The sequence below is a fragment of the Sphingomonas sp. DMC6 genome (genome assembly GCF_056314225.1).
Genome location: NZ_JBQUYT010000001.1, coordinates 227,470 through 458,155 on the forward strand (window position 1 = coordinate 227,470; position 230,686 = coordinate 458,155).

General features: G+C 65.2%; 189 protein-coding genes, 1 tRNA gene, 3 pseudogenes and 1 riboswitch (2 of these 194 running past the window's edge). Of the genes and pseudogenes, 106 read left to right on the forward strand and 87 right to left on the reverse strand.

The window, feature by feature from the left end; all coding sequences use genetic code 11:
• The 3 genes in view from ACT53M_RS00980 to ACT53M_RS00990 are tightly spaced (each overlapping or abutting the next) and all read right to left on the reverse strand, a layout consistent with a single transcriptional unit that may run on beyond the window.
• Positions 1-221, reverse strand: the 5' portion of a protein-coding gene (locus ACT53M_RS00980; RefSeq protein WP_476230847.1) for an aldolase. It extends 220 nt beyond the left edge of the window; the window shows 221 of its 441 coding nt (coding positions 1-221); it begins with the start codon at positions 219-221; its stop codon lies beyond the left edge, outside the window.
• Positions 221-1,795, reverse strand: a complete 1,575-nt coding sequence (locus tag ACT53M_RS00985; protein WP_476230848.1) for a sensor histidine kinase — start codon at positions 1,793-1,795, stop codon at positions 221-223. Before ACT53M_RS00985 ends, ACT53M_RS00980 begins: the two co-directional genes overlap by 1 nt.
• Complete coding sequence (locus tag ACT53M_RS00990; protein WP_476230849.1) at positions 1,764-2,471, reverse strand: response regulator; 708 nt, start codon at positions 2,469-2,471, stop codon at positions 1,764-1,766. The genes ACT53M_RS00985 and ACT53M_RS00990 overlap by 32 nt, the downstream gene beginning before the upstream one ends.
• 202 nt (positions 2,472-2,673) lie before the next feature.
• On the opposite strand from ACT53M_RS00990, the gene ACT53M_RS00995 reads away from it, so the two are divergent.
• Positions 2,674-4,281 carry a phosphoenolpyruvate carboxykinase gene (locus ACT53M_RS00995; RefSeq protein WP_476230850.1) on the forward strand — a complete coding sequence of 536 codons (1,608 nt, stop codon included), beginning with the start codon at positions 2,674-2,676 and terminating at the stop codon, positions 4,279-4,281.
• A 151-nt stretch (positions 4,282-4,432) separates the two neighbouring features.
• On the opposite strand, the gene ACT53M_RS01000 is transcribed toward ACT53M_RS00995, so the two are convergent.
• Genes ACT53M_RS01000 through ACT53M_RS01010 form a run of 3 tightly spaced genes read right to left on the reverse strand, consistent with a single transcriptional unit; the run spans position 4,433 to position 7,707 of the window.
• On the reverse strand, positions 4,433-6,247 hold the full coding sequence (locus tag ACT53M_RS01000; RefSeq protein WP_476230851.1) for a DUF885 domain-containing protein: 1,815 nt from the start codon (positions 6,245-6,247) through the stop codon (positions 4,433-4,435).
• Positions 6,248-6,269: 22 nt separating this feature from the next.
• The gene (locus ACT53M_RS01005; protein WP_476230852.1) at positions 6,270-6,728 is read right to left on the reverse strand and encodes an NfeD family protein; all 459 of its coding nucleotides are present in this window, start codon (positions 6,726-6,728) and stop codon (positions 6,270-6,272) included.
• 7 nt (positions 6,729-6,735) lie between these two features.
• Positions 6,736-7,707 (reverse strand): SPFH domain-containing protein, encoded by a 972-nt coding sequence (locus ACT53M_RS01010; protein WP_476230853.1) that lies wholly within the window; start codon positions 7,705-7,707, stop codon positions 6,736-6,738.
• 51 nt (positions 7,708-7,758) lie between these two features.
• On the opposite strand from ACT53M_RS01010, the gene ACT53M_RS01015 reads away from it, so the two are divergent.
• The 3 genes from ACT53M_RS01015 to guaB all read left to right on the forward strand — a co-directional run bounded on the left by ACT53M_RS01015 (position 7,759) and on the right by guaB (position 10,574).
• On the forward strand, positions 7,759-8,583 hold the full coding sequence (locus tag ACT53M_RS01015) for an HpcH/HpaI aldolase/citrate lyase family protein (protein WP_476230854.1): 825 nt from the start codon (positions 7,759-7,761) through the stop codon (positions 8,581-8,583).
• Positions 8,584-8,641: 58 nt separating this feature from the next.
• A complete protein-coding gene (locus ACT53M_RS01020; RefSeq protein WP_476230855.1) occupies positions 8,642-9,040 on the forward strand; it encodes a hypothetical protein in 399 nt (132 codons plus the stop codon).
• A 76-nt stretch (positions 9,041-9,116) separates the two neighbouring features.
• Positions 9,117-10,574, forward strand: a complete 1,458-nt coding sequence (gene guaB, locus ACT53M_RS01025) for an IMP dehydrogenase (RefSeq protein ID WP_476230856.1) — start codon at positions 9,117-9,119, stop codon at positions 10,572-10,574.
• A gap of 19 nt (positions 10,575-10,593) precedes the next feature.
• Here guaB and ACT53M_RS01030 read toward each other — a convergent pair whose 3' ends face one another.
• On the reverse strand, positions 10,594-11,922 hold the full coding sequence (locus tag ACT53M_RS01030; protein WP_476230857.1) for a sensor domain-containing diguanylate cyclase: 1,329 nt from the start codon (positions 11,920-11,922) through the stop codon (positions 10,594-10,596).
• 593 nt (positions 11,923-12,515) lie between these two features.
• Here ACT53M_RS01030 and ACT53M_RS01035 point away from each other — a divergent pair.
• Complete coding sequence (locus ACT53M_RS01035; protein WP_476230858.1) at positions 12,516-13,700, forward strand: RsmB/NOP family class I SAM-dependent RNA methyltransferase; 1,185 nt, start codon at positions 12,516-12,518, stop codon at positions 13,698-13,700.
• 32 nt (positions 13,701-13,732) lie between these two features.
• Complete coding sequence (locus ACT53M_RS01040) at positions 13,733-14,239, forward strand: tetratricopeptide repeat protein (RefSeq protein WP_476230859.1); 507 nt, start codon at positions 13,733-13,735, stop codon at positions 14,237-14,239.
• 15 nt (positions 14,240-14,254) lie between these two features.
• On the opposite strand, the gene rsmA is transcribed toward ACT53M_RS01040, so the two are convergent.
• The 4 genes from rsmA to ACT53M_RS01060 form a co-directional block, all read right to left on the reverse strand.
• Positions 14,255-15,073 (reverse strand): 16S rRNA (adenine(1518)-N(6)/adenine(1519)-N(6))-dimethyltransferase RsmA, encoded by an 819-nt coding sequence (gene rsmA / locus ACT53M_RS01045; RefSeq protein WP_476230860.1) that lies wholly within the window; start codon positions 15,071-15,073, stop codon positions 14,255-14,257.
• Positions 15,070-16,083 carry a 4-hydroxythreonine-4-phosphate dehydrogenase PdxA gene (gene pdxA / locus ACT53M_RS01050; protein ID WP_476230861.1) on the reverse strand — a complete coding sequence of 338 codons (1,014 nt, stop codon included), beginning with the start codon at positions 16,081-16,083 and terminating at the stop codon, positions 15,070-15,072. Before pdxA ends, rsmA begins: the two co-directional genes overlap by 4 nt.
• Before the next feature lies 1 nt (position 16,084).
• Positions 16,085-17,404, reverse strand: coding sequence for a peptidylprolyl isomerase (locus ACT53M_RS01055; RefSeq protein ID WP_476230862.1), 1,320 nt, complete (start codon positions 17,402-17,404; stop codon positions 16,085-16,087).
• A gap of 135 nt (positions 17,405-17,539) precedes the next feature.
• Positions 17,540-19,834 (reverse strand): LPS-assembly protein LptD, encoded by a 2,295-nt coding sequence (locus tag ACT53M_RS01060; RefSeq protein ID WP_476231560.1) that lies wholly within the window; start codon positions 19,832-19,834, stop codon positions 17,540-17,542.
• A gap of 136 nt (positions 19,835-19,970) precedes the next feature.
• On the opposite strand from ACT53M_RS01060, the gene ACT53M_RS01065 reads away from it, so the two are divergent.
• Both ACT53M_RS01065 and ndk read left to right on the forward strand, forming a co-directional pair.
• Entirely contained in the window at positions 19,971-20,411 is a 441-nt protein-coding gene (locus ACT53M_RS01065; protein ID WP_476230864.1) for a DNA polymerase III subunit chi, read from the forward strand.
• A 74-nt stretch (positions 20,412-20,485) separates the two neighbouring features.
• Entirely contained in the window at positions 20,486-20,908 is a 423-nt protein-coding gene (ndk, locus tag ACT53M_RS01070) for a nucleoside-diphosphate kinase (protein WP_476230866.1), read from the forward strand.
• Between the two features lie 60 nt (positions 20,909-20,968).
• Here the strand turns inward: ndk and ACT53M_RS01075 are convergent, their stop codons facing one another.
• From ACT53M_RS01075 to ACT53M_RS01100, 6 genes are all read right to left on the reverse strand, one after another.
• A complete protein-coding gene (locus tag ACT53M_RS01075) occupies positions 20,969-21,424 on the reverse strand; it encodes a hypothetical protein (protein WP_476230868.1) in 456 nt (151 codons plus the stop codon).
• 75 nt (positions 21,425-21,499) lie between these two features.
• The gene (locus ACT53M_RS01080) at positions 21,500-22,876 is read right to left on the reverse strand and encodes a sensor histidine kinase (protein ID WP_476230870.1); all 1,377 of its coding nucleotides are present in this window, start codon (positions 22,874-22,876) and stop codon (positions 21,500-21,502) included.
• Positions 22,873-23,592: a response regulator gene (locus ACT53M_RS01085; protein ID WP_476230871.1), complete on the reverse strand. Its 720-nt coding sequence runs from the start codon at positions 23,590-23,592 to the stop codon at positions 22,873-22,875. The genes ACT53M_RS01080 and ACT53M_RS01085 overlap by 4 nt, the downstream gene beginning before the upstream one ends.
• A gap of 159 nt (positions 23,593-23,751) precedes the next feature.
• Positions 23,752-24,228: an EF-hand domain-containing protein gene (locus ACT53M_RS01090; protein ID WP_476230873.1), complete on the reverse strand. Its 477-nt coding sequence runs from the start codon at positions 24,226-24,228 to the stop codon at positions 23,752-23,754.
• A 144-nt stretch (positions 24,229-24,372) separates the two neighbouring features.
• Positions 24,373-25,149 (reverse strand): thioesterase family protein, encoded by a 777-nt coding sequence (locus ACT53M_RS01095; RefSeq protein ID WP_476230875.1) that lies wholly within the window; start codon positions 25,147-25,149, stop codon positions 24,373-24,375.
• Positions 25,150-25,204: 55 nt separating this feature from the next.
• A complete protein-coding gene (locus ACT53M_RS01100; protein WP_476230877.1) occupies positions 25,205-26,419 on the reverse strand; it encodes an MFS transporter in 1,215 nt (404 codons plus the stop codon).
• A 131-nt stretch (positions 26,420-26,550) separates the two neighbouring features.
• Here ACT53M_RS01100 and ACT53M_RS01105 point away from each other — a divergent pair, with 131 nt between their 5' ends.
• The 3 genes from ACT53M_RS01105 (at position 26,551) to ACT53M_RS01115 (ending at position 31,779) form a co-directional block, all read left to right on the forward strand.
• Positions 26,551-27,771, forward strand: a complete 1,221-nt coding sequence (locus tag ACT53M_RS01105; RefSeq protein ID WP_476230879.1) for an acyl-CoA dehydrogenase family protein — start codon at positions 26,551-26,553, stop codon at positions 27,769-27,771.
• 35 nt (positions 27,772-27,806) lie between these two features.
• Positions 27,807-28,874, forward strand: coding sequence for an acyl-CoA dehydrogenase family protein (locus ACT53M_RS01110; protein ID WP_476230880.1), 1,068 nt, complete (start codon positions 27,807-27,809; stop codon positions 28,872-28,874).
• Between the two features lie 169 nt (positions 28,875-29,043).
• Positions 29,044-31,779: a TonB-dependent receptor gene (locus tag ACT53M_RS01115; RefSeq protein ID WP_476231562.1), complete on the forward strand. Its 2,736-nt coding sequence runs from the start codon at positions 29,044-29,046 to the stop codon at positions 31,777-31,779.
• A 208-nt stretch (positions 31,780-31,987) separates the two neighbouring features.
• On the opposite strand, the gene ACT53M_RS01120 is transcribed toward ACT53M_RS01115, so the two are convergent.
• Positions 31,988-33,223, reverse strand: a complete 1,236-nt coding sequence (locus ACT53M_RS01120; RefSeq protein ID WP_476230882.1) for a TetR/AcrR family transcriptional regulator — start codon at positions 33,221-33,223, stop codon at positions 31,988-31,990.
• Positions 33,224-33,364: 141 nt separating this feature from the next.
• Here ACT53M_RS01120 and ACT53M_RS01125 point away from each other — a divergent pair, with 141 nt between their 5' ends.
• The 5 genes from ACT53M_RS01125 to ACT53M_RS01145 all read left to right on the forward strand — a co-directional run bounded on the left by ACT53M_RS01125 (position 33,365) and on the right by ACT53M_RS01145 (position 39,186).
• A complete protein-coding gene (locus ACT53M_RS01125; protein WP_476230884.1) occupies positions 33,365-34,648 on the forward strand; it encodes an acyl-CoA dehydrogenase family protein in 1,284 nt (427 codons plus the stop codon).
• Positions 34,645-35,730, forward strand: coding sequence for a Zn-dependent alcohol dehydrogenase (locus ACT53M_RS01130; protein WP_476230886.1), 1,086 nt, complete (start codon positions 34,645-34,647; stop codon positions 35,728-35,730). The genes ACT53M_RS01125 and ACT53M_RS01130 overlap by 4 nt, the downstream gene beginning before the upstream one ends.
• Positions 35,727-36,743, forward strand: a complete 1,017-nt coding sequence (locus ACT53M_RS01135; RefSeq protein ID WP_476230888.1) for a phosphotransferase family protein — start codon at positions 35,727-35,729, stop codon at positions 36,741-36,743. The genes ACT53M_RS01130 and ACT53M_RS01135 overlap by 4 nt, the downstream gene beginning before the upstream one ends.
• On the forward strand, positions 36,740-37,537 hold the full coding sequence (locus tag ACT53M_RS01140) for an SDR family NAD(P)-dependent oxidoreductase (RefSeq protein ID WP_476230890.1): 798 nt from the start codon (positions 36,740-36,742) through the stop codon (positions 37,535-37,537). The genes ACT53M_RS01135 and ACT53M_RS01140 overlap by 4 nt, the downstream gene beginning before the upstream one ends.
• A gap of 110 nt (positions 37,538-37,647) precedes the next feature.
• Positions 37,648-39,186: a GH39 family glycosyl hydrolase gene (locus tag ACT53M_RS01145; protein ID WP_476230892.1), complete on the forward strand. Its 1,539-nt coding sequence runs from the start codon at positions 37,648-37,650 to the stop codon at positions 39,184-39,186.
• A gap of 13 nt (positions 39,187-39,199) precedes the next feature.
• On the opposite strand, the gene eutC is transcribed toward ACT53M_RS01145, so the two are convergent.
• Genes eutC through ACT53M_RS01165 form a run of 4 tightly spaced genes read right to left on the reverse strand, consistent with a single transcriptional unit; the run spans position 39,200 to position 43,509 of the window.
• Positions 39,200-39,955, reverse strand: coding sequence for an ethanolamine ammonia-lyase subunit EutC (gene eutC / locus ACT53M_RS01150; RefSeq protein ID WP_476230893.1), 756 nt, complete (start codon positions 39,953-39,955; stop codon positions 39,200-39,202).
• Positions 39,952-41,364 (reverse strand): ethanolamine ammonia-lyase subunit EutB, encoded by a 1,413-nt coding sequence (locus ACT53M_RS01155; RefSeq protein WP_476230895.1) that lies wholly within the window; start codon positions 41,362-41,364, stop codon positions 39,952-39,954. Before ACT53M_RS01155 ends, eutC begins: the two co-directional genes overlap by 4 nt.
• Positions 41,365-41,369: 5 nt before the next feature.
• A complete protein-coding gene (locus tag ACT53M_RS01160; RefSeq protein WP_476230897.1) occupies positions 41,370-42,257 on the reverse strand; it encodes a proline iminopeptidase-family hydrolase in 888 nt (295 codons plus the stop codon).
• Between the two features lie 25 nt (positions 42,258-42,282).
• On the reverse strand, positions 42,283-43,509 hold the full coding sequence (locus tag ACT53M_RS01165; RefSeq protein ID WP_476230899.1) for an MFS transporter: 1,227 nt from the start codon (positions 43,507-43,509) through the stop codon (positions 42,283-42,285).
• Between the two features lie 151 nt (positions 43,510-43,660).
• Here ACT53M_RS01165 and ACT53M_RS01170 point away from each other — a divergent pair, with 151 nt between their 5' ends.
• Complete coding sequence (locus tag ACT53M_RS01170) at positions 43,661-45,355, forward strand: hypothetical protein (RefSeq protein WP_476230901.1); 1,695 nt, start codon at positions 43,661-43,663, stop codon at positions 45,353-45,355.
• Positions 45,356-45,359: 4 nt separating this feature from the next.
• On the opposite strand, the gene ACT53M_RS01175 is transcribed toward ACT53M_RS01170, so the two are convergent.
• Genes ACT53M_RS01175 through ACT53M_RS01185 form a run of 3 tightly spaced genes read right to left on the reverse strand, consistent with a single transcriptional unit; the run spans position 45,360 to position 49,561 of the window.
• Positions 45,360-46,889, reverse strand: a complete 1,530-nt coding sequence (locus ACT53M_RS01175; RefSeq protein WP_476230902.1) for a DHA2 family efflux MFS transporter permease subunit — start codon at positions 46,887-46,889, stop codon at positions 45,360-45,362.
• A gap of 13 nt (positions 46,890-46,902) precedes the next feature.
• Positions 46,903-48,096, reverse strand: a complete 1,194-nt coding sequence (locus tag ACT53M_RS01180) for an EmrA/EmrK family multidrug efflux transporter periplasmic adaptor subunit (protein WP_476230904.1) — start codon at positions 48,094-48,096, stop codon at positions 46,903-46,905.
• Positions 48,089-49,561: an efflux transporter outer membrane subunit gene (locus ACT53M_RS01185; RefSeq protein WP_476230905.1), complete on the reverse strand. Its 1,473-nt coding sequence runs from the start codon at positions 49,559-49,561 to the stop codon at positions 48,089-48,091. Before ACT53M_RS01185 ends, ACT53M_RS01180 begins: the two co-directional genes overlap by 8 nt.
• A gap of 101 nt (positions 49,562-49,662) precedes the next feature.
• Here ACT53M_RS01185 and ACT53M_RS01190 point away from each other — a divergent pair, with 101 nt between their 5' ends.
• Positions 49,663-50,298: a TetR/AcrR family transcriptional regulator gene (locus ACT53M_RS01190; RefSeq protein WP_476230906.1), complete on the forward strand. Its 636-nt coding sequence runs from the start codon at positions 49,663-49,665 to the stop codon at positions 50,296-50,298.
• Positions 50,299-50,343: 45 nt separating this feature from the next.
• Here ACT53M_RS01190 and ACT53M_RS01195 read toward each other — a convergent pair whose 3' ends face one another.
• Both ACT53M_RS01195 and ACT53M_RS01200 read right to left on the reverse strand, forming a co-directional pair.
• Entirely contained in the window at positions 50,344-52,077 is a 1,734-nt protein-coding gene (locus tag ACT53M_RS01195; RefSeq protein ID WP_476230907.1) for an MFS transporter, read from the reverse strand.
• Positions 52,078-52,142: 65 nt separating this feature from the next.
• Positions 52,143-53,597 (reverse strand): DcaP family trimeric outer membrane transporter, encoded by a 1,455-nt coding sequence (locus ACT53M_RS01200; protein ID WP_476230908.1) that lies wholly within the window; start codon positions 53,595-53,597, stop codon positions 52,143-52,145.
• A 220-nt stretch (positions 53,598-53,817) separates the two neighbouring features.
• On the opposite strand from ACT53M_RS01200, the gene acs reads away from it, so the two are divergent.
• Positions 53,818-55,767 (forward strand): acetate--CoA ligase, encoded by a 1,950-nt coding sequence (gene acs, locus ACT53M_RS01205; RefSeq protein ID WP_476230909.1) that lies wholly within the window; start codon positions 53,818-53,820, stop codon positions 55,765-55,767.
• A 13-nt stretch (positions 55,768-55,780) separates the two neighbouring features.
• Entirely contained in the window at positions 55,781-56,425 is a 645-nt protein-coding gene (locus tag ACT53M_RS01210; protein ID WP_476230911.1) for a LuxR C-terminal-related transcriptional regulator, read from the forward strand.
• On the opposite strand, the gene ACT53M_RS01215 is transcribed toward ACT53M_RS01210, so the two are convergent.
• Entirely contained in the window at positions 56,402-59,746 is a 3,345-nt protein-coding gene (locus tag ACT53M_RS01215) for a hybrid sensor histidine kinase/response regulator (protein ID WP_476230913.1), read from the reverse strand. The genes ACT53M_RS01210 and ACT53M_RS01215 overlap by 24 nt on opposite strands.
• Positions 59,747-60,070: 324 nt before the next feature.
• Here ACT53M_RS01215 and ACT53M_RS01220 point away from each other — a divergent pair, with 324 nt between their 5' ends.
• Positions 60,071-62,662 carry a TonB-dependent receptor gene (locus ACT53M_RS01220; RefSeq protein WP_476230914.1) on the forward strand — a complete coding sequence of 864 codons (2,592 nt, stop codon included), beginning with the start codon at positions 60,071-60,073 and terminating at the stop codon, positions 62,660-62,662.
• A gap of 78 nt (positions 62,663-62,740) precedes the next feature.
• Here ACT53M_RS01220 and ACT53M_RS01225 read toward each other — a convergent pair whose 3' ends face one another.
• The 4 genes from ACT53M_RS01225 to ACT53M_RS01240 form a co-directional block, all read right to left on the reverse strand.
• Positions 62,741-63,415, reverse strand: coding sequence for a response regulator transcription factor (locus ACT53M_RS01225; protein ID WP_476230915.1), 675 nt, complete (start codon positions 63,413-63,415; stop codon positions 62,741-62,743).
• Positions 63,416-63,446: 31 nt separating this feature from the next.
• Positions 63,447-64,733 (reverse strand): dicarboxylate/amino acid:cation symporter, encoded by a 1,287-nt coding sequence (locus ACT53M_RS01230; protein ID WP_476230916.1) that lies wholly within the window; start codon positions 64,731-64,733, stop codon positions 63,447-63,449.
• 130 nt (positions 64,734-64,863) lie between these two features.
• The gene (locus ACT53M_RS01235) at positions 64,864-65,082 is read right to left on the reverse strand and encodes a hypothetical protein (RefSeq protein WP_476230918.1); all 219 of its coding nucleotides are present in this window, start codon (positions 65,080-65,082) and stop codon (positions 64,864-64,866) included.
• 159 nt (positions 65,083-65,241) lie between these two features.
• Positions 65,242-66,621 carry a M20/M25/M40 family metallo-hydrolase gene (locus tag ACT53M_RS01240; protein ID WP_476230920.1) on the reverse strand — a complete coding sequence of 460 codons (1,380 nt, stop codon included), beginning with the start codon at positions 66,619-66,621 and terminating at the stop codon, positions 65,242-65,244.
• A 131-nt stretch (positions 66,622-66,752) separates the two neighbouring features.
• Between ACT53M_RS01240 and ettA the strand changes: the two genes are divergently transcribed.
• A complete protein-coding gene (gene ettA / locus ACT53M_RS01245; protein WP_476230921.1) occupies positions 66,753-68,432 on the forward strand; it encodes an energy-dependent translational throttle protein EttA in 1,680 nt (559 codons plus the stop codon).
• Between the two features lie 131 nt (positions 68,433-68,563).
• Here the strand turns inward: ettA and ACT53M_RS01250 are convergent, their stop codons facing one another.
• The 3 genes from ACT53M_RS01250 to ACT53M_RS01260 all read right to left on the reverse strand — a co-directional run bounded on the left by ACT53M_RS01250 (position 68,564) and on the right by ACT53M_RS01260 (position 71,439).
• Positions 68,564-68,842 (reverse strand): acylphosphatase, encoded by a 279-nt coding sequence (locus tag ACT53M_RS01250; RefSeq protein WP_476230922.1) that lies wholly within the window; start codon positions 68,840-68,842, stop codon positions 68,564-68,566.
• Positions 68,843-68,954: 112 nt separating this feature from the next.
• Complete coding sequence (greB, locus tag ACT53M_RS01255) at positions 68,955-69,434, reverse strand: transcription elongation factor GreB (RefSeq protein ID WP_476230924.1); 480 nt, start codon at positions 69,432-69,434, stop codon at positions 68,955-68,957.
• A gap of 13 nt (positions 69,435-69,447) precedes the next feature.
• On the reverse strand, positions 69,448-71,439 hold the full coding sequence (locus tag ACT53M_RS01260; RefSeq protein WP_476231563.1) for a lytic transglycosylase domain-containing protein: 1,992 nt from the start codon (positions 71,437-71,439) through the stop codon (positions 69,448-69,450).
• A 69-nt stretch (positions 71,440-71,508) separates the two neighbouring features.
• On the opposite strand from ACT53M_RS01260, the gene dapA reads away from it, so the two are divergent.
• The 6 genes from dapA to ACT53M_RS01290 all read left to right on the forward strand — a co-directional run bounded on the left by dapA (position 71,509) and on the right by ACT53M_RS01290 (position 78,501).
• Positions 71,509-72,390, forward strand: coding sequence for a 4-hydroxy-tetrahydrodipicolinate synthase (gene dapA / locus ACT53M_RS01265; RefSeq protein ID WP_476230925.1), 882 nt, complete (start codon positions 71,509-71,511; stop codon positions 72,388-72,390).
• A 67-nt stretch (positions 72,391-72,457) separates the two neighbouring features.
• Positions 72,458-72,940 carry an SsrA-binding protein SmpB gene (gene smpB, locus ACT53M_RS01270; RefSeq protein ID WP_476230927.1) on the forward strand — a complete coding sequence of 161 codons (483 nt, stop codon included), beginning with the start codon at positions 72,458-72,460 and terminating at the stop codon, positions 72,938-72,940.
• Positions 72,933-73,493, forward strand: a complete 561-nt coding sequence (locus tag ACT53M_RS01275) for a DUF2062 domain-containing protein (RefSeq protein ID WP_476230928.1) — start codon at positions 72,933-72,935, stop codon at positions 73,491-73,493. The genes smpB and ACT53M_RS01275 overlap by 8 nt, the downstream gene beginning before the upstream one ends.
• 53 nt (positions 73,494-73,546) lie before the next feature.
• The gene (locus ACT53M_RS01280) at positions 73,547-75,628 is read left to right on the forward strand and encodes a M13 family metallopeptidase (RefSeq protein WP_476230930.1); all 2,082 of its coding nucleotides are present in this window, start codon (positions 73,547-73,549) and stop codon (positions 75,626-75,628) included.
• Between the two features lie 86 nt (positions 75,629-75,714).
• On the forward strand, positions 75,715-78,108 hold the full coding sequence (locus tag ACT53M_RS01285; RefSeq protein WP_476230931.1) for a hybrid sensor histidine kinase/response regulator: 2,394 nt from the start codon (positions 75,715-75,717) through the stop codon (positions 78,106-78,108).
• A 39-nt stretch (positions 78,109-78,147) separates the two neighbouring features.
• Entirely contained in the window at positions 78,148-78,501 is a 354-nt protein-coding gene (locus ACT53M_RS01290; RefSeq protein WP_476230932.1) for a response regulator, read from the forward strand.
• Positions 78,502-78,513: 12 nt separating this feature from the next.
• Here the strand turns inward: ACT53M_RS01290 and ACT53M_RS01295 are convergent, their stop codons facing one another.
• The gene (locus ACT53M_RS01295) at positions 78,514-79,233 is read right to left on the reverse strand and encodes an MOSC domain-containing protein (RefSeq protein ID WP_476230934.1); all 720 of its coding nucleotides are present in this window, start codon (positions 79,231-79,233) and stop codon (positions 78,514-78,516) included.
• Positions 79,234-79,394: 161 nt separating this feature from the next.
• Between ACT53M_RS01295 and recA the strand changes: the two genes are divergently transcribed.
• From recA to ACT53M_RS01315, 4 genes are all read left to right on the forward strand, one after another.
• A complete protein-coding gene (gene recA, locus ACT53M_RS01300) occupies positions 79,395-80,465 on the forward strand; it encodes a recombinase RecA (protein ID WP_476227862.1) in 1,071 nt (356 codons plus the stop codon).
• A 116-nt stretch (positions 80,466-80,581) separates the two neighbouring features.
• Positions 80,582-81,649 (forward strand): hypothetical protein, encoded by a 1,068-nt coding sequence (locus tag ACT53M_RS01305; RefSeq protein WP_476230935.1) that lies wholly within the window; start codon positions 80,582-80,584, stop codon positions 81,647-81,649.
• An 83-nt stretch (positions 81,650-81,732) separates the two neighbouring features.
• Entirely contained in the window at positions 81,733-82,005 is a 273-nt protein-coding gene (locus tag ACT53M_RS01310; protein WP_476230936.1) for a hypothetical protein, read from the forward strand.
• Between the two features lie 335 nt (positions 82,006-82,340).
• Positions 82,341-82,967, forward strand: coding sequence for a glutathione S-transferase family protein (locus ACT53M_RS01315; protein ID WP_476230938.1), 627 nt, complete (start codon positions 82,341-82,343; stop codon positions 82,965-82,967).
• A 12-nt stretch (positions 82,968-82,979) separates the two neighbouring features.
• Here ACT53M_RS01315 and ACT53M_RS01320 read toward each other — a convergent pair whose 3' ends face one another.
• Positions 82,980-84,302, reverse strand: a complete 1,323-nt coding sequence (locus ACT53M_RS01320; protein ID WP_476230940.1) for a dicarboxylate/amino acid:cation symporter — start codon at positions 84,300-84,302, stop codon at positions 82,980-82,982.
• A gap of 170 nt (positions 84,303-84,472) precedes the next feature.
• Between ACT53M_RS01320 and ACT53M_RS01325 the strand changes: the two genes are divergently transcribed.
• From ACT53M_RS01325 to alaS, 3 genes are read left to right on the forward strand one after another with little or no spacing between them, the layout of a single operon-like run.
• Positions 84,473-85,726 carry a M24 family metallopeptidase gene (locus ACT53M_RS01325; protein ID WP_476231564.1) on the forward strand — a complete coding sequence of 418 codons (1,254 nt, stop codon included), beginning with the start codon at positions 84,473-84,475 and terminating at the stop codon, positions 85,724-85,726.
• Between the two features lie 34 nt (positions 85,727-85,760).
• On the forward strand, positions 85,761-86,273 hold the full coding sequence (locus ACT53M_RS01330) for a site-2 protease family protein (RefSeq protein WP_476230941.1): 513 nt from the start codon (positions 85,761-85,763) through the stop codon (positions 86,271-86,273).
• A 57-nt stretch (positions 86,274-86,330) separates the two neighbouring features.
• On the forward strand, positions 86,331-88,982 hold the full coding sequence (alaS, locus tag ACT53M_RS01335; protein ID WP_476230943.1) for an alanine--tRNA ligase: 2,652 nt from the start codon (positions 86,331-86,333) through the stop codon (positions 88,980-88,982).
• A 12-nt stretch (positions 88,983-88,994) separates the two neighbouring features.
• Here alaS and ACT53M_RS01340 read toward each other — a convergent pair whose 3' ends face one another.
• From ACT53M_RS01340 to ACT53M_RS01355, 4 genes are all read right to left on the reverse strand, one after another.
• Positions 88,995-89,513 (reverse strand): hypothetical protein, encoded by a 519-nt coding sequence (locus tag ACT53M_RS01340; protein WP_476230944.1) that lies wholly within the window; start codon positions 89,511-89,513, stop codon positions 88,995-88,997.
• 2 nt (positions 89,514-89,515) lie between these two features.
• Positions 89,516-91,303: a cation:proton antiporter domain-containing protein gene (locus ACT53M_RS01345; RefSeq protein ID WP_476230946.1), complete on the reverse strand. Its 1,788-nt coding sequence runs from the start codon at positions 91,301-91,303 to the stop codon at positions 89,516-89,518.
• 203 nt (positions 91,304-91,506) lie between these two features.
• Positions 91,507-92,727, reverse strand: coding sequence for an NADP-dependent isocitrate dehydrogenase (locus ACT53M_RS01350; RefSeq protein WP_476227854.1), 1,221 nt, complete (start codon positions 92,725-92,727; stop codon positions 91,507-91,509).
• 100 nt (positions 92,728-92,827) lie between these two features.
• On the reverse strand, positions 92,828-93,451 hold the full coding sequence (locus ACT53M_RS01355; protein ID WP_476230948.1) for a class I SAM-dependent methyltransferase: 624 nt from the start codon (positions 93,449-93,451) through the stop codon (positions 92,828-92,830).
• A 191-nt stretch (positions 93,452-93,642) separates the two neighbouring features.
• On the opposite strand from ACT53M_RS01355, the gene ACT53M_RS01360 reads away from it, so the two are divergent.
• The 15 genes from ACT53M_RS01360 (at position 93,643) to ACT53M_RS01430 (ending at position 107,826) form a co-directional block, all read left to right on the forward strand.
• Complete coding sequence (locus tag ACT53M_RS01360; RefSeq protein ID WP_476230950.1) at positions 93,643-94,371, forward strand: phosphatidylserine decarboxylase; 729 nt, start codon at positions 93,643-93,645, stop codon at positions 94,369-94,371.
• Entirely contained in the window at positions 94,368-95,177 is an 810-nt protein-coding gene (gene pssA / locus ACT53M_RS01365; protein ID WP_476230952.1) for a CDP-diacylglycerol--serine O-phosphatidyltransferase, read from the forward strand. The genes ACT53M_RS01360 and pssA overlap by 4 nt, the downstream gene beginning before the upstream one ends.
• A gap of 418 nt (positions 95,178-95,595) precedes the next feature.
• Positions 95,596-96,369, forward strand: coding sequence for a 30S ribosomal protein S2 (gene rpsB / locus ACT53M_RS01370; RefSeq protein ID WP_476230954.1), 774 nt, complete (start codon positions 95,596-95,598; stop codon positions 96,367-96,369).
• Positions 96,370-96,452: 83 nt separating this feature from the next.
• Complete coding sequence (tsf, locus tag ACT53M_RS01375; RefSeq protein WP_476230955.1) at positions 96,453-97,382, forward strand: translation elongation factor Ts; 930 nt, start codon at positions 96,453-96,455, stop codon at positions 97,380-97,382.
• Positions 97,383-97,499: 117 nt separating this feature from the next.
• The gene (gene pyrH, locus ACT53M_RS01380; RefSeq protein WP_476230956.1) at positions 97,500-98,228 is read left to right on the forward strand and encodes a UMP kinase; all 729 of its coding nucleotides are present in this window, start codon (positions 97,500-97,502) and stop codon (positions 98,226-98,228) included.
• Positions 98,229-98,261: 33 nt separating this feature from the next.
• A complete protein-coding gene (frr, locus tag ACT53M_RS01385; RefSeq protein WP_476230957.1) occupies positions 98,262-98,819 on the forward strand; it encodes a ribosome recycling factor in 558 nt (185 codons plus the stop codon).
• A 36-nt stretch (positions 98,820-98,855) separates the two neighbouring features.
• Complete coding sequence (locus ACT53M_RS01390) at positions 98,856-99,596, forward strand: isoprenyl transferase (protein WP_476230958.1); 741 nt, start codon at positions 98,856-98,858, stop codon at positions 99,594-99,596.
• A complete protein-coding gene (locus ACT53M_RS01395; protein WP_476230959.1) occupies positions 99,593-100,396 on the forward strand; it encodes a phosphatidate cytidylyltransferase in 804 nt (267 codons plus the stop codon). Before ACT53M_RS01390 ends, ACT53M_RS01395 begins: the two co-directional genes overlap by 4 nt.
• Positions 100,390-101,550 carry a 1-deoxy-D-xylulose-5-phosphate reductoisomerase gene (locus ACT53M_RS01400; protein WP_476230960.1) on the forward strand — a complete coding sequence of 387 codons (1,161 nt, stop codon included), beginning with the start codon at positions 100,390-100,392 and terminating at the stop codon, positions 101,548-101,550. The genes ACT53M_RS01395 and ACT53M_RS01400 overlap by 7 nt, the downstream gene beginning before the upstream one ends.
• Complete coding sequence (locus ACT53M_RS01405; protein WP_476230961.1) at positions 101,547-102,680, forward strand: M50 family metallopeptidase; 1,134 nt, start codon at positions 101,547-101,549, stop codon at positions 102,678-102,680. The genes ACT53M_RS01400 and ACT53M_RS01405 overlap by 4 nt, the downstream gene beginning before the upstream one ends.
• A gap of 67 nt (positions 102,681-102,747) precedes the next feature.
• On the forward strand, positions 102,748-105,492 hold the full coding sequence (gene bamA, locus ACT53M_RS01410; protein WP_476230962.1) for an outer membrane protein assembly factor BamA: 2,745 nt from the start codon (positions 102,748-102,750) through the stop codon (positions 105,490-105,492).
• Positions 105,492-106,235: an OmpH family outer membrane protein gene (locus ACT53M_RS01415; protein ID WP_476230964.1), complete on the forward strand. Its 744-nt coding sequence runs from the start codon at positions 105,492-105,494 to the stop codon at positions 106,233-106,235. Before bamA ends, ACT53M_RS01415 begins: the two co-directional genes overlap by 1 nt.
• Positions 106,232-106,708, forward strand: coding sequence for a 3-hydroxyacyl-ACP dehydratase FabZ (gene fabZ / locus ACT53M_RS01420; protein ID WP_476230966.1), 477 nt, complete (start codon positions 106,232-106,234; stop codon positions 106,706-106,708). The genes ACT53M_RS01415 and fabZ overlap by 4 nt, the downstream gene beginning before the upstream one ends.
• Before the next feature lie 103 nt (positions 106,709-106,811).
• Positions 106,812-107,042 carry a 50S ribosomal protein L31 gene (gene rpmE, locus ACT53M_RS01425; RefSeq protein ID WP_476227999.1) on the forward strand — a complete coding sequence of 77 codons (231 nt, stop codon included), beginning with the start codon at positions 106,812-106,814 and terminating at the stop codon, positions 107,040-107,042.
• Positions 107,043-107,316: 274 nt separating this feature from the next.
• Positions 107,317-107,826, forward strand: a complete 510-nt coding sequence (locus ACT53M_RS01430) for a hypothetical protein (RefSeq protein WP_476230968.1) — start codon at positions 107,317-107,319, stop codon at positions 107,824-107,826.
• A 9-nt stretch (positions 107,827-107,835) separates the two neighbouring features.
• Here the strand turns inward: ACT53M_RS01430 and ACT53M_RS01435 are convergent.
• Positions 107,836-107,925: transfer RNA gene (locus tag ACT53M_RS01435), tRNA-Ser, on the reverse strand.
• Between the two features lie 169 nt (positions 107,926-108,094).
• Between ACT53M_RS01435 and ACT53M_RS01440 the strand changes: the two genes are divergently transcribed.
• From ACT53M_RS01440 to ACT53M_RS01485, 10 genes are all read left to right on the forward strand, one after another.
• Positions 108,095-109,111, forward strand: coding sequence for a lytic murein transglycosylase (locus tag ACT53M_RS01440; RefSeq protein ID WP_476231565.1), 1,017 nt, complete (start codon positions 108,095-108,097; stop codon positions 109,109-109,111).
• Entirely contained in the window at positions 109,095-110,030 is a 936-nt protein-coding gene (locus ACT53M_RS01445; RefSeq protein ID WP_476230970.1) for an SPOR domain-containing protein, read from the forward strand. Before ACT53M_RS01440 ends, ACT53M_RS01445 begins: the two co-directional genes overlap by 17 nt.
• Positions 110,031-110,060: 30 nt before the next feature.
• On the forward strand, positions 110,061-111,227 hold the full coding sequence (locus tag ACT53M_RS01450; RefSeq protein WP_476230971.1) for a D-alanyl-D-alanine carboxypeptidase family protein: 1,167 nt from the start codon (positions 110,061-110,063) through the stop codon (positions 111,225-111,227).
• Between the two features lie 40 nt (positions 111,228-111,267).
• Complete coding sequence (locus ACT53M_RS01455; protein WP_476230973.1) at positions 111,268-112,248, forward strand: AAA family ATPase; 981 nt, start codon at positions 111,268-111,270, stop codon at positions 112,246-112,248.
• A 44-nt stretch (positions 112,249-112,292) separates the two neighbouring features.
• The gene (gene metG, locus ACT53M_RS01460; protein WP_476230976.1) at positions 112,293-113,798 is read left to right on the forward strand and encodes a methionine--tRNA ligase; all 1,506 of its coding nucleotides are present in this window, start codon (positions 112,293-112,295) and stop codon (positions 113,796-113,798) included.
• Positions 113,795-114,574 carry a TatD family hydrolase gene (locus tag ACT53M_RS01465; protein WP_476230978.1) on the forward strand — a complete coding sequence of 260 codons (780 nt, stop codon included), beginning with the start codon at positions 113,795-113,797 and terminating at the stop codon, positions 114,572-114,574. Before metG ends, ACT53M_RS01465 begins: the two co-directional genes overlap by 4 nt.
• 22 nt (positions 114,575-114,596) lie before the next feature.
• Complete coding sequence (locus ACT53M_RS01470; RefSeq protein WP_476231566.1) at positions 114,597-115,367, forward strand: MBL fold metallo-hydrolase; 771 nt, start codon at positions 114,597-114,599, stop codon at positions 115,365-115,367.
• Complete coding sequence (locus ACT53M_RS01475; protein ID WP_476230980.1) at positions 115,364-116,026, forward strand: retropepsin-like aspartic protease family protein; 663 nt, start codon at positions 115,364-115,366, stop codon at positions 116,024-116,026. Before ACT53M_RS01470 ends, ACT53M_RS01475 begins: the two co-directional genes overlap by 4 nt.
• A gap of 229 nt (positions 116,027-116,255) precedes the next feature.
• Positions 116,256-118,019, forward strand: a complete 1,764-nt coding sequence (locus ACT53M_RS01480; protein WP_476230982.1) for an aspartyl protease family protein — start codon at positions 116,256-116,258, stop codon at positions 118,017-118,019.
• A 99-nt stretch (positions 118,020-118,118) separates the two neighbouring features.
• Positions 118,119-119,933 (forward strand): putative bifunctional diguanylate cyclase/phosphodiesterase, encoded by a 1,815-nt coding sequence (locus ACT53M_RS01485; protein WP_476230983.1) that lies wholly within the window; start codon positions 118,119-118,121, stop codon positions 119,931-119,933.
• 12 nt (positions 119,934-119,945) lie between these two features.
• On the opposite strand, the gene ACT53M_RS01490 is transcribed toward ACT53M_RS01485, so the two are convergent.
• From ACT53M_RS01490 to cyoA, 7 genes are read right to left on the reverse strand one after another with little or no spacing between them, the layout of a single operon-like run.
• Positions 119,946-120,470 (reverse strand): response regulator transcription factor, encoded by a 525-nt coding sequence (locus ACT53M_RS01490; protein ID WP_476230984.1) that lies wholly within the window; start codon positions 120,468-120,470, stop codon positions 119,946-119,948.
• A complete protein-coding gene (locus ACT53M_RS01495; protein WP_476230986.1) occupies positions 120,467-121,738 on the reverse strand; it encodes an ATP-binding protein in 1,272 nt (423 codons plus the stop codon). Before ACT53M_RS01495 ends, ACT53M_RS01490 begins: the two co-directional genes overlap by 4 nt.
• On the reverse strand, positions 121,735-122,427 hold the full coding sequence (locus ACT53M_RS01500) for an SURF1 family protein (protein WP_476230987.1): 693 nt from the start codon (positions 122,425-122,427) through the stop codon (positions 121,735-121,737). The genes ACT53M_RS01495 and ACT53M_RS01500 overlap by 4 nt, the downstream gene beginning before the upstream one ends.
• The gene (gene cyoD / locus ACT53M_RS01505; RefSeq protein WP_476230988.1) at positions 122,424-122,813 is read right to left on the reverse strand and encodes a cytochrome o ubiquinol oxidase subunit IV; all 390 of its coding nucleotides are present in this window, start codon (positions 122,811-122,813) and stop codon (positions 122,424-122,426) included. The genes ACT53M_RS01500 and cyoD overlap by 4 nt, the downstream gene beginning before the upstream one ends.
• Complete coding sequence (gene cyoC, locus ACT53M_RS01510) at positions 122,810-123,436, reverse strand: cytochrome o ubiquinol oxidase subunit III (protein ID WP_476227829.1); 627 nt, start codon at positions 123,434-123,436, stop codon at positions 122,810-122,812. The genes cyoD and cyoC overlap by 4 nt, the downstream gene beginning before the upstream one ends.
• Before the next feature lie 4 nt (positions 123,437-123,440).
• The gene (gene cyoB, locus ACT53M_RS01515) at positions 123,441-125,441 is read right to left on the reverse strand and encodes a cytochrome o ubiquinol oxidase subunit I (RefSeq protein ID WP_476227828.1); all 2,001 of its coding nucleotides are present in this window, start codon (positions 125,439-125,441) and stop codon (positions 123,441-123,443) included.
• Between the two features lie 8 nt (positions 125,442-125,449).
• A complete protein-coding gene (gene cyoA / locus ACT53M_RS01520; RefSeq protein WP_476230990.1) occupies positions 125,450-126,598 on the reverse strand; it encodes a ubiquinol oxidase subunit II in 1,149 nt (382 codons plus the stop codon).
• A gap of 116 nt (positions 126,599-126,714) precedes the next feature.
• Here cyoA and ACT53M_RS01525 point away from each other — a divergent pair, with 116 nt between their 5' ends.
• On the forward strand, positions 126,715-128,046 hold the full coding sequence (locus ACT53M_RS01525) for an MFS transporter (protein ID WP_476230991.1): 1,332 nt from the start codon (positions 126,715-126,717) through the stop codon (positions 128,044-128,046).
• On the opposite strand, the gene ACT53M_RS01530 is transcribed toward ACT53M_RS01525, so the two are convergent.
• Positions 128,015-130,213, reverse strand: a complete 2,199-nt coding sequence (locus tag ACT53M_RS01530; protein ID WP_476230992.1) for a family 1 glycosylhydrolase — start codon at positions 130,211-130,213, stop codon at positions 128,015-128,017. The genes ACT53M_RS01525 and ACT53M_RS01530 overlap by 32 nt on opposite strands.
• Positions 130,214-130,512: 299 nt before the next feature.
• Here ACT53M_RS01530 and glf point away from each other — a divergent pair, with 299 nt between their 5' ends.
• Positions 130,513-132,783 (forward strand): UDP-galactopyranose mutase, encoded by a 2,271-nt coding sequence (glf, locus tag ACT53M_RS01535; RefSeq protein WP_476230993.1) that lies wholly within the window; start codon positions 130,513-130,515, stop codon positions 132,781-132,783.
• Positions 132,784-132,900: 117 nt separating this feature from the next.
• Complete coding sequence (locus tag ACT53M_RS01540; protein ID WP_476230996.1) at positions 132,901-134,043, forward strand: cellulase family glycosylhydrolase; 1,143 nt, start codon at positions 132,901-132,903, stop codon at positions 134,041-134,043.
• A gap of 20 nt (positions 134,044-134,063) precedes the next feature.
• Here ACT53M_RS01540 and glpK read toward each other — a convergent pair whose 3' ends face one another.
• From glpK to ACT53M_RS01555, 3 genes are all read right to left on the reverse strand, one after another.
• The gene (gene glpK, locus ACT53M_RS01545) at positions 134,064-135,548 is read right to left on the reverse strand and encodes a glycerol kinase GlpK (protein WP_476230997.1); all 1,485 of its coding nucleotides are present in this window, start codon (positions 135,546-135,548) and stop codon (positions 134,064-134,066) included.
• Positions 135,549-135,669: 121 nt separating this feature from the next.
• Entirely contained in the window at positions 135,670-136,818 is a 1,149-nt protein-coding gene (locus tag ACT53M_RS01550; RefSeq protein WP_476230999.1) for an acyltransferase family protein, read from the reverse strand.
• The gene (locus tag ACT53M_RS01555) at positions 136,815-139,061 is read right to left on the reverse strand and encodes an alpha-N-acetylglucosaminidase (RefSeq protein WP_476231000.1); all 2,247 of its coding nucleotides are present in this window, start codon (positions 139,059-139,061) and stop codon (positions 136,815-136,817) included. The genes ACT53M_RS01550 and ACT53M_RS01555 overlap by 4 nt, the downstream gene beginning before the upstream one ends.
• A gap of 358 nt (positions 139,062-139,419) precedes the next feature.
• Here ACT53M_RS01555 and ACT53M_RS01560 point away from each other — a divergent pair, with 358 nt between their 5' ends.
• A complete protein-coding gene (locus ACT53M_RS01560) occupies positions 139,420-140,415 on the forward strand; it encodes a LacI family DNA-binding transcriptional regulator (RefSeq protein ID WP_476231002.1) in 996 nt (331 codons plus the stop codon).
• Here the strand turns inward: ACT53M_RS01560 and ACT53M_RS01565 are convergent.
• Entirely contained in the window at positions 140,398-141,705 is a 1,308-nt protein-coding gene (locus tag ACT53M_RS01565; protein WP_476231003.1) for an MFS transporter, read from the reverse strand. The genes ACT53M_RS01560 and ACT53M_RS01565 overlap by 18 nt on opposite strands.
• A gap of 175 nt (positions 141,706-141,880) precedes the next feature.
• Between ACT53M_RS01565 and ACT53M_RS01570 the strand changes: the two genes are divergently transcribed.
• Genes ACT53M_RS01570 through mazG form a run of 3 tightly spaced genes read left to right on the forward strand, consistent with a single transcriptional unit; the run spans position 141,881 to position 146,342 of the window.
• A complete protein-coding gene (locus ACT53M_RS01570) occupies positions 141,881-144,361 on the forward strand; it encodes a TonB-dependent receptor domain-containing protein (protein WP_476231004.1) in 2,481 nt (826 codons plus the stop codon).
• Positions 144,362-144,375: 14 nt separating this feature from the next.
• Positions 144,376-145,530 carry a glycoside hydrolase family 68 protein gene (locus ACT53M_RS01575; protein ID WP_476231005.1) on the forward strand — a complete coding sequence of 385 codons (1,155 nt, stop codon included), beginning with the start codon at positions 144,376-144,378 and terminating at the stop codon, positions 145,528-145,530.
• 59 nt (positions 145,531-145,589) lie between these two features.
• Positions 145,590-146,342 (forward strand): nucleoside triphosphate pyrophosphohydrolase, encoded by a 753-nt coding sequence (gene mazG / locus ACT53M_RS01580; protein ID WP_476231006.1) that lies wholly within the window; start codon positions 145,590-145,592, stop codon positions 146,340-146,342.
• 11 nt (positions 146,343-146,353) lie between these two features.
• Here the strand turns inward: mazG and hflX are convergent, their stop codons facing one another.
• The 7 genes from hflX to dusB form a co-directional block, all read right to left on the reverse strand.
• Entirely contained in the window at positions 146,354-147,643 is a 1,290-nt protein-coding gene (gene hflX / locus ACT53M_RS01585) for a GTPase HflX (protein WP_476231007.1), read from the reverse strand.
• Between the two features lie 7 nt (positions 147,644-147,650).
• Positions 147,651-148,172 carry an RNA chaperone Hfq gene (gene hfq, locus ACT53M_RS01590; RefSeq protein ID WP_476227995.1) on the reverse strand — a complete coding sequence of 174 codons (522 nt, stop codon included), beginning with the start codon at positions 148,170-148,172 and terminating at the stop codon, positions 147,651-147,653.
• Positions 148,173-148,268: 96 nt separating this feature from the next.
• A complete protein-coding gene (gene ntrX / locus ACT53M_RS01595; protein WP_476231008.1) occupies positions 148,269-149,648 on the reverse strand; it encodes a nitrogen assimilation response regulator NtrX in 1,380 nt (459 codons plus the stop codon).
• Complete coding sequence (locus ACT53M_RS01600; protein WP_476231009.1) at positions 149,645-151,897, reverse strand: sensor histidine kinase NtrY-like; 2,253 nt, start codon at positions 151,895-151,897, stop codon at positions 149,645-149,647. The genes ntrX and ACT53M_RS01600 overlap by 4 nt, the downstream gene beginning before the upstream one ends.
• A gap of 58 nt (positions 151,898-151,955) precedes the next feature.
• Entirely contained in the window at positions 151,956-153,404 is a 1,449-nt protein-coding gene (gene ntrC / locus ACT53M_RS01605; RefSeq protein WP_476231010.1) for a nitrogen regulation protein NR(I), read from the reverse strand.
• Positions 153,401-154,510 carry a two-component system sensor histidine kinase NtrB gene (locus ACT53M_RS01610; protein ID WP_476231011.1) on the reverse strand — a complete coding sequence of 370 codons (1,110 nt, stop codon included), beginning with the start codon at positions 154,508-154,510 and terminating at the stop codon, positions 153,401-153,403. Before ACT53M_RS01610 ends, ntrC begins: the two co-directional genes overlap by 4 nt.
• Complete coding sequence (gene dusB, locus ACT53M_RS01615; protein ID WP_476231012.1) at positions 154,486-155,484, reverse strand: tRNA dihydrouridine synthase DusB; 999 nt, start codon at positions 155,482-155,484, stop codon at positions 154,486-154,488. The genes ACT53M_RS01610 and dusB overlap by 25 nt, the downstream gene beginning before the upstream one ends.
• A 120-nt stretch (positions 155,485-155,604) precedes the next feature.
• On the opposite strand from dusB, the gene ACT53M_RS01620 reads away from it, so the two are divergent.
• Both ACT53M_RS01620 and ACT53M_RS01625 read left to right on the forward strand, forming a co-directional pair.
• On the forward strand, positions 155,605-156,759 hold the full coding sequence (locus ACT53M_RS01620) for a bifunctional 2-C-methyl-D-erythritol 4-phosphate cytidylyltransferase/2-C-methyl-D-erythritol 2,4-cyclodiphosphate synthase (RefSeq protein WP_476231013.1): 1,155 nt from the start codon (positions 155,605-155,607) through the stop codon (positions 156,757-156,759).
• A 54-nt stretch (positions 156,760-156,813) separates the two neighbouring features.
• Complete coding sequence (locus ACT53M_RS01625; protein ID WP_476231015.1) at positions 156,814-157,344, forward strand: CinA family protein; 531 nt, start codon at positions 156,814-156,816, stop codon at positions 157,342-157,344.
• Here the strand turns inward: ACT53M_RS01625 and ACT53M_RS01630 are convergent.
• On the reverse strand, positions 157,275-157,766 hold the full coding sequence (locus ACT53M_RS01630; protein WP_476231017.1) for a type II toxin-antitoxin system RatA family toxin: 492 nt from the start codon (positions 157,764-157,766) through the stop codon (positions 157,275-157,277). The genes ACT53M_RS01625 and ACT53M_RS01630 overlap by 70 nt on opposite strands.
• The gene (gene lipA / locus ACT53M_RS01635; RefSeq protein ID WP_476231019.1) at positions 157,766-158,698 is read right to left on the reverse strand and encodes a lipoyl synthase; all 933 of its coding nucleotides are present in this window, start codon (positions 158,696-158,698) and stop codon (positions 157,766-157,768) included. Before lipA ends, ACT53M_RS01630 begins: the two co-directional genes overlap by 1 nt.
• A 130-nt stretch (positions 158,699-158,828) precedes the next feature.
• Here lipA and ACT53M_RS01640 point away from each other — a divergent pair, with 130 nt between their 5' ends.
• From ACT53M_RS01640 to ACT53M_RS01675, 8 genes are all read left to right on the forward strand, one after another.
• The gene (locus ACT53M_RS01640; protein ID WP_476231020.1) at positions 158,829-159,458 is read left to right on the forward strand and encodes a carbonic anhydrase; all 630 of its coding nucleotides are present in this window, start codon (positions 158,829-158,831) and stop codon (positions 159,456-159,458) included.
• Between the two features lie 101 nt (positions 159,459-159,559).
• Positions 159,560-161,017 carry a glucose-6-phosphate dehydrogenase gene (gene zwf, locus ACT53M_RS01645; protein ID WP_476231022.1) on the forward strand — a complete coding sequence of 486 codons (1,458 nt, stop codon included), beginning with the start codon at positions 159,560-159,562 and terminating at the stop codon, positions 161,015-161,017.
• A gap of 227 nt (positions 161,018-161,244) precedes the next feature.
• Positions 161,245-161,952 carry a 6-phosphogluconolactonase gene (gene pgl / locus ACT53M_RS01650; protein WP_476231024.1) on the forward strand — a complete coding sequence of 236 codons (708 nt, stop codon included), beginning with the start codon at positions 161,245-161,247 and terminating at the stop codon, positions 161,950-161,952.
• Complete coding sequence (gene edd / locus ACT53M_RS01655; protein ID WP_476231025.1) at positions 161,952-163,775, forward strand: phosphogluconate dehydratase; 1,824 nt, start codon at positions 161,952-161,954, stop codon at positions 163,773-163,775. Before pgl ends, edd begins: the two co-directional genes overlap by 1 nt.
• 117 nt (positions 163,776-163,892) lie before the next feature.
• A complete protein-coding gene (locus ACT53M_RS01660) occupies positions 163,893-164,861 on the forward strand; it encodes a glucokinase (protein ID WP_476231567.1) in 969 nt (322 codons plus the stop codon).
• A complete protein-coding gene (gene eda / locus ACT53M_RS01665; RefSeq protein WP_476231027.1) occupies positions 164,858-165,475 on the forward strand; it encodes a bifunctional 4-hydroxy-2-oxoglutarate aldolase/2-dehydro-3-deoxy-phosphogluconate aldolase in 618 nt (205 codons plus the stop codon). The genes ACT53M_RS01660 and eda overlap by 4 nt, the downstream gene beginning before the upstream one ends.
• Before the next feature lie 241 nt (positions 165,476-165,716).
• A complete protein-coding gene (locus ACT53M_RS01670; RefSeq protein WP_476231028.1) occupies positions 165,717-168,050 on the forward strand; it encodes a methyl-accepting chemotaxis protein in 2,334 nt (777 codons plus the stop codon).
• Between the two features lie 642 nt (positions 168,051-168,692).
• Entirely contained in the window at positions 168,693-171,800 is a 3,108-nt protein-coding gene (locus tag ACT53M_RS01675) for a TonB-dependent receptor (RefSeq protein WP_476231030.1), read from the forward strand.
• 318 nt (positions 171,801-172,118) lie between these two features.
• Here the strand turns inward: ACT53M_RS01675 and ACT53M_RS01680 are convergent, their stop codons facing one another.
• The 4 genes from ACT53M_RS01680 to ACT53M_RS01695 all read right to left on the reverse strand — a co-directional run bounded on the left by ACT53M_RS01680 (position 172,119) and on the right by ACT53M_RS01695 (position 176,457).
• The gene (locus ACT53M_RS01680) at positions 172,119-173,630 is read right to left on the reverse strand and encodes a SulP family inorganic anion transporter (RefSeq protein ID WP_476231031.1); all 1,512 of its coding nucleotides are present in this window, start codon (positions 173,628-173,630) and stop codon (positions 172,119-172,121) included.
• Positions 173,627-174,322, reverse strand: a complete 696-nt coding sequence (locus ACT53M_RS01685; RefSeq protein WP_476227798.1) for a carbonic anhydrase — start codon at positions 174,320-174,322, stop codon at positions 173,627-173,629. The genes ACT53M_RS01680 and ACT53M_RS01685 overlap by 4 nt, the downstream gene beginning before the upstream one ends.
• A 114-nt stretch (positions 174,323-174,436) precedes the next feature.
• Positions 174,437-175,741, reverse strand: a complete 1,305-nt coding sequence (locus ACT53M_RS01690) for an ATP-binding protein (RefSeq protein WP_476231568.1) — start codon at positions 175,739-175,741, stop codon at positions 174,437-174,439.
• Positions 175,742-175,746: 5 nt separating this feature from the next.
• Positions 175,747-176,457, reverse strand: coding sequence for a response regulator (locus tag ACT53M_RS01695; protein ID WP_476231033.1), 711 nt, complete (start codon positions 176,455-176,457; stop codon positions 175,747-175,749).
• A 163-nt stretch (positions 176,458-176,620) separates the two neighbouring features.
• Here ACT53M_RS01695 and dinB point away from each other — a divergent pair, with 163 nt between their 5' ends.
• Positions 176,621-177,697 (forward strand): DNA polymerase IV, encoded by a 1,077-nt coding sequence (gene dinB, locus ACT53M_RS01700; RefSeq protein WP_476231034.1) that lies wholly within the window; start codon positions 176,621-176,623, stop codon positions 177,695-177,697.
• Positions 177,698-177,700: 3 nt separating this feature from the next.
• On the opposite strand, the gene ACT53M_RS01705 is transcribed toward dinB, so the two are convergent.
• Positions 177,701-178,399 (reverse strand): Crp/Fnr family transcriptional regulator, encoded by a 699-nt coding sequence (locus tag ACT53M_RS01705; RefSeq protein ID WP_476231036.1) that lies wholly within the window; start codon positions 178,397-178,399, stop codon positions 177,701-177,703.
• Between the two features lie 198 nt (positions 178,400-178,597).
• On the opposite strand from ACT53M_RS01705, the gene ACT53M_RS01710 reads away from it, so the two are divergent.
• Entirely contained in the window at positions 178,598-181,492 is a 2,895-nt protein-coding gene (locus tag ACT53M_RS01710; protein ID WP_476231037.1) for an ATP-binding protein, read from the forward strand.
• A 1,663-nt stretch (positions 181,493-183,155) separates the two neighbouring features.
• On the opposite strand, the pseudogene ACT53M_RS01715 reads toward ACT53M_RS01710, so the two are convergent.
• Positions 183,156-185,138 (reverse strand): annotated as a pseudogene (locus ACT53M_RS01715) (Dyp-type peroxidase); the annotation flags it as partial.
• 343 nt (positions 185,139-185,481) lie between these two features.
• On the opposite strand from ACT53M_RS01715, the gene ACT53M_RS01720 reads away from it, so the two are divergent.
• From ACT53M_RS01720 to cobU, 9 genes are all read left to right on the forward strand, one after another.
• Positions 185,482-185,817, forward strand: a complete 336-nt coding sequence (locus ACT53M_RS01720) for a hypothetical protein (protein WP_476231038.1) — start codon at positions 185,482-185,484, stop codon at positions 185,815-185,817.
• A gap of 58 nt (positions 185,818-185,875) precedes the next feature.
• Positions 185,876-186,067, forward strand: a riboswitch (cobalamin riboswitch).
• Positions 186,068-186,293: 226 nt separating this feature from the next.
• Positions 186,294-186,701, forward strand: a complete 408-nt coding sequence (locus ACT53M_RS01725; protein WP_476231570.1) for a DUF1636 domain-containing protein — start codon at positions 186,294-186,296, stop codon at positions 186,699-186,701.
• Complete coding sequence (cobT, locus tag ACT53M_RS01730; protein ID WP_476231040.1) at positions 186,698-187,714, forward strand: nicotinate-nucleotide--dimethylbenzimidazole phosphoribosyltransferase; 1,017 nt, start codon at positions 186,698-186,700, stop codon at positions 187,712-187,714. The genes ACT53M_RS01725 and cobT overlap by 4 nt, the downstream gene beginning before the upstream one ends.
• Entirely contained in the window at positions 187,711-188,277 is a 567-nt protein-coding gene (locus ACT53M_RS01735) for a histidine phosphatase family protein (protein ID WP_476231041.1), read from the forward strand. Before cobT ends, ACT53M_RS01735 begins: the two co-directional genes overlap by 4 nt.
• A complete protein-coding gene (cobS, locus tag ACT53M_RS01740) occupies positions 188,274-188,993 on the forward strand; it encodes an adenosylcobinamide-GDP ribazoletransferase (RefSeq protein WP_476231043.1) in 720 nt (239 codons plus the stop codon). Before ACT53M_RS01735 ends, cobS begins: the two co-directional genes overlap by 4 nt.
• A complete protein-coding gene (locus ACT53M_RS01745) occupies positions 188,990-189,976 on the forward strand; it encodes an aminotransferase class I/II-fold pyridoxal phosphate-dependent enzyme (protein WP_476231045.1) in 987 nt (328 codons plus the stop codon). Before cobS ends, ACT53M_RS01745 begins: the two co-directional genes overlap by 4 nt.
• Positions 189,969-190,901 carry an adenosylcobinamide-phosphate synthase CbiB gene (gene cbiB, locus ACT53M_RS01750; RefSeq protein WP_476231047.1) on the forward strand — a complete coding sequence of 311 codons (933 nt, stop codon included), beginning with the start codon at positions 189,969-189,971 and terminating at the stop codon, positions 190,899-190,901. The genes ACT53M_RS01745 and cbiB overlap by 8 nt, the downstream gene beginning before the upstream one ends.
• The gene (locus tag ACT53M_RS01755; RefSeq protein ID WP_476231048.1) at positions 190,889-192,349 is read left to right on the forward strand and encodes a cobyric acid synthase; all 1,461 of its coding nucleotides are present in this window, start codon (positions 190,889-190,891) and stop codon (positions 192,347-192,349) included. The genes cbiB and ACT53M_RS01755 overlap by 13 nt, the downstream gene beginning before the upstream one ends.
• Positions 192,346-192,852, forward strand: coding sequence for a bifunctional adenosylcobinamide kinase/adenosylcobinamide-phosphate guanylyltransferase (gene cobU, locus ACT53M_RS01760; RefSeq protein WP_476231050.1), 507 nt, complete (start codon positions 192,346-192,348; stop codon positions 192,850-192,852). The genes ACT53M_RS01755 and cobU overlap by 4 nt, the downstream gene beginning before the upstream one ends.
• Before the next feature lie 19 nt (positions 192,853-192,871).
• Here the strand turns inward: cobU and ACT53M_RS01765 are convergent, their stop codons facing one another.
• Positions 192,872-195,898 carry a TonB-dependent receptor domain-containing protein gene (locus tag ACT53M_RS01765; protein WP_476231051.1) on the reverse strand — a complete coding sequence of 1,009 codons (3,027 nt, stop codon included), beginning with the start codon at positions 195,896-195,898 and terminating at the stop codon, positions 192,872-192,874.
• A gap of 304 nt (positions 195,899-196,202) precedes the next feature.
• On the opposite strand from ACT53M_RS01765, the gene ACT53M_RS01770 reads away from it, so the two are divergent.
• Together ACT53M_RS01770 and ACT53M_RS01775 are read left to right on the forward strand one after the other, a co-directional pair.
• Positions 196,203-197,675 (forward strand): MFS transporter, encoded by a 1,473-nt coding sequence (locus ACT53M_RS01770; protein ID WP_476231052.1) that lies wholly within the window; start codon positions 196,203-196,205, stop codon positions 197,673-197,675.
• A complete protein-coding gene (locus tag ACT53M_RS01775; protein WP_476231054.1) occupies positions 197,672-198,679 on the forward strand; it encodes a serine hydrolase domain-containing protein in 1,008 nt (335 codons plus the stop codon). Before ACT53M_RS01770 ends, ACT53M_RS01775 begins: the two co-directional genes overlap by 4 nt.
• Before the next feature lie 7 nt (positions 198,680-198,686).
• Here the strand turns inward: ACT53M_RS01775 and dacB are convergent, their stop codons facing one another.
• The 6 genes from dacB to ACT53M_RS01805 form a co-directional block, all read right to left on the reverse strand.
• On the reverse strand, positions 198,687-200,114 hold the full coding sequence (gene dacB, locus ACT53M_RS01780) for a D-alanyl-D-alanine carboxypeptidase/D-alanyl-D-alanine endopeptidase (protein WP_476231056.1): 1,428 nt from the start codon (positions 200,112-200,114) through the stop codon (positions 198,687-198,689).
• Positions 200,111-201,364 carry a dicarboxylate/amino acid:cation symporter gene (locus ACT53M_RS01785; protein ID WP_476231058.1) on the reverse strand — a complete coding sequence of 418 codons (1,254 nt, stop codon included), beginning with the start codon at positions 201,362-201,364 and terminating at the stop codon, positions 200,111-200,113. The genes dacB and ACT53M_RS01785 overlap by 4 nt, the downstream gene beginning before the upstream one ends.
• 2 nt (positions 201,365-201,366) lie before the next feature.
• Positions 201,367-202,929, reverse strand: coding sequence for an N-acyl-D-amino-acid deacylase family protein (locus ACT53M_RS01790; RefSeq protein ID WP_476231060.1), 1,563 nt, complete (start codon positions 202,927-202,929; stop codon positions 201,367-201,369).
• Positions 202,926-203,915: an N-acetyl-D-Glu racemase DgcA gene (gene dgcA / locus ACT53M_RS01795; RefSeq protein ID WP_476231061.1), complete on the reverse strand. Its 990-nt coding sequence runs from the start codon at positions 203,913-203,915 to the stop codon at positions 202,926-202,928. The genes ACT53M_RS01790 and dgcA overlap by 4 nt, the downstream gene beginning before the upstream one ends.
• Positions 203,899-204,909, reverse strand: a complete 1,011-nt coding sequence (dgcN, locus tag ACT53M_RS01800; RefSeq protein WP_476231063.1) for an N-acetyltransferase DgcN — start codon at positions 204,907-204,909, stop codon at positions 203,899-203,901. The genes dgcA and dgcN overlap by 17 nt, the downstream gene beginning before the upstream one ends.
• A 79-nt stretch (positions 204,910-204,988) precedes the next feature.
• Complete coding sequence (locus ACT53M_RS01805; protein WP_476231065.1) at positions 204,989-205,873, reverse strand: LysR family transcriptional regulator; 885 nt, start codon at positions 205,871-205,873, stop codon at positions 204,989-204,991.
• A 132-nt stretch (positions 205,874-206,005) separates the two neighbouring features.
• Here ACT53M_RS01805 and ACT53M_RS01810 point away from each other — a divergent pair, with 132 nt between their 5' ends.
• Positions 206,006-207,466: a UxaA family hydrolase gene (locus tag ACT53M_RS01810; protein WP_476231067.1), complete on the forward strand. Its 1,461-nt coding sequence runs from the start codon at positions 206,006-206,008 to the stop codon at positions 207,464-207,466.
• Positions 207,467-207,477: 11 nt separating this feature from the next.
• Here ACT53M_RS01810 and ACT53M_RS01815 read toward each other — a convergent pair.
• A pseudogene (locus ACT53M_RS01815) lies at positions 207,478-207,612 on the reverse strand (IS5/IS1182 family transposase); the annotation flags it as partial.
• 526 nt (positions 207,613-208,138) lie between these two features.
• Here ACT53M_RS01815 and ACT53M_RS01820 point away from each other — a divergent pair.
• The 5 genes and pseudogenes from ACT53M_RS01820 to ACT53M_RS01840 all read left to right on the forward strand — a co-directional run bounded on the left by ACT53M_RS01820 (position 208,139) and on the right by ACT53M_RS01840 (position 210,376).
• Complete coding sequence (locus tag ACT53M_RS01820; protein WP_476231069.1) at positions 208,139-208,309, forward strand: hypothetical protein; 171 nt, start codon at positions 208,139-208,141, stop codon at positions 208,307-208,309.
• Positions 208,310-208,347: 38 nt separating this feature from the next.
• Positions 208,348-208,428: pseudogene (locus tag ACT53M_RS01825) on the forward strand (IS5/IS1182 family transposase); the annotation flags it as partial.
• 132 nt (positions 208,429-208,560) lie between these two features.
• Positions 208,561-208,791, forward strand: coding sequence for a hypothetical protein (locus ACT53M_RS01830; RefSeq protein WP_476231071.1), 231 nt, complete (start codon positions 208,561-208,563; stop codon positions 208,789-208,791).
• Between the two features lie 4 nt (positions 208,792-208,795).
• Complete coding sequence (locus tag ACT53M_RS01835; protein WP_476231073.1) at positions 208,796-209,320, forward strand: gamma carbonic anhydrase family protein; 525 nt, start codon at positions 208,796-208,798, stop codon at positions 209,318-209,320.
• Positions 209,321-209,431: 111 nt separating this feature from the next.
• On the forward strand, positions 209,432-210,376 hold the full coding sequence (locus ACT53M_RS01840) for an NAD(P)H-dependent flavin oxidoreductase (RefSeq protein WP_476231074.1): 945 nt from the start codon (positions 209,432-209,434) through the stop codon (positions 210,374-210,376).
• 9 nt (positions 210,377-210,385) lie between these two features.
• Here ACT53M_RS01840 and ACT53M_RS01845 read toward each other — a convergent pair whose 3' ends face one another.
• Both ACT53M_RS01845 and ACT53M_RS01850 read right to left on the reverse strand, forming a co-directional pair.
• Positions 210,386-210,844, reverse strand: coding sequence for a DUF1465 family protein (locus ACT53M_RS01845; RefSeq protein WP_476231076.1), 459 nt, complete (start codon positions 210,842-210,844; stop codon positions 210,386-210,388).
• Between the two features lie 74 nt (positions 210,845-210,918).
• The gene (locus ACT53M_RS01850) at positions 210,919-211,116 is read right to left on the reverse strand and encodes a YdcH family protein (protein ID WP_476227771.1); all 198 of its coding nucleotides are present in this window, start codon (positions 211,114-211,116) and stop codon (positions 210,919-210,921) included.
• Between the two features lie 154 nt (positions 211,117-211,270).
• Between ACT53M_RS01850 and ACT53M_RS01855 the strand changes: the two genes are divergently transcribed.
• Positions 211,271-211,441, forward strand: coding sequence for a YdcH family protein (locus tag ACT53M_RS01855; RefSeq protein ID WP_476231078.1), 171 nt, complete (start codon positions 211,271-211,273; stop codon positions 211,439-211,441).
• 97 nt (positions 211,442-211,538) lie between these two features.
• Here the strand turns inward: ACT53M_RS01855 and ACT53M_RS01860 are convergent, their stop codons facing one another.
• The 3 genes from ACT53M_RS01860 to ACT53M_RS01870 all read right to left on the reverse strand — a co-directional run bounded on the left by ACT53M_RS01860 (position 211,539) and on the right by ACT53M_RS01870 (position 214,204).
• Positions 211,539-211,910, reverse strand: coding sequence for a PilZ domain-containing protein (locus tag ACT53M_RS01860; RefSeq protein ID WP_476231080.1), 372 nt, complete (start codon positions 211,908-211,910; stop codon positions 211,539-211,541).
• A 114-nt stretch (positions 211,911-212,024) separates the two neighbouring features.
• Positions 212,025-212,492, reverse strand: a complete 468-nt coding sequence (gene dksA, locus ACT53M_RS01865; RefSeq protein WP_476227768.1) for an RNA polymerase-binding protein DksA — start codon at positions 212,490-212,492, stop codon at positions 212,025-212,027.
• 725 nt (positions 212,493-213,217) lie between these two features.
• On the reverse strand, positions 213,218-214,204 hold the full coding sequence (locus tag ACT53M_RS01870) for a hypothetical protein (protein WP_476231082.1): 987 nt from the start codon (positions 214,202-214,204) through the stop codon (positions 213,218-213,220).
• Between the two features lie 78 nt (positions 214,205-214,282).
• On the opposite strand from ACT53M_RS01870, the gene serS reads away from it, so the two are divergent.
• The 4 genes from serS to ACT53M_RS01890 are packed head-to-tail and all read left to right on the forward strand — an operon-like array spanning position 214,283 to position 217,810.
• Positions 214,283-215,563, forward strand: a complete 1,281-nt coding sequence (gene serS, locus ACT53M_RS01875; RefSeq protein ID WP_476231084.1) for a serine--tRNA ligase — start codon at positions 214,283-214,285, stop codon at positions 215,561-215,563.
• Positions 215,563-216,327 carry a 5'/3'-nucleotidase SurE gene (gene surE / locus ACT53M_RS01880; RefSeq protein ID WP_476231086.1) on the forward strand — a complete coding sequence of 255 codons (765 nt, stop codon included), beginning with the start codon at positions 215,563-215,565 and terminating at the stop codon, positions 216,325-216,327. Before serS ends, surE begins: the two co-directional genes overlap by 1 nt.
• A gap of 56 nt (positions 216,328-216,383) precedes the next feature.
• Positions 216,384-217,469 (forward strand): peptidoglycan DD-metalloendopeptidase family protein, encoded by a 1,086-nt coding sequence (locus ACT53M_RS01885; RefSeq protein WP_476231088.1) that lies wholly within the window; start codon positions 216,384-216,386, stop codon positions 217,467-217,469.
• A complete protein-coding gene (locus ACT53M_RS01890) occupies positions 217,466-217,810 on the forward strand; it encodes a DMT family protein (RefSeq protein WP_476227763.1) in 345 nt (114 codons plus the stop codon). Before ACT53M_RS01885 ends, ACT53M_RS01890 begins: the two co-directional genes overlap by 4 nt.
• Positions 217,811-217,819: 9 nt before the next feature.
• Here ACT53M_RS01890 and ACT53M_RS01895 read toward each other — a convergent pair whose 3' ends face one another.
• Positions 217,820-218,347 (reverse strand): N-acetyltransferase family protein, encoded by a 528-nt coding sequence (locus ACT53M_RS01895; RefSeq protein ID WP_476231089.1) that lies wholly within the window; start codon positions 218,345-218,347, stop codon positions 217,820-217,822.
• 139 nt (positions 218,348-218,486) lie between these two features.
• On the opposite strand from ACT53M_RS01895, the gene rimO reads away from it, so the two are divergent.
• Positions 218,487-219,821 (forward strand): 30S ribosomal protein S12 methylthiotransferase RimO, encoded by a 1,335-nt coding sequence (gene rimO / locus ACT53M_RS01900; protein ID WP_476231090.1) that lies wholly within the window; start codon positions 218,487-218,489, stop codon positions 219,819-219,821.
• A gap of 17 nt (positions 219,822-219,838) precedes the next feature.
• On the opposite strand, the gene ACT53M_RS01905 is transcribed toward rimO, so the two are convergent.
• A complete protein-coding gene (locus ACT53M_RS01905) occupies positions 219,839-220,663 on the reverse strand; it encodes a hypothetical protein (RefSeq protein ID WP_476231091.1) in 825 nt (274 codons plus the stop codon).
• A gap of 197 nt (positions 220,664-220,860) precedes the next feature.
• Between ACT53M_RS01905 and ACT53M_RS01910 the strand changes: the two genes are divergently transcribed.
• Together ACT53M_RS01910 and ACT53M_RS01915 are read left to right on the forward strand one after the other, a co-directional pair.
• Positions 220,861-222,252: a serine hydrolase domain-containing protein gene (locus ACT53M_RS01910; RefSeq protein ID WP_476231092.1), complete on the forward strand. Its 1,392-nt coding sequence runs from the start codon at positions 220,861-220,863 to the stop codon at positions 222,250-222,252.
• On the forward strand, positions 222,252-223,178 hold the full coding sequence (locus ACT53M_RS01915) for a hypothetical protein (RefSeq protein WP_476231094.1): 927 nt from the start codon (positions 222,252-222,254) through the stop codon (positions 223,176-223,178). The genes ACT53M_RS01910 and ACT53M_RS01915 overlap by 1 nt, the downstream gene beginning before the upstream one ends.
• 216 nt (positions 223,179-223,394) lie before the next feature.
• Here ACT53M_RS01915 and ACT53M_RS01920 read toward each other — a convergent pair whose 3' ends face one another.
• Positions 223,395-225,815, reverse strand: a complete 2,421-nt coding sequence (locus ACT53M_RS01920) for a membrane-bound PQQ-dependent dehydrogenase, glucose/quinate/shikimate family (RefSeq protein ID WP_476231096.1) — start codon at positions 225,813-225,815, stop codon at positions 223,395-223,397.
• 167 nt (positions 225,816-225,982) lie between these two features.
• Here ACT53M_RS01920 and ACT53M_RS01925 point away from each other — a divergent pair, with 167 nt between their 5' ends.
• Positions 225,983-227,380 carry a leucyl aminopeptidase family protein gene (locus ACT53M_RS01925; RefSeq protein WP_476231097.1) on the forward strand — a complete coding sequence of 466 codons (1,398 nt, stop codon included), beginning with the start codon at positions 225,983-225,985 and terminating at the stop codon, positions 227,378-227,380.
• Between the two features lie 55 nt (positions 227,381-227,435).
• Here ACT53M_RS01925 and ACT53M_RS01930 read toward each other — a convergent pair whose 3' ends face one another.
• Together ACT53M_RS01930 and tpiA are read right to left on the reverse strand one after the other, a co-directional pair.
• Entirely contained in the window at positions 227,436-229,421 is a 1,986-nt protein-coding gene (locus ACT53M_RS01930; protein WP_476231098.1) for a putative bifunctional diguanylate cyclase/phosphodiesterase, read from the reverse strand.
• Positions 229,422-229,458: 37 nt separating this feature from the next.
• On the reverse strand, positions 229,459-230,205 hold the full coding sequence (gene tpiA, locus ACT53M_RS01935; RefSeq protein WP_476231099.1) for a triose-phosphate isomerase: 747 nt from the start codon (positions 230,203-230,205) through the stop codon (positions 229,459-229,461).
• Between the two features lie 120 nt (positions 230,206-230,325).
• Between tpiA and ACT53M_RS01940 the strand changes: the two genes are divergently transcribed.
• Positions 230,326-230,686, forward strand: partial view of a peptidylprolyl isomerase gene (locus ACT53M_RS01940; RefSeq protein ID WP_476231101.1) — the 5' end (the start) only. It continues 1,580 nt past the right edge of the window; only the first 361 of its 1,941 coding nucleotides appear in the window; its start codon is at positions 230,326-230,328; its stop codon lies beyond the right edge, outside the window.

Genomic DNA, 230,686 nt, shown 5'->3' on the forward strand with positions numbered 1-230,686 from the left:
CCGCCGGTGCCCGCGGGTGCGCTGGCGAAAAGCGCGTCGCCCTGGCGCTGGCAGATGCAATGCTCCGCCGCCACCAGCGCGCCGCCGCGATCGATCAGGTTCAGCGCCAGATCGACACGGTCGGCCGCGCGGCCCTCGATCAGCACCGCGGCGCCGTCGAACGCAACGCAGGTTGCGCCCAGTGTCTCCGAAGAGACATCCGGTACCCGGAATTCCGCCATCAGCCGTACACTGCCATCGGCAGTCGCACTACGAATCGAGCCCCGCTCAATCGATCCTCCCGCGCTTCCACATGGATGCTTCCCTGATGGCCTTCGACGATGGTGCGGGCAATGGCAAGGCCCAGACCCGAATGCTGCCCGAATGCCTCGGTTTGCGGCCGTACCGAATGGAAGCGGCGGAAGATCGCCTCGCGCGCTTCCTCCGGCACCCCGGGACCTTCGTCCTCCACCCGCACTTCCAGCGTGCCGCCGACCGGCTCGGCCGAAAGCGCAACGAGCCCTCCAGGCGGGGAGAAGGACAGGGCGTTCTCGATGAGGTTTTCGAACACCCGTTCCAGCCGGGCCGGTTCGCCGAGCACCTGCATCGGTTCGGCGCCTGTCTGGTCGAACCGCAGGCGGATGTCGCCCGGCAGCCCGCGCGTCTCCCGTTGCTCGACCAGGGCGCGAAGCATGCCGGCAAGATCGAACGGCTCGAAGGTGGCGCGGCTGAGCTGGGCGTCGAGGCGCGATGCTTCCGAAATGTCGGTTATCAGCCGGTCGAGCCGGTGGACATCGTCGCGCGCAACATCGAGCAGCCGGGCGCGCAGATCCGGGTCTTTGACGTTGGAAAGCCCTTCGACAGCAGACCGCAACGAGGCAAGGGGGTTCTTCAGCTCGTGCGTCACATCTGCGGCAAAGGCCTCGGTCGCGTCGATCCGGGCGCGAAGGGCCTGGCTCATGTCGGAGAGGGCACGGGCGAGCATGCCGATCTCGTCTCGCCGGTCGGGTAGGCGGGGGACGACCACTTCGCGCGCACGGCCGAGCCGCACCCGGATCGCCGCACGCGCCAGCCGCCGCAGCGGGCGAACGATGGTGCGGGCGAGGAACAGCGAAAGCAGCACCGACACCAGCGAGACGATCGCCAGCACCACGCCCAGCCGATAGCGTTCCAGCCGTACCGTCTGGGTAATATCCCGCGCGTTGAACGTCGCCATCACCACGCCCAGCCCGGTGATGGGGGCGGCTGCGGTAATCACCGGCGTGCGATCGGGTGCGCGCCATACGGTCGCGGCAGCCGCATGTGTGTCGCGCGCGGTACGTACATCGGGCCAGTCGAAGCCCTTGTCGCGATTATGTTCGCGGTAGAGCGGCGCACGGTCGGCGCCCGCCACCTTGTCGATCACCGCATCGAGGAAGCGCGCGGCCGTCTGCCCCCAGGGGTCTTTGTCAGGATCGCGCAGCACGACGTTGCGCAGCCCGAGTTCGCGGCTGTCGGCAATCATCTTGCCGTCTTCGTCGTACAGGCGGATGCGCGTGCCCATGTCGCGCGCCAGGCTGAGCACCAGCAGGTCGCGGCGCTTGTCGGTGGCGGAGGCAAGCGCCTGTGCGATCAGCCGTACTTCGCGGCTGGTCTGCTCCACGCGGCTATCGACGATGCGACTGCGATAGCTGTCCAGATAGAAGAAGCCGCCGCACAGCAACGCCAGCGCGAAGATGTTGACCGCCAGAATGCGCGGCGTGAGGCTGACCCGGCCCGACCATTGCAGCGCCAGGTCGCGCTCGTCATTCGTCCGAAAAACGGTAGCCCGCGCCATAGAGCGTCTCGATAGCATCAAATTCCGGATCGACCTGCCGGAATTTGCGGCGGACGCGCTTGATGTGGCTGTCGATGGTGCGGTCATCGACATAGATGTCGTCCTGATAGGCCGCGTCCATAAGCTGGTTGCGCGTCTTGACGATGCCGGGGCGCTGGGCAAGCGTCTCGAGGATCAGGAATTCGGTGACCGTCAGCGTGACATTCGCGCCGTCCCAGGTGACCTTGTGGCGAGCAGGGTCCATCGTCAGCCGCCCGCGCACCAGCACTTCGGCCGGCTCTGCGGGTTCGCCCTCGCTGGTGGGCTGCATCGGTTCGGTCCGGCGCAGAATCGCGCGGATACGGGCGATCAGCAGGCGCTGTGAAAAGGGTTTGGCGATATAGTCGTCCGCACCCATCGCCAGGCCCAGCGCTTCGTCCAGCTCGTCGTCCTTGCTGGTGAGGAAGATCACCGGGATCATGCTCTTTTCGCGCAAGCGGCGGAGCAGTTCTAGGCCGTCCATCTTCGGCATCTTAATGTCGAGCACCGCCAGATCGGGCGGATTGTCGATCAGCGCCTTCAGCGCGCTTTCGCCGTCCGAATAGACCCGTGTCAGGAACCCCTCGGTCTGCAGCGCGATCGAGACGGAGGTGAGGATGTTGCGGTCGTCGTCGACCAGCGCGATCGTAGCGGTCATCGGGTGACGCGAACCTGGCTCTGGATCATCGCTGCAAGCGTTAGACGAAAGTTCGTGGCGCCTCAACCGACTGACAACGTTAACCCGGATTGACCCCCGCGACGGGCGCGTGCGAGGGGTTCGGCAATAATATTGCTCGACATGCGTGCGCATGCGGGCGCCCGGCCGTCACAGCGGCGGGAAATGATAAAGGAGAACTTGGGTGACTGATCGTGTTTCGCGCCACGGCCTCGATGCGCAGGGCATCGCGACAAAGGCGACTCTCCACTGGAATCTGATCACTGCGCCGCTGGTCGAACATGCGATCCGACGCGGCGAAGGCCGCCTCGCCGCCGAAGGCCCTCTCGTCGTCGCAACCGGCAAGCACACCGGGCGATCGGCGAAAGACAAGTTCATCGTTCGCGATGCCGAGACCGAACAGACGGTGTGGTGGGGCAAGACCAACCAGGCGATGACGCCCGAGCATTTCGCCGCGCTGAAGGCCGATTTCCTTGCCCAGCTGGGTAAGCGCGAAGAGCTGTTCGTGCAGGACCTTTATGGCGGTTCGCAGCCAGAGCATCGCGTGCAGGTGCGCGTGATCAACGAGCTCGCCTGGCACAGCCTGTTCATTCGCACTATGCTGGTACGCCCCGAGGCAGAGGCTCTGGCCGGGTTCGTTCCCGACTATACGATCATCGACCTGCCGAGCTTCCGCGCCGATCCCGCGCGCCACGGTACGCGCGGCGAGACGGTGATCGCTGTCAATTTCACCGAAAAGCTGATCCTGATCGGCGGTACTGCCTATGCCGGCGAGATGAAGAAGAGCGTGTTCGGGCTGCTCAACTACCTGCTGCCGGTGGATGGCATCATGCCGATGCATTGTTCGGCCAATATCGGCCCGCAGGGCGACACCGCCATTTTCTTCGGCTTGTCGGGCACCGGCAAGACGACGCTATCGGCAGATGCCAGCCGCACGCTGATCGGTGATGACGAGCATGGCTGGTCGGATACGGCGGTCTTCAACTTCGAAGGCGGCTGCTACGCCAAGATGATCCGCCTTTCGGCCGAGGCTGAACCGGAAATCTTCGCAACAACGAAGCGGTTCGGCACCGTGCTGGAAAATGTCGTGATGGACCCGGAGACGCGGGCGCTCGATCTCGACGATCCCAGCCTCGCCGAGAATAGTCGCGGCTCCTACCCGATCGACTTCATCCCCAATGCCTCGCGGGGCAATCTGGGGCCGGTGCCGCGCAACATGATCTTCCTCACGGCCGATGCATATGGCGTGCTCCCGCCCATCGCCCGGCTGACGCCCGAACAGGCGATGTATCATTTCCTGTCGGGCTACACCGCGCGCGTCGCCGGTACCGAAATCGGCGTGACCGAGCCTGAGGCGACTTTCTCAACCTGTTTCGGCGCGCCGTTCATGCCGCGTCATCCGTCGGTCTATGGCAATCTGCTGAAGAAGCGGATTGCGGAAGGCAATGTCGCCTGTTGGCTGGTCAATACCGGCTGGACCGGCGGAATTTACGGCGTCGGCCACCGGATGCCGATCAAGGCGACCCGGGCGCTGCTGAACGCCGCGCTGGACGGCAGCCTTAATCAGGCGGAGTTCCGGGTCGATCCGTTCTTCGGATTCCAGGTGCCGGTGGCTGTGCCGGGTGTCGACTCGGGTATTCTCGATCCGCGCGAGACCTGGGCGGACAAGGATGCGTACGACGCGACGGCGGCGAGGCTCGTCGACCTGTTCGTCGAGAATTTCGCGCAGTTCGAGGATCATGTCGAAGATGGCGTCCGCGCAGCGGCGCCGAAGGTGCGCTTGCTGGCGTAAATCGGCCGACCGCCGCTGTCTTCGCTCCCCTCCCGCTTGCGGGAGGGGCTGGGGGAGGGGAGAATGCCGAGCCCAGGGGGAAGCCCAGCTGGGAGCCGCCACGTCGCCCCCTTCCCTGACCCCTCCCGCAAGCGGAAGGGGGATTAAGGTATTACCCCTTCCGCGCAGCAGTGTGCCGGTCGACGATATGGCCCAGCACTGTCATCGGCACATTGCCTCCCAGCACCAGGGCATCGTTGAAGGCGCGGAAGTCGAAATGCTCGCCCAGCGTGCTTTTGGCGTGGTCCCGCAGACGGTTGATCTCGCTGTGCCCGACCTTGTAGCCGCAGGCCTGACCCGGCCAGGAACAATAGCGATCGACTTCGCCTTGCACTTCGTCCTCGGATGAGCCGTTGATCTCCACGAACCACTGGATCGCCTGTTCGCGCGTCCAGCGCTTGGCATGCAGGCCCGTATCGACCACCAGCCGGCAGGCGCGGAAGCCCAGCGACTGGAGATAGCCGAGCTTCGCCGCCGGATTGGCGGCATAGACGCCCAGTTCGTCGGCGAGCTGCTCCGAATAGAGCGCCCAGCCTTCGGAATAGGCATTGAACTGCAGCATCGAGCGGATCAACGGCATCTTGAAGGTATATTCGCCCTGCCAGGCATGGCCGGGAATTGCCTCATGATACGCAAGATCGGGCAGACTGAACCGTGTCCAGATGCCGGTCGAGCGCAGGTTGATCCATAGCCGGCCCGGTACCTTGCCGTCGATCGTGCCGGGGCCGCCATAGGCGCCCGCGGCACCACCTTCCTCCACCGCCGGAATGCGCTTCACTTCAACATTACCGGGAACCAGCGTGTGGAATGCCTGCGGCATCCGGCCGCGCATGTCGTTGATGCTGTCCTGCAGGATCTTGATGATCTCGGCGCGGCCTGCATCGGTTTCCGGGAAGGCGAAGCGTGGATCCTTGGCAAGCGCCCGCATGCGGGCGCCTACGCTACCCTGGCTATAGCCCTGCGCTTTCAGGATTACGTCCATTTCGGCTTGCAGCGCGCGGAGCTGCTCGAGGCCCATCTGGTGGACCTCGTCGGGCGTCATCGTCGTCGTGGTGCCGGCGCTCAGCGCCCAGGCATAATAGGCGTCGCCGTCCTTGAACTTCCACACGCCCGCATCATGGGTGGCGCGGGCGCGATGGCGTTCGAGTTCCTTGATTTGCCGGTCGAGCGCGGGGGCAACGCGCTCGGTCGCAATCTGCCAGGCGCGCTGGCCATAATCGCCGCCCATGCCGGCACTTCGATTGGCGACCGAGGTGACGATGTCCCAGCCCGCCGGGTTGCCGCTGCGCGCCATGCGAATCTGCTTGAGGCATTTGTCCAGCAGAAAGTCCGGCGCGATCACGCCCAGGCCGGCCGCCTGCTTCAGTCGCTCCGTCTCGCCGTCGAGCTGGTCCGGATAGGAATCGAGCCGGTCGCAATAGGCTTCCGCATCCTCGCGCGATGCGATCTGGTGATCGCTGTCGAGCATGCGCGGCGTGTCGATATAGGCGCCGACATTCTGCGCGACGACATAGGGTGCGTTCCGCCAGCTGCCCACGGCGACATCGCCATAGGGGAAAGCCATGCCCTTCAGCGCATTGGCGTAGGCAGTCTGGATGACGTCGAGATGGACGCGCATGTCCGGCGAGACTGCGTTCACGTCGATCCGGTCGATATCAGCGAGCGTGGCGCGGAGATGGGCGGCCATTTTCGCGACGCCGTGCGGGCTACGGTCGCCGAGCGCATGCTTGAGGGCTGCGCGCTCACCCTTGTCGATGCCCAGCGCCGTCGCGCCTTCGGGATTCAGCCGCAGCATTTCTTCGGCAGTACGGTCAATCAGTCCCTGTGCCTGGGTTTCGGCGGGGGCGGCTCGCGCGGTAGCGGCCACCATGCCGGTGGCCAGCGCTGCGCCGGATCCAAGCAACATTTCGCGACGGGAAGTACGCATCAATTCTACCTCAGGGGAATAATCAGGAAAGGGGAAGGGTGGCCACAGGCTCGACCAGCAAAGTGGCACCCATAGCGCCGGTGATCCGTACCCGGGCGCCGGCGGGCGCGTCGGCACCGCGCGCTGGCCATTCACCATCCGCGACCCGCACGCGGCCTTCGCCGCCCTCGATCGCGATGGTCACCGTTACCATCTGGCCAATGAGCTGGGCGACGCGGTCGTTCAGCAACGGCTCGCTGCTCGGCACGGGAAAATCGCGATACCAGCGTTTGCCGATCAGCACGGCAGCGAGCGACCATGCGGCGAAGTCGATCATCTGGCCGCCGAGTGTAAGCACCGGAAAGAGCAATGCGATGGTGCCGGTAAGCACAGCTGCCACTGCGAAGAAGACGAGATAGACGCCCGGCAGCAGCAATTCGGCGATGGCGAAGGCGACGCCCGCGATCAGCCACAGCACCGCCGCCTGGTGCAGCCAGTCCATTGCGCGATCAGCCCTGTTGCTCGAACGGACCCGGCCGGCGTGGCGGGGCCGGCGGCGTCGGCGCGTTGCCCGACAGCGCCTCCTTGGCCAGTTCGCCAATGCCGCCCAGCGTGCCGATCAGCTGCGTCGCCTCGACCGGGAAGAGGATCGTCTTGGCATTTGGCGAGGTGGCGAATTTGCCCACCGCTTCCACATATTTCTGGGCGATGAAATAGTTGAGCGACGCTGCGCTGCCCGACTCGATCGCATCGGACACGAGCTGCGTCGCTTTCGCCTCGGCCTCGGCGGCGCGTTCGCGGGCCTCAGCGTCGCGGAAGGCGGATTCGCGGCGCCCCTCCGCTTCGAGGATGCGTGCGGCCTTCTGCCCTTCGGCGCGCAGGATTTCGGATGCGCGGGCGCCTTCGGCTTCGAGAATGTTGGCGCGCTTTTCGCGCTCGGCCTTCATCTGGCGGCCCATCGCATTGACGATGTCAGCCGGCGGGCGGATGTCCTTGATCTCGACGCGCGTGATCTTCACGCCCCATGGCGTGGTTGCATGATCGACGACCGACAGCAGCCGGGCGTTGATCTCGTCGCGCTTCGACAGCGTTTCGTCCAAGTCCATCGATCCCATCACCGTCCGCAAATTGGTGGTGGTGAGCTGGAGCAGCGCGACATAGAGGTCTGAGACCTCATAGGCGGCCTTGGCGGCATCGAGCACCTGGAAGAAGACGACCCCGTCGGTGGAGATCATCGCATTGTCTTTGGTGATGATTTCTTGACCAGGAATATCGATCACCTGCTCCATCATGTTAACCTTGCGGCCGACGCGATAGAAAAAGGCGGGGTAAAAGTTGAAGCCGGGGGTGGCGACGGTCGTGAAGCGGCCGAAATGCTCGATCGTGTACTGATAGCCCTGGTTCACGATCTTTACGCTGGACATGATGTAGAGCAGCACCAGCACCGCCAGCGCCACCAGAAACGCGGAAATGAGTTCCATTTTCCCCGACTCCCCTCGCAATCGGGTGCATTGCTAGCATAGAGAGGCGCCATGACCAGCATGCCTCTCGCGCCGCGCACCGCGCTTTTCCTGCCTGCATCCAATCCCCGCGCCGTCGCCAAGGCTCGGACGCTGCCGGTCGATATGGTCATCCTCGATCTGGAGGATGCGGTGAAGCCCGAGGACAAGGCCGCTGCCCGTGAAGCGGCGGTAGCCGCAATGGCGGAGGGATTTGGCGAGCGGATCGCTGCGATCCGCATCAATGGCATAGGGGACGAAGCCCATGCCGCCGACATTGCGGCGGTGGCCGGATCGGCTTGCGCGACGGTGGTGGTCCCGAAGGTGGAGGATGCCGTCAGGGCTGCTGGCGTGGCTGCCGCAGCGGGCAAGCCGATATTGGCGATGATCGAGACCCCCGCGGGCGCACTTCAGGCATCGGCGATAGCGGCGGCGCCGGGCGTCGCTGGGCTGATCGCGGGCACCAACGACCTGAAGGCGACACTGGGGATTCCCGCCGGCGCCGGGCGCGAAGGTCTGGCGCTGGTGCTCCAGACGATCGTGCTCGCTGCGCGTGCCGCAGGCGGCTGGGCGCTGGACGGCGTATTCAACGCGCTTGCCGATACCGAGGGGCTGGTCGCCGAATGCCGCGCGGGCAGGGCCATGGGGTTCGACGGCAAGACGCTTATCCATCCCGGCCAGATCGCGCCGGCGGCCGCGGCATTCGGCCCCACGCCCGAGGAGATCGCCGATGCTGAGGCGCTGATCGCTGCCGCCAGTGGCGGGGCAGAACGGTTTCGCGACCGGATGATCGAGGCGATGCACGTCGCACAGGCCCAGGCGCTCCTTTCCCGAGCATTGCGCGAACGGAACGAATAATTTCCTCGTAAAACACCGCGTCGGGCCGGGCCCTTGCTATGTCTCCTGTATGATAAACATGCAGGAACTCGATACTACGCTGCTCCAGGCGATGGGTGCCGAAGAGACGTTCATGGCACGCAAGACCTGTGACGCTTCAGAGCTGTCACGCCTGCGCTACCAGACAGCGCGCGTCATTTCCGCGCGCCGCCGGATTATCGACATCCTGTATAATCAGGCACGCGGTCGCGGTGGCCGCCAGGCGGATGTGGCGCAGCAAGTGCGCGCCGGCGATCTTGATGTCCGCATGCGCTACAGCGAGCATGTCAGCGAATGGCCGATCACGCGCGTCGTCGAGGAAATGGATGAATATCGGCGTGCCTGTGCACGGCTGGGGGAAGTGATTCGGCAGCAGCTCGCGGCGGAACGGGCAGCGCTCTATCCCGACCGAACCTATGTGTCGGACGTAAACCACTAGCGCCGCCCACTAGCGCACCCGCACCCTTGCGGTTACATGGGCCGCCAACTCTCGACTCAAGGATTTGGCGCTCCCCATGGAAATCCCTCTCGGCCTGACTTTCGACGACGTGCTGCTCTATCCGGGCGAATCCGAGATCGTGCCGAGCATGGCGGATACCCGGACGTTCGTCACCAAGAGCCTGGCGCTCAACATCCCTATCCTTTCTTCGGCGATGGATACCGTCACGGAAGGCGATATGGCGATCGTGATGGCCCAGCTGGGCGGTATCGGTGTGCTTCACCGCAACATGGAGATCGACGAGCAGGCCGAGGCGGTGCGCGCGGTCAAGCGTTTCGAAAGCGGCATGGTCGTCAATCCGATTACCATGGCACCGAACGGCACGCTGGCAGAGGCGCAGGCGCTGATGGCGCGGCACCGGATCAGCGGTATTCCCATTGTTGAGGCTGACGGCAAGCTGGTCGGCATCCTGACCAACCGCGACGTGCGCTTTGCCGAAAACCCGCATCAGCCGGTGTCGGAGCTGATGACGCACCAGAACCTCGCCACGGTGAAGCTGGGCGTAGGCCAGGACGAGGCCCGGCGGCTGCTCCATCAGCGCCGGATCGAAAAGCTGCTGGTGGTCGACGACGCCTATCGCTGCGTCGGACTGATCACCGTGAAGGATATCGAAAAGGCAGTCACCTATCCCCACGCCACCAAGGATGCGAGCGGCCGGCTGTGCGTCGCCGCCGCCACGACGGTGGGCGACAAGGGCTTTGCCCGTACCGAGGCGCTGGTCGATGCCGAAGTCGATCTGGTGGTGATCGACACTGCGCATGGCCACAACAAGGACGTCAGCCGCGCCGTTGAGCGGGTGAAGAAGCTCTCCAACCGGGTGCAGGTGATCGCCGGCAACATCGCCACTGCCGAAGCTGCCCGTGCGCTGATCGATGCGGGCGCGGACGGCATCAAGGTCGGCATCGGGCCGGGTTCGATCTGCACCACCCGCGTCGTTGCCGGCGTCGGCGTGCCCCAGCTTACTGCCGTGATGGAAGCGGCCGAGGAAGCCGCCAAGTCGGGCGTGCCGGTGATTGCCGATGGCGGCATCCGCACCTCGGGTGACATCGCCAAGGCGCTCGCTGCCGGCGCGGGCGCAGCGATGATCGGCTCGCTGCTGGCGGGCACCGAGGAAGCGCCGGGCGAAACCTTCCTGTATCAGGGCCGCGCCTACAAGTCGTATCGCGGCATGGGGTCGGTCGGCGCGATGGCAAAGGGCTCGGCCGACCGTTACTTCCAGCAGGACATCAAGGACCAGCTGAAGCTGGTGCCGGAAGGCATCGAAGGCCAGGTACCGTACAAGGGCCCGGCACGCGACGTGATCCACCAGCTGGTGGGCGGCGTGAAGGCTTCGATGGGCTATGTTGGCGCCGCGACGCTGCCGGAGTTCCAGAAGAAGGCGCGGTTCGTGCGCATCACCAATGCGGGCCTCAAGGAAAGCCACGTCCATGACGTGACGATCACGCGCGAGGCGCCGAACTATCCGACGCGCTGATGCTATCCCGGGCGCGGGGTTATCCCTGCGCCCGCAGACTTTCGGGCAGGGCGGGAGCAATCGTTTCCGGTGTCGGCCGGACGATGCAGTTGCGACCCGCGCGCTTCGCCGCATAGAGGCCGCGATCGGCGATGCGATACAGCTGCTGGAAGTCGGTGGCACCCTGTGCCTCGGCGACGCCGATGCTTACGGTGACACGGCGGTCGCCCAATGCGACGCCGTGATCGCAGGCGCCGATCTCGCTCCGGACATGGTCGGCGAACTGCATCAGCGGCATTCCGCCAAGCCCCGCAACCATCACCGCAAACTCTTCGCCGCCCAGTCGCGCGACCGCGCACATCGCCGATTCCCACCGCTCCAGCCGCGCGGCAACGGTGGAAAGCACCGTATCGCCGGCCTCATGGCCGAGCAGATCGTTGATCGACTTGAATCGATCAATGTCGATCAACAGCAGTGCCACTGGCGCATTTTCGCTGCGGGCGAACTGCAGAAGTGGTCCGATCATGGTGATGAAGCCGCGGCGGTTGCGCAGACCGGTCAGCGGATCGCGGCCGGCGAGTTCACTGGCCTGCGCTTCCGCCGCGCGGGCGCGGTCGCGTTCGATGCGCAAGCGGGCCAGCCGCCGGCTCGCCGCGACCGACAGCCAGATCGTCTGCCAAGACGCCGCGAAGAGCACCAGCAACTGTGCACCGCCACCCCACAGGCTCGATCCCAGATCGATGAATTGCGTAAGCGCGAGTGCAGCCATCGGCACGGCCCAGGCGCCGGCAAGTGCGCGCGCATCACTGCTACCGTGCCGCCACGCCAAGGCAAGGCATAATGCCACGGCGCCCAGAACGGCGAGCGTGAGGATGCTTAGCACCACGCCGATCCATTCGATTGCCTGACTACGGACGAGCGCGGCGGGGATCCCCAGCAAGCCAATCGACAGGCCGAGCGCCAGCGTGGTCCAGCGCAGAAGGGGCGGGATCTCTTCGCCTTCGATCGACGTGACCGCGCTGATCGTCGCCAGCGTGACAGCCAGCGTGGCGAGAAAGGTGCAACATTGCGATGCCGGCGCCCCGGCCAGCCCGGGAAAGAGCAGCAACAGCAGTTGCGACCAGGTCGCCCCCCACAAGAGCATGCATGCTGCCCAGGCGCCCTGCCAGGCTAGAAATTGTCGCCGTACGGCGAGGGCTAGTGAGCCGTTGTACAGCGAGCCTACCAGCAGCAGGGTAAGCGCCGCGCCGATCAGCCCGCCGAGCGAGGCGGACTGGATTTCGCCCCAGCCGTCGCGTTCCATCCGGATACGCAGAAACTGGTAGCTGGCGAGTCTGTCGAACCGCAAAACCACCGCAACGGGCGCCACCTGGCCTCCGGGCGCGCGGAAGGCAATTTGGGCGCCGGGACGCCAATGCGTGCCGAACGCGCCGCTCCGCAAGCTTTGCCAGGCAATATCGCCGTTCGGAGAAACGAAACCGACCGAGAGGCTGTCAAACCGGCTATGGTGTACGAGTATCTCGACCGGTTCCTCCGATCGGCTCGTTTTGGGAAGCTGCGCGCGGAGCCACAAACTGCCTTGCTGATAGTTGCTTGGGGTCCCGGTGCACCGAAAGGCCAAGTGCCCGGCGGCCGAAAGTGGAGCATTCAGGGACGAGACCGCGTGACATAGCGGATCGCCCAACGCCAGCGGGGTTGCCGCCGCCGGGCGCGTGCCGGCGACCAATAGCGTCAGCACGAACAGCCATGTCGCACCGACAGCCCGCAATACGCTACCCCCAGATCCCATGGGCAGGGGATGCCACCAGTTGGTGAGGAAATGCTTACCAACATAGCAAGGCAGGTAAGGGCGCTAGGAATCTGCCGGCAATCCGCCTAGCGGGATGGCGTGATCCCGTCTTTCCCGCCCGAACCCAGTCTGTCGGCGTTTGCTTCCGGTTCGCCGTTACCGGAGAATCACGCATGACACCGGCCGCAAGGCTGCAAATGGCGATTGATCTGCTCGATCGCATCATTGTCGCCGCGCGCGATGAGGGCGCGGCTGCGGACGTGCTGCTGGCGCGCTGGTTCGCCGAACGGCGCTTTGCCGGGTCGAAAGATCGCCGGGCGATGCGCGAGCTGGTCTATGCGGCGATCCGCCATTGCGGCGAACGGCCGGAAAGCGGCCGGGCTGCTATGCTCGCCCTTGCCAAGGTGCGGCCAGAACTGGCGGCGCTTTTCAATGGCTCTCCCTATGGACCTGCGCCGATCCGCCCCGATGAGCCCGTCGCCGAAGCCGGGGCCCTGCCGCGCTGGCTGGCGGAGCGCTTCGCCCAGTCGGGCCTCGGACCAGAGGAACAGGTCGCTCTGCTGGACCGCGCCCCGCTCGACCTGCGCATCAACCGGCTCAAGGCTTCCCCAGCTGCCGTGGCGGCTGAGCTACCGGGAGTGCAGCTGCTGCCGTTCGCGCCAGATGCGCTGCGGCTGGCCACAGAGCTGCAGGTTGAAACGCTCCCTGCATATCGGACCGGCGCCCTTGAAGTGCAGGATGCGGGTAGTCAGCTGGTGACGGCGCTCGCTGGCGCCCGGCCCGATGAGCGCGTTGTTGATTTATGCGCGGGGGCAGGGGGCAAGACGCTGGCGCTGGCCGCGGCAATGGCAAATCGCGGCACCATTCTGGCGTGCGACGTCGACCGACCACGCCTGTCGCGTCTGATGCCGCGCGCTGCGCGCGCGGGTGTAACGATTGCGGAGACCCGGCTGCTGGACCCCGATCGGGAGGCAGAGGCGCTGGCGGACTGGCGGGAGACCGCCGATCTGGTGCTGGTCGATGCGCCCTGTTCCGGCACGGGCACCTGGCGACGCAACCCCGAAGCCCGCTGGCGCCTGACGCCGGCGGCGCTTGACCGCTATGTCAGCATTCAGGCGCGGTTGCTGCAGGTGGCGGCAACGCTGGTGCGGCCTGGCGGCACGCTGGTCCACATCGTCTGTTCGCTGCTCGATGCCGAAGGCGCTGGGCAGGTGCAGCGCTTTCTGGACGAGCATCAGGATTGGTCGGCCGTTCCGCTCGATGCCCCTGCCGGTACACCGCGCGGCCCGGGACTTCGGCTAACCCCGCTGAAGGACTCGACCGACGGCTTTTTTGTCGCGAAGATGGTGCGGCAATGATAGCGACACGACCCTCGGTTTTGGAGAATGTGATGCGGATCACCGCAATCTCGGCGGCGGCCGGCCTGCTGCTGCTTTCTGTTTCCACCAGCCTCAGCGCGCAGCGGCCCGATACGCAGATCGATCCCCGCTCAATCGCCCTCGTTAAGGAAGCGCGCGCGGCACAGGCAGCCGGCAATGTCGAGGGGGCCAATGATCTGCTCGAAAGCGCTGCCACGGTCGATCCCCGCAATCGCGAGGCGTTCGTGCTGCTCGGCGATATTGCCCGTGCGCAGGAGTTGCCCGGCAAGGCGATCCGCTTCTATGGCGAGGCGCTGAAGCTGGAGCCGAACGATCCCGCCGCGCTGCGTGGTCAGGGCGAGGCGATGGTCGCCAAGGGCGCGATGCAGCGGGCGAAGGACAACCTCGCCAAACTCAAGATCATCTGCAAGGCAGGCTGCGCCGACTTCACTGCGCTGGCAGCCGCAATCGCCAAGGGGCCGCCGCCCAGCCCGCTGGCAGCCGCAGAGCCGGCGACGAAGGACCAAGGCGAGCCCTGATCGGGGCGATACCGGTCAGTTGCCGAGGGCGTGCGCGATGGCGACGAACTCGGCGACGCTGACCGTCTCGGCACGGCGGCTGGCGTCGATGCCGAGTTTTTCCAGCGCTGCCAGTGCGCCCGGGATAGGTTTCAGGCTTTGCCGCAGCATTTTCCGCCGCTGCCCAAATGCCGCCGCCGTCACCGCCTCCAGCAGCGGCAACCGAACTCCCGCAGGCGTTTCGGCCGGTGTGATATGGACCACCGCCGACATTACCTTGGGCGGGGGTGTGAAGGCGGAGCGATGGACATTCATCGCGATGCGGGGCGTGCTGCGCCATTGGGCCAACACCGCCAGCCTGCCATAATGTTCAGTGCCCGGCTGGGCGACGATCCGCTCGGCGACTTCCTTCTGGAACATCAGCGTCAGGCTTGCCCACCAAGGGCGCCATTCGGCGGAGAGCCAGCCGATCAGGAGCGCCGTGCCGACATTATAGGGCAGGTTGGAGGCGATGTGCGGCTTGCCCGCAAACAGCGTCGGCGCATCGACCTGCAGCGCATCGCCTTCGATGATGCGAAGCTGACCGGGGAAATAGCCCGCCAGTTCCTCCAGCGCCGGAATGCAGCGCCGGTCGCGCTCAACCGCCGTTACCTTCGCCCCCGCCTGAAGCAGGGCGCGCGTAAGGCCGCCGGGGCCAGGGCCTACCTCGAACACTTCGGCGCCCGCCAGATCGCCCGGCACCCGGGCGATGCGCGCCAGCAATTGGCCGTCGAACAGGAAATTCTGCCCCAGCGCCTTGCTGGCGCTGAGTCCGTAGCGGGCAATCACGTCGCGGAGCGGCGGCAGATCGGTCACTGGGCGCCGTCTGCCCTGCGCTGGGCGGCCTGCGCGGCCATGCGGAGCGCGGCGATCATCGCGCCGGGATTGGCTTCATTCCGCCCCGCAATCCCGAAGGCGGTGCCGTGATCCGGCGATGTGCGGACGATCGGCAGCCCCAGCGTCATGTTCACGCCGTCGTCGAAATGCAGCGTCTTGATCGGGATCAACGCCTGGTCGTGATAAAGGCAGAGTGCCGCATCGTAGCCGGCGCGCGCGCGGGCATGGAACATCGTATCGGCGGCATAAGGCCCAGTCGCATCGATGCCTTCCGCGCGCAGCATCTCGATCGCCGGCATCAATATGTCGATCTCTTCGCGGCCCAGCGCACCGCTTTCGCCGGCATGCGGATTAAGCCCGGCAAAGGCCAGGCGCGGGCGCTCGATACCGAAATTGCGGAGCAGTCCCCGCACGGTGACACGTGCCTTGGCAACAATCAGTTCCACCGAAATCAGCGAGGGTACGTCTGCCAGCGCGACGTGAACGGTGATCGGCACAACGCGCAGCGTGGGGCCGGCCAGCATCATTACGGCATTGTCGGCGGCAACACCGCAGCGCTCGGCGATGAATTCGGTCTGCCCTGGATGGGTAAAGCCGACCTTGTAGAGTTGGGCCTTGGAAACCGGCGCCGTCACCAGCCCGTCCGCCGCCCCGGCATTGGTTACACCCACCGCAACTTCCAGCGATTGCAGGGCAGTGCGTGCACTTTCGACATCGGGCTGGCCCGGCTGGACGTCGCCGGAATCGCTGATGGCCAGAACCGGCAGCGCTTCGGCAAATACGCCCGCTGCTTCGGCCGGATCCCGGATCGCCGTTACCGGACCGTCCCACACGCGCTGAACCGCCCGCAAATCGCCGATCGCGAAGAAAGGCGGCAGCGATTGTTCGGTGCGGGCGACCCAGGCCTTGGCAGTGATCTCCGGGCCGATACCGGCCGAATCTCCCATCGCCACGGCAAGCGGGCGAGCCTGGGCTGCGCCCGCCGGCATATCAGCGATATTCGACGAGAGCGTCGCGGCGCAGGTCGCGCAGCATACGTTCGGCGCGCAGGTTGACGCGCTGATCTTCCATCTGCTGCTGCACTTGATCGACCGACGGCGTGTAGCTGGGGGGCGGATCGTCGCGACCGCAAATCACCAGCACGCGCACGCCATCTTCAACCGAGCCGAACGGCTGGGTCGCCTGACCGACCTGCAGGGGCAGGATCAGGTTCTGCAGCGCCACGGGCAGCTGGTTGATGATCACGCCGTCGCGATCGACGACATCGGCGCGCTCGGCGGCTGCGACCTTGGCGACGTCACCGCAACCGCGAATGCCCTGGGTCGCCTTGGCGAAGTCGGCAGCGCGGGCGCTGGCCTGTGCTTCGGTCGTGCCCTTGGGGAATGCGATCGACAGCTGACGCAGGCTCAGCTTCGCCTCACGCGGATCGGGAATGCCGACCTTGTGCTTTTCCGCCAGATAAATGATCGAAAAACCGGCCGAGAGCGGGATCGGTCCGGCCACCTGGCCGACCTGCATCGTCTGCACCGCCTGCGCTAGCTGATCGGGCAGCATCGCTGCCTGGATCCAGCCGAGATCGCCGCCGCGTGCGCGGGTCGAGCTCTGCGAATAGGTACGGGCGAGATAGTCGAACGGCGTGCCCTGGCGCATCTGTTCGATCAGTTGCTGCATGCCGGAGGCGACTTCCTGCGCGCGATCCGGCGTGGCGTTCTGATAGATTTCGAAGACGTGATACTCGTCCGTGCCCTTCTGGGCGGTCATGCGATCGATCATCGCCTTGACCTCGGCCTCGCCGACATTGACGTTCACCTTGCGACGCAGCAGCTGGCTCCAGGCCAGTTCCGCCTCGATCTGGCGCTTGATCGACCGTTCCGACGAACCAATCTCGCGCAGCCAGCCGCGCATCTGCTCCGGCGTGCGCTGAAAGCGCTGGGCGACGCGGGCAAAGCTCTGCTCGATCTGCTTGGGTTCGACGGTGATGTCGTTCGACTTGGCTTCCTGGATTTCCAGGGTTTCGTCGATCAACTGGCGGAGCATCGCCAGACGAAGCTGGTCGCGCTCTTCGGGCTTCAGCGTCAGCTTCTGCATGCCGATCACCAGCGCGACGCGCTGGTCGACATCGGTGCCGGTGAGAACATAGTCGTTCACAATGGCGGTCGGCTTGCGGATATTGGGGTTCGCTTTGCCGAAAATTTCCAGATTGCTGGGCAGGTCCAGCGCTGTCGTCGGCATCGACTGGCCAGACGTGTCGGGAACCGTCTGCGCGATCGCAGTCGTCGCCAGCGCCGCCACTGCGGCACCGGAAAGCATAGTAGCTCCGGCCAAAACCATCCTGCGAATGCCGATATTCACGTGAGAACGACCCTCATCCCAATTTGCCGGAGCGCTGCGCTTAATCGCGAATTGTGCCTGAACCAAGGCTTAGCGTCGGGTAAGCTAATACGTCTAGCGTCCCAGATTCTTGAACGCGAGCGTCAGCAGATACGAATTGCCCGCCTTGGCGTCGCCGGTGGTGGCGTAGTCGCGCCGCCAGGTCATGCCGATGCGCAGGCAATCATCTTCATAATTGATCCCGAACCGGTGCCGCACGGGCTGGAACCCGTCGGCATTGGAAAGGGGATCGGCACTGTTTTTGGTAAGGTCAATCAGCGTCGACCCCGATGCCGACCAGAAGCGGCCAATCTGCACGCGGCCCGCTAGGCGTATTTCCGAGCGGTCTTGCAAGTCCTCGAGCGCGCCCGAGATGTTGCGGTTAAGGTTGATATAGCCGACCTGTGCATAGGTTGCGCGGGAACCGATCGACATGTCGATTTCATTGCGCCGAACGGCGAAACTGTCCTTGTCGATGCGGAAGCGGTGCGTGACGCTGAAGAAATCGCGGAAGCGGATCACCGTTCGACCCACAATGTCGGATACGCGCCCGCTCAGCCCCGTCCCGTCCGGGAAGAGAGAGGCGCGCGACGACAGGCGATAGCTCTGGCCAATATTGGAATCGATGCTGAGGCCGGGCAGGTACAGGGCATAGTCCATGCCCCAGGTGAAGCGCGACGAATCCTCGAACCGGTCATAGCCGGGGAAACGGTTGAGCGCGAAAAGGTTCGAATCCTCGAGATCGACTGCGCGGGCATCCTCGTTGGGAATGCTCATATTGGCGATGTTGGGCGCCGCGACCACCTGCACGCGCGGCGTGATGCGTTGGGTGCCGTCGAACAACTCGCCGATCAGCGGCCATTTCATGTCCACTGCCGTCGCCGCGATGCCACGAAACTGGAAGCCCGAGTTGCCGCGGTAGCTCGGCACCGACGTCGCGTCGATATTCGACGTGTTGTAGATATCGCCGCGCGTATAGGCGGTAAGCGTGATTTCCTGTCCCCAGGCGGTCAGCTTGCGCAGATGCCACTGCGCGACGGCAAAGCCGCGCTGCGTGTCCTGCCCGCCGGAGCGGGTGAGGGCGAGCGTGTTGAGCTGAAAATCGAACGTGCCGCCGATCAGCCCCTCTTCGGCGCGGCGGCGATAGTCGATCTCTGGGAGCGCTACCGGCTGCAGGCCCTGACGGTCGCCGACGCGCAGCGTTTCGACGAACCAGGCGTTGATCGACAGGTAGCTGTTGTCGTCGACGCGCTCGACACGGACGTTGTTACGCAGTCGGTCGTCCCGCGAAATGTCGTAGCGGCGCAAGAACGTGCGGTCGCTGCTGAGCCGCAGCGAACTGCTGACGCTCCAGTTCGGATCGAGCTGGAACGTGCCGGCCAGGTCGAAATAGCCGCGGAAGTCATTCCGCGACGTGGCAGCGGTCACCGGCACGGTCAGGTCGTCCGCGCGCCGGCTATAGGTACCATAGGCGCTGACGCGGAATGCGCCGAGTGTGTTCAGGTCGCGAAAATCGATCTGCACGAGCGGCAGCGCCGCCGAATAGACATGCGGCGTGACGGTAAGGTCGCGGTTCGGCCCCATGGTGAAGACATAGGGGGCAGCAAGCTGCAGGCCGTTGGTGCCGCCATAGCGGACGTCGGGGGTCAGAAAGCCGTTCTCGCTGCGATTGCCCGCCGGGTGCGAGAAGGCCGGCAGCGGTATCGTCAGCAGTTTGAAGATCGAAATACGCGCGCCGTTGTAGCGGATGCGCTGGCGCTGCGGATCATAGACGACCCGATCGGCCGTGATCTTCCATGAAGGTTCCTTGGGGCAGCCCGCCGTGTCGGTAACGGCGCAGGGCGTGTAGGCGGCATGTTCCACCGTCACCAGCCCGCTGGGGCTGCGAACGCCGCGCTGGGCGGCAACGCGCCCGCCGGCGTCGAGCACCAGCATCATATTGTCGACCACGCCGTCCTTCAGCGAATCGGTCAACTCCATGCGGTCGCCATAGGCTGCATCGCCCTGCGGATTGGCGACGACGATATTGCCTTCCGCAAAGACCTTGCCGGTCTTGCGGTTCCAGATCACCTTGTCCGCGCGCAACCGGTTGCTTTCGCGGTACATCAGTACGTCGCCGCTCGCCGTGAGGACATCCTCATTGGTGTCATATTCCAGCGTATCGGCGCTGAACTGAACCTGTTCGGGGTCTTTCGGCAGCGGTGTAGCCGAGGGGGGCGGCGTTTCGACCGGGCGATCGTTCAGGTCCGGCCCGCGCGCCTGTTGCGGCGCCGCCGGCTGGATATCGCCCGACTGGGGGCGCTGGTCAGCCGCTTCCTGCGCATGGACCTGGCCGGCAAGGCACAGGCCAAGCGCAGCCGGGAAGAGCATGGCCTGGCGCGTCACGTAATTTCCCACCTTTGATTTCAACTCCCCGGCACGCGGCATGCACTGCCCTATCGCAGCGGTTGCGGCATCGCAACGCCATGCACGTTGGCCCGAACGCACATCGCGGCTATCAGGGGGCATGCAGGTTGATTTCTATCATCTTACCCGGCTGCCGCTGGATCGCGTGCTGCCGCAGATCGCCGACAAGGTGGTCGCGGGCGGCGAGCGGCTTCTGATCCTGGCAGAGGATGCGGCGCTGCGCGCGCATGTCGACCAGCTGCTCTGGACCTATCAGCCGGACTCGTTTCTGCCGCACGGCCTGGCTGGTGGAGAACAGGACGCCGACCAGCCGATCCTGATCGGCGAAGCGGCAGTGGCGGCTAATGGTGCAACTCATATCGCGCTTGTCGACGGACGCTGGCGAGATGAAGCGCTGGGCTTTGCCCGCGCTTTCCATCTGTTCGATGAAACCAATATCGATGCTGCCCGCACCGCCTGGCGAAGCCTGGGCGAACGCGCCGATGTGGAGCGGCGTTATTGGAAACAGGACGAAAATGGGCGTTGGGCCAAGATGGCCTGAGCTTGCATATCGGCCGCATGGGGACTAGGGAGCCGCGACTTCCCGATAACACCAACTGCAGGAGCCGCACGGCCATGGCCGCGACCCGGACCTTTTCGATCATCAAGCCCGATGCAACCCGCCGCAATCTGACCGGCGCCGTCACCAAGATGCTGGAAGAAGCAGGCCTTCGTGTCGTCGCTTCCAAGCGCATCCAGATGACGCGCGAACAGGCCGAAGGCTTTTACGCGGTCCACAAGGAACGCCCCTTCTTCAACGACCTCGTCGAGTTCATGATCTCGGGTCCGGTCGTGGTGCAGGTGCTCGAAGGTGAGAACGCCGTGCAGTGCAACCGCGACATCATGGGCGCCACCAACCCCGCCAATGCCGAGCCGGGCACGATCCGCAAGGAACTGGCCGAGTCGATCGAAGCCAATTCGGTCCATGGTTCGGATTCGGAAGAGAATGCGGCGATCGAAATCGCCTTCTTCTTCAAGCCGGAAGAAATCGTCGGCTGACGATCCGCATCCTTTGCGAGAATGAGGCGGGGCCGGAAGGAAACTTCCGGCCCCGTTCTTTTACTTTGCGGGCGCGCTCGGCATTGCCGGACAGGCGGTGATTTCCTTGCCCGCAATCCGCTTGCCGCCGGCGTTGATATCGGGCCGTACGCGCATGCCCGCGGTGAACAGATGCGCCATGGCTGCGCGCGTTTCGCTGTCGCCGCACATGCCCTGGGTAAAGCCTTCTGCCAGCGCGCCGCTGTTGTCGGCCATTTCGGCCGGGATGTCGATCAGCACGATGAGCACGGGGCCTTCGGCACGCGCTTCCATCAGCCGCACGCCTTCGCCCATGTCCTTGGGCAGCGGCTGCATCATGCTTGCAATCTGCTTTGCCGCATTGGCGGGATCGATTGCCGGCGCGGCCTGCGCAGGCGCGGGGGCCTTGGCGGTGGTCGCAGCCTTGTCCTGCGCCAGGGCAGGTGTCGCGGCAAATTGCACCAGCGCCAGCGCGCCGGCGGCGACCATGAACTTCAACAATTTTACGTTACTCCCCCTTCGGTTATTTGCGCAGGCTATCAGCCTGGGCAGCCGCCAACAAGCGCCTTGCGATCAGCGGGGAAGGGTGATCGTCGCCGCGAGGCCGCCGCCATCGCGATTGGTGAGGGCGATCGTACCGCCCGCGTCGTGCACAATGGCGCGGGCAAGCGCCAGGCCCAGACCGATCCCGCCGGTTTCGCGATTGCGCGACTGTTCCAGGCGGGTGAAGGGAATGAAGACGGTGTCGAGCTTTTCTTCGGGAATGCCCGGTCCTCGATCGCACACTTCGACCGTGATCTGATGCCCTTCGGCGCGCAGCGCGACTTCCGCGCGCCCGGCATATTTCACCGCATTTTCGATCAGGTTGCGGACCGCGCGGCGCATCAGCGTCGGCCGCAACCGGGTTGTCAGCCGCGGTGATTCCTCGAAATGCACTTCGTGCCCCAGATCGCGGAAATCCTCGACCACCGCATCCACGAGCGCGGCAAGATCCACCCCTGTAATCGGTTCGCTCGGCCGCCCCAGCCGGGCAAGCGAGAGGATGTCGTCGAGGGTCCGGCTCATCTCGTCGATCGTGTCGGCCATGCGGGCGCGGTCGTCCTCATCATCGACCGATTCGATCCGCACGCGCAGCGCCTGAAGCGGCGTGCGCAGATCGTGGCCGATGGCGCCGAGCATCCGGTCCTTTTCCTCGAGCATCGCCGTCACGCGGCGGCGGAGGGCGTTATACGCACCGATCAACGCGCGGATGTCGCTCGGACCCACCTCTTCCAAGGGCGGGGTGCCGTCGCCCGGGCGGAAACTGCGTGCCGCCTGTGTCAGCGTACGGAGCGGCCGCGCGATCCTGCCGCCGACGAGCAGCACCGGGATCAGCACGACAATGTAGAGAATAAGGGTTTGCGCCGCGAGCTGCCACACCAGCATCAGTTCGGTTCGCGGCCAGGCAGAGCCCAGTGCCAACCAACCCCGGCCGGGCAATTCGACGGCAATCAGCAGCTCCGCCCCCATCCGGCGCAAGCGATCGGCGTGAAAATGGCTGAGCCGGCGTAACGGCAGCTTGTTGGGGTCGACCGGCCGGATCACCGCGACGATCTGGCCGACATGGAGGCCGGCTTCCTCCAACCCGCGGCGAATATCGGCTTCGACATCGCCGCGGCGCTCCATCGCGGGCGCGATCGGGTTGGCCGGATGTAACTGCACATGGGTACGCTGGTCGGCGATGAAGGTGCCGGGCGCCATGCGCAGCGGGCCGGCATCGCCACGCGAAACGACCAGGCGGTCGGCGGCGTCGGTCAGCCGCGTTACCGACGGCACGATCACTTGCGCGAAGCGCACGGCCTGACGCTCGCGCAGCAGCATCGCGAAATTGATCGCCTGCGCCGCAAACAGCGCGAGTGCGACGAGAACCGTGATCTGCGCGATCAGGCTGGTCGGGTAGAAGCGCTTCAAAGGCGGGTGACCTCGGCCGCAAGCGTATAGCCGCCGCCCCACACGGTCTTGATGATCGTGGGATTGCGGGCGTCGGGTTCGATCTTCTTGCGCAGCCGGCTGACCTGATTGTCGATCGCGCGGTCGAACGCGGCTGCCTCCCGGCCCTGCGTCAGGTCGAGCAGCTGGTCGCGCGTCAGCACCTGGCGCGGCCGCACCACCAGCGCATGCAGCAGATTATATTCGCCGGTCGAAAGCGGCACCGACACGCCTTCGCGGTCGACCAGCGCGCGCTCGCCGGTCTTCAATACCCAGCCGGCAAAGGCGAAGGAGCCGGATTCCGGCGCATGCTGTTTCGCCCCGCCGGCGGACCAGCGGCGCAGCACGACCTTGATCCGCGCGGCCAGTTCGCGCGGGCTGAACGGCTTTACGACATAGTCGTCGGCGCCCATTTCCAGCCCGACGATCCGGTCGGTTTCCTCGCTGCGCGCGGTCAGCAGGATAACCGGTGTGTCGCTGGTTTCGCGAATGTGGCGGCACAGGCTCAGCCCGTCCTCGCCCGGCATCATGATGTCGAGGATCACGAGATCGATCGCATAGGCATTCAGCCGCGCCCGCGCGCTTTCGGCATCGGCGCATTGGGTAAGGCGAAAACCCTGCTTGGTCAGATATTGCGCAAGCGGCTCGCGGATCGATCGCTCGTCATCGACGAGCAGCAGGTGCGGAACCTCGGACATGGCGGGACACTAGCAATTCATGGCGCAGAGGGAAGCGCCGGGCGGGAGGGAGGAGGTTCCGAAGTGCCGAAAAAAGAGCAAACGGGGTGCTCCTGATCCTGTGGGTACAGGTTCCGATCGGCGGCTGCGGCTCTCCCGCCCGGCACCGGGCGACTGGCGTCAGTCGCCCTTGGGCGCGTCGGCGGGCGGCGGCGGGGGGGGCATGTCGCCCTGCGCGTGCGGACCATGGTGGCCGCGCATCGACATCATCCGCTCGCGAAAGGCTTTGCGCTCGGCTGCGTCGATCTTGCCGTCGTGGTTGGTATCCATCCGGTCGAACATCTTGGCGGCATGGGCCTGCGCTTCGGCCAGCGTTTCGGGCTTCGGCGCGCGGGCGCCCATCCGGTCGGCCATGCGGGCGCGCTGGGCCTCGTCATAGGCGTGCCGTTCTTCGGGGGTGACAGTGCCGTCGTGGTTGGCGTCCATCGCGGCGAAGCGCTTGGCGACCTGCGCCAGCATTTCGTCGCGGGTTATGACGCCGTCATGATCGGCATCGGCCTGCGCCATCGGGCGATCCTGTGGCGCTTCCTGGCGGGCATAGGCCGCTCCGGCGAGCAGCGACGCTCCCAGGGCAGCAACGGTGAGGCGTTTCAGCATCGGTGACTCCGTTGGAGAAAAGGGGGTGCCGGGGAAGGGGGGCGGCTTCCCCGGCACGTCCTGTTTCTGCGGGCGGGCTGTCGCACGGGTTTGTCATTTCGCCGCCATTGTGTCGCAATTTGTCGCGCGCATTTCGACGGCGGCTTATCCGAACAGCGCGACTGCCTGCATACCTTCGGCCACCAGCATGCCGTCGCTGTTCCAGATATGCATGCGCTGGCTGGAACAGCCGGACTGCGCCCAGTCGGTGCGGCTGCCCAGCAGCCACCAGCCCTGATCGGTCATGGGTGCTTCCGTCAGCAGGTTGAGCTGCCAGTTGAGCGAACTGACCGGCACCTTGCGCGATTCGACCAGACGAAAGGCCGCTGGCGGCAGGGCATCGCCCATCAGCAGCAGCTCGATCATTGGGTGCAGCCCGGTGCGTTCAACCAGGCGGCCCCAGCGCAGCCATTCCGCAGAAGAGGTTTCGGCGCGCGGATCGAAGAACTCGAAATTGTGCGTGAAGAAAGTCGGGTCAGGCGTGCGATAGAGTTGCGCGTCGGGCGCCGGGGGCGGGACGGGCGCCGGCGTCGTCGTCGAAAGGCGGGCGCTCGATTCCAGCGCAGACATGAAGATGAAAGTCGCGCGCAGACCGAGGCCTGCCTCCGAATAAAGGTCCGTCTGGAGGAAGGCGGCGTTCCTGCCGCGCCGCAACCGGGTGGCCCGGGCCTGCACGGTGCCGGCGAGCGGCCCGATAAAGGCGATCTGCGCCGATCGCAGCGGTGGCAGATCAGGCCCCAGACGAAGCGCTGCATCGAGGGCAAGTGCCGCCGACACGCCGCCGAAAGCGGTGCGGCCCTGCATCCAGTTGGGTGGAATGGCACAGGCAACGCCATCGTCTGCGGGGACTATGGCAGCGAGAATCTCGGCAACGCTGGTCATGCCCGCAAGGCTAGGCTGGCTGCCCCCGCAGCGCCATACGCAAAATTCGAAAGCGTTAGCGCGCTGCTGCGCGGTGTACTTTCGGCACCACGCGCAGTTCGATGATCAGCAGCGCGGTGAGGGCGAGTCCGGCTGCGATCACGAAGTTGCCGGCAGTGAAGCCGCGTGCCGCGCCGAACGCCAGCGCCTGGCTGAGGATCAGCGGCGCTAGGATCAGCGCGACGCTGTTCAGCGCCGACATGCCGCCCTGCAGCGCGCCCTGATGTGAAGGATCCGTGAGCCGCGAAAGGAGGGCGTTCATCGAAGGATAGGCTAGTGCCGAGAAAGCGCCGATCGCGATCAGGCAGTAGATCATCCAGCTTTCGCGGGCGAAGATATAGCCGGTGAAGGCGAGCAGTCCGGCGAGCATTCCCAGCATCACCGTCCGTTCCTCGCCCAGCTTCTGAATCGCCCTGCCGGTGACGAGCGTCTGGACGAGCGCCATGCACAGCCCGCTGGCGGCGAGCGACCAGCCGATCTGCTGTTCGTGCCAGCCCAGGGCGATCTCGCCGAAGAAGGCCCAGGTGGCGGGATAGACCATGTGCGCGAACTGCCAGACGAAGCTGGCGAGCAGCAGCGGTTTTGCCTGACCGGCTTCGCGCAAGGGGCGGAAGGCTGCGAAGATATGCGCCTGTTTCAGGGAGAAGGCGCGGCGACGATCGGCGGCCATGGTTTCGGGCAGCATGGCAATGATCCAGAGCGTGTTCAGCCCTGCCAGCGCCGCAGCCGCCAGGAATGGCGCGCGCGGTCCCCAGGCGGCGAGCAGCCCGCCCAGCGCCGGGCCGAGGATGAAGCCGACGCCGAATGCTGCCCCCATCAGGCCGAACGTGGCGCCGCGCCGCTCGGGCGGTGTCACGTCCGCCAGAACGGCGTTCGCGGGGCCATATACTGCGCCCGCTGCCCCGGCGATCAGGCGGCCGACGAACAGCCAGCCGATGCTGGGGGCGGCCGCCATGAATATATAGTCGATGGCAAAGGCGAGCATCGAGAAGAGCAGCACCGGCCGCCGCCCGATGCTGTCGCCCAGGCTGCCGAGAAGTGGTCCGGCAAAGAACTGGGTCACAGCGAAGGCTACAAGCATCCACCCGCCGATCCGGGCGGCATCATCCAGCCCGACATGTGCCAGTTCGACGATCAGGCGCGGCAGAACCGGCATGACGATGCCGAAGCCGATCGAATCGATCAGCACTGCGGCCAGCACGATCGGTACCGCGCGATGATGAAACGTCATGGCGTGCATTCTCCCCCGGTTCTCCCGCGCCAGTCTAGCGTGCGATCGCCTTTCCGTCATGCCCGTGCTTGACGGCCGCTCTGGCATACCGCATCTTCGAAAGATAAGCAGAATGAGATGGAGAGGCGGCCATGGCCACCATTGCCGAACCGACGCGCACCGTCGAACCGATCGATGCCTTTCGCGCCCACGCCCGCGCTTGGCTGGCGGAACATTTCCCGCCTGCCTTGAAGGGCAAGGACAATGCGATGTCGGCGGTCGAGGGGCCGCACGAAAATTCGCCGGAAGAGGCTGCATGGCAGAAGGCGATGGGCGAGAAGGGCTGGGGCGTGCCGACCTGGCCGGCCGAATATGGCGGCGGCGGGCTCAGCAGTGCCGAGGCGCGGGTGCTGCAGGAGGAAATGGCGCGGATCGGCGCGTGGAACCCGATCGGCGGCATGGGCGTGATGATGTTCGGCCCGACGCTGCTCGAATATGGCAGCGAGGAACAGAAGCACGAGCACATCCCGCCGATCGCGCGCGGCGAAGTGCGCTGGTGCCAGGGCTATTCCGAGCCGGGCGCCGGCTCCGACCTCGCCAGTCTTCAGACATTCGCCGAGGATGCGGGCGACCATTATATCGTCAACGGGCAGAAGACCTGGACCTCGGGCGGCCAATGGGCGGACAAGTGCTTCATGCTCGTGCGCACCGACAAGACGCGCAAGCATGAGGGGATAACTTTCCTGCTCGTCGACATGGACACGCCAGGCATCGAAGTGCGGCCGATCCGGCTGATTTCCGGTGCCTCGCCCTTTTGCGAAACCTTCTTCACCAATGTTCGCGTGCCCAAAAGGAACCGCGTCGGCGAGGAAGGGCAGGGCTGGACGATCGGCAAGCGGCTGCTCCAGCACGAACGGACCAGCCTGTCCGGCGGCGGTTCGACCGCCGGCCGGATGTTTTCCGGCAAGCCGCTCGGGACGATTGCGAAGCAGCTGTTGGGCACGGATGCCGAGGGGCGGCTCGTCGATGGCGACCTGCGCAGCCGGATCGCGCGCCATGAGATGGACCTGCGGGCATTTATGCTCACCCTCCGCCGCATCGCCAGCGAGGCGAAGTCTGCTCAGGGGCCGAGCGCGGCATCGTCGATCATGAAGAATGTCGGCGCGCGGATTTTGCAGGAGCGATCCGAACTGCTGATCGAAATGCGGGGCCTTGCGGGCTTGGGCTGGGAAGGCGAGGGATTCGGCGAAGAGGAGCTGCGCGACGTTCGCAGTTGGCTCTTCGGCAAGGCGGTGTCGATCTATGGCGGCTCGACCGAAATCCAGAACAATGTGATCGCGAAGCGCATCCTGGGGATGCTCGACCACCAATAATTGTCTGCGGCCCGGCGCCCGGAAGGATCAGCGGAATGGCACATCTCAGCGAAGAACAGGCAATGCTGCGCGACATGGCGCGCGAATGGGCGGACAACGAAGCGCCGGTCAGCGCCTTCCGTGCGCTGCGCAACGCGGCACCCGCAAGGGGCTATGACGGCGTGGCCTGGCAGGCCCAGGCCGAGATGGGCTGGGCGGGCATCTTCGTCCCCGAAGCACAGGGCGGTTCGGGCATGGGTTATGTCTCGCTCGGGCTGGTGCTGGAGCAGCTTGGGCGAAATCTGGTGGCAACGCCGCTTGCCGCCACGGCGGCGGCGGCGAGTGCGCTGCTGATGGGCGGCAATGCCGAGCAACAGGGTCGCTGGCTGCCGCAGATCGCCAGCGGTGAGGTGGTTGCCACGCTCGCGATCGACGAAGGCCCCCGGTTCAACCCCGATGCCATCACCACCACGGTCCAGGACGGCCGTATCACCGGTACCAAGGCCTTTGTGAGCGAAGGCGACAGCGCAGACCTGTTCGTGGTTGCGGCGGTCGACGGCCTGTATCTCGTGCCGGCCGGGGAGGGCGTGACGCGATCGCCCCGTCATCTGGTGGACTTCCGCAGCCATGCCGAAATCGGTTTCGACGGCGCAGTGGCGGAGAAGCTGGGCGACCGCGATCTGGTCGTGAAGGTCGCGGACCGCGCCGCCGCGGCGCTGTGCGCCGAGATGCTGGGCATGGCCGAGGCCGCGTTCGAGCGCACCAACGACGATCTCAAGACCCGCGTCCAGTTCGGGCAGCCGCTGTCCACCTTTCAGGCGCTGCAGCATCGCATGGCGAAGATGTTTACCGAGCTGGAGCTGATGCGTTCGGCAGTCGAGGGTGCGCTGGAGGCAATCGATTCAGGTCGGGCCGATGTGCGTCAGGAAGTCAGCCTTGCCAAGGCGGTAGCCGGTGAAACGCTGCACCTTGTCAGCCGCGAGATGATCCAGCTCCACGGCGGCATCGGCATGACGGATGAGCATGATGCCGGGTTTTACCTGAAGCGCGCGCGGATAGTCGAAACGCTATGGGGAAATGCTGCATGGCACCGCGATCGCTTCGCGCGACTTGGCGGCTACTGACGGCTGAATGTTGCAAATGACCCCATAACTATTGCAATTCTGCAACATTGCGGAAACAGTCGCTTTTTGAAACCATTGTTTGGCTTGACGCCTCTCAGAAAACGCATTGTATTCGAGCTTCCGGTATGGAGCCGCCAAGTGCTCCAGCCGCGGTGGAGAGAGATATATGATGCGTCTATGCCTTTTGTCGGCCAGCGCACTTCCCGTGCTGGCCCTGACGCTTGCCGCAACACCGGCCAACGCCCAGCAATCGCCTGCCGCTGACAATGGTCGCACCGCCGATCAGGCTGTCGATACCAACGAAATCATCATCACGGCGCAGGGACGCGCGCAGGTACTGGCCGATGTTCCCGTCGCCGTCTCCGCGATCAGTGCCGAGGCGCTGCAGCAGACGGGCGCCAACGACATTCGCGCGCTCAATCAGGTGGCGCCGTCGCTGCTCGTGTCCTCGACCGGCAGCGAGGCGAACGGATCGGCGCGCATTCGCGGCATCGGCACCGTCGGGGACAATCCCGGTCTGGAAAGCTCGGTCGCGGTGTTCATCGACGGTGTCTATCGCTCGCGCTCCGGTATCGGCCTGAATGAGCTGGGCGAGATCGACCGCGTCGAAGTGCTGCGTGGGCCGCAGGGCACGCTGTTCGGCCGCAATGCCTCGGCCGGTCTTATCAACATCGTGTCGAAGGCACCGTCGCCGAATTTCTCGGCCGGGGCAGAGGCGACCTATGGCAATTACAACCAGATCCGCCTGCAGGGGTATGTCAACGGGCCGGTGAGCAGCACCGTTTCGGCTCGGTTCGACGGCGTCTATGTGAAGCGCGATGGCTTTTATCACGATGTGACGAACAACCGCGACGTCAACAATCGTGACCGCTATTTCCTGCGCGGCCAGCTGCTGTTCGAGCCCTCGAGCGATCTGCGCATCCGGGTCATCGGCGATTATACCAAGCGCACAGAGGATTGCTGCGGCGCCGTCTATGTCACCAACAGCATCAATCCCTATATCGGCGGGCTGAACGATCCCGCGCAGAACAACATCGTGCGTGTGCTGCGCGATCTGGGCCAGCCGATGGCGGCGTTCCAGGACCCGTACAGCCGCAATATCTATGTTTCGCCGGGCCGAAGCTATGGCGGCAAGACCGAGGACTGGGGCGGATCGATCCAGGCCGACTGGACGCTCGGCAATGCCACGCTCACGTCGATCACCGGCTATCGCCACTATTTCGCGAGCCAGGGGTCGGACACCGACTATAGCTATGTCGACATTCTGTACCGCGCGCCCAACAGCGATTCGTCGCGCAAGTTCGAGACGTTCAGCCAGGAACTGCGGCTGCAGGGCAAGGCACTGGGCGACAAGCTCGACTGGCTGGTCGGCGGCTATTACGCCAACGAGGATCTGACGGTCGTCGATAATCTGCGCTTCGGCACGCAATATGGCCGGTTCGCGACCTGTCGTATCGTCTCGGGCAGCGCGCTCGCGGGACTCTATTCGCCTACTTCGGCGGGCTGTCTCGCCGCCCGGCCGGCTGCTTTCGGCGCCGCCTCGCCGCTGATCTATGCCGCATTCGATCGGCTCGACAGGCTCAACGATCTCGGGTCGACGCGCGACTTCTATCTCCAGAACAGCCGCAACTGGGCGCTGTTCACGCATAATATCTTCCACGTCGCCAAGGGCTTGGATCTAACGGTCGGCCTTCGTTACACCAACGAGCGCAAGCGGCTGAGCGCCACCTTCGGGAACGACAACACGGTCTGCACGGCGAACCAGTCCTCGCTGCTGCCTCTGCGATCGGTTGCGGCGCTGACCGGCGTGGTCGATGCGATTGTCGGGCTTTCGTGCCAGGGCAATTCGACTGCCGAGCTGAACGGCGTTTCGATCCGTGACGTGCGCAAGGAGGACCAGTTCACCGGCACGGCAATCGTGTCGTACAAGCCAACCAGCGACCTGCTTGTCTATGGCAGCTATTCGCGCGGGTATAAGGCCGGCGGCTTCAACCTCGATCGTTCGGCGCTCAAGGCTCCCATTGCGACCTTCGCATCGGTTGGCGGCGCGCAAGCGCTGGTCGGCAACCTGCAGTTCGCGCCGGAAATCAACGACGCCTTCGAAATCGGCCTGAAATATTCGACCCGCCGGTTCAGCCTGAACATCGCGGCCTTCCGCCAGCAGTTCAAGAATTTCCAGCTGAACACCTTCAACGGCACGGTCTTCCTCGTACAGAACATCAATGGCTGTTCGAGCGACCTGGCCGGCGGCGATCGGGACCAGAGCAAGTTCTCGACGGCGTCCAATTTCAACGCTGCGGCCGCCACGACCGGCGCCTGCAGCTCGGGCAATGTCGGCTATGGCGTGCTGTCGCAGGGTGTGGAGCTGGAAGCCAGCCTGGTGCCCGCGCGGGACTTCCGCGTCGGGCTGGGGCTGACCTATGCCGATACCCATTACCGCGACCAGCTTGTCGGCAATGAATCCGGGGCGCCGCTCGATCAGGCCCTGCGGATGCTGCCGGGCAGGGATCTGTCGAATGCGCCGGAGATCGTCGCGACGGCCTCGGTGGCCTGGACGCCGCCGCTCGGTAATTCGGGGCTGAGTGGTCTCGTCTATTTCGATACGCGCATGACCGGCGATTATAACACCGGGTCGGACCTGTTCCCGCAGAAGGGTCAGGACGGCTATGCGATCGTCAACGGCCGCATCGGCGTGCGGGGCAAGGACGAGCGCTGGGCAATCGAGCTGTGGGCGCAGAACCTGCTCAACCAGAACTACACGCAGGTCGCCTTCAATTCGCCGTTTCAGGAAGGCGCCGCCAGCGCTCCCTTCACCGACCCGCGCTATCCCGGCGGGCGGCAGATATTCTCGGCCTACCTTGCCGAACCGCGGACTTACGGGGTGACGCTGCGCACCCGCTTCTGACTTTTCCTGGGGAGGAAAATCCTGGCCGGAGGGGCGACCCTCCGGCCTTTTTCGTGCCGTAGCGGCCTGATTATCCTCCGATCCCGAAAAGCGCATCGGCGATCTGCGCCACACGCGGCTGGTGATGTTCGACGGGCGCCTGCTCAATGCCGACGCGCTGCGCAGTGCGGCGGGCTTTGCCGGGATGCCGAAATAGGCGAGGCCGGCGTCAGCCCGTCAGCGGGCGGTCGTCGAACAGGCCGAAGGCGAGCGTGGAAGCATAGAGCGCCACGGCGCGCTCGCGCGGCATGGTGCTGGCCCATTTGCGCATGTCGAACGCCGCGTTCTGGATGGCCATCAGCGCCTGGCTGGCGACCAGCGGGTCGATCGGGCGGATCGTGCCTTCGGCGATGCCGTCCGAGAGCATGCCGGCGAAACGCCGCGCGATGCGGTTCGACCGGTCGATCATCGTATTGCGCACCGCCAGCGGCAGGCCGTGCAGCGCCGTCGTCCGCAGCAGCGGGCCGCGCTCCGAAAACTGATAGTCGAGCAGCGTGGCGATGGCACTTTCCAGCCGTTGCCAATGGCTGCCCGGATGGCGCTCCGCCAGCCGCTGCGCATCGGCGAGGATGTCGAAGCTGCGCTTGTAGCAGGCGATGACCAGATCGTCCTTGGCGTCGAGATGGTGGTAGAAGCTGCCCTTGGTGACGTTCAGTTCCGAGGCGATCCGCTGCACCGACGCGCCGCGATAGCCGAGCTCGTTGATCAGCCGGGTGGCGGCGAGCAGAAAGGCTTCTCGGCCCGGTTCGGGCTCGTCATGCACCAGCTCGAACAGGCGCGGTTCCCAGTGCTGGCCGGGGGCGGCGACGCCGTGGCGGAACACGTCCATCAGCCGCGTCTCGACACGCGGATATTCGTCGATTTCGTACCGGGTGATCCACACGTTCAGCCAGAAGCTGTTTTCCAGCAGCACATGCGCGCGGGCGCCGCGCAGATCGGTCTCTGCCCGGCTGCCGTCGCTGCCCCAGATGCTGCGCGTCTTGCGGAAGATGTTGCGCCAGCCGGCCATCAGATGGCTCTTGAGCGGTTCTTCCATTGCCCGCAGGTCGGACAGGATGGCGACGGCCTTTTCCTCGCCCCGGGCGATGCGGGCTAGCCGCTCCATGTTGATCGCCAGGAAACGGGCGACCCGTGCCTCCGGCGTCGGTTCTGCCAGCGCCTGATTGAGCACCGCGTCGAGCCAGGCCAGGGTCTGTTCGAACGCGGCGGCGGCAAGGTCTTCCTTGCGCTTGAAATAATAGGTGACGGAGGTGGTATTGAGCCCGACGCGCCGCGCGACATCGGCGAAGGTCATGCCCTTGGCGCTCTGTTCGTTGATGGCATCGGCGGCGGCCGCCAGAATGGCGTCGCGCTTGGCCTGAAAGCGCTTGGTGCTGCTTGTCTGGTTCTTTTTTGGACCCTGCATCCAGTTAGCTTAGCCGTTTCCTGCGTCAGCCAAAATGGCTTTTTTGAAGATTGCGTGTGGCGTTTTTGACCGCACGCAACCCTTTACCGAATATGCGGTACGCTATAAGCCGGTGTCCAAGAACTACAGGAGAGCGATGCCATGGACTTCACGCTGAGCGCGCGCGAAACGCAGTTCCGCGACCGGGTGAGGGCCTTTATCGACGCCGAGGTCCGGCCGCGCGACGCCGAATATCGCGCGGCGGCTGCGGCGGGCGAACGCTGGTCGGTCAATCCGGTGCTGGAAACGGTAAAGGCACGGGCGAGGGCCGAGGGCCTGTGGAACTTCTTCATGCCGCCGCATTCGGGCCAGCGTCATGTCGACGACAGTTTCGTTTTCGAGGGCGAGCAGCTCACCAACCTCGAATATGCCCTATGTGCCGAGGAAATGGGCCGGATTGGCTGGGCATCTGAGGTGTTCAACTGCTCAGCGCCCGACACGGGCAATATGGAAGTGCTGCACCGCTATGGTACCCGCGCGCAGAAGGACGCATGGCTGGCGCCGCTGATGCGGGGCGAGATCCGCTCGGCCTTTTTGATGACCGAGCCTGCGGTCGCATCCTCCGATGCGACCAATATTGAAACGCGGATCGAACGCGAGGGCGATCACTACGTGATAAACGGCCACAAATGGTGGTCGTCAGGTGCCGGTGATCCGCGCTGCAAGATCGCGATCCTGATGGGTAAGACCGATTTCGGTGCCGCGAAACATGCCCAGCAGAGCATGATCCTGGTGCCGCTCGATGCCCCCGGCGTCACCATCGAGCGGATGCTTTCGGTTTTCGGGTATGATCATGCCCCGCACGGCCATGCCGAAATCACCCTGCGCGACGTGCGCGTGCCGGTCGACAATCTGCTGCTTGGCGAGGGGCGGGGGTTCGAGATTGCGCAGGGCCGGCTGGGGCCGGGGCGTATCCATCACTGCATGCGCACGATTGGCGTGGCGGAGGAAGCGATTGCGGCGATGGCAAAGCGGCTGGTCAGCCGCGTCGCGTTCGGTAAGCGGATCGCCGACCATTCGATTTGGGAACAGCGCATCGCCCGCGCGCGGATCGATATCGAGATGACCCGGCTGCTTTGCCTGAAGGCCGCCGACATGATGGACAAGGCCGGCAACAAGGCCGCCCAGCTCGAAATCGCGATGATCAAGGTGCAGGCGCCGCAAATGGCGCTGCAGATCCTCGACGATGCGATTCAGGCGCATGGCGGGGCAGGGGTGTGCGACGATTTCGACCTGGCGCACAATTGGGGCAGCGTCCGCACGCTGCGGCTGGCCGATGGGCCGGATGAAGTCCATGCCCGCGCCATCGCCCGCGCCGAGTTCGGCAAATATGCGCCGGCCAAGGCGGACCGCACCTCCTCCGGTGATCTGGGGGTTAGCCGGTGAAAGCCGCTGTCCTCTTCGAAGCCGGAACGCCGCTCCAGATCGAAGACGTCGCCGTCTCCAACCCCGGCTCGCGTGAGGTACTGATCCGCACCGCAGCGGTGGGGGTGTGCCGGTCCGACCTCCATTTCGTCGACGGCGCCTTCCCGCACCCGCTGCCGACCGTGCCCGGTCATGAGGCTGCGGGGGTGGTCGAGGCCGTTGGGTCGGACGTCGCACATCTGCGCCCGGGTGACCATGTCATCACCTTCTTCACCGCATTCTGCGGATCGTGCGAGATGTGCGTCACCGGGCGCCCCTCGCTCTGCGTCGATCCTTCCACCCGCCGCGCGCCCGATGCTGAGCCGCGACTGAAGCTTGCGAACGGCCCGCCGCTCGCGCCCTTCCTCAATCTGTCGGCCTTTGCCGAAATGATGCTGGTCCATGAAAATGCGTGCGTCGCGATCAGCAAGGACATGCCGCTCGATCGCGCGGCACTGCTCGGCTGCGCGGTTATCACCGGCGCGGGCTCGATCTTCAACGACAGCCGGGTACGTCCGGGCGAAAGCGTTGCGGTTATCGGCGCCGGCGGCATCGGTCTCGCTGCGATCAATGCCGCAAAGATCGCCGGGGCAGGGCAAATCCTCGCGCTCGACCCGGTCGCGGAGAAGCGCGAGCTGGCGCTGAAGCTGGGCGCCACGCACGCACTCGATCCCCTGGCCGACGGCATTGCCAAGCAGGCGCTGGGCCTGACCGGCGGCGGTGTCCATTATGCGATCGAGGCCGTCGGGCGCCCGGCCACCGCCGAACTCGCCTGGCAGATACTCCGGCGGGGCGGCACCGCGACGATTCTGGGCATGATCGCGCCCGGCCAGAGCGTCAGTTTGCCTGGGCCGACCTTCCTTACCGGCAAGAAGATCCAGGGCTCGCTGCTCGGTAGCACCCGCTTCCCGATCGACATGCCGCGGCTGGTGCAGCTCTATCTCGACGGCAAGCTCGACCTCGACACGATGGTCGCCGAGCGCATTCGCCTGCCGCAGGTCAACGATGCGCTCGACAAGCTGCGCCAGGGCACCAGCGTCCGCTCGGTGATCGAATTCGCATGAGCGATCTCGACGAAGCCCGGCTTGCCGATTGGGCGGTTGACCATGTCGCGGGGTTCGCGGGGCCGCTGACCGTCACCAAATTCGCCGGCGGCCAGAGCAACCCTACCTACCGCGTTGATGCGGCGAGCGGCGCCTATGTACTGCGCCGCAAGCCCTTCGGGCCGATCCTGCCTTCTGCCCATGCGGTTGAGCGCGAATATCGGCTGATCGCGGCGCTCCACCCCACCGGTTTCCCCGTCGCGCGGCCCTATGCGCTTTGCGAAGACACGGGCGTGATCGGTGCGCCCTTTTACCTGATGGAGATGGTCGAGGGGCGGACGCTGTGGGACGGGTCGCTCCCCGGCATGGCTCCGGCGGAGCGCACCGCCATCTACGAAGCGATCGTCGATACGCTCGCCGCGCTCCACAGCATCGATTATGCGGCGGTGGGGCTGGGTGACTATGGCAAGCCCGGCAATTATTTCGCCCGGCAGGTCGAGCGCTGGACGAAGCAGTATCGCGCCAGCCAGACCGACGACCTGCCCGAGGTGGAAGGGCTGATCGATTTCCTCCCCCGCACCGTGCCGCTCCAGACGCGTACCAGCATCGTTCATGGCGATTACCGCATCGACAACATGATCTTCGCGCCCGAAGGCCCGCGCGTGCTGGCGGTGCTCGACTGGGAATTGTCTACGCTCGGCGATCCGCTGGCGGATTTCTCCTATTTCCTGATGAACTGGGTGACCGAGCCCGAAGGGCGTTCGGGCGTGAAGGGGCTGGCCGGGCCGGAAACCGGCATTCCCACGATCGAGGCGATGGTCGCGCGCTATTGCGCCGCGACGGGGCGCGACGGCGTGCCCGATCTCGACTGGTATTTCGCCTATAATCTGTTCCGCCTGACCGGTATCGTTCAGGGCATCAAGAAACGGATGATCGACGGCAACGCCTCCAGCGCCAAGGCGGCGGAAACGGTCGGGCGCCTGCCCGGGCTGGCGGCGGCGGCATGGCATTTCGCGCAAAGGGCAGGTGCATGACGGCGCAATTCGACTTTACCGGCAAGGTGGCGGTGGTGACCGGCGCCGCCTCCGGCATCGGCCGGGCAACCGTGCGGGCCTTCGCGGCGGCCGGCGCGCAGGTGGTGGCGGCCGACCAGTCCGAAGCGGTGCACGACGCCGTTGCCGGCCTGCCGCACGCGCTGGCGCTGGAAATCGATGCCGGCGACGAAGCCGATGTCGCGCGGCTGGTTTCGGCCGCGTGCGATCACTTCGGCGGCATCGACATCTTCTACGCCAATGCCGGCATCTCCGGCGGCACGGCGGGAATTTTCGACGCAACTGTAGAGCTTTGGATCGAGGTGTTGCGAGTCAATCTCATCGGCCCGGCGCTGGCGATTAAGCACGCCGCGCCGCGCATCGTCGAGCGCGGCGGCGGGGCGATCCTGTGTACGGCCAGCGTGGCGGGTCTGCGCTCCGGCGCCGGGGGGACGCCCTATTCGGCGTCGAAGGCGGGCGTCATCAACCTCGTCCAGAGCGCCGCGCAGCAGCTCGCCACCGCGGGCGTCCGCGTGAGCGCGATCTGCCCCGGGCTGATCGAAACCGGTATGACCCAGCGCGCCTTCGACTATGCCCGTGAACGCGGCAAGGAAGACCGGCTCGGTCAGCTCAACCCGCTGCGCCGCGCCGGCCGGCCGGAGGAAATCGCACAGGTGGCGCTGTTTCTCGCCTCCGACGCTGCCAGCTATCTGAACGGGCAGGCGATTGCCGTCGATGGCGGTCTTTCTTCGAGCCACCCGGTCACGCGGCAGGAGTTCGGCAAGGCAGCGTTTTGACGACCACCACGGCTGGCCTTCCCGATGGCCGTGATAAGTGTTAGCGTTAACGGCAATACGAGAATTGCGAGAGGGGGGAGAGAATGCGCCACGGGCTGTTGCGAATTGCGATGATCCTTGCGTCCGGGGCGCCCGCGATCGCCCAGGCGCAGGCTGTAGCCCGGCCGATCACCATTGATGCCGCCGCACCGCAGGGCGCCGTCGATCGCTTCTTTGATCTTTCCGTCGGGTCCGATTTCCCCGGCACGCTCGCCCGGCCCGACAGCCAGGCACAGCTCCAGACCGCGGTCGACGAACTTGGTTTTCGGTACATCCGCTTCCACGCGATCTTTCATGATGTGCTGAAGACCGTGCAGCGGCGCGACGGCAAAATCACCTATGACTGGTCGGCGATCGACCGCCTATACGACGCCCTGCTCGCGAAGAATATCCGCCCGTTCGTTGAGTTGAGTTTCACCCCCCAAGCGCTCAAGACGTCCGACAACAGCGTCTTCTACTGGAAGGGGAACACCTCGCACCCGCAGCTCGAGGGTTGGCGCGATCTGGTCGATGCCTTCGCGCGGCACCTGTTGCAACGCTATGGCGCCGAGGAGGTGCATCGCTGGTTCTTCGAGGTTTGGAACGAGCCCAATCTCGAAGGTTTTTGGGAAAAGGCCGATCAGGCCGCCTATTTCACGCTATATGATCTGACCGCCCGGACGCTGAAAGCGGTGGACCCGGCTCTGCGCGTCGGTGGTCCCGCCACCGCTGGGTCGGCGTGGGTGCCGCCATTTCTGGCGCATGTCGCAGCGAGCAAGGCCCCGATCGATTTCGTGACGACCCATACCTATGGCGTCGACGGCGGCTTTCTGGACGAAAAGGGCGAGCAGGATACCAAATTGTCGCCCTCGCCCGACGCGATCACTGGCGATGTGCGGAGGGTGCGGAGCGAGATCGGCGCGTCGGCCTTTCCTTCGCTGCCGCTCTATTTCACCGAGTGGAGCACCAGCTACACGCCGCGCGACCCGGTGCACGACAGCTATGTCAGCGCGCCTTACATTCTCACCAAGATCAAAGGCGCACAGGGCTTTCTCCAGGGAATGAGCTACTGGACCTATAGCGACCTGTTCGAGGAATCAGGGCCGCCGCCGGCGGCATTTCATGGCGGCTTCGGGCTGATGAGCCGCGACGGAATCCGCAAGCCGGCCTGGTTCGCCTACAAATATCTGAACGCTGTGCGCGGACAGACGCTGGCGACCGGCGACGCCTATAGCCTTGCCGCAACCGATCGGGGTGGAGTCACGGCGCTGGTGTGGGACTGGCACCAGCCTGTACAAGCGGTGAGCGACCGGCCCTTCTACCGCGCGTTGGTACTGGCCAAGGCGGAGGCACCGGCAGTGCTTACGTTCACCGGGCTGAAGCGCGGCAGCTACCGGTTGCGCGTGCAACGGACCGGCTATCGTAACAATGATGCCTATTCGGCTTATATCGACATGGGACGGCCCAAAGACCTCAGCGCAACGCAGCTGAAGCGATTGCAGGCGATGACTCAGGATCTGCCCGAGTTCGAACGCCTCGTCCAGGTCGGCCCGCGCGGTCGCTTCGAGTATAGCCTTCCGCTCCAGACAAATGATGTGGTGCTGGTAACGCTGGAGCCGGCCAAGCCATGACTGCCCTGGCCGTCTAGCGCCCGAGTTCCGGATGACGCGGATTTGCGGTTGATACATCCTGCAACTGCACGCCCGTGCGTTGGGAGCGACGTGCCGCATGGAGCAGCGCAACGAGCGCCTCGGTGGCTTCCGGATAGTCGAGTCCGGCCGGCGGACGAATGTTGGAGATGCAGTTGCGTTCGCTGTCCAGTCGGCCGGGGCGGGGGTCCCAGGTGAGATACATGCCGAGACTGTCCGGTGCGCTGAGACCCGGGCGCTCGCCGAGAATGATGAGCACCAGACGCGCCTGCAGTGCCGCACCTGCTTCGTCGCCCAGCGCGACGCGCGCATGGCGGGCGATCACCAGCGGGGCGATCTGCCAGTCGGGCAGTGCGGCCAGGATCTGCGCCGTGAGCGCCGCGCCATGGGCATGGAGTGCGGTTGCCGAAAGCCCGTCGGCCAGCACGATCGCCAGATCAAAGGGGCCACCGTTTCCGGCCTCCGCCAGTAGCGCGGCACTATCAGGGGCCAGCCGCCGGCCGAGATCAGGGCGGGTGAGATAGGTGGCGCGGTCACTTGCCTGGCTTGCCACGACAAGCGCCGGGCGCGGGAGCGCCGCGGCCACTCGGTCGGTGTCGAGCGGGCAGTGCACCGCGTCACGGGCGCGGGCATGGTCTAGCTGAAAGGCCAGCGTCGCGTTCGTCGGCACGCCCCTGCCGGCGCGTCCGAGCCCGATCCGGGCTTGCGTTACCATTTGCCAGCGGGTGCGCAGGTCCGTTGGCGAACTCACTGGCTTTCCTCCGGCTCCGGCAACAGGGCGTGGAGCGGAAAGGCGGGCAGCGCCAGCGCATCCGCCATAGCGTAGCGGGGCGCGCCATCGGCCGAAAGCAGACCCATGGCGGACAGCCAGGCGTCAAACTCGGGTGCCGGCTTCAGGCCGAGCAACTGGCGGGCATAGAGCGCATCGTGAAAGCTGGTCGATTGATAGCCGAGCATCACATCGTCCGATCCGGGCACGCCCATCACGAAATTGACGCCCGCCACGCCGAGCAGCGTCAGCAGCACGTCCATATCGTCCTGATCGGCTTCGGCGTGGTTGGTATAGCAAATGTCGACGCCCATCGGCAGGCCCAGCAGCTTGCCGCAGAAATGGTCCTCCAGCCCGGCGCGCAATATCTGCTTGCCGTCATACAGATATTCGGGACCGATAAAGCCGACGACGCTGTTGACCAGAAACGGATCGAAGGCACGCGCAACGCCATAGGCACGCGCTTCCAGCGTCTGCTGGTCGACGCCGTGATGCGCCTCCGCCGATAGCGCCGATCCCTGGCCCGTCTCGAAATACATGACCTGATCGCCCACCGTGCCGCGGCCGAGCGCGCGGGTTGCTTCCCATCCTTCCTGCAACAGCGCCAGCGAGATGCCGAAGCCGGCATTCGCGCCCTCGGTGCCGGCGATTGACTGGAACATCAGGTCGAGCGGCGCACCGCGTTCGATCGCAGCCAGACCCGAGGTGATATGGGTCAGGACGCAGCTCTGCGTGGGAATGTCGTAGCGCGCGCGGAGCGTATCGAGCCGGTGGAGCAAATCGATGGTCGCAGGGAGATCGTCGCGCGCGGGGTTGATGCCGATCACGGCGTCGCCGCACCCCATCAGCAGCCCGTCGAGGATTGAGGCGGCGATGCCCGCCGGATCGTCGGTCGGGTGGTTGGGCTGCAACCGCACCGCCAAAGTCCCCGGCAGGCCGATGGTCGAACGGAAACGGGTGACGACGCGGATCTTCGCTGAGATCGCGATCAGATCCTGGTTGCGGCAGAGCTTCGAAACGGCGGCTGCCATTTCCGGCGTGATGCCGGGCGACACGGCGGCGATCGCGGCGCCGTCGGTCTCGTCTGCGAGCAGCCATTCGCGAAACGCGCCGACCGTCAGATGCGCGATGGCGGCGAAGGCGGCCGCATCGTGCCGGTCGATGATCAGCCGCGTCACTTCGTCGCGTTCATACGGCACGACCGCATGGTCCAGAAACGTCCGGAGCGGCAGGTCGGCCAGTACATAGCGCGCCGCAACCCGTTCGGTGGCATCGGATGCAGCGATGCCGGCAAGCACATCACCCGAGCGGAGTGGCGTCGCCGCGGCGAGCAGGCGCGCGAGATCGGGAAAGGAATAGCGGGTTCCACCCAGATCGGTCGCGAGCCGCATCGCTGTCAAACGCGCCCGGTAACGTGGTCGAGAAAGCCGGTCAGTACCGCGAAATAGGCATCGGGCTCTTCGTAGAAGGGCATGTGCGAACTGTTCGGGAATACATGGATGCGCGCGTCGGGCAGGGCGCGGAACATCTTTTCCGAACAGGCCGGGGTCAATTCGTCATGCGCCCCGGTCAGCACCAGTGCGGGTGCGCTGATGCGGTGCATGTCGGGCACCCGGTTCCAGTTGGTCATGTTGCCGGTGAAGGTGAATTCGTTCGGCCCCTGCATGGTGTGGTAGGGGCCCATGTTCCAGTCCTCCAGAGCGCGGCTCAGCGTTTCCGGCCACTGCTTCAGCCGGCAGACATGGCGATAGTTGAGGATCGTGATCGCCGCCTGATATTCGGGATGATCCATGGTGCCGGCGGCTTCATGGGCGGCCATCATCGTCACCGTCTCGTAGCCCAGGCCTAGCTTCAGGCGCTTCAGCTCCTCGACAAGGTGGGGAATGTCGCACGCGCCATCAGCGAGGATCAGGCTGGCGATGCGTTCGGGATGCGTGAGCGCATATTCGGTGCCGAGCCAGGTGCCCCAGCTATGGCCGAGGAAATGGACTTTCTCCAGGCCGAAGGCTTCGCGCACGGCATCTGCCTCGGCAACATAGCGTTCGAGTGTCCAGAGGCTGGTGTCCTCGGGTCTGTCGGAATCGCCGCAGCCGAGCTGGTCCCAGGTGACGACGCGATAGCCCGCCTCGACCAGCCGCATATGTGGGGCGCGCAGATAGAGGCTGGGCAAGCCCGGCCCGCCATTGGCGAGCATCACCGTTTCCGGTCCCTCGCCGGCGCTATAGCCGATGACGTTATGCCCATCGGGTAGCGCAATGCGGATCCGGTGCGGCGTGGCGGTCATGCGGGTCGTTCCTTGGTACTGCGGATCATGCGGAAAATGCCGTCGGTTGGGAAATGCGGGCCCGGGCACGCCACAGCATCGCTAGCGGCAGCAGTACAGCGCAAGCCGCGAGCGATGCACCGGCATCGGTTGCCAGCATCGTCTGGAGTCCGCCATGATCGAAGGCCTGACCGTCTACTGCCTGCATATAGGTGATCGGCAGGCAGGTGGCGGCCTGCAGAAAGGCAAATTGCGTTGCCGCTAGGGGATTGTCGTTGCCGATGCTGCGGAACACGATCGTCGCCTCGACCGCGAAGGCCGCTGCCTGGAAGATGTTCTGGCCGATCAGGGCGAGCGTGAAGATGGCCGGCGTGCGCGGCATGCCGATCAGCGACAGCGTGAAGAGCGCGCCGGTCGTGCCGATCGCGAGATAGAGATAGAGGGGCTCGATTTGCCGTACGAGCCGCGGGACGCACAGAGAGCCGACAATCCCCGCGCCGGTCACGCCGATGCCCGCCACCGTGGCGACAAAGGCTTCGGTGGCGCCGAAACGTGCGCCCAGGCCGCCCAGCGTGTTGGTCAGCGCGAAGGAGGAAGCCGGCAGGCAGAAGAGGAACAGCGTGCGCAACACCACGGGCTTGCGCACCAGCGCAGCCAGATCGCGCCCCAGCGTGGCGAAACTCTCGCGAGCCCCCCGCTTCTCGCCGCTGGAGGCCGGGACGAACGGAAACAGCGCGAGCGGCAGCAGTATCAGTAACGCGCAGGCAATCGGCCCAGCAGGTTCCGGCAGGCCGCGCAGGAAGCTGATGAACAGGATCGCGCTCAGGCCGAAGCCGGCGACATTGCCGATCGTGAAGCCCGCGGCGAGCCGCCCTTCCTGCCCGGCGGGCACGACCAGGCTCAGCCATCCGCCAATGGCGTTATAATAGAGGTTGGAACAGAGATAGCCGGCGAACAGCAGTGCTGCGAGCAGCCGGGGGTGATCGAGGCTGTGCAGCGCCGCCAGCGCGAACAGTGCGCTCAATACCGCAAAGACGATCGCATAGCTGCGCCGGTCGAAGCGCACGTCGAGAATGGGTGCGACCAGAAATCCGGCAAAAGTGGGGATCAGCGCAATCGCCGTGATCGAAGAAATCGCGCCCTGAGGCATGCCCTTGGCCGCGAGCAGCTGCGGCATCGTCATCAGGCAGAGCGCACCATAGCTGCCGAAGCTGAGATTGGTCAGTCCCATCAGCGCGGGCGACAGATGAAAGCGACTGCGGCTGTTCGACATGGATGCTCCCGCCCGCGCCCGGGTGGCGCATTTGGTATTTAGTATCCGATTGTGATCGAAGGTCCAGCCTGATTGTTCCCCCGCCCATCATGCACAGGCTTCTTTGCGCCCGACAATGCCGATAAGGGGCAGGGCGGGGAGATAGACGTCAATGCAGTTGCCTGCTTCTGCTTCATCTGCCGGAACCGGCGCGGAACCCGGGCGGCGGCGTAGCGCCGTCGTTGCTGCGCTGCTGCTCGTGGCCACGATGCTGGCATTGGTGACGTGCGGCGGCCTGCTCGTTTATGGCGCCGGCCGGGGAATCGATCTGACCGACGAGATTTTTTACCTCGTCTGGGCGCGTGACCCGAACGCTTATTCGCTGCTGTATCAGCCGTTCGGGTATTTGCTGCATCCGCTGTTCCGGCTGGTGCAGGGCGATCTGCACTATTACCGGCTGGCGGGCTTTGCCGTCACGGCGGTCGCGGGCGCCGTGATGGGGGCAGCGCTTGCCCCCGACACCCGTGCGCGACTGCGGTTCATGTTCTTCGGCGCGGCCGCCGGCCTGACCATCTATTTCCCCTGGATCATCACTCCCAGCTATAATTCCGCTGCGAATGTCGGGGGCATGCTGCTGGTCGCCGGCGTGGCTGCACTCTCCTCGCCGCGCGCGAAGGTGCTGGCGGCAGCGTGTCTTTCGCTGGCAGCCGGGCTATGTCTCGCGCTCTTCGCCAAGCCGCCGCTGTTCGCGCTTTCGGCCCTGCTGATCCTGGCATTGGCGGCGTGGTGCTGGACCCGCGACCGCAACAAACGCTGGACGCTGCTGCTAGCGCTACTTCTGGGCGCAGGGCTGATCGCGTGTTTCCTGCCGCCCTGGCAGATGCCCGGCTTGATCGCACGGATGGCGAAAAGTCAGCACATACTGGCTCTCCCGAACACCCCGCTGCGCTTGCCGGTGAAGATCGCCCTCGATTGGCTGGCGGTGCCGCCGGCGCTCAGCGTCGCGGCGATCGCGTGCCTCGCCGGGCTGGTGCTGTGGCGGCATCGCTGGTCCGGCTGGCTCGGCGGAATCGCGATGGCGGCGGCGGCGTGGCATCTCGCCAGCGGCCTGCCGGATGTGCTGGATGCGAACATCCCCGAATTTATCGGCCTCGCGCTCGTCCTGGTCGCCTGCGGCTATGCGCTGGTGACGCGCCCGGCAGCGCTTCGGGATCGACTGATGCTGCTCCTGCTGCTGGCTATGCCGTCGGCGGTGGCGCTGGGGACGTTCAACAATCAATGGGCGCAGCTCGATTTCAGCATGGTCTTCCCGTTGCTGGCGCTGTTCCTGCTGGCGGCGCGCGATCCTGTTCGGTGGCGCAGCGGTGCGGTGCATCTGTTTTGCGTGCTTGCGCCCGGTGCGCTGATGCTGCTCGCGGCCAGCGCCCCCTATAGCCTGCCCGCGTCGATCTTTGCCCAGCAGACCCCGGTGCGGCATCCGATAACTGGCACGCGCATTCTCGTCGATCCGGAAACGGCGGATTTCGTCCGTGAAGCCGAAGGGCAGGCGAAGGGTGCGCTGCTGGTCGACCTGTCGGGTACCGGCCCCGGCGTCGCCGCGTCGCTGGGTGCGCAGGCGCCGGTGCTCCTCTGGCTCAATCCCGCCACGCCGACCTGGCCCGATGTCGTCTGGTCGCAGCTCGATGCGCGCGCGCGCGGCGGTGCCTGGTTCGTGACGCCGGTGTGGCCGCTGTTTCGCAATAGTGCGCCGGCGCGCTGGTTCGCCGCGCACCGGGCGCACTATTGCGCGACCGACTTGCCGGAGATGACCTTCTGGGACGAGGAGCGCCAGCTTCAGCTCTGGCGCCCCTGTTCCGGGGAAAAATGACCCGTCAGTGCGCCGCGCTGGTATCGACCTCACGGGTCGGGCGCGGGGTGAACCAGATGATCCCTGCGGCAAACACGAAGATGATCGCCGACAACAGGAAGATGTGCGTCGTTGCCAGCGTCAGTGCCTCGCGGTCGACCTGCATCGCGACCAGATTGCGCACCTGATCGACCGACATGCCATTGGCGGTCAGCGCGCGCAGCGTCGGGTCGGTGTTCAGCCGCGAAACGATCTCGCTGCGCGCGACCCGCGAACTGTCGTCCCACATGCTGGTCGAGATCGACGTGCCGATCGCGCCGGCCATCGTCCGCAGGAAGCTCATCACCCCCGCGGCCGAAGCAGTTTCGGCCGGCTCCACCGCACCCAGCGCCAGCGTGGTAAGCGGGATAAAGAAGAACGGCATGCCGAAGCCCTGGAGGAACTGCGGAAAGGCGAAGGTCCAGAAACCGGCGCCGCTGGTCCAATAGACGCGCAGGAGCGAAGAAAATCCCAACCAAAGGATGCCGAAGGAAACCAGCAGGCGGGGGTCCATCTTGGTCGAAAGGCGCGCGACGATCGGCGACATCACCACCGCCGCCACGCCCGACATCGCCGTCGCATAGCCGGCATCGGTGGCGGTGTAGCCTAGGCTTGACTGCAGCCATTGCGGGATGATCACTGCCGAGGCGAAGAAGGTCGCAAAGGCGAAGGAAAGAGAGATCACCGATACGGTGAAGCCGCGATGGCGAAACACCCGCAGATCGACGATTGGCTCGCGTTCGGTTCCTTCCCAGGCGAGGAAGACTGCAAAGCCGATCACCGCGATAACGCCCAGCGACACGATCATGTTGCTGTTGAACCAGTCATGCTCGCGGCCGAGATCAAGCATGATCTGCAGCGCACCGATCCACAGGATCATCAGCGCCAGACCATATTGGTCGATCGGCAACTTCGCGGTGTCGGTCTCGGCACGCAGCAGCAGGCGGACGCCGCCTATCGCGCAGATCGCCGCAATCGGGATGTTGATGAAGAAGATCCAGTGCCACGACCAGTTGTCGCTGATCGTGCCGCCCAGGATCGGCCCCAGGATCGGCGCGACCACCGTCGTCATCGCCCACAAGCCCATCGCCTGGGCGTGCTGGCTGGGCTTGAAGATGCGCAGCAGCAGCGTCTGGGTCAGCGGCATAAGCGGCCCGCCACACAGCCCCTGACCGATCCGGCACACGACCAGCATCGCCAGCGAGGTCGACATGCCGCAAAGCATCGAAAACACGCCGAACCCGATCATCCCGAAGATGAAGGTACGCACGGTGCCGAACCGCGCGGCCAGCCAGCCGGTCAGTGGCACGCACACCGCCTCGGCAACGGCATAGGAAGTGATGATCCAGGTGCCCTGGCTCGCCGAAATGCCCAGGCTGCCTGCGATATGCGGCACCGAGACATTGGCGATGGTGGTATCCAGCACGACCATGAAGTTGGTCAGCGCCAGAACCAGCCCGGCAAGGATCAGTGACGGCCCCTCGAGGAAGCCGCCGCGCTGCATTTGCCCGTTCATGGGACCGGGTTCCTTACTTGGCCGAGGTATCGATCTCGGCGTCCATCGACAGGCCGACGCGCAGCGGGTGCGCCTGCAGTTCTTTCGGGTCGAGCGCGACGCGCACCGGCAGGCGCTGGACCACCTTGATCCAGTTGCCGGTCGCGTTCTGCGCCGGGATCAGGGCGAAGGACGATCCGGTACCGCCCGAAAAGCCGACGACGCGGCCATGGAACTTGACGCCGCCGCCATAGAGGTCGGAGGTCAGCTCGACCGGCTGGCCGGGCTCCACCCGGGTCAGCTGGCCTTCCTTGAAGTTGGCATCGACATAGAGCTGGCCGATCGGCACGATCAGCATCAGTTGCGCGCCCGGCGCGACGCGCTGGCCCACCTGCACATTACGGCGGGTGATGACCCCGTCGATTGGCGCGCGGATCACGGTGCGCGACAGGTCGAGCTTGGCCTGCTCCACTTTGGCACGGGCGGCGAGCACTTCCGGCGCGGTCGTGGCGTTCACGCCGCGGACCAGCGCTTCGTTCGCTTCATACTGGCCGGTGGCGGCGCTGCGGGTCGAGCCTGCCTGCGCCAGCCCGGCGCGGGCGAGTTCCAGATTGGCGCGCGCGGATTCGAACGCGTTCGTGGCGGATGTCAGCTCTTCGCCCGACACCGCACCGTTCGGGGCAAGGCGCTGGCGCCGCTGCAAGTCGATACGCGCCTTGTCGTAATCGGCCTGCGCGGCGGCAACCTGCGCCTTCGCACGGATGATGTCGGCTTCGCGCGCCTGCACTTGCGCGGCGAGAGCGGAACTGGTGGCGCTGCTCTGGCCGAATTGGCGGCTGGCGCGGGCCAGCTCCGCCTCAGCCTGGGCCAGCGCAATGCGCGCATCGCTGTCGTCAAGCTGGACGAGCACGTCGCCCTTGTGCACCATCTGCGTATCGGAAACCGCGACGCTGATGACCGGCGCGGCGACCAGCGGGGTGATGCTGGCGGTGTCGGCGCCGACATAGGCATTGTCGGTGCTGACATAATGGCTGCCGACGAGCACGTACCAGCCGCCGAAGCCGCCGGCGGCGAGCACCACTGCACCGCCGATGCCAAGCATCAGCCGCTTGCGGAGCGACGCGCGGCCGCTCTCAGCCACAGGCTCGCTGGCGGAAGGGGCAGGGGCCTCCGTGCGGCGGGTGGCATCGTTGCGGGCGGCGTGGATAGCGGGTTCGGCATCAGCCATGGGTCGAGACCTCGGAAGCGGCCGCAGCCGCATGGTTGGTGGAAAAGCCTCCGCCGAGCGCGCGGACGAGCTGGACGTCGAGCGCAAACGCGCGCGCTTCCAGTTCGGCAACGGTCTGGCGGCTCTGCAACACCCTCTCCTCGGCGGTCAGAACATCCAGGAAACGCGACAGGCCGCCTTCATAGCGTTGCCTGGCGATGGAATAAGCCTGTTCGGAATCGGCAAGCGCCTGGCGGCTTTCGGCAAGCCGCGTGGCGAGCGCCTTCTGGCTGGTCACGGCATCGGCGACGTCATGGAACGCCTGCGTGACGCTGTTGTCGTAACTGGCGACGGCTTCGTCATAGGTCGCACGGGCGCCGGCATATTGGCCGCGCAATTCGCCACCATGGAAGATCGGCAGGCTGATCGCCGGGCCACCCTGTAGCACCGAGGCTCCGTTGCCGTTGACAAGGTTGTCGAGGCCCGGGCCGCCATAGCCGATCAGTGCGCTCAGCTTCAGCGAGGGATAAAAGGCGGCGCGCGCGACCTTGATCCGACTGGCGGCGGCTTCAACCCGGGCACGCGCGGCGGCGATGTCGGGGCGGCGACCGATCAGATCGGTGGTCACGTCGGCGGGCAGCGCGCGGGCTTCAGCCGGGGTGGTGGGCAGCGCGATATCGAGTCCCCGGTCCGGGCCCTGGCCGAGCAGTGCGGCGATGCGGTTGCGGGTCAGGCCGATCTGTTCGTCGGTAGCGGCGAGGTCGGCGCGGGCAGCAGGCACGGCTGCGTCCGCCTGCTTCACTTCCGCGCGCGTTTCGAGCCCGTTGGCATAGCGGTCGGCAACGAGCTTCTGCGTCTCCAGCCGGACCTGCAGCGCCCGTTCCTGCACCTTGCCGTCGGCGGAAAGGCGGACCAGATCGGCATAGGCGGCGGCGATATTGGTGGAGAGGGCCAGCCGTGCCTGCGCCAGTTCCAGCCGCGCAGCATCTGCGTCCGAAAGCGCGGCGCGCAGCGAAGCGCGGTTCTTGCCCCACAGGTCGAAGTCGAAGCTGAAATTGGCCGTGCCGAACCCGACATCCTGCCAGCCCGAAGGCAGCACGCCCGAAGGCAGCGCCTGACCGGCATTGATCTTGGTTTCGGCCACCGACGCGCTGGCGTCGAGGCGCGGCAAGCGTGCAGCGCCCGCCTGAACGGCATAGGCCTCGGCGGAACGCAGTCGCGCTGCGGCGACGTCCAGATCCGGCGTGCCGCGCAGGCCCTCTTCGATCAGTGCGGTCAGCTGGGTGTCGCCATAGGCGGTCCACCAATTGTCGGCCGGCCATTGCGCCTGCGCTGCGTCGCTGGCCAGCGAGCGGCTGGCGGCAAAGCTGTCTGCCGTGCGCATTTCCGGGCGCGCGCCCAGATTGGGCACCGGCGCGCAAGCGGACAGTGCCGCAGCCGCGACGGAGGCGAGCAACAGGGAGGCATGCAGCGTGCGAATCGTCATCGGGGCAAAAACCGTACTAATGGGTACAGGTTCCAGATGGGGACGCGGCCCAACCTTGTCAACACAAAATCGTACCCTATAGTATGGTTATGGAGAGCGTTGTGACCCCGGTCGTCAGCAAGCGCGAGGCACGCAAGCAGGATCGCCGTGCAGCGATCCTCTGCATCGCGAAACGGCATTTCATGGAACATGGCTATGCGGCCGTGTCGATGTCGGCGATTGCGGCCGAACTGGGCGGTTCGAAAGGTACGCTTTGGAGTTATTTTTCATCCAAGGAAGACCTGTTCACTGCCACGATCGAAGAGGCGACCAAGAGCTATCGCGAGCAGCTAACGGCGTTGCTGCGACCATCGGACGATCTGCGCGGCACGCTCACGGCGTTTGCCCGCAGCCTGATCCGGAAAGTGACGTCGCTGGAGGTGGTACAGCTACACCGGGTGATCGCCAGCGAGGCGGCATGGTCGCCCGAACTGGGCAAGATCTTCTATCGCCGCGGTCCGCTGCGCACTCGCGAGCTGGTGGCCGAGCTTTTGGCGGACGCGATGGACAAGGGGCAGCTACGGCGTACCGATCCACTCCGCGCGTCTTTTGTACTCTGCAGCCTATGCGCGAGCGACGTGCACCAGCGCGCGGTGCTCGGCTGTGCGTTCAGCGACGCCGATATCGACAGTGAAGCCGACTATATCGTGGACATCTTCATGCGCGCCTTCGGGCCGGAAACGGCCGATGTCGCCTGAACGCAACAAGGCCGGCTTGCGCCGGCCTTGCCGCATCGTTCGGTATCAGGCGTCGACATCGCGCCGGAAGGTCTCCGGCAGGAAGAGCAGCCCGAACACCAGCGTCGCCATTGCAACCACTACGGGGTACCAGAAGCCGTAGTAGATATTGCCGTTCGCTGCGACCATCGCGAAGCCGATTGCCGGCAGCAATCCGCCCAGCCAGCCATTGCCGATATGGTAGGGCAGCGACATCGAGGTGTAGCGGATGCGGCTGGGGAACAGCTCGACCAGCATCGCTGCGATCGGGCCATATACCATGGTCACCAGCAGCACGAGGTAGAAGAGCAGCGCCACCACCAGCGGCTTGTTCATCGCGGCGGGATCGGCCTTGGTCGGATAGCCCACCTTGGCCAGCTCACCGGTGACCGCGGGCTTGGCGGGCTCGCTGCCCTTGGCGGGCACGGCCGGTGCGCCGATCACCTGGGCGGTGAAGGCGGCGATGGCCTTTTTGCGGGCGTCGCCGGTCACCTGCCGCGGATCGGGCGCGGTGAAGCGCTTGCCGCCGATGGTGATGGTGGCCAGTGTGCCCGGCGCCGCAGCGACATTCTCGTAATTGATACCCGCCTTGGCGAGCGCATTCTTGACGATGTCGCAGCTGGTCGTGTCGAACTTGTTCTGGCCCACAGGGTCGAACTGCGACGAGCATTCGCCTTTATAGGCGGTGACGGTGACGGGGGCCGATGCCAGCGCCCGGGCCAGCGCAGGATTGGCGGCGTTGGTCAGGGCGTGGAACACCGGGAACAGCGTCAGCGCCGCCAGTGCGCAGCCGGTCAGGATGATCGGCTTGCGGCCGATCTTGTCCGACAGCCAGCCGAAAAACAGGAAGAACGGCGTGGCGAGCAGCAGCGCCGTGATGGCAAGGGTATTGGCGGTGAGGCCGTCGACCTTCAGCATCTTCTCGAGGAAGAACAGCGCATAGAGCTGGCCAGTGTACCAGATCACCGCCTGACCCGCGATCGCGCCGAAAAAGGCGATCAGCACGATCTTCAGATTGCCCCATTTGCCGAACGCTTCGGTCAGCGGCGCCTTGGATGCCGTGCCTTCCGCCTTCATCTTTTTGAACACCGGGGATTCGTGGAGCTTCAGGCGCAGCCACAGACCAACGGCCAGGAAGATGCCGGAAAGCAGATAGGGGACGCGCCAGCCCCATGCCTTGAATGCTTCCTCGCCCACGCCGGTCACGGGCGAGCGGACGGTGATGACGATCAGCAGCGCCATCGCCAGCCCGGCAGTGGCGGTGATCTGGATCCAGCTCGTGTAGAAGCCGCGCTTCCCCTCCGGTGCGTGTTCGGCGACATAGGTGGCAGCACCACCATATTCGCCGCCCAGCGCCAGCCCCTGGAACATGCGCAGCACCACCAGCATGATCGGGGCGGCGACGCCGGCCGTCTTGTAGGTAGGCAGGCAGCCGACCAGGAAGGTCGAAAGGCCCATCACCAGCAGGGTGATGATGAAGGTGTAGCGCCGCCCGACCATGTCGCCGATGCGCCCGAACACCAGCGCGCCGAACGGCCGCACGATGAAGCCGGCCGCGAATACCAGCAGCGCCATGATGAACGAAGTCGTCGGGTTCAGCCCGGTCAGGAACTGCGCGGCGATGATCGTCGTCAGCAGGCCGTACAGGTAGAAGTCATACCATTCGAATACCGTGCCCAGCGAACTGGCGGTAATCACCAGCTTCTCGCTGCGCGTCGCCTCATGATGCCGTGGCAGGGCATCGTCATAGGTGGTTGCCATCGCACTCTCTCCCGTTGGGCGGGCGGCTGTTCTGTGTGATCGCCCGCGCTTGTTTCCGGCGCCGCTCAGAACCCGTATTTTGCGGCGAACTCTACGCGATCCAGCTGGCCCTTTGCGCCCGAGACCAGCTCGCGCTCGCCATGGCGGTATTCGATGCCGACATCGACATTCTTGACCGGCGAGTAGAACAGGTTCGCACCCACGCTGAAGGCACGCTTGTTATACGCTGCGATACTGGCAAGCGGCAGCGCGCTTGCATAGTCGGCCTTCTGATACGCGCCCATCAGGTTGACGCGCCATTGTTCGGCCAGCGGAACCCGCACTGCCGCCATGGCCGCCAGCACATTGACATGTTCCAGCACGCCGCGGGTCGGGACATAGACCGCATCGGGCGCGAAATTGAGCCCGACATAGCGGCTGATGTCGCGCCCATAGGTGAGCATCAAGCGCAAGTCGGCGGTCTTCGCGCCGTTGAGCCACAGCTTGCCGGCGCCCGACAGCCCATAGCCGCCTTGGGTGAGGCCGCTGCCCGCCGCATCGACGCGGATCTGGCGGACCAGCCCGGCGAGCGACAATTCGCCGAAAGTACCGGCATAGGTGAGCCGCGCGGCCGCGTCGGGCAGATGGTCGGTGCCGTTTTCAACCATCGTCGCGGTGCCGAGCGTGACCGTGGCGCTTTCGGGGTTTTCGACCGAGACGCTGAGCGTTGCCGCCTTGGACAGCGGCGCCGTATAGCGGATCTGCGGCTGGCGGCTGAAGACCGTGCCTTCGACACCGCCGACATAGTCGGTGCTTTCGGGCAGCGCCGCGACATATTGGAAGTTGGTCCATTCCTGGCCGATCAGCACGCGATCGACCTGCAGCCAGGCCCGGCGCAACGCCAGCGTGTAGCCGTTGGTCGTACGCTGCGATCCGCCACCGGTAATCGCCGGGGCGGCATTGGCATCGACCTGAAAGTCGGTCTCGACATAGCCCTTCACCTGGTGGCCGGCGACGGTCGAGGCCAGGTTGAGCCAAAGCCGCGTTTGCTTGGCGCTGAAATCGGTATCGGTGGTCGCCTTGCCGCCCACCGGGATCGTCTGCGCTAGGTAAAAGTCGCGGCCCAGTGAGTTGGTGGCGACGGTGCCGTCGGCAAAGCGGCTGTTCGACGCCACGAGCTTCACGAAGCCACCCAGCTTGATCGTGGTATTGCCGCTGCGCATGCCCTCCGGCACCGGTTTGGCTTCGAGCGCGGCGACCTTGGCGGCGGTAGCATCGCTTTTTGCGGTCGCGGCGGCGGCGCTTGCCTTGGCTGCTTCGGCGATTTCGGCGCTGCGCTGGGCAGCGGCGGCCGCGTCGGCATTTTGCTGCGCCCGACTTGCCTGCAGCGCCGAGCGCATTTCCGTCAGTTCCGCTTCCAGCCTGGCGAGCCGTGCTTCGAGCGCCGCTTCGCGTTCGCTTTGCCGGGCGTGGTGCGCGGACTGCGCTTGTGCCGCGGCGGGTGCGACCAGCGCCGTTGCGCCCAGCAATGCGGCAATCATCCTCTGTCGGGTTACGGCTTTCGACCTAGCCATCATCCTCTCCCACTGTGCGTTCTTCTGCGGGCGAGTGTGCGCCTGCCTGCCGGGTGCCGCCCAGCGGGACCATGGTCGCCCCTCCTCGACCTTGGTCGGGGGTCCGAAGCGGTGTGGTGCGTCCTAGACTGGGCGGAATTGAAATGCGGGGGCGCGTTGGCCCTGCCCGTGAGGAGAGGAGAGCCCAATGTCAGAACTCGTCCATCCGGTGCCCGAAGCCTGGGCCAAGAATGCCTTGATCGATGCCGATCGCTACCAGGCGCTGTATCAGCAGTCGCTCGACGAGCCGGAAGCCTTCTGGCGGCAGGAAGCGCAGCGGCTCGACTGGATGCAGCCCTTCGCCCGGGTGAAGCGCACCAGCTTCCATGAGGAGGACTTCGGCATACGCTGGTTCGAGGATGGCGCGCTCAATATCGCGGCCAACTGCCTCGACCGGCATCTGGCCGCGCGCGGCGACACCATCGCGATCCTGTGGGAAAGCGACGACCCCGCCGAGCGGGAGCGCCGGATCAGCTACCGCCAGTTGCACGAGGATGTCTGCCGTTTCGCCAATCTGCTGGCGTCGCGCGGCGTCCATCGCGGTGACCGGGTCACGCTCTATCTGCCGATGGTGCCGGAGGCGGCGGTGGCGATGCTCGCCTGCGCGCGGATCGGTGCGATTCATTCGGTGGTATTCGCCGGCTTCTCGCCCGATGCGCTGGCCGGTCGCATCCTCGATTGCGGATCGCGGGTCGTGGTGACGGCGGACGAGGGGCTGCGCGGCGGCCGGCGCGTGCCGCTCAAGGCCAATGTCGACGAAGCGCTGACGCACTGTCCGGAGGTCGACAGCGTCATCGTGCTGAAGCGTACCGGCGCCGGGGTGCCGATGCAGGCCGGTCGTGATGTCGACTGGCACGACGGTGTCGCCGCGCAGCCGGTCGAGTGCCCGCCTGCGGCAATGAATGCCGAAGACCCCTTGTTCATTCTCTATACGTCGGGCTCCACCGGCAAGCCCAAGGGCGTGCTCCACACCACCGGTGGCTACGCCGTCTGGGCATCGATGACGCACCAGTACATCTTCGATTATCGCCCGGGGCAGATATTCTGGTGCGCGGCGGACATCGGCTGGGTCACGGGCCACAGCTATGTCGTCTATGGACCGCTGATCAACGGCGCGACCACGGTGATGTTCGAAGGCGTGCCGAACTGGCCCGATCCGTCGCGCTTCTGGCAGGTTGTCGACAAATTCGGAGTCGAGATTTTCTACGGCGCCCCCACCGCACTACGGGCGCTGATGCGCGAGGGCGATAGCTGGGTGCAGAAGACCAGCCGTTCCTCGCTCAAACTGCTCGGCTCGGTCGGCGAGCCGATCAATCCCGAGGCCTGGGAATGGTATCACCGCGTCGTGGGCGAGGGTCGTTGCCCGATCGTCGACACCTGGTGGCAAACCGAAACCGGCGCGGCGATGATCACGCCGCTGCCCGGCGCGACGGACCTGAAGCCCGGCTCCGCGAGCAAGCCGATGTTCGGCGTGCGGCCCCAGCTGGTCGATAATGACGGCAATGTCATCGAAGGGGCGGGCGAGGGTTGCCTGGTCGTCGCCGATAGCTGGCCCGGCCAGATGCGGGGCGTGTGGGGCGATCCGGAGCGGTTCTTCCAGACCTATTTCACCACCTTCGCCGGCAAATATTTCACCGGCGACGGCTGCCGCCGCGACGCGGACGGCTATTACTGGATCACCGGCCGGATCGACGACGTGATCAATGTCTCGGGTCACCGCATGGGTACGGCCGAAATCGAAAGCGCACTCGTCGCGCATGAAGCCGTGGCCGAGGCGGCCGTGGTTGGGATGCCGCATGCGATCAAGGGGCAGGGCATCTACGCCTATGTTACCACCAATGCCGAGATCGAACCTGACGACGCGCTGCGCCGCGCGCTGGTGCAATGGGTGCGGCACGAGATCGGCCCGATCGCCACACCGGACGTGATCCAGTTCGCGCCCGGCCTGCCCAAGACCCGGTCGGGCAAGATCATGCGCCGCATCCTGCGCAAGATCGCGGAAAATGAAGTGTCGAATCTAGGGGATATCTCTACCTTGGCGGACCCGTCGGTTGTCGACAATCTGATCGCCAACCGTCCGCAACTCGCGGAGGCATGAACCGGAGAGGGATTTGCCCGGCGCCATCCTGATCGCCGACGATCATCCGCTGTTCCGCCAGGCGCTGGGTCTGGCGGTCAGTCGGGTGCGACCGGAGGCGCGGGTGGTGGAGGCGGGCACGCTCGCGGCCGCCGCGCGGGCAGTTGAAGAGGTGAAGGCGTCGGGTGAGCCGCTGGCGCTTATCCTGCTCGACCTGAAGATGCCTGGGGCCGTCGGCTATTCGGGTATCGCATTGCTCCATGCCGAATGTCCCGCCGTGCCGATCCTGGTGGTATCGAGTGCGGAAGGGGCTGCCGCTGCCGAGGAAGCGCGGGCCTTCGGGGCGATCGGTTTCCTGCGCAAGGACAGCGATCTGGGCGCGATCGAAACTGCGATCGGCCGCGCGCTGAGCGGCAGTGCGCGTCCCGTACCGGTGGCGCTCGCCGATGCCGAGCTGGCGCCGGTGCGCGAGACGGTCGCAAAGCTGACGCCTACCGAGCTGAAGGTGCTGCTCGCCGTGCTCGACGGCCAGCTCAACAAGCAGATCGCGCACCAGCTGGGCATCGCCGAAACGACGGTGAAGGCGCATATGACGGTTATCATGCGCAAGCTCGACGTCAGCAACCGTACCCAGGCGGCGCTGGTTGCGCGTTCGCTAGGGCTCGACCTGCGCCACTGACACCGTATCGAGGAAGCGTCGCAGCGCTTCCGGATCGATCGGTTTCGCGTAGAGCGTGATGCCTTCGGCCGCCGCACGGGCGGCGAGCGCGGCGCCGGTTTCGGCGGTAACAAGCGCCGCGGGCAGGGCGGGCCAGGTTTCGCGCAGCGCGGCAATCAGGTCGAAGCCGTCGAGGCATTCGTCACCCAGCCGCAGGTCGGCGATTACGGCATCAAATGGGCCCGGCGCCGCCAGCGCGGTTCGGCTGTCCTGCGCGGCAACGGGAATATGCCCCAACTGGTGGAGCAGCGCGACGCTGGCCTCGACGATCCGCGGGTCGTCATCGACCACCAGCAGCCGCAGCGATCCCCCGTTCGCGGGCAGGTCGTGCTCGGCGGCTGTGGTGGAGGGTGCGGGCGGGCTGTGCATCGCGAGGCGCAGGCTGAAACGGCTGCCCCGGCCGGGCACCGACCGCACTTCCACTGTTCCGTCGATCAGCCGGGCGATGCGATCGACCAGTGCCAGCCCCAGCCCTTGGCCCTCGACATCGACCGTGCCGAGCCGAGTGAATTCGCCGAAGATGCTGCCGATCTGCTCTTCGGCGATACCGACGCCGGTGTCGACCACATCGATCCGCCATTCCCGCCCGTGTCGCCGTACCCCGATCAGCACGCCGCCCTTGCGGGTATAGCGGATCGCATTGACCAGCAGGTTCTGCACCACTGAACGGACCAGTCCCGGGTCGCTCTCTACCGCGCCGGGCAGCGGGCCGATGCGCAGCGCCAGGCCTTTCGCCTCGGCCATGGGCCGCAGCCCCTCTGCGATATCGATCAGGAACGGCGCAAGCCGGATCGTCTCCGGCACCGGCTGCACCCCGCCCGCATCGATCCTGCTGATGTCGAGCAGCGCGCGCAGCAGATCCTCGGCGCCCCGGATCGATCCGTCGAGCCGCGACAGGATCGGTCGCATCGTCGGCGCGATGTCGCGCTCCAGCGCCGCCGCGAACAGTCGGGCGGCGTGGAGCGGCTGGAGCAGGTCGTGGCTGGCGGCGGCGAGGAAGCGGGTTTTCTCCCGGTCGGCTGCTGCCAGCCTGCGATTGGCCTCCGACAGTTCATGGGTGCGTTCCGCGACGCGATCTTCCAGCGCTTCCAGCGTCTCGCGCAGCGCCTCGCGGGCGCGGGCCTCGCTGGTGACGTCGGTGAAGCTCATCACATAGCCGCCGCCGGGCATCGGTCCGCCGACGGTCTTGATGACGCGTCCGTCGGATCGCTTGCGTTCGAAGCTGTGCTCCAGACCGCGCCGCAGATGTTCGAGCCGCTTCTCGACATGGAAGTCGATACTGCCCGGCCCGAAATCGCCGCGCTGCGCATTGTGGCGGATCAGGTCGGCAACGGGCGTGCCGATGCGGACCAGCCCCTCGGGATAATCGAACAATTCAAGATAGCGGCTATTCCAGGCGACGAGGGTAAGTTCCGAATCGACCACGCTGACGCCTGCGTCCATATTCTCGAAGGTCGCAGCGAGCAGCGGGCGCGAGAAGCGCAGGCTCTGTCCGCCTTCGTCGAGCAGCTGCGTTACCTGATCCAGCCGCATCGTGCCGCCGGCCAGCGCGGAGGCGACCAGTGTCCGGGCCGAAGCGGCGCCGATCACGCGGGCGATCAGTTCCTGCGCCTTGCGAGCCGCCGCGCGGGTAACAGGCTGGTCGGCGGCCAAATCGCCAAGCTCGCTGGCGGCGCGCTCCTCTCCCACAAAGCTTGCCGTCAGCCGGGTGAGTTCGCCGATATTGGTGACAGGGCGCTGCTCGCGAAGGAAGCGGGGCAGGGCGGGCGGCGACAGTTTGCGGGCTGCGAGTGCCGCATGGACCAGCAGATTGGCGCCCAGGCTCCACACCACGCCATGCACCAGCGGCGACATGCCCTGCAGACCCAGCAGGTGGATGGGGTCCAGCGGCGTGGCCGCCAGCGCCGCCAGCCAGCGGTCGGGCAGCACCGGCGGCAGCGCCAGCGTGTAGAGCCATAGCAGCAGTCCGGTAGCGAGGCTTGCGCGCGCGGCCAGCGGGTCATGGTCGCGGCCATAGGCGGCCAGGATCAGGTGCGGCGTATATTGTGCCGTGGCGGCAAAGGCGATCAGCCCGATTGATGCCAGCGAGTTGCGCGCCGAAATGGCGAGGCCCCATGCCAGCGCCGCGAACATGATCGTGCCGATCGACGCCCGGCGCACGAACAGCATCCGCCGCCCGATCGAGCCTGCGCCGCTCGGCAGTCCCCGCCGGATGACGCTGGGAAAGATCAGGTCGTTCGACACCATGGTGGCGAGTGCCGTGGTCTCTACCACAGCCATCGATGCTGCCGCACTCACGCCGCCCAGCAGCGCGCAGGCCAGGACCAGAGATGCGCCGCCGGCGGCGGGCAGGGCGAGCACATAGAGGTCCGGCGCCATGCCTGCCGGGAGGACGGTGATCCCTGCCAGCGCGATCGGCAGCACCAGCAGCGCCATCAGTGCGATATAGCCGGCAAGCGCAAAACGGGCGCGGACGAAATCCTGCGGCCGTTGGGCCTCGACCATACCCATATAGAATTGCCGCGGCAGGCCGATCACTGCGAGCGCGGAAATCAGACCGATCGTGATCGTGTCGATCGAGAGATGCTCGCCGCCGAACAATGCACCAAAGCGTGTGAAGCCCGCCATGGCCACGGCACGGCCCTGGGCGAGCAGCACCCAGCCGGCAAACAGCGTCACTACGCACAGCGCGGCAATCTTCACCAGCGAATCGACGCCGATGGCATAGACGAGGCCCTCGCTCCGGCCCGAAAGTTCGAATCGCCGCGCGCCGAAGGAAATTGCGAACACCGCCAGCAGCAGCGCGGCGGCGATCATCACCGGCTGGACCATGCCGATGCCCGAAGCCGCGCTGAGCGCAATGCCGATCGAGCGCAGCTGGAGCGCGACATAGGGTATCGAGCCCAGCAGCGCGATCACTGTCACCAGCCGTGCGACCACCGGATCATTGGCAAAGCGCGCGGCGATGAAGTCGGACACGTTGGTCGCCTGTTCGCTGGCCACCGCCTCCCCCAGCCGGCGGAAAAATCGCGGCGCGAGCAGCAGTGCCAGGATCGGCGCCGCATAGATCGGCAGGTAATTCCAGCCGTCGCGCACCACGCTGCCGACGGCGCCGTAAAAGGTCCAGCTTGAACAATAGACCCCGAGCGCCAGCGCATAAGCGAGGTTGCGCATGCCGGTACGCGCAGGTCTTGCGCCGCGCCGTTCGACGATCGCGGCGATGCTGAACAGCGCCAGCACCAGGCCGATTGCCAGCAATGCCGCAGCGCCGGGGCCGATCATTTCCGCCCGTCTCCCTCTCCCGCTGAAAGCCTAGAAGGTCGCAGATGGGGTGCAAGCGAAAATCAATTTCATGCCGATTCGGTGGTTTTGATCGGTCCGCGAACCGGCGGCATTGCACTGGTCCGCTCGAAATGCATGGAATTGCGTATCTTTGTAACATTTTTCACCGCTGCAGACGCGGAAAAATGAAAATATTATGAGAAATTTGCGCTGCAATGCGTCATGAAAACTTCCCGATCCTGAAATCTGCCGCGCCTAGGAGCGCGCTTAGCCACGTTGGAACGGCTGGCACTCAGGGACGATATTCCACTAGGGGAAAATGAGATGAAGATTACCTCTTCGCGGCGGCGTTGGCTGCTTGCGAGCGTCGCCATGCTTGCGGCGCCCCAGCTCGCGCATGCACAGCAGGCCCCGCAGACCGCAGCGAATGATCAGGCTGCCACCGAGTCGCTCGGCGAGATCGTCGTCACCGCGACCAAGCGGGAAACCAACCTGCAGCAGACGCCGATCTCGATCAGCGTGCTCAACACGCAGGGTCTGCAGGATCGCCACGTCCTCAGCCTGTTCAATCTGGCCGACGGCACCATCCCGTCGCTGCGCGTCGCGACCTTCGAAGCCCGCCAGTCGGCGCTGACGATCGGTATCCGCGGCATCGTCCCCTACGACCAGAACCAGACCGCGCGTGACGGCGGCGTCGGCGTCTACATCGACGGCGTCGCTCTGGGTAAGACGCAGGGCCTGAACGCCGCGCTGTTCGACATTGAGCGCATCGAAGTGCTGAAGGGCCCGCAGGGCACCCTGTTCGGCCGCAACACCGAAGGCGGCGCCCTGTCGCTCGTTTCGCGCGCGCCGAGCGGCGAATTCGGCGGCCGCATCAACGCGGGCGTGGGCAACTACGGCAGCCACAGTGCCGACGCGCATCTCGACCTGCCGGCGTTCTATAACGTCGCGCTGAAGTTTGACGGCGTGTACCAGCACCAGGATCCGACCGTGAAGGACCCGCTCCAGGGCTCGACCGGCTGGAACTATTATGACCGCAAGGGCGGTCGCGTCGCCGCGCGCTGGAAGCCGGTTGACGGCTTCACCGCCGACTTCGCCTATGACTATGCGAAGGACGAGAACACCCCGCAGTACAGCCAGCTGATCAACTACAACCCCAACAATCTGCCGGTGGGCACGTTCAACAACGGTGTGCTGCAGCTGAACGGCGTCAACTGCGGCGGCACCATTGCCGCGGGCAGCACCAAGCCGGTCTGCATCGCGCCGCGCGGGCCGCTGGTCGGCGTCCACCCCGATCGCCAGACGGTCGCCGATGTCGGCGTGCCGCAGCAGCCGAGCGTCGACATCACCCACGGCTTCTCGTCGAACCTGAAGTACAAGGCGGCCCCGTGGCTCGAACTGCGCTCGATCACCGCTTGGCGCGGTGTCAGCACCGATCAGTGGGATAACTCGGGCGGTCCGGAGCGTAGCTCGTTCGCGCCGTTCGTCCCGAACACGGCGAACCCCACCGCGATCAACACCACCGGCACCTTCAGCCGTTACAGCCTGTCGTACCTGCGCCAGCACCAGTTCAGCCAGGAATTCCAGGCGGTCGGCAGCGTGCCTGAGTTCGACTATGTCGTCGGCGCGTACTATTTCACCGAGCACGCCACCGAATATGCCGCGACGCCGCTGAGCAACCAGTGGAATTCGGACGGCACTGCCTACACGATCCGCAGCCCCATCCCGGGCAACTCCAGCGCGATCACCGGCGCGAACTCGGGCTATCAGCAGTTCGATCCGTCGTGCAACAACACGCTTGCGACGACGGTGCCGCAGTTCGCGAACAGCTGCCAGTTCATCACCCGCGCCAGCCAGGCGGTGGACCACAACTACTCGCTGTTCGGTAACCTGACCTACACACCGGCGGCGCTCGGTGATGTGGTGCACATCACCGTCGGCGGTCGCTGGACCAAGGACAAGCGTCACGGCACGCTCTATGTCGTGAACAACCGCGCTGATCTGGCGGTCCCCGGTACCGTGTCGCCGTTCGGCTTCAGCAACAGCATCAGCCGCTTCGATCCGATGATCAACATCGCGTTCGACGCGAGCCGCGACATCCATCTCTACGCCAAGTATGCGACCGGCTTCCGCGCCGGCGGTGCGAACGACCGTTCGCTCCAGTTCAACGCCTTCGGCCCGGAAGCGGTGAAGTCGTATGAAGTCGGTGCCAAGATGGAATTCTGGGACCGCAAGGCACGCCTGAACCTGGCGGGCTTCATCATGGACCGTTCGAACACCCAGTTCGACTTCGACTATTTCGACACGAACGGCCAGAGCCCGACCAACGGCAGCCACATCGAGCAGACGACCAACGCCGGCCAGAGCAAGATCCGCGGTATCGAAGCGGATCTGACCGTGGCGCCGGTGCAGGGCCTGACGCTCAACGCCTCGTACGCCTACACCTACTGGCGTGCGCCGTCGGCGGTGAACCCGCTGACCCCGGGTGCCCCGGCGCAGCAGCTGTACATCGTCTACACGCCGAAGAACGCGGCGTCGGGCTCGATCGACTATGCGGTGCCGGTCGGCAACGGCGATGCGACCGTTCGCCTGCACCTCGACGGCAACTATTCGAGCAGCCAGTACAGCTTCCAGCTCGAGCCGACCAAGACCGATGCCAACTTCGTGATGAACGGCCGCATCTCGCTCGCCGACATCCGGGTGTCGGATCACAACAAGGTCACCTTCTCGATCTGGGCACGCAACCTGCTCGATACGACCTACATCTATCGTCGCTCGGCAGCGAACTCGTCGCCGGTCCTCAACTATGGTGCCAACGGCCAGCTGGTTTCGACCAGCTACGGCGGCATCCTGGGCGACTATGCCAACTTCAACTCGCCGCGCACCTGGGGCGGCGAAGTCAGCCTGAAGTTCTGATAGGCTCGAACGACAAAAGAATGGGGCCGGCCGCGATCGCAGCCGGCCCCTTTTTGTTTCCGTATTTTTCCCTCGGGGTTAGCCGCGGATCAGATAACCCACGCCACGTACCGTAATGATCGGACTGGGGCCGCCTTCAGGTGCGAGCTTCCGCCGCAGTGCGCGGACCTGCGCTTCGACGATGTTGGTCGCGGGCGGGCGTTCATACCCCCAGATGCGCTGGAGCAGTACCGGGCGCGTCAGCACAGTGTCGCGATTGCGTACCAGTTCGGTGAGCAGCGCCAGTTCGAGTTTGGAGAGATGCAGTGCGCGCTCGCCGCGCCAGGCGCGGTGGCGCGTCGGGCTGACGACGATGTCGCCCGCGCGCAGGCTGTCGCCATCGCCGGCCTGCCATTGCCGGCCCCGCACCAGCGCGCGCAACCGTGCTTCTATTTCCGCCGCCGGCATCGATTTGACCGCATGGTCGTCGGCGCCCGCGTCGAGTGCTTCCACGGCTTCCTGCGAGTTGCTGCAACTGCTGAGCATCAGCACGGGCAGCGTCTTGCCCCCGGCGCGCAGGCGTTCGACCACGCTCAGCCCGTCGAGCCGGGGCAGGGTTCGGTCCAGCAGGACGGCGTCGAACTGCTCGCGGTCGAGCGCCTCCAGCACGGCCCTGCCATCCTCAAAGCGCACTATCTGGTGCCCGAGCCGGGCCAGTGCATCGGCCAGCGTGTCGGCGAAAACCGGATCGTCATCGGCGAGCAGGAAATTCAAGGGTTCGCCTCGTAACATGCCGGTGGGGCGGTCATTCGCCTGTCACCGGCGCATCACCCGCATCGAGCGCCGCCTTCAGCGCGGCCCGGTCGAGCGCGCCTTCCCAACGGGCAACAACCAGCGTGGCGACGGCGTTGCCGATGTAATTGGTGAGGCTGCGGCATTCGCTCATGAAACGGTCGACGCCCAGAATGAGTGCCATGCCGGCGATCGGCACCTTCGGCACGATCGCCAGCGTGGCGGCGAGCGTGATGAACCCCGCACCGGTGACGCCCGCCGCACCCTTCGAGCTCAGCATCGCTACCCCGAGCAGGCCGAGTTGCTCGCCCAGCGTAAGGTGCACGCCGGTCGCCTGGGCAATGAACAGCGCCGCCAGCGTCATATAGATATTGGTGCCGTCGAGATTGAACGAATAGCCGGCGGGTACGACCACGCCGACGATCTCGCGGGCGGCACCGGCACGCTGCATCTTGTCGATCAGCGCGGGCAGGGCTGCTTCCGACGAAGACGTGCCGAGCACCAGCAGCAATTCCGCCCTCAGGTAGCGGAGCAGCTTGAGGATCGAGAAGCCGTTGAGCGCGCAGACCGTGCCCAGCACGACGAGGACGAACAGCGCGGACGTGAGATAGAAGGTGCCGACCAGCGCCCCCAGGCTCAGCAGCGTGTGCAGGCCGTAACGCCCGATGGTGAAGGCCATTGCGCCAAAGGCTCCCACCGGCGCGGCCCACATCACCATCGCGACCAGCCGGAAGATCACGTGCGAAAGCCGCTCGAGCAGGTCGGTTACCGGCCGTGCCGGTTCGCCCACCGCGCCCAACGCGACGCCGAACAGGATCGCCACCAGCAGCACCTGCAGGATCGAGCCGCTGGTGAAGGCGGAGACGAGGGTGGTCGGGATGATCGCCAGCAGGAAGCGGCTGAGCGTCGATTCATGCGCCTTTTCGGCAAAGCCGTGTACGGCAGCCGCGTCCAGCGTACGCGGGTCGACATGCATCGCCGCGCCGGGCTGCAGCACATGGGCGACGATCAGGCCGACGATCAGCGCGAGCGTCGAAAAGACGAGGAAATAGCCGAACGCCTTCGCCGCAACGCGCCCCAGCCGCCCGACGCCGTGCGAACCGGCGATGCCAGTGACGACGGTGAGAAAAATCACCGGCGGGATCACCATCTTCACCAGCGCGATGAACCCGTCCGCCAGCGGCTGCAGCGCCGCGCCTGTGCCGGGCAGCCAATAACCGACCATGGCACCAGCGGCGATGCCAATCAGCACCCAGGTATAGAGCAGGCGCCACCAGGGGCGGCGAAATGCGGAATTCATCAACCGGACCCTTTGTCGGCAAGCACGCGCGGGTTTTTAGCCAGCAGCGGAGAAATACAGAAGGGGCGCCCCCACCGGGAGGCGCCCCCAATAGCATCTGCGTCGCGCCACAGGGCGCGATGCCGGCAGATTACTGTGCGTTGCCGACCGGAGCGGTGGCGTTTGCGTCGGCAGCGTTGCCGATGGCGGCGTCAGCCGCAGCATTGGCGCTGTTGTCGGCGCCTTCCTGATAGATCGAAGCATTCGCTTCGGTCTGGTTGGCGGTGTCGGCAGTGTTGGTCTCGCCGCCGCCGCAAGCCGAAAGCGTGATCAGGCTGGCGACCGCAGCCATACCGAGAAGCTTCTTCATCATGGTGCTCCTTTTTATCTTCGAAACGTTTCGCAGCTGGGCCGAAAGCCGCGTTGCGTGGCGACTGACATAGCGGCAGGCGCGCAAGCGTCAATCACAAACCAGCCATGATTGCCACATTTTGGTCAAAAATGGGGCAGTTCTGACCGTGTTCTTCCATCACTCGCGGCTGGCAGACGTCACGGTACCAATCTCTTCGGGCGCATTCGCGGCGACCGTCAGCATCGCCGCCCAGGCCGCTACATTCTGGCGCAGCTGCGCCGGATCGATCTTGTCGAGCGTGTCGTCGGGCGTGTGGTGATAGTCGAAATAGCGCATGCCCGACTGGGAAAGACCGATCGTGCCTACCTTGCCACGCAGGATCGGCTCCACATCGGTGCCACCGCCGGCGATGCTGCGCCCGCGCGAAATGCCGAGCGGGGCGAGTGCAGTCTCGACGCGGTCGGCGACAGCGTTGGCGCTATCGGGCAGATTGACTTCGAACTTCCAGATGCGGTCGGCGCCGAAATCGGATTCCATCGCGAGCACATGCCGGTCGGCCGCGTGCGCCTTCGCATAGGCTTCGCCGCCAAAGCCGCCCACTTCTTCGGCGCCGAACCACACGACGCGGATCGTGCGGCGCGGCTGACCGGCCTTGGCAGTCTGAAGCGCGGCGGCGGTGGTGATCGCCACGCCGGCGCCGTCGTCGATCGCGCCGGTGCCCAGATCCCAGCTATCGAGATGCCCGCCGACGACGATGATGCCGGCCTTGGGGTCGCTGCCCGGAATGTCGGCAATTACATTGCCCGACTCCGCCTCGCCCATGAATTGCGGGGTCACGGTCAGCCGCAGCTTCACGGGGCCCCGCTTCACGAGCCGTTCGAGCTGCTCGGCATCGGGTACCGATAGCGCGGCGGCGGCGATCGGCGTCACGCCTTTGGGCCAGTTGGTGACGCCGGTGTGCGGGTTGCGGTGATAATCGGTGCCGATCGACCGGATCAGGATCGCCGCAGCACCTTTCGAGGCTGCAAGCGCGGGACCGGACCGTCGCACTGCGCCATAATAGCCATATTGCGAACCGTCCTGCGTCGCGGTCATGCTGTGGCTGACAAAGGCGATCTTGCCCCTCAGGCTACCTGCCGGCGCCGCCTGCAGATCGGCGAGCGTGGGGAAATAGACCACCTCCGCCTCCAAGGGCGTTGCGCCGGTCGAACCCGAATAGCCGAGCGCAGTGATCGTCAGCTTCTGGGCGGAGGAGCCGAGCACTTCGGCAGTTTCCACGCCGCGTACCCAGACCGGCATCCGATAGGTTTCGATATGGACGTTCTGGAACCCCAGCGTGGTCAGTTTCTTCACGCCCCAGGCCCGCGCCCGCGCTTCCGCCTCGGTCGCGGCGAGGCGCTGGCCCACCTCGGTGGTGAGGCCTTCGACAACGTCCCACGCGATCGTATCGTTCAGCGCCGCCTCGCGAACCGCCACCGGATCGGGCGCAGTTTGGGCTAGAGCGGGCAGGGGCAGGGCGAGTGCGGCAGCGGCCGCGAGCGTGAGGCGTTTGGTCATGCGGCGGATGCTAGCCCGCGACGGCCCGATTGCAATGGGGCGCGGCCCGCCTCGTTGCCAACCCGCGCCCGCATCGCTACATGCCGCACGACTTTCCAGCATCCCGAATTTCGCAACGGAGACCCGCCACCGTGGCAGCGCAATACGCCTTCGTCATGAAGGACATGACCAAGACCTTCCCCGGCGCCCCCAAGCCGGTGCTGAACAACATCAACCTGCAATTCTATCAGGGTGCCAAGATCGGCATCGTCGGCCCCAACGGCGCCGGCAAGTCGACGCTGATGAAGATCATGGCCGGCATCGACAAGGATTTCGCCGGCGAGGCATGGCCGGGTGAGAACATCACCGTCGGCTATCTGCCGCAGGAGCCGCAGCTCGATCCGACCAAGAACGTGCTGGAGAACGTCAAGGACGGCGCGCGCGAAGTGGCGGACATGGTCGATCGCTTCAACGCCATTTCGGCCGAGATGGGCGATCCCAAGGACGACACCGATTTCGACGCGCTCATGGAAGAAATGGGCGAGCTGCAGGCCAAGATCGATGCCGTCGACGGCTGGACGCTCGACAACCAGCTCGAAGTCGCAATGGAAGCGCTGCGCTGCCCGCCTTCCGACTGGCCGGTCGAGAACCTGTCGGGCGGTGAAAAGCGCCGCATCGCGCTCACCCGCCTGCTCATCCAGAAGCCGTCGATCCTGCTGCTGGACGAACCGACCAACCACCTGGATGCCGAAAGCGTCCGCTGGCTGGAAAACCACCTGAAGGAATATGCCGGTGCGGTGCTGATGATCACCCACGACCGCTATTTCCTCGATAATGTGGTTGGCTGGATCCTCGAAATCGACCGCGGCAAGTATTTCCCGTACGAGGGCAACTACTCGACCTATCTGGAAAAGAAGGCCAAGCGCCTCGAGCAGGAAGACCGCGAGGCGACCGGCCGCCAGAAGGCGATCAAGGACGAGCTGGAGTGGATCCGGCAGGGCGCCAAAGCCCGCCAGACCAAGTCGAAGGCGCGTATCGCCAAGTTCGAGCAGCTCGTCGCCAGCCAGGAAAACCGCACGCCCGGCAAGGCCCAGATCGTCATCCAGGTGCCCGAGCGTCTGGGCGGCAAGGTGATCGAGGCGAAGAACATCTCCAAGGCGTATGGCGACAAGCTGCTGTTCGAGAACCTGTCGTTCATGCTCCCGCCGGGTGGCATCGTCGGCGTGATCGGGCCGAACGGCGCCGGCAAATCGACGCTGTTCAAGATCATCACCGGCCAGGAAACGCCGGATTCGGGCGAGATCGACATCGGCTCGACCGTGCGCCTGGGCTATGTCGACCAGAGCCGCGATCACCTCGACGACAGCAAGAATGTCTGGGAGGAAATCTCGGACGGGCTCGATTATATGAAGGTCAACGGCCACGATATGTCGACCCGCGCCTATGTCGGCGCGTTCAACTTCAAGGGCCAGGACCAGCAGAAGAATGTCGGCAAGCTCTCCGGTGGTGAGCGTAACCGCGTCAACATCGCCAAGATGCTGAAGCGGGGCGGCAACGTGCTGCTGCTCGACGAACCGACCAACGACCTCGACGTGGAAACGCTGGGCGCGCTGGAAGAGGCGATCGAGAATTTCGCGGGCTGCGCCGTGGTGATCAGCCACGATCGCTTCTTCCTCGATCGTCTCGCCACGCACATCCTCGCTTTCGAAGGCAACAGCCATGTCGAATGGTTCGAGGGCAATTTCGAAGCCTATGAGGAAGACAAGCGCCGCCGCCTGGGCGACGCCGCCGATCGTCCGACCGCGCTGGCCTACAAGAAGCTGACGCGCTGAGCCGGCGACAGGGGGAGGGGCGGGATCACTCGCACCCTTCCCACTGTCTCGGGGCGGCCCGTTTCCCTCTCCCTTTGGGAGAGGGAAAGAGGCGCGAAACGCCGGAAAGGTGAGAGCGACCGCCCGGCCCCTCAGGCCGTAAACCGCTTGGTGAAGCCCTTGTGCGGCCGGTCTTCCGGAATCACCTGTGCCTCGACATGCTCGACGCGGGCGAGCGGGGGGCCTTCGCGGCACGCCTCGACCAGCGCCTGCACCGCCTCTTCCTCTCCCGATGCCACCATCTCTACCCGGCCGTCCTTCAGATTGCGGACCCAGCCGGTCACGCCGCTGCGCTGTGCGGTCCGCACCACCCAATCGCGATAGCCAACCCCCTGCACACGTCCCGAAACCAGAATACGCTGTTGCGTCATACGCCTCTTTCAAACGCGCCGGTTCGCCCGGCGCCAATACCTTAGCAGCCATGCCGGGCAGGGGAGCCGGGTGTCGCCACCGTCCGCCGCAGCTTTGGCAGGCCCCATCGCGTCACGGGTAAATGATGGCAATTACTTCATATTCGCGTTCGCCGGCAGGCAGCATCACCTTGCGCAGATCGCCCACCGCCGCGCCGCGCAGCGCGCGCGCCAGCGGCGCATTCCAGCCGACCCGGCCCTTCCCCGCATCGGCCTCGTCATCGCCAACCAGCGTCAGCGTGCGGTGTTGGTCATCTTCATCGGCAATGGTGACAGTCGCGCCGAAGAAGACGCGGGTGCGATCCTCTTGCCGCGCCGGGTCCACCACCTTGGCTGCCTTCATCCGTTTCGCCAGCCAGCCCAGCCGCCGGTCGATCTCGCGCAGCCGCTTGCGACCATAGATGTAATCGCCATTTTCGGAGCGATCGCCATTCCCCGCCGCCCAGGCGATGGTGTCGACCAGCTTGGGGCGCTCTTCCGCGAACAACTGGTCATATTCCGCCTTTAGCGCGGCATAGCCGGCTGGCGTGATGTAATTGGGCCGATCGTGCATCGGGAGTGCGCTATCAGCCCGGCTGGTTCTTGCCCAGATACCAGCTGAGATTGGCGGGGCCGCGGCTGCGGGCATGTTCCGGGTGCATCAGGTCGTACACCACGGCATTTTCCAGCACGCGCTGAACATAGTTCTTCGTCTCGAAGATCGGAATCTGCTCGACCCAGCGCACCATGTCACCGCCCGGCAGGCGCGGATCGCCATAGGCGCGCAGCCATTTGTTCACATTGCCAGGCCCGGCATTATAGGCTGCGACCGCGAGCGGATAATTGCCGCCGTACAGGTTCAGCATCCGCTGGAAGTAGGTGGAACCGAGCTCGATATTATAATCGGTATTGGCGTTGAGCGCTGAAGGATCATAGCTCATGCCCAGCTTGCTTGCCGTCTCGCGGGCGGTGCCGGGCATCAGCTGCATCAGCCCGCGTGCGCCGGCATGGCTCACCGCGTCGCGGTCGAACTGGCTTTCCTGCCGGGCGATCGCATGGATGATCGTCCAGTAATCGCGCTGGTTCTCCGGCACTGGTACGGAAGGGTAGCCGGCGGCGGTATAGTCGGACAGGCCGTTCTGCAGCGCGCTGCGCCCCACCATCACGCCCAGATCAGGGCGGCCGATCGTTCGGCTCAGTTCGGCGGCGAGGATATGGTCGTCGTCGGTGCGGGCATCCTGCGCGATCTGGCGGATGAACAGCCCCTGGTCGGTGCGGTTGCCCATCGTGCCGAGTATCTGCGCCGCGCGCACCACTTCGCTGCGGTAAAAGGCGTCGCGTGCCGCAGCGCTGGCCTTGCGGGCGCTGAGATCGGGCGGCCCCTGCAGCGGGCGGCCGCTCCGTTCGACGGCGAGTTGGCCGTAATACAGGTCCGGATAGCCGCTGGCGCGGGTGTAATAGCCTTGCGCCAGCTCGCGGTTGCCCGCCATCTCGGCAGCGCGACCCGCCCAGTACAAACCCTTGGACTGAGTCTGCGGCGTCCGCGATCCGCGTGAATAGCGGTCGAACATCGCTATTGCATCGGTGGGGCGCCCCAGATTGTACAGCGCCGTGCTGCCCGCCAGCCACACCAGGCTGGTGTAGTCGTCGCGGATACCCAGCGACAGCTCGCTTATGTTGGTGCCGAGAGGAAACGCATCGTCGACTTGCGAGGCGATGCGATAGGCCAGGTCATATTGGCCGTCGCTTGCGGCACCGCGCGCCGCACCCAGCAAAAGTTCAAACCATTTCTCAGGATCGGCCGGTAAGCCCGTCATTTGCCGTGGCTGGGCGAGATAGGCGCGCATCGCCTGAACCTGCCCGGTCTCGCGAAGCCAGCGGGCGCGATCGGCGATAAAGCCCGGGTCGCTGCGCCCGCGGGCCTCCGCCAGTGCCGCTTTGGCGGCGGCATCGGCGCTGTTGCTGCGCAAGGCGATACGCGCCTCAAACAGCGGCCGGTTTTCCGGCGAAGTATAGGCAAGCTGGCGAACGGCGCTGCTGATCGCGCCCTGCCAGATCAGCTTGTCGGCCCGCGCGTCGTGGTCGGCGGGGCGCAGCGCGCTGCCGAACATCGCGAACAGGCGGCTTTCATCGGCGACGCGGAGAATGCCCGATTGCCATGCGCGGCGCGCCTGATCCTCGGCATCGGCGCGCTGTCCATTGGCGGCCAGCGCTTCGGCATAGCGGATGCGGCCGGCCGGCGTGATCGGTGGGAAGCGCGTGAAGTAGCGGATCGTCAGGTCCGGCGCTGTGGCGCCGCTTTCGAGCACGGTCTCCGCTGCGGCACGCCGGCTTTTCTCGCCTGGCCAGCCCGGATGGGCGAGCAGGAAATTGGCATAGTCGCTGAACGGCCAATTGTCCGATTGCTGCAGCCGCTTCCATTCGGCGAGCGCTGTCGCCACCGGATCATATTGTGCCTGTGCCTGCGGCACCACGCCATGGGCAAGCGCCACCAGCATCGCAGGCGTCACCTGCGAGGATGCTGCCAGTCCCGAAATCCCGGCAAACAACAACGCGCCTTTGATTACCGTACCGACCATGCTGGACATGATACGGAATCGCGCCCTATGCGCCAGCCCGTAATCGACAAAATAAGGATGATTCCGCGGATGTTTTCAGGTTCGATCCCCGCGCTGGTCACTCCGTTCCGGGGCGGCAGCTTCGCGGAGGAGGATTTCCGCGCCCTTGTCGAATGGCAGATCGAGCAGGGCTCGGCTGCGCTCGTGCCCTGCGGCACCACCGGCGAAGCGGCGACGATGCCCAAGGACGAGCATTTCCATGTCGTCCGCGTCTGTGCCGATCAGGCGAAAGGCCGGGTGAAAATCCTGGCCGGTGCCGGCTCGAACGACACGACCGTCGCGATCGCCAATGTCCATGCCGCAAAGGACGCAGGCGCCGACGCCGTGCTGATGGTGCCGCCTTATTACAACCGCCCCAGCCAGGAAGGCATTTTCCGGCATTTTGAAGCGGTGGCGAACGCGACGGACCTGCCGATCGTGCTCTATAACGTGCCGGGCCGGACGGTGACGGACATCCTTCCGGCAACCATGGCGCGGATCGTTGAGGCCTTTCCGGACCGTTTTGTCGGTGTGAAGGACGCAACCGGCAATCTTTCGCGCGTGTCGGAACAGCGGGCCGGCTGCGGCGCGGGCTTCGTCCAGCTTTCGGGCAATGATGAGACCGCGCTCGCCTTCAACGCGATGGGCGGAGTGGGCTGTATCTCCGTCACGGCCAATGTCGCGCCGCGGCTCTGTGCCGATTTTCAGGCAGCCTGGGCGGCAGGCGACACCGCAAAGGCATTGGAACTGCACGACCTGCTCTATCCGCTCCACATTGCGATGTTCACCGACGCCTCGCCGGGGCCGGTGAAATATGCGCTGGGCCGTGTGCGGCCGGGCTTTCCGCAGGAGCTCCGTCTGCCGATGACGCCGGCAGGCGAGGTAAGCCGCAAGGCCGTCGACGCCGCGCTGGAATTTGCCGGCCTGATCTGACCCGATTGCCCGGGCGCCAACAAACGTCTGGCGCTCGGGCCTTGCTGTCCCTACATCGCACGGCCTTATGGCCCGTCCGCGTCCCACAACTTTCGACAAGGTGAAGACCGTCGCCGAGAACCGGCGCGCGCGTTTCGACTATTTCATCGAACAGACTTATGAAGCCGGCCTGGTGTTGAGCGGTACCGAAGTGAAGTCGCTGCGCTTCGGCGAAGGCTCGATTGCCGAGGCCTATGCCGAGATCAAGAACGAGGCGGTGTGGCTCATCAATGCCAACATCCCCGAATTCAGCCACGGCAACCGCTTCAACCATGAGCCGAAGCGCCCGCGCAAATTGCTGTTGCACGAACGCGAGATCAACAAGCTTCATGGCGCCGTTGCCCGCGAGGGCATGACGCTGGTGCCGCTCTCCATCTATTTCAACGGCAAGGGCCGTGCGAAGGTGGAGCTGGCGCTGGCCAAGGGCAAGAAGACGCATGACAAGCGCGAGACGATCAAAGAACGGGACTGGAAGCGCGAGCAATCGCGCCTCCTGCGCGACCGTGGCTGAGGCGCCGCGCCCGGGGCGCCTGCAGCGGCTGGCCGACAAGGCAGTGCCCAGCCGCGAATCGATCGAAGGCAATCGCTGGCTGCGTCCGGTTGCCGGCCGGGTGATGCATTCCTCGCTCTGGCGCTTCACCCGCCGCTCGGTGCCGCGCGGCGTCGCGCTGGGGATGGTGACGGGTATCCTGATCCCGATGGGGCAAATCCCCGCCTCGGCATTGCTGGCGCTGCCGCTCCGCGCGAATATTCCGGCTGCCGCGGCGACGACCTTCCTCACCAATCCCTTCACCACGCCGCCGCTGTGGGTTGCGGCCTATTGGCTTGGCAGCTGGATGCTGGGGCCGGCGGTGGTGGCGGAAGCGAGTGCAGCGCCCGGCTGGCTCGACTGGTTGCTGCGCGAGGCGGGACCCGCGACGCTTACCGGGCTGCTGACGATCAGCCTGGCACTGGCGACCCTCGGCTATTTCGGCAGCGCATTGCTGTGGCGGCTGTGGATCGCCCGCAAGCGCCGGCGGCGGCTGCGCGATCGGATGAGCGGTGCGGCCATCGGCGCAGATTGACGGGCCGTATTAAGCGGTTAAGACGCGACATATTCTTTCACGAGAGGTTGTCGATGCGCCCGCTTCTGCTTGCCACCACCATCTTTGCCGCGCCTGCCTTGCTCACTGCGTGCGCCACCGCGCATCAGGATGCCCGGGGCCAGACCACAGCCGCCGAACCCTCTCCTGTGCCGCTGCCGGCACCGTCACCCAAGCCCAAGCCGCAATATGGCGATTTCGGCTTCGACACGGCCGGCATGGACGCTTCGATCCGTCCCGGCGACGATTTCTACGGCTATGCCAACGGCACCTGGGCCAAGAACACGCCGATCCCGGCCGACAAGTCCAATTATGGCGCGTTCAACGTGATCGACGATCTGTCGAAGCAGCGCACGCACGACATCCTCGAAGCCGCCAAGGCTGATCCCGCCTCGAAGATCGGCACGGCCTACGCGACCTATCTCGACACTGCGGCTATCGATGCCAAGGGCCTCGCGCCGATCCAGCCCTGGTTCGGTACGATCAAGGCTGTGAGGGCCAAGGCGGGGCTCCCCGCGCTCTATGCCCAGGCGGCACGCAACGGCGTCGCCGGGCCGTTCGGCGCCTATGTCGGCCAGGACGACAAGGAGCCCGAAACCTATGCGTTGTCGCTGGGCCAGGGCGGCATCGGCCTGCCGGATCGCGACTATTATCTGCTGAAGGACGCGAAGTTCGCCGAGACGCGCGCAGCCTATGAAAAGCACCTCGCCGCAATGCTGACGCTGGCCGGTGAAGCCAATGCCGCCGCGCGGGCCAAGGCGATCCTCGCCTTCGAGACCAAGGTCGCCGAAGTCCAGTGGACCCGCGAGCGCAGCCGCGACGTCAACAACACCTATAACAAGATGACCGTCGCCGCGCTGACCAAGCTGGCCCCGGGCTTTGACTTCAAGACCTATTTCACGGGCATCGGTGCGCCGGTCGATACCGTCATCGTCGCGCAGCCCAGCGCGATTGCCGGCATCGCCAAGCTGCTCCAGACCACGCCGCTCGACGTGCTGAAGGACCAGTTGCTCGTTCGCTCGCTCAGCGCCTATTCGGACGTGCTGCCCAGCGCGATCGACAAGGAGGATTTCGCCTTTGAAGGCACCGTCCTGTCCGGCACGCCGGAACAGGAAGCGCGCTGGAAGCGGGCCGTAAACTTCACCACCGCTGCGCTGTCCGACGAAGTCAGCAAGGTCTATGTCGCCAAATATTTCCCGCCGGAAACCAAGGCGGCGGCCGACCGGCTGGTCAAGAACGTCATCGCTGCGATGGACGCGCGCATCGATCAGCTCGACTGGATGTCGCCCGAAACCAAGGTGAAGGCGCATGCGAAGCTCGCCGCCTTCACCCCCAAGATCGGCTATCCCGATCGCTGGCGCGACTATTCGGACCTGCAGGTCGTCGCCGGTGATGCGTTCGGCAATGCGCAGCGCGCCAATCAGTGGCAGCACGCCTATAATATCGGCCATCTCGGCAAGCCGCTGCAGCGCTGGGAATGGGGGATGACCCCGATGGAAGTGAACGCCTATGCCAATTTCGGCATGGTCGAGATCGTCTTCCCGGCTGCGATTCTCCAGCCGCCCTTCTTCGATCCCAATGCCGATCCGGCGGTCAACTATGGGGGCATCGGCGCGGTGATCGGTCATGAGCTGAGCCATCACTTCGACGACCAGGGTGCCAAGTACAACAAGGAAGGTCGCCTGACCGATTGGTGGACTCCGGCCGACGTCGCGGCGTTCAAGGCGCGCACCGATGCGCTGGTCGCGCAATATGACGCTTATGAGCCGCTGCCCGGCATGCATGTGAAGGGCCGCAACACGCTGGGCGAGAATGTTGCCGACCTCGCCGGCCTCACCGTCGCCTATGACGCCTACAAGAAGTCGCTGGACGGCAAGGAAGCGCCGGTGATCGACGGCACCACCGGCGACCAGCGCTTCTATCTCGGCTGGGCGCAGGTATGGCGCCGCAACTATCGCGAGGCCAATCTGCGGCAGCGGCTGCTCACCGATCCGCACTCGCCGTCGCAGCAGCGGGCATGGGTCGTGCGCAATCTCGATCCCTGGTACGGTGCCTATCAGCCCGCCCCCGGCGACAAGCTGTATCTCAGCCCGGACAAGCGCGTCCGCATCTGGTGATGTGCGCCTGTATCCCCGCGCGCGATCTGCGGGCGGGGACGCACTCGGCGCTTGACCCGCGTCGGGCGACCGAACATCGATAGCCCATGGCAACCCTGCCCGAAGACGTCGACCTGCCGCGCCCGTCGGTGCTGCTGCCGCTGCTCGCGGCGGCGGCGGCCGGCGTGCTGGCGGCCGGCGTCGTGCTGCTCACCATCGGCGAGCGCGCCGTCGCGGCGGGGTTCGTTGCCGCGACTGTCGTTGCGACGGGGCTGATGCTCGCGGCGACGCGGCTGTTCCGCGCGCCGCCTTCGCCGCCGCTGGTGACCGACTGGATGATCGCGCATGCCCTTGCTGCGGCCAGCGACGATGCACTGGCGGTTACCGATCGCGCCGGCCAGCTCGTCTGTGCCAATCCCCGCTACGAGGCACTGTTCGGCGGGTGGCCGACGCCACCCGGGCTGCCAGTGGGAGAGGCGGGCGAGACTGCACTCGGCGCCTGCGCCCGTGCCGCCTGGCGCGATGGCGAGGCGCAATGCGGCGAGATCCATGCGTTCGGGGCGCCGCTGACCGTGCGGATCACGCGCATTGGTGATGATTCGCTGGTATGGCGATTCATCGGCGTGCAAGCGCTCGATCTGGCGGTGCAGGTCCAGGCGCTGATCGGCGGCCAGGTGGGCGACCGGCTCGCCGGCGCCGGTGTGATGGCGGTGCTCATCTCGCCCGAAGGCCGCATCCGTTCGGCCAATCGCGTGTTCAGACTGCGTGCGATGGGTAGCGCAGAAGCCCCTGTAGAAGGACGGGATTTCGCTCGATTCCTGACCACCGATTCGGCCGGCCAGGTACGTTTCGAGCGAGAGGGCGGGAACGGTACGCCGCTGCGCGTGCTGCAGATCCCGTTTCTGGAGGACGAGGACGCGCCGCTGCTCGTCGCGCTGCTCGACGAGGAAGTCAGCGCCCCGCCTGCACCGGCGATCGGCGGCAGCGCCTCTGCGCATGTGCGTTCGCTGATCGCGCTGCTTCCCTCCGGCCTCGCGCTGGTCGATCGCGATGGCCGCTTCAGCAGCATGAACGACGCCTTTGTGCGTGCTGCCCGCGTCAATCCCGCCGCGCCACCGCTCTATCCTGGCGATCTGGTGGTGCGCGAGGACAAGGCCACGCTGGCCGATGCCGTACGCCGTTTCGCCGCAGGGGCGCCGCAGTCGCTCGAAATCACCGTCCGTCTCAACGACGCGCCCGAAGAGCCGATCGCCATTACCATTGCAGGCGCGCGCGGGCTGGGCGACGCGGCGGTGCTGCTCAGCGTGCGCGATACGGGCGAGGAAGGAAAGCTGAAGCGCCAGGTGGCGCAGGCTACCAAGATGCAGGCGGTCGGCCAGCTTGCCGGCGGCGTCGCGCATGACTTCAACAACATCCTCACCGCGATCATCGGTCATTGCGACCTGATGCTGATGCGCCATTCGCCTGGCGACAGCGATTATGACGACATCCAGCAAATCCGCGCCAATTCTAACCGCGCCGCCAGCCTGACGCGCCAGCTGCTAGCCTTTTCGCGCCAGCAGACGTTGCGCCCGCAGGTGCTGCAACTGCCGGACGTGATTTCGGAAGTATCCAACCTCCTCAAGCGCCTGCTCGGCGAAACGGTGCTGCTCGACGTCAAGCACGGCCGCAATCTGGGGCCGGTGCGCGCCGATCCGGGCCAGCTCGAACAGGTGGTGGTCAATCTTGCCGTCAACGCCCGCGACGCGATGCTGTCAAAGAACCCGAGCGGCGGCGGCACGCTGACGATCGAGACGATGGCGGTGCCCGCTGCGGAAGTGCGCCGGATGGACGAGGATGTGCTGCCGGTCGGCGACTATACCGCGTTGCGCATTTCCGACACCGGCACCGGCATTCCCGCCGACATCCTCACCAAGATCTGGGAACCGTTCTTCACCACCAAGGAAGTCGGCAAGGGCACCGGCCTCGGCCTTTCGACCGTCTATGGCATCATCAAACAGTCGGGCGGCTATATCTTTGCGGAGAACGGGCCGGAAGGCGGCGCCCAGTTCACCATCTATCTGCCGGTCCATGCTGCGGCCGAAGCGGCGGTGGCCAAGCTACCTGTTGTCAAGGAAAAGCCTGCCGATCTTTGGGGCACCGGTACCATCCTGGTGGTGGAAGACGAGGACATGGTCCGCGCCATTGCCGACCGGGCGCTCAGTCGCCAGGGCTATACGGTGATCACGGCCGCCAATGGCGAAATCGCACTGGAGACGATCGAGACGATCGAAAAGCCGGATCTGCTGGTTTCGGACGTGGTGATGCCGGTGATGGATGGTCCCAGCATGGCGCGGAAGATCCGCGCGCGCTGGCCTGACCTGCCGATATTGTTCATGTCGGGCTATGCGGAAGAGCAGCTTCGCAAGTCGATCGATCTCGATAATGTCGCTTTTCTGCCAAAACCCTTTTCGGTCCAGCAACTTGCTGAAGCGGTACGGGATATTCTTGCCGCCAAATAAGCGCTTGGCGCCTGGCGCTTTTCCTGCAAAGGGCAAGATATGCAGGGGCCTCGCCAAATTCTCATCGTCGAAGACGAACCATTGATCGCGATGATGCTCGAGGATTTCCTCGACGCGCTGGACCGCGTTGCCGCCGGTATCTGCGACAATGTCGCCGATGCGCTGGCTCGGATCGGCGAGGGGGGGATCGACGCGGCGATCCTCGACGTCAATCTTCGCGGCGGCGAGCAAAGCTGGGCGATTGCGGACTTGCTGGCGGAACGTGGCATTCCGTTCGTGCTGGCCACGGGCGGTGCGGATGACAGCATCGTCGAACGCCATCGCGACCGGCCGGTGCTGGCCAAGCCCTTCACGCTCGACCGCGTCGATCAGATCCTCGCCACGCTCGGCTGATCCGGCGGCTGGTCAGGCCGGCAGCACGCGCACCGGGTCGCCCAATCGTATGAGGCCAGGGCGGGCGGGACCGGCATAGAGGCCATAGCGATTGGCGAACCGCTGGGCGAGCGTGCGCAGGATCGTCGGGTCCTTGGCGCCGGTATCCGGATCGATCGTCACAAAAACGCAGCGGTCAATCGGGTCGGCGCATTGCACCACCGCACCGTCCTCGCCGGTACCGAAGGCGAGCCGCATTCCCTGCCACATCTCGGGCGCGAGTTCGCTTTCGATCGTTACATTGATGCGGAAGCGGCGGGGATCAATGGCGCTGCCATGCGCCGCCTCCAGCGCGCGGTGGCCGGCATGGGTCTGGAACGAGATCGGCATCGAATCATAAATGCCGCGCGCGACCTGGATCAGCGTGGCGGGCTCGCCGGCGGCCTCTTCCAGCCGGGCAAGCAACTGCGGATCGTGTAACGAACAGGCGCCGCCGTCGGGCGTGTCGACCAGCACGGCGCTGCGCTTGGGGCTGCCGGGATCGACGAATCGGGCGCGGTGCAGCGCCATTGCCGGCACCTGCCGCGCGGTCAGCCACGGAAAGCGCGTTCCGTTGGCGGCGCGGACAAAGGCATATTGGCGATCGCCCTCAATGCCCTGCCAGTCCATCTCGGCCACTGTCAGCGCTTCGCCCGCCATCGATTTGGCGGGAAAGCGCGCCAGGGCGGAGACGTGGCCGACGATGCTGGTCATCGGCGCCGGGCTAGCGGGCGGGCAGGGGGATCGCAACCGTTATGAATGTGCTCCGCCGAAATTGGATAGTTCCCCTCTTGTTCTCGTGGAACAAATCCGATACACGCTTTTCCAACACGGTTGAATGCGTGGCACAAACCCTCTAGCGACGGGGCCTTCCAATGGCAGCATCCCTTAAGGTGATCGACGGCAATATGGCCATTTCCACGGACAAGCAGAAGGCGCTCGACGCCGCCCTCGCACAGATCGACCGCGCTTTCGGCAAGGGCTCGGCAATGAAGCTCGGCTCGAAGGAGACGATGCAGGTCGAGGCGATCTCTACCGGCTCGCTCGGGCTGGACATTGCGCTGGGCGTCGGCGGTCTGCCGCGCGGCCGCGTGATCGAAGTCTATGGGCCGGAAAGCTCGGGCAAGACTACGCTTGCGCTCCATGTCATTGCCGAGGCGCAGAAGAATGGCGGCGTCGCTGCGTTCGTCGACGCCGAACATGCGCTCGATCCGGTCTATGCGAAGAAGCTCGGCGTCAATATCGACGAACTGATCGTGTCGCAGCCGGATACCGGCGAACAGGCGCTGGAAATCACTGACACGCTGGTCCGCTCGAACGCGATCGACGTGCTGGTGGTCGACTCGGTCGCTGCGCTGGTGCCGCGTGCCGAAATCGAAGGCGAAATGGGCGACAGCCATGTCGGCCTGCAGGCGCGGCTGATGTCGCAGAGCCTGCGCAAGCTGACCGGTTCGATCAGCCGCTCGCGCTGCATGGTGATCTTCATCAACCAGCTGCGCATGAAGATCGGCGTGATGTACGGCAATCCGGAAACGACGACCGGTGGCAATGCGCTGAAATTCTACGCCTCGGTCCGCCTCGACATCCGTCGCACCGGCCAGATCAAGGACCGTGAGGAGATCATCGGCAACACCACCCGCGTCAAGGTGGTGAAGAACAAGGTCGCTCCGCCGTTCAAGCAGGTCGAATTCGACATCATGTATGGCGAGGGCATTTCGAAGATCGGCGAAATCCTCGATCTGGGCGTCAAGGCCGGACTGGTCGAGAAATCGGGCGCCTGGTTCAGCTATGACAGCATCCGCATCGGCCAGGGTCGCGAGAATTCGAAGAATTTCCTGCGCGACAATCCCGAGGTCTGCGCCCGCCTCGAAGCCGCGATCCGCGGCCGCACCGAGCAGGTCGCCGAAGGGCTGATGGCAGGGCCGGAACCCGAGGACGACATCTGATCGGTCGGAAGCCGCTATGACAGTTGGGCCCGGAGCGTATGTTCCGGGCCTTTATTTTATCCGCCGGGTGCCGAATGTAGTTTGACTTCGCTGCCAGCGCCTTTCATTTTGCAGTTATGCGCAGGACTGCCTTTCTTCCGCTGCTGTTCGCCACTTTTATGGTGCTCGGCTGGTCGGCACCCGTCGCTGCGGCACCTCAATGCGCGGCGGGGGCGGCTGTACGCACGACGATCGACGCGGTACGCGACGATTTCGACCGGTGGCGTGGTCGCTGTGTAACGCTTTCCGGCGTTCTGAAGGGCAGGCGACTTTACACCGATCGCATGGCGCTGCTCGAGCCATGGGGCAGCTATGGCAAACAGGTCCACCATTCGCTGCCTCTATATCGCGGGCTAGAGCCACGCTATTCCCGCCCAGTGCGGGTCGAAGTGACCGGTACTCTCAGCAGTTGCGCGTTGGAAAATGAGGCGGTGGCGGCGATTCAGGCTGAACGGCACGATGCAATTGTGATGGTGGCCGGCTATTGCCATACCTCACTCGAGGTGTACGTCTCGCCAGTACGGATCAGGACCTTGTCGCGCGCGCCGATCGCGCGGCTTACCGAGGCTGAGGTACCTACCGACCGGCGTTTGCTCGTGGATGCGACCCCGTATCTTGCGAGCCGCGGGAAGCAGGTCGAGGCCGCCCGCACAATGCTGCGTGCGCTCGTTGGCGGTGATGCGGACGAATATTTTCGCTTGGCCAAACCGGAACAGGCGGCCTGGCGTGCGGAATTGCAAGGACAGCCTTACTCGTCCGCGCTGCGCGAGCAGATCCGGCAGGCGCGGCGGGATTTCGAAACGTTCGCGGCTATGATTGGCCGCAAGCCCGGCCTTCGATCGATACCGGAAAACGCACACATCTTCGTCCGCCGCGAATATCTTGGTGATGATCCGACCGACAGCAGCTACCTGCCGCTGATCCACTGCTGGTGTACCGTGTCGGATTGCGCCGGACGATGGCCAGTCGTACCGATGGACGCTGATAACGATCCGCAGCGGCCCTATTTCTGCGTTCAGAGCGGCAGCTATCTGCTTGGTCCCGGTCGCGGCGAAGTCATGTCGGTAACGGTGCCGCATGTGCCCGGCGGCTTTGCCGAACCCCGCCGCCGCGATGGCGCGATAGTCTCGTCGTCCGGAACATGATGCCGGGCGAACCTCCTTCGGACGAGGTACTTGCCTGCACGGTCGCCAGCCCTTGGCGGGAGCGGCTTGCGGCGGCGCGTGCCATGCTCCGGTGCATCGAACCAGCGCTGGTAGAGCAGACTGAGGGGCAGGACGGCCTGCGCTTTTGCTATATGGCGCCGAGTGGAGCTGCTTTCCGCCTTGTCGTCGATCCGCCCAACCTGTTCCTTCACTTCAACGACGGCGCGACCTTGTCCGATCCCGCCGGCTTGCTGCGGGGGGAAGGCAGGCGAGGGCGCTATCTCTGCCTGCGCGACGCTGGAATGATCGACGATCCGGTCGTGCAGGCACTGATCGCCGCGACTTTGGGACAATAGCTACCGATTGACGGGTTGGAGACCATGTGGTCTTGGATCGGCGAGGATGATCCCCATATGTTCTTCCTGTGGAACTTCGGTTCCGCCGCTTCTTGAACCGTCCGAAATCCACCTGCATTCCTGCGCGCCGGGGAGCGAAGTGTCATGACTGCGGCGTGCGGCAAATCAGGCGCGAAAGCGCGCAAAGGCCTAAACTTCGTAAACTTCACAACCACGCAAACCCGTAAACTTCCTAAACTTCAGGTCACGTGTGGCCATTGCTGCGGCACCTGCGACTTGCGCGTTCGCCTCGCTTCGCTCACCTGATAGGCGATGCAGCAATTCGGGAGAACCCCATGACGATCACCGTCCACCACCTCGAAAATTCCCGCTCGCAGCGGATACTCTGGCTGCTCGAGGAACTTGGTCTGCCCTATGAGGTGAAGCGTTACGAGCGGAACAAGGCGACGATGCTTGCGCCGCCCGAACTCAAGCGTGTTCATCCACTCGGCAAGTCGCCGGTGATCGAGGATGGTGGCACCGTCGTCGCCGAAACCGGCGCGATCATCGAATATCTGGTCGACAAGGCCGATGGCCGGCTTGGCGCACCGGCGCACCGGGACGACGCGCTGCGTTATCGTCATTTCCTCCATTACGCGGAAGGGTCGCTGATGCCGCCTTTGCTCGTCATGCTGGTGCTCGGCCGGGTGCCGGTGTTCGGCAAGCTGGGGCTGAAGAAGTTTCGCCCGATGGCTGAGGTGCATTTCGACTATGTCGAGGGCGAGCTTGCCGCCCGGCCTTGGTTCGCCGGAGACAACTTCACCGCAGCCGATGTGATGATGAGCTTTCCGCTGGAAGCGGCGGTGGCGCGTGCGGGCGCGCTGGAAGGGCGCCCCCACATTGCCGCCTTTCTCGAGACGATCCACGCCCGCCCGGCCTATCAGAAGGCGCTCCGGGCGGGCGGGCCTTATGCCTATGCGTGAGACGCGCCGGGCTCAGTGCCCGGCATAGTCGCCGAAGCTGCGGGCGTCGCTCGGTCCTCCGGCGGGGATCGGCGTCACCGCCGGCTCGGCTTCGTCGGGTGCATCGAGCGTGCCTTCCCAACGCGCCACGACTGCGCTGGCGACGGCATTGCCGATCACATTGGTCGCGGTGCGGCCCATGTCGAGGAAATGGTCGACCGCCAGGATCAGCAGCACGCCGGCTTCGGGGATGTTGAAATGCGAAAGCGTGCCGGTGATGACGACAAGGCTGGCGCGCGGCACGCCGGCGATACCCTTGCTGGTGATCATCAGGATCAGCAGCATCTGGATCATCGTCCCCCAGTCGAGATGGATGCCGTATGCCTGGGCGATGAAGATCGACGCGAACGTCATGTACATCATCGACCCGTCGAGGTTGAACGAATAGCCGAGCGGGAGGACAAAGCTGGCGATGCGCGGCGGCACCCCGAACCGGTCGAGCGCGTCGAGCGTGCGCGGATAGGCTGCCTCGGACGAAGCGGTCGAGAAGCCGAGCAGGATCGGGTCGCGCAGATAGCGGATGAGCTGGGCCGTGCGTGGGCCGACGACCAGGAAGCAGGCGCCGAGCAGCACCGTCCACAGTACGGCCAGGCCCAGGTAGAAGCTGCCCATGAAATAGGCGAGGTCGCCGACGACGCCCAGGCCCTTGGTAGCGAGCGTCCGCGCGACCGCGCAGAACACCGCCACCGGCGCGAACAGCATCACATAGCCGGTGACGGTCAGCATCACCGAAACCAGCGCTTCCAGTCCGTGCAGCAGCGGCTTCGCCTTCTCGCCCACCGCGGCCATGCCGACGCCGAAGAACAGCGAGAAGATCACCAGCTGGAGGATGTCATTGCTCGCCATCGCGTCGATGGCACTGGTCGGGACGATATGGGTGAAGAACTTGGCGGCATCGAAGGCGGTGCGGTCGACGCCGCTCGAGGCGTTGGCCGGCGGCAGCGGAAGGTGCAGCCCCGTGCCGGGATGCAGCAGATTGACGAGAATCAGGCCCAGCGTCAGCGAGATCAGGCTGGCGCAGACGAACCAGAAGAACGCCTTGAAACCCACCCGGCCGATGGCGCCGCTACCGCCCATATGGGCGATGCCGACCACCAGCGTCGAGATCACCAGCGGCGCGATGATCATCTTGATCAGGTGGAGGAACATCTGGGTCGGGATATCGAGCCCATAGGCGATGCGCTCGAGCAGCGCCTTGCCCTCCGGCGTGCCGCCATAGCCAAGGTTCAGGCCCCAGCCGATCAGCCCGCCCGCAAGCAGCGCCGCCAGAATGAACCAGGTAAGTCGTTTACCCACAAATGCTCCCCCGAAGAATCGTCGCGCGACGGAACGGGATTGTCGGCGTCGGGTCAAGCCCGGCGGTTCTGTTGCGGCGAGGCCGCGCGGCGGACGAAGGGCGAAGCTCTTGCTGTCACACCCTTATTCCCTCTACCCAGGCAGCCGGTTCGACATGGGGGCGTGGCATGATGGCATGGGGAATGACGCGGCGGCATCTGCTGGGCGGCATGGCGGCAATGCCGTTGCTGGGCGTACCGCCAATCGTCCGCGCCGCCGAGCCCGATCTTGCCGGGCTGCAGGACATGACCGGCGGCGCCCGCCCGATCGGCCCCGAGGAACGCCGCGCCCGTCTGGTGAAGGCGCAGGCGCTGATGAAAGCCGCCGGAATCGGCGCGGTGCTGATCGAGCCGGGTGCGAGCCTCGTCTATTTCACCGGCATCCGCTGGGGGCGCAGTGAGCGGCTGACTGTTGCGGTGCTTCCGGTCGAAGGCGAGCCGTGCATTGTCACGCCCTTTTTCGAGGAGCCGCGCACGCGCGAGACGCTGGCGATCCCGGCGGAGGTGCGGGTTTGGCAGGAGGATGAAGATCCGCTCGAGACGGTCGCGGGCTTCCTGCGCGACCGGAAGCTGGCCGGATTTCCGGTGGGTATAGAGGAGACGGTGCGCTATTTTGCGGTTGACGGGCTCCAGAGGAACGGGCTGCGCGTAGCCTCCGCCAACCCGGTCGTGCGAGGCTGCCGGATGGTCAAGAGCCCGGCCGAACTGGCGCTGATGCAGCTCGCAACCGATATCACTATTGCGGCCTATCGCTTTGTTTATCCTCGCGTTGAAAAGGGGATGCGTCAGCGCGGCGTTGCAGCATTGATGGACGCGGCGACGCGCAAGCTGGGCGGCGAGCCCGAGTTTAGCATGGTGCTGGTCGGGGAGGGGGCTGCCTATCCGCACGGCACGAAAACGCCTTCGCCCGTCGCCGACGGGGCGGTCGTGCTGATGGACTGCGGCTGCAACGTGATGGGCTATCAGTCCGATATTTCGCGCACCTTCGTCCATGGCATGGCAAGCGCGGCGCAGCGCAAGGTTTGGGACCAGGTGGCGAAGGGCCAGCAGATCGCCTTCGCCGCCGCACAGCTTGGCGCTCCGGCGGGCCGCGTCGACGATGCCGTGCGCGGCTATTATGCGTCGCTCGGCTATGGCCCCGACTACAAGTTGCCGGGCCTGTCGCACCGTACCGGCCACGGCATTGGCCTCGATGGGCACGAGCCGGTCAATCTGGTGCGCGGGGAAAAGACGAAACTGGCACCCGGCATGTGCTTTTCGAACGAGCCTGGCATCTACATCCCCGGCAGCTTCGGCGTGCGGCTTGAGGACTGTTTCCACATGACCGAGGCGGGGCCGAAATGGTTCAGCGAACCGCCGCGGTCGATCGATGCGCCAATGGGCTGAGCGCATGGTGATGCGTCGTCTTGCCGGCATACTGGTGCTGATCGTCGCCATCGGCGTCGGCACCACTCTATCATCGATATTCCCCGGCGACTCCGGCTTGCTGCCGCGAATTTGCGTCGATCTCGCGCTGCTGTTCGTCACCATTCTGGTGCACGAGCTTGGTCACGCGGCAATGGCGGCTTGGCTCGGCGCACAGGTGCGGACAATCGCGGTGCTGCCGCTCGAATATGGCGTTGCCCGCGGCAAGATCCGGCTGCGCTGGCGTATGGGGCGCGGCGATCTCGGCGGTTATGTCAGTTACACGCTCGACGCGATCAACGCCCGCCGCAAGCATGGGCTGATCGCGCTGGCTGGGCCCGTGGCCAATATCGCGCTGGCAGTTGTGGCGGCTGCGGTTGCCGGCGAGTGGGGCAGCGTGATTGCGTGGGCGCTGGCCTTGCAGTCCGCTGGGCTGGCCATCGCGAACCTGGTTCCGTTCGAGGGGGGCGACGGCGCCAGCGTCCTGAAATGGCTTTCGCCGAAACCGAGGCGCGATGTGGCGCGATAGCCGGCCATCGATGTGTTTCGCTTGAGCGAAACGCATCGAGCCCTTAAGTCGGCGGCCATGACGTCGACCAATGATATCCGCCGCTCGTTTCTCGACTATTTCGAGGGCCAGGGCCATGCCCGCGTCCCCAGCGCGCCGCTGGTGCCGCACAACGATCCCACGCTGATGTTCGTGAACGCCGGCATGGTGCCGTTCAAGAATGTGTTCACCGGCCTGGAATCGCGCCCTTACAGCACCGCGACCAGCAGCCAGAAGTGCGTGCGCGCGGGCGGCAAGCACAACGATCTCGACAATGTCGGCTACACCGCCCGGCACCACACCTTCTTCGAGATGCTCGGCAATTTCTCGTTCGGCGATTATTTCAAGGAACAGGCGATCACCCATGCCTGGACCCTTCTCACCAAAGTGTGGGGCATTCCCGCCGAGAAGCTGACCGTCACGGTGTACCACACCGACGATCAGGCTTTCGACCTGTGGAAGAAGATCGCGGGCCTGCCCGATCACAAGATTATCCGCATCCCGACCAAGGACAATTTCTGGGCAATGGGCGCGGATGGCCCCTGTGGCCCCTGCTCGGAAATCTTCTACGATCATGGCGAGCATATCTATGGTGGCCCGCCGGGATCGCCCGAGGAGGATGGCGACCGCTTCGTCGAAATCTGGAACCTCGTCTTCATGCAGTTCGTGCAAGAAAATGACCAGATTATCGGCGACCTGCCGCGGCCGAGCATCGACACCGGCATGGGGCTGGAGCGCATCGCCGCCGTGCTCCAGGGCGTCCACAACAATTACGACACCGACACTTTCCGCGCGCTGATCGACCAGTCGGCTGCGCTTACCGCTACCGCTGCGGATGGCGAGCAGGCCGCAAGCCACCGGGTGATCGCGGACCACCTGCGTTCCTCGGGCTTCCTCGTTGCAGACGGCGTGCTGCCGGCCAATGAGGGCCGCGGCTATGTGCTCCGCCGCATCATGCGCCGCGCGATGCGCCATGCGCACCTGCTGGGCGCCAAGGATCCGCTGATGCACCGGCTGGTGCCCTCGCTGGTCGCCGAAATGGGTGCTGCTTACCCCGAGCTCGTCCGCGCGCAGCCGCTGATCGAAGCGACGCTGCTGCAGGAGGAAACCCGCTTCCGCCAGACGCTCGCCAACGGCCTGCGGCTGCTCGACGAGGCAACCCAGGGGCTGAAGGCCGGCGACACGCTGCCGGGCGCGACCGCGTTCAAGCTCTACGACACTTATGGCTTCCCCTATGACCTGACCGAGGACGCGCTGCGCGCCAACGAGATCGGCGTCGATCGTGCCGGCTTCGACGCGGCGATGGCCGAACAGAAGCGCGCCGCGCGCGCTGCCTGGAAGGGGTCGGGCGAGAAGGCTTCGGAGGAACTCTGGTACGATCTCGCCGACGAGCTCGGCGGCACCGAGTTCACCGGTTATGTCGGCACCGAGGGCGAAGGCCAGGTGGTCGCGCTGGTGAAGGATGGCGCGCGCGTCGAGAGGGCGACAGCTGGTGACACGGTTACGATTCTGACCAACCAGACGCCTTTCTACGGCGAAAGTGGCGGCCAGATGGGCGATGCGGGCGTCATTTCGAACGATAAGCTGCGCGCGCTCGTTGACGATACGTCGAAACCGCTCGGTCGCCTCCACGCGCACCACGCCAAGATCGAGAGCGGCGAAGTCGCGGTTGGCGACGCAGTGCATCTGTCTGTCGATGTCGAGCGTCGCGATCAGGTCCGTGCGAACCACTCGGCGACGCACCTGCTGCACGCCGCGCTCCGCAAGCGGCTCGGCACCCATGTCAGCCAGAAGGGCAGCCTTGTGGCGCCCGAGCGGCTGCGCTTCGACTTCTCGCACCCCTCGGCGCTTACGCCGGCCGAAATCGCCGACATCGAAGCCGATGTGAATGCACAGATTCGCCATAACGGCGTGGTCGAGACCCGGCTGATGACGCCGGACGATGCCATTGCGGCCGGCGCCATGGCGCTATTCGGCGAGAAATACGGCGACGAGGTCCGAGTGTTGTCGATGGGCCGCGGCGAGGATGCGTCTTACTCCGTCGAACTGTGCGGTGGTACGCACGTCAACGCCACAGGTGACATCGCGGTCTTCAAGATCATCTCGGAAAGCGCCGTATCCTCAGGTGTGCGTCGCATCGAGGCGCTGACCGGCGAAGGCGCGCGCCAGTGGCTCAACGCGCGCGACGAGCGGCTGCGCGAAGCGGCCGCCGCGCTCAAGACGTCCCCCGACGACGTGCCGGCGCGCGTGGCCGCGCTGGTGGAAGAGCGTCGCAAGCTCGAGCGTGAACTGGCCGAGGCGAAAAAGGCACTGGCACTCGGCGGCGGGGCAGGCGCTGCGCCGGCTGGTCCGGAGCAGGTGAACGGCATCAACTTCGTCGGTCAGGTGCTTGACGGTCTGGAGGCCAAGGCGCTGCGCGGCGCGGTCGACGAGGCCAAGGCGCGGATCGGCAGCGGCGTCGTCGCGCTGGTCGCCGTCAACGAAGGCCGCGCCTCGGTCGCGGTCGGCGTCACCGATGGCATTGGCGTCAGCGCGGTCGATCTGGTGAAGGTTGCCGTCGCGGTGCTTGGCGGTCAGGGGGGCGGCGGCCGTCCGGACATGGCGCAGGGCGGAGGCCCGGACGGGACCAGCGGCGCGGAAGCGCTCGCGGCCGTGAAGGCGGCGCTGGCGGAAAGCCCGGTCGCCGCCTGAGAAGGCAGGGGATCAGCCCGGGGCGTAACCGTCCTCCGGGATCACCCATATCGCGTTCTGGCCCATTTCCGGGTGGAGCACGCCATCGATGGTTACGTTGACGGTCATGCCGTCGCCCGTAGGCACGTCGCGATAGCAGCGTTCGTGCCCGGCCAGCGGCTGAAGTGCCAGCATCAGCTTACTACGAGTGCTTGATGCCGCAACAGGGGCCAGCGGCGCACCGGCACTGCTCAGCTTACCGGCGTTGAAATCGGCCGGCCGGATGCGGCTGCACACCGCACCATCGCGGACCTGGCCGAAGGTTGTGTATTCGAGCACGATAGTCGGCTCGCGACTGACGATGCCCGTCACCAGCGCATCGAAGCTGCCATCGCCGCGCGGCGTATAGCGGACGATGGTATTGCAGGTGCGGTTGGTGCGATCCGGATCCACGCAGCGAATCCGCCCGGCCTTGGCAGGCGCCAGCGGGTCTGCGGCCGTGTCCGATTGGACGGCGGAAAGCAGCGCAAGGGCGAAGGGGAAGAACATCATTTTCAGGCCTTTGTCTGTTCGGCGGTCTGGTTCAGGCGTGACCGGTTCAGGCGGGGCTCGCGCTCGATTCCGGCCGCTTCCTTGATCGCGCGCCGCATCTCATCGCGCTTCTCGTGGATCGACGCAATCACCGGGCCGACGGCGATGCCGACATCGACCAGCAGCGCTTCGGACAGTTGCAACGAACTTTCCAGCGTCTCTGGCACGGCATCGGTTGCGCCCGCCTTGTAGAGTTCGGCTGCATGGGTCGCGTCGCGAGCACGGGCGATGATCGGCAAATGCGGTACCCAGCCGCGCACACGCTTGGTCAGCCGCACGGTCAGCACCGGATCGTCCATGGTCAAAACCAGCGCCTTGGCGCGGCCGAGCTGGAGCTGGTCGACCAGCTCGCTGCGTGTCACATCGCCGAACAGCACGTGAAAGCCGTCACGGCGCGCCCGGGTCACATTGTCGATGTCTGCGTCAACACCGACATAAGGTTTGCCGTGCCTTCGCAGCATGTCTGCCACGGTGCGGCCGACCCGGCCGAAGCCGATGACGACCGTGCCACCTTCAACCTGTGCCACTTCCTGCTCCGTGATATCCTCGGCGCGCTGGCCCTCGATCAGCCGGGCGATCATCTCCCCCGCCTTGGCCAGCAGCGGCGTGGCCGTGAGGCCAATTGCTGTTACGGCGGACCAGAAGGCAGTGGTGGCGGGCGCGATCAACCCGGCCGCACCCGCGACGCCCAGCACGATCAGCGTCGTTTCGGAAGGGCTGGCCATCAGCACGCCGGTTTCTGCCGCGGTTCCCATCCGCGCACCGGAAAGCCGCAGCAGCAAGGTCGTGACGCCGACCTTGACCACCATCACCAGCAAGCTTGCGCCGAGCAGCGCCGCCCAGTTGAGAACCACAAAGCCGAGGTTGAGCCGCATGCCGACGGTGAGCAGGAAGACGCCCAGTGCGAGGCCCTTGAACGGCGCGGTGATGGCTTCGACTTCACCGTGATATTCGGTCTCGGCAATCAGCAGTCCGGCGATAAGGGCGCCGACGATCGGGGACAGACCCGCGGCCGTGGTCGCAAGGCTGGCGACGATCACCACCAGCAGGCTGGCCGCCAGGAATAGTTCGGGGCTTTTGGTGCGCGCGGCCTGGGCGAACATGCGGGGCAGGATCATCCTTCCGCCCAGGAACAGCAGCGCAACTGTGGCGATACCCACCCCCAGGGTGGTGAGCAGACCCGTCACGCCCGCACCGCTGGCTGAAGGGCCCAGCGCACCGAGCAGGAAGATGATCGGTACCAGCGCAAGATCTTCGAACAACAGCATCGCGAACGCCGCGCGTCCGACCGCGCTGGTGGTACCGGCGATCGGGATCACGAGCGCGGTCGAGGACAGCGCGAGCGCAAGCCCGAGGCCGATCGCGCCGCCCGTACTCAAACCGGTCAGATAGAGCAGGGCGGCAAGTATCAGCCCGGCGCCGAAGAGTTCGGCGGCGCCTACGCCAAACACCAGCGTGCGCATCGTCCAGAGCCGCCGGAACGACAGCTCCAGCCCGATCGAGAACAATAGAAGGATTATGCCGAATTCGGCAAAGGGTTCGATCGCGTGCGCGTCGGAGATGGTGAGATAATAGAGCCACGGCGCCTTGCTGACGAGGCTACCAAGCCCGAACGGCCCGACCAGCGCGCCAACCAGAATGAAACCGATCACCGGGCTGATGCGGAAGCGGGCAAAGGCGGGGATAACCAGGCCTGCAGCGCCCAGAATGACCAGCGTATCGCTGAAGCCGTGGTTGGACAGGTTCAGCATGGCTGGATGCCTGGCAAACAGGCGCTTTGGTCAGCATTTTGAAGGAAGGAAGGCCGATGGCCGGCGGCGAGGGGAAGGCGCTCGGTCATGGTATAAGGGCAGCACGCGGGGCCCGAAGATGCAAGGGAAAAGGCTGCCTTGCCCGCTATTTCGTGATGAAGCGATGGGGAGCCGTGCGGCTCCCCATGCTTTGCAGGCGAAGCTTACTTCCAGCTGCCCATTGCGGTTTCGAGGTTGACGCGGATCGCCTCGAAGAACTGTTCGGTCGTCATCCAAGCCTGATCCGGGCCGATCAGCAGCGCCAGATCCTTCGTCATCTTTCCGCTTTCGACGGTTTCGATGCACACCTTTTCCAGCGTCTCGGCAAAGCGGGTCACCTCGGGGGTGTTATCGAACTTGCCGCGATACTTGAGGCCGCCCGTCCAGGCGAAGATCGACGCAATCGGGTTGGTCGAGGTGGCCTTGCCCTGCTGGTGCTGACGGTAGTGGCGGGTGACGGTGCCGTGGGCAGCTTCCGCCTCGATCGTCTTGCCGTCCGGGGTCATCAACACCGAGGTCATCAGGCCCAGCGAGCCGAAGCCCTGCGCGACCTGATCCGACTGGACGTCGCCGTCATAGTTCTTGCACGCCCAGACGAACTCGCCGTGCCACTTGAGCGCGGAGGCGACCATGTCGTCGATCAGGCGGTGCTGATATTCGATGCCGGCCGCCTTGTACTGCTCGGCGAACTCGGCCTCGAACACTTCCTGGAAAATGTCCTTGAAGCGACCGTCATACGCCTTGAGGATGGTGTTCTTCGTCGACAGATAGAGCGGCCAGCCGCGGCCGAGCGCATAGTTCATCGAAGCGCGGGCGAAATCACGGATCGATTCGTCGAGATTGTACATGCCCATCGCGACACCGGCGTTGGGGAAGTTGAACACTTCCTCCTCGATCGTTTCGCCATTCTCGCCTTCCCACTTCATGGTCAGCTTGCCCTTGCCGGGCACCTTGAAGTCGGTCGCCTTGTACTGGTCGCCGAATGCGTGACGGCCGACGACGATCGGCTTGGTCCAACCGGGAATCAGGCGCGGTACGTTCGAGATCACGATCGGCTCGCGGAAGATCACGCCGCCCAGGATATTGCGGATCGTGCCGTTCGGTGACTTCCACATCTTCTTGAGGTTGAATTCTTCGACGCGCTGCTCGTCAGGAGTGATCGTCGCGCACTTCACGCCGACGCCATATTGCTTGATCGCGTTCGCCGAATCGATCGTGATCTGGTCGTTGGTCTCGTCGCGCTTCTGGACCGAAAGATCGTAATATTTGAGGTCGATGTCGAGATACGGGAGGATCAGGCGCTCACGGATCCATTCCCAGATGATCCGCGTCATTTCGTCGCCGTCGATCTCCACGACGGGCGTTGCTACCTTGATCTTCGCCATAAGCTCGCTTTCCTGAGACAGTGGTTTTGGCGAGCGTCTAGGGGCAAGGGCGGGGGGGATCAAGCGCCTGCTGAGAGGAGGCGCTTGATCCCCCGTTCTATTACCGCTTCCACGCCCACCAGAGCTGGGCCGGCGGCAGGTTCCACCATTCGATCGCGTGGTCGATCTCATCCCAATGGGGGGTCAGGAAGTGCCGGACACTGGGGTTGTACTGGTAGACGAGAAACGCCCCGCCCGGCCGCAGTATCGCGTGGGTGGCTTGGGCGATCGCGTCGCCAACCCCTTCGGGAAGGGTGGAAAAGGGGAGGCCGGAGGCAATGAAGTCCGCATGGACAAAGCCATTGTCGAGCACGATCTTCTGAACGTCGGCGGCAGAGCCGAGTACAGCCACGAAGCGTGGATCGTCGATCGTCTGACGCAGATAGCGGATGAAGTCGGGGTTGGTGTCGATCGCAATCAGTCTGGCGTCGGGACCGAGATGGTCGAGGATCGGGCGCGTGAAGGTGCCCACGCCGGGGCCATATTCAACAAATAGCCGGGTATTTGCCCAATCTACCTTCCCAAGCATGCGGCGGATCAACCGGTCTGAGGACTGAGTCACCGCCCCGACCATCACTGGCCGTTTCAGGAATTGCTGGAGAAAGAACATCCAGGGGGAGGGGGCGTCTGCAGGGCGGGTGCGGCGATGGCTGCGTCGCTTCGCGGCGGCGGTTGGAAAAGGCATCGGCATCCTTACGATTGTTACAAACAGGCGGCAGCGCTGCGCAAAATCCAACGAACATGCAAGCGGCGCGGTTGCATGGCACATCGGAGTGCGAAAAATTCTGCGGAAAACTGCGTGCGGCGGAGGCCGGCAGCCTGATACGGAACGGCTCGGTCTAGGAAATGAAGGCCGAGGGCGCTAGACCGGGCCGTATGACGTCGCTCGACAAGCCCCCGCTCGGAACCACCACTGTGAAGTGGCGCTTCCCGGACATCCACCCGGAAGGCCGCAAATATGTCCTAATCGCCGCTACGATCACTCTCGCCAGCCTGTGGGTCTGGGATTTCATCACCTGGCCGTTGGTGTTCCTCACGCTTGGCGTCGCCGCCTTCTTTCGCGACCCAGTGCGTGTCACACCGGTTGGCGAGGGGCTGATCGTCTCGCCTGCCGACGGTCTGGTCACGATGATCGAGCGTGTGCCGCTGCCGCCCGAACTGGCGGGCCCGCATGCGCTGGGCGACGAGCCGATGGTGCGTGTGTCGATTTTCATGAGCGTGTTCGACGTGCATGTGAACCGCACGCCGATCACCGGAACGATCCGCCACGTCATCTATATCTCCGGCAAGTTCATGAACGCCGACCTCGACAAGGCGAGCGACGAGAATGAGCGCCAGCACATGGTGGTTGAGGACAAGAACGGCCTGCGCGTGGGCTTCACCCAGATCGCCGGGCTGATCGCACGCCGGATTGTCAGCTTCGTGAAGCCGGGCGATCTCGTGGTAGCCGGACAGCGGGTCGGGCTTATCCGCTTCGGCAGCCGCGTAGATGTGTTCATCCCCGAAGGCTATGGCTGCCAGGTTGCACTGGGGCAGCGCGCAGTGGCGGGGGAGACGGTGATAGCATGCCGCAACGCACCGAACGTCGCCGGCGTCGCGCAATGATCACAACTCGCCCGCGCCCCGGGCGCGGGATACCGCTGCGAGCGGTGTTGCCGAACACGGTGACGGCGCTTGCGCTGTGCTCGGGCCTGACCGGCATTCGCTTCGCCATTCTCGGCAATTGGGAAGCGGCGGTACTGATGGTGCTGGCCGCAGCCGTGCTCGATGGCATCGACGGGCGTATCGCCCGGCTGGTTCGCGCCGAAAGCCGCTTCGGTGCCGAGCTGGACAGCCTGTCCGATGCCATTTCTTTCGGTGTGGCACCGGCCCTGATCCTCTATCTCTGGTCGCTCCAAACGCTCGGACGTTTCGGTTGGCTTATCGCGCTCCTGCATGCATTGTTCTGTGCGCTGCGCCTTGCCCGCTTCAACGCCCAAATCGACCTGGAACATCAGCCGCACAAATCTGCCGGTTTCCTGACGGGGGTGCCCGCGCCGGCCGGTGCCGCGCTTGCCCTCACACCGCTCTATCTCTGGTTGTGGACGGGCGAGGACGCGATCCGGGCTCCGGTGCTGATTGCGGCGTGGACCGCGTTCATTGCTGTGCTGATGGTTTCCAGCGTCGCCACATTCGGCCCCGCCATCCGGTTGCGGAGCCGGGTGCGGTTTGAGGCGATCGTTATCCTTGTCGGGCTGGTTGCGGCGCTCGTATCCGCGCCCTGGACGACGCTGGCGATTCTCACTTTGGCCTATCTGGCGTCGATCCCGTTCAGCATGCGTGCCTATCGCCGGGTCAGGCGGCTGCGCGCTGCGGCTGGGGGCGACGCAGCGGCACCCGGGCCGGCACCGCGCGAACCCGAACACGACTGAACTGCGGCACCGCTGCGCTCGGCGCATTTGGGGCGGTAAACAGTTCGGCGAAGCGATGGCGCTGAGCGGCGATGCTCGTCACCAGCGTCCAGAGGGCGAGCCCGAAAGCCGCGCCGAAGAGCAATCCGATAGCGATCCCAGTCATCTTTCGGCTCCCAACCACACGCCACCATTGGCGAGAATTCAATATTCTCAAACCGTTAGCGTGATATGCTGTTCCATGTGCGTGTTGTGAGCCCTTTATGTTCCATTAACGTTCCTGCGTCAAGCGGTGTTCTGAAAATGTTCTGGGCTTGCGCAGCTTTGGCAATTCGAGTAAGCGCGCCCCCTCAACCCCGCATGGGAAGCACCATAACCCGGTGTCCGGCGCTGTCCGGATGTCCGCTTCCCAGAGGATCAACCGGAAGGAGATATCCCTATGGCGGCACCTGTCGTCACCATGCAGCAGCTGCTCGAATCGGGCGCGCATTTCGGCCACCAGACGCATCGCTGGAACCCGAAGATGAAGCCCTACATCTTCGGCGAACGCAACGGCGTTCACATCATCGACCTGTCGCAGACTGTACCGCTGTTCGCCCGTGCGCTCGAGTTCGTCAGCTCGACCGTTGCTGCTGGCGGCAAGGTTCTGTTCGTCGGCACCAAGCGTCAGGCGCAGGAACCGGTTGCCGAAGCCGCGCGTCGTGCCGGCCAGCATTTCGTTAACCATCGCTGGCTGGGCGGCATGCTCACCAACTGGAAGACCATCAGCCAGTCGATCAAGCGCCTCAAGACGCTGGAAGAGCAGCTTTCGGGCGACACGCACGGCCTGACCAAGAAGGAAGTGCTGCAGCTGACCCGCGAGCGCGACAAGCTGGAGCTGTCGCTGGGCGGCATCCGCGACATGGGTGGTATTCCGGACATCATGTTCGTCATCGACGCGAACAAGGAAGAGCTGGCGATCAAGGAGGCCAACACGCTGGGCATCCCCGTCGTCGCGATCCTCGATTCGAACGTGTCGCCGGACGGCATCGCATTCCCGGTTCCGGGCAATGACGACGCCAGCCGCGCGATCCGCCTGTATTGCGAAGCCATTGCGATCGCCGCGACCCGCGGTGGCCATGAAGCGCTGGCGCAGCAGGGCTATGACTTCGGTGCCGCCGAACAGCCGCCGGTCGAGGAAGCTGTCGAGGCTGAGCGCCAGATCGACGCCTGATCGCCTGCGTCATCGAACCGTAATCGGGGCGGGGCAGGGCGATACGCACTGCTCCGCCCGAATTTTAGCTGAGGAATAGGAAAATGGCCGAGATCACTGCAGCCGCCGTCAAGGAGCTCCGCGAAAAGAGCGGTGCCGGCATGATGGATTGCAAGAAGGCGCTCTCCGAGACCAATGGCGACATGGAAGCCGCTGCCGACTGGCTGCGCGCCAAGGGCCTCGCCGCTGCCGCCAAGAAGTCGAGCCGCACCGCTGCCGAAGGCTTGGTCGGCCTGGCCGTTGCGGGCACCAAGGGTGTTGCCGTCGAAGTCAACTCGCAGACCGACTTCGTCGCGAAGAACGAGATCTTCCAGAACTTCGTCCGCGAGGCGACCGCGCTGGCCCTCGAAGCCGGTGACGACATCGCGACGATCAAGGCCGCGAAGATGGCCTCGGGCCAGACCGTTGACGAGACGCTGACCGCGAACATCGCCACCATCGGCGAGAATCAGGTGTTGCGTCGCGCCAAGAAGGTCGAAGTCGCTAACGGCGCGGTGATTCCGTACGTCCACAATGCTGCGGCTCCGGGTCTCGGCAAGATCGGCGTGCTCGTCGCGCTCGAGTCGGACGCTGGTGTCGACGTGCTCGAGCCGCTGGGCAAGCAGCTTGCGATGCACATCGCGGCTGCCTTCCCGCTGGCGCTCGACGAGAGCGGCCTGGATCAGGACGTGCTCGCCCGCGAACGCGCGATCGCTGCCGAAAAGGCGGCCGAGAGCGGCAAGCCGGCCGAGATCATCGAGAAGATGGTCGACGGCGCAGTGAAGAAGTTCGCGAAGGAAAACGCGCTGCTCAGCCAGCTCTTCGTGATGGACGGCAAGACCCCCGTGTCCGACGTCATCGCCAAGGCGGCGAAGGACTCGGGTTCGGCGATCGTGCTGAAGGACTATGTCCGCTTCCAGCTCGGCGAAGGCATCGAGAAGGAAGAGAGCGACTTCGCTGCCGAAGTGGCGGCGACTGCCGGTCTCACCAAGTAACAAGGCGCCGGGGCGGGCCGTCTGCACGGCTTTTCCCCGGCATCTCCGCTTGTTCGCGCGGCGCGGCACCTCTAAGGTCCGCGCCGCTTCGTTATCTGCCCCGTACCAAAGGTTGCCATGACCGCTCCCCGATTCCGCCGCATCCTCCTCAAACTGTCGGGCGAGGTCCTGATGGGGCAGGGCCAGTTCGGGATCGATCCCGCCACCTGCGAGCGGGTTGCGCTGGAAGTGAAGGAAGCCAAGGACAGCGGCCTGGAAATCTGCATGGTGGTCGGCGGTGGCAACATCTTTCGGGGCCTGGCCGGGGCGGCGCAGGGGTTCGACCGGGCAAGCGCCGACTATATGGGCATGCTGGCGACGGTGATGAACGCGCTGGCGATGCAGAATGCGCTTGAAAAGGTGGGCGTCGATACCCGCGTCCAGTCCGCCATTCCGATGGCCAGCGTGTGTGAACCCTATATCCGCCGCCGCGCAGAGCGACACATGGAAAAGGGCCGCGTGGTGTTGTTTGCCGCGGGTACCGGCCTGCCGTTCTTCACCACCGACACCACGGCTGCGCTGCGCGCCGCCGAAATGAATTGCGATGCGCTGTTCAAGGGCACTTCGGTCGATGGCGTGTACGACGCCGATCCCAAAAAGGTGCCGACTGCGACGCGCTATGAAACGCTGAGCTACGACCGCGTCCTTGCCGACAATCTGAAGGTAATGGACGCCTCTGCCGTGGCCTTGTGTCGCGACAATCATATTCCGATCGTGGTGTTCAACATCCGGGGCGAGGGCAACCTTGCTTCGGTGCTGCGGGGCGAGGGTACTTCCACCATCGTCCAGAGCCAGAACGCCGCCTGAACCCTTTCGCAAGACTGAAAAGGAGAGCCGACAATGGCCGCTTACGACAAGGCTGATCTCGAACGCCGCATGGCCGGTGCCGTCGAATCGCTGAAGCACGATCTCACCGGTCTGCGCACCGGTCGCGCCTCGACCTCGCTGCTCGATCCGGTGACGGTCGAGGTCTATGGCGCACATATGCCTATCACGCAGGTGGCGACGGTTTCGGCGCCCGAGCCGCGCCTGCTTTCGGTGCAGGTTTGGGACAAGTCGAATGTCGGCCCGGTCGACAAGGCGATCCGTTCGGCCGGTCTGGGTCTCAACCCGATTGTCGACGGTCAGACGCTGCGCCTGCCGATCCCGGACCTGACCGAGGAGCGCCGCAAGGAACTGGCCAAGCTCGCCGGCCAATATGCCGAAAAGGCCCGCATCGCCGTTCGCAACGTGCGTCGCGACGGCATGGACAGCCTGAAGACCGATGAGAAGAAGGGCGTGTTCGGCGAGGATGAGCGCAAGCGTCATGAGACCGAAGTCCAGAAGCTGACCGACGCGACCATTGCCGACATCGATGCGGCAGCGGCGGCGAAGGAAAAGGAAATCCTCGGCAAGTGATGCACGGGGGTGTTCCCGTGATCGCCGGCAAGGCGCATGCGCGTGGCTGCTAGGCCTGCGCACGTGGCGGGCGACGGCGCGCCGCCGCCGCGCCATGTCGCCATCATCATGGACGGCAATGGCCGCTGGGCGAAAAAGCGGCTGCTGCCGCGGATCGCCGGGCATCGTCAGGGCGTGGAAGCGGTGCGGCGAGTCAGCCGCGCCGCGCGGACGCTCGGCATCGAAGTGTTGACGCTCTACGCCTTTTCGTCGGAAAACTGGCGGCGGCCCGAAGACGAGGTCCGCGACCTAATGGGGCTGCTGCGCCATTTTCTGGCGAGTGAGCTGGACGAACTGGTGAGCGAAGGCGTGCGCCTGCGCGTGATCGGTGACTGGCGACGGCTTTCCCCCGATCTTGTCGCGATGATCGATGCCGCAGTGGCGCGCACCGCCGACAATCCCGGTCCGACGCTGGTGATTGCGCTCAACTACGGCGCGCAGGCGGAAATATTGTCGGCGGTTCGCAGTCTTGCCGAACAGGCACGCGACGGCACGCTCGATCCGGCAACGATCGACGAACTGCGATTCGAGAATGAACTTGAGACGGCGGGGCTGCCGCCCCTCGACCTGTTGATCCGGACCTCGGGCGAGCAGCGGCTGTCGAACTTCCTGCTGTGGCAGGCGGCCTATGCCGAATTATTGTTCGTTGACACGCTGTGGCCAGACTTCACTGAACGTACGCTGGCCGATGCGCTGGCGCAGTTCGGGCGGCGGCATCGCCGCTTCGGTGGGTTGTGAGCAAGACGTCCGATCTCAAGACGCGGCTGATCGTCGGGCTGGCGCTGGTCGCGCTGGCGTTGGCGGCGCTATGGGCCGGCGGTTTCGGCTTCTGGCTGGTCATCTGTGTGGCGGCGATCCTGATGGTCGGCGAATGGGCCGGGCTGATGCACGCCTCCGCGCGTGAGACGCGGCTCAGCCAATATGTACTGACGGTACCGCTGGCTATCCTCTGCCCGTTGGCGGCAGGCGTAGGCTTCTTCGCGCTTGGCCTGATCGTCGGCGCCTTCTTCTTCCTTGCCATCGTCACCCGCAATGCGAAGCTGGCGGCGGGACAGCTTTATGTCGGCATCCCCGTATTCGCGCTGCTGCTGCTGCGTTCGCACCCGAACGGATTTGTCATCACGCTGTGGAGCATGGCTATCGTCTGGGCGTGTGACACCGGCGCCTATTTCGCCGGTCGGGCGATCGGCGGGCCGAAACTGGCACCGGCGATCAGTCCCAACAAGACCTGGGCGGGGCTGGGCGGTGGCGTGGCGGCTTCTGTGCTGTTTACCTGGGCCTTTACTGCGTCGGTTCCGGCACTCGGCATGGCGACGCCGATGCTGCTGATGGCGCCGGTGCTGGCGGTTCTTTCCCAGATCGGCGATCTGTTCGAGAGCCATTTGAAGCGGGTGGCCGGCGTGAAGGATTCGGGCACGTTGCTGCCGGGCCATGGCGGTATTCTCGACCGGCTGGACGGGCTGGTATTCGCGGCTCCGGCTGCGGGACTGTTTTTCGCGCTGTACCATTGGGCGGCGCTGGGAGGTTTCTGGTGGTGAAACGCATCACCGTCCTGGGGGCGACAGGATCGGTGGGAAGCTCGACGCTGGATCTGATCGAGCGCAATGCCGAGCAGTTCGAAGTCGTCGCGCTGACTGCCAATAGTGACGTGGAAAAGCTTGCTGCCGCCGCACTGAGGACGCGCGCGCGTTGCGCCGTAGTGGCGGACGAGCGCCGCCTGCCGGACTTGCGCGAGCGGCTGGCCGGTTCCGGCATTGCGGCGCTGGGCGGGCCGGATGCGGTGTGCGAGGCGGCACGGATGGGCGCCGACTGGACCATGGCCGCGATCGTCGGCACTGCCGGGCTGAAGCCGGTGATGGCAGCGCTCGAAGGCGGCGGTACTGTCGCGCTGGCCAACAAGGAATCGCTGGTATCTGCCGGCGAGGTGATGATGGCGGCGGCGCAGGTGCACGGCACGACGCTGTTGCCGGTCGATTCCGAACATAATGCCGTGTTCCAGTGCCTCGACCGCACGGCGCCGAAGGGCGTTCGGCGGATCATTCTCACGGCCAGCGGCGGCCCGTTCCGCGAAACGCCGCTGGAAGCGATGGGCAGCATCACGCCGGCGCAAGCGGTGGCGCACCCCAACTGGTCGATGGGCGCCAAGATATCGGTCGATTCGGCGACGATGATGAACAAAGGGCTCGAACTGATCGAGGCCTTTCATCTGTTCCCCGTGCGCGCGGAGCAGCTCGGCGTGCTGGTCCATGCCCAGTCGGTCGTGCATTCGATGGTCGAATATGTCGACGGGTCGGTGCTGGCGCAGCTCGGTACGCCTGACATGCGCACGCCTATCGCCTATGCGCTCGCCTGGCCCGAACGGATGGAGACGCCCTGCGCGCCGCTCGATCTGGCGGCGGTGGGGCGGCTGGACTTTGCTGATCCCGATTTCACGCGCTTTCCGGCGCTCAAGCTCGCCTTTGAAGTGCTGGCAGCCGGCGGTGCCCATCCTGCGATCCTGAATGCGGCCAATGAAGTTGCGGTTGCAGCTTTCCTTGCCGGACGGCTCCGGTTTCTTGAAATTGCCGCAATCTCTGCCGATACGCTTGCACGCTATGACCCGGCCGCTCCGGATACGCTCGACGCCGTACTGGCCATCGACGAAGAAGCGCGGCGCTATGCGGTCGAGCGAGTGAAGGACTGCGTCGTTTGATCGAGACTCCCGGCATCCTGCTCACCGTTCTGGCGTTCGCGCTGGTGATCGGGCCGCTCGTTTTTCTGCACGAGTTGGGGCATTATCTCGCCGGACGGCTGTTCGGTGTGAAAGCCGAGGAATTTTCGATCGGCTTCGGCCGTGAAGTCGCTGGCTTTACCGATCGTCGCGGCACGCGCTGGAAATTCGGCTGGCTGCCGCTGGGCGGGTATGTCCGCTTCGCCGGCGACATGAACCCGGCGAGCCAGCCTTCGCCCGAATGGCTGCAACTGCCGCCGCATGAGCGTGCGCGGACCTTCCAGGCAAAGCCGCTCTGGCAACGCGCGATCATCGTCGCAGCGGGGCCGATCGCCAATTTCATCATCGCCATCCTGATCCTGTCGGCTTTTGCGCTCGCCTTCGGGCAGAACCGCACGCCCAGCGTGGTGGGCGGGGTGGCGCCGAACAGCGCCGCCGCGGCGGCAGGGCTGCAGACCGGGGACCGGATCGTCTCGCTCGGCGGCCGTCCTGTCGAGACGTTCGGCGATATGGTGCAATATACCCAGCTTCGTCCGGGTGAACCGGTGCGGATCGTCTATGTTCGTGGCGGCGCTGAGGCTTCGGCCGATACAGTGATCGGCGTTCGGACCGAGCAGGACCGATTCGGCAACCGGCTCCGCATCGGCGTGCTGGGCATTGCGGCCGGTGCGCCGGTCTATGAGCCGGTCAGCCCGCTTGAAGCACCGCTGGTCGGTCTGCGCATGACCGGCGAGATCGTCCAGAGAACGCTCGACGGGCTGGGGCAGATCATCAGCGGTCGGCGCTCGGTTTCCGAACTGGGCGGGCCGTTACGGATCGCGCAGGTTTCCGGCGAGCGGCTCGCGATGGGTCCGACCGAATTCGTGTTCCTGATTGCCCTGATTTCAATTAATCTGGGGTTCATCAATCTGTTGCCAGTCCCGGTTCTGGATGGCGGGCATCTGTTGTTCTACGCAGTCGAAGCGGTCCGCCGGCGCCCGGTGGAACCGCGTGTGATGGAGTGGGCGTTCCGTGGCGGCATGCTTGCGATTCTCGCGCTTATGCTGCTGGTGACGCTGAACGATCTGGGCGCATTCGGTGTGTGGAGAAAACTGGCCGGCTTGCACGGCTGAAGGGGTTCGGGCAGGGGCGATACGCGCCTGTGCTGACCGGCATGAATTGGATTCCGACTGGGGTGGGATGGTGACTGCGATCAAGGCAAGCAATTTCGGCGCGCGGGCGACTGCCTCGCTTCTGGCGGGGACGATCCTGTCGGGTATCGCGGCGCCGGCGGACGCGCAGACGACTGCTCCGGCGGCCGGCGCCAAGCCGCAGGCGGCCGTGGCCGCTCCGGCCGTGCCACAGGCGGTGGTGCGGACGGTAAAGTCTATCCGCGTCGAAGGGTCGCAGCGCATCGAGCCGGAAACGGTGCTCAGCTATACGCGCCTGCGCGTCGGCGACAGCTATACGCCCGAGACGATCGACCAGACCATCAAGGAACTGATGGCGTCCGAGCTACTCGCCTATGTGACGGTCGAGGGCGTCGAGAGCGGTGATCTGGTGATCCGCATTCGCGAAAGTCCGGTGATCAACCGCGTTGTCTTCGAAGGCAACAAGCGGCTGAAGCAGGACAAGATCGACAAGGAAATCAAGCTCAAGCCGCGCCAGATCTTCACCCGCACGGCGGTGCGGGCGGATATCGCCCGTATCCTCGAACTTTATCGCCGCCAGGGCCGTTTTGCGGCGACGGTCGAACCAAAGATGGTCAGCCTCGACCAGAACCGCGTCGACGTGATCTTTGAAGTGCATGAGGGGCCGAAGTCGAAGGTCCGTCAGATCAATATCATCGGCAACCAGGTCTTCTCCGACAAGAAGCTGCGCGCGCAGATGTACACCAAGGTGGCGAGCTTTGCGCATTTGCTCAGCTCGAACACCTCCTATGACCAGGACCGCCTGACCGCCGACCAGTCCAAGCTGCGTCAGTTCTATCTGACCAACGGCTATGCCGATTTCCGCGTGATTTCGGCCGTGGCCGAGCTGACGCCGGACAAGAAGGACTTCATCATCACTTATGTGATCGAGGAAGGCCCCCGGTACAAATTCGGTCCGGTCACCGTCGACAGCGCGATCCGCGACTTCGACGACAAGAAGCTCGCTTCGGCGCTGTCGATCAAGCAAGGTCAGTGGTATAACGCCAAGGCTGTCGAGGATACGGTCGAGCAGCTGACCGAAACCGCTGGCCTGTTCGGCTATGCCTTTGCCGATGTGCGGCCCGAGTTCCAGCGTGACAAGGACACGCTGACCATGGGGCTGAACTTCCACATCGGGGAGGCGAACCGCACCTATATCGAACGCATCAACATCACCGGCAACCGCCAGACGCAGGACAAGGTGATCCGCCGCGAAATGCGCGTGGCGGAAGGGGATGCGTTCAACACCTTCCTGGTGAAACGGTCGCAGGACCGCATCAACAGCCTTGGCTATTTCCAGGACAAGTTCGAGATCGAGCGCAAGGAAGGTTCCGCGCCCGACCGCATCGTGCTCAACGCCAATGTCGAGGAAAAGCCGAACGGCGAACTGACTCTTTCGGCAGGCTTTTCGAGCCTTGAGCGGTTCCTGCTGCAGGCGTCGATCCGTCAGCGCAACTTCCGCGGGATGGGCCAGACGATCGGCCTTTCGGCGGACTATTCGAGCTATTCGAAGTCGGTCGAGGCGAGCTTCACCGAACCCTATCTGTTCGACAGCAACATCGCGCTGGGTGGCACGATCTTCCGCCGCGATTACAATGCGTTCAACTATCTGGGTACGACGCGCAACACCACCTATCGGCAGGTATCGACCGGCTTCCAGGTGGTCGCGGCGTTGCCGATGACCGAATACTGGACACTGTCCGGGCGTTATTATCTCGCCAAGGACAATGTGACGCTCGATCAGAACACTTTCTACACCAACGGCCAGTGCGATCCGTTCAAGGCGGGCCGCTATTATTGCGAAGCAGTGGGCAACCGCCTGACCTCGCTGGTCGGCCTGTCGCTGATCTATGACAGCCTCAACAGCCGTATTCGGCCGACGCGCGGCCAGCGCCTGTCGTTCAATGCCGATGTCGCCGGCCTGGGCGGCGACGTCCATTACCTGCGCGGCAAGGTGAATGCCGACAAATATTGGGGCCTTGGCAAGGGTTTCGTCTTCTCGCTGAGCGGTGAGGGTGGCTATATCAAGAGCCTGGACGGCAACGATATTCGTATCACCGACCGCTTCATGCTGGGCGAACCGCAGTTCCGCGGCTTCGATATTCGCGGCGTGGGGCCGCGCGTGCAGCGCTACAGCTTCACCGGCGACCCGACCGCGGGCACGCAGATGCTCAATACGAACAAAGACCAGATCATCGACGACGCGCTGGGCGGCAAGGCCTATTACCTGACCAAGGCGGAGCTGGAACTGCCGCTGGGTTCCGGCGCGGCCGAACTGGGCCTGCGTCCGTCGATCTATGTGATGGCCGGTTCGTTGTTTGGCATTCGTCGGCCTGCGACCAATACCTTTTTCACCCAGGCGACTGACTCGAACGGCAAGCCGCTGTTCAACAAGGATGGCTCGCCGACGCTTCTGACCAAGCTCACGCCCCAGTTCGATTCGACCGGCGCACCGCTCTACATCGTCAGTTCCGGCCCCTCGGCCAATCTGGCGACGCACTGCAAGGTCGGTTATGCGGCGGGCGCCACCGATCCGTGCGTCGGCACGTCCGTCAACACGGCATATGTCATTCCGACGTCACCTTTCTACGAAATCTATCGCGACAGCACGGCCTCGCCGCGCATTACCGTAGGCTTCGGGGTGAACTGGAATTCGCCGTTCGGCCCGCTGCGTATCGACGTCGCAAAGGCGTTGGTGTCGCAGCCGGGCGACGACAAGAAGCTTGTTACTTTCAACGTAGGGACTCAATTCTGATGATGACCAAGCGTATTTTCGCGGCGGCGCTCGCAGCTTCCGCGTCGATCGTCGCCGTCGCGCCGGCGCACGCCCAGGTGGGCGGCATCGCGACGGTGAGCCAGATCGAGGTGCTCACCCGCTCCAAGGCGTTCACCACCGCCGAAAAGCAGATCGAAACCACCTTCAAGCCGGTGCAGGATCAGATCAAGGCGCGCCAGGAGAAGTTCCAGGCCGATGCCAAGGCGCTGATCGCCACCATCGACACCAACAAGGACGGCCAGGTTTCCGAGGAAGAGGAACAGGCAGCGGCTGCCCGCAAGGATCCGAACTACGCCAAGCTGCTGACGCTGCAGAACCAGGCGAATGAGGACATGCGCAAGCTGCAGATGCCGTCGATCCTGGCGGAACTGTTCGCGTTCGAAAAGGTGCTGGCGCTGTATGACGCGGCCCAGATCCAGGTCGTCAATGCCCGCAAGATCAACGTGATCCTGCAGCCGGAAGCGGTGCTCTACGCGCCCGACGCGATCGACATCAGCGACGCGGTGCTGGCCGAGGTGGACAAGACCCCGACCGTTTCGATCACCCCGCCGGCAGACTGGCGCCCGCAGCAGCGGACCGTGCAGTTCCAGCAGCAGGTCAATGAGCTGAAGCGTCGTGCGTACCAGAACGCGCTGGCGCAGGCCCAGGCGCAACAGCAGCAGGGCGCAGCCCCGGCCGCCAGCGCCGCCAAGCCCACGCCGGGCAAGCCCGAGCCGCGATGAGCGAGGGCGAGGCACGGGGCAATATCGGCCCGCTCGATATCGGGCGGGTGATGGCGGCGTTGCCCCACCGCTTTCCGATGCTGCTGGTTGACCGGGTCGAGGAACTGATCCTCGACCAGTCGATCGTCGCGGTGAAGGCCGTGACGATCAACGAAGCGTTCTTCCAGGGGCATTTCCCGGGCCGGCCGATCATGCCGGGCGTGCTGACGGTCGAGGCGCTGGCGCAGGCGGCCGGCGTCCTCGCGGTGGAGTCGCTCGGCCTCGCGGGTTCCGGCAAGCTCGTCTATTTCATGGCGATCGACGGAGTGAAGTTCCGCAGGCCGGTGGAACCCGGTGTGTTGCTGAAGCTGCACGTCGAATTCGTCCAGAAGCGCGCTCGCGTCTGCAAATTCGCGGGCAAGGCGACGATTGACGGTGAAGTGGCGGCGGAATGCGAATTCACTGCCATGATCGCCGATCCGCCGAGCGCCTGACGGCGACGACGATACACGCACAGGTTGCATGGCGCGCGTTGCTCTGCTAGGCGCGCGCGTCCGCTGCCGGTCGGAAACCGGTGGCTTTTTCAAGGAATTCGATGTGAAGCAGAATATCCACCCCGATTACCACATGATCAAGGTGCAGATGACCGACGGCACCGTGTTCGAAACCCGCTCCACCTGGGGCAAGGAAGGCGACACGATGCAGCTCGACATCGATCCGCTGGCGCACCCGGCCTGGACCGGCGGTTCGCAGCGTCTGCTCGATCAGGGTGGCCAGGTCGCGCGCTTCAACAAGCGTTTCGGCGGCCTTTCGCTCGGCAAGAAGTAATTTTATCGCGGGCGGGTTGCTTTAACTCGCCTTTAGCGCGCCCAGGCTAGTTTCTTTTCTGCGGGAGCAGGAAGGGGCGAGCTTGGGCGCGTCTATTATATCAGGGCCGGCGAATAGTGCGACGCCAGTGTCGGGTGAGTCCGGCGCGGTCTGTCCGACCGGCGTCTGTTTAACACCCCCTGCACGCATTTTCCCGCATCGTCGGCGTGGATCCGGTCTTGCACGTTATCGCCACCTGCGGCACTCTGTCGGTCCAACAGGCCGGGGAACGGCAATGGTTCGGGCAACGTGCGCGGTTATCCTGTTATGTTGCGTGCCGCTGCGAGCCGCGGCGGCTGACCGTATTGGGTCTGCGCATGACAGCGCGGCGCATGGCGATGCCGATCCGGCAACCACCGCGGCTGCCTCGACCGACACCGCCAAGATCGGGACTGCGTCCGCTGCGGCGCGGTGGCGCGTCGTTACGCTGCGCACTGCCGCCTTCGATCTGCGCACGGTCGATCGCCAGGCTTGGTCGGCACCCGTCGACAGGGACCTGACGCTCCATCACAGCGAAGCGGTGCCGGTCGAGGCACACCCTCAAGAGGCTGGTCTCGTCGAGGTTCGTGACAGTGCTCGCCAGGCAGTCGACGCAACGCTGGCAGACCACGCGCGCACCGGCCCGCCGCCGAGTGCGCTGGATGCGCTGCTGGTGCTCCATCTGGATGGCCAGCCGCATCGCCTGCCCATCGGCCTTGGCGGCGGTGTCGCCGGCGCGGTGTGGGAAGCAAGCGCCAACCGCTGAGGTGGCGAGTGGCGGAGAGGGTGGGATTCGAACCCACGGTGAGCTTCCACCCACGGCGGTTTTCAAGACCGCTGCCTTAAACCACTCGGCCACCTCTCCGGATTCGGCCTCGCTAGTCGGTGTCGGGCGGCGGATCAATCCGGATGATGCTGCCGTCTGGCCGATTGTCGCGCAATTTCGTCGTTTTCCGCCTCGCGCGGGGTTTTCGTGACGCGACCGGGCGTGCAAAGGTGCGCGCATGCGGGGTTTGCGTTTCATGTTCGCCCAAATGGTTGTTCTGGGGCTCTCACTGTCGCTTTCACGTGCTGCCGTCGCACAGTCTGCGGGGCAGGAGGATGCTGGCTTCCAGACCTATCTGCAAAGCCTTGCCCGCGACGCGCGGGCGCAGGGTGTCAGCCAGCGCACGATCGATGCGGTGGTGCCCGGGCTCAGCTTCAACCCGCGGGTGGTGGAGCTCGACCGGCAGCAGCCGGAGAGTCGGCCCAATGCGCCGGTACCGGCGTTCGAACCCTATCGCGTCCGCCATGTCGATGCGGATCGCATCAACCGCGGTCGTGCCGCCTACCAGCGCAACCGGGGCCGTCTGGCGGCGATTGAGGCGCAGACGGGTGTGCCCGAATCGATCATGGTTGCCATTTGGGGGCATGAGACCAATTACGGCACGGTGATGGGCGGCTTCGATCTGCCGCGCGCATTGGCCAGCCTTGCCTATGAGGGGCGTCGCCGCGCGCTTTTTGCCGACGAATTCATCGATACGCTGAAGATGATCGATCGCGGCGTCCCGCGCGAGAAGCTGGTCGGCAGCTGGGCGGGTGCGTTTGGCGGGCCGCAATTCCTGCCGAGCGTCTATTTGCGGCTGGCGCGAGATGGCGATGGCGACGGCATTGCGGATATCTGGAACAGCGACGCCGATACGCTAGCGTCGATCGGCAATTACTTCGTCAATGCCGGCTGGCGCGCCGGTCAGCCCTGGGGGCTGGCGGTTTCGGTCCCGCCGACTTTCGATCGCAGCGACTTGCGCAGCCGGGTGGTCAGCCCGCGCTGCCCGCGCGTGCACGAGCGGCACAGTCGCTGGCGTACCATCGGAGAGTGGCGAGCACTGGGCCTGACGCCGCTTTCGCGCGCCTGGCCGGCGGACAATGTGCAGGCGACGCTGCTTGAGCCGGACGGGCCGGGCAAGACCGCCTATCTGCTCACGGGCAATTATCGCGTCATCCTCGATTATAATTGCTCGAATTTTTACGCTTTGTCGGTAGGCCTGCTTGCCGATGCAGTGGAACGCTAGCCTTATCATCGCCGCCATCGCGCTTGCCGGATGCAGCAAGGGCGAGGTTCGTCCCGAATATGGCATGGTCCCGGCGCCTGCCTATGCCCCCGATTCGCCGCCCGTAGCGGGGCAGGCCGCGCCGCCGCGCCGGGCGCCGGACCCTGCAGACCCGACGGTGGGAATGGTGGGGCCGCGCGGCACGTCGCAAAGCGGGCCGGGTGAGCAGCGTTATGACGCGGTCGGCTATGCCGGGATGCGCGGCGTCGACGGTGGCGGTACCCGCGAAGCGGCGGTGCTGGCGATTCACCCCAGCCTGCCGGCGAACAGCTATGTCGAGGTGACCGCACTAGACAGCGGCAAGACGATATTGGTGCTGGTCACCGGCAAGGGCGATACCGGCGGCGACGTGATCGAGCTGTCTGGCGGTGCTGTCCGTCAGCTTGGCCATGACGGCAGTCAGCCGATCCCGGTGCGCGTCCGCCTGGTCAATCCCCCGCCACAGGATCAGGCGGCATTGCGCGCCGGGGGTTCTGCGGATGCGCGGGTCGACGCGCCGGAGTCGCTGCTGCGCGCGCTGCGGAAGCAATTGCCGCCGCTGCCGGCGGCCGCGCGGACACCGCCTGTCTCGAATCCCGAACGTACCGTTGTGCTCCGCACGCCGCCGGCGCCTGTACGCGGGCGTGCGCCCGCGCCAAAACCGCCTGTTCATGCGGTCGCCGTGGCCGCGCATGGCAGATACCTGGTGCAGGTCGCCGCACTTTCTTCATCTTCGCGTGCACAGGCGCTTGCCCAAAGGCTTGGCGGGTCCGTAAAGGCGGGGGGCGGGCTGTACCGCGTTCAGCTTGGGCCGTTCGCCACCAATGGCGAGGCGCAGGCGGCGAAGGCACGGGCCGCCCGGGCGGGATATGGAGATGCGCGCATACTCCCGGTCCGGTAGGGGATTATCACGCGTTCTGGACCGTATCGTATGAAGAAGCTCGCCGCCGTTTCGTTCCTGGCGCTCGCCATCGCCGCCCCCGTTCAGGCCGCCGGACCCGATTTCCCGACGCCTGCGCCGATCGCGTACATGGAGGATATGTCCTCGGGCGCGATTCTGTTCGCCAAGGACGCGGATCGCAAGATGCCGCCGGCATCGATGGCGAAGATGATGACGGTCTATGTCGCGTTCGACCTGATCAAGAAGGGTCAGCTCAAGCTCGACCAGAAGATCGAGGTACGGCCCGACACCTGGAAGAAGTGGCATTCGCAGGGCTCCACCATGTTCCTCGGCGTCGGCGAGCAGCCGACCGTGGCGGACCTGCTCAAGGGCATCGTCACGCTCTCGGGCAACGACGCTTGTGTCGTGCTGGCCGAAGGCATTGCCGGTACCGAGGAAGGCTTCGTCAACCTGATGAACGATCGGGCGAAGAAGATCGGCCTCACCAACAGCCATTTCGGCACGTCGAACGGCTGGCCGGATGAGGGCCGCACCTATGTGACCGCACGCGATCTGGCGCATCTCGCGGCCGCGACGATCCGCGACTTCCCCGATCTCTACAAGCAATTCTATTCGCTGCCGACCTTCAGCTGGGGCAAGACGCTGGGCGCCGGTGCTGACATTACTCAGGCCAACCGCGACCCGCTGCTCGGCAAGGTACCGGGCGCCGACGGCCTAAAGACCGGCCATACCGAAGAAGCGGGCTACGGCTTCACCGGCTCGGCCGAGCAGAATGGCCGCCGACTGGTGATGGTGATCGCCGGGCTCGACACCTATAGCGGCCGCGCCGATGAATCGGTGCGTTTCATGCGTTGGGGCTTCGCCGCCTGGAGCACCAAGCCGGTGGTGGCGAAGGGTAAAGTGGTTGGCGACGTGCAGGTGCAGGGCGGCGATGCCAGCCATGTCGCGGTGGTGGCGCCGAACAACCTCAACATCACGCTGCCGTCCGGGCTGAACCCCAAGCTGACCGGCAAGATCGTCTATCAGGGACCGGTCAAGGCCGGGTTCCACAAGGGCGACCATATCGCCGACCTGATCATCGAAGGCGAAGGCATGCCGCAGCAGGTGCTGCCGCTGGTCGCGGCCGAGGATGTCGGCCAGGCCGGTTTCTTCCGCCGTGCCTGGGTTGGCCTGTTGTCGCTGGTGGGCCTCGCCTGACCGGCTTGCCCCGGCCGCCGGGCCGGGGGATAGTGGCACCATGACCGCTTTTGTCGGCAACCGTTCCGCGCGCGACGCGCTCGCCGCTGCCATGGCGAGCGGCGCGCTCCACCACGCCTGGCTGATCGCCGGGCCTGAGGGTGTGGGGAAGGGGACATTCGCCCGTATCGCCGCCGCGCGGATGCTCGCGGAGGCCGGTGAGCCAGACCGGTTGATGCCCGGCTGGGACGTACCCGCCTCCACCCGCACAGCGGCGCTGATCGCCGCGGGCAGCCATCCCGACCTGAAGGTGCTGGCGCGGCTGCCCAAGGACGCCGACAAACCCGATGAGGCGCTGGCGCGTTCGATCACCATCGCGCAGGTCCGCTCGCTTCAGCCGCTCTTCGCGACCAAGCCTTCACTGGGGCCGCGGCGGGTGGTGGTGATCGATGCGATCGACGATCTCGAGCGGGCCGGTGCTAACGCGCTGCTCAAGAATCTCGAGGAGCCGCCGGCGGGCACGATCTTCCTGCTGGTGAGCCACGCGCCGGGCCGGTTGCTGCCGACGATCCGCTCGCGCTGCCGCCTGCTCCGCTTCGATCCGCTGTCGGACAATGAGGCCATGGCCGTGCTCCAGGCACAGCTCCCCGAAGCTAGTGCTGCCGAGATCGCGGCACTGGTGCGTGCAGGCGAAGGGGCGCCGGGCCGTGCGTTGCGGTTCGCCGGGCTCGACCTGTCGGCGCTCGAGGCGGATATGGCGGCGCTTGCCGCTGGCGGTGATCGGGATAACGCAATCCGCAGCAGGCTGGCGCGGAGCCTGGGCAGCAAAGCGGCCCAGCAGCGTTACGAGGCTTTTCTGGAGCGAGCGCCCAGTTTCATCGCTGCCCGTGCGAAGCAGCTGCAGGGGGAAACACTGCGTTCGGCTCTCGATGCCTATGCTGCCGCACGCGAGCTCGGCGGTGCAGCGTTGGGCCTGTCACTCGACGCGGGTGCCACTGTGTTCGAAATGGCAGGAATCCTGACGCGGCTGGCGGCCCGCTAAGCGTACAGGTTGCCCCGTGCTGCGCCGCATCCTAAAGCGCGGGCATGGCTGACCCCTTCTACATTACCACCGCGATCCACTATCCCAACGGCAAGCCGCATATCGGCCATGCCTATGAGATGATCGCCGCCGACGCTATTGCGCGCTTCCAGCGGCAGCAGGGCCGCGACGTGTTCTTCCAGACCGGCACCGACGAGCATGGCCTCAAGATGGTGCAGACCGCCCGCGGCCGCGGCATGACGGCGCGCGAGCTCGCCGATGAAATATCGAACTATTTCCGTGTTATGGCGGAGAAACTCGATATTTCGTGCGATCGGTTTATTCGCACCTCGGAGCCCGATCATTATCGTGCCAGCCAGGCGATCTGGGAAAAGATGGCGGCCAAGGGCGACCTGTATCTCGATCGCTATGAGGGCTGGTACTCGGTTCGCGACGAGGCGTTCTACGAAGAGAAGGAACTGGTCGAAGGGGAAGGGGGGCAGAAGCTCTCACCCCAGGGCACGCCGGTGGAATGGACCAAGGAAGAGACCTGGTTTTTCCGCTTGTCCAAATATCAGCAGCCGTTGCTCGACTTCTACGCCGCCAACCCGGACTTTATCCGCCCCGAAACCCGCCGTAACGAGATTCTTCGCTTCGTCGAGGGCGGGCTTGTCGATCTCTCCGTCAGCCGCACCAGCTTCGACTGGGGCGTGCCGGTGCCGGGATCGCCGGGCCATGTGATGTATGTCTGGGTCGATGCGCTGACCAACTATCTGACCGGTGCCGGCTATCCCGACGATGCCGAGCGGCTGGCGCGCTACTGGCCGGCCGATCTGCACCTGATCGGCAAGGACATCGTCCGCTTTCACACTGTCTACTGGCCGGCCTTCCTGATGTCCGCAGACATCGCGTTGCCGAAACAGGTGTTCGGCCACGGCTTCCTGCTCAACCGGGGGGAAAAGATGTCGAAGTCGGTCGGCAATGTCGTCGATCCGATGGAGCTGGCCGAAACCTATGGCGTCGATGCACTGCGCTATTTCCTGCTGCGCGACGTCAGCTTCGGGCAGGACGGCACGTTCAGCGACGAGGCGATCGTCACTCGTGCCAATGCCGATCTCTCGAACAGCTTCGGCAATCTGGCGCAGCGCACGCTGAGCTTCATTGCCAAGAATTGCGAGGGCGCGGTGCAGGCCGGACGCGCCGACGATGCCGATGCGGTGCTGCTGACCGAAGTCGACACCGCCTGTGCCGCCTTTACCCGCGCCTTTCAGGACCTTGCGCTCAGCCAGGGCGTTGAGGCGTGGATGACCGGCGTGTTCGCCTGCAACCAGTATATCGACGCGCAGGCGCCGTGGACGCTCCGCAAGACCGATCCGGAGCGGATGCACGCGGTTTTGGGCACGCTACTCAAGGCGATCCGGCGTCTTGGCGTCACGATCGAGCCGGTCGTGCCGACCTCGGCCGCCAGGCTGCTCGCGCAGCTGGGGCCGGACGGCGATGCGAACTTCCGGATCGCACCACCCACGCCGATCTTCCCGCGCCTTGAACTTCAGGCTTCCGAGGACGCATGAAGCTCGCCGACAGCCATTGCCACCTGATCTACAAGGGGCTGGGCGAGCAGCAGCCCGAGGTGTTGGCGCGCGCGCGCGACGCTGGCGTGGTGGCGATGCTCAACATCTCGACGCGCGAGAATGAGTGGGACGAGGTCATCGCCGTCGCCGAACGGGAGGCGGATGTGTGGGCGAGCGTCGGCATCCATCCGCATGAGGCGGACACGCATCCCCATGTCGACACTGCCAAGCTGGTCGAGCGCGCGCGGCATCCGCGTGTGGTCGGCATCGGCGAGAGCGGGCTCGATTATTATTACGACCATAGCGACCGCGATCGCCAGCGGGCGAGTTTCCGTGCACATCTGGCGGCATCCCGCGAAACCCAGCTGCCGATCATCGTGCATACCCGCGATGCCGAGGCGGACACGTCCGACATCCTGCGCGACGAAATGGGTAAGGGGGCCTTCCCCGGCGTGATCCATTGTTTCACCGCCAGCCGCGAATTTGCCGAGGTGGCGCTGGAACTCGGCTTCTACATTTCGATTTCCGGTATCGTGACCTTCAAGAACGCCAAGGATCTGCAGGAAACCGCGGCCGCGCTGCCGCTCGAACGGCTGCTGATCGAGACTGACGCGCCGTTCCTTGCTCCCGTGCCGCACCGGGGCAAGACCGGCGAGCCGGCCTTTGTCGGCGATACCTGCCGTTTCCTGGCGGGCCTGCGCGGCGAGACCCCCGAGGCATTGGCGGAGGCAACACGCGCCAACTTCCACCGCCTGTTCGCCAAGACGCTGGCCTGAACGGATCGGGGAGCGGCTTTTGCTGAAGGTCCGTATCCTCGGTTCCGGTACCTCCTCCGGCGTGCCGCGTATCGGCAATGACTGGGGGGCATGCGATCCCGCAGATCCGCGCAACCGCCGTACCCGCGGCTCGGTGCTGATCCAGAGCGCGACGACCACGATCCTGGTCGACACGAGCCCGGACATGCGTGAGCAATTGCTCGCAGCCGGCATTGCGGACGTTGACGCAGTGCTGTGGACGCACGACCATGCCGACCATTGCCACGGCATCGACGATTTGCGGCAAGTGATGCACGCCCGCGACGGCGCACCGGTGCCGGGCTATGCTCGACCGTTCACGCTCGAACAGCTCGGCAAAAGGTTCCCGTATATCTTTGAAGGAAGGGGTAAATTTTACCCTCCGGTGGTCAGCATCGCGCCGATGGCGGACCATTTCGTCATCGGCGACATCGCTGTCCAGGTGGTCGACCAGCCACACGGCGGCATCACATCCGCCGGTTTCCGTTTTGAGAGTAACGGAAAATCAATCGGTTACGCTACAGACTTCCATGAAATGACGAACCCGATGCTGGCCTTGTACAAGGGCCTGGACCTGTGGGTGGTCGATGCCTTGCGGAGAACGCCGCATCCGACGCATCCGCATCTGGTGGCCGTACTCGAATGGATCGTTGCCTGTGCGCCGCGCCGTTCGGTGCTCGTTCATATGGACAATAGCATGGATTATGCCGAGCTCGCGGCAGTGTTGCCGGAGGGGGTTGGGCCGGGCTTTGACGGCCTTGAGGCATGGGCATGAGCGGTTTGGACTCGTTGGACGGCATCAATCTGATCTGGCTCGTCGGTGGCCTCGTGCTCGTAGTCAGCGCGCTGGCGACGCGGCGCATTGCGTTTGGCGTGCTGCTACGCGCGGTTCTGGGCTGGGCCGCGATTGTGGTGCTGGCGGTATTCGCCGTGGCGCATCGCTATGAGCTTCAGGCAGTTGCGGCTGCGGTCACTTCGCGGCTGGGCATCGATGAGCAGTTCGTCGAGGGCGGTGTTGTGCGTATCCGGATGAGCCCGGACGGGCATTTCTGGGCGCGTGTGTCGCTAAACGGAGTGGAGCGGCGCATGCTGATCGACAGCGGGGCCACGATAACGGCCATTTCGCCCGAGACGGCGGCTGCCGCGCATCTGCGCGTCGGCGGCGGACTGCCCGCCATCATCGAGACCGCAAATGGCAGCGTTACGGCGCATCGCGCGACCGTAGACCGAGTTCGTATCGGCTCGCTCGGCACGCGCAATCTGGGCGTCGTTGTGTCACCGAATTTCGGCGATCTCGATGTGCTTGGCATGAACTTTCTGTCGCGGCTGCACAGCTGGCGGGTGGAAGGCAATGTGCTGGTGCTGGAACCGCTGGGCGAATCCGGCAGTGATAATTCGGCGCGAGAACGCAGCGAGAGCGCATCCGATACCTGAGTCCGAATTTTACATAATGTATATTATCATTCTTATGGGCACCTTAGCGCTGCAGGTGGCCCGCGTTCTCCCCCAGGCACAGCGTCGGTATAAAACGCCACTTGAAAAGCGCGTTGCTGCCAATCTCTCACTAAAGTAGACCGCACTTCGCAGATCGCCGTTAGTGCTGAGTGCGGGTCAGAACCGTGCGGCGTCCATTTGGTGAACTTTTAGTTCGGGGTGCAACGGCGTGAGCAAAGCTTTTCCTTCGTTCCGGTTTCTGGCGCCGTTGGCGCTCGTGGCAGCCATGGCAGCGCCCGCCGATGCGGCCGCTGCCCCGTGCAAGGTCGGTATGATCGCGCAGTTGGCCGTCACCATGCAAGGTCTGCGGGCGATTGTTGAAACCAAGATCAACGGCCAGTCTGCGCCTTTCATTCTCGACAGCGGCGCGTTTTACAGCACGATTTCACCGCCGGTCGCCAAGGCAATGCATCTGCCCGAACAGCCCCTCCCGCCCGGCTTCACGGTTCGCGGGATTGGTGGTGTAGCCGAAAGCTGGGCCACGACCGTCCGCCATTTCGAACTGGCCGGTGTCGACATCCCCAATGTCCAGTTCATCGTCGGCGGCAGCGACGTGGGTCAGACGGGCCTTCTGGGGCAGAATGTGCTCGGCCTCGCCGACGTCGAATATGATCTTCCCGGCGGCGCCGTGCGGCTGTTTCGCCCGCAAGGGTGCGGCAAACTCGCCATGGCCTATTGGACCGACGGCAAGCCCTTCTTCGAACTGCCGATCGAGGACAAGGAGACTTCCAGGAGCCACACGGTCGGCGAAGTCATGCTGGAAGGGGCGAAAATGCGCGCCGTGTTCGATACGGGCGCGGCGACGACCGTCGTGTCGTTGCGTGCGGCGGCGCGGGCCGGCGTGAAGCCGGGCGGTCCGGGTGTTGAGGAAGCTGGTTGGTCCTCCGGGCTCGGCAAGCATGTCGTTCGCGGGTGGATCGCCACATTCAAGGTACTCGCGGTGGGCGATGAAGAGTTGCACAATGTGCGGCTCCACATCTCCGATCTGGGCGGGTTGGATACCGACATGCTGATCGGCGCGGATTATTTTATTTCTCACCGCGTCTTCGTCTCGAACGCACAGCGGCGCATGTATTTCACCTATACTGGCGGACGACTGTTCAGCTCGGCCGCGCATGTGGACGCGAAGAGCGAGATTGCTGCGCAGGGGGCGCCGGAAGCGGCTCCGAAGGACGCGGAGGGCTTTAGCCAGCGCGGGGCGATGTACCAGACGCAGAACGACCTGCCCCATGCCATTGAAGCCTTCACCAAGGCGATCGAGCTGGCGCCGAAGGAGCCGCGCTATTCCCGCCAACGGGCCTTTGCCTATCTGGCGCAGCGGCGCCAGATCCTCGCGCTCGATGACCTCAATACCACGCTCTCGCTCGATCCGGCCGACACGCGGGCGCGGTTGGTCCGCGCCGAAATCCGGCTACGGGCGGGCAATCCGGCAGGTGCCGTCGCCGATCTTGATGATGTTTCGGGACGCCTCCCGCGCGAGGATGCCGAGCGGTTGCGGGTAGCGCAGCTTTATTCGTCTGCTGACGCCTTCCCCGCGGCCATTGCCCAATTTGATCTCTGGCTCGCCGTGCGCCATCAGGATGCGCATCAGAGCACGGGGCAGAACGGTCGCTGCTGGGCGCGTGCGCTCGCCAATATTGAGCTCGATCAGGCAAAGCGGGATTGCGACGCCGCCGTACGTGCCATCCCGAATAATCCCAATTTCCTCGACAGCCGCGCGCTGGTGGCCTTCCGGCGCGGCGACTATTCCGGGGCCGTTACTGACTATAGTGCCGCGCTTGCCATCAATCCGCGCATGGCCTGGGGACTGTACTGCCGCGGCCTTGCGGAGCGACACCTCGGCAAGACCGCTGACGCGGATCGGGATATCGCCGCCGCTACGGCGCTCGAGCCCAAGGTCGCCGCCCGCGCGCAGCGTTATCATCTGGAGTGAACGCCAGCTAGGTAGTTTCCCGGTGGCATCCATTATGCCGCGTGCAACCCTGGCGGTTCATGCAGGAAAGCCAATGCCCGAAGGAAGCAGGCTGCCCGCGTGGATATTTCGCTCCAGAACACTATTCTAGAGCTCGTCGCCAAAGGCGTCGATTTGACCTCGGTGGCGGACCGCTTGTGCCGCGAGGTCGAAGTGCGGGCGCCGGACGTGATCTGTTCGGTGATGCGCGTCGACGTCGCCGGCCGTTTGCATCCTATTGCAGGCCCGCAGTTGCCGGAACATTATATGCGCGCCATCGACGGGCTGATGAGCGGGCCGAAAGTGGGTTCCTGCGGTGCGGCTGCCTTTCATGGCGAGCCGTTCATCGCCGAAGACATTGCGACCCACTCCAACTGGATCAAGTTTCGCGATCTGGCGTTGCCGATCGGTCTGCGCGCCTGCTGGTCGAACCCGATCAAGAATGGGCGCGGCCAAGTGGTCGGTGTGTTCGCGCTCTATTATCGCGTGCCCCGCGGGCCAACACCAATGGAACGCCGCATCATCCAGGTTTGCCTGCATCTCGGTGCCATCGCGATCGAGCACGACATATGGCGCGCGAAGCAGTTGCGGCGGGGGCTGCAGGACGGATTGACGAGTCTGCCCAACCGGGCGGCGTTCAACACGTCCGTTAGCGAATTGGATTGCAGCGAGGCAGGCGCCTGGGGACTGATCCTGATCGATCTGGATAACCTCAAGATCGTCAATGATACTTTCGGCCACGTTGCCGGAGATTCGCTGATCGTTCACGCTGCACGGCGCATCGCCGAAACCGTCGCGCCGGATCGCACCTATCGTCTCGGCGGAGACGAGTTTGCGGTGCTGGTCCAAAGCGCTGACGCGGTTGCTGATCTTGCTGGCACTGCCAATCGCGTACTCGCGGCGGTGGCGGAGCCGATTCACGAAGGCGAGCGTAACCTGCTCCCCCGTGCGACGGCGGGAGGCGCGACAGTAGAACTGGGCGATACGCCGGACCAGGTGCGCCAGAATGCCGATCTTGCGCTCTACCATGCCAAGGAAACCAGCCGCGGCGCGTTCGTCCATTTCTGGCGAGGAATTGCCACACGCATGGCGCGCCGTCTGGACGCAATCTCTTCCGTAGAGCGAGCTTTGGCAGAGGGCCGGCTCCTCCCCTATTATCAGCCGATTTTCGATTTGCGCAGCCGTGAAATCCTGGGATTCGAGGCGCTGTGTCGGATGAAGGCGGGCGACCGCATCGTCCCGGCAGCCGAGTTTTTTGAGGCGACGACTGACGGACAGGTTGCTGGCGCGATCAGCGAACGGATGCTGGACCTTGTCGCACGCGACATGCGTCGCTGGTGCGACATGGGAATCGCGCCGAGGCACGTCGCGATGAACTTCGCGTCAGGCGATTTTCATGGCGAACGGTTGCGTGAGATCATTCCGGCCACGCTCCGGCGGCATGGTGTGCCGCTCCACCAGCTGTCCTTGGAAGTCACCGAGAGCGTCTATCTGGGCCAGCGCGAAAGTGTGGTCGTCGATACGCTGCGGTGGTTCCGCGCACATGGGCTTACCGTCGCATTGGACGATTTCGGCACCGGCTATGCTTCGCTGACACATCTGCTTTCCATGCCGGTCGATTTCCTGAAGATCGATAAGGCCTTCGTCGACGGCCTTGTCGATTCCGGCCCGGGACGCGCGATCGTCGAGGGGCTGGTGCATATCGCCCGTGAGCTGCAGATCCGCGTGATTGCAGAAGGCGTGGAGAGCGAGATGCAGGCAGATCTGCTCCGCGGACTGGGCTGCGCCTATGGACAAGGGCATCTTTTCTCGCCCGCGGTGTCGGCAGAACGGGCAACCCAGTTGCTGCTGGACGCTACCATCCCGCCTGCCCTCGGCCGTGCAGCCGCCGGCTAGACCCCTTCCCCGTTACAGATGGCGCTTGTCGAGCTTGCGGGCGAGCGTGCGGCGGTGCAGGCCCAGCCTTCGCGCCGCTTCGGATAGATTGTAGTTCGTGTCCTCCAGCGTCTGGTGGATATGCTCCCACTCCAGCGTCTTGATGGAGGTCGGCCTGGCTTTCAGTTCGGTTTCGGCGTCGCCTTCAACGCGCTCGAATGCCGCTTCGATGTCGTCGGTATTGGCCGGCTTCATCAGATAGTTGGTCGCGCCCAGCTTGATCGCTTCGACGGCCGTACTGATACTCGCGAAGCCGGTCAGGACGACGATGCGTACCGCCGGGTCAATCTCGTGCAGCAACTTCACGCAGCTAAGCCCGGAGGTGCCGCCAAGGCGCAAATCGACGACGGCCCGTGTCGGGGCGAACCGCTGGGCGGTTTCCTCAAGTCCCTCGGGGCCGTGCAGCATCTCCACGGCATAGCCGCGGCGTTCGAACGAGCGGCCGAGCGTGCGCGCGAAAACGGCGTCATCCTCAATGATAAGAAGCCTTTCGCTCATGCTTCGTCCTTTTCGAGCGCCAGCGCCGTAATCGGAACGCGCAGACGAACTTCCGCCCCGCCGGTATCAGGATTGCACGCCTCGAGCGTTCCTCCCAGCGTGCGCAGGACGTTATGGGCCAAGAAAAGTCCCAGCCCCGCGCCTTGCCGTTGCTTGCTGCTATTATAGGGATGGCCGAGCCGCGGCAGAACCGTTTCGGGAAAGCCGCGACCGTCGTCCCGCACGGTAAGCACGAGCCACTCCCCTTCCCGCGCGACGACCAGGCCGATGCGGGTGGCGCCGGCCTCGATCGCGTTGTCGAGCAGATTGACCACTGACTGAGCGAGCGCCCGATCCGCGACGATCGGCAATTCGGCGCCGATCCGGTAATCGAGCGTAACGGTGTCGTTGCGCGGCCACGCTTCCAGCAGGCCCGTGACGAAGCGGCGCAGGCTGGTGCGTTCGGGTGCTTCGCCGCTGACCTCCCCCGCTGCAAAAAGGATGCCTGCGACGATGGCCTTGCAGCGCGCAACCTCGGCCTGCATGTCGGCGACTTCGCCGGCAAATTGCGGATCTCCTGCGATTTTCGTATCGGCGCGCCAATCACCCAATGCGACGGACAACGATGCCAGCGGGGTACCTAGTTCGTGGGCGGCGCCGCTGGCTAGGAGACCCATGCGAACGATATGTTCTTCCTCGGCGGCGCGCTGTCGCAATTCGGCGAGGCGCTCGTCGCGGTCGCGCAAATTGCGTGCGATGCGGGTTACGAATTGCACGAGCAGCGCCGCCGTCAGCGTGTAGTTGAACCACAGCGCGAAGATGAAGGGCCCGGACAGCTTGCTGTGGATCGGCTGCGGCAATGCCAGCGGCCGATGCGCCAGCGCCAGCAGCGCAACGGCAGCGCTGGTGAGCACGACCAGCCCCCAGCTCGACCTCGTATCGAGCAGCACGGCGCCTAGCACGACCTGCAGCAGATAGAGCGACACAAAAGGATTGGTCGCCCCGCCGCTGAGGTACAGGAGCACCGTGAGGCAGGCGACATCGACCAGCAGCCCCGCCAGCACCTGCCGGTTCGTCGCCGGACGCAGCGCGCGTGCCGGGAACATGACGAGGTTGAGCGCGATGAGCACGCCCACCGTGGCGAGCATCGGCACCAGCGGCAGCACCACGCCCAGCAGCAGATGCGCAACCAGGATGGTGGTGAGCTGCCCCGCCACCGCCAGCCATCGCAGCTGCACCAGCAGCAACAGGTTGCGCCGGGCTGCATCCTCCGGTGCGAAGGCCGTCATTCGCCGGCTCCGCTCCGCCATATCCGCACCGCAAACCAGCCGACCATCCCCGCCAGCGCAAACCAGGTCAGCGCATAGACAAGGTGGTTGTTGGGAAACCGCACCACGGTCATGCCGCCGCGGGGCCAGCCGTCGCCCTGCCGGTCGGCGTCGATGAAATAGGGCGCAAGCGGCGAAAGCCCCTGCCCCATCGCCTGCACATCGCGCGAGAACCAGCGGTTCGCCCCGGGATCATTGCGGCGAAGAAAGCCGCCCCCGGGTTCGGTGAGGCGCAAAAGACCCGTGACGGTCACGGTCTGCGGGGGCTGGCTGCGGCAGGCGGGCAGCTGCTGCCCCTCGGGCAGGAAACCGCGATTGACGAGGACGGTGAAGCCGCTGTTCGCCACCAGAGGTGTCATCACCCATTTGCCGGGGCCGAGATCGGTAACGGCCTGCGACAATTTCGTCTTGCAGGGAAGGAAATGGCCGGTGACGCGCAGCTTGCGATAGGTGGCGTCGGTGCCGATGGCGGCCCATTCGGCCGGCCCGGGGGCGGGAACCGGCGCCATCGCCAGCCCCCGCTCAACCCGTTCGATCAGTGCGAGCTTCCATGTCCGCCGCTCGACCTGCCAGATGCCGAGACCTGCCAGCAATGCGATCAGCGGAAGGAGCGCGATCGCGAACAGCGGACGGGAAGCGCGCCGGGTCACATGCCCGCGGTCCCCGGGTTCATCCCCGGCATCATGTTGAGGTTCATGTTGTACATGACCCACAGCGACCCCGTCAGCGCGATCACGACGATGATGACCGTGAAGATCAGCGCCATCAGCGTCCAGCCTTGCTCGGACTTGCTGTTCATGTGGAGGAAATAGACCATGTGGACGACGATCTGAACCATCGCGAAGACCATGCAGATCCCCGCCGCCAGATTCTTGTCGCTGATCCAGCCGCCCATCACGATCCCGAACGGAATCGCGGTCAGAACGACCGAAAGCAGGAAGCCGGTGATGTAGCCGCCACGCGTGGAGTGCGGGGCGCCATGATCGTGATGGTCATGGTCGTGGTGGCCGGCGTGGCCGTGGGTATCCGCGCTCATCGCATGGCTCCAAGCAGGTAAACGAAGGTGAACACGCCGATCCAGACCACGTCGAGGAAGTGCCAGAACAGCGACAGGCATTGCAGGCGGCGCACATTTGCCGGGATCAGCCCCTTTTGCGCGACCTGCACCATCAGGGTGAACAGCCAGATCAGGCCGAAGGTGACGTGCAGACCGTGCGTGCCGACCAGCGTGAAGAAGGACGACAGGAACGCCGAGCGCCACGGACCCGCACCCTCATGGATCAGGTTCGAGAATTCGTAGAGCTCGATGCCCAGAAAGGCAGCGCCGAACAGCGCGGTCAGGAGCAGCCAGGCCTGCACGGCACCCTGGCGCTTCTCCTGCATCGCGATCATCGCGAAGCCATAGGTGATCGACGAGAACAGCAGCATCGCCGTGTTCACCGCGACCAGCGGCAGCTCGAACAGCTCGTGCGCCGTCGGGCCGCCGGCATAGCTGCCGCCATAGACGCCCCATGCCGCGAACAGCATCGCGAAAATGAGGCAGTCGCTCATCAGGTACATCCAGAAGCCGAGCATGGTACTGCCGCCGGCGTCGTGATGATGTTCCTCGGTCTGGTAGAAGACGGGCGTTTCGCCCGTATGTACGGTCGTCGCGCTCATCGCGTCATGCTCCCAGCCGCGCGAGCACCTGGGTGCGCGCATTCTCGGTTTCGGTCACTTCTTCTGCAGGGATGTAGAAGTCGCGATTATAGTTGAAGGTGTGGATGATCGCAGCGGCCACCAGCCCGACGAACGATGCCGCCGCCAGCCACCAGATGTACCAGATCATCGCCATACCGAACACCAGCGAGAAGCCAGCCAGAATGATGCCGGCGCCGGTGTTCTTCGGCATGTGGATCGGCTGGAAGCCATCCACCGGGCGCACCGCACCATGCGATTTCATGTCGTACCAGGCATCCAGATCGTGGATGATCGGCGTGAACGCGAAATTATAGTCCGGCGGCGGCGACGAGGTCGACCATTCCAGCGTGCGGGCGTTCCAGGGATCGCCGCTTTCGTCCTTCAGCGCCTCGCGATTGCGGATGCTGACGAAGATCTGGAGCAGGAAGGCCGCGATGCCGACTGCGATGATCGCGGCGCCAATGGCAGCGATCACGAACCAGATCTGCAGGCTGGGGTCTTCGAAGTGGCGCAGACGGCGGGTGACGCCCATCAGGCCCAGGATGTAGAGCGGCATGAAGGCCACCCAGAAGCCGATCACCCAGCACCAGAAGGACACCAGGCCCCACTTCTTGTCGAGCTTGAAGCCGAACGCCTTGGGCCACCAGTAGTTGATGCCGGCGAACAGGCCGAACAGCACGCCGCCGATGATCACGTTGTGGAAGTGCGCGACCAGGAACAGCGAGTTGTGCAGCACGAAGTCGGCCGGCGGCACCGCCAGCAGCACGCCCGTCATGCCGCCGATCACGAAGGTCAGCATGAACGCGACCGTCCACATCATCGGCAGTTCGAAGCGGATGCGGCCCTTGTACATGGTGAACAGCCAGTTGAAGATCTTCGCACCCGTCGGGATCGAGATGATCATCGTGGTGATGCCGAAGAAGCTGTTCACGCTCGCGCCCGAGCCCATCGTGAAGAAGTGATGGAGCCAGACGAGGTACGACAGGATGGTGATGACCAGCACGGCGTAGACCATCGAGGTATAGCCGAACAGGCGCTTGCCCGAGAAGGTCGCGGTGACTTCGGAGAAGATGCCGAACACCGGCAGGACCAGGATGTACACCTCCGGGTGACCCCAGATCCAGATCATGTTCACGTACATCATCGGGTTGCCGCCGGCGGTGTTCGTGAAGAAGTGCGTGCCGACATAGCGATCGAGGCTGAGCAGTGCGAGCACGGCGGTCAGCACCGGGAAGGCAGCGACGATCAGGATGTTGGTGGCAAGCGCGGTCCAGGTGAAGACCGGCATCTTCATCAGGCTCATGCCCGGCGCGCGCATCTTGACGATGGTGGCGATCAGGTTGACGCCCGAGAGCAAGGTGCCGACACCCGCGATCTGCAGCGACCAGACATAATAGTCCACGCCCACGTCCGGCGAGTAATCGAGGCCCGACAGCGGCGCCATCGCCAGCCAGCCGGTCCGCGCGAACTCACCGATGAACAGGCTGGCCATCACGATCGCCGCACCCGCCGCCGTCATCCAGAAGCTGAAATTGTTCAGGAACGGGAAGCTGACGTCGCGCGCACCGATCTGGAGCGGCACCACATAGTTCATCAGGCCCGTGACGAACGGCATCGCCACGAAGAAGATCATGATCACGCCGTGCGCGGTGAAGATCTGGTCGTAATGGTGCGAATTGAGGTACCCCTCGTTCGCGCCGAACGCCATCGCCTGTTGCAGGCGCATCATGATCGCGTCGGCAAAGCCGCGCAGCAGCATCACCAGGCCCAGCACCATGTACATGATGCCGATGCGCTTGTGATCGACCGTGGTGAACCACTCCTTCCAGAGATAGCCCCACAGGCGGAAATAGGTGAGCGCGCCCACCAGGGCGACGCCGCCGAGCGCCACGACGCAGAAGGTCGCGACGACGATCGGCTCATGCAACGGCAGGCTCTCGAGAGAGAGCCGACCGAAGATCATTTTGATCAATGTGTCAGACATGGGGGTGCTCAGGCCTTGTGCTCGCCCGCGCGGCCGGGAAGCGCCGGCTGGTCGAGGCTCGTCATATTGCGGTTCGAATCCGATCCGGGCGCGGACTTGCCTTCGGGCTCGCCGTGCGGATGGGTCATGTGCGGGCTGTCATGCATCTCGTGCGGGCCCTGCATGATGGCGCCCTTCGCGCCTTCTCCGGCCTTGTCGTTTACCGGCGGGGCCATTTCATGGGCACCTGCATCATGGTGCATCATCTGGGTGGTGCACACGCTGCCGGGCTTCACGCACATCTGGACGATCCGGTCGAACAGGCCATCCTCGACAGCGCCATATTCGATCGCCGGCACCTTCTCGCTCGGCTTTTCGAGCTGGAGATAGGTTGCCGCATCGAGCTTCTGGCTCGCGCCCTTTGCCTTCTGGACCCACTGGGCAAAACCTGCATCGTCGGTCGCGATGGTCGGGAAACGCATGTCGGAGAAGCCGGCGCCGCTATAGTTCGCGCTCACGCCCTGGAACTTGCCTGCCTTGTTCATCACCGCATGAAGCTTCGTCTCCATGCCCGGCATCGTATAGACCATGCCTGCCATCGCCGGCACGTAGAAGGTGTTCATCACGCTCGACGAGGTCATGCGGAAACGCACCTGGCGGTTGGTCGGCAGCACCAGCTCGTTGACGGTCGCCACGCCCTGTTCGGGGTAGATGAACAGCCACTTCCAGTCGAGCGACACCACCTGGATCTCCAGCGGCTTGTCGTTCGCGGCGATCGGCTTGCCCGGTGCGATGCGGTCGAGCGGCCGGTACGGATCGAGCTTGTGCGTCGCGAGCCAGGTCAGCGCGCCAAGTGCGATGATGATCAGCAGCGGCGCCGACCAGATCACCAGCTCGATGCGGGTCGAGTGGTCCCAGTCGGGCTTATACTCGGCATCCTGGTTGCTCGCGCGATATTTGAACGCGAAAACGACCGTGAGGATCATCACCGGAATGATGATCAGCAGCATCAGGAAGGTCGACCAGAGGATCAGGTCGGCCTGCTGACGCGCGATATCGCCCGACGGGTTCATCACGACGAGATTGCATCCGCCGAGCAGCATCGGCGCCGCGACAGTGGCGATGCGCGCCATCGTGCTGCGGGCAGCACCATGGGCAAAAGAGAGGGGTCCAGACATAGCGCTCGCGAGTTAGAGTCGTTTGTGCGGGTGCGAAATAGGACAATTTGTCCCATGTCAATGCACCCGTGTTTTCCCTATGTGCGTTGGAGGTGCCGTTGGAGTATAACGGCACCATGGCTACCGCTGATTTTGGTTCGACCCGGATCGAACATGACGCCCGCCTGATCAACACCTCCAAAGGTGACGATCACCTCCGCCCCGGCGACATCGCCATTGGGGTAATCATCGGACGAACTAGCGAATTTTTCGACTTCTTCGTCTACGCCATCGCCTCGGTGCTCGTCTTCCCGGCGCTGGTTTTCCCTTATCTTGATCGACTTAGTGGCACGATCTGGTCGTTCGCCCTCTTCCCGCTTGCCTTTGTCGCCCGTCCGCTGGGCACCCAGATTTTCATGCGTGTCGATCGCCGCCATGGGCGCGGCGCCAAACTCACCCTCGCTTTGTTCCTGCTTGGTACCTCGACTGTGTCGATCGCGTTCCTGCCCGGCTATGCCGAAGTGGGCCTCTGGTCGGCGGTTCTTCTCGGCCTTTTCCGAGTCGGCCAGGGCATCGCTTTGGGCGGTGCGTGGGACGGTCTGGCTTCGCTGCTGGCGCTAAACGCACCTGCAGCAAAAAGGGGCTGGTATGCGATGGTGCCGCAGCTCGGCGCCCCGCTCGGTCTGATGGTGGCAAGTGGCCTGTTCGCCTTCTTCGTGGGGCTGCTCGACAGCGCCGATTTCATGTCCTGGGGCTGGCGCTATCCGTTCTTCGTGGCCTTCGCGCTCAATGTGGTGGCGCTGTTCGCCCGCCTGCGCATGGTCGTCGCGCAAGAATATGTGGTGATGTTCAAGAGCCGCGAACTGACGCCCTCGCCCGTGCTGGCGACGATCCGGGCGCAGTGGCGCAACATCATCATCGGTGCATTCGCCCCCCTCGCCAGCTTCTCGCTGTTCCACATGGTGACGGTGTTCCCGCTTTCGTGGGTGTCGCTGTTCACGCAGGAAAGCGTAACGCGGTTCCTGCTGATCGAAATGATCGGCGGCGGGTTCGGCGTGGTCGCGATCGTCGTTTCGGGTTTGCTGGCGGACCGGATCGGACGGCGCTCGTTGCTGGGCTACACTGCGGCCGCGATTGCGATGTTCTCCGGCTTCGCGCCGCAGTTGCTCGATGCGGGCAGCGCCGGTGAGACGGCGTTCATGATACTGGGCTTCATTCTGCTCGGCCTGTCCTTCGGCCAGTCCTCCGGCGCGGTGACGAGCAATTTCCCGAAGCGCGCGCGCTACACCGGGGCGGCGCTCACCTCGGACCTCGCATGGCTGGTCGGTGCCGGTTTTGCACCGCTCGCCGCGCTGCTGCTCGCCCAGCATTTCGGGTTGATCGCGGCCGGTGCCTATCTGCTTTCCGGCGCGCTGGGCACGCTGGTGGCGCTCTATCTCAACAAGGAACTGGCGCGCCGGCTCGACTGAGCCGGCCCGCTTCCGCCCGGATCCGCGCGATCCGGGCGGCGGTTTCCGGCGCTGCCGCGAACTCGGCGATGGCAGCGTCCAGGCTGGGCATCAGCCGCCCATGTTCGCTCGCCAGCGGTACATGGAAGGGGCGTACCGCGCGCCACCCGAGCGATCTGCCGGGGGCGCTTTTCACCAGATCGGCGTTCAGGCCGCAGGCTTCCGCCAAGGCGCGTGCGAAATCGTCCCAGCGGATCGCGGTGTGGTTGGTCAGGTGCAACAGCCCGGTCATGCCATCGATCAGCGCATCGAGCGCGGCATTGCACAGATGGGGCACATAGCTGGGGCTGACGACCTGATCCTCCGCCGCCGCAAAGGCGTCGCCTCGCGCTAATGCCTCCAGCGCATGCACTGCGAAATTATGCGCGTCATGGGGTGAGAAAAAGGCTGCCGTCCGGACGATCAGGTGGCGGCCGGGCAGCGCGCCGATCGCGGCCTCAGCGGCAGCCTTGCTGCGGCCATAGGCGCTGCGTGTGCTGACGGGGTCGGACTCGCGGTACGCCCGCGCTGACGTTCCGTCGAACACCAGATCGCTGGAGAAGCCGAGTGTCGGTATGTCGCGTGCAACGCAGGCTGCGGCGAGACGTTCTGCCCCGGTCGCATTGACGGCGTGGCACGCGGCTTCCGCCGCTTCGGCTTCGTCGACGCGCACCCAGCCGGTCGCGTTGATCACCGCCCAGGGCTGAAACCGGTCCAGCGCCGCGTCGATGCGCGCCGGATCGCCGAGATCGAGGCGCGCGCGGTCGGTCAGCACATAGGCGAGATCGCGGGCAGCACAGGCGCGGGCGAGGGCCTGGCCGAGCGTTCCCGTCGCACCGGCGATGAGGATCGGACGGACGGGCTGTGCGGGTGCATCCATGCGCTGGTGCTCGGCCATGGGCGCCGGGCGCGGTACGGCGGGATGGACCAGCCGATGCGCGCGGCGCCACCATCCCTGACCGGCCAGCGCGGGATGGTCGGGCGTCCGGCCGGCCGCAAGCGCCTGTAGCAGCGGCACCATCGCCGTCGCGCGCGGCGTGCCGGCGCGGACATCGAACACGCCGCATTCATAGCCGCCGGGCGCGGTGAGCAGCGTGTCCCAGCCGACATTGCCGAACAGCGCCCAGGCGGTGACGGCCTCCACTTTTACGCCCTTCCGTCGGGCCGCCTGCGCATCCTCCCAGGCATCGCGCATCCAGCGCATCTGTTCCTCGCGCGTGCAGCCATTATGCACCTCGGTAATGGCGATGGGCGTGGCATAGCGCTGCCAGGTCTGGGCGATCGCATGGGCCAGCCCCGACGGCGGCGGGTCGAGCGCGCGGACCGCCTCGGTATCGGCATAGCGCATCCTGCCATTGCCGCCGCGCACGTCCGCCGGATAGCGGCGGATGCGGTGATCGAGAAAGCGGTCGCTGGTCAGATAATGGTTGAGCCCGATCACGTCGGGCGGACAGGGCGCGGCGGCGAGTTGCTCCAGTCGCTGCGCAAGGCCGAAGCCCGCCAGATGTTCCCACAGCGCATGGCCCGGTACGACGCGGCCGAACAGCAAGTCCCACCCCATCCAGCGCCGCGCATTGTCGAAGGCGGCCTGGTCCTGTACCGCCGCGGTGGCGTGGCTGGTGCCGAGATCGTCGGTCTGGATCAGCCGCGCATCGGGGCGAACCGCGCGGATCGCCTTCATGGCGGCAGCCGTCCCTTCCACCTGATGGACGAGCGCGCGCCAGAAGGCGCCTTCGTCGCGGGCATGCGGATACCAATGGCCGTACAGCGCGCTGAAACGTGCGGTCGTCAACGGCTCGTTGACCGGAGTCCAGTCGCGGACCCAGGGATAGCGCTCCGCCACCCGGGCCGCATAGTCGCCGAACTTCAGCGCGAAGTCAGGATCCAGGAGGCTGGTGCGGCGCGGGCCGCTGCCATGATGGAGCAGCCCGACGATCGGCCGCACCCCCAGCGCGCGCAAATGCGCCAGCCGGACATCGCTCCAGTCCCAATCGCATTGAGCCGCTGCTTCAGGCGACACGCGCTCCCACAAGACGGGAAAGCGCAGCGCCTGCACGCCCAGCGCCGCCACCCGGTCGAGGTCGTCGAGCCGCACGGCGTGGCCGGTGACGCGCAGCTGATCGCGATACCGGTTGCCGACCCGGTTCACGGTGCATTCCGCACCGCCCCATAGTTGCAAAGGTTCCAGAAATCCTCCGTCCAGCCGATGGCGCCTGTGCCCAAACGCGCCGCATTGCTCTTGCGTTCATCCCGCAAAGAATAGGTCGCGATTGATGCAGGTTAAGTAATTGATATAGCCTGTTGTTTCGGAACATTGCCGGGTCCGCGCCGTTAAACCTGTCTCATCACAAAAGGTTCATGGCCATGGCGTCTGACGCGATTCATTCTTCCGCCCAAATTCAATCGCGCGTCGGCGATGATCCTGGCCTTCTTCTTTGCTTCAGTCATTTGCGGTGGAATTTCGTCTTCCAGCGACCACAGCATCTGGTGCTGCGTTTTGCGCGACAGCAGCGGACGATATTTTGGGAAGAGCCGGTTGTCGCGGACGTAGCGGCGCCCGAACTCGCGCTGGAGCCGTGCCCCGACACCGGCGTCGTCGTCGCCACGCCGCGCCTGCCCGAAGGACTGGAGGCAGCCGAAGTCGAGGGCGCGCTCCGCACGCTGCTCGACGGATTGCTTGCTGCCGAGAAGCCGCGGTCGCTGGTGCGCTGGTACTACACGCCGATGATGCTGCCCTTCTCGGCGCATCTTGAAGCGGACTGCGTCGTCTATGACTGCATGGACGAGCTGTCGAATTTCCGAAATGCGCCGCCCGAGCTGATTCCGCTGGAGAAGCGGCTGCTGGGCGAAGCCGATCTGGTGTTCACCGGCGGCTATAGCCTGTACGAGGCGAAGCGCGACCAGCATCCGGCCGTTCACCCCTTCCCTTCCAGCGTGGACGTCGCGCATTTCGGGCGCGCCCGGGTTGCGCAGGCGGAGCCGGCCGACCAGGTCGGGCTTCCGCATCCCCGGCTGGGCTTTTACGGCGTGGTCGACGAGCGGATGGATCTGGACCTGCTGGCGGCACTTGCCGATGCGCGTCCCGACTGGTCGCTCGTCATTATCGGCCCGGTGGTGAAGATTGACCCGGCCGATCTGCCGCAGCGGTCGAACCTCCATTATCTCGGCGGCAAATCCTATGCCGAGCTGCCCACCTATCTGAACGGCTGGGACGTCGCGTTGATGCCCTTTGCGATCAATGCGGCCACCCGCTTCATCAGCCCCACCAAGACCCCGGAATATCTCGCCGCCGGCCTGCCGGTGGTGTCGACGCCGATTACCGACGTCGTGCGCCATTATGATGCGCTGGAATCTGTCCGCATCGCCGCTACACCCGAAGCCTTTGTCGCTGCATGCGAGGAAGCGCTGGCGCTGACCGCCGGCGATGGTGCCTGGCGGGGCGAAGTCGACGCGCTGCTTTCGCGCATGTCGTGGGACGAGACCTTCGCCCGCATGGTCGCGTTGATCGGGGCAGTGACCGCCCGTGCCGGCGCGGTCCAGCCGATCGTGGCGCCGGCGCTGTGGCCGGCAAAGCGGACGCGGCGCTATGACGTGATGGTGGTCGGCGCGGGCTTTGCGGGTGCCGTGATGGCCGAGCGGCTTGCGGCGGGATCGGGCAAGAAGGTGCTGGTCGTCGATCGCCGCCCGCACGTTGCCGGCAATGCCTATGACTGCCGCGACGATGCGGGGCTGCTGATCCATCAATATGGACCGCATATCTTCCACACCAACAGCCGCGACGTGTTCGACTATCTCTCGCGCTTCACGGAATGGCGCGACTATGAACATCGCGTGCTCGCCGAAGTGGACGGGATGCGCGTGCCGATTCCGATCAACCGCACGACGCTGAACCGCCTTTATGGCGTCAACCTGCAGAGCGACGAAGACGCCGCTGCGTTCCTCGCAACGCGCGCGGAACCGCTGCCCGAAATCCGCACTTCGGCGGATGTCGTCATCTCGGCGGTGGGCCGCGACCTGTATGAGAAGTTCTTCCAGGGCTATACCCGCAAGCAGTGGGGCATGGACCCGTCCGAACTCGACAAATCCGTGACCGCGCGCGTGCCGACACGCACCAACACCGACGATCGCTATTTCGCCGACACGTTCCAGGCGATGCCGGCCAAGGGCTATACGGCGATGTTCGAGCGGATGCTCGACCATCCGAATGTCGACATGTTGCTGGGCGTCGATTATGTCGAGGCGCGCGAGGCCTATCCGCACGACCATCTCATCTTCACCGGGCCGATCGACGAATATTTCGGCCATTGCTACGGCCGGCTGCCCTATCGTTCGCTGCGTTTCGAGCACCGCACGCTGGAGCAGGAATGGTTGCAGCAGGTCGCGGTGGTCAATTACCCGGACGAAGCGGTGCCCCATACCCGCGTGACCGAATACAAGCACCTCACCGGCGAACAGGCTGCGCAGACCAGCATCACCTATGAGTATCCGAGTGCCGAGGGCGATCCCTATTACCCGATACCCCGGCCGGAAAATCAGGCGCTGTTCAAGCGTTATGAGGCGCTGGCCCTGGCGCAACGCGACGTTACGTTCGTCGGGCGACTGGCAACCTATCGCTATTACAACATGGACCAGGTTGTGGGCCAGGCGCTGGCCACCTGGCGCAAGCGCTTCGTCCAGCCTGCCCCTGCGCCGGTCGAGGCGGAAGCTGCCGCGGCATAATGGTTAACGGCTACGTTACTCTGCCCTAAGGAGACATCCTCAATTCACAATTCCGCGCTTAGATTCAAAAGCATGTCAACGAAAGTTGAAGGCCGGATCAGGCGCGGAGCAGTGACGATGGGCGATCGGTGGACGAAAGCAGCAGCGGCAGCGTGGCATGCGGCGCATCCCTGGATCATGGGATGCAACTTCACCCCGTCGAATGCCATCAACCAGCTGGAGATGTGGCAGGCCGCCACGTTCGATCCGCAGGCAATTGCGGACGAGCTTGCTCTGGCCACGTCGGTGGGGATGAACGCAGTGCGCGTGTATCTGCACGACCTGCTGTGGGTGGACGATGCCGCCGGCTTTCTCGACCGCGTGGACCAGTTCCTGACTATCGCCGACGGCCATGGCATCCGCACGATGCTGGTGCTGTTCGACTCGTGCTGGAACCCCGAACCGGCGCTGGGGCCGCAGCCGCACCCTGCCCCCGGCGTCCATAATTCTGGCTGGGTCCAGTCCCCCGGCGTGCCGGCGCTGCGCAATCCCGCGCAGCTCCCGCGACTCGAAGCCTATGTGAAGGGAGTGGTCGCCCGCTTCGGGCGCGATCCGCGCGTCCTCGCCTGGGACGTGTGGAATGAGCCCGACAATGGCCCCGAAGTGTCGCTTTGCGATGCCGGCGAACTGGGCGCGAAGGCCGATCTGGTACTGCCGGTACTGGTCCGCGCGTTCGGGTGGGCCAGAGCGATGGCACCTATGCAGCCGCTTACCAGCGGCATCTGGCTGGGCGACTGGTCCGCGCCCGAGCGGCTGACGCCGCTGCAGCGTGCACAGACCGATCTTTCCGATGTCATCTCGTTCCACAATTACGGCGTCGCCGAGGATTTCCGCCAGCGGATCCGCTGGCTGCGCGCCTTCGGGCGGCCGCTGCTGTGCACCGAATTCATGGCCCGTCCTGCCGGCAGCACCTTCGAGGCGATTTTGCCGATCGCGCGCGAGGAAGGCGTGGCGGCGTTCTGCTGGGGGCTGGTTTGCGGCAAGACGCAGACGCACCTTCCCTGGGCCGCGTGGGAGAACCCCAACTTCGCCGGCCTGAAGGACAAGTGGTTCCACGACATCTTCGATACGGGCGGGACGCCGCATGATGCAGAGGAAGTCGAATTTCTTCGGTTGCTCGCCGCCATCGACAAGGGCGCGCCGCACTGGCCGATCGTCGCGGTGCGACCCACGGCATTAGAAAACAAGGGCTGGCCCGGCTCTACGGCCGCCGCAGCCTGAGGTGGTAGCGGCGACGGGTGCTATTGCAGGGTACGCCTGAGTGCATCATGCCATCCGGCGAGCAGCGCATCGCGACGATCGTCGGGCATATGCGGTTCGAAACACGCCTCACGCGACCAGATTGCAGTGAGCGCGTCTAGCCCTGACCACAGACCCACGGCGAGGCCGGCCAGAAAAGCGGCGCCGCGCGCGGTGGTTTCCAGATCGTCCGGCCGCTCGACCGTGACCTGGAGGATGTCGGCAAGGAAGCCGCACAGCCAGTCATTGGCCGCCATGCCGCCGTCGACACGCAGCATCGCCGGACGATTGCCGCCGTCCTGCACCATCGCGGTCAGCAGGTCACAGGTCTGGTAGGCCACGGCCTCGAGCGCGGCGCGGGCGAGATGTGCCTGTGTCGCACCCAGCGTCAGGCCGAAGATTGCGCCCCGCGCATCGGGGTTCCAATGCGGGGCGCCGAGGCCGACAAAGGCAGGCACCATGTATACGCCGTGACTGTCCGACACGCGCGTCGCCATGTCGTTGGTCTGGCTAGCATGGGTGATCACGCCGATCCCGTCGCGCAGCCACTTGATCGCGGCCCCCGCGACGAAGATCGAGCCTTCGAGCGCGTAGCGCGTCTGCCCGCCGATGCGATAGGCCGGGGTGGTCAGCAAGCGATGGTCCGATGCAATCGCCTGCTCGCCGGTATTGAGCAGCATAAAGCAGCCGGTGCCATAGGTGGACTTCACGTCACCCGGCGCGAAACAGCATTGCCCGAACAGCGCCGCCTGCTGGTCGCCCGCCATGCCGGCAATGGGAATGGCCGCGCCAAACAGATCCGGCGCGGTCGTGCCATAGACATGCGCATTGTCGTGAACGCGCGGCAGCAGCGCGGGCGGGATACCGAACAGGCGGCAAAGCGCCTCGTCCCATTCGCCGCGATGGATGTTCCATAGCAAGGTGCGCGATGCGTTGGTGACGTCCGTTGCGTGCACCGTGCCCCCGGTCAGTCGCCATAGCAGGAAGCTGTCGATCGTGCCGAAGGCGAGTTCGCCCCGTTCGGCCCGTGCCCGCGCGCCCGGGACATGATCGAGTATCCAGCCAATCTTGGTCGCCGAAAAATAGGGGTCTAGGAGCAGGCCGGTGCGTTCGCGCACCAGCGGCTCCGCGCCTTCCCCACGCAGCCGCTGGCAATGCTCTGCGGTGCGGCGGTCCTGCCATACGATCGCGGGATAGAGCGGCTGACCGGTCGCACGGTCCCAGATCAGCGTCGTCTCGCGCTGATTGGCGATGCCGATCGCAGCGATCGCGCCTGCGCCAAGGCCGCTTTTCGCCAGCGCGTCGCGCGCGGTGGCGAGGGTGGCGCGCCAGATATCTTCCGGATCATGCTCCACCCACCCTTGCGCGGGATAATACTGGGCAAGTTCGGCCTGGGCGGTCACGACGCGACGGCCGCGCGCGTCGAATATCACGCTGCGGGTGGAAGTCGTTCCCTGATCGATCGCCAGGATGTGCGTTTGCGTCACGCGGGGCCCCTCTCCTTCACTGTCCGGACGCTCATCGAGTTCGGCTTCCGGGTCAATGCTTTCGGTGCGGCGCGGCGCCGGAAAGGCAATCGCCGGGGACGGGAGCGCGCTTTGCCGGGCGCTATGCCTTCAGGATGAGGCCCTTGCGGTCCATCCACCATCCGACTGCCCAGCAGAGCATTGTATAGGCCAGGGCACAGAGAAGCGAGCCCAGCGCCCCGGGCGCTATCCGCTGGAACAGGTCGATGCCCGCCACCTCGTACACATCGTTATCCGTCCCGGTGGGGACGAGGTTGATGGCGGTGACGAACAGTTCGGAAAACAGGTAGATCGCGAGCGGATTGCGCCCCAGGATGGTGAAAAAGCGCGCGCCGCGCCGGAAGCCCGCCAGTTCGATGAGCGCGATGGTCGCGCCGAGCAGCAGCAGGTCGAGCCCCACCGTCAGCAGCACGTAGGAGCCGGTCCACAGCTTCTTGGCGATCGGGAACCATGGCGACCAGGCGAGACCCGCCACTATCAGCGCGGCGCCGACCAGTGCCATCGCCCGTACCGTGCGCGACAGGCTGGTACCTCGCACGATCGCCAGCCCGGCCAGATAGCCGGCAAGCACGTTCACCGTTGCCGGCAACGTGCCGAGCAGCCCCTCGGGGTCGAAACCGCCGTCTTTCTTGTACAGATGCCCCGGTCCCAGCAGCCACAGGTCGATCCGCGTGCCGATATTGGAGAACTTGTCATAGGCCATGCCCGGCGGGCTGAACGCGACGAGAATCGCCCAATAGCCGGCAAGCAAGCCGATCGACGCCAGTACGAGCTGCCGCGTCGACAACCACCGGACCATCAGGCCTGCCAGAACATAGCAGAGCGCCAGCCGCTGGAGCACGCCGGGAACGCGGGTGAGCGCGAAGGGCTTGGCCACCCAGCCGTCCGCCCCGTGCTGCACGAAGGGGAACCAGTACATCAGATAGCCGAGCACGAAGATGATCGCGCCGCGCCGGAACAGCCGCGCCAGATAGGGCCCGGTGGCGACAGGCTTGCGCAGCGCGAAGCTCATCGCATTGCCCATCGCGAACAGGAAGGTGGGAAACACCAGATCGGCGAGCGTGAAGCCGATCCATTTGGCGTGGACCAGTTGCGGATAGGCCGGCGCGCCCGGGCCTGCGGTATTCACCAGGATCATCAGGAAGATGGTTGCGCCCCGGAACACGTCGAGCGCGAGGAAGCGGGGCTTGCCCTGGAGCGTGGCAATGGTGGCGGCCTGGGTTTCGGTCATCGGCGATCCGTTTCGGCGAGAAGGGTGCGGGCAAGGGCAAGCGGCGCGGCGGGGCGGCGGCGGGGCCAGAGGCGCCCGTCCTTCAGCCAGCCGCTTTGCCAGTCGCGAATGGCGCGGGTCGTGGCTGCGGCATCGAGCGGCACATGCGCCAGCGCCGCGCGGCGCTGTGCGGCGAGGAATTGCTGCCAGCGCGGCAGGTAATAGCCTGCGTACAGCCCCTGCCACGCGCGCGAGGCATAATCGGAAAGATGGCCCGTGCCGCCCCAGACGGTTACGACGGCCTTGGCCTGTTCGACAAAGGCCGCTTTCTCGGCCGGCGTGTCGCCATAGGCGCTGGCGTCGGCGAGCCAGCTTCCCAGCGTTTCCTGCTGGTTGCCGGCCAGCGCGTCGATGGTGCCGGCAAGCTGCGCCACGCTTTCCGCCGCGCGGTCGCCCGCGGGGACATCGCCCGACTGATAGGCAGCGATGGCGGCCTTGAGCCGGTCGTCCAGCTTCAGGCTGGCATAATGGCGGACGAGATCGACGACGTCCTGCACGTAGAGCGGCTCGCCAGCCAGCGCAGGCGCTTCTGCGAGCAGCGCGTCGATGCCCTTGCGCAGCGCGGCCGGATCGCCCGGGCTTGGCGGATAGGTCGCGCCGTCGAGGCTAGGGAACTTGAAGAACAGATAGGCACCGGCCTGTTCGTGCCACCAGCGCGGCGTCCAGTAGCGCGTGGCATAGGCACCGGCGACAGCCGTGCTCCAGGCGTCGACGAGTGGCTTCGCGCTGTGGCCGTACCGCGCGCGGCTATAGTCGGCGAGCCATTGATCGAGCGGGCGCGGCACGCCGTTGCCGTCGATCTCGCCCCAGGCGAGGTCATAGGCATAGGCATAGACGATCGGGTTGTTGTGCAGCCCTTCCGGAAACAGGCCGAACCCGCGCAACTGCCCCCGCCCGGCATTGGCGAGCGCCGCGGCGATGTCGCTGCGGTAGAAATTCAGATCGCCATAGACCGGATTGCTGCCGCCATAGTTATGGACATAGCCATAGACCCAGTTCTTGCCAAAAAAGGCCTGGGTCGCATTCCAGATGCCGGGATAGCGATCATTGCCGATGTCGAGGATCAGCATGCGGTCGTTCGGCACTTTGGACAGGAAGGCCGCGATCGCATCGGGCGTCCAGAACGCCTTGTCCGCGCCGAACAGCCAGCCCTGCATCACCCATGTCGCATCCGGCGCGGCCGCAATGATCGAGCGGTAGAGCCGCTCGCCATAGGCTGCCAGCCGCGCATCCCGCACCGGCTTCGGCAGCGCGGCGGCGCGCGTTGCCGCGCTGTTCGCAATCGAGTCGCCATAGGTCGCGGCGCGGGCGTCGCTGCCGTCCTCGGCAATCGGCGGCACCATCTCGTTGAAGGCATCCGCGAGGTAATAGCGCCCCGCGCCATAGGTGGCATTGTAGATCCCGATGAAGCGGGCGGCGAGCCGCGCGAACCACGGGTCAGATGGATCGAGCCAATAGGTTCCGGGAAACCCCTCCCAGGCACGCATCTGGTAGATCTTCGCTTCCGGATGCGCCTTCGCAAAGGCTTCGGGGACATAGCCGGAAAAGGCCGGCAGCACCGGTTGCATCCCCAGCGCCCGCATCCGGGTGAGGATCTTGCGCTGCAAAGCGTGCTTCTTTTCGATCCAGTTGGCCGAGAGCGGCGCCCGGTAGCCGGCAATATTGCCCATGCGCTGCCAGGGCAGGAAGGGCGCGGCGGAAAGGCTGTCGGCGATCTGTCCCTCGCTCAGCCCCTGTTCGCGCCACAGCGCGCGCCAGACATATTCCTGCCCCTCCATGGCGAGCGGCGTGTCGACGCCATGCGCCGCCATCCAGTCGATCTCGCGCTCCCACCGCGTCCAGGTCCACCAGGGCGTCGTGTAGCCATAGGTGCAGGTGTTCAGATAGGCGCGCAGCGCAAAGGGGGACGCGACCACGCCGCTGTCATAGCCATTGGCGACGTGCAGCGGGCGGTTGCGGACGCCGTCCCACCCGACGAACAGGCTCCCCTGCCCGCCCAGATAGCGCGTTGCGCCGCGGACCAGCGCGACCGCCGAAGATCCCTCAACCCGCAAATGTCCCGCGGCCGTCCGCACATGGAACCAGGCCGCGGGTCCGTCGCGGAGCGAGAGGTTGATTCGGCTGGTATCCACGCCCAGCCGCGTGAGCACTGCCCGTGCAGCCGCCGCCCCTTGCGCCTCTTGCTGCGCCGGGCGGGCAGACACGGCTTCACGCGCAAGCCCGGGCACGGCCCAGGCAAGGCAAGACGCGGCCGCCAGGACCATTGCCACCCGCCGAGACCGAAACCCAGACTTCGCGATCATCGGCTGTTCTACCCACCTTTCGAAAGGCCGCATTGATCGCCAGTGGCCCCGAACTGTCAAGGCCAGTTTAGAACAGAATCGTAAATTGGCATGGCCAATTTCAGCGCCAACGGAGAGCGTCGGCTGGAAAATTGGCTCCATATTGGTATGAGGCACTGCCCATTTTCTGCCGCCGCGACCGGCGCACAGCCGCGGTTTCCCAACCGGGCCGGGCACGCTAATAGGGAAAAGCGCGCAGCCACAAAGAGGTAACGGCAGGTTGAAATCCCTTGGTCTGGTAGAACTGGCGAAAATTGCCGGCGTGTCGGTTTCGACCGTGTCCCGCGCCCTTTCCAATCACCCGCGCGTGTCCAGCGCTACCAAGGCGCGTATCCGCACGCTGGCGACCGAACATGGCTTTCGCCTCAACCAAACGGCCAGCGCGCTGCGCAAGCGCCGCACCAACACGATCGGGGTGGTGATCCCGCTGGGGCACGAAGTCGACCAGACGCTCTCCGACCCGTTCTTCATGGGGCTGATCGGTCCCCTGGCGGATGCGCTGGCCAGCAATGGTTTCGACCTGCTGCTTTCGCGCGTGATTCCCGAGGATGATCGCTGGCTGGAGGATGTGATTTCGTCCGGGCGCGTCGACGGCATCGTCCTGATCGGCCAGTCGAACCAATATTCGGCAATCGAACATGTCGCCCGCCGCTTCGCGCCCATGGTGGTGTGGGGTGCGCGGCGACAGGATTCGCAGCAGATCACCGTCGGTACCGACAACGAAGCCGGCGGTGCGCTTGCCGCGCGGCACCTTATCGCAATCGGGCGCCGGCGCCTGGCTTTTCTGGGCGATCCGGGGGTGCCCGAATTTGCCGATCGCTATGCCGGTTTCCACCGCGCGATCGCGGATGCGGCGCAGGTCGAGGAAATGGTGCTGCCCCTGCACCTGACCGACAAGGGCGCCTATGCTGAGATGGCCCGCTTCCTCGCCGACCATGAACCGCCCGACGGCATCGTCGCCGCGTCGGACGTGATTGCGATGAGCGCGATGCGGGCGATTGCCGATCAGGGCCTGCGCATCCCGCAGGACGTGTCGGTCGTGGGCTATGACGATATCAGCATCGCCGCGCATACCGTCCCGCCCCTCACCACCGTCCGGCAGGACATGGTGCGGGGCGCGCGGCTGCTGGTGGAATTGTTGCTGCGGCGGATTGCCGGGGAAGCGGCGGAGCCGGTGATGATGGCGCCGGAGCTCGTCCTACGCGGATCGGCCTGAACGTACCCGCAGCGTTGCGGCTGCGGCGCAAAGCATCAGCGCACCCGCCAGCATGAGCACATGTCGTGGATCGCCGCCGAGCAAGGGGCGATAGATCAGCGGCAGCACCGCTGTCTCAATCATCATCGGCACGACGATGAACATGTTGAAAATGCCCATATAGACGCCGGTGCGCTCCGGCGGGATGGCGTCCGCCAGCATGACATAGGGATTGCCCATCAGGCTCGCCCAGCCGATGCCGATGCCGAGCATGGGCGCGATCAGCCACAGCGGTTCGCGGATCCAGGGCAGCGCCAGCATCGCCAGTCCCGACAGCAGCATAGCCGTCGCATGGACGTTGCGCGCACCCAGTCGCCGCGCGATCGGCACCATTGCGAAGGCGGCGATAAAGGCGACGAAGTTATAGAGCGCGCCGATCTGCCCGTTGAGCAGCGCGGCCTGGCGGAACCCGGCCGCCCCCGCATCCGCAGTGCCGAACACCGAACGCGCCAGTGCGAAGACAATATACTGCCAATAGGCGAACATGGCGAACCACTGGAACAGCATCGCCAGCGCGAGCTGTCGCATCGCCAAGGGCATGGCGCGGAAGGCGTTGCCCAGATCGGCGAGCGCAGCACCCGCGCGAAGCCCCCGGCTCTTCGCGTGCGCGACGGTTTCGGCATTGATGGGCAGTTCGGGCACCCGGATCACCGACCACAGGATCGTCCCCAGCGAAAGCGCGGCGCCGATCAGAAAGGCGATGCGGGTAATTTCCGGAATGCCATTGGCATCGACAAGATCACCGCTGATCCCCGCCCATACCAGCAACGAGGGCGACAAATAGGCGAGCGTCTGCGCCAGGCCGGTAAAGGCCGATTGCGACAGGAAACCGGCCGCGCGCTGATCCTCGCGCAGCCGATCGCTGACATAGGCCCGATACGGTTCCATGGTCACGTTGTTCGCCGCGTCGAGGATCCAGAGCAGGCTGGCGGCCACCCAGAGCGCCGGGCTGTAGGGCATCGCCAGCAGGCCCAGGCTGCACAGCACTGCGCCGACCAGGAAATAGGGGGTGCGCCTGCCGAAACGCGTGATGGTGCGGTCGGAAAGGGCGCCGATCAGCGGCTGGACGAGCAGACCGGTCATTGGCCCCGCCAGCCATAGCAGCGGCATCGTCGCTTCGTCCGCGCCCAGATAGCGATAGATCGGCCCCATATTCGCCTGTTGCAGGCCGAACGAGAATTGCAGACCGAAAAAGCCGAGGTTCATCTCGACGATGCGCAATGCGCTGAGGCGGGGCTTGGCCATCGTCATCCGGTTCTTTCCTCTCCTTGTCCGCCTCTCCTGTCCAGTCGAAGATGCCGGCCACTGGATTTCTAATGGATTGCGCAAACGTTTGCAACTTTCCTGTTGGCAAACGTTTGCACATGCGGTACGCCAATCGATAACGAGTCGGCCCGAGAGCCGTCCATTTCGTGGGAGAGTGATAATGAAGGCGTTTTCCATCCTGCTTGCCGGCACCGCGCTCGCGCTTTGCGGCCCTGCGTTCGCCCAGACCGATTCCGCTCCGGCTGCGGCGCCCGATGCCGCGCCTTCGGGCGGCGATGAGATCATCGTGACCGCAGTGGCGAAGAGCAGCAACCGGCTCGACAGCTCGATTTCCGTCAGCTCGCTGGACGCAAATGCCATTCAGCAGAGCGCGCCGCGCTCCGTCGCTGAAGTGTTCCGCAATATTCCCGGCATCCGTTCAGAAAGCTCGGGCGGTGAAGGCAATGCCAATATCGCGGTGCGCGGCCTTCCGGTCGCGTCGGGCGGCGCCAAGTTCCTGCAATTGCAGGAAGACAGCGTGCCGGTGCTGGAATATGGCGACATCACTTTCGGCAATGCCGACATTTTCCTGCGTGCCGATTTCAACGTCGCGCGCGTCGAGGCGATCCGCGGCGGCTCCGCCTCCACCTTCGCCTCCAATTCGCCGGGCGGCGTGATCAACCTGATTTCGAAGACCGGCGAGACCCAGGGCGGCGCCGTGCAGTTCAGCAAGGGACTCGACTATGGCGAGAACCGCGTCGACGTGGATTACGGCGCGCATCTGTCGGACAGCCTGCGTTTCCATGTCGGCGGCTTCTATCGGCAGGGCGAAGGCCCGCGTGCGGCCGGCTATGACGGCAACAAGGGCGGCCAGCTCAAGCTGAACGTCACCAAGGAATTCAGCGGCGGCTTCATCCGCTTCTACGGCAAATATCTGGATGACCGCGCGATCGGCTATCTGCCGAACCCGGTGAAGGTAACGGGCTCGGACAGCAACCCGACCTACACCAATATCGCCAATTTCTCAATCAACCAGGATACGCTGCACTCGCGCTACATCACGCGCAACGTGACGCTGGACGGCAACAACAATCCCGTCGTCGACGACATCCGCGACGGCCAGCACCCGCTGGTCAAGTCGTTCGGGCTGGAAACCCAGGTCAAGCTGGGCAGCGACTGGACCCTGCACGAGCGGTTTCAGTTCTCCGACATTTCCGGCCGCTTCATCTCCAACTTCCCCGCTGCGGTGGATTCGGCGAGTACCATCGCAACGTCGCTGGGCGGCGCCGGCGCAACGCTAAGCTACGCCAATGGCCCCAAGGCCGGGCAGGCGATCACCAATCCGGGCGGGCTCAACGGCAACGGTCTGCTGGCCGAGATCGTGGTGTTCGACACCAAGCTCAACAGCCTCAATAACATCACCAACGATCTGCGCATCAGCCGTGACTTTGCGCTGGGGGCCGGCACCCTCTCCTTCACCGGCGGCTTCTACAAGTCGCGGCAGACGATCGATACCGAATGGCTGTGGACCTCGCTGCTGTCCGATGTGGTAGGCGGCGGCAATGCCGCGCTGGTCAACGTCACCAGCGCAGGTGGCACGCCGATCACGCAAAACGGCATTTACGGCTATGGCGCCGCCTATTTCGGCGGATGCTGCCGCCGCACCTACAATGTCGATTACGATACCAACGCGCCGTTCGCCTCGCTGACCTACAGCGCCGGCAAGCTCACGCTCGACGGCAGCGCGCGCTATGATTTCGGCACGGCCAAGGGCAATGTCGCCGGTGCTGATCTGGGCGGAAACCGGGTCGGGACCACTTCGCGCGACATGAATGGCGACGGCGCGATTTCGAATGCGGAAACCCGCGTTTCGGTGGTTCCGGTGACGAGTGCGGCGCCGGTCGATTACAGCTTCGACTATTTCTCCTACTCGCTGGGTGCCAATTACCGCATCGCCCGCGATCTGGCCGTGTTCGGCCGCTACAGCGTGGGCGGCCGCGCCAATGCCGACCGCCTGCTGTTCGGTCCCGCAGTCAGCACCACCAACGGCAGCCTGGTAAGCAGCGATGCGGCGGTCGACATGGTGCGGCAGGCGGAAGGCGGCGTGAAGTATCGCAGCAACGGCCTGGCGCTCTATGCGACGGGCTTCTGGGCGCGCACCGAAGAACAGAATTTCGAGGCGACCACACAGCGCTTCTTCAACCGCAAATATCGCGCCTATGGCGTCGAGCTGGAAGGCAGCTACCGGATCGGTGGCTTCAGCCTTTCCGCCGGCGGCACCTGGACCGATGCGAAGATCGTCAGCGATGTGCTCAACCCGGCGGTCGTCGGCAACCGGCCGCGCCGTCAGGCCGAGTTCGTCTTCCAGGCGACGCCGCAATATGAGACGAAGCTGTTCACTGTGGGTGCGAACTTCGTCGGCACGACGTCGAGCTACACGCAGGACACCAACCAGCTGAAACTGCCGGGCTACACCACGGTGAATGCCTTCCTGCAGGTGCGTCCGGTCGACCGCGTCCAGCTGTCGCTGCAGGCGAACAACCTGTTCAACGTGATGGGCTTCACCGAAGCCGAGGACGCGACGATCCCGGCCAACGGCATCGTTCGCGCCCGCGCGATCAACGGCCGAACGGTGTCGGCTGCGGTCCGCCTCTCGTTCTGACGGACAGGACGGGCATGCTCGCACAGAACGCAGTCCCCCCGGGCGGGGCCGGCATCCAGACCTTCCACTGGATGCCGGCCCATGTGGCCGCAATCCGGCCCGGCGATGCCGCTACGCCGCTATTCGGTCCGCAGGCTGCCGTGCTGCCCGGCATCGACCTTTGGGACCACTGGCCGGTGGTGGATCGCGCGAACTGGGTTGTCCCTTTCCCCGGCGGTCCGCTTGTCATTGCACTGACTGCGCCGGTTCTTGCGGATCCCGACGCCCGGCACGCAATCGCGCGCCTGCGGTTGCTCCAGAAGCGCGAGGGGGGCTGGCGTGATTTCGGGCCGCTGCTGCCGGAAGGGCTGAACCCGGGCAGCCGCGAATGGGCAGGCACGGCGGTGCTGGAGGCGGATGGCACGACCCTCTCCTTCTACTATACCGCTGCCGGCGTGCGCGGCGAGGCGGAAACCAGCTTCCTCCAGCGCCTCTACTTCACCCAGGGCAGGTTGCGCTTTGCGGGCGATCGCGCGCAGGTGGACGGCTGGAGCGTGCCGCGCGAAATCGTTCAGCCCGACGACCATTTCTATCAGCGCGACATGGCCGGTGGCGGCGCGGTCGGCACGATCAAGGCGTTCCGTGATCCCTTTTCGGTCCGCAACCCCGGCGATGGCAGTGAGTGGGTCTTGTTCTCGGCCTCGCGACCGGGGGCGCCCTCGAACTGGAACGGCCTGATCGGCGCTGCACGGCGCGAGGGCGATGGCTGGGCGCTGCTCCCGCCGATCGTCGACGCGACTGGCCTCAATAACGAACTGGAGCGGCCGCATATCGTCACCCATGCCGGCCGGTTCCTGTTGTTCTGGTCGACGCAGGCGAAGGTGTTCGCCGAGGGTGGTCCGAAGGGACCGACTGGCCTGTACGGCCTGATCGCGGATCGGCTGGAGGGGCCATGGCGGCCGCTGAACGGCACCGGCCTCGTACTCGCCAACCCGCCCGAAGCACCCTTCCAGGCCTATAGCTGGCTTGTGCTTGATGACCTCAGCGTCTGGAGCTTCGCCGATCTGGTCGGGCTGTCCGTGCCGCCCGCCAGCGTCGCGGCGGCGCGCGCGGCCTTTGTCGGCACGCCGGCGCCGGTGGTGCAGCTTGCGGTCGAAGGCGACAACACACGCATCCTCGGCGCCGTCTGACGCTCGACGGCCCGCGCCGGATTGCCTATCCGTCCTCCGAATCTTCGGGAGAACGCGCCATGACCAGCCCCAGCGGCATCGAACGCCTTGTCGCCATCATGGCGCGGCTGCGCGATCCGGAGCGAGGCTGCGAGTGGGATACGGTGCAGACCTTCGCCTCGATCGCGCCCTATACGATCGAGGAAGCCTATGAAGTCGCCGACGCGATCGAGCGCGAGGCGATGGACGAGCTGAAGGACGAGCTCGGTGACCTGTTGCTGCAGGTGATCTTCCACAGCTGCATGGCCGAGGAAGCGGGACATTTCGCCCTGCCCGACGTCGTCACCTCGATCAGCGACAAGATGGAGCGGCGGCATCCGCATATCTTCGGCGATGTGGCGGAGGGCGGCCATCATCTGTGGGAAGCGATCAAGGCCGAGGAACGCGGTGCCAAGGGCGCATCGAGCGCGCTGGACGGCGTGGCGATCGGCCTGCCGGCACTGCTCCGCGCCGAAAAGCTGCAGAAGCGGGCGGCACGCACCGGCTTCGACTGGCCCGACCCGGCAGGCGCCCGCGCGAAGATACTGGAGGAGCTGGACGAGGTGGAAACAGCGGTGGACGACGCCCATCGCGCCGAGGAAGTCGGCGACCTGCTGTTCGCGGTGGCCAACTATGCCCGCAAGCTGGGCGTCGAGCCCGAAGCGGCACTGCGCGCGGCCAACGGCAAGTTCGAGCGGCGTTTCCGCGCGATGGAAGATGCCGCCGGAGAAGTGTTCGTCGGTCTAAGCCTCGACGAAAAAGAAGACCTTTGGCAGGTGGTGAAACGGGGCTGAGGCTTGGGGCCCTACCCCCGCGTCGCGAAGCGCTCGTAATCGCGTGGCGCCATCCGTACTTCGTACACTGCTTCCTCGCCCTCGATATGCTGATCGAGCACTTCGCCGTGCTGGTGCAGCCAGGCCGCGGCCGCGCCGTCGGCGGGGTCGAGCCGTAGCGTGTAGCGGCGGTGCCCCTCCGTCAGTCGCGCTGCGACGGCTTCTACGAGCGCCTCAACGCCCTCCCCGGTCATCGCCGAAATCGGCATCACGTCGCTGCGCCGCGCTGCGATGGCGATCAGTTCGTCGCGCGCCTCGCCTTCGAGCAGGTCGAGCTTGTTCCACGCCTCGAACCGGGGCGTCGCTTCCGACACGCCGATCTCGCCCAGCACCTTCTCGACATCGGCACGCTGCGCCTCGCTGTCGGGATGGGCGACGTCGCGGACATGGATCAGCAGGTCGGCCGACACCACTTCTTCCAGCGTCGCCTTGAACGCCGCCACAAGCTGCGTCGGCAGCTCCGATACGAAACCTACCGTGTCCGACAGGATCGCCTTGTCGATACCGGGCAGCGACACCTGCCGCAGTGTCGGGTCCAGCGTTGCGAACAACAGGTTTTCCGCCATGACGTCAGCGCCGGTCAGGCGATTGAAAAGCGTGGACTTTCCGGCGTTGGTATAGCCGACCAGCGCCACCACCGGCCACGGCGCCCGCTGGCGGCGTTCGCGGTGCAACGTGCGGGTGCGGCTCACCTGATCGAGCTCGCGCTTCAGCCGCGCCATGCGGTCGCGGATCAGCCGGCGGTCGGCCTCGATCTGGGTTTCACCAGGGCCGCCGAGAAAGCCGAAGCCGCCGCGTTGCCGCTCGAGGTGAGTCCAGCTGCGCACCAGCCGGCCCGCCTGATAATCGAGATGCGCCAGTTCGACCTGCAGCCGTCCCTCGGCCGTGCGGGCGCGCTCGCCGAAGATTTCGAGAATAAGACCAGTGCGGTCGATGACCTTGCAGCCAAGCGCAGTTTCCAGATTGCGCTGCTGCACCGGCGTCAGCGCGGCGTCGAACACCGCCAGTTGCAATTCCTGATCGCGCACCGTTTCGGCCAGCGCCTCGACCTGACCAGAGCCGATCAGCGTGCCGGGCTTGGGCTGGCGGAGCTTCACCGCCGCCTTTTCGCGCACCTCCACGCCGATCGCCGCGGCGAGGCCGGAGGTTTCCTCCAGCCGCGCCTCGGCATCGCGCGCGCTTGCGCCCATATCGGGATAGACGACGAGCGCCCGTGCGCCCCGTGTGAATTCGTCGGGGTCGCGCTCGAAACCAGTGCTCATGCAGGCGTCAATCGCCGTCGCCGCCGTTGGTTTCCTCGGCCAGGTTCAGCGGGTGTGCCGGCTGGATGGTCGAAACGGCGTGCTTGTAGACCAGCTGGGCCTGGCCCTCACGCTGGAGCAGCATGCAGAACAGGTCGAACGCCGCGATCTGGCCCTGCAGCATCACGCCGTTTACCAGGAACATGGTGACGGGCTCCTGCGCCTTGCGCACGGCATTCAGGAAGATTTCCTGCAGCACCGGGTTCTTGTGCTGGAACTCGCCAGCGGCGTCGAGCAGCGCAGTCAGGTCGATCGGGCCGGAGGGCATGATCGTCGAAATGGCGTGCTTGTAGACAAGCTGCGACTGGCCGTCGCGGCGGAGCAGCACCGAAAAATTGTCGAACCAGGTCACGATCCCCTGGAGCTTCACGCCCTTCACCAGGAACATCGTTACTGGCGCCTTCGACCGGCGCAGCGAGTTGAGGAACAAGTCCTGAAGCGAGGTCTGCTTTTCGGCCACCGTCGCACTCCTTCTAATTCTTGGCGGGATTTGCCCGCGGTGCGCCGTTCCCGGCGTCGGGGTGGCGCCACCTTGGCGCCGGCACGCAATCTAGGGTTTTCGGGGCCGGGCGTCCATAGGCAGCGCTCAGTCGTCGCGCGTGTCGGTAATGCCCAGCAGCTTCAGCTTGCGGTGCAACGCCGATCGCTCCATGCCGATGAAGCTGGCCGTCCGCGAGATATTACCCGAGAAGCGGCGAATCTGGACGCGCAGATATTCGCGCTCAAAGCTTTCGCGCGCTTCCTTGAGCGGTGCGCCCATGATCGCGCTGGAGCCGACCCCGCCGCCGGCGTCTGCCGTCCGGCCCAGCACTTCGGGGGGCAGCAGGTCCAGGTCGATGCGGCCGATCCGGTCACCGGGAGCGAGGATGACCGTGCGTTCCACCACGTTGCGCAACTGGCGGACATTGCCCGGCCATTCATAGCTTTGCAGCGCCACCATGGCGTCGGGTGCTATTTCGGGCGTCGGCACGCGGCGTTCGGAAGCGTAATGCGCGACGAAATGCTCGACGAGCACCGGGATGTCTTCGCGCCGGTCGGTGAGCGGCGGAATGCCGACGGGTACCACGTTCAGGCGGTAATAGAGGTCTTCACGGAAGCGCCCGGCGGCAATCTCTGCCATCAGGTCGCGCGAGGTGGCGGAGACGACGCGCACGTCCACCTTCACGGTCCGCGTGCCGCCGACGCGGCTGAAGCTCTGGTCGGTCAGCACGCGCAGGATGCGGGCCTGGGTTGCGACCGGCATATCGGCGATCTCGTCCAGAAACAGCGTGCCGCCATGCGCCTGTTCGAGCAGGCCGGTGCGGACCAGATCGCCGCCCTCTTCCACGCCGAACAATTCTTCCTCGACGCGCTCGGGCGTCATCCGCGCGGCACTGACGATCACGAAGGGCGCATCGGCACGCTGACTCCAGCCATGCAGCAGCCTTGCGGCAATTTCCTTGCCGACGCCGGGACCGCCGGTGATCAGTACGCGGCTGCCCGTCGACGCGACGCGCTTCAAGGTGGCGCGCACGGTGTTGATGGCGCTCGAAGCGCCGGTCAGGTCGGTGCTGCGGCCGGCCGAGGCGCGCAGCGACGCGACTTCGCGGCGCAGCCGTTCGGTTTCGGTCGCGCGTTCCACCATGAACAACAGGCGGCCGGCCTCGAACGGCTTTTCGATAAAATCGGCCGCGCCGCGGCGGATGGCGGCGACGGCGGTGTCGAGATTGCCGTGCCCAGAGATCACCAGCACGGGAATGGAGGAATCGCGCCGCTTGATCTCGTCCAGCAATTCCAGCCCGTCGAGCCGCGATCCCTGCAGCCACACGTCGAGCAGCACCAAGCTGGGGCGACGCTCCGCGATCGCTTCCAGTGCGGAGTCGCTGTCGGCGGCGGCGCGGGTGGCATAGCCCTCATCATCCAGCACGCCCGCGACCAGCTCGCGGATGTCGCGTTCGTCGTCGACGACAAGGATATCGAGGCTCATGACTTGTTTCCGGTTCTGGTAAGGGCGGCGGGTCGCGGGTCATTCGCGCCCGGCGCAGGTTCTTGCGTGGCGATGCCGGCAAGCATCGTAGTATCGAAGCAAAGCGTGACGCACGTGCCGCCACCGGGCCGATCGCCGAACGCGATCGTGCCGAAATGTTCCTCCACGATCTTCTTCACGATCGCGAGGCCGAGCCCGGTGCCACGGCTGCGTGTGGTCATATAGGGCTCGACAATGCGGTCGCGTTCGATCGGAAGGCCGACGCCATTATCCTCCAGCGTCAGCACGACCTTGCCCTGCTGCCCGGTGATGGCGAGATGGACTTCACCCGGATCGACGGCCTCCCCATCCCGCGCCTCGATCGCTTCGACGGCGTTCTTGACGATGTTGGTGAGGGCCTGGCCGATCTGCCTGCGATCGCACACCAGCAACGGCGCCGGGTCCGGCGTGTCGAGCGTGAAGCGGATCGCCGGGTGGGCGACTTCGTGCAGAAACATCGACTGGCGGGCGATGTCGAGGAGCGATTCCTGGCGGAACAGCGGCTTGGGCATACGCGCGAAGGAAGAGAATTCGTCGACCATCCGGCGCAGGTCGCCGACCTGCCGGATGATCGTGTCGGTCAGCCGCGCGAACACGCCGTCGCTTTGGTCGACCTGCTTGCCATAGCGGCGCTGGAGCCGCTCGGCGGCCAGCTGGATCGGCGTGAGCGGGTTCTTGATTTCGTGCGCAATGCGGCGGGCGACGTCCGACCAGGCGGCGCGGCGCTGGTCGTTGAGCTGCTGGGTGATGTCGTCAAAGGTCAGCACCTGCCCGCCTTCGTCGGACGTCACCTTCACTGCCAGCGTCCGCGCCTCGCCTTCGGTCTGGACCTGCACGATACCTTCCCGATCGCCGCTGTTGAGCAGCGCTTCCAGCTCGGGCGCGACGGCGGCGAGCGGGCGCCCGACAGGGTCTTCGGTGCCATGATGGAGCAGCGCCTTGGCGGACTCATTGATCAGGCGGACGTTGCGCTGCGCATCGATCGAGATGACGCCCGCCGATACCCCCGACATCACTGCCTCGATAAGGGCGCGGCGGCTGTCGAGCTGGGCATTGGCGGTCACCAGCGCATTGGTCTGGTCCTCCAGTCGTTCGGTCATGCGGTTAAAGGCACTGCCCAGCGTGGCAAGCTCGTCGCCGGTCCGGCTGACCGGCACGCGCGCAGTCAGGTCGCCGCGGGCCACTTGCCGTGCCGCGCCCACCAATGCGTTCACTGGCCGCACCAGGCGGTCCGCAACCGCGATCGCCGCGAAAACCACGACGCCGATCACCAGCAACGAAATGACGAGCAGCGCGATATTGAATCGGATTTGCAGATATCGCGTGCGTTCGAGGAGCGATGAATAGTCGGTCAGGACGCTCTTCACCTGCGTCAGCCGGTCCGCCATTTCCTGCGCCCCGGTTTCGCGGGTCGCATAGAGATAATATTCCGTGCCGATCACGCGGGCCAGCGAGTAGGTCCGCTTTGCGTTGGTTCCGACAACGCTCTGGGTGCTCGCCTGGAGTTTCTTCACGTCGTCGAAACTGACATCGGCCATCGGGTTGCGATCGGAATTCTTGACGATGGCGATCGTCCGCACTTCCCCGTTGGAAGCGATGGTGAACAACACCGCGTTGGAAAGACTCCGCTGCCACACATCCTGCGCGAAGGTGTTTACGAATTCGCGGCTCTCCGGCGACCAGTGATAATCGAGGAGCATAGTCCGCAAATCATTCGCCATGGCGACATTCTCATTGTCGACATAGCTCATCAGCGCCTTGTAGGACGCCGTTGCGAGTTGCTGCGAATTGTCGATCATCGCGCGGGTGCGCGGCGAGAACCAGAACTGCGCGCCATATTGGAACAGCAGCGACGCAATCACGGCGAGCAGCACCGTCGGCACGCTCGCCAAAATCGAGAAAATCGCCACCAGTCGCACATGGAGGCGCCCATCGCCCCCTGCGGCGGAACGCGAAGCGCGCCGGCGCGCGATACGGCGGCCGGCGAGCACGATCAGCGATCCGAAAGCGAGCAGATTTGCGACCAGCAGCAGCGCCACCAGCGGCGGCGTGAGCAACTGCTCCGAATCGCTGCGACTGGACACCGCGAAATAGGTGCTGGCAGCCACAGCTATGGCAATTGCGAGCAGGCCGAGTTCGATGCCGGGCGTTACACCGAACCGCCTTGGGGGCGATGAAACCTCAGCAATCGGCTCGACCAGTCTAGACATCGTTGCCCGAATACAACGCTTGCGTGGCGTAGAAAACACATATTTGCGCAGTCCGTCGTCAGGCCGTGCCGTCCGGACGCCCGTTCCCCACATCGATGCCCAACGTATCGAGCCGCTTGCGCAGCGTATTCCGGTTGATGCCGAGCGCCCGCGCGGCCCGCAACTGGTTGTTCTGATGGCGTGCCAGCATCATTTCGATCAGCGGCCGCTCCACTTCGCCGATAATGCGGTCATACAGGGTACCGTCATCCAGCGTCCGCGGCTCTTCGATCGCGATCCGCTCCAGCCGGGCGCGGATCGCTGCCTCGATGCCAGCATCATAGGCCACAGGTGCCGCGACACCCGGTTCTCCCAAGGCCCGCCGCAAGGCTGCCGCGTCGATCCACTCGTCACGCGAAAGCGCGGCCATGCGGCGCATGAGGTTTTCCAGCTCGCGGACATTGCCCGGCCAGTCGAGCTTTTCGAGCAACATCACCGCGTCTTTGTCGAGCTGTTTGCGCGGCAGTCCGTCTTCGGCGGCGCGGTCGAGGAAGTGGCGTGCCAGTAGCGGAATGTCCTGGCGGCGATCGCGCAGCGCCGGCAGACTGATCGGAACGACGTTCAGGCGGTAGAAGAGATCCTCGCGGAACTGGCCGAGCTGCACCAGTTGCCCAAGATCCTTGTTGGTCGCGGCAACGATGCGGACATCGGCACGGATCGTCCGCGCACCGCCCACGGTGGTGAACTCGCCAGACTGCAACACGCGCAGCAGCCGGGTCTGCGCGTCCATCGGCATGTCCCCGATTTCGTCGAGGAACAGCGTGCCCCCGGCAGCCTGCTCGAACTTGCCCGCCACCCGGGTCTGCGCCCCGGTAAAGGCCCCGCGTTCGTGGCCGAACAATTCGGCCTCGATCAGCTCGCGCGGGATCGCAGCCATGTTGAGCGCGACGAACGGCGCGCGCCGACGCGGCCCCAGATCGTGGATCGCCCGCGCGACCAGTTCCTTGCCCGTACCCGATTCGCCCGAGATCAGCACGGTCAGGTCGTTGGCGACAACCCGCGCGATCACCCGATAGACTTCCTGCATCGCCGGCGAGCGGCCGATCAGCGAATGGCCGCCGCCCTGATCGGCATCGGGCAGATCGGCGGGGCGCCGCCGCCCGCGCGCCATCGCGCTCTGCACCGCATGGGTCAGCGCATCGAGGTCGAACGGCTTGGGCAGATAATCGAACGCGCCGACTTCGGTCGCCCGCACGGCCGTCGCCAGCGTGTTCTGCGCCGAAAAAACGATGACCGGCAGGCTGGGATGTTCGCCGAGCAGGCCCGATACGACATCGAGCCCGTTACCGTCCGGCAGCACCACATCGGTGACGAGCACATCGGGTAGCCCTGTAGCAAGTGCGCGGTGCAGCTCGGCGATGCTGGCGGCGGTGACGACGCGATGCCCCTCGCGCTTCAGCGCCGCCGCGACGACGGTACGGATGGCGGCATCGTCATCGACGACCAGAACGGATCCGGGGCTGTTCATGCATTGGCTCGCGGCAAAAGGATTCGGAAAACGGTGAGTTCGGGCTCGCGCTCGCGGGCATATTGAATGATGCCGCCCATAGCGCGCACCAGCTTTTCGACGAGCGGCAGGCCCAGTCCCTTGCCCTCCGGTTTGCCGGAAACGAACGGTTCGAACAGATGCTCGGCAATATCGGCGGGAGCGCCGGGCCCGTTGTCCATCACCAGAATCTCGATCGGCAGCGGCCGGCGGGGCTGGCCTGGCCCGGCGCTGACCGACATGCCGTGGCGATAGGCAGTCGACAGGATGATCCGCGGCTGCGCGAGCCCGCCAAGCGCCTCGGCCGCGTTCTTGAGCAGGTTCAGCAACACCTGCAGAAACGCGTCGTGGTCGAGCAGCACGTCGGGCAGCGAGGGGTCGAACCGCTCCTCGATCACCATGCCGCGCGCGAAGCCGGCCAGCGCCACGCGGCGGGCATGATCGAGCAGCGGATAGACGTTCGTGGGTACCAGCTTCAACGGCCGGGTGTCCGTGAAGTCCTGCATCCGGTCGATCAGCGCGGCGATGCGGTCGACTTCGGTGGTGATGAGGCGCGTGAGCTCGCGGTGCGTTACGGCATCGCTGTCGCCTTCCAGCAACTGCGCAGCGCCGCGAATGCCGGAGAGAGGATTCTTGATCTCGTGCGCGAGCATGGCGGCCGCGCCCACGGCGGCGCGGGCACCGGCGCTGCGGTCCATCCCCTGCGCCAACCGCCGTGCCTGGGGGGCGTGATGCAGCGTGACGATACGCCAGCCCGGATGATCGGCCACCTGGGTTTCGAGGAAGTCAACGCGGAGACGGGCGCCACGAACCGCCTCGATCTCGGTATCGAACGCGGCAAACCCCCGCCCGTCGCGCCGCTCCGAATAGTCCTCGGGCGGAAGCAGAACAGCGTCGTACGGCTGCCCGATCATCGAGGTTTCGCTATGATTCAACAGCGTTTCGCAGGCGGAATTCGCATGCGCTATGCGCCCGTCCGGGTCGATGACGAGCACGGCGAGCGGCAGCGCACCGAACAGCTCGCCGAAATTCGGACCGCCGGCCGGGCGCGGCTTGGCGCGCCTCAGGCCGCCGCGCGGGAAAGCCACGGGCCGTAAAATTCTGCGAGCATGTCGAGCACCTTCACCGCATCGGCGACCTGGTTCACCTTGTTGCGGAACTCTGCCGAGCCCGGCAGCCCCTTGGTGTACCAGCCGAGGTGCTTGCGCATCATGTTGACGCCCACCTCGTTCCCATAGTGACTCAGTGTATCGACATAATGATCTATGATAACACGATATTGTTCTTCAACGGACGGTTCGGGCCGTTCGCCCTTTCCGGTCAGGGCGTCCATCACCTGGCGCAGGATCCAGGGCTTGCCATAGGCACCGCGCCCGATCATCACACCGTCGGCGCCCGACTGGCGAAGCGCCTCGCGGGCATCCTCGACCGAACAGATGTCGCCATTGACGATAACCGGGATCGTCACTGCGTCCTTCACGCGCCGAACAAAGCTCCAGTCGGCGCTGCCGCGATACATCTGGTTGCGGGTGCGGCCATGCACCGTCACCAGCTTGCAGCCGAGATCTTGCGCAATCCGCGCCAGCTCGGGCGCGTTGAGGCTGTCATGGTCCCAGCCCATCCGCATCTTGACCGTCACCGGCACGCGCACGGCATCGACGCAGGCCCGGATGATCGCCCCGGCATGGTCCAGATCGCGCATCAGCGCCGATCCGGCATCGCCGTTCGTCACCTTGCGGACCGGGCAGCCCATGTTGATGTCGATGATCGACGCGCCGCGATCCTCGTTGAGCTTCGCCGCCTCGCCCATTTCATAGGGCGTGCAGCCGACCAGTTGCATCGACACGGGCTCCTCGATCGGATCCCAAGCAGCCTTCTGGATCGACTGGCGCGTCTCGCGGATCGCCGCCGCGCTGGCGATCATCTCGGTTACGTTGAGGCCCGAGCCATAGCGCCGCACCGCGCGGCGGAACGGCAGGTCGGTCACGCCGGTCATCGGTGCAAGCAGCACCGGCGCTTCGACCCGAACCGGGCCGATCTGGATGGGGGCGAGTTCGCTCATCATTCTGCCTGAAAATTAAGCAGCGCATGTAGCGTCGCCGCGCGTCCGGGGCAAGGCACGAGATTGGGAAGGTCCGCGAGCCCCTACCCCTTCGCATTCAACTCGTCTAACGGCGCAGCCATGACGCCGCATCGTACCGCCGCCATCCTTGTTGCCGCCGGCAGCGGCACCCGCGCCGGCGGCAACGTCCCCAAACAATATGCGCGTCTCGGCGGCATACCTGTCGTGGCGCGCGCCCATGCCGCGCTGGCGGCACATCCGGCGATCGACCTGGTGCTGACGGTGATCGGCGCCGGCCAGTCGGACCTGCTGGCCGGAGCGCTGGGCGAGGTGCCCTTCGTCACCGGCGGCGCGACGCGGCGGGAGTCGGTCCATGCCGCGCTCACGGCGCTGGCGGGCAAGGGCTTTACTCGCGTGCTGATCCACGACGCCGCCCGCCCCTTCCTCCCGGCGCGGGTGATCGACGACCTGCTGGCTACGCTGGACGCCCATGAGGGCGCGATCCCGGCGCTGCCGGTGGCCGACACGCTGGTCCGCTTCGACGGGCTAATCGGCGACACGGTCTCGCGCGAGGGGGTGTACCGGGTTCAGACGCCGCAAGCCTTTGTGTTCGACGCGGTGCTGGCGGCGCACCGGCAATGGCCCGCCGATCGCGAAGCGACGGACGACGCCCAGATGGTCCGCGATACCGGCCATGAAGTCACTCTCGTCCCCGGAGACGCCATGCTCGAGAAGATCACCCACCCCGCCGACTTTGCCGCGGCCGAGGCGCGGCTGGCCGCGACCATGCGGGTACGCACGGCCACCGGCTATGACGTGCACCGCTTTGCCGAGGGTGAGGCATTGTGGCTGGGCGGCGTCCGCATTCCCCACCACCAGGGGCTTTCGGGGCATAGCGACGCGGATGTTGCGTTGCATGCTATCACCGACGCGCTGCTCGGCACGATCGGGGACGGCGATATCGGCATGCATTTTCCGCCGAGTGACCCGAAATGGCGCGGTGCCGCCTCCGCGCGGTTTCTCGAACATGCGGCGTCGCTGGTGGCTGCCAAGAGCGGCATTATCGACTTTGTCGACCTGACGCTGATCTGCGAGGCGCCCAAGATCGGCCCGCATCGCGAGGCGATCTGCGCCTCGATCGCGGCGATTCTGGGGCTGCGCAGCGATCAGGTGAGCGTGAAGGCGACCACGACCGAGCGGCTGGGCTTTACCGGGCGGGGCGAAGGCATGGCGGCGCAGGCGATTGCGACCATCCGCATACCGGAAACGGCCTGACCGCCGATGAACAGACTCGAAACGTCCCCAAGACGGTGGCAAGGCGAGTAAGCCATGGATACGATTCTTCCTCCCGAACTCGTCGATGCCGCCCGTAAGGTGCTGGAAGCGAACCGCGCCGCCGGTCGCCGTATCGCGGTTGCGGAAAGCTGCACCGGCGGGCTGGTCTCGACCGCGCTGACCGAACTCCCCGGCTCGTCCGATGTGTTCGAGGCGGGCTTCATCACCTATTCGAACGACGCGAAGATGGACGTGCTGAAGGTGAGCCTGGACGTACTCGAAACCTTCGGCGCCGTTTCGATTGCCGTTGCCTGGAGCATGGCGCAGGGCGCGTTGCAGCGTACCAATGCCGATGTTGCCGTGGCGATCACCGGCATTGCCGGTCCCGATGGCGGCAGCGAGAAGAAGCCTGTCGGCACGGTGGTGTTCGCCCAGGCAATCCGCGGGGCGGACCCCAAGCATGTCGTCGCCGATGCGCGACTGTTCGAGAATAACGGTCGCGGCGGCGTGCGTCTTCAGGCGGCGTTGTGTGCGCTCGACTTGTTGATGCCGTCACCCGAGCCCGACGCCGAGCCAGAGGCATAAAGCTGCGCTGCGCGATCCTCGAACGCCTGGATCATCTTGCGGAGCGCGCGGTCGAACACCTGGCCGGCGAGCATCTCGAACACCCGGTTCTTGAACGCGAAATCGACGCAGAAATCGACATAGCAGCCGCCCTGCCCGTCGGGGCGGAACTTCCAGTCGTTGGTCAGGTGCTTAAGCGGCCCGTCGACATAATCGACATGCACGCTTTCCGGGCGCACCTTGGCCACGCGCGAGGTGAAGGTCTCGCGCAGACTCTTGAAGCCGACGATCATGTCGGCAACCACTTGCGATTCAGTATCAGATCGAACCCGCATCGCGCTGACCCAAGGGAGAAATTCTGGGTAGCGCGCAACATCGGCGACCAGATCGAACATCTGTTCCGGCGAATAGGGCAGCTGCCGGGTTTCGCTGTGCTTGGGCATCAGGCCTTGGCGCTCGCCTTGGCCAGCTTGGCTTCACGCGCCGCGCGCATCTCGGCAAAATCCTCACCGGCATGGTAGCTGGAACGAGTGAGCGGCGACGAAGCAACCTGCAGGAAGCCTTTGGCCCGGGCGATCGCGCCATAAGCCTGGAATGCCTGCGGCGTGACGAACTCTTCCACCTTGGCATGCTTCGGCGTCGGCTGCAGATACTGGCCCATCGTCAGGAAATCGATGTCGGCGGAGCGCATATCGTCCATCACCTGATGGACTTCCAGCCGCTGCTCGCCGAGGCCCAGCATGATGCCCGATTTGGTGAAGATCGACGGATCGAGGCGCTTCACCATCTCGAGCAGCCGCAGCGAGGCATAATAACGCGCACCGGGGCGGATGGTGGGATAGAGCCGGGGCACCGTCTCCAGATTGTGATTATAAACGTCCGGCCGCGCGGCAACGATCGCCTCGACGGCCGCCTCATGCTTGTTGCGGAAATCGGGCGTCAGGATTTCGATGGTGGTGGTCGGGCTCGCGCTGCGGATCGCCTCGATCACCTTCACGAACTGGCTCGCGCCGCCATCGGCCAGGTCATCGCGGTCAACGGAAGTGATGACGATATGCTCCAGCCCCATCTGCACGGCAGCTTCCGCGACATGCATCGGTTCCAGCGGATCGACCTTGCGCGGCATGCCGGTCTTGACGTTGCAGAAGCGGCAGGCGCGCGTGCAGACATCGCCCAGGATCATGACCGTGGCGTGTTTCTTCGTCCAGCACTCGCCGATATTCGGGCAGGCCGCCTCTTCACAAACGGTGACGAGGTTCTTGGAGCGCATCAGCGCGCGGGTCTTGGCAAAGCCTTCCGACGTCGGCGCCTTGACGCGGATCCAGTCGGGCTTGCGGACGCGCTCCGGGCGCGACAGCGGAGTCTGCTCGTTCATGGCCGGCAGATAGAGCGCCGCGCGGCGTTTCGCCAGCCCCGGAAATTGCAACTTGCGCAACCGCTGGCGAAAGCGCCCGGGCGTTCCGGTGGCGGTCGACAAGGTGGACGACCCGGGCTAGGCCGACGAGATGGCAGGATTTGACGCACTGGTTTCTGGCTATCACCGGTTCCGCACCCAAGGCTGGCGCTCGCAGCGCGAACGCTGGGCCGAGCTGTCCGAGGGGCAGAATCCACAGGTGATGGTGATCGCCTGTTCAGACAGCCGGGTCGATCCGGCGCAGATCTTCGATACGTCGCCCGGCGAGATCTTCGTGGTGCGCAACGTCGCCAATCTGGTGCCGCCGTTCGAGAGCGGCGGCGGCCGCCACGGTGTGTCGGCGGCGCTGGAGTTTGCGGTGACGCAGCTTGAGGTGCCGGAGATCGTCGTGATGGGGCATGGCGCCTGTGGCGGCGCCCATGCCGCGCTGACCCGTCGTTTCGCCGATGCGGAAAATGGCGAGGGCGGGTTCATCGCCCATTGGGTCGACATGCTCGACGGTGCACGCGACCGGATTGTTGCCGAATATGGCGAAGGGCCTGCAGCCGTTCGCGCGATGGAACAGGAAACCGTGCGGGTCTCGATCGCCAATCTGCGGACCTTCCCTTTCGTGCCGGAGCGCGAGGCGGCCGGGCGGCTGAAGATCCATGGCGCCTATTTCGCGATTGCCGACGGCGTGCTCCACCTGATGCAGCAAGACGGCAGCTTCGCCCCCGCGTGAACGGCGCATGCGCAGGAATTTGATGCCGACGGGGCGCCCCCGCGCTTGATCTTTGCTGCGTGTTGGTGTCTCGCGGTCGCACATCAATCGAGAGGCAAAAGATGCAACAGCCCGTGGGCAAATTGCTGCTGTTCGGAGCCACCGGCGATCTCGCCCAGCGAATGCTGCTCCCTTCGCTCTATGCGCTGCACGCGGACGGACTGCTCCCCCAGGGCCTGACCATCACCGGTACGGCCCGGTCGGAAATGGACGATGCGGGTTTTCGCGAATTCGCGCACAAGGCGCTCGACCAGTTTTTGCCGGCGGATCGGAAGGACGACAGCGCTGTCGCCAGCTTTCTCGATCGACTGGCCTATCAACCGCTGGATGCCTCGACGATCGAGGGCTTTGCGGCACTGAAGGACAAGATCGGCGACATTTCCGGCGGTCTGGCGATTTTCCTGTCGACCGCGCCGTGGCTGTTCGGCCCGACCATAAAGGGGCTGCAATCGGCCGGGCTTGCGGGCGATAATGTTCGGATCAGCCTTGAGAAGCCGCTTGGCCGCGACCTCGAATCGAGCCGCGAGATCAACGACATCGTCGCTGCTGCTTTCCCCGAGGAGCGGATCTTCCGGATCGACCATTATCTCGGCAAGGAAACTGTTCAGAACATCCTGGCGCTGCGCTTCGGCAATTCGCTGTTCGAACCGGTCTGGAACGCACGCGGTATCGACAGCGTGCAGATCACCGTGTCGGAAACGGTGGGTCTGGAAGGCCGCGCCGGCTTCTATGACGATACCGGCGCGCTGCGCGACATGGTGCAGAACCACATGCTCCAGCTCGTCGCGCTGATCGCGATGGAGCCCCCTGCCCGGCTCGACGGCACGTCAGTGCGCGACGAGAAGGTCAAGGTGCTGCGCTCGCTGCGCAAGATCCCGGCCGCCGAAGCGCCCAACCTCACCGTCATCGGCCAATATGGCGGCGGTGCGGTGAAGGGCGAGATCGTCCGCGACTATACCACCGATCTCGGCAAGGATTCGCGGACCGAAACCTTCGTTGCGATCAAGGCGCATGTCGACAACTGGCGCTGGCAGGGCGTGCCCTTCTACCTGCGCACCGGCAAGCGGCTGGCCGAGCGCCGCTCCGAAATCGTCATCCAGTTCAAGCCGGTGCCGCATTCGATCTTCGCCGACCGCGGCGGCATGCTCCAGCCCAACGCGCTGGTGATCCGCCTCCAGCCTGAGGAATATGTGCAGCTGCTGGTCATGGCGAAGCAGCCGGGCCTGGACCGCGAAGGCTATCGCCTGCGCGAAGTACCGCTGAACCTCAGTCTCGATGCCGAATTCGCCGGCACCCGGCGCCGCATCGCCTATGAGCGGCTGCTCCTCGACCTGATCGAAGGCGATCCCACGCTATTCGTCCGCCGCGACGAGGTAGAGGCGCAATGGGAATGGATCGACGCGATCCGCGCCGGCTGGGAAGCCAATGACCTCAAGCCCAAGCCTTATGCCTCGGGTAGCTGGGGGCCCTCGCTCTCGATCGCGCTTACCGAGCGCGACGGGGTGCACTGGCACGAATGAGGGGGGCGAGCGCCTTTCCTTCCTTTGCTCCCCTCCCGCTTGCGGGAGCGGTCGGGGAGGGGATGGCGGTTCTGCTTGGTCGAACGCCGGGAATGGAACCGCCACGTCGATCCCTCCCCCAGCCCCTCCCTCAAGCGGGAGGGGAGCAATGGGGATACTCACCCCATATCGGACCTGCACCGGTCCCCATCCGTTGAACCAACCCCACCGAATCCCAAGGAGCTGACATGACGACCGAAATCGAATGGTGGGAGTATGACGACGCCGCCGAACTCGCCGATGCCGTAGCCGGCGACATCCAGTTCATCATCGAAAGCGCGATCGATGCGCGCGGCGCGGCTGTGATCGCGCTGGCCGGCGGCAAGACGCCGCTGCCGATCTATGAAAAGCTCGCCGCCGCCAAGCTCGACTGGAAGCGTGTGACGATCATTCCCGGCGACGACCGCATCGTCCCGCTGGGCGATCCGCTGTCGAACGTGACGGCGATCGGCAAGGTCTTCCTGCCCAGGGGGGCGCGGGTGATCCCGCTCGTCAGTGAAAAGGCCGAGGATTACAAGGCCGCCGGCCGTGCCGCCGATGCCCGGCTTCAGGATTTCCACTGGCCGCTCGACCTGTGCCTGCTCGGCGTTGGTGGCGATGGCCACTGCGCCTCGATCTTCCCCGGCCCCGATTTCGACGAGGCACTGAACGGCCCGCGCGAGCGCCGTGCGCTGGGTGTGCTGCCCGAGCCGCTACCGCCCGAGGCGCCGGTCGCCCGCGTGAGCCTGTCGCGGGCTGCGATCGTTTCCGCTCGTGCGCTGATGATTGCGATCACCGGCCAGGCCAAGCGCGACGTGCTGGAAGCCGCGATTGAGCAGGGCGTGTCCTCCCCCTACCCTGTCGGCCGCGTCCTGGCCGACGCCGAACTGCCTGTCGACATCCACTGGAGCCTCTGATGAGCACCCTCCACGCCGAAATCGCCGCTGTCACCGATCGCGTGATCGAACGGTCGAAGGCGAGCCGCGCCGCCTATCTCGAGCTGATCCGTCGCGAGCGCGAGTCGGGGAATGACCGGCCGAAGCTCGGCTGCGCCAACCTCGCCCATGCTTATGCCGGCACCGAGGAGCAGCGCGAAGAGCTGAAGACCGGTGCCCGGATGAACATCGGGATCGTCACCGCCTATAACGATATGCTTTCGGCTCACGCGCCCTATTATCGCTATCCCGAGCAGATGAAGATCTGGGCGCTGGAGGCCGGTGCCACGGCGCAGGTCGCGGGCGGCGTACCGGCGATGTGCGACGGTGTGACCCAGGGCTATCAGGGCATGGAGCTGTCGCTGTTCAGCCGCGACACCATCGCGATGGCGACCGCGGTATCGCTCAGCCACCGCGTGTTCGAAGGCGCGGCGCTGCTCGGCATCTGCGACAAGATCGTGCCGGGCTTGCTGATGGGCGCGCTGCGTTTCGGCCACCTGCCGATGGTGCTGATCCCCGGCGGGCCGATGCGCTCGGGCCTGCCGAACAAGGAAAAGGCCGCGGTTCGCGAACGCTTTGCAGAGGGCAAGGCGACGCGCGAAGAACTGCTGGAGGCGGAGATCGCCGCCTATCACGGCAAGGGCACCTGCACCTTCTACGGCACTGCGAACTCGAACCAGATGATGATGGAGGCGATGGGCCTCCATGTCCCCGGCGCGGCCTTTGCCAATCCGCAAACCAAGCTGCGGCAGGATCTGACCCGCGCCGCCGTGCACCGGCTGGCGGAAATCGGCTGGAACGGCGACGATTACCGCCCGATCGGCCACGTCGTCGATGAAAAGGCGATCGTGAATGCGGCAATCGTGCTGCTGGCGACGGGCGGTTCGACCAACCATCTGATCCACGTCCCCGCCTTTGCGCGCGCGGCCGGCATCACCATCGACTGGGACGATTTCGATCGTCTGTCGCGCGTCGTGCCCTTGCTCACCCGCGTCTATCCGAACGGTTCGGCCGACGTGAACCAGTTCGAGGATGCTGGCGGCCCGTCCTTCGTCATCCGCGAGCTGCTGCGCGGTGGCCTGATGCACGCCGACACGCTGACGATCGCCAAGGACGGCATGCCCGCCTATGGCCGCAAGCCCGACATCGAGGATGACGCGCTGGTCTGGCGCGAGCATGGCACAACCAGCAACGACGAGAATATCGTCCGCACCATCGATGCGCCCTTCTCGCCCGAGGGCGGCTTCCGCATCCTCAAGGGCAACATCGGTCGCGCCTGCATCAAGGTGTCGGCGGTCGAGCGTGAACGCTGGATCATCGAGGCCCCTGCCCGCGTCTTTGCGGATCAGTCCGCAGTGCTGGCGGCATTCAAGGCCGGCGAGCTGGAGCGCGACGTGGTCGTCGTGGTCCGCTTCCAGGGCCCGCGCGCCAACGGCATGCCGGAGCTGCACAAGCTGACGCCGCAGCTCGGCGTTCTCCAGAATCGCGGCTTCAAGGTGGCGCTGGTCACCGACGGTCGCATGTCGGGCGCCAGCGGCAAGGTGCCGGCGGCGATCCACCTGTCGCCCGAGGCGCTGGGCGGAGGGCCGATCGGCAAGGTGCGCGACGGTGACATCCTTCGCCTCGATGCCGAAGCCGGTACGCTGGAAGCGCTGGTTCCCCCCGCCGAGTGGGACGCGCGCGAGCATGCCGCTCCCCCACCCCCGGCGCAAGGCACCGGCCGCGAGCTGTTCGCCATGCTCCGCAACCATTGCGACGAGGCGGAAAAGGGCGCCTCGGCCATGCTCGCCGAAGCCGGACTGTAACGTATGTAAATCGACTTGCCCGTCGCACCGGACTTTACATCCGGGCGTCGGGCGGGAAGAAGGGCGCCACCGTCTGGCAACGTTGACAGGGACGGTATGGAGAGGAACGAAGAGCGGATGGAAGTCGTCGCGGTCGATATCGGGGGCACGCACGCCCGCTTCGCGGTTGCAGAGGTTGCGGAAGGCCGCGTCGTCTCGATGAGCGAGCCGATCACGCAGAAGGTTGCCGAGCATCCCAGCCTCCAGCTCGCCTGGCGCGGCTTTGGCGAACAGCTCGGGCGGCCGCTACCCAAGGCCGCCGCGATCGCCGTCGCCTCGCCGATCAACAACGAACTCATCAAGCTCACCAACAATCCCTGGATCATCCGTCCGCCGCTGATCCCGGAACGGCTGGGGGCCGATACCTGGACGATCGTCAACGACTTCGCCGCCATCGGCCATGCGGTCGCGCAGATGGAGGAAGAGGCCTTTCTCCACCTGTGCGGCCCCGACGTGCCGCTCCCCGACAGGGGGTCGATTACCGTCTGCGGTCCGGGCACCGGGCTGGGCGTGGCGCAGGTATTCCGTCATCGCGGCGGCTATGACATCATTGCTACCGAAGGCGGCCATAGCGACTTCGCCCCGCTCGACCAGATCGAGGATGCGATGGTCAAGCGCCTGCGCCGCACCTACCAGCGCGTCTCCAAGGAGCGCATGGTCGCCGGCCCGGCGATCGTTTCGATCTACGAGACGCTCGCCGATCTGGAGGGCGTGCCGGTGCAGCGACTGGACGACAAGGCGATCTGGACGTTGGCGCTGGAGGGCAAGGACAGCCTGGCCGTTGCCGCGCTCGACCGCTTCTGCCTCAGCCTTGGCGCGGTGGCGGGCGATCTCGCGCTTGCCCATGGCCCCAGCGCAGTGGTGATTGCCGGTGGTCTGGGCTTGCGCCTGAAGGACCATCTGCTGCAATCGGGCTTCGGCGAACGATTCGTTGCCAAGGGGCGCTTCCGCTCCCTGATGGCGTCGATCCCCGTCAAGCTGATCACCCATCCCCAGCCGGGCCTGTACGGCGCAGCCGCCGCCTTCGCCCAGGAGCATGCACTATGACCGACGCCGCAACCGGAATCGAAGCCATCATGCGCACTGCGCCGGTCATCCCGGTGCTGGTGATCGACGATGCCGCCAAGGCGCGTCCGCTGGCCGAGGCACTAGTGAAAGGCGGCCTGCGCGTGCTGGAAGTGACGATGCGCACCCCTGCTGCGCTGGAGGCGATTCGTGAGATGAAGAAGGTGCCGGGGGCGATCGTCGGCGCCGGCACGGTGGTGAATACCGACCAGTTCGAGCAGGTGATGCGCGAAGACGCTGAATTCATCGTCTCTCCCGGCCTGACCGAGCGGCTCGGCGATGCGATCGTTCGGAGCGGGGTGCCCTATCTGCCGGGTATCGCCAATGCCGGGGACATCATGCGCGGGCTCGACCTCGGCCTTTTGCATTTCAAGTTTTTCCCGGCCGAAACCTCGGGCGGGCTGAAGGCGCTGAAGGCGCTTGCAGCGCCCTTCTATCAGGCAAAATTCTGCCCCACCGGCGGTATCAGCCTTGCCAGCGCCCCAGACTGGCTGGCCTTTGACCCAGTACTCTGCGTCGGCGGCAGCTGGATTGCCAGCGGAACGGCGGAAGAAGTCGAAGCCAAGGCGCGTGAAGCGGCCGCCCTGCCGCGGTAACTTTCAGTAATTTGCCATTTTTTACTAATTTACATTAGCCATTGAGTTTGATTTTTGTCAATATCAATAATAATACAAATCGAATTATCCTAGTATGTATCCTAATATACGAAGTATATCTGCGATATTTTCCGGCGATAATTCACCCCCGAACCGGGGCACTTCTATAATCCAGTAAGCTTCATCGACACCTGTCGCTTTGGGCGTGTCGCGTTGTAGCCAAGGATGAGGGTTGTGCCCCATGGACGTGATGCGTTTCCTCCAGAATATCAAATCACTGCAGCGCAAGATCGCGCTGCTCGCCGGCTTTTGTCTCGCGGCGACCGTAGTACTGATCGTCGCAATGAGCGCGGTTTCTGCCTGGTCGTCGCACAGCTTCGTCAGCGGTAGTGTCGACAAGATCGTCAACACCCAGGCGAAGGACATGCTCCAGAACCGGGCGGCCGCAGAAGCCCGCTCGATCAAGGCGTCGCTCGAGGTCGCCTTTGATGCGGCCCGCACCATGAGCCAGACCTTCGCAACGCTGGCCGGTAACGACAGCGCGGCGACTGCCCCCGGCCAGCGCCGCACGCAGTTCAATGCCATCCTGCGGCACGTGCTGGAGGAGAATCCCGCGTTTAACGGCACCTATTCCGCCTGGGAACCCAACACGATCGATGGCGCCGATGGCGGTTTCGTCAATAATCACGCGGTGGGGTCGGACCAGACCGGCCGTTTCCTTGCCTATTGGACCCGCGCAGCGAACGGCAATGTCGCGATTCAGCCGCTGGTAGAATATGACAGCGCAGAGCGGCACCCGAATGGTCTGGTCAAGGGCGGTTGGTATCTGGGCCCGAAATCCAGCGGCGAGGAGAGCATTCTCGGCCCGTTGCCGTACACGGTGCAGGGGAAGCGCGTGTTCCTGGCTACCATGTCGGTGCCCATCATGGTGCACGGCAAGTTCATGGGCGTGGCCGGCACCGACTATAATCTCGACTTTCTCCAGAAGGTCGCCAACCAGACCAACCAGTCGCTGTTTTCCGGCAAGGGCACGGTGCTGATCGTCAGCGATACGGGCCTGATTGCCGCGAATAGCGCGGATGCTAATTCGATCGGCAACGCCGCTGCGTCCGCCGGTGAACAATGGGCGCAGGTCGCGGATATTGTGAAGACCGGCGAGGCGAAGATCGTCGACGATCCGAAGCGTGCGAATGTCGATGTGTACCATCCCATCCATCTCGGGCGCAGCAAGACGCCCTGGTCGGTGGTGATCTCGATCCCGCGCGATCTGGTGCTGGCCAATGCGCGTGAACTCAGTGGATCGCTCAGCAGTCGTGCAGTCTCCAGCATGGTCCTGCAACTTCTGCTGGGGCTGGGTGTGGGCGTGGCTGCAGTGTTCGCCATGTCCTATGCCGCTGCCAGCATTGCACGGCCGATCAGCGCCTGCGCGGATTTTGCCAACGGCATTGCTCGCGAACAGATGGACCAGGCGCTCGACATTCGCCAGGCCGATGAAGTCGGCGCGCTCGCCGAGGCGCTCCGCAAGATGCAGGAGGACATCAAGGCCAATATTGCCCGTCGCGCGGACGAGCAGGCAAAGGTCGAGTTCGTCGTGGAATCGGTTTCGACCAGCCTCGAGGGCCTGTCGAACGGTGACCTGACCGTCGACATCGAGGCAGAGTTCCCCGATGCCTATGGTCGCCTGAAGGCGAATTTCAATAACGCGCTGGGGAGCCTGCGCAAGTTGATCGGCGCAGTGAGTGATAGCGCAGCGACGATCCGGAACGGATCGACCGAAATCGCCCAGGCTTCGGAAGATCTGGCCCGCCGTACCGAATCCAACGCGGCGAGCCTGGAAGAGACTTCGGCGGCGATCGCGCAGATGGACGCTAGGCTGAAGGCGACCGCCACGGCTTCTACCCAGACCGTGAAGCGCGCCGATCAGGCGATGACAACGGTACAGGGCGGCCGCTCTACTGCCGACGAAGCGATGCAGGCGATGAACCGCGTCAGCACCAGCGCCGAAGGCATCGACAATGTAATCGAAGGACTCGACAAGATCGCTTTCCAGACCCGCGTGCTCGCGATGAACGCTGCCGTCGAAGCAGGCCGTGCGGGTGATGCAGGCCGGGGCTTCGCGGTCGTAGCCGACCTCGTCTCGGCGCTGGCAATGCGCGCGGAGGATGAAGCGCGCGTTGCCCGCGAGCAGCTTACCATGACCCAGACCGACATCGGCGTCGCGGTGGAAGCGGTCCGGCGGGTCGACGACGCCCTGGTCAACATTTCCGATGATGTCGACGCGGTCCACAAGCTGCTGGGCTCCATGGCGGCAGACAGCCATGCCCAGTCGGGCGCGATCACTGAAATCAGCACTGCGCTGACGGTGATGGACCAGTCGACCCAGCAGAATGCGGCCATGGTCGAAGAAACCTCGGCCGCGGCACGCAACCTTTCGAGCGAGGTGCGCTCGCTGAGCGAGCAGGCTGAGTCGTTTCGCATCGAAAAGTCGGGCCGTTCAGCGCCGTCTCGCGGTAGCGAATGGACTTCGCCACCACGCCCGGCATCGCAGCGCCGGCCGCAACCCGCCATGGTATGAATGGCAGACACCCCGGGGCGCCGGTCTCCGGGGTGTCCCAATTGAGGTGGCGGGACATGTGCCCCGGCAGTTCGCCTAGTCACTACAATATCGGCCTTACCAGTGCGGGAATGGGATGTTGCTCAAACCGGGCGGAAGCTCCTTTGGGTAATCTTTTTCGATAGGATTGCACGGTCAGGGTGCCCGAAACGGGCACATCGCAGGATCGGCCGGTGCCTTCCCCTCGCTACTTTCGAAACACCCTTTTTCCGCGGCTTTGCGCCGGCCGTTTAGACAATTGGTCCGGCAGATCTGTTCCCTCCCCAAAGTAGCGCGCGAGTGGCCACCGTGTCCGCCACACATTGGTCTGACCGAATGCCCATTGACGGCCTTACCAAAGCATGAAAGATAGCGCTAACACGACCCCTGTTCGTTGAAGCAGGTGCGAACTGGGAGAGCATGTATTGGCTCCACTACTATGCGCGCAGTGCACAAATTGTGCCGTTTCCGGGCAAGGATTAGCGGAATACGAACCGGGTGTTTCCCGCGCGCATCGTGCGTGCGGCTTGGGTGCCTTGCGACCCTTCACCGTCCTCCACGCTATTTCACAGAAGCAATAATTCCGCGCCGAACGATGCGGAAAACAAGAGGGGAACCTGACCAATGACCACCGATCTGCCCATTTCTGGCGCTACTCGCGCAGCTTTACTCGCCGCAACCGCCCTTTCCGTCCTGCTGACCGCCCCCGCCGTCGCGCAAACGGCGCCGTCTCCGGCGACGGAAGCGCCGCAAACCGCTCCCGCGACCGATCAGCAGGCGCAGGACATCATCATTACCGGCTACCGCTCGAGCCTTGCCAAGGCGACCAATGCGAAGCGGGATGCGACCGGCTTCACCGACTCGATCTTCGCGGAAGACATCGGCAAATTCCCCGACACCAATATCGCAGAGTCGTTCAACCGCATTCCCGGCATCACGATTTCCCGTGACGTCACAGGCGAAGGCGTGAACGTGGCGATCCGCGGACTCGGCTCGAACTTCACCAACGTCACGCTGAACGGTGCGCCGATCGCGGTCGCGTCTTCAGGCGCCACCGACGCGCAGGGCACGGACCGTTCCGTCGACCTCAGCTTTTTCCCGACTGACCTGTTCACCAAGCTGACGGTCAACAAGAGCTATACTGCCAACCTGCTGGAAGGTGGCGCGGCCGGCAATGTCGACCTGCGCTCGGCCCGGCCGTTCGACCGCACCGATTCGTTCATCGCCTACAACATCCAGGGTTCGAACCAGACGCCCGAAAAGCGTGTCGGCGCGCGCGGCTCGCTGATCGGCAGCTGGCACAATGATACGTTCGGTATCCTCGCCGGTGTCTCTGCACAGCGGCTCTACACCCGCACCAACGGTTTTGAGACGATCGGCTATACCAACCCGGCGCTCACCGCGGCCCAGTGCGGCGCAGCCTCGGGTTGCAACAGCACCGGCGGCGGCAACTGGACGATCCCGGCAACAGTGCCGGCCAATGCCGGCGCTGGCCTGGTCGCCGGCACGGTGATCGACAAGAACTTCCTGCTCGCCAACAATCCGGGCGCGACGATCCAGCAGATCGACAACGGCCTGATCCCGCGTCTTGGCCGCACCGCGGACATTCGCGGACCACGCGACCGCATCAACGCGATTGCGAGCGCCGAATTTCGTCCGTCGGACGCGCTGCATTTCTACCTGGACGGCTTGTACGGCTATAAGCACAACGAACTGATCCGCGAGGACATGGCGTGGATCGGCCGCAACGGCGCAGCGATCCCGATCAACCTGAAGTTCGACAAGTCGGACTGCAGCAACGGCTGTACGGTCACCAGCGGTACCTTCGCCAACACCCAGTTCTTCGACGAATTCCGTCCCTATTACGAGACGACCGAGCTGTGGAGCATCAATCCCGGCGCAGAATGGACGATCAACGACAAGCTGAAGCTGAACCTGCAGGCCAATTATGCCCGCTCGACTTTCCACCGCGAGAGCCCGACGGTGGGCGCCACAACGCCCCTAGGCCAGGGCGGCACCGTCACCTACACCAATGATGGCGGCATCCCGAGCATCCAGAGCAGCCTCGACCTGAACAACCCGGCGAATTTCGGCTGGTACACCGGCAGCCGCGTCAACATGCAGGACGAGCGCCGCCTCAACAAGAACAAGGGCATCCGTGGCAACCTGACCTGGGGCGACCACGCGCTCAACCTCCAGGTCGGCGCGGCCTATGACGATACTTCGCGCCGGATCCGCGGCTATGACAACACCCAAGCGTGGCAGAACGCCGTCTGCGGCGACAATCCCAACGTGTTCGTGCCCGGCCCGAATTCGCAGCCTCCCTGCGAGGGCCTGAACGTCAAGGGAACGGCTCCCGCAGGTTACCCCACCTACCCCGGCTATGGCACCGGCTATACCGCCGGCCAATCTGGCCCGATCACCTATGGGGGCTCGCTGATCCCCAACGCCGCCTTCCCGACCTATCTGAAGCCCGGCCCCGCCGGTTTCGTCACGGTCGACTGGGATGCATTCCGCAAGGCGAGCAACTATGACAGCTTCCACGACAACACACCGGAGAGCGGCGGCTCGAATACCGGCGCCAGCGGCGGCTATATTCGCGAAGTCGTCAAATCCGCCTTCGCCACGCTGAACGGCGAGCAGCAGCTCGGCGGGAGCATGTTGCGGTTCAACATCGGTCTGCGCTACGTCAACACGATCCAGACGATCCAGGGCCGCGTTTCGGTCGCCGATCCGCGCAACGTCAATTCGTCGGGCGCGCAGATCGCCGACGGCAGCCGCTATCCGAACCTCGTCACCATCGTCACCACCCGCAACAACTATACTCAGTGGCTGCCGGCGGCCACCCTCGCCTATGATGTGGGGCCGCACGCAGTGGTGCGCCTCGCCGCCTCGAAGACGATGACCCGGCCGGATCCGTCCGCGCAGCTGCCGGGCGTGAGCTTCGGCGCCCCCTCGGCCGACCAGGCTACGATCGGCAATCCGGCGCTGAAGCCCTATCTGTCGACAAACCTCGACCTGGGCTTTGAATATTATACTGGCCGCGAGGGCGTGATCAGCTTCAATGCCTTCCGCAAGTCGATCGAGGGCTTCACCACCAACGCGAACAGCACCGTGCCCTTCTCGGCGCTGGCGCAATATGGCATCACCTATGACACGCTGAACCCGACCCAGCAGATCGCGATCAACTCGCGTGGCGGCCCGAGCCAGGCGACGGTGCTGGTCACCAGCCAGGTCAACGTGCCGAACAAGCTGAAGATCAACGGCCTGGAATTCCAGTGGGTCCAGCCGCTCGACTTCCTCACGCAGAAAATCGGCGTGCACGGCTTCGGCTTCAATGCCAACGCCACGATCGTCGATCAGACCAGCGACGGCCCGGCGCAGGCCTATGGCGTGGCACCCTTTACCTACAACATCACCGGCTATTACGAACGGAACGGCGTGATGCTGCGGGTGTCGGTTACATCGCGTGAAGGCTCGCAGAGCAGCGGCAATTCGCAGAACAGCATCCCCGCGGCTGCGTTGTTCAACGCCGATTACACCAGCTGGGATTTTTCCTCGGCGTTCGATCTCGACAAGCTGCTTGGGGTCAAGAAGGCGCCGCAGCTGACGATCAACGTGTCGAACTTCACCAATGCGACGCTGCGTTCTTACTTCCAGTTCCCCAACGCAACGTTCACCCAGTACAAGCCCGGCAGACAGGTCCTGATCGGCCTGCGCGGTACCTTCTGAGCGGAAGCGGGCCGGCCATGGCCGGCGCCGTCTATATATCAGCGGAACGCCGCCGTCCGGGGACCGGGCGGCGGCGTTCTGGGTCTCGGGTTTGCGAAACCGAACCGGCTTGGCGTCGCGGCCGGGGGATGGGGGAATGGGCCGGCGCACGCCGCCCGCCGCTGGTCTGGGGAACCAGGGGGCCGGATGGGTCCGCGTCCGGCGCGTCGGCGGCGATAGGGTTGGTAGGCTGTCGCCGGTCAAGCGCGCCGGCCCGGTGCTTTCGTGTAACGATGGAACCCTTCTCGCAAATTGCCCCATTGTTACAAATCTTGGCCGTCACGCCGCCAAGGCAGCAATCTTGCCGTTCGCGCCCGACAGTTCGACCGTATTGCCGCTGGCGCGACGACGCTGCAGCCAGTCCTTCAGCACTTCGGCGCAGCTATGGTCGAGAGCACCGAGCCGCGAGACATCGAGCCGAACCACAGCATCGCGCGGCACTGCCTCCAGCCTGTCGAGCAGCTTGGGCAGCGTGACGAAGGTCGCGGCGCCGTCGAGGGAGATCGTGCGGGCGCCGGCCACGTCCTGCTCCACCACTTTCAATCCAAGGCGCCGAACGTGCGGAAGCAGCTCGAGAAGCGAAAGCGCGATACCGACCAGCACGCCGGTCAGCAGATCCTCGGCAACCACCAGGACGCAGGTGAAGGCCCAGATTGCCGCAGGCAACAGACCATAGTGACCGAACAGGTGGCGGACATGCTTGAGGTTTACCAGTTTCGCGCCGGTCACCACCAGGACCGCGCCTAGCGCCGCCATGGGTATCTCGCGCAACAGCCAGGGGAGCAACGCAACGAAGCCGAGTATCCAGACGCCGTGCAGCACCGCGGACCAGCGGGACTGCGCCCCCGCCTGCACATTGGCCGAGCTACGAACGATAACCCCGGTCATCGGCAAGGCGCCGGCAGCACCGCAAAGCAGATTGCCGATACCTTGTGCCCGCAATTCCTTGTTGTAGTCCGTGCGGACGCCGTCATGCATCCGGTCGACGGCCGCGGCTGACAGCAGCGTCTCGGCGCTGGCGATGAATGCAAGTGCGATCGCAGCGGTAATCACCGTCGGATCCAGCCACCGCCCCAGAAACCCTGCTTCGGGCAGTGCGACGGCCGACATGATGTTCGAAGGAACATCGACGCGCGTAACGTTGAGGCCAAAGGCGAAGGCGATCAGCGTGGCCGCTACCACACCAACCAGCGCGCTCGGCACCAGTCGCAGCGCGGTCGGGCGCAGCTTGTCCCAGCCGAGCATGGTGACGATGGTGACGACACCCAGCAGCAGCGCGAGTTCGGCCGACGCAAGGTTCGGCGACAGGCCGAGCAGACGACCGGGCATGGCGGCGAGATTAGCCAGTCCGCTCGACAGCGGCTTCGCATCGAACAGCACATGGAACTGCCCGACCACGATCAGCACGCCGATGCCGGCGAGCATACCATGCACTACCGCAGGCGAGATCGCGCGAAACCAGCCGCCGACGCGCAACACGCCGGCGACGACCTGGATCAGACCGGCCAGGATCAGGATGGGCCCCAGTGCCGACAGGCCCTGTTCACGCACCAGTTCGAAGACGATGACGGCAAGGCCCGCCGCCGGCCCGCTAACCTGCAACGGCGAGCCGGCGAGGACGCCGACGACGATACCGCCGATGATGCCGGTCACGAGCCCCTTTTCGGGCGGGACGCCAGAGGCGACGGCAATGCCCATGCAGAGCGGCATCGCCACCAGAAATACGACAATCGACGCCGTGAGATCGCGGGCGAACCCCTTGGGCTTTTCGAGAGGCACGGCGCTGCTCACTCGGCCGCCTCCAGCATCGGCGCGTCGAGCGCGAGGCGCTGGCCGGCCGGCAGCGCCACCGGCAGCGGACGATCTTCGCGGATCGGCACGAAGCGGCCAGTCTGGCCGTCAAGCCCGAGCATAACGCCAGCGCCGATGTCGACGAACCAACCGTGCAGCGCGATTTCCCCACGCGCGATACCTGCGGCCACCGAAGGATGGGTGCGCAGATGGGCAAGCTGGACGACGACATTCTCTAGGCTGGCCGCGCGAACCGCGTCGGCATTGTCGAGGTCTGGATACCCTCGCTCGACCACGCATTGCGCAGCATGGCTGTGGCGAAGCCAGGCGGCGACATTCGGCATGCCGTCCAGCATTGCCGGGTTCATCAGCGCCTTCATAGCGCCGCAATCGGAATGACCGCACACGATGATGTCCCGCACGCCCAGCGCCGCCACAGCATATTCGACGGTCGAGGAAACACCACCATTCAGCGTGGCGAAGGGCGGGACGATGTTGCCGGCGTTGCGGCACACGAACAGATCGCCGGGCTGGGCCTGCATGATCTGTTCGGGAACCACGCGCGAATCCGCGCAAGAGATCATCAGCGCCTTGGGGCTCTGCCCGTCCGCCGCCAGCTTCGAATAAAGTGCGCTCTGGTTCGGGAAGACCTGCTTCTCAAAGGCGAATACGCGTCCGATGAGTTCGTTCACGGCATTGCTCCTGCTTCGGTGCCGTCCGGGGCGGACGACCTTGCCGACCGAAGCTAGGGATCAGGATTTGCTGCGTTGCGGCGCGTTGGTAAGAAAGTGTTGCTGCGTCAACAACTAGCGGCGCGAAATTGTCAATTCGGCGTGAAGCCCGCCGCCGTCGCGGTTACGGAGCATGAAGCGTCCCCCCTCTTCCTCCATCGCGCGCTGGACGATGGCGAGGCCCAGGCCGAACCCCACCGTGTCGCGCGAGCGTGCGCTGTCGAGTCGGACAAAGGGTTGCAGCACGCGGTCGAGCTCTTCGGGCGGGATGCCCGGGCCGCGATCTCTGACCGCGATGCTGATCTCCGTCTCCTTCGTCGTCAGCCGGATATGGGCGTGCCCGGCATAATGAACGGCATTCTCCACCAGATTACCGAGCGCACGCTTCAGCAGTACCGGGCGGAGGGCGATTTCCAGATGCGGAGGGCCCTCATAGGTTACGTCGCGGCCATGATCCGCCTGATCGTCGGCAATCGTCGCACAAAGCACGGCCACATCCACACGCGCCGGGACTTCCTTCTCCCCCTCCCCACCCAGAAACGCGAGCAGCGAACCGATCATCGCCTCCATCTCAGCCAGATCGGCTTCCACCGCCGCATGCACTTCCGTGTCCGCGATCCCGTCGGCGCGCAGCCGCAATCGCGCGAGCGGTGTACGTAAATCGTGGCCCACTGCCGCCAGCGCCTGGGTCCGATCGGCGATCAGGCGCTGTATACGCGCCTGCATCCGGTTGAAGGCTGCGATGACCCGCCGCAGCTCGCGAGGGCCGGCTTCTTCCACTTCCTGTACCTTCCCGGTGCCGACACGCTCTGCCGCTTCGGCCAGTCTTCGCATCGGCAGCAACATGCGGCGGACGAGCAGCCCGCCGATCAGGATGAGCGCCAACGCCGGGGTTAGCGCCAGCAGGATGCGGGCGGAACCGAGATCGGCCTGGTGCACCTGCTCGCGCGTGCGAAAATAGAGCCAGCTTCCGTCCGGCAGCGTCAGCGCCCCCACGATCAGCCCGTGGCGCCCTTCGGCGGTGAAGCGCAGGCGCAGGTCGGTGGCGACCAGCGCCGGCTCCCATAGCACGACCTGGTTGTGGATACGGTCGAGCTCCGATGCTGTGCGGAGCCCTGCCGGCAACGCACGCATCCACCGGATTTCGTAGCGCGAGGTGGTAAGTTCGGCAGCCAGATCGCTGCGCGTAGCTGGCGGTTGCTCGGCGAGCAGCTTACGGGAAATCACCAGATGCTCTGCCAGGCGTCGTGCCTCGTCGTCGCGCACCGAAAACTGGCTCGCGCGCTCGTAGAGCAGCGTACTGATGCTGAATTCGATCAGGATTGTCAGCAACAATATTGCGAATATGCGGCCTATCAGGCCGAAGGGCGTATGCAACAGCCGTTTCAACGGCGCGTCGCGGGCACGTTGAGCGTGTAGCCGATGCCGCGCACGGTGACGATCGGCGCCGATTTGCCTGCATCGGACAATTTGCGCCGCAGCCGGCTGACCAGCACGTCGATGCTGCGGTCGGAACTGTCGCCCAGCCGGGTGCGTGACAGCTCGATCAGCCGTTCGCGCGAAATCACCCGGCCGGCGTAATCGCACAGCGCCACAAGCAGATCGAATTCTGCCCCCGTGAGGTCGACCACTGCCCCGGTCGGTGAGAACAGCTCGCGGCGCGGCAGGTTCACGGTCCAGCCATCGAATTCGATCAGGCCGTGCTGGCGCTCCGCCGGATCGCGCTCGGTGCCGCCCCTGCGGAGCACCGCGCGCACCCGCGCCACGAGTTCGCGTGTCCCGAACGGCTTGGCGAGATAGTCGTCCGCACCCAGCTCCAGCCCGACGACGCGATCGGTCTCGCTGCCCTTGGCGGAAATGAAGATGATCGGGATGGCGCTCTTCTGGCGAAGCGTGCGGCAAAGATCGATCCCGCTGGTGCCCGGCAGCATCACGTCCAGCAGGACTAGATCGGCCGGCCCCTGATCAAGCGCTAGCCACATTTCCGGCGCCGAGGCAGCGGGACGCACAGTATAGCCATGCTCCTGCAGCGCCCGCGCGGTGAGCGTGCGGAGCTGGGGATCGTCCTCGACCAGAATGATGGTCGGCTGGGTCATCACGGTTTCGCCTGCGAGCATCTCCGGGAGGTAGGTTTCAGGCCTCTGAGGGTCAACGCATCTTAGGCACACGCCAGGTTCCAGCAATATTTTGTTACGAAGCAGTGCAGCCGCAACGAACGCGAGTTCCATATTTGTTCGCATGACGGTATAGGATGGCGCGATGTCCGACGCACCGATCCGAAAGATCATCCATATCGACATGGATGCGTTCTTCGCCTCGGTCGAACAGCGCGATGACCCTGACCTGCGCGGTAAACCCGTGGCGGTTGGGCATGGTGCCGCGCGCGGGGTGGTCGCAGCGGCCAGCTATGAGGCGCGGCGCTATGGCGTGCGATCGGCGATGCCTTCGGTAACGGCGGCACGTCGCTGCCCCGAGCTGATCTTCGTGCGCCCTCGCTTCGATGTTTATCGCGCTGTTTCGCGCCAGATTCATGCGATCTTCGCCGACTATACCGATCTGATCCAGCCGCTGTCGCTCGACGAAGCCTATCTCGACGTTACCGACAATCCCCGCGGGCTTCCCACCGCCTGGGCGACTGCAAAGGAAATCCGCGCCCGCATTCTCGCCGAAACCGGGCTCACCGCTTCAGCGGGCATTTCGTACAACAAGTTCCTCGCCAAGCTCGCCTCCGATCACCGCAAGCCCAATGGCCAGTTTGCGGTCACGCCCGATATGGGGCCGAGTTGGGTCGAGGCGCTGCCGGTGTCGCGCTTCCATGGGATCGGCCCCAAAACGGCGGCGCGTATGGAGCGTCTGGGCATTCAGACCGGCGCGCAATTGAAGGCGGTCCCGATCGAGATGCTGCGGCGCCATTTCGGCAGCGCGGCCGAATGGTATCACGCCATCGCACGCGGCGAGGATGACCGGCCGGTCGATCCCAGCCGCGAGCGAAAGTCCTCGGGCACTGAAACCACGTTCAGCGAAGATCTGTTCGACAGAACCGCCATCGAGGCGGGTGTCGCGCGGATGGCCGAGGATGTGTGGGAATGGTGCGATCGCACCCGGATATTCGGGCGCACCGTGACGGTGAAGATAAAATTCGCCGACTTTCGGATCGTCACGCGCAGCCGCAGTATGCCCGCTCCAGTCCGCGATCGCAGCCAATTGCACGCACTGGCACTCGAGCTGGTAAGGCTGGTATTACCGACGCATACCGGTATCCGGCTGGTAGGGGTTACGGTCTCGAACCTTTCATCCGGGGACGCAGAAGAACCGCTGCCGCTGTTTGCCGGTTGAGCGTTAGCCGGCTGCTTCCTCGCCAATCGCCGCGCGCACCAGCCGCGCGAGCGCAGGAACATCGGTGACGGTGATCGCGCGCCGCCGCAGGGTGATGATGCCCTGCTGCGCCAGATAGCCGAGTTCGCGGGTTATCGCTTCTCGATGCGTGCCCACTCGCGCGGCGAACTCAGCATGCGTAGGCGCCGGCTCGATCCGGGCTTCGGCAGCGCCCGGTTCGGCCTGGCACATGCGCAACAGCTCACAGTGTAAGCGGCTTCGTACGGATAATGCATTGAGTTCAAAGACCCTTTCGGTAAGGGCGCGAATCTGGGCGGCGAGCCGGCGTGCCAGCCAAAGGGCAGCCTCGGGAATCTCGCTGACCGCCGTGCGAAAGGCGGCAGCGTCGATGGTTACTAGCTGGCAGTCGGTCAGCGCGACGACAGACGCGGAACGCGGCGCGCCATCCAGCACCGCCAGTTCGCCGAACAACTCGTCTTCCCCCATATCGCGGAGGATAACTTCGCGGCCGCCCAGCGAGTACAACGTTACCTGAACCCGCCCGCGCGCGACGATATAGACATGGTCGGAAGGCCCCCCGAGCGATAGGAGCATGCGGCCGGCACGCGCAGACATCATCGTCGCTGTATGGGCTAGCCGATCGGCCAACAGCTTCGGGAAGACGCGCGCCATTATCTCGGCCGGCACCGTTGCCCCGCTCACTCGATACGTCCCCGAGAAACTGCCATAACGGCTGCATTAGCGTGGGTTAGTTGCGCTGCAAACTAGAGTCCTGAACCGAATTGGGTGCTCAACCCGGTTGCCGCCCTGCCAACCTATCTCCAATAGAATGGCTGTCGGGGGTACCATGAAACCGTGTAAACTCGTGTATCCAGGGCTGTCTTCGCACAGCCAGTGCCTATGACTGCCGCTTCCGCATCCGCCGGAAAGCCCGCTGCGACACGGCGGTATCTCGCCATTCTCTTTGCCGATTTGTCCGGGTCGACGGAGCTCGCCGACAGGCTGGAGGCGGAGGAATATGGCGAGATCATCGGCGCGCTGCGGGAATGCTACGAACAGATCGTCACACAGCACGGTGGTGCCGTCGCTCAGATCAGTGGTGATGGCATGCTCGCCATCTTCGGTCATACCGGGACGCACGAAGACGACGCCGTTCGCGCGGTGGATACGGCGCTCGATCTGCATGCCGCAGTGCGGGAAATTGATGGGCCCTGGCGCCGCGCCGGCATATCGCTGCGGCTGCATTCGGGCGTTCATTCAGGGCTGGTGCTGTTGCGGCAGGGCGACGAGCTGGGCGGTCGCTTTGAATTGCCCGGCGCCGCCACCAATATTGCTGCCCGACTGTGTGACGCTGCCGGGCCGGACGAAATTCTGGTCAGCGATGCAGGACTGGGCCCTGAGCGGCACCGGTTTGATTTCCAGCGGCGCGCGCTGAGTATCAAGGGTAGAAAGACCCCGCTGCCTGCCCTGCTCGTGTCGGGCCGCTCCTCGGCGCATACCCGCTATGCCGCCAGCGTGCGAAGTGGGCTAACGCCGTTCGTCGGTCGTGTGGCAGAGCGGTTGCGCTTCGAGGAAGCTTTTGCGCGAGCGCGAGCGAGCAATGCCGCTGTCGTGCTGGCGCTTGCCGGTCCGGCCGGAGTGGGCAAGACCCGACTGGCCGACGAGTTCATGCGAGAGGCAGGCGGTGGGGGCTACACCGCGCTGCGCGGAATATGCGAGATCGACGCGCCTCCCTTGCAGCCCTTCCAGCAGATCGCGCGGGCGGCAACCACGTTATTACCGGTCCCGATTGATGGCGTTGTGGAGCCCATCCTTGCAGCGGCGAAAATGCGCCCTTCTATCCTGTTTATCGACGACTGGCATCTGGCCGACGATGCCAGCCGCGAAATGCTCGCGGCGATTTCCAGCAAGGCCGCCTTGCCGCTGCTGATCCTGCTGACGGTGCGCACCCCGGCCCCGCCGATTCCGGGCGACACAGTCGAATTGGCGCCGCTGGAGCGGGCGGAAGCTGACCAGGTAGTGCAGACCCTCGCGCCAGCTGCAAACCCGATGCTGGTTACTGCCGTACGCCAGGCATCGGGCGGCAATCCGCTGTTCATCGAAGAGCTTTGCCACTCGATCGAAGCGGGACGGTTCGAGGCAAACCCCAGCCCGGCAAGTGCCTGGATCGATACGCTGATCGGCGCGCGCTATGCGCGGCTGCCGGCGCCCGAGGCCGCTTTGCTGCGAGCAGCGTCGGTCATCGGCACGGTTGTCCGCCACCCGCTTCTGTCGCGGGTTACGGGGCTGGCGGCGGATAGTGCGTTGCTCGAACGTCTGGCAGACCATGACTTTCTGTTTCCGGGCGACGCACCGGATACGCTGCGCTTCAAGCACGGCATCACGCGCGAGGCGGTGTATAACGCCATCGGCCTGCACGAACGGCGCGATCTGCACTTGCGGATCGCGCGGACGATCCGGGAGGCGGCGGCTGAACAGGGCGAGGAGGAGCCGGTCGAGGCACTCGCCCAGCACTACGGCCAGGGCGGTGATGATCTCGCGACGGCCGATTATGCAGAACGGGCCGGAGATCGGGCGCTTGCGCTTTCGGCGCTCGACCGCGCGCAGGCGCATTACCAGGCTGCGCTGTCTGCGCTCGATCGGCTACCGGCTACACCCGAACATGCCATGCGCTGGAGCCGGGTTGCTCAACGATACGGGCGTGCAGGCGTGTTCGATCCATCGCCCGAACAGCTTGCCCTCTTCCGCCGCGCGATAGAGCGGGCTGAGGAACGCAGCGATGCGGCGGCCCGGGCCTGGGCGCTCTATTGGCTGGGGTTCATCCATTATGGCCTGGGCGACCTGGCCAGGGCAGTTGCGCTGACCGAAGAAGCGCTCGCTGCGGCGCTTGCGACCCAGGATCGCGCCTTTGCCAGTCAGGTGCGCGCCTCTCTGGGACAGGCACGCACTGCGGCAAGCGACTATTTCGAAGGTATGGCGCTGCTCGACGAATCGATCGCCGCGCGTCGCGCCTCGGGTAACGGGCGAGGCTCGTCCGCGCTGGCCTATGCTTTATCGTGCAAGGCTTTCGCTCTGGGGGATCTCACACGCTTCGAAGAAGCGCACGCGCATTTCGATGCGGCGACAGCTGCCGCACGCGGAGCACCGAGCGAAATTCAGATATCGATCCTCACGCAGCGCGCGGCAGTTTGCCTTTGGCAATATCGCTTCGAGGACGCGACGACCCATGCGGAGGCCGCCGCCCAGTTGTCGGAGCGGATTGGTATCCGCTACTCGCTGGCGATGAGCCGCGCGATGCTCGCTTATGCCCGCTGGTCCACCGACCGCGACTTTGACCCCGTCCCGATCCTGAAGGACTCGCTCGGCTGGCTGGCCGGCAATGGACGCAACCAGTTCCTGTCGCTTGGCTATGGCTGGCTGGCAGAAGTACAGGCGATCGCCGGCGACGTCTTCGGGGCGCGGCGGCACGCCGCAGGTGCGCTGCGACGCGCGCGGCATCACGACCATCTTGGCGAAGCGATGGCGCTTCGCGCGCTTGCGCGGGTAGCGGAGGCAGGCGGCATGCGCCGCCCGGCCGATCATTATCTCGACCGTGCCGAGGCCGTCGCGCATGCACGCGGCGCCCGGCACGATGTGGCAGTGACGCAATTGCTCCGCGTCACTCTCGTTCCCGTCACCCCGCGTGCGCCGGGCAGCCTGGCGGCGGCGCTGGCTGCGCTGCGGGCGCTGGATATTGATCCGACGGCGTCGGTACGGCTTGGCCCCCAGGCACTGCCACCGGATCGGCAAGCTTGATCAGCAGCGGCGCCGGCAATGCCTCGATCCGGCCGGCTTCGAGCAGGCCGCTTACCATCCCCAGCATTGTTCCCATCGCCGCCTTATAGGCCGGGCACGCATGGAGTGGGAACGGATCGGCGGCGCGATCTGCAGTGCGCTTCCCGCCAAAGATCGGGCCGATGTCGAGCACGCCGTTCGCCGCGTCTTCCGACATCGCGGAGATGATGCTGATGAACACCCGCTCGCCCTTGCGCACGGGCACGCCGCCCAGCTCGTGATCGGCCAGCGCGGTACGCCACAGCATGTCCGGCGACGGACGCTTCTGCATCGTCCGCGCGAACGGCTCCCACAAGGCTGCCTTGGCGCGCGCATAGGGTGAAGGGTCGGTCTGGGCGAGCAGTGCGTCCTGCACTCGCCACAGCGTCTTTTCCTCCAGCCAGTCGTAAAACGCCCAGCGCAGGCTACCATCCGCGGGTGGCAGGAAGCCGGTCATCACGCCAATCAGCGTCCGCGCCAGTTCGTCGTCGTCCGGGAACATTTCCGCCATCGCCTTGGCTAGGCGCGCCTGCGGCACCTTGCCGAGCCGGCGCAGTGCCTGGAAATGCTCACGCACCGCCGTGCGCAGCCCCTGTCCATGCGCCTGCCCATATGCCTGCACGCGCGGGTGCGGATCGGGATAAAAGCAATAGCGCGAGGGCGCCATGTAATCGCCGGGACAATGCGGGGGCCGCTCGCCCGGCGCGCTGCCGATCGGTTGCCAGCCCCAGCCGGCGGCATCGACATAGGTACGGTCCACCCGGTCAAGCGCCTGCGCGTTGAACTGCGGGATAGGGAAGCCGTCGGGGATGCCGAACCAGGCATTGCACACGCCTGCGAGGATGCGGTTGATGAAGTCCCGGCGCAGGTCGATTTCCACGCCACCCTCAAACGCACCGTGCATTTCCTGACGGACAAAGCCCAGCCACTGGTCGGTCAGCGCCCGCGAGACGGCGAACGCCTCTTCCTCGCTGATCGCAAAGATCGCCGCATTCGTGCGGTCGGCCTTCTCGTGATAGAGTGGGCTTTCGTCCATGCCGAGGAATATCTCGCCGAAGGAGGCTCGCATCCGTTCCATCTGGCCGCACATCGAATAGACGCCGTCGGGATCGTTATAGACCCGCATCACCAGTTCGCGATTGGCGGCCAGCACCACTTCCTCGGGTGGATTGCCATCCTCCGCCATGCCATAGGGCACGCGCACCACGCCACCATGGTCGGTACGGATCGCTGCCCAAAGCCCGCGCGCCTCGTCCTTCTCGCCTGGATCCTTGGCGGCGAAATCCTCGATCTCGATTTTCCAGGCGCGACCGGCCGCGATGCGTTCGTCGGCAGTGCCTTGCGCCCAAGCCAGCAATTGCTGGACCTTGGGCCGCGCTTCATCTGCTGCTGCCGCCTCTACCGCCGCCATCCGCGCGCCCTCATCGGCATAGCCGGGCATTTCGGCAATATGCCGGATCGCCTTCATCGACGGCACGAACAGATAGGCGCCCCATTGCAGCCGCACGAAGGTCTGGGGTGTCACACGCCGTACCTGCCCGTCTTCCAGGAACCGGAACATGGAGCTGCCTTCGGCCGGTGGCAGGCCCATCAGCGGATCGTTCTGCCACGACGCGACGCCGCTGGAATTGCCGCCGTTGATCCAACGCTGGATCGTCTCATATTGCTCGGACAAATTGGCATTGTAGCACATGAACATGATCCCGCGTTCGGCGGCGGGATCGTCGTCATAGAGCGGGCCATAGCTCATGCCGCGGCGAAGGATGCGCGGGGTCGGCAGGTTGCTGGCATCCTGTGCCTTCAGGCGGGGATTGGTGCGGCGGATATGCGCCTGGAACGGGCAGCGTTCACCTTGCGGGTCATCGGCGTAATCGAAGCTGTTGGCACGGGCGCCAGCGTGGGGCGCAGCCAGCGGCGTACCATCGGGGTAGCGGCCCATCATCTTGCCGAGCAGTTCCCATTCGGAAGAGGCGTTGCCGGCGGCGACTTCGTCCGCGACGAACTTGCGCAGCGCCCCAACGTCCTGATGCAGCTTGCGCACCACCAAGAACGTACCGTTGTCGAGGATCGGGTTCGCGGGCGGCGCGCCGTCGGTTCGGCTGTTGCCATAGCCCCAGAACAGATCGCCCAAGGGCAGCGCGTGCGCATCCGCCGCAGCCGAGGTCGCGAAGTGCGGCTGGCTGATCCCGTCGGCATAACCGAAATGCTCGTTACCTGTGCCCAGGCTGGTGCGCGACATCGGTTCGACCGACAGCAGCCGCACGCCGTTCGCAGCCCCCAGCTCGGCGACCTGGACGATTTCAGCGTGAAGCGGATGATGGGTGTCCCCCACCCGATATTCGCCGCGATGACGGTGCGTGGTGCGCAGTTGCACCACGATATCCACTTCGTTGAGCTCGACCACCGGAGCGCCCGCCGTCGGCACGCCGCTGGGCCAGTTGCGCGCCGGCAGCCGCCAGCGCCTTGGATGATGTTCGCGCAGATCGCCTAGCAGGCCCGCGCGCTCTTCCATACCCTCGCGAAATTCCTGCGGGAAATGCGCCAGATCCTCTGCAGCCACACCGATATTGACGATGCCGTGGCGCGTGAACGCGAGGTTGAGGAACGCCCCGCCCTCTTCCACGCCCGCTTCGGCGTCGGCCTCGCTGCACACCGGCAGGGTGCCGACGAACCGCCGCGCCGCGACGGGGTCGGTGATCCGCATCAACAGCAGCGCACCGTGTTGCACCGGGTGATGGCTGCGTCCGAAATTATGGACGATGCCGCCCTGCACATCCGCCGACTGGTAGGTCAGACGCTGCGGCTTGGGCGCGGCCGGGTCCGGCGCGCCGGGCTGGGCCAGCCATTGCAACTGCTCGGCCACCGCCAGCTTGTGGACCGGCGCCAGCGCATCGACATTCCAACCCTTCAGCAGATGCTGCGCGGCCCAGAGCAGATAGCGGCCGTCGCCCTCCCGATGGTCCGGGGGATAAACATCGGTCAGCCGATAGAGCGCAACCAGCGCCTCTACACCAATCCGGTCGCTTTCCAGCTTGGTAGCCGGGTCTTCGCGCAGGCGCTTGGCGGCTAGCTCGGGATCCTCTATGGTGACGGTCGCCGGGTTCACCCCGGTCTGCGCCTCGCGCTCCAGCCGCTCGATATGCAGCGCATATTGCATATCGTCGATGCTGTTGCCGTTTGCGGAGAAGAAGAAATTGCTGTCGACCTGGCTCTGGCGCACCCAGGCGAGATAGTCCGGAAAGCCATGCTCGGTGGCCGTGACATAGCCTTCGCAGTTACAAAAGATCAGGTCGAGCAACGGCCCTAGCGGGTTCCAGATCAGCCGCATATAGGGCTCAAGCGGGCGATCGAAGGTGGCACCCAACAACAACCGTTTCGGCTCTGTATCCAGGATGGCGATACGATAATCGAGCAGGGAATGGATGCGCGCGGAGGTATCTACGAAAGGCTGGCGAGCGGAATGTTCGCGCGCGGTCGCACGAAGCTTGAACAACCCTTTCAGTACCATGCGCAGCCGCGACTCGAACGTAACGCTCTCGAACGCATCGACAAAACCCTGCCGGATCGGCGCAGTGAGCGTAAGATCGCTTACGGACTCAAGGTGCTTGCTGCTGATCATCTTGTGCATCGTACATCCCCCACTTTGCGCAGCGCGGTTACCGCGCGATCCCGGCGGGAAGCTGCATCAAGGGAGCGGAAAATGTCTGTGGGTTTTCGCACCAGCGTTCGCGGCGCTCGCCTTCACATGTGCGAAAAATCACATTGAGACTGTGGCCTTGGCCACTGTTACCGCCTTCAAACTGCGGCATGGAAGTTCCTGAGCAGCAGGGAAACTCGTTATGGTTATTCACGCCGCACGCGATAATCGGAACGAACCGGTCCTGCCGCGCAAGCCATTGCCGCGGGTGCGTAGCTGGCGGACGAACGAGACTGCTGACCGGCGTATTGCTGCGCCCCTTGAGGAAGCGACCATGTCCACGCCCCGGCATCTCATCGACGCGCTGGAATCGCTGTCCAGCGCGGTGATCGAGGCGACGGGAAGCTGGGCATTTCTCGCCTCTGAGCGCATCCAGCTCGTAGACGCCGCTCATAAGGCGGCATGGTTGCTCGTGCGCGTGAACCGGAACGAAGGGTTGATCGCGCGCCACCCCGATCTCACCGGTGTCATCGCCAGCACCTATGCGGCCACCCATGCGCTGCATGGTGTCCGTCGGCTGGGACAGGGATCGGAAGCGCTGGCCGACCTGTTGACGTTGTTGGTCCGCGTGGACGACCTGCTGCCCGTCAGTGCCCAGATCTACCAGTAAAGTCCCTGGGGCTACAGCTCGTTCTGCCGCCGGCTTGATCGGCGGCGCCAAACCCCTTAACCCATCAAACGCGACCGGTTCCCCGAGAGGGGATTAAAAGGGAACGGGGTTCAAGACCCCGGCTGCCCCTGCAACTGTGAGCGGCGAGCCGTTCGGCCATATGCCATTGGGCGTTTCGATGCCCGAGAAGGCGGCCGGACTCAGGCATGGACCCGCGAGCCAGGAGACCTGCCGTTCGCGGTCGTTTCTCGGGCGGACAGGGTGTGCCGACCGGGCGGGGATATCCTCGAGCGACGACAGCAAGGCTCGCGCGGCATGGCGCGGGGCGCTGGCGCGCGTGATCGTGTTCCAGGCTGCTCCCGTATCAAGCCGCACGCGCATCGTGATGGCTCGGGAGTGGTCTTGATGGTTCGAGTTCATGTTTTCACGTCGCGTGCAGGCGCGGCATTCGGCTGTGCCGGGGCACCGCGATGACGATGCTGCGGCCCGTTGCCGATGGCGTCGCCATCGTTGCTTGCAGCACCTGCCGCCATGACGCGGAACTGCGGGAGGATGCCGAAGGCGTGCGCGGCGGCGCGCGGCTCGCGGAGGCACTGGAATCGCTGAAGGCGGAAGACGAACGCTATACCGGCATCGCGGTGCATCGCATGCCCTGCCTGTTCGCCTGCACCGAGCATTGCACGGTGCATCTGCGTGGGCCTGGGAGGATGGGATATGTGCTCGGACGCTTTGCGCCGCAGAGCGATGATGCCCGTGCGATCCTCGATTTCGCAGCAGAATATGCCGCCAGCGAAGACGGGTGTGTTCCCTATGCGCGATGGCCCCAGGGTGTGCGGGGGCATTTCCTTGTCCGTACCCCGCCGGCCGGGATGCTTCCCGAATGAGCGGCTTTCCCAGCGTCGCGGCCTTTGAAGCCTCGTTGTCGGCGCTGCCCGATACCGATGTGCACGCGACCGAAAAGGCGCGGGTGCGGCAGGCGCAGCTTACCAAGCCTGCGGGATCGCTCGGCCGGCTCGAGGGGATCGCAGTGTTCCTCGCCGGATGGCAGGGACGCGCCATTCCCCGCATCGAACGCGCGGAGGCGATTGTCTTCGCCGGCAATCATGGCATCGCCGCTCGGGGCGTCAGCGCTTTTCCGGCGGAAGTGACCGCACAAATGGTCGCCAATTTCGAGGCCGGCGGTGCAGCGATCAATGCACTGGCGGATGCAGCCGATGTCGCGCTTAAGGTTATTCCCATCGACATCGACCGCCCAACTGCCGACTTCACCATGGCGCCCGCGATGGACGAAGCGGACTGCCTCGCGGCGCTGTCGGTCGGTGCTCAGGCGGTCGATCCCACCCTCGACCTGCTGCTTCTGGGCGAAATGGGCATCGCCAATTCGGCAAGTGCGGCCGCGCTCTGCCTGCGCAGCTTTGGCGGCGACGCGGCCGACTGGGTAGGGCCGGGCACCGGCGTACACGGCCCGGCGCTGGAGGCGAAGCGGACTGCGGTCGCCCAAGCGATCACCCACCATGCCAAAGCCCCACAAAGCGCATTCGAGACGATGCGGCGCGTCGGCGGTCGCGAGATCGCTGCCATCGCCGGGGCGGTGCTCGCCGCACGGCAATATGGCATTCCGGTGTTGCTGGACGGCTATATCTGCTGCGCGGCGCTGGCACCGCTGGCGGCAACCGCACCTGACATCACTGCGCATTGCATCGCCAGCCATTGTTCGGCGGAACCGGGGCATGGGCTGCTGCTCGAGCGGCTCGGGCTGGATCCATTGCTTCGGCTAGACATGCGCCTGGGCGAAGCGAGCGGGGCAGCCGTCGCCGCACTGCTCCTGCGCGCGGCAGTGAAGGCGCACGCGGAGATGGCAACCTTCGCCGAAGCCGGAGTTGCCGGCGCAGCATGAACAGCGTGCTGGTATACCTGTTACGGCATGGAGCAACCGAAGCGGGCGGACGGCTGATCGGCCGAACGGACGCCATGCCGTCCCCCAAAGGCGTGCAATCCTGTCTCGCGCGCGCGATGCGGCTCGAGGTCGACAGCGTCCATTGCTCCACCTTGGCGCGTGCGCGCGCGCCGGCTCTCGCGCTTGCCGCGGCGTTCGACCGGCCACTGCACGAAGATGCCCGTTGGTGCGAGCTGGGTTTCGGCGAATGGGACGGCATGGCGCTCGATGCTATCGATCCCGACGCGCTGGCGCGCTTTCGTCGCGACCCCGTTGGCGCGCCGCCGCCGGAGGCCGAAAGCTGGGGTGCGCTGGTCGCACGCGTGGGCACGGCGCTGGCAACGCTTCACGGCACTGCGTTGGTGGTCACTCATGGCGGGACGATGCGTGCTGCCCTTGCCGCGGCGTGCCGGATCGACTTCCCCGCGCTCTGGGCGTTCCACCTGCCCCATGCGGCGCTGCTGACCATAAGAGTATGGCCTGGGCACCCCGGGGGCGGCGAGATCGTCGGGCTCGTGACGTGAAGCGCTTCCTTGTCGCCCTGCATTTTCTGACGCGGTTGCCGCTGCCGCAGGTCCAGGCAGACGCTGCCGATTTCGCGGCGTCGGTACGGTGGTTCCCGCTCGTCGGTGGCGTGATCGGCGCGGTGATGACCGCACCGGCCCTGCTGCTTGCGCCTGTAGATGGCTGGGTTGCCACGCTGGCGGCCTTGCTCCTGTGGGTCGGCATTACGGGCGCGCTCCATCTCGACGGGCTTGCCGACATCGCCGATGCTGCCGGCGCCGCGCACAAGGGCCGCGAACGCGTCGCCGCAGTGCTGGCCGATCCCCATGTCGGCAGTTTTGGCCTTGTCGCCGTTGTGCTGCAGCTGCTCGCCAAGCTCATACTATTGCACGCAGTGCTGGCACGCGGCGCCGGGTGGAACATCGTACTTATCCCCGCCGTCGCCCGTATGGGGCCGCTCGTCTGGGCGTGCTGGCTGCCGCCCTTGCATCAAGGTCTTGGTACACGCTTCGGTGGCGCGGTCAGGCTGGGGACGATCGGCTTCTGGGCCACCCTGTTGCTGCTGGCCTGTGCCATCTTGCCCGGACTGGTCCTCGCGCCGCTCCTGTTCCTCCTGTGGGGCCGTTGGCTCTACCGGGCGATCGGCGGAATCTCCGGCGATGGCCATGGTGCCGGTATCGAGCTGGTTGAGACCGGCCTGCTCGCCGCCACTTTCGCTGGTCAGCTGTTGCGATGAGCGATGCGCTGATGCTCCATGGTGGCGATATAGACGCAGCCATCGCCCAGTATGGCGGAGAGCGGGCCGACTGGCTCGATCTTTCGACGGGTATAAATCCCACACCCTGGCCGGGCGCCGCGGCGGTTCCGATCGACTGGCAGAGCCTCCCCACTCCCGCCGCCATCGCGGCGCTCGAAGCGGCGGCAGCTGCGCATTTCGGGATCGACGCTGCCTATGTCTGCGCCCTGCCCGGCAGCGAACTGGGTATGCGGTTGCTGGGGCGCGTGCTCGGCGGCCCCGCCTTCCATCCGGCCGATGGTTATCGCACCCATAAGCAGATGTTTCCCGAAAGTGCCCCGCTCGAATCCGGCGTGTTAAACCGCTTGGGCGCGGCGACGCTGGTGCTCGCCAACCCCGCCAATCCCACGGGTACCATCCTCCCCCGCGCGGCGCTGGCCCAGATGGTGAATGGGCGGCTGGCTGGTGGCGGCTGGCTGGTGGTCGACGAAGCATTTGGCGACGCATTGCCGGGTATCAGCATCGCTGATCTGGTGGCGAATGGTCGTCCACTCGCGCTGTTTCGATCTTTCGGCAAATTCTTCGGGCTGGCGGGCGTGCGGCTCGGTTTCGTGCTCGGGTCCAAGCCCCTTCTGAGCCAGATGCGTGCAGCACTCGGCAGCTGGCCAGTCTCCGCCGCCGCGGTCACTATCGGTACCGCTGCGTATCGAGACCGTGCATGGATCGCGATGATGGAGGCAGAGCTGCCCGAGCGGGCTGCGCGGCTGGATGCCTTGCTAGCGCGCCATGGTCTCACGCCTCGCGGTGGCTGCCCGCTGTTTCGGCTGCTGGAAACCGACCGCGCGCCGGAACTCTTCACCCAGTTCGCCCGGCATAACATCCTCACCCGCCCCTTCGCCGCAAAACCGCGTTGGCTGCGACTGGGCGTGCCGGCCGATGCGGCGGCGCTGCACCGGCTCGAGAGGGCGCTAGCCGATGGTTGAACCGGTCGGTTTGGCAGCACTCGCGATCGACGCTGCGTTCGGCTGGCCGGGATGGCTGTATCGCCGGATTGGCCATCCGGTCGGCGCATTCGCGCGCATCATCACCGCGTGCGAGGCGCGATGGAATTGTGAGACGCGCAGCGACACCATGCGCCGTTTGGCGGGTGTCACGACCGTGATCCTCTTGCTTGTCGTCGCTGCGGCGCCCTCGCTGGCAGTCGAAGCGCTCGCCGCCCATGCGCCGGTCGGCTGGATGCTCGTGGCGCTCGCCGCCTTTCCGGGGCTCGCCCAGCGGAGCCTCTACGTCCATGTCGAGGCGGTCGCCGCGGCGCTTGAGCGAAACGATACCGAAGCCGCGCGGAAGCATGTCGGCCATATCGTCGGGCGTGACACGACTCGGCTGACGCCCAGCGGCATTGCACGTGCGGCGATCGAGAGCCTCGCGGAGAGCTATTGCGACGGCGTCGTCGCGCCGCTTTTCTGGCTGCTGGTGGCGGGGCTTCCCGGCATATGGGCCTATAAGGCGATCAACACCGCCGACAGCCTGATCGGCCATCGCGAGGCGCGCTGGCGCGCCTTTGGCTGGGCTGCAGCGCGAACCGATGATGCGATGAACTGGATTCCAGCAAGAACCTCCGCCGCACTCATCTGCCTGGCGGGCGCTGGCGGCTGGCGCATCCTGTGGCGCGATGCGCGGCTGCATGCTTCGCCCAATGCAGGCTGGCCCGAAGCCGCGATGTCGGGCGCGCTCGATGTCCGACTTGCAGGCCCTGTTTACTATGACGGCGTGCTGCATCAAAAGCCCTGGATCGGCGACGGCACCCACGCGGCCAATGCGGCGGACATATGGCGAGCGCTGCGGCTCTATCGCATAGCATGTGCGATACTCTGGCTCATCGCGGGAGGAGTTGCATGGCTGCGCTGATGTTGCAGGGTACCGGGTCCGACGTTGGCAAGTCGGTGCTGGTGGCAGGACTGTGTCGCGCCTTTGCCAATCGCGGTCTCCGTGTGCGGCCGTTCAAGCCGCAGAACATGTCGAACAATGCGGCTGTCACGGAAGACGGGTGCGAGATCGGCCGCGCCCAGGCAATGCAGGCCCTCGCCTGTCGGGTCCAGCCGCACGCCGATATGAACCCGGTGCTGCTGAAGCCACAGGCAGATCGCGCCTCACAGCTAATCGTCGGCGGCAAGGTGCGCGGTACGCTTCATGCCGGCAATTTCCGGGAAGCACGCGGAACCCTGCTGTCGGAAGTGCTCGCCGCCTATGCGCGACTGTCCGGCGAATGCGACCTGGTGGTGGTGGAAGGCGCCGGCTCGCCCGCGGAAATCAACCTGCGCGCCGGCGACATTGCCAATATGGGCTTCGCCCGTGCCGCCGGGGTTCCGGTAGTGTTGATAGGCGACATCGATCGGGGCGGCGTGATTGCCGCTATTGTCGGCACGCGCGCGGTACTCGATCCGGACGATGCAGCGATGATCCGCGGCTTCCTGATCAACAAGTTTCGCGGTGACCCGGCACTGTTCACTGATGGCTACCACGCGATCGAGGCCCGTTCCGGTTGGAAAGGCTTCGGCGTGGTGCCTTGGTTGTCCGATGCGGCACGCCTGCCCAGCGAAGATGCCGTCGTGCTGGAACGCAATGTTGCCGCTGCGCAAGGACAAATGCTGATCGCCTGCCCGATGCTGCCGCGTATCGCCAATTTCGATGATCTCGATCCGCTGAAGCTAGAACCCGGCGTCTCGCTGGAAATGGTGCCACCGGGTCGGCCGCTCCCCGGTGATGCGGCGCTAGTGATCCTGCCCGGATCGAAGGCGACGATCGCCGATCTGGCGGCGATGCGCGAACAGGGCTGGGACATAGACCTGCTCGCGCATCACCGACGGGGCGGCGCGGTGCTGGGCATTTGCGGCGGGTACCAGATGCTCGGCCGCAGCATCGCTGATCCCTTTGGCATCGAAGGGTCGCCGGGTAGCGCCGCCGGCCTTGGGCTACTGGTGGTCGAGACCGTCCTCAAGCCCGAAAAGGCACTGCGACCAGTCCAAGCGCGCGCCTTTGGTGCAACGTTCGAGGGATATGAGATGCATATGGGCGAAACTCTCGGTCCCGATACGGCCACGCCTTTTGCTGAAACCACGGACGGGCGCGCGGACGGCGCCGTCGGCCATGATGGGCGCGTGATGGGCACCTATCTCCACGGCCTGTTCGCAAGCAGTGTGCTCCGCAAGGCAGTGCTGGAACGCATCGGCGCCACGTCGACCGGCGCAGATTATGGCGCCTCGGTTGAAGCCGCGCTGGACGGAATCGCAGCGACGCTGGAAACACATCTGGACATCCCGGCATTGCTGGCGCTGGCGAAGGAGGCGCGGGCATGACGCGATTGCTGGTTCTGGGCGGTGCGCGGTCGGGCAAGAGCCGGTACGCGCAGGCACGCGCCGAGGCGCTGCCCGGTGCGCTCTGCTATATCGCGACCGCGCAGCCGCTCGACGCGGAAATGGACGATCGAATTGCCCATCATCAGCGCGACCGCGGCGCGCGCTGGCAAACGATCGAGGCGCCGCTCGATCTGGCGGTCGCCATCGCAACCCGCAGCGCGCCCGAGATAGTTTTGCTGGTCGATTGTCTGACTCTTTGGGCGTCCAACCTGATGTTCGCCGCGCGGGATATCGAGGCTGAAACGCATGGGCTGGTTTGCGCCCTTCATGCGGCGACGGGGCCGGTCATCCTCGTGGCGAATGAAGTCGGGCTGGGCATCGTGCCGGACAATGCCCTGGCCCGCCAGTTTCGCGACGCGGCCGGCCGTATCAATCAGGCGGTCGTTGCGGCTGCAGATGAAGTGCAGTTTGTGGCTGCTGGCCTGCCGCTGCGGCTGAAATAGCCGCGCGGCAGGCTGAGCCTCAAAACTTCACCTGGGCAGACAGCGTGAACGACCGCCCCCGCGGATCGGCGACGCGCGGTTCCCACGAACTGCCGGCGCCGCTGTTGCCGTCATAGGTGATGGCGAAGGGCGGATCGGTGTCGAACAGGTTCCGGATGCCCGCCGTGATCGTGTAATGCGGCGCCAGCCCCTTGTACGTGACCGACAGGTTATAGATCACATAGTCGCTGACATACTGGTTATAGTCGGGCCGCGTCACCGTGCCGGCCGCAATTCCCGGCAGCGCCTGGTTCTTGTACCCCGAGCGGAAGATCTGCGAGAGCGAGATCGCCACATTTTCGTTCGACCAGCCGATAAAGGCGTTGTGCTTCCACCGGTTCCCGATATCGCCGGCCGTCGTATACACACCGATCAGGCTCGGACCATAAGGGGCGTTCGGCGTCAGCTTTTCACGCTTCTTCAGGAGAAGGGTGCCGTCGAGGCCGGTAATGAACTGGCCATGGAACAGATCGAACCCCGCGCGGGCGGTGAAGTCGATGCCTTGCGTGCGGCGCGAACCCGCATTCACCCAGCGATCGTCGATCGTCACAACCTCGTTGGTCGAGGGGTCGCGGATGAAGTTCTGCGGGAACAGCGAAGCATTCTGGATCAGCTGGGTCAACGTCAGCAACTGGATCGTGTTGTCGACCGCGATCGACCACCAGTCCACCGTCAGGCTGACATTGCGGATCGGCTGCAGCACGCCACCCACGCTGAACTCCTTCGCCGTTTCCGGTCCCAGCTTCAGATTGCCGCCGGTCCAGATATTGGGCCGGATCAGCACGCATTTGGGATCGGTCGCACTCGCCACGCCGCTGGGACAGCGAACCGGATCGACGAGATCGCTACCCGAATAGGGGCTTTCCGTCACGCCATTGAATATCTGGTTGAAACTCGGAACACGAAAACCGGTATTGTACGATCCCCGGAACATGAGCTGGTGGAAGGGTGTGAACTTCACCGAGATCTTTGGATTGGTGGTTGAGCCGAAGCCGGAATAGTCGTCCACGCGTGCCGCACCCGTCACTTCCAGTTCCGGCAGCAGCGGCACCGACACTTCGGCATAGGCGGCCTTCACGTCCCGCGTCGCATGCTGCAGGGCATTCACATTGTCGAACGCCGCGAGGAAGATCGTCGGTGCCGTCGCCGCAGCCGCAGCCGATCCGTTGAAGGTATAGGTTTCGCGGCGATAATCCACGCCGGCTGCAACCTGTACCTCGCCGCCAGGCAGGCGGAAGAGTGGGCCCGACACCGATCCGTCGAACTGCCGCACCTCATAGCGTCCGCCATAGAGCGTGGTGCCTGCTGCCGATACTGCATTCAGGCCACTTATCGCCTGAGGGGTCTGGGCGAGCGTGAATGGATTCAGAATGCCGCTGTTGAGCAGCCCGAACAAGCCGGGTGCGCTTGCCCCCGGGGCCGTCGGCGCCGAAGGATCGGGCGCGCCGTTGGCCAGCGTGCCGCGATAATAATAGCCCGTGCCGAGCACCGACGTGACATCGCTGCGCGCATAGGACGCACCCGCACGATAATCCCACCCCTTGAACAGCGGACCTTCAGCTGCAAGCGCGGCGCGGAACGTCTTCGATTCTGTCTTGTACTCGCGCGTGCCGCACGCGACGCAGCGCCAGCGATAGGCGATCGGCTTGCCGTAATTTGCCTGGATGCCGGCATTGGGGAACGCCGTGATCAGCGCGTTGTAGAGCTGGTTATAGGTCGCCGCCGTCAGCGAATTGAGGGGGTATGCGAGCGGCAGGTTGCTGGTGTTGCCCGAGACCTGCGCGTTAGAAAAGCTCTTGGCCGAATTCGCGTCCGAACCGGTGAGCTCGATCGACACTTCGTGCACGCCGCCGATGCGGGCCACGCCGCGGGCATAATAGGTCAGCGTCTCAATCGGCTGCTGGATCACGGCTGCGCGGCCGGTGTCCCATGCACAGGCATATTGCGCGGTCGGCGCATTCCACAGCTGGGCGTCATAGGCCATGCCGCCGTCCATGGTACCGCAACCGGCGCCGCCCGGCAGGTTGAGCGTATTGATGCCACCCGATGCCTTGGCGCCATTTGCGCCCAGCCCCGGCAGCACCGTCGCCCCGCTGGTCCCGCCGAGCAGCGTGCCGTTGGGGAAACCGCCTGCCGCACTCGGGTTCAGCGGGAACATCGTCGCGATCGGCGTGCCGCGGGTGTCGATCGACAGGCCGCGATTGGGCTGGTTGCCGTTCACGAAATTGCGTTGGGAGCCCCGCAAAATTTCGTTCCAGCTATAGGCAACGGCGCCCATGATGTTGAAGCCGTCCTTGGAAAGATCGCCAAAGCCGGTCGTCCCCGACACGCGGTAGATATTGCCGCCGCCATGCTGGGTGATGTCGTTGAAGCCGTCGACCTGAAGGCCCTTGAAGTCCTTCTTGGTGATGAAGTTGATCACGCCGCCGATCGCATCCGTGCCATAGATGGCAGAAGCGCCGTCCTTCAGCACTTCGACACGTTCGATTGCGGCGAACGGGATCTGGTTGACGTCGACGGCCGAGCCCGAGAGCCCGTGTGCCGCCACGCGGCGCCCGTTCAGCAGGACCAGCGTTGCCGCACTGCCCTGCCCGCGCAGGTTCGCCGCCGACAGCCCGTTGGTGCCGCGCTGCGCGCCGGTCGTCACATCGGAATTGGATGCCAGATTGTCCGCGCCAGACCCGTTACTGCTGAGGAACATGACCAGCTGTTCCGGGCTGGAAATGCCGTTGCGCTGGATTTCCTGCGACGTAACGATCTGCAGCGGAAGCGCCGAGCGGTTCGGATCCTGCTTGATCCGCGAACCCGTGACCAGAACCTCGTTCGGGTCCGTCCGAATGTCCTGATTCTGGTCCGATACCGGGAGCGCCGCGCCGGTCGGCGTCACCGCTTCCTGAGTGGTATCGTCCTTGGATTGCGCCTGCGCCTGCGCGGGCAGCGCGAATCCGAGCGCGGTTAGTGCGGTACCGGAAACCAGCAATAGCTTGAAAGAATGTGCAGCGACCATTTTGCCCCCTCTGCACGCTCTCCCAATGCGTGCGGTGGCATTAAGTAACAATAATGTTGCGGCGCGCCATAGTTTGTGTTGCAGATTCCATAACGCTTGGGCATCGCCTGTGACGGAATCCCGCACAAGCGTGCCGTTTGTGCATCATTTCCGGTCAGCGGAGGCATTGACGTAGCGCAACCTGCGGGCAAGCGTTGAGCGATCATAAACCATATCTGGGGTCGCCCCGCCTTTGTCCGCCTCATCAACCGCTGCCCCTTCCGCCACTACGCCTTTGGCAGCCGCGCGGCCGGCCTTGGGACGGATGGCGCTGTATCTGGTGCTGGGCTTTTCGGCCGGGCTGCCCTTCTACATGTTTTCCACCGTGCTCGCGGCGCGGCTGACCGAACATGGCGTGACGCTGGGCATCATCGGCTTCTTCGCCTGGGTGCAGTTGATTCCGACGTTCAAGTTCCTCTGGGCGCCGCTGCTCGAACGGTTCGACATTCCCGGCTTTTCCCGCTTCTGGGGCAAAAGGCGGAGCTGGATCCTGCTGTCGCAGCTCGGCATCTTCACGGCGATGCTGGCCATGGCAGCGACGGCGGGCGATGCCAGCCTGCCACTGACGGCGTTGTTCGCGGTCCTGCTCGCCTTCTGGACGACGACGCTGGAGATCGCAGCCGATGGCTGGCGCATCGAGCTCGCGCCCACCGAGGCGGAACAGGGGCCACTCGCGGCCGCGAACCTCTGGGGCTATCGCGCCTCGATGGTCGCGGCGGCGAGCGGCGCGCTGCTGATTGCCGACGTCCCCGCGCTCGGCTGGCCGGCTGCCTATTTTGCCATTGCTATCGGCGCTTTCCTCCCCTTCCCCATTCTCTGCGCCACCGCGCCGGATAGCGCCCGAGGCGGCGGCCGGTTGGTCGCGTTGCTAACCGGGTTGCTGGCCAGCGCAGTGATCCTGGGCGCGACTCTCGCTGTCGCGGCAGGTCTTGGTTGGCTGCTCCTCGCTGCTGCCTCGCATGCGGGCATGAGCGGGGACACCGACATCAAATATTACGTCTTCGCCCTCGCAATGCTGCCCTTCCTGCTGATGGCAGCCGCACTGCCCTGGATCGTCCGCGCCGGGTCAGATTCGCGTATGCGGCGATCGGCGGCAATCGGGCCCTATGTCGATTTCTTCTGGCGTTATCGCTACGCCGCGATCGGGCTCCTCGCGTTCGTTTCCGTGTATCGCATGGGCGACGTGCTCGCGCTCAATCTGTCGAAGCCGATGATCCTTGGCCTAGGCTACTCCAAAACAGAGATCGGCGAGGCTGACGGCGTGGTGGCCCTGGTTTCGAGCATCTTCGGGGTCGGCATCGGCGGCTGGATGGTCACGCGCTGGCGCGACGGTATCACGCTCAGCATCGGTGCGGTGTTCGCGGCGCTGGGCAATTTCGGCTTTGTCTGGCTTGCCCATCAGACGCGCAGCGAAGCCGCGCTTTATGTCGCCACGGCCGCCGACCAGTTCGGCAACGGCATGGCAGGCGCGGTGTTCGTCGTCTGGCTGTCGATGCTGGTCAACCCGCGCTACCCGGGCGCGCAATATGCGTTCCTGTCGGGCTTTGCCTTTCTGCTTTCGCGCCTGATCTCAGGCGCGGGCGGACAGGTGGTGCAGCAGCTCGACCGGATGGGCTATCACGGGTTCGATCTGTTCTTCTTTACTTCCGGCGTCGTCAGCCTTGCGGCGATCGCCTTCCTTCCTTTCCTCGCCGGGGTCCGCGCACGACCCGATGACCGCCCGGAGATGGCGCCATGATCGAACAGGCCTTCGCACCCGCCCGTGCTGCGGTCGATGCTCGCCGCATTCCGGGTGCGGCGCTGGGCGTTGTCAGCGTTGACGGACGCCGCTTCGTGACGCATCGCGGCATGGCGGCGCTGGTTCCGGAACCCGAACAGCTGACGCGCGACCACTGGTTCGACCTGGCTTCGGTATCCAAGGTGATCGCGACTACCACGATCATCCTCGCGCTCGCGGACCAGGGCAGGATCGACCTCGACGCACCACTGACCAGCGCAATTCCGGACCTGCGCCAATATGACGTCGCCCATGCCTATGAGCGCAAACTGACGTTCCGCGATTGCCTTGCGCATCGCTCGCTGCTGCCGGCGGTGGAGCCGATCTATACCTATAACGGCGATCCGGCCCGGCTGCGTGCCTTTGTACTGCAGCGGGAATGGAAGCTGATCACGGAACCAGTCTATTCGGATGTCAACTTCATCCTGCTCGGCATTGCCATCGAGAGGATCACTGGCGCCCCGATCGGTGCCTGGCCGATCGGCAAGGGCCTGCGCTACGGGCCGATCACCGATGCGCATGTCGTCTCGACCGAGCATTGCCGCTGGCGCGACCGGGTGTTGCGGGGCGAAGTCCATGACGAGAACTGTTTCGCGATGGGTGGCCAAACCGGCCATGCCGGGCTGTTCGGCACGGTGGATGGCGTGCTCGATTTCGCCCTCGGCCTGCTGAACGGCAGCGGCGCGAGCCCGGCCGCGCTTTCGGCGATCCGCACGCGCCAGCAGGGCCACCGGACCTGCGGCTGGGAACGCAAGTTCGACGGCTGGTCGGGGGGGCAGGCCTGTTCAGACGAAACGATCGGCCATACCGGCTTCACCGGCACCGGTCTGTGGATCGATTTCGGACGCGGCATCGCCTGGACGCTGCTTACCAACCGGGTGCATCCCAGCCGGCATTTCGACAGCGGGATCTTCACGCTGCGCCCCGCGACCGGGGACGCAGTGGCGGCGGCCTGGACAGCGTAACGCTGCCCTACTCCGCTGCTGCGATCACCTCGAGTGCCGCGTCCATCGCTCGGGTGGCGGACACGCCTTCGGGCACATCATTGGCATATACAGCGAAAGTCAGGGTCCGGCCGCTCGCCGCCACCATATATCCCGCCAGTCCGTTCGTGGCATTGAGCGAGCCGGTCTTGGCGAATATCCGTCCCTCCAGCGGCGTGCCCTTGAAACGGCGCCCGAGCGTGCCATCGACACCTCCGACTGGAAAGCTGGCCCGCCACGCTGCGCCCCAAGGCTGCGCGGCGCCCCAACGCAACAGCGTCACAGCGCCGCGTGGCGTGATGCGATTATAGGTCGACATGCCGGACCCGTCGTAGAAACTATAGGCCCAGCGCGGTAATCCCGCTTGCCCCAGCAGCGTGGAGACCACCGCCTGCCCGTCGGAAACCGACCCGCTGCCCTGCCGCGCGCCCACCCGACGCAGCAACAGCTCGGCATGGAGGTTCTGGCTGACCTTGTTGGTATGGATCAGGTCCTCGGCGAGCGGCGGCGGTGTCAGCCGGGCGAGCGGCGGCGCCTCGGCGGGATGCGCAACCGGTACGTCCCCGCGAAGCTTCGGATCGTCATTGGGGCCGAGCGGACGATGCCGCACCCGCACCGTACCTTCAACCGTCACGCCGCGCGCCGCCAGCATCGCCTTGAACCGCCACGCGGCATAGTCGGCGGGATCGTCGATACCGGTCACCAACGTCACCGGCGCCCCGCCCGCAGCGATCGAGCCGGTGAGACGCAGCCGCCGTTGCAGCGGCAGACGGTCATAGCCGAGGCCCGTCGCACCGGTAGCGGCGCTCGTCGCTCGGTTGTCGATCGTGATGTAGCCCGGCCCTTCGATTCGCGGGGGTGTGCCAGCGGCGCCCGGCGTCACGCGGATTACCAGTTCGTTATCGTCGAGCGTCAGTGCGGAAATGCCAGTGCCGGAGCGCGTGGGAATGTTGTTCCAGCTCATGCCGGAACTCCATCGCTCGTCGGGAAAGGCGGTATCGTCGCCGATCACGTCACGAACCCGCCGCGTCTTTGCGGCCACCGCATCGGCCAGCGTCGCGAGGCAATCAGTCTTACAATCGTCCGCACTCGACAGCCGCGCGTCGCCATGCCCGACCAGCACCACGTCACGCCCCTCGATCCGCACCGCTACGCCACCGTCGGTATCGGGCGCATCAACCGGCAGCGTGGCATAGGCGGCGGCGGTGGTGAACATCTTGGTGTTCGAGGCAGGAATGAAGCGCTGATCGGGGTTGATCGCGACGATCTCGCGCCCCTGATCGTCCACCACGACCATGCCGAAGCGCAGTCCCGGGCCTGCCTCTGCCAGCTTGGTTTCCACCCGCTGTTGAAGGTCCGACTGGGCCTGGGCGGGCAGCGCGACGCACAGCGCAACAAGCAGCAGCGAGTTTCTCATGCGCGATCGGCTCCGCGATAGACGGTTTTGTCGAGTTCCCCCTCCAGCCGCGCGACGCAGGTCGCGACCGCCAGATTTGCCGAGGCGCTGGGGACAGTACGCGTCATGTCGAGCAGCCGGTCGAACGGCAATACGAATCCCACCACCAGCGCGGTCTGCTCGGGCGCTACCCCCACAGCCGACAGCACTGCCGCCAGCATGAACAACGAGGCGGACGGCACCGGCGCGGTGCCGAATGCGGCAAGCGCGCCGGTCAGCAGCACCAGCCCATACACTTGCGGCGTCAGCGGTACGCCGAACGCCTGCAACGCGAACATGCTCAGCAGCCCGACATACATTGCCGTTCCATCCTTGCCGATGCTTGCGCCGAGCGGCAACACGGTGGAAAAGACCGGCCGGCCCAGCCCCAGATTGTCCTCCGCAACCCGCATCGCCACCGGCAATGTCGCCGAGCTGGAGGCGGTGGAAAAGGCAACGACCAGCGCATCGACGATCCCGCTGAAGAAGGGCAGCACCGGCAGGCGCGCGACCAGCCGCAGCAACAGGCTGTGAACCACCAGCATCTGGATCAGCGAGCCCAGCACGACCGCCAGTGCGAGCCAGCCGACATGCACGAACATCGCCGCGCCGTTCGCGGCAACGGCATTGGCGATCAGCGCGAACACCCCGAACGGCGTCGCCTCCATCACGATGCTGACAATGCGCAGCAGTACCGCCGAAAGCGACTGGAGTAGCGCAGTGAATGGCTTGCCCGCCTCGCCCGCGACGACGGTGCCGCAGCCGGTAAGGATCGCAACGAAGATCAACGCGAGCATGTCGCCCTTGCCGAGCGCGTCAACGACATTGAGGGGGATAATGCCAATCAGTTGCTCATAAGGCGTGACCGGTTTGCCCAGCGCGTGCGGTGCGGCAGTACCGAGCGGTGCGCCAAGGCCCGGCTGTATCAGCACGGCGACCAGCATTCCCACTGATACGGCGATGGCCGTGGTGAGCGCGAACAGTGCGATCGTGCGCCCGCCCAGGCCCCCCAGCCGCTTCGGATCGGCAAGCGCGGTGATGCCCGCGGCGATCGTGACGAGAACAATCGGCGCAACCAGCATCCGGATCGCGCGGACGAACAGGTCGCCGAGGAACATCAGCTTCGGCGCAGCAGTCGGCCAGAGAACCCCGAACGCCAGGCCGAGCACCAGTGCAGCGAGGACACGCTGCCAAAGGGCGATGATGAACCAGCGGCGGAGCAGCGTGCTCACGCTCACCCGCACGTACCGGCCCTGGGAGCATGCGGCAGCGCCCGCCCGCCAGCGTTGCCGGTCATCCTGCCCCCGTCGACCGCGACCACGCCATTGACCAGCACGGTCCGAACCCCGGCGGCGAGCAGCTTCGGTTCCTCGTAGGTCGCTCGCGAAGCATAGCTTTTGGGATCGAACACGACGACATCCGCAAACGCGCCCGCGCGCAAATGTCCCCGATCCTTCAGTCCGAACCAGTCCGCCGGCAGCGCGCTGCTCCGGTCGATGAAAGCCCGTAGCGACAGGACCTTATCCGCCACGACATATTTGGCGTATTTCCGCGCGAACGTGCCATAGACGCGGGGATGCCCGCCTGAGGCATCCGAACCCGTCATCACCCAGGGCTGCGCCATGAAGGCGGCAATATCGGCTTCGCTCTGGTTGAATGACACCACACCAGGGTCGGCGACGCGGATCACTGCGATCGCGGCGTCCACCGCATCCTTGCCCATCGCCTTCGCCACCGCCGCCAGCGTCTGGTTGCGATACTTACCCTCGACGATCAGCAGCTTGTCCGCCCCGCCGCGCTTGCGCAGATTTTCCACGATCCCCGCGCGCAGCTTTGCCGCCAGAGCGGGATCATCGAAACGCTGGAGCAGTGCTGGCCGCCCGCCATCCTGCGCCCAGAGCGGCATCAGCGACGCGACCAGGCTCGTCCCGCTCGCCGACCAGGGATACTGATCGGCCGTCACGTCCTGGCCCGCAGCGCGGGCGGCGTTCACCTTGGCGATGATCGTTGGCGCCATGCCCTGCACATCGACGCCGAGCGCCTTGATATGACTGATATGCACCGGAAGATGCGCCTCGCGGCCGATCTGCAGCAATTCGTCGATCGCTGCCGCCAGGCCGACCGTATAGCTGCTCTCGTCGCGGATGTGGCTGTCATAGACGCCGCCGCGTTTCCCCGCCTCTTCGGCCAGCGCCACGACTTCGTCGGTTTTGGAAAAGCTTTGTGGCGCATAGAACAGCCCGGTCGAAAGCCCCAGTGCGCCATGGCACATCGCGTCCGCCACCAGTGACTTTTCGCGCGCCAGTTCCTCGGGCGTCGGGGGACGGTCGGCCATACCGATCACCTTTTCGCGCACTGCGCCAAAGCCAACATAGACCGCGTAATTGATACCGACCGGCTTGTTGGCGGTACTGCCCAGCACGCGCGCGACATCGGGGTCGCCGCCGCCATCATTGCCGATAAAGGCAGTGGTCACGCCCTGCATCAGAAATGCCGGGATCAGCCGAACGGCCGGATCGGCAGAGGCGAGATCGTCGCCCATGTGTGTGTGTGGATCGATGAAACCCGGTGCGACGATCATCCCCCGCGCATCAATCGCACGACGGGCACGCAGCGCAAGATGTGGTCCCACCGCCACAATCCTGTCGCCGCGTACTGCGACGTCGCCAACGAAGGGCGTGGCGCCGCCCGGATACACAGTGCCCCCACGAATCAGCAGGTCCACCTGTTCCGGCGCCGTGGCGGGCGCGGCACCCAGTCCCAGCAGCGCCATCCCCGACAGCAACGCGATCTTCATGCCGATCCCCAGAAATCCGATTGCGGCGGCAACAGATAGCCGTCGGCGTCATGCACCCCGCCGGGGCGATCCTCGGCAAGCCAGAGCGGTCCGTCAAGATCGACGAAATCGCTGCGCCGCGCGATGTGCAGCGCGGCGGCGATCGATAGCGACGTGGAGATCATGCAGCCGGTCATCAGGCCCAGCCCCCGCGCGCTTGCCGCATCCGCTAGTTCCAGCGCCGCTGTCAGGCCGCCGCTCTTGTCCAGCTTGATGTTCACATGGCTGTAGCGGCCGACAATCCGATCGAGATCGGCAGCGACGTGCACCGCTTCGTCCGCACAGATCGGCACTGCGCTTATGAAACCCGCTAGCCATGCATCGGAATCGGCGGGAACCGGCTGTTCCAGCAGCGCAACACCGCATTCTATCAGAACCGGCTCCATCGCGCGGAGCAGGGGTTCGTCCCAGCTTTCATTTGGGTCGACGATCAGCCTGGCATCGGGTGCGGCGCTCCGCACCACGCGGATCCGTGCATCGGGGATGTCCGCATCGACCTTCACCTTGATCAGGGGTGCCGTCGCCACCGCGCGCGCCGCAGCCGCCATGGCCGGGGGCGTATCGATGCCGATAGTAAGCGCGCTCGCCATGGCCCGCGGCTCGTCTGCGCCGATCATCTGCGCCACCGATCTGCCGCCAAGGCGCGCCTCAAGGTCCCAGAGTGCACAATCGACCGCGTTGCGCGCTGCGCCCGGCGGCATCAGTGCCAGCAATTCGCCCCGAGTGGCACCGGCTTCCACCGCCGGGCGGACAGCTGCGACAGCCGCCAAAGCGCTCTCGACGCTTTCGCCGTAGCGGGGATAAGGAATCCCCTCCCCCAAACCGGCCATTCCGCCGGCAATGATCCGCACGATAACGACATCGGCCAGCGTCTTTTCGCCACGCGAGATGCGGAAGGGACGGCTGAGCGGAAACCGCTCGTGGCGTGCCTCAACCGTGCGGCGCATCGAGCAGTTCGTCGAGGATCGCGTCGACACCGACCGCCACCGGATCGGTGCAGGGAAGCCCCAGTCGCTCGGCCGTTTCGGCACAGAGCCGCTCGGCCGCGTCGCGCGGCAGCCGCGAGGTGTTCAGCGCGATGCCTACCGCACGCACGTCAGGGCTCGTGAGCCGGGCCATTTCCAGATTGAGCGCAAGGCACGCGGCAAGATCCGGCAGCGGGCGCCCCTCGGTACCACGCATCGATTGCCGCACCGGATCATGGCACAGCACGATCGCTTCAGGCTGTGCGCCGTGGAGCAGGCCCAGCGAAACGCCGGCATAGGACGGGTGGAACAGCGATCCCTGCCCCTCGATCACGTCCCAGCCCCCATCGTCGCGGGCCGGCGCAAGCTGCTCGACCGCGCCGGAGATGAAATCCGCTACGACGGCGTCGATCGGCACGCCCTCACCGGCAATCAGAATGCCGGTCTGCCCGGTCGCGCGGAAATCGGCCTTGGCGCCGCGCGCCTTCAACCCGCGAGCCAGTGCGATGGTGGTGTACATCTTGCCCACCGAACAATCGGTGCCGACCGTCAGCACGCGCCGCCCCGCGCGCGGTTTTCCGCTGCCGACGGGAAGCGCAGCCGGCGGTTCGCGCACATCGAACAATTGTAGCCCCCGTTCCGCAGCCAGCGCGGCAAGCCGGGGGACATCGCGCAGGCGCTGGTGCAAACCGGCGGCGACGTGCATGCCCGCCTCCAGCGCAGCGGCGGCGTCGGCGATGAGGGCGTCGCCCAATACCCCGCCCGAATTGGCGATTCCGAGCACCATCGTCCGCGCGCCGCGCGCCGCCCCCTCGGCGATCGACAGCCGCTCCAGCCCCAAGGTGAGCGGGCAATCGTCGTGGCGAAATTCGCCGACGCAATCGCCGGGCCGGAACTCGGCGAGGCCGCGCGAGGTCTTGATGCCGGCAAAGTCGGTGCTGTGGCCGATATAGAGCAGGAACGGAGCGGGGATCATGCCGGCACGCTATCCTTTACGCGGCGTCCACGCGCATAACGATCTACCCCGCCGCCATAGCCGGGCGTTATGCCCCGGCTCATGACAGGTCGATCACGCGCGCGAGCGTTTTCAGAAACTCGGTTGCGAGTGCCGTGGGTGGCCGGTTCAGCAGGAACATTGCATGGACGTCGAACGTGACCGGCGGCTTCAGCGGACGCATCGCCAGACCGGGGGCGAGCGACGCCTGGGCGGTGAAGCTGTCCACCACCGTCATCCCCACCCCCTGCGCGACGAGCGCGGTCGCGATGTAGAAGGTGCGCGCGGACACCACCTCGTCCAGCTCGACATTCGCCCGCTGCAGTTCCTGGGTGAACAGATGGCCGATCGGACCACTGGCAGCCAGGCTGATGAAGCGCTGGTCGCGCAACTGATCCAGCGTGATCCGCGCCGGCGCATCGGGCATATCGGCTTCCCGATAGAGCACCACCAACTCGCCCTCGCCGAGCCAGCGATGCCCGATCGGCGCGGCCGGCGGCACTTCATAGGCAATCGCAATGTCGGTCTCGCGCTCGTAGAGCTTGCGCAGAAGGTCGTCGTGGTGGACCGTCTGCAGGTCGAACTTCACCTGGTCGTGGTTGCGCAGGAAGCGTGCGACCGCGGTGGGCAGCGCCGCCAGCGCAAGCGAGGGCAAGGCCGAGACGCGCAGCATCTGCCCGGCGCCGCGCTTCAGGTTCCGGCTCGCCTCGCGCAGCGCATAGACGCGATCCTGGATCTCGCTCACTTCGGCGAAAAGCATGTGCGCATCCTCGGTGGGCACCAGCCGCCCGTTGGTGCGCTCGAATAGCGGAAAGCCCAGCAGCGATTCGGCGTGACGCAGCATCTTCGAGACCGAAGGCTGCGATACGTTGAGCGCGCGTGCTGCGCCGCTCACCGAACCGTTCACATAGACGGCGTGAAAAATTTCGATGTGGCGGAGGTTCATGGCGCGACCCGATCAGGCATAGCCTCAGTCTATCGCCCGATCGGATGCTGGCAATGGCGCATTGCGCTGCGGCCTTTGCAGCGGCGCCGACACCGGTTACCAAGCTGGCATTCTCTGACCATATCGGTACCCATGTCCCCCGCACTCTTCCAGATCGACCCGAGCGACGACGTTGCCACTGCCCTGCGTGATGTGGCGGCGGGTGAGCGGCATCTTGGCGTTACCGTAACGGCCGACATTCCAAAGGGGCACAAGGTAGCCGTGCGTGACGTTGCGGCGGGAAGCGAGGTACGCAAGTTCGGCTTCCCGATCGGCCGCGCGCGGTGCGCCATCGCTGCCGGCGAGCATGTCCATGTCCACAATGTCGCCACCGCGCTCGCGACCAGCGGGGCCTATGGCTACACGCCGCGCTTCGCTGCGCCGACGCCTGTCGAAGGGCCGCAATTTCAGGGCTATCGCCGCAGTGACGGCCGCGTCGGCACGCGCAATGAAATCTGGATCCTGCCGACCGTGGGGTGCGTCGGCCGCACTGCGGAGAAGATTGCCGCACGTGCGGCCGAGCGATTTGGCGGACAGGTCGACGGCATCCACGCCTTCACGCATCCCTTTGGCTGCTCGCAGCTGGGCGACGATCTGGAGGGCACGCGGGCGATCCTGACGGCGCTCGCCAACCACCCCAATGCCGGTGGCGTGCTGCTTGTCGGCCTGGGCTGCGAGTCCAACCAGATGCGCGGCATGCTCCCCGGCATCACCAATCCCAATATTCGCACGATCGGTGCGCAGGCAGCGGCGGACGAAATCGAGGAAGGGCTGGCGCTGGTCGAGGAACTGGTGGCTGTCGCCGCGCAGGCGACACGCACCCCTGCCCCGCTTGCCGAACTGGTGCTGGGCGTGAAATGCGGCGGTTCGGACGGTTTTTCAGGGCTTACCGCCAATCCGCTGGTCGGCCGGATGAGCGACGCGGTTACGGCAGCGGGCGGCACCGCGATCCTGACCGAGATTCCCGAGATTTTCGGCGCCGAACAATTGCTGATGGAACGCGCCGAAAACGCCGCGATCTTTGAGCGCGTGGTGGCGATGGTCAACGACTTCAAAGCCTATTTCACGCGGCATGGCGAACCGGTTTCGGAAAACCCGTCGCCCGGCAACATCGCCGGCGGCATTACCACGCTTGAGGAAAAGTCGCTGGGGGCAGTGCAGAAGGCAGGCCATGCGACCGTTACCGACGTTATCGGCTATGGTGCAAGCGTGCAACGGCGCGGGCTGACCCTGTTGGAGGCGCCCGGCAACGATGCCGTGTCCTCCACCGCGCTTGCCGCGGCAGGTGCGACGGCGATCCTGTTCACCACCGGACGCGGAACGCCGCTCGGTTTCCCGGTGCCTACCGTAAAGATCGCCTCGAACAGCGATCTCGCCGCTCGCAAGCCGGGCTGGATCGACTTCGATGCCGGCCAGGTTCTTGCGCAGGGCATGGATGATGCGGCCCGCGCCCTGCTCGACACCATCGTCGCGGTCGCGTCGGGCCAACAGACCGCCGCCGAACGCAATGGCGAGCGGGAGATTGCCATCTGGAAGCGGGGTGTGACGCTCTAGGTCGTAGAATCCTAAGTGCGGAGCCACAGCCGCATTGATGCGAGCTGGACCATGGCGAGGAAGTTCTCCGCCAACTTGGCGTAGCGTGTGGCGACGCGGCGGAAGTGCTTGAGTTTGGAGAAGAAGCGCTCGATCACATGCAATTCGAAGTCCGTCAGGTCGTATCGGCGCATGCCAACGCTGAATTATAGATTCGAGCGACGCGGAATTCGCCGACCTTACCTCTGGCGAACCAAGTCACACCATGGACGTATGTCATCATGGCAGCGATAGGCTTTTTCGTTCTCGGTCTGGCGGCTTGGCTCGTGGCGCTATTCGCGCCTCCTTTCCTGGCGCTTTGGTTCTGGAGTCGGGCCACCGAGCGAGCGCGGCCATGGTTGGCTCACCTGCTCTTTCTTCCTTTTTCTCTAGCAACTGAGTGGGTGTCGGTTCGCGTAATCTTCTTCGCGGCTCACGATGACGGAGAAGGCCCCCCGGGTTGGGCCTGCTCCTAATCCTGCCATTCGCGATGCTTCTTGGATCAATCATCATCTACTATGCCACAGTGACTTGGCAGATCGTGCGCGTGACAATGCGTTTGGTCAGACGCAACTAGCTCGTGAACCCATAAACGGTTGAGCGCTCCAGCCGATTGGCTACAACCGCGCGATGGGGCGAGGACCAGCATTGTTTGTGGCGCTGCTGATGGCGGCGGGGATCGTGCGGACGCTCATCAGGGGCGAAGCCGCAGCGGGCGAAGGGCTGTCGCGAGAGGACGAGCCGCTGGCATTCTGGGGCATCGTTGGGATTGCCGCTGCCGTCTTGGTTGTCATGCTGTACATCGCGTGCAACGCTCACAGCTGAGGCTTTCCTCCGGAGCCGTCTCGTGATTCACGCTCTGCATGAGCCGATATGACCTTACCGACTTCGAGTGGCGCGTGATCGAGCCGCGACTGCCCAACAAGCCGCGAGGCGTGTCACGCTCTAAGCCTCTTGTCGTTCCCGCACTTGCGACCAGCGTATGTCGCACTGCGGCAGTCCGCATTTTCCCGGCATTGCTGCCGTAAGCTGAACGGGTTAGGCCGCGTTCCGGGGAAAGACCGGGGTGGTGGAATATGGCTGAATTTTTCATCTTCATCTATGCAATGACCTCCGGCTTCGTGCTGTTGACGATGCAGCGCAATCGCCGCGAGCAGCGCGCTGACGCACCGATTGTTACGCTGGTCGGCTGGGGCCTGTTCTCGCTTTCCTCGACCCTCGCGGTTCTGATGGGCGCGGTCGCCCTCGCGCTGGCACTGGGGATGCACATGCCGCTGCCCGCCGGCTTCGACAGCGTGAGCTTCTGAGGCCGTGCCGCTCTATGCACTAGACGGCAAGGCGCCGCAGATCGCCGCCGATGCCTGGGTTGCGCCCAGTGCCGAACTGATCGCCGATGTCCGGCTTGGTGAAGGCGCCAGCGTCTGGTTCGGCGCCGTGATCCGCGCCGACAATACCCCGATCACGATCGGCGCGCGCAGCAACATTCAGGAGCGCGCGGTGTTGCATTCCGATCCCGGTTCCTCCCTGACGATCGGCGAGGAAGTGACCGTCGGCCACGGCGCAATTCTGCACGGCTGCACCATCGGCGACGGTACCCTGATCGGCATGGGCGCCGTCATCCTCAACAACGCCGTGATCGGGCCGGAATGCCTGGTCGGCGCCGGCGCGCTGGTGACCGAGTGCAAGGAATTTCCCGCAGGACATCTGATCGTCGGCAGCCCGGCACGCGCCGTTCGCCCGCTCGACGACGCGCAGCGCGCACTGTTGCGGGCGAGCGCCGCGCTCTACGCCGCCAAGCAGCGAGACTATGCCGAGAGACTGACACCGATTGACTGAGTCGGCGATTCGCAATCGCGGTTCCGCCGGGTGGGATTGCGAATGTGGCGCTGCCGTAACGTCGCGGGCGCATGCCTAGACAGGCTTCGTCACTGCGGTATCAATTCCGGCATGGCACTTCCCGCGCTCTTCGACCGCTTGCGGCTTCCCGTCATCGGCTCGCCGCTATTCATCATCTCGGTCCCCGCGCTGGTGATCGCCCAGTGCAAGGCGGGCATTGTCGGCGCCTTCCCAGCCCTCAACGCGCGCCCGCAGAGCCAGCTCGACGAATGGCTGCACCAGATTACCGAAGAGCTCGCCGCGTGGGACCGGGATCATCCCGACACACCCGCCGCGCCCTTTGCCGTCAACCAGATCGTCCACCGGTCGAACCCGCGGCTTGAAGAGGACGTTGCGACCTGCGCCAAATGGAAGGTGCCGATCGTCATCACCTCACTGGGCGCCCGACCTGAGCTTAATGATGCCGTCCATGGCTGGGGCGGCATCACGCTCCACGACGTGATCGACGACAAATTTGCCCACAAGGCAGTCGAGAAAGGCGCCGATGGGCTGATTCTGGTCGCCGCAGGTGCAGGCGGCCACGCGGGTCGACTGAGCCCGTTCGCGCTGGTGCAGGAAGTCCGCGAGTGGTTCGACGGGCCGGTCGCACTATCCGGGGCGATCGCCAATGGCGGGGCGATCCTGGCAGCACAGGCGATGGGTGCCGACCTCGCCTATATCGGCTCGCCATTCATCGCCACCGAAGAGGCGAATGCCGTCGAAGCCTATAAGCAGGCGATCGTCGACGGCCATGCGGACGACATCGTCTATTCCAATCTGTTTACCGGGGTGCACGGCAATTACCTGCGCGCCTCGATTGTGGCGGCCGGTCTTGATCCGGATAATCTGCCGGAGAGCGATCCCAGCGCGATGAACTTTGGCGGCGCCAAGGCCTGGAAGGACATCTGGGGTTCCGGCCAGGGTATCGGCGCAGTCCACGCTATCGAGTCGGCAGCAGCGCGGATCGAGCGGCTGAAGCAGGAATATGCGGCTGCGCGGGCGCGGCTGCTGGGCTGAACCCTTGGCTCAGAAGGCGCCGCTAAGGCGGTCCAGCATGCGGCGGGCGGGGCTGATGATCGCCAGCGGCATTTCCAGCGAGGAATCGAGCCGGGCGACCCGGCGATAGAGATCGATGCTGGTCGAGATGATGCTGTGCGCCTGTGGCGGCATCGAAGCGAGCGTGTCCGTTGCCGTTTCGGGCGCCGGACCCAGTCGGCGCGACGGCGCGAGCGCATCCGCCGGCTCCAGCTCGCCCGCATCCACGGCGCGCTGGTTAAGCAGCCAGGCGATGATGTGCATCAGCCGCGTCGTGACCTTCAGCGATTCGCAGGAAAAGGCGACGCGATCCAGCGCATCCAGCGTGTCGCGCTCCTCGCGCCCCATCTGGTCGAAATAGCCGCGCGCCTCGTCCGCGAGGACCATCGCCTCGACATAGAGCGAGTCGACCAGCTTGCGGTGAATCTGGGTGGCGGCCGCGTCCGTCATGCGCAGGGTGGTGCCACAGCTGCCCCGGGGCGGAAAAGACCCAATCTCCGTCGCGATGGACTGAAAGGAGACGTTCAGGCGATAATGTCGGGGATAAGTTGATCCTCGAGCAGCGCAATCTCGTCGCGCAGCCGCAATTTCCGCTTTTTCAGGCGCGCGATCTGCAACTGGTCGCTGGTGCCGGTGCCGAGCAGGGCCGCAATGGCAGCGTCAAGATCGCGATGTTCGGAACGGAGCGCCTCGAGCCTGCGCAGGATCTCGCTGTCTTCCATGCCGATCCCTGCCCCGCCTTTGCCTCGCACACCAACCGCAGATCGTCGTGCCTTTTTTGCAGCCCGTCGATCCGGGAATATTCTAGGCGCGACAAGAACGAATTTTCGTGATGTAATTCGATCCCCCCCCAACTGACCAAGGAGGATCGCTTCCATGCAGAACGCGCATTTTTCGGCACTTAGCGCCAAACATTCGCATCTGGACGAGCGAATCGAAGCCGAATCGCACCGCCCCCTCCCCGATCAGATACTTATCGCGCAACTGAAGAAGCAGAAGCTTCGCGTCAAGGAAGAGATGACGGCTACTGCGGCTGTCCACAACTAAATTGTCGGAAGGCCGCGCGCAGGGGCGGCCCACGCCCCGCGCCGGCCCACCCGAGCGCAATCCGCGCGGTACGCCCGCGCCGATGCGAAAGCGCCGGTTAGCGGCGCGTGATAATCGGCTTTACGAAAACCGGGGTGGTTTCACCCTTGCCCACCGGCTTGCGCGCGAGCTTCGGGTCGATCGGGTTGTCGAAAGCAATGCCTACGCGCCCTTCGGCGGCCCAGGCGATGCGGCCGCTGACCCAGCCCACGCCGCGCACTTCCACCTGCACCGGCGTGCGAATGCCGATCGGTGCCGAATATTCCGCCATCAGACCGCCGGCCGAAAGGTTGCGAACGCGCACCTGCCCGGCATCGCCGCCATCGACCAGCAAATGCGCCGCCAGCAACAGGCTGTCGCGCGTATCGCTACGCTTGCCGGCGAAGTCGTCGGCCGAAAGCATCATCGGTGACAAGGGAGACTGATCCATTCTCGCTCTCAAACGCATTCCTGTCTTTGCGCGCGACTAAACCAGCAATCCTTATCGAATCGGTTAACCGAACCCGCCCTTGCGAAGATTTCTCGCGGGGCGGGCGGCATGGCGTCATTCGTCGCGGCTGATTTTTTCGTTCCGTTCGTGCCGTTCCTGCGCCTCGACCGTCATCGTTGCGGTCGGACGCGCTTCGAGCCGGGCAAGCGGGATCGGTTCACCGGTCACTTCGCAATAGCCATATTCGCCTTCCTCGATCCGGCGCAGTGCGGAGTCGATTTTGGCGATCAGCTTGCGCTGGCGATCGCGGGTGCGCAGTTCGATCGACCAGTCGGTTTCGCTCGATGCGCGGTCGGTCAGATCGGATTCGCGCAACGAGTCTGACTGAAGCTGGTTCAGCGTGCCTGCCGCTTCGCGATAGATCGCATCCTTCCAGGCGTTGAGCTTCGCCCGAAAATAATCGAGCTGCCGCTGGTTCATGAAGGGTTCGTCAGCGCTCGGCCGATACCCGTCTTCGCCGTCATTGGCAGCAGGTGGTACGCCTTTACCCGGTTCGTCAAAACGATCCAAAACAGTAGCCATCCCCACTCTCCACACCAGTCTGCCCGGAGGTCAGCCACCGGAGACTGTCATTGCCCGGAGGGCCTATACTTTCGCGCGCCGCGGTTAACAAGCGCAGCCTTTTCGAAGGAACCGCGCTTTCCGACTTAAAATGGAGGAAATTAGCGGGCGCTGAACCAGCCTGTTTCGGCAGGAAATTGGCGCCCGACTGTGTGGCACGGGGGCGGTCTGGCGAGCCCGATTGTGCCGAACCAGTACATTAACCCTGTTTGTTGGGGCTCGCGACACCTGATTTTAGGGATAAGGAGGTAAATGCAAAATTAGTGCTCTCGTGCGTAAAGCATTGGTTGGCTTTTTTCCGGCATCGACAAGGGGCGTTGTGGAAGTCCGGAAGGAAAGCGGCCGGGATCGGATGAGTGGGGCAAGATGTCTGTTCGTACTGCTTTGGCAAAACTCTGTGCCTGCGTATGCGGCGGCGCCGTCGTTGGCGGTGGCGGAGTCTATGTCGCGCAGCGTAACGCGCAGCACCACGCCAGTGCGGCGCAGCACGCGGTTGTCGCCAAGAAGCGCGTGGTTCACCGCGCCGTCGTCGCCCGTGCGGTGCGACAGGTCAGCACTGTTCGCCGCACCGTAACTACCCGCACCCAGAGCCAACCGCAGGTCGTGGTTCTTACGGCACAGGGCGCGCCGGTGCCCCTGCCCCCCGCAGTTGCAGCCGCTGCGGCCGCCGGCGGATCGGGCGGCAGCTATGCCCCTACCGTGATTGGCGGATCGAGCGGCGTCGGCTTCATGGGCGGCTTCTTTGCGGGGGGCTTTTTCGGCAGCTCGGGCGGCGGGAGTTCCGGCGGCGGCAGTTCCAGCTCCGGGAACAGCAGCGGGATAAACATCACGATTTCGTCGACATCCTCGTCTAGCGGCGGGTCCACCTCTACCGGGGGATCGTCGACGGGCGGATCGTCGAGCGGCGGGTCTTCCACCAGTTCTTCCACGGGCGGGTCGTCCACATCAACCGGGGGGTCCTCCACCTCCACTGGCGGCTCTTCGACCGGTGGCTCCTCGACCAGTTCTTCGACCGGCGGCTCTTCCACGGGCGGGTCTTCTACGTCGACCGGAGGCTCGTCCACTTCGACGGGCGGATCGTCCACTTCCAGCGGGATCTCCAGCTCTACCGGCGGCTCCTCCACCTCTAGCGGCGTCTCCAGTTCTACCGGCGGATCGTCGACCGGTGGTTCGTCGACTTCCAGCGGGGTTTCCAGCTCCACTTCCAGCGGCGTGTCGAGCTCGACCTCCAGCGGCGTATCCAGCTCTTCTTCCACGTCGAGCGGGGTTTCCAGCTCATCTTCGACATCAACGTCGAGCGGGGTTTCCACGTCTAGCGGCGTGTCGACCTCGTCGTCGAACTCCAGCGGCGTCTCCACGTCGAGCGGTGTATCGACTTCGTCCTCGACCTCCGGTTCCACATCGAGCGGCATCTCGTCGACTTCGAATGGCTCGTCGAGCACTTCCAGCTCGACCTCGAACGGCGGGTCGAGCGGATGGAGCAACTCGAGCGGGTGGAACACGTCCAGCGGCTGGAGCAATTCGAGCGGGTCTAGCGGCCATAACGGCAGTTCCGGCGATCCCTCGAGCTCCGGCGCGAGCGGCGGCGGTTCGTCTGGAGATCCGTCGCCGGTGCCGGCACCGCCGATGGTCCTGTTGTTTGGCGGCGCTGCGGCGGCACTGGTCGCGCGCAAGCGGCTTTCGCGCAGCAAGGAAGCCTGAACCCGGAGCGGGGTTGCGCAGCGCCGGGCGCCTCGCCATAGGCTGGCGGCATGCACGACATCCGCTTCATCCGCGAAAATCCCGAGGCCTTCGATCAGGGCATGGCGCGCCGTGGGCTACCGCCCCTGTCCGCCGAGCTTCTCGCACTCGACGAACGCCGCCGCGCGCTGGTGACCGAGCTGCAGGCCGGCCAGGCACGCCGTAACGAGGCTTCGAAAGCGATCGGCGCCGCCAAGGCGCAAAAGGATGAAGCAACCGCCGCCGCGCTGATGGCCGAAGTCGCCGCGTTGAAGGAGCGGCTGCCCGCGCTGGAGGCGGAAGAGAAGGCGGTCGGCGACGATCTGGAAGGCCGGCTCGCCGCGCTGCCCAACCTTCCCTATGCCGATGTGCCGCAGGGCGCCGACGAGAACGACAACGCGCTTGTCCACGAGCGCGGCACGGTGCCGCAATTTGGCTTTCCGGTCCGCGAGCATGACGCGATCGGCCCGGCGATCGGGCTGGATTTCGAAACCGGCGCATCGATTTCCGGCGCGCGCTTCACCTTCGTGCGCGGCGATGCCGCCCGGCTGCACCGCGCGCTGGGCCAGTTCATGCTGGACACGCTGACCGGCAGCCATGGCTATGAGGAATGCGTGCCGCCGCTGCTGGTGCGCGACGAAGCCGTGTTCGGTACCGGGCAGCTGCCGAAATTCGCCGAGGATCTGTTCCATACGACGGATGGGCGCTGGCTGATCCCCACCGCCGAGGTGAGCCTGACCAACGCGGTGCGTGAAAAGATCCTGAGCGAGGAAGAACTGCCGCTACGCCTGACCGCGCTGACCGCCTGCTTCCGTTCCGAAGCAGGCGCCGCCGGACGCGACACGCGCGGCTATATCCGCCAGCACCAGTTCGAGAAGGTCGAGATGGTGTCGATCACCACGCCCGATCAGTCCGAGGCAGAACATGAGCGGATGACCGCCTGCGCCGAGGACGTGCTGGCCAAGCTTGGCCTCGCCTTTCGCCGGATGAAGCTGTGCAGCGGCGACATGGGCTTCACCGCCGCACGCACCTATGACCTGGAAGTCTGGCTCCCCGGCCAGGCGCGCTACCGCGAGATTTCGTCCTGCTCAACCTGCGGCGATTTCCAGGGACGGCGGATGAATGCGCGCTACCGGCCGGAAGGCGAAAAGGGCACGCGCTTCGTGCATACGCTCAACGGCTCTGGCCTGGCGGTCGGCCGTACGCTGGTGGCGGTGCTGGAGAATTACCAGCAGGAAGACGGATCGGTGGCAGTGCCGAGCGTGCTCCAGCCCTATCTGGGCGGCCTCAACCGGCTTGAGCCGCGCGGCTGATGCGCATCCTGCTCACCAACGATGACGGCTATCACGCGCGCGGCCTCGCAGTGCTCGAACGCATTGCGCGGACGATCTCCGACGACATCACCGTCATCGCGCCGCAGGAAGAGCAGTCGGGAAAGAGCCGCGCGCTGACTCTGACCGAACCGTTCCGCGTTCGCCGCCATGCCGACAATCGTTACGCAGTCCGCGGCACACCGACGGACTGCGTAATGTTCGCGCTGGCCGAAGTAATGAAGGATGCCAAGCCCGATCTGATCCTGTCGGGCGTCAATCGTGGCGGCAATCTGGGCGAAGACGTCAGCTATTCGGGCACCGTTTCGGCGGCGATGGAAGGTGCGCTGGCCGGCATCCGCTCGGTAGCGCTCAGCCAGCGCTACGCCCAGTCGGGCATGGGGGATGCCGTTCCCTTTGCTACGGCCGAGGCCTGGGGCGAACGGGCGCTACGTCCGCTACTCAATTTGACATGGGCGCCGCGTACCCTGATCAACATCAACTTTCCGCCGGTTGAGGCCGATGCCGTGTGTGGCATCAAGGTCGTGTCGCAGGGATTGCGTGATTATGGCCGGGTCGGTCTGGATAAGCGTATGGATCCCCGCGGTTTTCCTTATTATTGGCTGGCGATGGGAAGACTTCCGCATCAGCCGATGCCGGATACTGATCTGGAAGCAATCGAGCAGGGTTTCGTTACTGCCACGCCGCTGCATCTGGACCTCACCCACCGCGAATCCATGCAAAATCTGGCAGCTCTTTACCTTTAGCTAACCATAACTCGGTAGTTCCGACCGCATTAACCATGAATGCGTGGGTCGGGGCTATGATGGGAATACGGCTTTTGGTCGCCACTTTCGGCGCCATGCTATTGAGCGGCTGCATCCCGCCGAGCGGGGGCCATGGCTATAGTCAGACGCCGCCGCCCCCGCCCGTTTCGGCGATGCAGACTGCCAGTGAAACCGGCTATGAGCATCAGTCGCTGGGAGGCGATACCGACGTACGCAGCCTGCCTGCGCCGCCGCCGGCCTGGGTCGCCCGCCCCGTAACGGCCGACGCGCGCCGCATCGCCGCCTCCAGCTGGACCGTTTCGCCGCGTGACACGCTGGGCAACATCGCGCTGACAACGGGCGCCGGCGTAGATGCGATCGCGCACGCGAACGGCCTAACGCTGCCCTACACAATCGTGCCGGGGCAGAAGCTGACCATTCCGGCGGGCCGCTATCACCTGGTCCGCGGCGGCGACACCGGCATCGCAATCGCGCAGGCATATGGCGTTTCCTGGAGCAAGATTATCGCTGCCAACGGGCTGAACGAACCATTTCAACTCCGCGCGGGGCAGCGGCTCCTCATTCCCGACACCCGCGCCGACGCCCGCGCGGCGCGCGCCGCGCGCTTCCATGTCGATATCGATGATATTGTGACCGGCGGACAGCCGGCTGTTGCCGATCGAAGCCAACCTGCCGCGCCGGCCGCCAACGCGGGCCGCGTGCTGCCTTCCACCACACCGGTCGAATCGCCCGCCCGCTTCGGGGGCGCCTTCGACTGGCCCGTCCGTGGCACCCTGATCGGGCGTTTCGGCCCTCATCCCGGCGGCGAACGGAACGATGGCATACAGATTGCCGTTCCTGCAGGAACGCCTATTCGGGCGTCTGCAGATGGAGTCGTGGCTTATGTCGGCAATGAAGTGCCTTCGCTCGGAGGGCTGGTGATCGTGCAGCACGGAAATGGCTGGGCCAGCGTCTATGGCCATGCAAGTCAGCTGATGGTGCAGCGCGGCCAGGCCGTGAAGCAGGGCCAGACGATCGCGCTCGCGGGGCGCAGCGGCGGCGCGCCGCGGCCGGAACTGCATTTCGAGCTTCGTCAGGGCCGCACCCCGGTCGATCCACTCAGCCGGTTGCCGCGCCTGTGATCGATCGCCTTTTGCCGATCGGCCTGCTGCTCGTCTCCAATCTGTTCATGACCTTTGCCTGGTACGGGCATCTCAAGTTCAAGAGCACCCCGCTCCTGCTGGCGATCGTCACGAGCTGGGGCATTGCCTTTATCGAATATTGCTTCGCGGTGCCGGCGAACCGCTATGGCAGTGCAGTCTATTCGGCCGCGCAGCTGAAGGGCATGCAGGAAGTGATTACGCTGACGATCTTCGCGGGCTTCTCGGTGCTGTACCTGGGCCAGAAGATCAGCCTGAACCACCTGATCGGCTTCGCGCTGATCGCGGCCGGCGCGTTTTTCCTGTTCCGCGCGCCGGCCTGACCGGCGCCGTCAGAACCGCGCTTCGAGCAGTACGACGCTGGGGTCGCCTTCCACCGGGCGGGCCGCGAAGCCCATTTCGCGTTCCAGCTCGATCGCCAGATGGTTCTCCCGGCTCTCGATCGACAGCAGCTTGCCGACACCGCGCCGCTTGGCCTCCGCCGTCAGGAACTGGAGAAGGCTCCAGCCAATCCCCTGCCCCTTGCGGTCCGCGCGGATCGAAATCGCGACTTCGGCCGTCGCCATCGCCTTGTCGCAGGCGAGCATGGCAGAGGCGACCAGTTCGCCCGCGGCCGTGAACGCCAGGAAGCTTTCCGTCTGCCAATGGTCGACATGCGTCAGCGCGGCGGCCTGGGCGCGATCGATATGGGCGCAGGCGGTGAGGAAGCGGAACCGGCGATCCTCATCCGATACTGCGTCGAAAAACACCTCCAGCGCGGCCTCGTCTTCGGCCGCGGCAGGGCGAACATCAATTTCGAGGCCCGAACGGGTCTTGAGTTGGACGGGGTGATCGAGTGGTGCCGGGGCGGGCGAAGTCATGGCCTGTTCTCCATGCGAATAGGGCGCCGCTGTAGCGCCTGGGCGGCGGCACCCGAATGCGTAATCCTCCGCAGGACAAGCGCGTTCCGGTCCCGCCCCTAGCTTTTCGGACGCACTCGCCCTATGTGCGCCGCCAATCATGGCAACGCGACTCCCCGAAGCCCCCAAGGTGGGCATGGTGTCGCTCGGCTGTCCCAAGAATCTGGTCGACTCCGAGCGTATCCTGACCAAGCTCCGTTCGGACGGCTATGCGCTGTCGCCGGACTATGCCGGCGCGGACGTCGTACTGGTGAACACCTGCGGCTTTCTGGATAGCGCCAAGGAAGAATCGCTGGAGGCGATCGGCGAGGCGATTTCCGAAAATGGCCGCGTAATCGTGACCGGCTGCATGGGCAAGGAAGCCGAGTTGATCCGCACCCGCTTCCCCAACGTGCTGGCCGTCACCGGCGCGCATCAATATGAGGAAGTGGTCGGCGCGGTCCACGAGGCGGCGCCGATGCCGCCTTCGCCCTTCGTCAATCTGGTGCCGGACAGCGGGCTGAAACTCACGCCGCGCCATTACAGCTATCTGAAGATTTCCGAAGGCTGTAACCACCGCTGCAGCTTCTGCATCATCCCGTCGCTGCGCGGCGATCTGGTCAGCCGCCGGCCCGACGCGATCCTGCGCGAGGCGGAAAAGCTGGTCGAGGCGGGCACGAAGGAACTGCTGGTCATCAGCCAGGACACCTCCGCCTATGGCATCGACATCCGCAAGGAGCCGCGGATGTGGAAGGGCCGCGAGGTGGTGCCGCACATGACCGACCTTGCCCGCGAGCTGGGCCAGATCGCCCCCTGGGTGCGGCTGCACTATGTCTATCCCTATCCGCATGTCGATCAGGTGATCCCTCTGATGGCCGAAGGGCTGGTGCTTCCCTATCTCGACATTCCGTTCCAGCACGCCGCGCCGAATGTGCTACGCGCGATGAAGCGCCCGGCCAACGAAGCCAAGGTGCTCGAGCGGCTGCGCGGCTGGCGGGAGATTTGCCCGGACATCGCGATCCGCTCCACTTTCGTGGTGGGCTTCCCCGGCGAGACCGAGGAAGATTTCCAGTATCTGCTCGACTGGCTCGACGAGGCCCAGCTCGACCGCGTCGGCGCGTTCCGCTTCGAGCCGGTCGAGGGCGCCTCGGCCAATGACCTGCCCGGCGCGGTGCCGGAAGAGGTCAAGGAAGAGCGCTACGCCCGCATCATGGAAAGGACCGCCGCGATCAGCGCCGCCAAGCTGGAGGCGAAGATCGGCCGCACGCTGGAAGTGATCATCGACGCGGTCGACGAAGACGGCGGCGCCACCGGCCGCAGCCAGGCCGACGCGCCGGAGATCGACGGCGAAGTGTTCCTGCGCGACGCCGGCCATCTGGAGCAGGGCGACATCGTCCGCGTCGAGATCGAGGACGCCGACGAGCATGACCTGTACGGGGTGCCGGTAGAGGATTGACGGCGTCGCCCGGCCCTTCAGGCCGGGTCTGTCGGTTCCTCTTCCGCTGACGAACGAAGACGAGCGGTACCCTTGCGTGGCTTGGGCGGCCTGACCGTCTCGCTCTTCAGCGGCAGCCGGCCCATCGCTCGCAGGATAAGGAAAACGATCGCGATCAGCGGCACGCCGAATGACATGACCCAGGGTGCGAACGGTCCGCCCTGAAAGCCAGCAGCGCCGACCACAAGAAAGCCGATCGGGGTCACAGCCCACTGGCCGGTCGTCCAGTCGAGCTGGAACATGCCGAACGAAAACAGGGTGCCGAGGCACCACAGCGACTTCAGACTCAGCTTCGGCGTGCGCAGCGCCAGAATGAATGCAGTGATGCTGATCGCGAGCGCGGCCACCATCAGCGCCAGCCACAGAAAGTGGATGAAGCCCTTGTCCTTGAAGGTGAAGGCATTCGCTTCCATGAGGGACCGGTTCAGCGGCTGCACGAAGACTGCATTGACCACCGGCTTCGGCCCATCGGTTTCAAGCACCACCTGAAGCAGCGCCCACTTGCCGCCACCTGCCACTTCATAGACGAATTGCTTGAGAAAAATGGCGCGCGCATCACCCTGCATGCGCTGCACGTTGACCGACCCGAGCACGGGGTGGCCCTGCGGCGCCAGCGCCTGCATCCGATGGACAAGATCGGCGTTGAGCTGCGGGCGCAGTTCCGCATTGGCGTGGCTGACGAGCCAGTTCGCGTCGCCCTTCTGAACCGCGGTCGCGGTCTGCAGCGCGAGCGCCTGCTCCTGCGGATTGCTGAACTGGTTGAACAATTGCTGATAGGAGCAGGCCGACAGAACCAGCAGCACCAACAGCGCAAAAACCCGACGCATGCAGCCCCCCACCCCGTGATGTGCGGAGCGTAGCACGCGGTGGCAGGGTGGCAATGGCGCGAAGGGCTGCGTTGGCAGCACAACTCTCCGTTGGCACAGGTATAACCAACGACTAAGCCCGGGGTGACGCCAGCGGGAGCGCGTTCTACGCTCCCTTTCATTCCGGAGGCCCGATGTTCCGTACCGCCCTTGCCGCTGCCCTGTTGATCGCCACGCCTGCCGCTGCCCAGCAGCTCACGGCGGATCAGGCTGCGAAAGTCGATGCCATTGTCGCTGATGCGCTGAAAAGTTCGGGCGTGCCCTCGGCCTCGGTGGCGATCGTACGCGACGGGAAGATCGTCTTCGCCAAGGCCTATGGCGATCAGGGGCCGGGCATCCGCAACGGCCCCGACGCCAGCGCCAGATACCAGATCGCGTCGATTTCCAAGCAGTTCACGGCCGCCGCGATCCTTTTGCTCGAGGATGAAGGCAAGCTGAGCCTCGACGACAAGGTTGCCAAATGGGTGCCGGACGTCACCGATGCCGACCAGATCACGATCCGCCAACTGCTCAGCCACACCGCTGGTCTGCAGGACTATTGGCCGCAGGATTACAGCTTCAAGGCGATGGAAACGCCGGTGACGCCGCAGCAGATCGTCGATCGCTGGGCGAAGAAGCCGCTCGATTTCGCGCCCGGCACCGCCTGGCAATATTCGAACACCGGCTATGTCGTCGCCGGCATGATTATCGAGAAGGCCTCGGGCATGAAGCTGCTCGACTATCTCGATGCGAAGATCTTCAAACCGCTGGGCATGCACCCGATCGATCAGGACAAGGCGATCGGCAAGGGCTTCCCGCAGGGCACGCATCGCTTTGCACTCGGCCCGGTTCGCCCGGCCCAGCCTGCCGCCGATGGCTGGCTATGGGCGGCGGGCGAACTGGCGATGAGCGCGAGCGACCTTGCGAAATGGGATATCGCCCGCATCAACCGCAGCGTGATGCCGGCCGATGACTGGGCGGCGCAGGAAACCGAAGTCAAGCTGACCAACGGCGCACCGACGCGCTATGGTCTGGGCGTGTCGCTGGGCGAGCACGGCGGCAAGCGCGAAGTCTCGCACGGCGGTGAGGCCGTCGGCTTCCTGTCGAGCAACATCGTGATCCCCGAGGAGCGTTACGCCGTCGTCGCACTGGTCAATGCCGATTTCGGCGGCGCGCAGGAAGCGATCGCGAACGGCATCACCGACCTGCTGCTGCCGGTAAAGGCCGAGCCCGCGATCGACCAGCAGCGTGACGCGCTGGCGCGCACACTGTTCGACCAGTTGCGCGCGGGCACGCCCGATCACGCGCTGATGACCGACGACGCCAACTACTTCTTCGATGCAACGGTGCTCGGCGACTATCGCGCCAGCCTGGCCGCACTCGGCGAACCGTTGGCGTTCCAGCCGCTGGGCAAGGCCCGGCTGCGCGGCGGCTTCGTCAACCGAAACTATGTGATCCGCTACAAGGATCGTGAGCTTGTGGCGGTGACCTATGCCGAGCCCGGCGCTGAGGGCAAGTTCGAGCAGTTTCTGGTGATGCCGCGCTGATGCTGAAACTTGCCGCCCTTTCCGCACTGGCGCTGGGATCGCTGGCGATCACCGGTGCCGTGCCGGATCGGGCGGTGGTATCACGGTTCGATCCGCTGACGGTGGTGGACGATGATTTCTCCCGCCACCGCGACCCCGGCGAATGGCGGGGCCTTTCGGTTCGGCGGATCGAATTCACTGCCGAACGCGGAAAATGGCGTCTGTGGCGGATCACCGATCCGCGACACCCGCGCGGGCCGCTGTTCTTCGTGCCGCACGACAATGAAAATGCCGGGTTCGAAGCAGGGCTGTGGGCGGTGCGCCATTATGGCGGCGTGCTGATCGCCGTCGATTCCGGCATCGCGCCCGGCCATGACGGCGAGCGGTACAATGCCGCCGTCGCGTATGGAAAGCCGATCGACCCCAACCGCAATTTCGACAGCGCCCTCCCCGGATATGCCGATCGCGTGCTGGCCGATCTGCCGCGTGTCGGCGGGCCGATCATCGCGCTCCATACCAATTCGCCGGGGTTCGACCCGACCGATTCCAAATGCCATCGCGATGATCCCAAGGGCGAGGGCATCATCTCGATCCGCTTCTGCGACGATACGCTGACGCCCAGCCCGTCACAGGCACGCGCCTGGCCGTTCGACGATGACGACACGGTCGCCTTCGCCACCTATCGCGCCTCGCAGCGGCCCGAAGATGCCTTTTGCCGCAACCAGATGGTCGGCGCCGATTTCAACGTGGTGCAGGAACGGGTCGTGGCGAGCGACGGGTCGCTATCCAACTATGCCGTGCTGCACCACATCCGCTATCTCAACTTCGAGACGCAGGAACGGGGGCTCGATCCCGTGCAGCTTGCCGGCGCGCACGACCGGCTGACCTATATGATCCGCACCGCCCTCGCCCTTTGCGCGCCGGACGTGAAGCCGCGCAACGACTGACGCTTCACCTGAGGAGGATCGCCTTTGGCGTCTTCAACCCCTCCCTGAAAAGGGAGGGGCCGGGGGTGGGTGCGCGCGTCTGCGCGCCTCCAAGAATCTATCCTCTGGCGAGGGCTATTCCCGCCGCCTAATGGCGGCGGACCCACCCTAACCCTTCCCTTTCAGGGAGGGGAATCTGTGCGTTCCTGTTCCTCTCAATCGCCCACTACGTGCCCCTTACCCCGGCAGCGCATAGGCGACGATTTCGTCGCCCACCGGCGTCTTCATGAAATGGTGGCCGCCAGCGTAGATGACCAGATATTGCTTGCCGCCAACCTGATAGGTGATCGGCGTCGCCTGCCCGCCGGCGGGCAGCACATCCTGCCACAGCGTCTTGCCGGTCCGCAGGTCGATCGCGCGGATTAGGTTGTCGGTTGCCGCGGCGACGAAGATGATCCCGCCTGCCGTCACCACCGACCCGCCGTTGTTCGGCGTACCGATCGTGAAGGGCAGCATCGAGGGGATGCCGAACGGACCGTTGGTGCGCGCGGTGCCGAGCGGACGATCCCAGATCGTCTTGCCCGTCGCCATGTCGATCGCGCGGATGCCGCCATAAGGGGGCTGTTTGCAGAGCATCCCGGTGAAGGGCAATTGCCAGCCGGCATTGACGTCGATCGCATAAGGCGTGTGCGCCTGGGGATCGCCCGCCCCTTCGGCGCCGCCGATGCTGCCCCTTGCCTGATCGCGGGGCGCCCAGCCGCGCCGGTTCGCCTCGGCACGGGGAACCAGCCGTACATAGTTGGGCATGTCGTTGTAATTGGCGACAATTACCCCGCGCTGCGGGTCAACCGCTACACCGCCCCAGTCGGTGCCGCCATTATAGCCGGGATATTCGATCGAGTGGCGATCGGCTTCGGGAGGCGTGAAGAAGCCGTGATAACTGGCCCGGCGAAACTGGATGCGGCAAACCATCTGGTCGATCGGCGACATGCCCCACATGTCGCGCTCGGTGAGGTCCCGCTTGCGCAGCGTATGCCATAGCGAGACCGGCTGTGTGGCCGCACGCTGCTGCGGCTCCACGCCGAGCTGCGGCGCGCGGATCTCGCCCACCGGCGTCAACGGGCGGCCGGTGCGGCGGTCGAGGATGTAGATGTCACCCTGTTTGGATGGCAGCACCAGCGCCGGCGTACCCTTATAGTCCACCAGCGTCGCCTGCGCGCCGAAATCATAGTCCCATACATCGTTGCGCACAGCCTGGAACCGCCAGCGCGGCTTGCCCGTAGTCACGTCGAGCGCGACCAGCGAGGTGGCGAACATATTCTCCTGCGGGCGACGCAGGCTCGAGTAATAATCGGCCGAGGCATTGCCCATCGGCAGATAGACCAGCCCGAGCTGCTCGTCGCCGCTGGCGGTGGTCCACATATTCGGGGTGCCACGCGCCCATTCCTGACCGGCTGGCGGATAGCCGTTCCAGTCCGGGTGCATCATGTCCCAGGCCCAGCGGAGCTGGCCGGTGCGCGCATCGAACCCCTCGATGACGCCTGAAGGCTCCCAGCGGTCCTGACCGTCGAGCACCTGGTGGCCAACGACAAGGATGCCGCGCACCAGAGTCGGCGGCGAATTGATCGAGACATAGCCGAACGGCACCTGCCCCATGCCCTTCTTGATGTCCGCCTGGCCACCCGTGCCGAAGTCTGCGCAGGGCCGACCGGTGTGGGCATCAACCGCGATCAGGCGGGCATCAAGCGTCCCTTCGATAACCCGGGTGGCGCAAGGCTGGTTCGCCGCCATGCCGGGCACGGCATAATAGACGACACCGCGGCAGGCGGCCGTGTAGGGGATCGCCTTGTCGGAGACATTGGGGTCGTAGCGCCAGCGCTGGGCGCCGCTCGCTGCATCCAGCGCGATCAGGATGTTCTTTGGCGTGCAAAGATAGAGGCTGTCGCCCACCTTGAGCGGTGTGTTTTCCGCGCCATAGGTCTTCGCGATCTGCGGATCGCGCGGCATGTCGCCGGTGTGGATCATCCAGGCGCGCTTGAGCGACCCGACATTCGCGGCATTGATTTGCGCCAGCGGGGAGTAACGGCGGGCGCTGCCGGTGCCGCCATAGCTCGGCCAGTCCGCGCCGGTCTGCTGACCCGACGGATCGGCCATGCCGGTCGATCCGGGCGCGGGCAATGTGCCCTGCAAAACGGCGGGCTGCCCCGCTGCGGCGACCGCCAGATCCACTGCCGTTACTGCCACGGCAACAACCGCACCGATTCCGGCGAGGCGCCAACGGCCGGCGCGCCGGGTGAGCGACGCCATCGCCGCCAGCACCGCGAGCAGCAATGCCGCCGGCGCGACGACCCGCGGCACCTGCGCCCAGGCATTGGAACCGACTTCCCACCACGCCCACAGGAAGGTCAGCACGACGATGGCGATGTAGAGCCACCCGCCCTCCACTTGCCCCCGCACCAGCAATGCGCCCGAGGCCAGCATCGCCACACCCGTGACGAAATAATAAGGCGATCCGCCGAGCAGCAGCAGCCATGCGCCGCCGATGGCAAGAACCAATCCGATCAGCGCGACGACCGCACCGACGATGCGCGCTGTCCAGCTGCCGGCGCGTCGCCGATGGTACCAGCTGGAACTGGATGATGCGCGAACGTCGGACATGAGCCGTTCTCCCGGCAAGGGCGGCGCGACCGGCGTGCTCACGCCACCGGCAAATGCGTCAGGAATAGCGCGCAAACCCAAGGGAACACGCGGTTGTTCCGAAACATCGCCAAAAAACCCCGCACAATGGCTAGGCGCGGGCGGTACGGCGCCCTAGATCAGCGGGTATGACGGACCCTACTACGCTTGTTCAGCCCGATCGCGGCCAGGCCGCGCGTTCCATTCACCTGATCGACCCCAAGGGTTTCGACGCCTGGCTTGCGGCCCAGCCGCCGCGCCACCGCGCAGCCGCGCTGGCGCAGAAGCTGGCACCGGTCGGCTATTCGAGCGCCATCCTGCCCGGCGACAATCCCGAGGACTGGGCGGTCATCAGCGTCGTCGCCAATGTCGACAAGCTCTCGCCCTGGTGCCTCGCCAAGCTGGCAGAGACGCTGCCCGAAGGCAGCTACCGCGTGGAAGGTATCGAGCCGGGCAAGGCTATCTATGGCTGGCTCGTCGCCCAATATCGGTTCGATCGCTACAAGAAGCCCGAAGCCAAGCCGCAGGGCGCGCGCGTACTGCTGACCGGCGACCCCGCCAAGATGGACGAGGCCGTCCGCCTCGCCACCGTCACCTGGAAGCTGCGCGACCGGATCAATACGGGCGCCAACGACATGAGCCCTGCCGATCTCGAACTGGCCGGTTCCGAACTCGCCAAGGCCTATGGCGCCAGCTTCAGCGTGGTGAAGGGCGAAGAACTCGAGCAGGGCTATGGCATGCTCTGGGCGGTCGGCAAGGCCGCCGGCAAGGGCCGCGAGCCGCGCCTGATCGAGCTGGAATGGGGCAATCCCGACCATCCGCGCATTGCCATCATCGGCAAGGGCGTCTGCTTCGACAGCGGTGGCCTGGACATCAAGCCCGCCAGCGGCATGCGGCTGATGAAGAAGGACATGGGCGGCGCTGCCCATGCCCTTGCGCTTGCCGAACTGGTGATGATGAACCGCCTGCCCGTGCGGCTGCATATGCTCGTTCCCGCCGTCGAGAACTCGATCTCGGGCGAGGCGACGCGGCCCGGCGACGTGATGATCTCGCGCAAGGGCATCACCGTCGAGAACAGCAATACCGATGCCGAAGGCCGGCTCATTCTGGGCGATGCGCTAACCAAGGCGGAAGAAAAGAACCCCGAACTGGTGTTCGACTTTGCCACGCTCACCGGCGCCGCCCGCGTCGCGCTGGGTGCCGACCTGCAGGCGCTGTTTGCCAATGACGAAACACTGGCAGCCGAAATCCTCGCTGCGGGTGAAGAAGAGGCCGATCCGATCTGGCGGATGCCGCTCTACGATCCCTACAAGGAACTGCTGAAGTCGGACGTGGCCGATATGGTCAACGCCGCCGAGGGCCCGTTCGGCGGTGCGATCACCGCCGCGCTGTTCCTGAAGGAATTCGCACCGGCCGGCGCCAAATGGGCGCATTTCGACATTTTCTGCTGGAACGGCAGTGCCAAGCCCGGCCGTCCCAAGGGTGCCGAAGCAGTCAGCCTGCGTGCCACCTGGAAGGTGCTGAAGGACCGCTACGGCCGCGCCTGAAGCAATTCGGGGCGGCGCGGCAGGTGCCGCGTTGCCCCGCCCTTTCCGGCTCAGCTCAGAACCCCGGTTGCATCCGCCCCACCGCCGCCACTTCGCCGAAGCCGCGTCCGCGCAGCCAGCCTTCCACTTCCTCGGCCGTCATCGGATGTCCGAACAGATAGCCCTGCCCCTGCGCGCAACCGAGCCGCCGCAGGCGGGTGGCGGTTTCGACCTGTTCGATTCCTTCGGCGATCACGGTCAGCTCCAGCATCGCAGCCAGACCGATGATGCCGCGCACCATCTTCATCGCATCGGCGTCGCGATCGAGTGACTCGACGAACGATCGGTCGATCTTGATCTTGTCGAACGGCAGCATCCGCAGATGCTGGATCGAGGAATAGCCGGTCCCGAAGTCGTCCAGCGACAACTGGATGCCCTGGTTCTTGAGCGATTCGACAACCTGCTTGGCGTTGTCGGCATCGACGATCAGGGCATTTTCCGTGATCTCCACCGTCAGCCGGTGTGGCGGAAACCCCGTGCGTGCGAGGATCGCCAGCATCTTCTGCGCCAGCCAGCCATCCTTGAGCTGCACGGGAGAGACGTTCACGGCAATGGCGCAGTCGCTCGGCCAGCCGCGCGTTTCGGTGCAGGCCCGCTCGAGCAGGTGCAGCATCAGCTCGTTGATCAGCCCGCATTCCTCGGCGATCGGGATGAACTGGTCGGGGCCGATCCCGGCGCCCGCCGGCTGACGCCACCGCGCCAGCAGCTCGAACCCGACGACGCTGCCGCTCGCCAGTTCGACGATCGGCTGATAGCAGGGATAGAATTGCCCCGAAGCGAGCGCGACGCGCATTTCGGCCTCGATCATCGACCGGCGGCGGATTTCAGCGTCCATTCGCGGCGCGAAGGCGCAGTAGCAGCCGCGCCCGGACTCCTTCGCCTTGTAGAGCGCAACATCGGCACGGCGCATCAGCGTTTCCGCGCCCTCGCCGTCATCGGGCGACAGTGCAATCCCCACGCTGGCGCCAATGTGGTGCGTTTTGCCACCAATCGCGAAAGGCAGCTCCAGCGCACGGACAATGGCATGCGCCACGGCCAATACCCGATCCGCGCCGCCCGGAACAAACGGGACAGCAACCGCGAACTCGTCACCGCCCAGCCGATAGCTTTGCCCTTCTTCGCCAACGATCTCACGCAACCGGCGGGCAACTTCGCGCAGCAATTGATCCCCGGCCGGATGGCCGTGCACATCGTTGACAGCCTTGAAGCGGTCCAGATCGACAATAAGCAGGCCGAAACAGCTGGCGCTGCCTGCACCGCCCGCAGCCATGCCCAGAAATTCTTCCAGTGCGCGGCGGTTGGACAGCCCGGTCAGCGGGTCGTGATAGGCAAGCTGGTGCGCGCGCCCTTCTGCCCGCCGTGCCCGGCGCTGCTCCGAAAGCATTTCGAGGCGCGAGGCAAGCGCGTCGATGAAGCTCGTATAGTTGGCGCTGAACATGCGCATGATCACTGCCGACACCACGACGATGTCGACGCCAAGTCCCGTAAGCAGCCAATTGTGCGACGTCATCAGACACAGGGTGATCGGCAGCGCTCCGCATACGAGCACGAGGCGGGCCGCGTTCGGCAGTGATTGCAGGCAATAACAGCAGCTTATCGTTCCGATAAAGGCATAGAGGCCAATGCAGGCCCGGCCGGACAGATCGAGATGCTGGTAAAGTGCGACACCCCAGCCGCCAAAAGCGAGGCTGAGCAGTCCGGCGACAATCGTTGTGCTGAGCAGGTTGCGGCGGATGCGGCGAATATCCGGCACGCCATGCCGTCGACGGCGCACCCAGAACGCGCTGCGAATAGCGGCAGCCAGTCCCAATAACAGCGGTACGCCCAGGCTGAGTCCAATCGGCGCAATTTCATATGCCGCGAAGCTGAGGAACAGCGCATCCGCGAAGACCAGCGCATACATCAGCGGAATCAGGCGGCTGAGCGTGCGATATTGCTCGACCAGAATCGCACGTTCGAGCTTGGTCTTGCCAGGGGGTACGAATCGAAACGCGCGACGCATGACGCTTGGTAGCGCCAATGCACCGACAAACCGTTAATCAGCCAAGCTGCGCCGCCGCTTCGATTACCGGTACGAACTTGGCTGCCGTGAGGCTCGCGCCGCCGACCAGCGCGCCGTCGACATTGTCGACGGCCAGGATCGACCCTGCATTGGCGCCGGTGACCGATCCACCGTACAGGATGCGCATCTCCGACGCCGAGGCGCCGATCATCGAGCGCAGCTTCGCACGGATGATGGCATGCATCGTCCCGATCTCGTCGAGCGTCGGCGTCTTACCCGTGCCGATCGCCCAGCGCGGCTCATAGGCGATCGTCAGCCAGTCGGGGCCGGCCGCATCGGGCAGCGATTTTTCGATCTGCGACTGGACGATCCGCTCCGCCCGTCCCGCATCATGCTCTGCTTCGGTCTCGCCACAGCACAGGATCACCTCCAGACCGTTACGACGGGCAGCCGCCGCCTTGGCCCAGGCGTCGTGGCTGGTCTCGTGCTGGTCGGCGCGGCGTTCCGAATGGCCGACAATGGCCAGGCGCGCGCCGGCCTCCACCAGCATCGGCGCGGAGATGCAGCCGGTATGCGCACCCTGATCCGCTTCATGCACGTCCTGTGCGCCGATCGGCATGGTGCCGGCAATCCGCGCAGCCTCGGCAATCAGGGTGAAAGGAACGCAAAGCAGCGTGTCGACACCCGGATGCGCGGCGGCGGCCGCGGCGATCGCTTCGACTTCCCCAAGCTGGGCGCGGAGCCCGTGCATCTTCCAGTTACCGGCGACCAGCTTGCGGCGCATATCCATCCCCTTGTTGTCCGTTACAGCCAGCCGTTAGCGATCCCGGCGTGCGGCACAAGCTTGAAGGCGCGCGACACCCGCCCTAAAGCGGGCGCCAAATCCTCGAACGAACGGCTTCCAATGCTCAACGCCTTCCGGAAATTTACCAAGTCGCGCTACGGCCTTGTCGCGGTCTTTTTGTTTCTTGGCCTGCTCGCGATCGCCTTTGCGGCGAGTGACGTCACCGGTCTGCGTTCGATGAACCTTAGCGGGGGCAGCCCCGCGCTGGCACGCGTCAACGGTCGTGACGTGACCGAGAAAGACGTTCGCGAGCGGCTCGATCGCCTGATCCGCAACGCCCAGGAACAGGGCCAGAATGTCACCATGGCGCAGGCGCTTGCGCAGGGCGCCTTCGAGGCGGCGATCGACGATGCGATCAATTCGGCGGCGATGGTCACCTATGGCAACCGCAACGGCATGCGCGTCGGCAAGCTGCTGATCG

Coding starts and splice junctions, on each gene's coding strand:
- ACT53M_RS00985 (WP_476230848.1), bottom strand. CDS start 1,795: ATGGCGCGGGCTACCGTTTTTCGGACGAATGACGAGCGCGACCTGGCG.
- ACT53M_RS00990 (WP_476230849.1), bottom strand. CDS start 2,471: ATGACCGCTACGATCGCGCTGGTCGACGACGACCGCAACATCCTCACC.
- ACT53M_RS01000 (WP_476230851.1), bottom strand. CDS start 6,247: ATGCGTACTTCCCGTCGCGAAATGTTGCTTGGATCCGGCGCAGCGCTG.
- ACT53M_RS01005 (WP_476230852.1), bottom strand. CDS start 6,728: ATGGACTGGCTGCACCAGGCGGCGGTGCTGTGGCTGATCGCGGGCGTC.
- ACT53M_RS01010 (WP_476230853.1), bottom strand. CDS start 7,707: ATGGAACTCATTTCCGCGTTTCTGGTGGCGCTGGCGGTGCTGGTGCTG.
- ACT53M_RS01015 (WP_476230854.1), top strand. CDS start 7,759: ATGACCAGCATGCCTCTCGCGCCGCGCACCGCGCTTTTCCTGCCTGCA.
- ACT53M_RS01020 (WP_476230855.1), top strand. CDS start 8,642: ATGCAGGAACTCGATACTACGCTGCTCCAGGCGATGGGTGCCGAAGAG.
- guaB (WP_476230856.1), top strand. CDS start 9,117: ATGGAAATCCCTCTCGGCCTGACTTTCGACGACGTGCTGCTCTATCCG.
- ACT53M_RS01035 (WP_476230858.1), top strand. CDS start 12,516: ATGACACCGGCCGCAAGGCTGCAAATGGCGATTGATCTGCTCGATCGC.
- ACT53M_RS01040 (WP_476230859.1), top strand. CDS start 13,733: ATGCGGATCACCGCAATCTCGGCGGCGGCCGGCCTGCTGCTGCTTTCT.
- pdxA (WP_476230861.1), bottom strand. CDS start 16,083: ATGCCGGCGGGCGCAGCCCAGGCTCGCCCGCTTGCCGTGGCGATGGGA.
- ACT53M_RS01055 (WP_476230862.1), bottom strand. CDS start 17,404: ATGCTTTCCGGTGCCGCAGTGGCGGCGCTGGCGACGACTGCGATCGCG.
- ACT53M_RS01060 (WP_476231560.1), bottom strand. CDS start 19,834: ATGCTCTTCCCGGCTGCGCTTGGCCTGTGCCTTGCCGGCCAGGTCCAT.
- ACT53M_RS01065 (WP_476230864.1), top strand. CDS start 19,971: ATGCAGGTTGATTTCTATCATCTTACCCGGCTGCCGCTGGATCGCGTG.
- ndk (WP_476230866.1), top strand. CDS start 20,486: ATGGCCGCGACCCGGACCTTTTCGATCATCAAGCCCGATGCAACCCGC.
- ACT53M_RS01085 (WP_476230871.1), bottom strand. CDS start 23,592: ATGTCCGAGGTTCCGCACCTGCTGCTCGTCGATGACGAGCGATCGATC.
- ACT53M_RS01090 (WP_476230873.1), bottom strand. CDS start 24,228: ATGCTGAAACGCCTCACCGTTGCTGCCCTGGGAGCGTCGCTGCTCGCC.
- ACT53M_RS01095 (WP_476230875.1), bottom strand. CDS start 25,149: ATGACCAGCGTTGCCGAGATTCTCGCTGCCATAGTCCCCGCAGACGAT.
- ACT53M_RS01100 (WP_476230877.1), bottom strand. CDS start 26,419: ATGACGTTTCATCATCGCGCGGTACCGATCGTGCTGGCCGCAGTGCTG.
- ACT53M_RS01105 (WP_476230879.1), top strand. CDS start 26,551: ATGGCCACCATTGCCGAACCGACGCGCACCGTCGAACCGATCGATGCC.
- ACT53M_RS01110 (WP_476230880.1), top strand. CDS start 27,807: ATGGCACATCTCAGCGAAGAACAGGCAATGCTGCGCGACATGGCGCGC.
- ACT53M_RS01115 (WP_476231562.1), top strand. CDS start 29,044: ATGCGTCTATGCCTTTTGTCGGCCAGCGCACTTCCCGTGCTGGCCCTG.
- ACT53M_RS01120 (WP_476230882.1), bottom strand. CDS start 33,223: ATGCAGGGTCCAAAAAAGAACCAGACAAGCAGCACCAAGCGCTTTCAG.
- ACT53M_RS01125 (WP_476230884.1), top strand. CDS start 33,365: ATGGACTTCACGCTGAGCGCGCGCGAAACGCAGTTCCGCGACCGGGTG.
- ACT53M_RS01135 (WP_476230888.1), top strand. CDS start 35,727: ATGAGCGATCTCGACGAAGCCCGGCTTGCCGATTGGGCGGTTGACCAT.
- ACT53M_RS01140 (WP_476230890.1), top strand. CDS start 36,740: ATGACGGCGCAATTCGACTTTACCGGCAAGGTGGCGGTGGTGACCGGC.
- ACT53M_RS01145 (WP_476230892.1), top strand. CDS start 37,648: ATGATCCTTGCGTCCGGGGCGCCCGCGATCGCCCAGGCGCAGGCTGTA.
- ACT53M_RS01155 (WP_476230895.1), bottom strand. CDS start 41,364: ATGCGGCTCGCGACCGATCTGGGTGGAACCCGCTATTCCTTTCCCGAT.
- ACT53M_RS01160 (WP_476230897.1), bottom strand. CDS start 42,257: ATGACCGCCACGCCGCACCGGATCCGCATTGCGCTACCCGATGGGCAT.
- ACT53M_RS01165 (WP_476230899.1), bottom strand. CDS start 43,509: ATGTCGAACAGCCGCAGTCGCTTTCATCTGTCGCCCGCGCTGATGGGA.
- ACT53M_RS01170 (WP_476230901.1), top strand. CDS start 43,661: ATGCAGTTGCCTGCTTCTGCTTCATCTGCCGGAACCGGCGCGGAACCC.
- ACT53M_RS01175 (WP_476230902.1), bottom strand. CDS start 46,889: ATGAACGGGCAAATGCAGCGCGGCGGCTTCCTCGAGGGGCCGTCACTG.
- ACT53M_RS01180 (WP_476230904.1), bottom strand. CDS start 48,096: ATGGCTGATGCCGAACCCGCTATCCACGCCGCCCGCAACGATGCCACC.
- ACT53M_RS01185 (WP_476230905.1), bottom strand. CDS start 49,561: ATGACGATTCGCACGCTGCATGCCTCCCTGTTGCTCGCCTCCGTCGCG.
- ACT53M_RS01195 (WP_476230907.1), bottom strand. CDS start 52,077: ATGGCAACCACCTATGACGATGCCCTGCCACGGCATCATGAGGCGACG.
- ACT53M_RS01200 (WP_476230908.1), bottom strand. CDS start 53,597: ATGATTGCCGCATTGCTGGGCGCAACGGCGCTGGTCGCACCCGCCGCG.
- acs (WP_476230909.1), top strand. CDS start 53,818: ATGTCAGAACTCGTCCATCCGGTGCCCGAAGCCTGGGCCAAGAATGCC.
- ACT53M_RS01215 (WP_476230913.1), bottom strand. CDS start 59,746: ATGATCGGCCCCGGCGCTGCGGCATTGCTGGCAATCGGCCTGGTGCTG.
- ACT53M_RS01220 (WP_476230914.1), top strand. CDS start 60,071: ATGAAGATTACCTCTTCGCGGCGGCGTTGGCTGCTTGCGAGCGTCGCC.
- ACT53M_RS01230 (WP_476230916.1), bottom strand. CDS start 64,733: ATGAATTCCGCATTTCGCCGCCCCTGGTGGCGCCTGCTCTATACCTGG.
- ACT53M_RS01235 (WP_476230918.1), bottom strand. CDS start 65,082: ATGAAGAAGCTTCTCGGTATGGCTGCGGTCGCCAGCCTGATCACGCTT.
- ACT53M_RS01240 (WP_476230920.1), bottom strand. CDS start 66,621: ATGACCAAACGCCTCACGCTCGCGGCCGCTGCCGCACTCGCCCTGCCC.
- ACT53M_RS01250 (WP_476230922.1), bottom strand. CDS start 68,842: ATGACGCAACAGCGTATTCTGGTTTCGGGACGTGTGCAGGGGGTTGGC.
- greB (WP_476230924.1), bottom strand. CDS start 69,434: ATGCACGATCGGCCCAATTACATCACGCCAGCCGGCTATGCCGCGCTA.
- ACT53M_RS01260 (WP_476231563.1), bottom strand. CDS start 71,439: ATGGTCGGTACGGTAATCAAAGGCGCGTTGTTGTTTGCCGGGATTTCG.
- dapA (WP_476230925.1), top strand. CDS start 71,509: ATGTTTTCAGGTTCGATCCCCGCGCTGGTCACTCCGTTCCGGGGCGGC.
- smpB (WP_476230927.1), top strand. CDS start 72,458: ATGGCCCGTCCGCGTCCCACAACTTTCGACAAGGTGAAGACCGTCGCC.
- ACT53M_RS01280 (WP_476230930.1), top strand. CDS start 73,547: ATGCGCCCGCTTCTGCTTGCCACCACCATCTTTGCCGCGCCTGCCTTG.
- ACT53M_RS01285 (WP_476230931.1), top strand. CDS start 75,715: ATGGCAACCCTGCCCGAAGACGTCGACCTGCCGCGCCCGTCGGTGCTG.
- ACT53M_RS01290 (WP_476230932.1), top strand. CDS start 78,148: ATGCAGGGGCCTCGCCAAATTCTCATCGTCGAAGACGAACCATTGATC.
- ACT53M_RS01295 (WP_476230934.1), bottom strand. CDS start 79,233: ATGACCAGCATCGTCGGCCACGTCTCCGCCCTGGCGCGCTTTCCCGCC.
- recA (WP_476227862.1), top strand. CDS start 79,395: ATGGCAGCATCCCTTAAGGTGATCGACGGCAATATGGCCATTTCCACG.
- ACT53M_RS01305 (WP_476230935.1), top strand. CDS start 80,582: ATGCGCAGGACTGCCTTTCTTCCGCTGCTGTTCGCCACTTTTATGGTG.
- ACT53M_RS01310 (WP_476230936.1), top strand. CDS start 81,733: ATGCTCCGGTGCATCGAACCAGCGCTGGTAGAGCAGACTGAGGGGCAG.
- ACT53M_RS01315 (WP_476230938.1), top strand. CDS start 82,341: ATGACGATCACCGTCCACCACCTCGAAAATTCCCGCTCGCAGCGGATA.
- ACT53M_RS01325 (WP_476231564.1), top strand. CDS start 84,473: ATGGCATGGGGAATGACGCGGCGGCATCTGCTGGGCGGCATGGCGGCA.
- alaS (WP_476230943.1), top strand. CDS start 86,331: ATGACGTCGACCAATGATATCCGCCGCTCGTTTCTCGACTATTTCGAG.
- ACT53M_RS01340 (WP_476230944.1), bottom strand. CDS start 89,513: ATGATGTTCTTCCCCTTCGCCCTTGCGCTGCTTTCCGCCGTCCAATCG.
- ACT53M_RS01345 (WP_476230946.1), bottom strand. CDS start 91,303: ATGCTGAACCTGTCCAACCACGGCTTCAGCGATACGCTGGTCATTCTG.
- ACT53M_RS01350 (WP_476227854.1), bottom strand. CDS start 92,727: ATGGCGAAGATCAAGGTAGCAACGCCCGTCGTGGAGATCGACGGCGAC.
- ACT53M_RS01355 (WP_476230948.1), bottom strand. CDS start 93,451: ATGCCTTTTCCAACCGCCGCCGCGAAGCGACGCAGCCATCGCCGCACC.
- ACT53M_RS01360 (WP_476230950.1), top strand. CDS start 93,643: ATGACGTCGCTCGACAAGCCCCCGCTCGGAACCACCACTGTGAAGTGG.
- pssA (WP_476230952.1), top strand. CDS start 94,368: ATGATCACAACTCGCCCGCGCCCCGGGCGCGGGATACCGCTGCGAGCG.
- rpsB (WP_476230954.1), top strand. CDS start 95,596: ATGGCGGCACCTGTCGTCACCATGCAGCAGCTGCTCGAATCGGGCGCG.
- tsf (WP_476230955.1), top strand. CDS start 96,453: ATGGCCGAGATCACTGCAGCCGCCGTCAAGGAGCTCCGCGAAAAGAGC.
- pyrH (WP_476230956.1), top strand. CDS start 97,500: ATGACCGCTCCCCGATTCCGCCGCATCCTCCTCAAACTGTCGGGCGAG.
- frr (WP_476230957.1), top strand. CDS start 98,262: ATGGCCGCTTACGACAAGGCTGATCTCGAACGCCGCATGGCCGGTGCC.
- ACT53M_RS01390 (WP_476230958.1), top strand. CDS start 98,856: ATGCGCGTGGCTGCTAGGCCTGCGCACGTGGCGGGCGACGGCGCGCCG.
- bamA (WP_476230962.1), top strand. CDS start 102,748: ATGGTGACTGCGATCAAGGCAAGCAATTTCGGCGCGCGGGCGACTGCC.
- ACT53M_RS01415 (WP_476230964.1), top strand. CDS start 105,492: ATGATGACCAAGCGTATTTTCGCGGCGGCGCTCGCAGCTTCCGCGTCG.
- fabZ (WP_476230966.1), top strand. CDS start 106,232: ATGAGCGAGGGCGAGGCACGGGGCAATATCGGCCCGCTCGATATCGGG.
- ACT53M_RS01430 (WP_476230968.1), top strand. CDS start 107,317: ATGGTTCGGGCAACGTGCGCGGTTATCCTGTTATGTTGCGTGCCGCTG.
- ACT53M_RS01440 (WP_476231565.1), top strand. CDS start 108,095: ATGGTTGTTCTGGGGCTCTCACTGTCGCTTTCACGTGCTGCCGTCGCA.
- ACT53M_RS01445 (WP_476230970.1), top strand. CDS start 109,095: ATGCAGTGGAACGCTAGCCTTATCATCGCCGCCATCGCGCTTGCCGGA.
- ACT53M_RS01450 (WP_476230971.1), top strand. CDS start 110,061: ATGAAGAAGCTCGCCGCCGTTTCGTTCCTGGCGCTCGCCATCGCCGCC.
- ACT53M_RS01455 (WP_476230973.1), top strand. CDS start 111,268: ATGACCGCTTTTGTCGGCAACCGTTCCGCGCGCGACGCGCTCGCCGCT.
- metG (WP_476230976.1), top strand. CDS start 112,293: ATGGCTGACCCCTTCTACATTACCACCGCGATCCACTATCCCAACGGC.
- ACT53M_RS01465 (WP_476230978.1), top strand. CDS start 113,795: ATGAAGCTCGCCGACAGCCATTGCCACCTGATCTACAAGGGGCTGGGC.
- ACT53M_RS01475 (WP_476230980.1), top strand. CDS start 115,364: ATGAGCGGTTTGGACTCGTTGGACGGCATCAATCTGATCTGGCTCGTC.
- ACT53M_RS01490 (WP_476230984.1), bottom strand. CDS start 120,470: ATGAGCGAAAGGCTTCTTATCATTGAGGATGACGCCGTTTTCGCGCGC.
- ACT53M_RS01495 (WP_476230986.1), bottom strand. CDS start 121,738: ATGACGGCCTTCGCACCGGAGGATGCAGCCCGGCGCAACCTGTTGCTG.
- cyoD (WP_476230988.1), bottom strand. CDS start 122,813: ATGAGCGCGGATACCCACGGCCACGCCGGCCACCACGACCATGACCAT.
- cyoC (WP_476227829.1), bottom strand. CDS start 123,436: ATGAGCGCGACGACCGTACATACGGGCGAAACGCCCGTCTTCTACCAG.
- cyoB (WP_476227828.1), bottom strand. CDS start 125,441: ATGTCTGACACATTGATCAAAATGATCTTCGGTCGGCTCTCTCTCGAG.
- cyoA (WP_476230990.1), bottom strand. CDS start 126,598: ATGTCTGGACCCCTCTCTTTTGCCCATGGTGCTGCCCGCAGCACGATG.
- ACT53M_RS01525 (WP_476230991.1), top strand. CDS start 126,715: ATGGCTACCGCTGATTTTGGTTCGACCCGGATCGAACATGACGCCCGC.
- ACT53M_RS01540 (WP_476230996.1), top strand. CDS start 132,901: ATGGGCGATCGGTGGACGAAAGCAGCAGCGGCAGCGTGGCATGCGGCG.
- ACT53M_RS01550 (WP_476230999.1), bottom strand. CDS start 136,818: ATGACCGAAACCCAGGCCGCCACCATTGCCACGCTCCAGGGCAAGCCC.
- ACT53M_RS01565 (WP_476231003.1), bottom strand. CDS start 141,705: ATGACGATGGCCAAGCCCCGCCTCAGCGCATTGCGCATCGTCGAGATG.
- ACT53M_RS01570 (WP_476231004.1), top strand. CDS start 141,881: ATGAAGGCGTTTTCCATCCTGCTTGCCGGCACCGCGCTCGCGCTTTGC.
- ACT53M_RS01575 (WP_476231005.1), top strand. CDS start 144,376: ATGCTCGCACAGAACGCAGTCCCCCCGGGCGGGGCCGGCATCCAGACC.
- mazG (WP_476231006.1), top strand. CDS start 145,590: ATGACCAGCCCCAGCGGCATCGAACGCCTTGTCGCCATCATGGCGCGG.
- hflX (WP_476231007.1), bottom strand. CDS start 147,643: ATGAGCACTGGTTTCGAGCGCGACCCCGACGAATTCACACGGGGCGCA.
- ntrX (WP_476231008.1), bottom strand. CDS start 149,648: ATGAGCCTCGATATCCTTGTCGTCGACGACGAACGCGACATCCGCGAG.
- ACT53M_RS01600 (WP_476231009.1), bottom strand. CDS start 151,897: ATGTCTAGACTGGTCGAGCCGATTGCTGAGGTTTCATCGCCCCCAAGG.
- ntrC (WP_476231010.1), bottom strand. CDS start 153,404: ATGAACAGCCCCGGATCCGTTCTGGTCGTCGATGACGATGCCGCCATC.
- dusB (WP_476231012.1), bottom strand. CDS start 155,484: ATGAGCGAACTCGCCCCCATCCAGATCGGCCCGGTTCGGGTCGAAGCG.
- ACT53M_RS01620 (WP_476231013.1), top strand. CDS start 155,605: ATGACGCCGCATCGTACCGCCGCCATCCTTGTTGCCGCCGGCAGCGGC.
- ACT53M_RS01625 (WP_476231015.1), top strand. CDS start 156,814: ATGGATACGATTCTTCCTCCCGAACTCGTCGATGCCGCCCGTAAGGTG.
- ACT53M_RS01630 (WP_476231017.1), bottom strand. CDS start 157,766: ATGCCCAAGCACAGCGAAACCCGGCAGCTGCCCTATTCGCCGGAACAG.
- lipA (WP_476231019.1), bottom strand. CDS start 158,698: ATGAACGAGCAGACTCCGCTGTCGCGCCCGGAGCGCGTCCGCAAGCCC.
- ACT53M_RS01640 (WP_476231020.1), top strand. CDS start 158,829: ATGGCAGGATTTGACGCACTGGTTTCTGGCTATCACCGGTTCCGCACC.
- zwf (WP_476231022.1), top strand. CDS start 159,560: ATGCAACAGCCCGTGGGCAAATTGCTGCTGTTCGGAGCCACCGGCGAT.
- pgl (WP_476231024.1), top strand. CDS start 161,245: ATGACGACCGAAATCGAATGGTGGGAGTATGACGACGCCGCCGAACTC.
- edd (WP_476231025.1), top strand. CDS start 161,952: ATGAGCACCCTCCACGCCGAAATCGCCGCTGTCACCGATCGCGTGATC.
- ACT53M_RS01660 (WP_476231567.1), top strand. CDS start 163,893: ATGGAAGTCGTCGCGGTCGATATCGGGGGCACGCACGCCCGCTTCGCG.
- eda (WP_476231027.1), top strand. CDS start 164,858: ATGACCGACGCCGCAACCGGAATCGAAGCCATCATGCGCACTGCGCCG.
- ACT53M_RS01670 (WP_476231028.1), top strand. CDS start 165,717: ATGGACGTGATGCGTTTCCTCCAGAATATCAAATCACTGCAGCGCAAG.
- ACT53M_RS01675 (WP_476231030.1), top strand. CDS start 168,693: ATGACCACCGATCTGCCCATTTCTGGCGCTACTCGCGCAGCTTTACTC.
- ACT53M_RS01695 (WP_476231033.1), bottom strand. CDS start 176,457: ATGACCCAGCCGACCATCATTCTGGTCGAGGACGATCCCCAGCTCCGC.
- dinB (WP_476231034.1), top strand. CDS start 176,621: ATGTCCGACGCACCGATCCGAAAGATCATCCATATCGACATGGATGCG.
- ACT53M_RS01710 (WP_476231037.1), top strand. CDS start 178,598: ATGACTGCCGCTTCCGCATCCGCCGGAAAGCCCGCTGCGACACGGCGG.
- ACT53M_RS01720 (WP_476231038.1), top strand. CDS start 185,482: ATGTCCACGCCCCGGCATCTCATCGACGCGCTGGAATCGCTGTCCAGC.
- ACT53M_RS01725 (WP_476231570.1), top strand. CDS start 186,294: ATGCTGCGGCCCGTTGCCGATGGCGTCGCCATCGTTGCTTGCAGCACC.
- cobT (WP_476231040.1), top strand. CDS start 186,698: ATGAGCGGCTTTCCCAGCGTCGCGGCCTTTGAAGCCTCGTTGTCGGCG.
- ACT53M_RS01735 (WP_476231041.1), top strand. CDS start 187,711: ATGAACAGCGTGCTGGTATACCTGTTACGGCATGGAGCAACCGAAGCG.
- ACT53M_RS01745 (WP_476231045.1), top strand. CDS start 188,990: ATGAGCGATGCGCTGATGCTCCATGGTGGCGATATAGACGCAGCCATC.
- cbiB (WP_476231047.1), top strand. CDS start 189,969: ATGGTTGAACCGGTCGGTTTGGCAGCACTCGCGATCGACGCTGCGTTC.
- ACT53M_RS01755 (WP_476231048.1), top strand. CDS start 190,889: ATGGCTGCGCTGATGTTGCAGGGTACCGGGTCCGACGTTGGCAAGTCG.
- cobU (WP_476231050.1), top strand. CDS start 192,346: ATGACGCGATTGCTGGTTCTGGGCGGTGCGCGGTCGGGCAAGAGCCGG.
- ACT53M_RS01765 (WP_476231051.1), bottom strand. CDS start 195,898: ATGGTCGCTGCACATTCTTTCAAGCTATTGCTGGTTTCCGGTACCGCA.
- ACT53M_RS01770 (WP_476231052.1), top strand. CDS start 196,203: ATGGCGCTGTATCTGGTGCTGGGCTTTTCGGCCGGGCTGCCCTTCTAC.
- ACT53M_RS01775 (WP_476231054.1), top strand. CDS start 197,672: ATGATCGAACAGGCCTTCGCACCCGCCCGTGCTGCGGTCGATGCTCGC.
- dacB (WP_476231056.1), bottom strand. CDS start 200,114: ATGAGAAACTCGCTGCTGCTTGTTGCGCTGTGCGTCGCGCTGCCCGCC.
- ACT53M_RS01790 (WP_476231060.1), bottom strand. CDS start 202,929: ATGAAGATCGCGTTGCTGTCGGGGATGGCGCTGCTGGGACTGGGTGCC.
- dgcA (WP_476231061.1), bottom strand. CDS start 203,915: ATGCGCCGCACGGTTGAGGCACGCCACGAGCGGTTTCCGCTCAGCCGT.
- dgcN (WP_476231063.1), bottom strand. CDS start 204,909: ATGATCCCCGCTCCGTTCCTGCTCTATATCGGCCACAGCACCGACTTT.
- ACT53M_RS01805 (WP_476231065.1), bottom strand. CDS start 205,873: ATGAACCTCCGCCACATCGAAATTTTTCACGCCGTCTATGTGAACGGT.
- ACT53M_RS01810 (WP_476231067.1), top strand. CDS start 206,006: ATGTCCCCCGCACTCTTCCAGATCGACCCGAGCGACGACGTTGCCACT.
- ACT53M_RS01830 (WP_476231071.1), top strand. CDS start 208,561: ATGGCTGAATTTTTCATCTTCATCTATGCAATGACCTCCGGCTTCGTG.
- ACT53M_RS01840 (WP_476231074.1), top strand. CDS start 209,432: ATGGCACTTCCCGCGCTCTTCGACCGCTTGCGGCTTCCCGTCATCGGC.
- ACT53M_RS01845 (WP_476231076.1), bottom strand. CDS start 210,844: ATGACGGACGCGGCCGCCACCCAGATTCACCGCAAGCTGGTCGACTCG.
- ACT53M_RS01850 (WP_476227771.1), bottom strand. CDS start 211,116: ATGGAAGACAGCGAGATCCTGCGCAGGCTCGAGGCGCTCCGTTCCGAA.
- ACT53M_RS01855 (WP_476231078.1), top strand. CDS start 211,271: ATGCAGAACGCGCATTTTTCGGCACTTAGCGCCAAACATTCGCATCTG.
- ACT53M_RS01860 (WP_476231080.1), bottom strand. CDS start 211,910: ATGGATCAGTCTCCCTTGTCACCGATGATGCTTTCGGCCGACGACTTC.
- dksA (WP_476227768.1), bottom strand. CDS start 212,492: ATGGCTACTGTTTTGGATCGTTTTGACGAACCGGGTAAAGGCGTACCA.
- serS (WP_476231084.1), top strand. CDS start 214,283: ATGCACGACATCCGCTTCATCCGCGAAAATCCCGAGGCCTTCGATCAG.
- surE (WP_476231086.1), top strand. CDS start 215,563: ATGCGCATCCTGCTCACCAACGATGACGGCTATCACGCGCGCGGCCTC.
- ACT53M_RS01885 (WP_476231088.1), top strand. CDS start 216,384: ATGATGGGAATACGGCTTTTGGTCGCCACTTTCGGCGCCATGCTATTG.
- ACT53M_RS01895 (WP_476231089.1), bottom strand. CDS start 218,347: ATGACTTCGCCCGCCCCGGCACCACTCGATCACCCCGTCCAACTCAAG.
- rimO (WP_476231090.1), top strand. CDS start 218,487: ATGGCAACGCGACTCCCCGAAGCCCCCAAGGTGGGCATGGTGTCGCTC.
- ACT53M_RS01910 (WP_476231092.1), top strand. CDS start 220,861: ATGTTCCGTACCGCCCTTGCCGCTGCCCTGTTGATCGCCACGCCTGCC.
- ACT53M_RS01915 (WP_476231094.1), top strand. CDS start 222,252: ATGCTGAAACTTGCCGCCCTTTCCGCACTGGCGCTGGGATCGCTGGCG.
- ACT53M_RS01920 (WP_476231096.1), bottom strand. CDS start 225,815: ATGTCCGACGTTCGCGCATCATCCAGTTCCAGCTGGTACCATCGGCGA.
- ACT53M_RS01925 (WP_476231097.1), top strand. CDS start 225,983: ATGACGGACCCTACTACGCTTGTTCAGCCCGATCGCGGCCAGGCCGCG.
- ACT53M_RS01930 (WP_476231098.1), bottom strand. CDS start 229,421: ATGCGTCGCGCGTTTCGATTCGTACCCCCTGGCAAGACCAAGCTCGAA.
- tpiA (WP_476231099.1), bottom strand. CDS start 230,205: ATGCGCCGCAAGCTGGTCGCCGGTAACTGGAAGATGCACGGGCTCCGC.